Annotated in this window: 209 protein-coding genes, 7 tRNA genes, 3 rRNA genes and 9 pseudogenes (2 of these 228 running past the window's edge); 110 read left to right on the top strand and 118 right to left on the bottom strand. The window is 58.8% G+C overall.

The annotated features are described in order from the left end of the window. The 6 genes from HU725_RS14935 to gloB all read right to left on the bottom strand — a co-directional run. Positions 1-189, bottom strand: partial view of an ABC transporter permease gene (locus HU725_RS14935; protein ID WP_186478541.1) — the start only. 831 nt of this gene lie to the left of the window's left edge; 189 of the gene's 1020 nt are visible here — the first part of the coding sequence; the start codon lies at positions 187-189; the stop codon falls past the left edge of the window. Position 190: 1 nt separating this feature from the next. Beyond that, complete coding sequence (locus HU725_RS14930; protein ID WP_186478540.1) at positions 191-1264, bottom strand: microcin C ABC transporter permease YejB; 1074 nt, start codon at positions 1262-1264, stop codon at positions 191-193. Between the two features lies 1 nt (position 1265). Then, positions 1266-3092, bottom strand: a complete 1827-nt coding sequence (locus HU725_RS14925) for an extracellular solute-binding protein (protein ID WP_186478539.1) — start codon at positions 3090-3092, stop codon at positions 1266-1268. After that, positions 3089-4861, bottom strand: a complete 1773-nt coding sequence (locus HU725_RS14920; RefSeq protein WP_186478594.1) for an extracellular solute-binding protein — start codon at positions 4859-4861, stop codon at positions 3089-3091. Before HU725_RS14920 ends, HU725_RS14925 begins: the two co-directional genes overlap by 4 nt. A 211-nt stretch (positions 4862-5072) precedes the next feature. Then, positions 5073-6497 carry a lytic transglycosylase domain-containing protein gene (locus HU725_RS14915; protein WP_060479317.1) on the bottom strand — a complete coding sequence of 475 codons (1425 nt, stop codon included), beginning with the start codon at positions 6495-6497 and terminating at the stop codon, positions 5073-5075. A 100-nt stretch (positions 6498-6597) separates the two neighbouring features. After that, positions 6598-7377: a hydroxyacylglutathione hydrolase gene (gene gloB, locus HU725_RS14910; RefSeq protein WP_186478538.1), complete on the bottom strand. Its 780-nt coding sequence runs from the start codon at positions 7375-7377 to the stop codon at positions 6598-6600. An 85-nt stretch (positions 7378-7462) separates the two neighbouring features. Between gloB and HU725_RS14905 the strand changes: the two genes are divergently transcribed. From HU725_RS14905 to HU725_RS14890, 4 genes are all read left to right on the top strand, one after another. Further along, positions 7463-8236 (top strand): class I SAM-dependent methyltransferase, encoded by a 774-nt coding sequence (locus tag HU725_RS14905; RefSeq protein ID WP_060479315.1) that lies wholly within the window; start codon positions 7463-7465, stop codon positions 8234-8236. A 13-nt stretch (positions 8237-8249) separates the two neighbouring features. Continuing rightward, the gene (rnhA, locus tag HU725_RS14900; RefSeq protein ID WP_060479314.1) at positions 8250-8696 is read left to right on the top strand and encodes a ribonuclease HI; all 447 of its coding nucleotides are present in this window, start codon (positions 8250-8252) and stop codon (positions 8694-8696) included. Between the two features lie 51 nt (positions 8697-8747). Further along, positions 8748-9503, top strand: coding sequence for a DNA polymerase III subunit epsilon (gene dnaQ / locus HU725_RS14895; protein WP_225915491.1), 756 nt, complete (start codon positions 8748-8750; stop codon positions 9501-9503). Positions 9504-9658: 155 nt separating this feature from the next. Continuing rightward, the gene (locus tag HU725_RS14890; RefSeq protein WP_186478593.1) at positions 9659-11908 is read left to right on the top strand and encodes an Orn/Lys/Arg family decarboxylase; all 2250 of its coding nucleotides are present in this window, start codon (positions 9659-9661) and stop codon (positions 11906-11908) included. On the opposite strand, the gene HU725_RS14885 is transcribed toward HU725_RS14890, so the two are convergent. Beyond that, positions 11892-12110: a hypothetical protein gene (locus HU725_RS14885; protein WP_060479311.1), complete on the bottom strand. Its 219-nt coding sequence runs from the start codon at positions 12108-12110 to the stop codon at positions 11892-11894. The two genes, HU725_RS14890 and HU725_RS14885, sit on opposite strands and share 17 nt — an antisense overlap. Positions 12111-12266: 156 nt before the next feature. On the opposite strand from HU725_RS14885, the gene HU725_RS14880 reads away from it, so the two are divergent. After that, positions 12267-12827, top strand: coding sequence for an NADPH-dependent FMN reductase (locus HU725_RS14880; RefSeq protein ID WP_060479310.1), 561 nt, complete (start codon positions 12267-12269; stop codon positions 12825-12827). A 57-nt stretch (positions 12828-12884) separates the two neighbouring features. Here the strand turns inward: HU725_RS14880 and phnX are convergent, their stop codons facing one another. Both phnX and HU725_RS14870 read right to left on the bottom strand, forming a co-directional pair. Further along, positions 12885-13712, bottom strand: a complete 828-nt coding sequence (phnX, locus tag HU725_RS14875; RefSeq protein ID WP_186478536.1) for a phosphonoacetaldehyde hydrolase — start codon at positions 13710-13712, stop codon at positions 12885-12887. Positions 13713-13743: 31 nt separating this feature from the next. Then, positions 13744-14850, bottom strand: coding sequence for a 2-aminoethylphosphonate--pyruvate transaminase (locus HU725_RS14870; RefSeq protein WP_186478535.1), 1107 nt, complete (start codon positions 14848-14850; stop codon positions 13744-13746). Between the two features lie 113 nt (positions 14851-14963). On the opposite strand from HU725_RS14870, the gene HU725_RS14865 reads away from it, so the two are divergent. The 11 genes from HU725_RS14865 (at position 14964) to HU725_RS14815 (ending at position 32816) form a co-directional block, all read left to right on the top strand. Next, positions 14964-15824 carry a LysR substrate-binding domain-containing protein gene (locus HU725_RS14865; RefSeq protein WP_186478592.1) on the top strand — a complete coding sequence of 287 codons (861 nt, stop codon included), beginning with the start codon at positions 14964-14966 and terminating at the stop codon, positions 15822-15824. A 57-nt stretch (positions 15825-15881) separates the two neighbouring features. After that, positions 15882-16904 carry an AraC family transcriptional regulator gene (locus HU725_RS14860; RefSeq protein WP_186478534.1) on the top strand — a complete coding sequence of 341 codons (1023 nt, stop codon included), beginning with the start codon at positions 15882-15884 and terminating at the stop codon, positions 16902-16904. A 65-nt stretch (positions 16905-16969) separates the two neighbouring features. Continuing rightward, positions 16970-21484, top strand: coding sequence for an NEL-type E3 ubiquitin ligase domain-containing protein (locus tag HU725_RS14855; protein WP_186478533.1), 4515 nt, complete (start codon positions 16970-16972; stop codon positions 21482-21484). A 125-nt stretch (positions 21485-21609) separates the two neighbouring features. After that, on the top strand, positions 21610-26064 hold the full coding sequence (locus HU725_RS14850; RefSeq protein ID WP_186478532.1) for an NEL-type E3 ubiquitin ligase domain-containing protein: 4455 nt from the start codon (positions 21610-21612) through the stop codon (positions 26062-26064). Positions 26065-26186: 122 nt separating this feature from the next. After that, positions 26187-27833 (top strand): acyl-CoA synthetase, encoded by a 1647-nt coding sequence (locus tag HU725_RS14845; RefSeq protein ID WP_186478531.1) that lies wholly within the window; start codon positions 26187-26189, stop codon positions 27831-27833. 13 nt (positions 27834-27846) lie between these two features. Continuing rightward, the gene (locus tag HU725_RS14840) at positions 27847-28614 is read left to right on the top strand and encodes an SDR family NAD(P)-dependent oxidoreductase (protein ID WP_186478530.1); all 768 of its coding nucleotides are present in this window, start codon (positions 27847-27849) and stop codon (positions 28612-28614) included. A gap of 11 nt (positions 28615-28625) precedes the next feature. Continuing rightward, positions 28626-29819, top strand: coding sequence for an acetyl-CoA C-acyltransferase (locus HU725_RS14835; RefSeq protein WP_186478529.1), 1194 nt, complete (start codon positions 28626-28628; stop codon positions 29817-29819). A gap of 8 nt (positions 29820-29827) precedes the next feature. Continuing rightward, positions 29828-30955, top strand: a complete 1128-nt coding sequence (locus HU725_RS14830) for an acyl-CoA dehydrogenase (RefSeq protein ID WP_186478528.1) — start codon at positions 29828-29830, stop codon at positions 30953-30955. Between the two features lie 12 nt (positions 30956-30967). After that, positions 30968-31741 (top strand): enoyl-CoA hydratase, encoded by a 774-nt coding sequence (locus HU725_RS14825; RefSeq protein WP_060479299.1) that lies wholly within the window; start codon positions 30968-30970, stop codon positions 31739-31741. 289 nt (positions 31742-32030) lie between these two features. Next, positions 32031-32435 carry a TraR/DksA family transcriptional regulator gene (locus tag HU725_RS14820; protein WP_027919101.1) on the top strand — a complete coding sequence of 135 codons (405 nt, stop codon included), beginning with the start codon at positions 32031-32033 and terminating at the stop codon, positions 32433-32435. A 186-nt stretch (positions 32436-32621) separates the two neighbouring features. After that, positions 32622-32816: a hypothetical protein gene (locus HU725_RS14815; protein WP_186478527.1), complete on the top strand. Its 195-nt coding sequence runs from the start codon at positions 32622-32624 to the stop codon at positions 32814-32816. 6 nt (positions 32817-32822) lie between these two features. On the opposite strand, the gene HU725_RS14810 is transcribed toward HU725_RS14815, so the two are convergent. Beyond that, entirely contained in the window at positions 32823-33020 is a 198-nt protein-coding gene (locus tag HU725_RS14810; RefSeq protein ID WP_060479297.1) for a hypothetical protein, read from the bottom strand. A gap of 307 nt (positions 33021-33327) precedes the next feature. Between HU725_RS14810 and HU725_RS14805 the strand changes: the two genes are divergently transcribed. Together HU725_RS14805 and HU725_RS14800 are read left to right on the top strand one after the other, a co-directional pair. Continuing rightward, entirely contained in the window at positions 33328-33798 is a 471-nt protein-coding gene (locus tag HU725_RS14805; protein WP_186478526.1) for a hypothetical protein, read from the top strand. Continuing rightward, entirely contained in the window at positions 33795-34007 is a 213-nt protein-coding gene (locus tag HU725_RS14800) for a hypothetical protein (RefSeq protein ID WP_186478525.1), read from the top strand. The genes HU725_RS14805 and HU725_RS14800 overlap by 4 nt, the downstream gene beginning before the upstream one ends. An 11-nt stretch (positions 34008-34018) precedes the next feature. On the opposite strand, the gene HU725_RS14795 is transcribed toward HU725_RS14800, so the two are convergent. The 7 genes from HU725_RS14795 to HU725_RS14765 form a co-directional block, all read right to left on the bottom strand. Next, a complete protein-coding gene (locus HU725_RS14795) occupies positions 34019-34384 on the bottom strand; it encodes a Na+/H+ antiporter subunit G (protein WP_060479294.1) in 366 nt (121 codons plus the stop codon). Next, positions 34381-34659: a K+/H+ antiporter subunit F gene (locus HU725_RS14790; protein ID WP_060479293.1), complete on the bottom strand. Its 279-nt coding sequence runs from the start codon at positions 34657-34659 to the stop codon at positions 34381-34383. Before HU725_RS14790 ends, HU725_RS14795 begins: the two co-directional genes overlap by 4 nt. Beyond that, positions 34656-35144 carry a Na+/H+ antiporter subunit E gene (locus HU725_RS14785; protein WP_186478524.1) on the bottom strand — a complete coding sequence of 163 codons (489 nt, stop codon included), beginning with the start codon at positions 35142-35144 and terminating at the stop codon, positions 34656-34658. The genes HU725_RS14790 and HU725_RS14785 overlap by 4 nt, the downstream gene beginning before the upstream one ends. Then, positions 35141-36820 (bottom strand): monovalent cation/H+ antiporter subunit D, encoded by a 1680-nt coding sequence (locus HU725_RS14780; RefSeq protein ID WP_186478523.1) that lies wholly within the window; start codon positions 36818-36820, stop codon positions 35141-35143. The genes HU725_RS14785 and HU725_RS14780 overlap by 4 nt, the downstream gene beginning before the upstream one ends. After that, positions 36817-37161, bottom strand: a complete 345-nt coding sequence (locus HU725_RS14775) for a Na+/H+ antiporter subunit C (protein ID WP_003250128.1) — start codon at positions 37159-37161, stop codon at positions 36817-36819. Before HU725_RS14775 ends, HU725_RS14780 begins: the two co-directional genes overlap by 4 nt. Further along, the gene (locus HU725_RS14770) at positions 37161-40076 is read right to left on the bottom strand and encodes a monovalent cation/H+ antiporter subunit A (protein WP_186478522.1); all 2916 of its coding nucleotides are present in this window, start codon (positions 40074-40076) and stop codon (positions 37161-37163) included. The genes HU725_RS14775 and HU725_RS14770 overlap by 1 nt, the downstream gene beginning before the upstream one ends. A 149-nt stretch (positions 40077-40225) precedes the next feature. Next, positions 40226-41176, bottom strand: coding sequence for a DMT family transporter (locus HU725_RS14765; RefSeq protein ID WP_186478521.1), 951 nt, complete (start codon positions 41174-41176; stop codon positions 40226-40228). Between the two features lie 82 nt (positions 41177-41258). Between HU725_RS14765 and HU725_RS14760 the strand changes: the two genes are divergently transcribed. Next, positions 41259-41822, top strand: coding sequence for a helix-turn-helix domain-containing protein (locus HU725_RS14760; protein WP_186478520.1), 564 nt, complete (start codon positions 41259-41261; stop codon positions 41820-41822). Between the two features lie 85 nt (positions 41823-41907). On the opposite strand, the gene soxR is transcribed toward HU725_RS14760, so the two are convergent. Then, entirely contained in the window at positions 41908-42360 is a 453-nt protein-coding gene (gene soxR / locus HU725_RS14755) for a redox-sensitive transcriptional activator SoxR (RefSeq protein WP_186478519.1), read from the bottom strand. A gap of 85 nt (positions 42361-42445) precedes the next feature. Here soxR and HU725_RS14750 point away from each other — a divergent pair, with 85 nt between their 5' ends. Beyond that, positions 42446-42826, top strand: a complete 381-nt coding sequence (locus HU725_RS14750; RefSeq protein WP_186478518.1) for an antibiotic biosynthesis monooxygenase — start codon at positions 42446-42448, stop codon at positions 42824-42826. Here the strand turns inward: HU725_RS14750 and HU725_RS14745 are convergent. After that, on the bottom strand, positions 42805-43575 hold the full coding sequence (locus HU725_RS14745; protein ID WP_060479320.1) for an alpha/beta hydrolase family protein: 771 nt from the start codon (positions 43573-43575) through the stop codon (positions 42805-42807). The two genes, HU725_RS14750 and HU725_RS14745, sit on opposite strands and share 22 nt — an antisense overlap. Continuing rightward, positions 43559-44671, bottom strand: coding sequence for a DUF3182 family protein (locus tag HU725_RS14740; protein WP_186478517.1), 1113 nt, complete (start codon positions 44669-44671; stop codon positions 43559-43561). Before HU725_RS14740 ends, HU725_RS14745 begins: the two co-directional genes overlap by 17 nt. 224 nt (positions 44672-44895) lie before the next feature. Between HU725_RS14740 and HU725_RS14735 the strand changes: the two genes are divergently transcribed. Continuing rightward, positions 44896-46713, top strand: a complete 1818-nt coding sequence (locus tag HU725_RS14735; RefSeq protein WP_186478516.1) for an aminopeptidase P family protein — start codon at positions 44896-44898, stop codon at positions 46711-46713. Between the two features lie 43 nt (positions 46714-46756). Here the strand turns inward: HU725_RS14735 and HU725_RS14730 are convergent, their stop codons facing one another. Together HU725_RS14730 and rhtA are read right to left on the bottom strand one after the other, a co-directional pair. Then, on the bottom strand, positions 46757-47038 hold the full coding sequence (locus HU725_RS14730) for a hypothetical protein (protein ID WP_060480660.1): 282 nt from the start codon (positions 47036-47038) through the stop codon (positions 46757-46759). A gap of 189 nt (positions 47039-47227) precedes the next feature. After that, complete coding sequence (gene rhtA, locus HU725_RS14725; protein WP_186478515.1) at positions 47228-48115, bottom strand: threonine/homoserine exporter RhtA; 888 nt, start codon at positions 48113-48115, stop codon at positions 47228-47230. Positions 48116-48718: 603 nt separating this feature from the next. Here rhtA and HU725_RS14720 point away from each other — a divergent pair. The 5 genes from HU725_RS14720 (at position 48719) to rrf (ending at position 53888) form a co-directional block, all read left to right on the top strand. Continuing rightward, a 16S ribosomal RNA gene (locus tag HU725_RS14720) occupies positions 48719-50255 on the top strand. 85 nt (positions 50256-50340) lie between these two features. Then, positions 50341-50417, top strand: a tRNA-Ile gene (locus tag HU725_RS14715). 24 nt (positions 50418-50441) lie between these two features. After that, positions 50442-50517, top strand: a tRNA-Ala gene (locus tag HU725_RS14710). A gap of 235 nt (positions 50518-50752) precedes the next feature. Continuing rightward, positions 50753-53644 (top strand): 23S ribosomal RNA (locus HU725_RS14705). 128 nt (positions 53645-53772) lie between these two features. Then, positions 53773-53888, top strand: a 5S ribosomal RNA gene (gene rrf, locus HU725_RS14700). The 16S, 23S and 5S rRNA genes sit together here with 2 tRNA genes alongside, the layout of an rRNA operon. A gap of 62 nt (positions 53889-53950) precedes the next feature. On the opposite strand, the gene HU725_RS14695 is transcribed toward rrf, so the two are convergent. Beyond that, on the bottom strand, positions 53951-54814 hold the full coding sequence (locus tag HU725_RS14695) for a universal stress protein (RefSeq protein WP_186478979.1): 864 nt from the start codon (positions 54812-54814) through the stop codon (positions 53951-53953). A gap of 150 nt (positions 54815-54964) precedes the next feature. On the opposite strand from HU725_RS14695, the gene HU725_RS14690 reads away from it, so the two are divergent. After that, the gene (locus HU725_RS14690) at positions 54965-55582 is read left to right on the top strand and encodes a MiaE family protein (protein ID WP_186478978.1); all 618 of its coding nucleotides are present in this window, start codon (positions 54965-54967) and stop codon (positions 55580-55582) included. Positions 55583-55585: 3 nt separating this feature from the next. Here the strand turns inward: HU725_RS14690 and HU725_RS14685 are convergent, their stop codons facing one another. Next, entirely contained in the window at positions 55586-55906 is a 321-nt protein-coding gene (locus tag HU725_RS14685; RefSeq protein WP_186478982.1) for an ElaB/YgaM/YqjD family protein, read from the bottom strand. Between the two features lie 129 nt (positions 55907-56035). On the opposite strand from HU725_RS14685, the gene HU725_RS14680 reads away from it, so the two are divergent. Next, positions 56036-56299 carry a hypothetical protein gene (locus HU725_RS14680; protein WP_060480444.1) on the top strand — a complete coding sequence of 88 codons (264 nt, stop codon included), beginning with the start codon at positions 56036-56038 and terminating at the stop codon, positions 56297-56299. Positions 56300-56307: 8 nt separating this feature from the next. On the opposite strand, the gene HU725_RS14675 is transcribed toward HU725_RS14680, so the two are convergent. After that, positions 56308-56796: an LEA/WHy family protein gene (locus HU725_RS14675; RefSeq protein ID WP_186478977.1), complete on the bottom strand. Its 489-nt coding sequence runs from the start codon at positions 56794-56796 to the stop codon at positions 56308-56310. A 135-nt stretch (positions 56797-56931) separates the two neighbouring features. Between HU725_RS14675 and HU725_RS14670 the strand changes: the two are divergent. The 7 genes and pseudogenes from HU725_RS14670 to zapE form a co-directional block, all read left to right on the top strand. Beyond that, positions 56932-57435 (top strand): annotated as a pseudogene (locus HU725_RS14670) (RNA polymerase sigma factor); the annotation flags it as partial. 7 nt (positions 57436-57442) lie between these two features. Beyond that, the gene (locus tag HU725_RS14665; protein WP_347709422.1) at positions 57443-58318 is read left to right on the top strand and encodes a FecR family protein; all 876 of its coding nucleotides are present in this window, start codon (positions 57443-57445) and stop codon (positions 58316-58318) included. A 129-nt stretch (positions 58319-58447) separates the two neighbouring features. After that, a complete protein-coding gene (locus tag HU725_RS14660) occupies positions 58448-60871 on the top strand; it encodes a TonB-dependent receptor (RefSeq protein ID WP_186478981.1) in 2424 nt (807 codons plus the stop codon). Between the two features lie 5 nt (positions 60872-60876). Continuing rightward, positions 60877-61050: pseudogene (locus HU725_RS14655) on the top strand (arginase family protein); the annotation flags it as partial. 135 nt (positions 61051-61185) lie between these two features. Beyond that, positions 61186-61494 carry a thioredoxin domain-containing protein gene (locus HU725_RS14650; protein ID WP_186478974.1) on the top strand — a complete coding sequence of 103 codons (309 nt, stop codon included), beginning with the start codon at positions 61186-61188 and terminating at the stop codon, positions 61492-61494. A 26-nt stretch (positions 61495-61520) separates the two neighbouring features. Beyond that, positions 61521-62681, top strand: a complete 1161-nt coding sequence (locus HU725_RS14645; protein ID WP_186478973.1) for a PQQ-dependent sugar dehydrogenase — start codon at positions 61521-61523, stop codon at positions 62679-62681. 124 nt (positions 62682-62805) lie between these two features. Continuing rightward, entirely contained in the window at positions 62806-63915 is a 1110-nt protein-coding gene (gene zapE / locus HU725_RS14640) for a cell division protein ZapE (protein WP_186478980.1), read from the top strand. Between the two features lie 55 nt (positions 63916-63970). On the opposite strand, the gene HU725_RS14635 is transcribed toward zapE, so the two are convergent. From HU725_RS14635 to trhP, 4 genes are all read right to left on the bottom strand, one after another. Further along, a complete protein-coding gene (locus HU725_RS14635; RefSeq protein ID WP_186478972.1) occupies positions 63971-64969 on the bottom strand; it encodes an alpha/beta fold hydrolase in 999 nt (332 codons plus the stop codon). Positions 64970-65044: 75 nt separating this feature from the next. Beyond that, positions 65045-65482: a YqaA family protein gene (locus tag HU725_RS14630; RefSeq protein WP_060480452.1), complete on the bottom strand. Its 438-nt coding sequence runs from the start codon at positions 65480-65482 to the stop codon at positions 65045-65047. Then, on the bottom strand, positions 65482-65910 hold the full coding sequence (locus tag HU725_RS14625; RefSeq protein ID WP_186478971.1) for a DUF411 domain-containing protein: 429 nt from the start codon (positions 65908-65910) through the stop codon (positions 65482-65484). The genes HU725_RS14630 and HU725_RS14625 overlap by 1 nt, the downstream gene beginning before the upstream one ends. Before the next feature lie 106 nt (positions 65911-66016). Continuing rightward, on the bottom strand, positions 66017-67351 hold the full coding sequence (gene trhP / locus HU725_RS14620; RefSeq protein ID WP_186478970.1) for a prephenate-dependent tRNA uridine(34) hydroxylase TrhP: 1335 nt from the start codon (positions 67349-67351) through the stop codon (positions 66017-66019). Between the two features lie 129 nt (positions 67352-67480). On the opposite strand from trhP, the gene HU725_RS14615 reads away from it, so the two are divergent. Then, positions 67481-68545 carry an AI-2E family transporter gene (locus tag HU725_RS14615; RefSeq protein ID WP_186478969.1) on the top strand — a complete coding sequence of 355 codons (1065 nt, stop codon included), beginning with the start codon at positions 67481-67483 and terminating at the stop codon, positions 68543-68545. 7 nt (positions 68546-68552) lie between these two features. On the opposite strand, the gene HU725_RS14610 is transcribed toward HU725_RS14615, so the two are convergent. Continuing rightward, the gene (locus HU725_RS14610; protein ID WP_186478968.1) at positions 68553-70616 is read right to left on the bottom strand and encodes a TonB-dependent receptor family protein; all 2064 of its coding nucleotides are present in this window, start codon (positions 70614-70616) and stop codon (positions 68553-68555) included. 230 nt (positions 70617-70846) lie between these two features. Between HU725_RS14610 and HU725_RS14605 the strand changes: the two genes are divergently transcribed. From HU725_RS14605 to HU725_RS14595, 3 genes are read left to right on the top strand one after another with little or no spacing between them, the layout of a single operon-like run. Continuing rightward, entirely contained in the window at positions 70847-71095 is a 249-nt protein-coding gene (locus HU725_RS14605) for a response regulator transcription factor (protein ID WP_060480254.1), read from the top strand. Positions 71096-71104: 9 nt separating this feature from the next. Further along, a complete protein-coding gene (locus HU725_RS14600; RefSeq protein WP_186478967.1) occupies positions 71105-71476 on the top strand; it encodes a head completion/stabilization protein in 372 nt (123 codons plus the stop codon). A gap of 10 nt (positions 71477-71486) precedes the next feature. Continuing rightward, on the top strand, positions 71487-71831 hold the full coding sequence (locus HU725_RS14595; protein ID WP_371326792.1) for a hypothetical protein: 345 nt from the start codon (positions 71487-71489) through the stop codon (positions 71829-71831). Here the strand turns inward: HU725_RS14595 and HU725_RS14590 are convergent. Beyond that, complete coding sequence (locus HU725_RS14590) at positions 71828-72220, bottom strand: helix-turn-helix domain-containing protein (RefSeq protein WP_186478966.1); 393 nt, start codon at positions 72218-72220, stop codon at positions 71828-71830. The two genes, HU725_RS14595 and HU725_RS14590, sit on opposite strands and share 4 nt — an antisense overlap. Positions 72221-72421: 201 nt before the next feature. Between HU725_RS14590 and HU725_RS14585 the strand changes: the two genes are divergently transcribed. Further along, positions 72422-72691, top strand: coding sequence for an Ogr/Delta-like zinc finger protein (locus HU725_RS14585; protein WP_186478965.1), 270 nt, complete (start codon positions 72422-72424; stop codon positions 72689-72691). A 78-nt stretch (positions 72692-72769) separates the two neighbouring features. Here HU725_RS14585 and nuoN read toward each other — a convergent pair whose 3' ends face one another. The 15 genes from nuoN to HU725_RS14510 all read right to left on the bottom strand — a co-directional run bounded on the left by nuoN (position 72770) and on the right by HU725_RS14510 (position 91171). Continuing rightward, positions 72770-74239, bottom strand: coding sequence for an NADH-quinone oxidoreductase subunit NuoN (gene nuoN / locus HU725_RS14580; RefSeq protein WP_060480258.1), 1470 nt, complete (start codon positions 74237-74239; stop codon positions 72770-72772). Positions 74240-74246: 7 nt separating this feature from the next. Continuing rightward, positions 74247-75779 carry an NADH-quinone oxidoreductase subunit M gene (nuoM, locus tag HU725_RS14575; protein ID WP_060480259.1) on the bottom strand — a complete coding sequence of 511 codons (1533 nt, stop codon included), beginning with the start codon at positions 75777-75779 and terminating at the stop codon, positions 74247-74249. A 49-nt stretch (positions 75780-75828) separates the two neighbouring features. Next, positions 75829-77682: an NADH-quinone oxidoreductase subunit L gene (nuoL, locus tag HU725_RS14570; RefSeq protein ID WP_060480260.1), complete on the bottom strand. Its 1854-nt coding sequence runs from the start codon at positions 77680-77682 to the stop codon at positions 75829-75831. Continuing rightward, positions 77679-77987 (bottom strand): NADH-quinone oxidoreductase subunit NuoK, encoded by a 309-nt coding sequence (gene nuoK, locus HU725_RS14565; protein WP_023631349.1) that lies wholly within the window; start codon positions 77985-77987, stop codon positions 77679-77681. Before nuoK ends, nuoL begins: the two co-directional genes overlap by 4 nt. Positions 77988-77990: 3 nt before the next feature. Continuing rightward, positions 77991-78491 carry an NADH-quinone oxidoreductase subunit J gene (nuoJ, locus tag HU725_RS14560; protein WP_060480261.1) on the bottom strand — a complete coding sequence of 167 codons (501 nt, stop codon included), beginning with the start codon at positions 78489-78491 and terminating at the stop codon, positions 77991-77993. Positions 78492-78501: 10 nt separating this feature from the next. Beyond that, entirely contained in the window at positions 78502-79050 is a 549-nt protein-coding gene (nuoI, locus tag HU725_RS14555) for an NADH-quinone oxidoreductase subunit NuoI (RefSeq protein WP_016488223.1), read from the bottom strand. Positions 79051-79061: 11 nt separating this feature from the next. Further along, on the bottom strand, positions 79062-80069 hold the full coding sequence (gene nuoH / locus HU725_RS14550) for an NADH-quinone oxidoreductase subunit NuoH (RefSeq protein ID WP_054884882.1): 1008 nt from the start codon (positions 80067-80069) through the stop codon (positions 79062-79064). Next, positions 80066-82780, bottom strand: a complete 2715-nt coding sequence (gene nuoG / locus HU725_RS14545) for an NADH-quinone oxidoreductase subunit NuoG (RefSeq protein WP_186478964.1) — start codon at positions 82778-82780, stop codon at positions 80066-80068. The genes nuoH and nuoG overlap by 4 nt, the downstream gene beginning before the upstream one ends. A 132-nt stretch (positions 82781-82912) precedes the next feature. Next, a complete protein-coding gene (nuoF, locus tag HU725_RS14540; RefSeq protein WP_060480263.1) occupies positions 82913-84292 on the bottom strand; it encodes an NADH-quinone oxidoreductase subunit NuoF in 1380 nt (459 codons plus the stop codon). After that, positions 84289-84786, bottom strand: a complete 498-nt coding sequence (gene nuoE / locus HU725_RS14535) for an NADH-quinone oxidoreductase subunit NuoE (RefSeq protein ID WP_003251433.1) — start codon at positions 84784-84786, stop codon at positions 84289-84291. Before nuoE ends, nuoF begins: the two co-directional genes overlap by 4 nt. A 2-nt stretch (positions 84787-84788) precedes the next feature. Continuing rightward, positions 84789-86570, bottom strand: coding sequence for an NADH-quinone oxidoreductase subunit C/D (gene nuoC, locus HU725_RS14530; protein WP_060480264.1), 1782 nt, complete (start codon positions 86568-86570; stop codon positions 84789-84791). Positions 86571-86649: 79 nt separating this feature from the next. Then, complete coding sequence (locus HU725_RS14525) at positions 86650-87327, bottom strand: NuoB/complex I 20 kDa subunit family protein (protein WP_027920598.1); 678 nt, start codon at positions 87325-87327, stop codon at positions 86650-86652. A 10-nt stretch (positions 87328-87337) separates the two neighbouring features. Beyond that, complete coding sequence (locus HU725_RS14520) at positions 87338-87751, bottom strand: NADH-quinone oxidoreductase subunit A (RefSeq protein WP_011534614.1); 414 nt, start codon at positions 87749-87751, stop codon at positions 87338-87340. Between the two features lie 872 nt (positions 87752-88623). Further along, a complete protein-coding gene (aceA, locus tag HU725_RS14515) occupies positions 88624-89949 on the bottom strand; it encodes an isocitrate lyase (RefSeq protein WP_060478034.1) in 1326 nt (441 codons plus the stop codon). Between the two features lie 487 nt (positions 89950-90436). After that, a complete protein-coding gene (locus tag HU725_RS14510; protein ID WP_225915489.1) occupies positions 90437-91171 on the bottom strand; it encodes a secretin N-terminal domain-containing protein in 735 nt (244 codons plus the stop codon). Between the two features lie 140 nt (positions 91172-91311). Between HU725_RS14510 and HU725_RS14505 the strand changes: the two genes are divergently transcribed. After that, positions 91312-92472: an ATP-binding protein gene (locus HU725_RS14505; protein ID WP_060478032.1), complete on the top strand. Its 1161-nt coding sequence runs from the start codon at positions 91312-91314 to the stop codon at positions 92470-92472. A gap of 91 nt (positions 92473-92563) precedes the next feature. Continuing rightward, positions 92564-94003, top strand: coding sequence for a SulP family inorganic anion transporter (locus HU725_RS14500; RefSeq protein WP_186478006.1), 1440 nt, complete (start codon positions 92564-92566; stop codon positions 94001-94003). Between the two features lie 114 nt (positions 94004-94117). Here HU725_RS14500 and fusA read toward each other — a convergent pair whose 3' ends face one another. Together fusA and HU725_RS14490 are read right to left on the bottom strand one after the other, a co-directional pair. After that, positions 94118-96229 (bottom strand): elongation factor G, encoded by a 2112-nt coding sequence (gene fusA / locus HU725_RS14495; RefSeq protein WP_060478030.1) that lies wholly within the window; start codon positions 96227-96229, stop codon positions 94118-94120. 73 nt (positions 96230-96302) lie between these two features. After that, complete coding sequence (locus tag HU725_RS14490) at positions 96303-96728, bottom strand: hypothetical protein (protein ID WP_186478007.1); 426 nt, start codon at positions 96726-96728, stop codon at positions 96303-96305. A 184-nt stretch (positions 96729-96912) separates the two neighbouring features. Here HU725_RS14490 and HU725_RS14485 point away from each other — a divergent pair, with 184 nt between their 5' ends. Beyond that, complete coding sequence (locus HU725_RS14485; RefSeq protein WP_186478008.1) at positions 96913-97215, top strand: hypothetical protein; 303 nt, start codon at positions 96913-96915, stop codon at positions 97213-97215. 3 nt (positions 97216-97218) lie between these two features. Here the strand turns inward: HU725_RS14485 and HU725_RS14480 are convergent, their stop codons facing one another. Both HU725_RS14480 and gcvA read right to left on the bottom strand, forming a co-directional pair. Further along, positions 97219-98469, bottom strand: a complete 1251-nt coding sequence (locus tag HU725_RS14480) for a 2-aminoadipate transaminase (RefSeq protein ID WP_186478191.1) — start codon at positions 98467-98469, stop codon at positions 97219-97221. 102 nt (positions 98470-98571) lie between these two features. Next, positions 98572-99471 carry a transcriptional regulator GcvA gene (gene gcvA / locus HU725_RS14475; RefSeq protein ID WP_186478009.1) on the bottom strand — a complete coding sequence of 300 codons (900 nt, stop codon included), beginning with the start codon at positions 99469-99471 and terminating at the stop codon, positions 98572-98574. A gap of 262 nt (positions 99472-99733) precedes the next feature. On the opposite strand from gcvA, the gene HU725_RS14470 reads away from it, so the two are divergent. The 4 genes from HU725_RS14470 to HU725_RS14455 all read left to right on the top strand — a co-directional run bounded on the left by HU725_RS14470 (position 99734) and on the right by HU725_RS14455 (position 102913). After that, the gene (locus HU725_RS14470; RefSeq protein ID WP_060478028.1) at positions 99734-101116 is read left to right on the top strand and encodes an amino acid permease; all 1383 of its coding nucleotides are present in this window, start codon (positions 99734-99736) and stop codon (positions 101114-101116) included. Between the two features lie 56 nt (positions 101117-101172). Next, positions 101173-101673, top strand: coding sequence for a PaaI family thioesterase (locus tag HU725_RS14465; RefSeq protein WP_060478027.1), 501 nt, complete (start codon positions 101173-101175; stop codon positions 101671-101673). Between the two features lie 74 nt (positions 101674-101747). Beyond that, positions 101748-102443 carry a glutathione S-transferase N-terminal domain-containing protein gene (locus HU725_RS14460; RefSeq protein ID WP_186478010.1) on the top strand — a complete coding sequence of 232 codons (696 nt, stop codon included), beginning with the start codon at positions 101748-101750 and terminating at the stop codon, positions 102441-102443. A 38-nt stretch (positions 102444-102481) separates the two neighbouring features. Beyond that, positions 102482-102913 (top strand): GNAT family N-acetyltransferase, encoded by a 432-nt coding sequence (locus tag HU725_RS14455; protein ID WP_186478011.1) that lies wholly within the window; start codon positions 102482-102484, stop codon positions 102911-102913. 36 nt (positions 102914-102949) lie between these two features. Here the strand turns inward: HU725_RS14455 and HU725_RS14450 are convergent, their stop codons facing one another. From HU725_RS14450 to HU725_RS14400, 11 genes are all read right to left on the bottom strand, one after another. Further along, the gene (locus HU725_RS14450; protein WP_186478012.1) at positions 102950-104404 is read right to left on the bottom strand and encodes a right-handed parallel beta-helix repeat-containing protein; all 1455 of its coding nucleotides are present in this window, start codon (positions 104402-104404) and stop codon (positions 102950-102952) included. Positions 104405-104407: 3 nt separating this feature from the next. Next, entirely contained in the window at positions 104408-105535 is a 1128-nt protein-coding gene (locus HU725_RS14445; RefSeq protein WP_186478013.1) for a polysaccharide lyase, read from the bottom strand. After that, positions 105526-106929: an alginate O-acetyltransferase AlgX-related protein gene (locus tag HU725_RS14440; protein ID WP_186478014.1), complete on the bottom strand. Its 1404-nt coding sequence runs from the start codon at positions 106927-106929 to the stop codon at positions 105526-105528. Before HU725_RS14440 ends, HU725_RS14445 begins: the two co-directional genes overlap by 10 nt. A 27-nt stretch (positions 106930-106956) precedes the next feature. Then, on the bottom strand, positions 106957-107586 hold the full coding sequence (locus HU725_RS14435; protein WP_060478022.1) for an alginate O-acetyltransferase AlgF: 630 nt from the start codon (positions 107584-107586) through the stop codon (positions 106957-106959). A 19-nt stretch (positions 107587-107605) separates the two neighbouring features. Beyond that, the gene (locus HU725_RS14430) at positions 107606-108700 is read right to left on the bottom strand and encodes an alginate O-acetyltransferase (protein ID WP_186478015.1); all 1095 of its coding nucleotides are present in this window, start codon (positions 108698-108700) and stop codon (positions 107606-107608) included. Between the two features lie 9 nt (positions 108701-108709). Then, complete coding sequence (locus HU725_RS14425) at positions 108710-110137, bottom strand: MBOAT family O-acyltransferase (RefSeq protein WP_060478020.1); 1428 nt, start codon at positions 110135-110137, stop codon at positions 108710-108712. A 14-nt stretch (positions 110138-110151) separates the two neighbouring features. Then, positions 110152-111606: an alginate export family protein gene (locus tag HU725_RS14420; protein WP_186478016.1), complete on the bottom strand. Its 1455-nt coding sequence runs from the start codon at positions 111604-111606 to the stop codon at positions 110152-110154. Beyond that, a complete protein-coding gene (locus tag HU725_RS14415) occupies positions 111603-113054 on the bottom strand; it encodes a tetratricopeptide repeat protein (protein WP_186478017.1) in 1452 nt (483 codons plus the stop codon). Before HU725_RS14415 ends, HU725_RS14420 begins: the two co-directional genes overlap by 4 nt. Positions 113055-113075: 21 nt before the next feature. Then, complete coding sequence (locus HU725_RS14410) at positions 113076-114239, bottom strand: PilZ domain-containing protein (RefSeq protein WP_060478017.1); 1164 nt, start codon at positions 114237-114239, stop codon at positions 113076-113078. A 16-nt stretch (positions 114240-114255) separates the two neighbouring features. Further along, positions 114256-115785 (bottom strand): glycosyltransferase, encoded by a 1530-nt coding sequence (locus HU725_RS14405; protein WP_186478018.1) that lies wholly within the window; start codon positions 115783-115785, stop codon positions 114256-114258. A gap of 91 nt (positions 115786-115876) precedes the next feature. After that, the gene (locus tag HU725_RS14400; RefSeq protein WP_060478016.1) at positions 115877-117184 is read right to left on the bottom strand and encodes a nucleotide sugar dehydrogenase; all 1308 of its coding nucleotides are present in this window, start codon (positions 117182-117184) and stop codon (positions 115877-115879) included. Between the two features lie 511 nt (positions 117185-117695). On the opposite strand from HU725_RS14400, the gene HU725_RS14395 reads away from it, so the two are divergent. The 5 genes from HU725_RS14395 to HU725_RS14375 all read left to right on the top strand — a co-directional run bounded on the left by HU725_RS14395 (position 117696) and on the right by HU725_RS14375 (position 121349). Beyond that, positions 117696-118085 carry a helix-turn-helix domain-containing protein gene (locus tag HU725_RS14395; protein ID WP_060478015.1) on the top strand — a complete coding sequence of 130 codons (390 nt, stop codon included), beginning with the start codon at positions 117696-117698 and terminating at the stop codon, positions 118083-118085. Positions 118086-118148: 63 nt separating this feature from the next. Then, positions 118149-118787, top strand: a complete 639-nt coding sequence (gene gacA / locus HU725_RS14390; protein WP_186478019.1) for a response regulator transcription factor GacA — start codon at positions 118149-118151, stop codon at positions 118785-118787. Positions 118788-118792: 5 nt separating this feature from the next. Further along, the gene (gene uvrC, locus HU725_RS14385) at positions 118793-120616 is read left to right on the top strand and encodes an excinuclease ABC subunit UvrC (protein WP_186478020.1); all 1824 of its coding nucleotides are present in this window, start codon (positions 118793-118795) and stop codon (positions 120614-120616) included. A gap of 33 nt (positions 120617-120649) precedes the next feature. Continuing rightward, positions 120650-121210 carry a CDP-diacylglycerol--glycerol-3-phosphate 3-phosphatidyltransferase gene (pgsA, locus tag HU725_RS14380; RefSeq protein WP_060478012.1) on the top strand — a complete coding sequence of 187 codons (561 nt, stop codon included), beginning with the start codon at positions 120650-120652 and terminating at the stop codon, positions 121208-121210. A gap of 63 nt (positions 121211-121273) precedes the next feature. Further along, positions 121274-121349 (top strand) — tRNA-Gly (locus HU725_RS14375). A gap of 377 nt (positions 121350-121726) precedes the next feature. Here HU725_RS14375 and HU725_RS14370 read toward each other — a convergent pair. The 6 genes and pseudogenes from HU725_RS14370 to tssB all read right to left on the bottom strand — a co-directional run. Further along, positions 121727-122026 (bottom strand): annotated as a pseudogene (locus HU725_RS14370) (transposase domain-containing protein); the annotation flags it as partial. An 18-nt stretch (positions 122027-122044) separates the two neighbouring features. Further along, complete coding sequence (locus HU725_RS14365; protein ID WP_186478021.1) at positions 122045-122956, bottom strand: EamA family transporter; 912 nt, start codon at positions 122954-122956, stop codon at positions 122045-122047. Next, entirely contained in the window at positions 122956-123684 is a 729-nt protein-coding gene (locus tag HU725_RS14360) for a hypothetical protein (RefSeq protein ID WP_186478022.1), read from the bottom strand. The genes HU725_RS14365 and HU725_RS14360 overlap by 1 nt, the downstream gene beginning before the upstream one ends. 17 nt (positions 123685-123701) lie before the next feature. Further along, entirely contained in the window at positions 123702-125084 is a 1383-nt protein-coding gene (locus HU725_RS14355; RefSeq protein WP_186478023.1) for a saccharopine dehydrogenase C-terminal domain-containing protein, read from the bottom strand. A 159-nt stretch (positions 125085-125243) separates the two neighbouring features. Continuing rightward, positions 125244-125552: pseudogene (locus HU725_RS14350) on the bottom strand (type VI secretion system contractile sheath domain-containing protein); the annotation flags it as partial. A gap of 35 nt (positions 125553-125587) precedes the next feature. Next, positions 125588-126068, bottom strand: a pseudogene (gene tssB, locus HU725_RS14345) (type VI secretion system contractile sheath small subunit). Positions 126069-126629: 561 nt separating this feature from the next. On the opposite strand from tssB, the pseudogene HU725_RS14340 reads away from it, so the two are divergent. The 3 genes and pseudogenes from HU725_RS14340 to HU725_RS14330 form a co-directional block, all read left to right on the top strand. Next, positions 126630-127823 (top strand): annotated as a pseudogene (locus HU725_RS14340) (type VI secretion IcmF C-terminal domain-containing protein); the annotation flags it as partial. A 242-nt stretch (positions 127824-128065) separates the two neighbouring features. Beyond that, positions 128066-129157, top strand: coding sequence for a hypothetical protein (locus tag HU725_RS14335; RefSeq protein WP_225915488.1), 1092 nt, complete (start codon positions 128066-128068; stop codon positions 129155-129157). Positions 129158-129415: 258 nt separating this feature from the next. After that, a complete protein-coding gene (locus tag HU725_RS14330; RefSeq protein ID WP_186478024.1) occupies positions 129416-130141 on the top strand; it encodes a ribonuclease T2 family protein in 726 nt (241 codons plus the stop codon). A gap of 57 nt (positions 130142-130198) precedes the next feature. Here the strand turns inward: HU725_RS14330 and HU725_RS14325 are convergent, their stop codons facing one another. From HU725_RS14325 to HU725_RS14315, 3 genes are all read right to left on the bottom strand, one after another. Next, on the bottom strand, positions 130199-131638 hold the full coding sequence (locus tag HU725_RS14325; RefSeq protein ID WP_186478025.1) for a DUF6765 family protein: 1440 nt from the start codon (positions 131636-131638) through the stop codon (positions 130199-130201). A gap of 296 nt (positions 131639-131934) precedes the next feature. After that, positions 131935-133059, bottom strand: a complete 1125-nt coding sequence (locus HU725_RS14320; protein ID WP_186478026.1) for an HD domain-containing phosphohydrolase — start codon at positions 133057-133059, stop codon at positions 131935-131937. Then, positions 133049-135907 (bottom strand): sensor histidine kinase, encoded by a 2859-nt coding sequence (locus HU725_RS14315; RefSeq protein WP_186478027.1) that lies wholly within the window; start codon positions 135905-135907, stop codon positions 133049-133051. The genes HU725_RS14320 and HU725_RS14315 overlap by 11 nt, the downstream gene beginning before the upstream one ends. Before the next feature lie 479 nt (positions 135908-136386). Between HU725_RS14315 and HU725_RS23195 the strand changes: the two are divergent. The 4 genes and pseudogenes from HU725_RS23195 to HU725_RS14300 form a co-directional block, all read left to right on the top strand. Next, positions 136387-136704: pseudogene (locus HU725_RS23195) on the top strand (PAS domain-containing protein); the annotation flags it as partial. 135 nt (positions 136705-136839) lie between these two features. Beyond that, positions 136840-137952, top strand: a complete 1113-nt coding sequence (locus tag HU725_RS14310; RefSeq protein ID WP_418939669.1) for a methyl-accepting chemotaxis protein — start codon at positions 136840-136842, stop codon at positions 137950-137952. Positions 137953-137979: 27 nt separating this feature from the next. Beyond that, complete coding sequence (locus tag HU725_RS14305) at positions 137980-138951, top strand: chemotaxis protein CheV (RefSeq protein ID WP_186478029.1); 972 nt, start codon at positions 137980-137982, stop codon at positions 138949-138951. Next, a complete protein-coding gene (locus HU725_RS14300) occupies positions 138936-139265 on the top strand; it encodes a hypothetical protein (RefSeq protein WP_186478030.1) in 330 nt (109 codons plus the stop codon). Before HU725_RS14305 ends, HU725_RS14300 begins: the two co-directional genes overlap by 16 nt. Positions 139266-139339: 74 nt before the next feature. Here the strand turns inward: HU725_RS14300 and HU725_RS14295 are convergent, their stop codons facing one another. The 8 genes from HU725_RS14295 to HU725_RS14260 form a co-directional block, all read right to left on the bottom strand. Continuing rightward, positions 139340-141391 (bottom strand): TonB-dependent receptor, encoded by a 2052-nt coding sequence (locus tag HU725_RS14295; RefSeq protein WP_186478031.1) that lies wholly within the window; start codon positions 141389-141391, stop codon positions 139340-139342. 75 nt (positions 141392-141466) lie between these two features. Further along, positions 141467-141874: a DUF2946 family protein gene (locus HU725_RS14290; protein ID WP_186478032.1), complete on the bottom strand. Its 408-nt coding sequence runs from the start codon at positions 141872-141874 to the stop codon at positions 141467-141469. 105 nt (positions 141875-141979) lie between these two features. Next, entirely contained in the window at positions 141980-142471 is a 492-nt protein-coding gene (locus tag HU725_RS14285; protein ID WP_186478033.1) for a DUF1543 domain-containing protein, read from the bottom strand. A 100-nt stretch (positions 142472-142571) separates the two neighbouring features. Continuing rightward, positions 142572-144725 carry a TonB-dependent receptor gene (locus HU725_RS14280; protein ID WP_186478034.1) on the bottom strand — a complete coding sequence of 718 codons (2154 nt, stop codon included), beginning with the start codon at positions 144723-144725 and terminating at the stop codon, positions 142572-142574. A 70-nt stretch (positions 144726-144795) separates the two neighbouring features. Continuing rightward, complete coding sequence (locus HU725_RS14275; RefSeq protein WP_186478035.1) at positions 144796-145185, bottom strand: DUF2946 family protein; 390 nt, start codon at positions 145183-145185, stop codon at positions 144796-144798. 129 nt (positions 145186-145314) lie between these two features. Next, positions 145315-146574 carry an MFS transporter gene (locus HU725_RS14270; RefSeq protein WP_186478036.1) on the bottom strand — a complete coding sequence of 420 codons (1260 nt, stop codon included), beginning with the start codon at positions 146572-146574 and terminating at the stop codon, positions 145315-145317. A gap of 29 nt (positions 146575-146603) precedes the next feature. Then, complete coding sequence (locus tag HU725_RS14265) at positions 146604-148103, bottom strand: sensor domain-containing diguanylate cyclase (protein ID WP_186478037.1); 1500 nt, start codon at positions 148101-148103, stop codon at positions 146604-146606. Positions 148104-148178: 75 nt separating this feature from the next. Then, a complete protein-coding gene (locus HU725_RS14260) occupies positions 148179-149525 on the bottom strand; it encodes a chloride channel protein (RefSeq protein ID WP_186478038.1) in 1347 nt (448 codons plus the stop codon). Positions 149526-149665: 140 nt separating this feature from the next. Here HU725_RS14260 and HU725_RS14255 point away from each other — a divergent pair, with 140 nt between their 5' ends. The 9 genes from HU725_RS14255 to HU725_RS14215 all read left to right on the top strand — a co-directional run bounded on the left by HU725_RS14255 (position 149666) and on the right by HU725_RS14215 (position 158536). Beyond that, entirely contained in the window at positions 149666-150343 is a 678-nt protein-coding gene (locus tag HU725_RS14255) for a thermostable hemolysin (RefSeq protein WP_186478039.1), read from the top strand. Next, a complete protein-coding gene (locus HU725_RS14250) occupies positions 150333-151796 on the top strand; it encodes an AMP-binding protein (RefSeq protein ID WP_186478040.1) in 1464 nt (487 codons plus the stop codon). The genes HU725_RS14255 and HU725_RS14250 overlap by 11 nt, the downstream gene beginning before the upstream one ends. An 8-nt stretch (positions 151797-151804) precedes the next feature. Then, positions 151805-152485, top strand: a complete 681-nt coding sequence (locus HU725_RS14245; protein ID WP_060477977.1) for an iron-containing redox enzyme family protein — start codon at positions 151805-151807, stop codon at positions 152483-152485. Further along, positions 152472-153278 (top strand): SDR family oxidoreductase, encoded by an 807-nt coding sequence (locus HU725_RS14240; RefSeq protein ID WP_186478041.1) that lies wholly within the window; start codon positions 152472-152474, stop codon positions 153276-153278. Before HU725_RS14245 ends, HU725_RS14240 begins: the two co-directional genes overlap by 14 nt. Next, positions 153275-153916, top strand: a complete 642-nt coding sequence (locus HU725_RS14235) for a tetratricopeptide repeat protein (RefSeq protein WP_186478042.1) — start codon at positions 153275-153277, stop codon at positions 153914-153916. Before HU725_RS14240 ends, HU725_RS14235 begins: the two co-directional genes overlap by 4 nt. A gap of 2 nt (positions 153917-153918) precedes the next feature. Continuing rightward, entirely contained in the window at positions 153919-154581 is a 663-nt protein-coding gene (locus HU725_RS14230; RefSeq protein WP_186478043.1) for a response regulator, read from the top strand. Then, a complete protein-coding gene (locus tag HU725_RS14225; protein ID WP_060477973.1) occupies positions 154578-155942 on the top strand; it encodes a sensor histidine kinase in 1365 nt (454 codons plus the stop codon). Before HU725_RS14230 ends, HU725_RS14225 begins: the two co-directional genes overlap by 4 nt. Before the next feature lie 123 nt (positions 155943-156065). Beyond that, positions 156066-157436 (top strand): oligosaccharide flippase family protein, encoded by a 1371-nt coding sequence (locus HU725_RS14220; RefSeq protein ID WP_186478044.1) that lies wholly within the window; start codon positions 156066-156068, stop codon positions 157434-157436. Positions 157437-157615: 179 nt separating this feature from the next. After that, positions 157616-158536, top strand: a complete 921-nt coding sequence (locus tag HU725_RS14215; protein ID WP_186478193.1) for an AraC family transcriptional regulator — start codon at positions 157616-157618, stop codon at positions 158534-158536. Between the two features lie 31 nt (positions 158537-158567). Here the strand turns inward: HU725_RS14215 and HU725_RS14210 are convergent, their stop codons facing one another. Then, positions 158568-160481, bottom strand: coding sequence for a tyrosine-protein phosphatase (locus HU725_RS14210; protein ID WP_186478194.1), 1914 nt, complete (start codon positions 160479-160481; stop codon positions 158568-158570). Between the two features lie 498 nt (positions 160482-160979). On the opposite strand from HU725_RS14210, the gene HU725_RS14205 reads away from it, so the two are divergent. Beyond that, positions 160980-161174, top strand: a complete 195-nt coding sequence (locus HU725_RS14205) for a hypothetical protein (protein WP_186478045.1) — start codon at positions 160980-160982, stop codon at positions 161172-161174. 116 nt (positions 161175-161290) lie between these two features. On the opposite strand, the gene HU725_RS14200 is transcribed toward HU725_RS14205, so the two are convergent. Next, positions 161291-162211: a LysR family transcriptional regulator gene (locus tag HU725_RS14200; RefSeq protein WP_186478046.1), complete on the bottom strand. Its 921-nt coding sequence runs from the start codon at positions 162209-162211 to the stop codon at positions 161291-161293. Between the two features lie 99 nt (positions 162212-162310). Here HU725_RS14200 and HU725_RS14195 point away from each other — a divergent pair, with 99 nt between their 5' ends. Further along, a complete protein-coding gene (locus HU725_RS14195; RefSeq protein ID WP_060478035.1) occupies positions 162311-163069 on the top strand; it encodes a sulfite exporter TauE/SafE family protein in 759 nt (252 codons plus the stop codon). A 1-nt stretch (position 163070) separates the two neighbouring features. Here HU725_RS14195 and HU725_RS14190 read toward each other — a convergent pair whose 3' ends face one another. From HU725_RS14190 to HU725_RS14170, 5 genes are all read right to left on the bottom strand, one after another. Continuing rightward, the gene (locus HU725_RS14190; protein ID WP_186478047.1) at positions 163071-164495 is read right to left on the bottom strand and encodes a GGDEF domain-containing protein; all 1425 of its coding nucleotides are present in this window, start codon (positions 164493-164495) and stop codon (positions 163071-163073) included. Between the two features lie 137 nt (positions 164496-164632). Then, positions 164633-166462, bottom strand: coding sequence for an SLC13 family permease (locus tag HU725_RS14185; protein WP_186478048.1), 1830 nt, complete (start codon positions 166460-166462; stop codon positions 164633-164635). A 145-nt stretch (positions 166463-166607) separates the two neighbouring features. Next, on the bottom strand, positions 166608-167000 hold the full coding sequence (locus tag HU725_RS14180) for a glycine zipper domain-containing protein (RefSeq protein ID WP_186478049.1): 393 nt from the start codon (positions 166998-167000) through the stop codon (positions 166608-166610). A 68-nt stretch (positions 167001-167068) separates the two neighbouring features. Beyond that, a complete protein-coding gene (locus HU725_RS14175; protein ID WP_155500305.1) occupies positions 167069-167221 on the bottom strand; it encodes a hypothetical protein in 153 nt (50 codons plus the stop codon). Between the two features lie 175 nt (positions 167222-167396). Next, complete coding sequence (locus HU725_RS14170) at positions 167397-167690, bottom strand: RcnB family protein (RefSeq protein ID WP_060479926.1); 294 nt, start codon at positions 167688-167690, stop codon at positions 167397-167399. Positions 167691-167793: 103 nt separating this feature from the next. Here HU725_RS14170 and HU725_RS14165 point away from each other — a divergent pair, with 103 nt between their 5' ends. After that, a complete protein-coding gene (locus HU725_RS14165; protein ID WP_186478050.1) occupies positions 167794-168144 on the top strand; it encodes a hypothetical protein in 351 nt (116 codons plus the stop codon). 51 nt (positions 168145-168195) lie between these two features. Here the strand turns inward: HU725_RS14165 and HU725_RS14160 are convergent, their stop codons facing one another. The 4 genes from HU725_RS14160 to HU725_RS14145 form a co-directional block, all read right to left on the bottom strand. Beyond that, complete coding sequence (locus tag HU725_RS14160; RefSeq protein WP_186478051.1) at positions 168196-168963, bottom strand: SDR family oxidoreductase; 768 nt, start codon at positions 168961-168963, stop codon at positions 168196-168198. Between the two features lie 23 nt (positions 168964-168986). Beyond that, positions 168987-170054: a phosphotransferase family protein gene (locus HU725_RS14155; protein ID WP_060479924.1), complete on the bottom strand. Its 1068-nt coding sequence runs from the start codon at positions 170052-170054 to the stop codon at positions 168987-168989. A gap of 185 nt (positions 170055-170239) precedes the next feature. Then, entirely contained in the window at positions 170240-170557 is a 318-nt protein-coding gene (locus HU725_RS14150; RefSeq protein WP_060479923.1) for an SCP2 sterol-binding domain-containing protein, read from the bottom strand. Positions 170558-170612: 55 nt separating this feature from the next. Continuing rightward, a complete protein-coding gene (locus HU725_RS14145; protein WP_186478052.1) occupies positions 170613-171323 on the bottom strand; it encodes a histidine phosphatase family protein in 711 nt (236 codons plus the stop codon). Positions 171324-171519: 196 nt separating this feature from the next. On the opposite strand from HU725_RS14145, the gene sohB reads away from it, so the two are divergent. From sohB to HU725_RS14130, 3 genes are all read left to right on the top strand, one after another. Continuing rightward, entirely contained in the window at positions 171520-172539 is a 1020-nt protein-coding gene (gene sohB / locus HU725_RS14140; RefSeq protein ID WP_060479921.1) for a protease SohB, read from the top strand. Positions 172540-172692: 153 nt separating this feature from the next. Continuing rightward, positions 172693-172766, top strand: a tRNA-Cys gene (locus HU725_RS14135). A 221-nt stretch (positions 172767-172987) separates the two neighbouring features. Next, a complete protein-coding gene (locus HU725_RS14130; protein WP_155500304.1) occupies positions 172988-173257 on the top strand; it encodes a hypothetical protein in 270 nt (89 codons plus the stop codon). 226 nt (positions 173258-173483) lie between these two features. Here the strand turns inward: HU725_RS14130 and HU725_RS14125 are convergent, their stop codons facing one another. Further along, positions 173484-173804, bottom strand: coding sequence for a hypothetical protein (locus HU725_RS14125; RefSeq protein ID WP_186478053.1), 321 nt, complete (start codon positions 173802-173804; stop codon positions 173484-173486). A gap of 121 nt (positions 173805-173925) precedes the next feature. Further along, positions 173926-174600, bottom strand: coding sequence for a polysaccharide lyase family 7 protein (locus HU725_RS14120; protein WP_186478054.1), 675 nt, complete (start codon positions 174598-174600; stop codon positions 173926-173928). Positions 174601-175062: 462 nt separating this feature from the next. Between HU725_RS14120 and HU725_RS14115 the strand changes: the two genes are divergently transcribed. Beyond that, positions 175063-175251, top strand: a complete 189-nt coding sequence (locus HU725_RS14115) for a hypothetical protein (RefSeq protein WP_186478055.1) — start codon at positions 175063-175065, stop codon at positions 175249-175251. Between the two features lies 1 nt (position 175252). Here HU725_RS14115 and HU725_RS14110 read toward each other — a convergent pair whose 3' ends face one another. The 3 genes from HU725_RS14110 to HU725_RS14100 form a co-directional block, all read right to left on the bottom strand. After that, positions 175253-175666: a DoxX family protein gene (locus tag HU725_RS14110; protein WP_060479917.1), complete on the bottom strand. Its 414-nt coding sequence runs from the start codon at positions 175664-175666 to the stop codon at positions 175253-175255. Between the two features lie 138 nt (positions 175667-175804). After that, a tRNA-Leu gene (locus HU725_RS14105) sits at positions 175805-175889 on the bottom strand. A 77-nt stretch (positions 175890-175966) separates the two neighbouring features. Continuing rightward, a complete protein-coding gene (locus HU725_RS14100; protein WP_186478056.1) occupies positions 175967-177031 on the bottom strand; it encodes an SDR family oxidoreductase in 1065 nt (354 codons plus the stop codon). 71 nt (positions 177032-177102) lie between these two features. Here HU725_RS14100 and HU725_RS14095 point away from each other — a divergent pair, with 71 nt between their 5' ends. The 4 genes from HU725_RS14095 to HU725_RS14080 all read left to right on the top strand — a co-directional run bounded on the left by HU725_RS14095 (position 177103) and on the right by HU725_RS14080 (position 180775). Then, positions 177103-177474: a MerR family transcriptional regulator gene (locus HU725_RS14095; RefSeq protein WP_060479915.1), complete on the top strand. Its 372-nt coding sequence runs from the start codon at positions 177103-177105 to the stop codon at positions 177472-177474. A gap of 324 nt (positions 177475-177798) precedes the next feature. Further along, positions 177799-178959, top strand: coding sequence for a two-component system sensor histidine kinase NtrB (locus HU725_RS14090; protein ID WP_060479914.1), 1161 nt, complete (start codon positions 177799-177801; stop codon positions 178957-178959). A 5-nt stretch (positions 178960-178964) separates the two neighbouring features. Beyond that, complete coding sequence (locus tag HU725_RS14085; protein WP_186478057.1) at positions 178965-180425, top strand: ATPase domain-containing protein; 1461 nt, start codon at positions 178965-178967, stop codon at positions 180423-180425. Then, positions 180422-180775, top strand: a complete 354-nt coding sequence (locus HU725_RS14080; RefSeq protein WP_060479912.1) for a response regulator — start codon at positions 180422-180424, stop codon at positions 180773-180775. Before HU725_RS14085 ends, HU725_RS14080 begins: the two co-directional genes overlap by 4 nt. Before the next feature lie 68 nt (positions 180776-180843). Here HU725_RS14080 and csrA read toward each other — a convergent pair whose 3' ends face one another. The 8 genes from csrA to HU725_RS14040 form a co-directional block, all read right to left on the bottom strand. Then, a complete protein-coding gene (gene csrA, locus HU725_RS14075) occupies positions 180844-181041 on the bottom strand; it encodes a carbon storage regulator CsrA (RefSeq protein WP_060479911.1) in 198 nt (65 codons plus the stop codon). A 254-nt stretch (positions 181042-181295) separates the two neighbouring features. After that, complete coding sequence (locus HU725_RS14070) at positions 181296-182318, bottom strand: DNA topoisomerase IB (RefSeq protein WP_186478195.1); 1023 nt, start codon at positions 182316-182318, stop codon at positions 181296-181298. A 57-nt stretch (positions 182319-182375) separates the two neighbouring features. Further along, positions 182376-183467 carry a molybdenum ABC transporter ATP-binding protein gene (gene modC, locus HU725_RS14065; RefSeq protein ID WP_186478058.1) on the bottom strand — a complete coding sequence of 364 codons (1092 nt, stop codon included), beginning with the start codon at positions 183465-183467 and terminating at the stop codon, positions 182376-182378. Between the two features lies 1 nt (position 183468). After that, the gene (gene modB / locus HU725_RS14060; RefSeq protein WP_060479908.1) at positions 183469-184149 is read right to left on the bottom strand and encodes a molybdate ABC transporter permease subunit; all 681 of its coding nucleotides are present in this window, start codon (positions 184147-184149) and stop codon (positions 183469-183471) included. Further along, positions 184149-184907, bottom strand: a complete 759-nt coding sequence (modA, locus tag HU725_RS14055; protein ID WP_060479907.1) for a molybdate ABC transporter substrate-binding protein — start codon at positions 184905-184907, stop codon at positions 184149-184151. The genes modB and modA overlap by 1 nt, the downstream gene beginning before the upstream one ends. 96 nt (positions 184908-185003) lie before the next feature. Beyond that, positions 185004-186080, bottom strand: a complete 1077-nt coding sequence (locus HU725_RS14050; RefSeq protein ID WP_186478059.1) for an NAD(P)H-dependent flavin oxidoreductase — start codon at positions 186078-186080, stop codon at positions 185004-185006. Positions 186081-186104: 24 nt separating this feature from the next. Further along, complete coding sequence (locus HU725_RS14045; protein WP_186478060.1) at positions 186105-186275, bottom strand: hypothetical protein; 171 nt, start codon at positions 186273-186275, stop codon at positions 186105-186107. 8 nt (positions 186276-186283) lie between these two features. Then, complete coding sequence (locus HU725_RS14040) at positions 186284-186586, bottom strand: DUF1883 domain-containing protein (protein ID WP_060479928.1); 303 nt, start codon at positions 186584-186586, stop codon at positions 186284-186286. Positions 186587-186745: 159 nt separating this feature from the next. On the opposite strand from HU725_RS14040, the gene HU725_RS14035 reads away from it, so the two are divergent. The 8 genes from HU725_RS14035 to HU725_RS14000 all read left to right on the top strand — a co-directional run bounded on the left by HU725_RS14035 (position 186746) and on the right by HU725_RS14000 (position 194022). Further along, the gene (locus HU725_RS14035) at positions 186746-187105 is read left to right on the top strand and encodes a hypothetical protein (RefSeq protein ID WP_060479905.1); all 360 of its coding nucleotides are present in this window, start codon (positions 186746-186748) and stop codon (positions 187103-187105) included. 145 nt (positions 187106-187250) lie between these two features. Beyond that, positions 187251-187901, top strand: a complete 651-nt coding sequence (locus tag HU725_RS14030) for a c-type cytochrome (RefSeq protein ID WP_186478061.1) — start codon at positions 187251-187253, stop codon at positions 187899-187901. Then, complete coding sequence (locus HU725_RS14025; protein WP_060479903.1) at positions 187898-188818, top strand: c-type cytochrome; 921 nt, start codon at positions 187898-187900, stop codon at positions 188816-188818. Before HU725_RS14030 ends, HU725_RS14025 begins: the two co-directional genes overlap by 4 nt. Before the next feature lie 196 nt (positions 188819-189014). Further along, positions 189015-189854: a UTP--glucose-1-phosphate uridylyltransferase GalU gene (galU, locus tag HU725_RS14020; RefSeq protein ID WP_060479902.1), complete on the top strand. Its 840-nt coding sequence runs from the start codon at positions 189015-189017 to the stop codon at positions 189852-189854. Between the two features lie 98 nt (positions 189855-189952). Next, complete coding sequence (gorA, locus tag HU725_RS14015; RefSeq protein ID WP_186478062.1) at positions 189953-191308, top strand: glutathione-disulfide reductase; 1356 nt, start codon at positions 189953-189955, stop codon at positions 191306-191308. 207 nt (positions 191309-191515) lie between these two features. Next, complete coding sequence (gene ahpC, locus HU725_RS14010) at positions 191516-192079, top strand: alkyl hydroperoxide reductase subunit C (RefSeq protein ID WP_060479900.1); 564 nt, start codon at positions 191516-191518, stop codon at positions 192077-192079. A gap of 125 nt (positions 192080-192204) precedes the next feature. Continuing rightward, the gene (ahpF, locus tag HU725_RS14005; protein WP_186478063.1) at positions 192205-193767 is read left to right on the top strand and encodes an alkyl hydroperoxide reductase subunit F; all 1563 of its coding nucleotides are present in this window, start codon (positions 192205-192207) and stop codon (positions 193765-193767) included. 66 nt (positions 193768-193833) lie between these two features. Next, a complete protein-coding gene (locus HU725_RS14000; RefSeq protein ID WP_186478064.1) occupies positions 193834-194022 on the top strand; it encodes a hypothetical protein in 189 nt (62 codons plus the stop codon). Between the two features lie 5 nt (positions 194023-194027). Here HU725_RS14000 and HU725_RS13995 read toward each other — a convergent pair whose 3' ends face one another. The 3 genes from HU725_RS13995 to nhaR all read right to left on the bottom strand — a co-directional run bounded on the left by HU725_RS13995 (position 194028) and on the right by nhaR (position 196944). Beyond that, positions 194028-194675: a YceH family protein gene (locus tag HU725_RS13995; RefSeq protein ID WP_060479899.1), complete on the bottom strand. Its 648-nt coding sequence runs from the start codon at positions 194673-194675 to the stop codon at positions 194028-194030. 89 nt (positions 194676-194764) lie between these two features. Then, entirely contained in the window at positions 194765-195976 is a 1212-nt protein-coding gene (gene sstT, locus HU725_RS13990) for a serine/threonine transporter SstT (protein ID WP_186478065.1), read from the bottom strand. 74 nt (positions 195977-196050) lie between these two features. Further along, positions 196051-196944, bottom strand: a complete 894-nt coding sequence (gene nhaR, locus HU725_RS13985) for a transcriptional activator NhaR (protein WP_186478066.1) — start codon at positions 196942-196944, stop codon at positions 196051-196053. A gap of 129 nt (positions 196945-197073) precedes the next feature. Here nhaR and HU725_RS13980 point away from each other — a divergent pair, with 129 nt between their 5' ends. Together HU725_RS13980 and HU725_RS13975 are read left to right on the top strand one after the other, a co-directional pair. Beyond that, positions 197074-197313, top strand: coding sequence for a hypothetical protein (locus HU725_RS13980; RefSeq protein ID WP_060479896.1), 240 nt, complete (start codon positions 197074-197076; stop codon positions 197311-197313). A gap of 27 nt (positions 197314-197340) precedes the next feature. Next, positions 197341-198087 (top strand): TerC family protein, encoded by a 747-nt coding sequence (locus HU725_RS13975; RefSeq protein WP_186478067.1) that lies wholly within the window; start codon positions 197341-197343, stop codon positions 198085-198087. Positions 198088-198143: 56 nt separating this feature from the next. Here HU725_RS13975 and HU725_RS13970 read toward each other — a convergent pair whose 3' ends face one another. Continuing rightward, positions 198144-198323: a hypothetical protein gene (locus HU725_RS13970; protein WP_060480487.1), complete on the bottom strand. Its 180-nt coding sequence runs from the start codon at positions 198321-198323 to the stop codon at positions 198144-198146. A gap of 156 nt (positions 198324-198479) precedes the next feature. Between HU725_RS13970 and HU725_RS13965 the strand changes: the two genes are divergently transcribed. Further along, on the top strand, positions 198480-199223 hold the full coding sequence (locus tag HU725_RS13965) for a peptidase C39 family protein (RefSeq protein ID WP_186478068.1): 744 nt from the start codon (positions 198480-198482) through the stop codon (positions 199221-199223). Between the two features lie 57 nt (positions 199224-199280). Here HU725_RS13965 and HU725_RS13960 read toward each other — a convergent pair whose 3' ends face one another. Further along, a complete protein-coding gene (locus HU725_RS13960; protein ID WP_060480485.1) occupies positions 199281-200564 on the bottom strand; it encodes an NAD(P)/FAD-dependent oxidoreductase in 1284 nt (427 codons plus the stop codon). Positions 200565-200765: 201 nt separating this feature from the next. On the opposite strand from HU725_RS13960, the gene HU725_RS13955 reads away from it, so the two are divergent. From HU725_RS13955 to HU725_RS13940, 4 genes are all read left to right on the top strand, one after another. Then, positions 200766-200842, top strand: a tRNA-Val gene (locus HU725_RS13955). A 179-nt stretch (positions 200843-201021) separates the two neighbouring features. Beyond that, positions 201022-201098, top strand: a tRNA-Val gene (locus HU725_RS13950). A gap of 158 nt (positions 201099-201256) precedes the next feature. Next, on the top strand, positions 201257-201829 hold the full coding sequence (locus HU725_RS13945; RefSeq protein WP_186478069.1) for an SPOR domain-containing protein: 573 nt from the start codon (positions 201257-201259) through the stop codon (positions 201827-201829). A gap of 62 nt (positions 201830-201891) precedes the next feature. Further along, positions 201892-202317: a GTP pyrophosphokinase gene (locus HU725_RS13940; RefSeq protein WP_186478070.1), complete on the top strand. Its 426-nt coding sequence runs from the start codon at positions 201892-201894 to the stop codon at positions 202315-202317. 3 nt (positions 202318-202320) lie between these two features. Here the strand turns inward: HU725_RS13940 and HU725_RS13935 are convergent, their stop codons facing one another. The 3 genes and pseudogenes from HU725_RS13935 to HU725_RS13925 form a co-directional block, all read right to left on the bottom strand. Continuing rightward, positions 202321-202563, bottom strand: a complete 243-nt coding sequence (locus HU725_RS13935; RefSeq protein WP_060480482.1) for a DUF1654 domain-containing protein — start codon at positions 202561-202563, stop codon at positions 202321-202323. A 142-nt stretch (positions 202564-202705) separates the two neighbouring features. Then, positions 202706-203506: pseudogene (locus HU725_RS13930) on the bottom strand (asparaginase domain-containing protein); the annotation flags it as partial. A gap of 710 nt (positions 203507-204216) precedes the next feature. Continuing rightward, on the bottom strand, positions 204217-204507 hold the full coding sequence (locus tag HU725_RS13925) for a helix-turn-helix domain-containing protein (RefSeq protein ID WP_189658061.1): 291 nt from the start codon (positions 204505-204507) through the stop codon (positions 204217-204219). Between the two features lie 188 nt (positions 204508-204695). Between HU725_RS13925 and HU725_RS13920 the strand changes: the two genes are divergently transcribed. The 4 genes and pseudogenes from HU725_RS13920 to HU725_RS13905 form a co-directional block, all read left to right on the top strand. Continuing rightward, positions 204696-205100, top strand: a complete 405-nt coding sequence (locus tag HU725_RS13920) for a hypothetical protein (RefSeq protein WP_186478071.1) — start codon at positions 204696-204698, stop codon at positions 205098-205100. After that, positions 205100-205687 carry an antitoxin Xre/MbcA/ParS toxin-binding domain-containing protein gene (locus tag HU725_RS13915; RefSeq protein ID WP_186478072.1) on the top strand — a complete coding sequence of 196 codons (588 nt, stop codon included), beginning with the start codon at positions 205100-205102 and terminating at the stop codon, positions 205685-205687. Before HU725_RS13920 ends, HU725_RS13915 begins: the two co-directional genes overlap by 1 nt. Further along, positions 205684-206187 (top strand): hypothetical protein, encoded by a 504-nt coding sequence (locus HU725_RS13910; protein ID WP_186478073.1) that lies wholly within the window; start codon positions 205684-205686, stop codon positions 206185-206187. Before HU725_RS13915 ends, HU725_RS13910 begins: the two co-directional genes overlap by 4 nt. Positions 206188-206344: 157 nt before the next feature. Continuing rightward, a pseudogene (locus HU725_RS13905) lies at positions 206345-206600 on the top strand (transposase); the annotation flags it as partial. A gap of 235 nt (positions 206601-206835) precedes the next feature. On the opposite strand, the gene HU725_RS13900 reads toward HU725_RS13905, so the two are convergent. The 3 genes from HU725_RS13900 to HU725_RS13890 form a co-directional block, all read right to left on the bottom strand. Then, positions 206836-207630 carry a hypothetical protein gene (locus HU725_RS13900; protein ID WP_186478075.1) on the bottom strand — a complete coding sequence of 265 codons (795 nt, stop codon included), beginning with the start codon at positions 207628-207630 and terminating at the stop codon, positions 206836-206838. Between the two features lie 89 nt (positions 207631-207719). Next, a complete protein-coding gene (locus tag HU725_RS13895; protein ID WP_186478076.1) occupies positions 207720-208580 on the bottom strand; it encodes a hypothetical protein in 861 nt (286 codons plus the stop codon). Positions 208581-209312: 732 nt separating this feature from the next. Further along, positions 209313-209813, bottom strand: a complete 501-nt coding sequence (locus HU725_RS13890) for a hypothetical protein (RefSeq protein WP_186478077.1) — start codon at positions 209811-209813, stop codon at positions 209313-209315. 386 nt (positions 209814-210199) lie between these two features. Here HU725_RS13890 and HU725_RS13885 point away from each other — a divergent pair. The 3 genes from HU725_RS13885 to HU725_RS13875 all read left to right on the top strand — a co-directional run bounded on the left by HU725_RS13885 (position 210200) and on the right by HU725_RS13875 (position 214955). Further along, a protein-coding gene (locus tag HU725_RS13885; protein ID WP_186478078.1) for an IS5 family transposase occupies positions 210200-211056 on the top strand; the annotation gives its coding sequence in 2 pieces (ribosomal slippage) (positions 210200-210538 and positions 210541-211056; 855 coding nt in all). Positions 211057-211371: 315 nt separating this feature from the next. After that, complete coding sequence (locus tag HU725_RS13880; RefSeq protein WP_186478079.1) at positions 211372-213195, top strand: ATP-dependent nuclease; 1824 nt, start codon at positions 211372-211374, stop codon at positions 213193-213195. Further along, the gene (locus HU725_RS13875) at positions 213192-214955 is read left to right on the top strand and encodes a UvrD-helicase domain-containing protein (RefSeq protein WP_186478080.1); all 1764 of its coding nucleotides are present in this window, start codon (positions 213192-213194) and stop codon (positions 214953-214955) included. Before HU725_RS13880 ends, HU725_RS13875 begins: the two co-directional genes overlap by 4 nt. A gap of 524 nt (positions 214956-215479) precedes the next feature. Here HU725_RS13875 and HU725_RS13870 read toward each other — a convergent pair. Further along, entirely contained in the window at positions 215480-215725 is a 246-nt protein-coding gene (locus HU725_RS13870) for a helix-turn-helix domain-containing protein (RefSeq protein WP_186478081.1), read from the bottom strand. Positions 215726-215919: 194 nt separating this feature from the next. Here HU725_RS13870 and HU725_RS13865 point away from each other — a divergent pair, with 194 nt between their 5' ends. From HU725_RS13865 to HU725_RS13835, 7 genes are all read left to right on the top strand, one after another. Beyond that, a complete protein-coding gene (locus HU725_RS13865; RefSeq protein WP_186478082.1) occupies positions 215920-216819 on the top strand; it encodes a hypothetical protein in 900 nt (299 codons plus the stop codon). A gap of 31 nt (positions 216820-216850) precedes the next feature. Continuing rightward, positions 216851-217324 (top strand): hypothetical protein, encoded by a 474-nt coding sequence (locus tag HU725_RS13860; RefSeq protein WP_186478083.1) that lies wholly within the window; start codon positions 216851-216853, stop codon positions 217322-217324. Then, positions 217324-217914 carry a hypothetical protein gene (locus HU725_RS13855; protein ID WP_186478084.1) on the top strand — a complete coding sequence of 197 codons (591 nt, stop codon included), beginning with the start codon at positions 217324-217326 and terminating at the stop codon, positions 217912-217914. Before HU725_RS13860 ends, HU725_RS13855 begins: the two co-directional genes overlap by 1 nt. A gap of 327 nt (positions 217915-218241) precedes the next feature. Continuing rightward, the gene (locus HU725_RS13850; protein ID WP_186478085.1) at positions 218242-218448 is read left to right on the top strand and encodes a hypothetical protein; all 207 of its coding nucleotides are present in this window, start codon (positions 218242-218244) and stop codon (positions 218446-218448) included. 169 nt (positions 218449-218617) lie between these two features. Then, complete coding sequence (locus HU725_RS13845) at positions 218618-220726, top strand: hypothetical protein (RefSeq protein ID WP_202884453.1); 2109 nt, start codon at positions 218618-218620, stop codon at positions 220724-220726. A 99-nt stretch (positions 220727-220825) separates the two neighbouring features. Next, positions 220826-221527 (top strand): hypothetical protein, encoded by a 702-nt coding sequence (locus tag HU725_RS13840; RefSeq protein WP_186478086.1) that lies wholly within the window; start codon positions 220826-220828, stop codon positions 221525-221527. 126 nt (positions 221528-221653) lie between these two features. Next, positions 221654-222019, top strand: a complete 366-nt coding sequence (locus HU725_RS13835) for a histone-like nucleoid-structuring protein, MvaT/MvaU family (RefSeq protein ID WP_186478087.1) — start codon at positions 221654-221656, stop codon at positions 222017-222019. A 55-nt stretch (positions 222020-222074) separates the two neighbouring features. Here the strand turns inward: HU725_RS13835 and HU725_RS23045 are convergent, their stop codons facing one another. The 3 genes from HU725_RS23045 to HU725_RS13820 form a co-directional block, all read right to left on the bottom strand. Then, positions 222075-222878, bottom strand: a complete 804-nt coding sequence (locus HU725_RS23045) for an SDR family NAD(P)-dependent oxidoreductase (protein WP_186478088.1) — start codon at positions 222876-222878, stop codon at positions 222075-222077. Positions 222879-222928: 50 nt separating this feature from the next. Next, complete coding sequence (locus tag HU725_RS13825; RefSeq protein ID WP_225915544.1) at positions 222929-223687, bottom strand: SDR family NAD(P)-dependent oxidoreductase; 759 nt, start codon at positions 223685-223687, stop codon at positions 222929-222931. Between the two features lie 133 nt (positions 223688-223820). Then, positions 223821-224624, bottom strand: coding sequence for a MoaF C-terminal domain-containing protein (locus tag HU725_RS13820; protein WP_186478090.1), 804 nt, complete (start codon positions 224622-224624; stop codon positions 223821-223823). Positions 224625-224988: 364 nt separating this feature from the next. Between HU725_RS13820 and HU725_RS13815 the strand changes: the two genes are divergently transcribed. Further along, entirely contained in the window at positions 224989-225525 is a 537-nt protein-coding gene (locus HU725_RS13815) for a TetR/AcrR family transcriptional regulator (protein WP_264081729.1), read from the top strand. Between the two features lie 57 nt (positions 225526-225582). On the opposite strand, the gene HU725_RS13810 is transcribed toward HU725_RS13815, so the two are convergent. Next, entirely contained in the window at positions 225583-227013 is a 1431-nt protein-coding gene (locus HU725_RS13810) for an APC family permease (protein WP_186478092.1), read from the bottom strand. 308 nt (positions 227014-227321) lie between these two features. Here HU725_RS13810 and HU725_RS13805 point away from each other — a divergent pair, with 308 nt between their 5' ends. Then, positions 227322-228098, top strand: the 5' portion of a protein-coding gene (locus HU725_RS13805) for a multidrug effflux MFS transporter (RefSeq protein ID WP_186478093.1). 444 nt of this gene lie beyond the right edge of the window; only the first 777 of its 1221 coding nucleotides appear in the window; it begins with the start codon at positions 227322-227324; its stop codon lies beyond the right edge, outside the window.

The raw sequence follows: 228098 nt of genomic DNA, 5'->3' as shown, positions 1-228098 counted from the left end.
CGGGTAGCGCTTGAACGCAGGGAAATACCAAGAGCCTTCATAACGCACCGCGATGGGTTTGTCGTTGGCGATCAGCTCGGCGCCGAGGCTCAGGCCGAACAGGATCAGGAACAGCCACAGCGACCACCAGCCTCGGCGGTTGGCCTTGAAGCGCTCGAAGCGCCGGCGGTTGAGGGGGGACAGTGCCATGTCAGTGCTCCCGGCTGGCGAAGTCGATGCGTGGATCGACCAGGGTGTAGGTCAGGTCGCCGATCAATTTCACCACCAGCCCTAGCAGGGTGAAGATGAACAAGGTGCCGAAGACCACCGGGTAGTCGCGGTTGATCGCCGCTTCGAAACTCATCAGGCCAAGGCCATCGAGGCTGAATATCACCTCGATCAGCAATGACCCTGTGAAAAAGATGCCGATGAATGCCGACGGGAAGCCGGCGATAACCAGCAACATGGCGTTGCGGAACACATGCCCATACAGCACCCGCGGCCGGCTCAGGCCTTTGGCTTTGGCGGTGACCACGTATTGTTTGTTGATTTCGTCGAGGAAGCTGTTCTTGGTCAGCAGGGTCATGGTGGCGAAGTTGCCGATGACCAAAGCGGTGATCGGCAGTACCAGATGCCAGAAATAATCGAGCACTTTGCCCGTGGTGGACAGTTCATCGAAGTTGTTGGACGTCAGCCCCCGCAGCGGGAACCAGTCGAAGTAGCTGCCCCCGGCGAACAGCACGATCAGCAGGATCGCGAACAGGAATGCAGGGATCGCATAGCCGACGATGATGGCCGAGCTGGTCCAGACATCGAAGTGGCTGCCGTGACGCACTGCCTTGGCGATCCCCAGGGGGATCGATACCAGGTACATGATCAGTGTGCTCCACAGCCCCAGTGAAATCGACACAGGCATCTTCTCGGCGATCAGGTCGATGACCTTGGCATCGCGGAAGAAGCTGTTGCCAAAATCCAGCGTGGCGTAGTTCTTGACCATGATCCACAAGCGCTCGGGCGCCGACTTGTCGAAGCCGTACATGTGCTCGATTTCGGCGATCAGGGCTGGGTCCAGGCCTTGGGCGCCGCGGTAGTTGGAGCCGGCCACGGAGACTTCGGCGCCACCACCTGCGATGCGGCTGGTGGCACCGTCGAAACCTTCGAGCTTGGCGATCATCTGTTCAACCGGGCCGCCAGGGGCGGCCTGCACGATGATGAAGTTGATGATCAGAATGCCGAAGAGGGTAGGGATGATCAGCAGCAGGCGGCGCAGGATATATGCCAGCATGTCAGTTGGCCTCATCCGTTGGCGCTTCGGTGACCGCCGGGGCCACGTTTGGCTTGATCCACCAGGTGTCGATGCCGACGTCGTACTTGGGTGAAACCTTGGGGTGGCCAATGTGGTTCCAATAGGCCACACGGTTGGTTTTGATGTGCCAGTTGGGTATCACGTAGTAGCCCCATTGCAGCACGCGATCCAGGGCGCGGCAGTGCTCGATCAGGCTCTGGCGGGAGTCGGCGTTGATCAGCCCTTCTACCAGCTGGTCGATTGCCGGGTCGCGCAGGCCGATGAAGTTGCGGCTGCCGGGGTTGTCGGCGGCGGCGCTGCTCCAGTATTCGCGCTGCTCGTTGCCCGGGGAATTGGATTGCGAGAAACCGCCGACGATCATGTCGAAGTCGCGCGAGCGCAAGCGGTTGATGTACTGCGAAACGTCTACGCGACGTATTTCGAAGCCAATGCCCAGGTCGGCAAGGTTTCGCTTGAACGGCAACAGCACGCGCTCGAACTGAGTCTGCGCCAGCAGGAACTCGATACTCACTGGCTTGCCATTCTGGTCGACCATCTTGTCATCGACAATCTTCCAACCGGCCTCCTGGAGCAGCTTATAGGCCTGGCGTTGGTTCTCGCGGATCATGCCGCTACCGTCGGTCACCGGGTTGGCAAAGGCTTGGCTGAACACCTGGTCCGGGACCTTGCCGCGCAGCGGTTCGAGGATTTTCAGCTCGGCGGGTGAGGGCAGACCCGTTGCGGCCATTTCCGAGTTTTCGAAATAGCTGCCGGTGCGTATGTACGCGCCGTTGAACAACTGCTTGTTGGTCCACTGGAAGTCGAACAGCAAGCTCAGCGCCTTGCGCACTCGCACATCCTGAAACACAGGCTTGCGCAGGTTGAAGATGAAACCTTGCATACCCACCGGGTTGCCGTTGGGTATTTCTTCCTTGATCAGGCGCCCCTCGCGCACGGCGGGCACATCATAGGCTGTGGCCCAGTTCTTGGCGCTGACTTCAAGCTCATAATCGAACGCGCCGGCTTTTAATGCCTCCAAAGCCACGTTGTTGTCACGGTAGACATCGAAGGTCATGGCGTCGAAGTTGTAGAAGCCTCGGTTGAGCGGCAGGTCCTTGGCCCAGTAGTCTTTGACCCGCTCATAGCGTATCGAACGCCCAGCCTTGACCTGGGCGACCTTGTAGGGGCCGCTGCCAAGCGGCGGCTCGAGATTGCCGCGGGTGAACTCGCGGTTCTCGTACCAGTGCTTGGGCAGCACTGGTAACTGGCCCAGGATCAACGGCAGTTCGCGGTTGTTGTTGTGCTTGAATTTGAACAGCACTTTCAGTGGGTCTTCGGCGACTACATCGGCGACATCGCCGTAGTACTGGCGGTACAGCGGTGCGCCGTCTTTGATCAGGGTGTTGAACGTGAACACCACGTCCTCAGCGCGCATCGGGTGGCCGTCGTGGAACCGCGCTTCGGGCCTTAGATAGAAGCGCACCCAGCTATTGTCAGGGGCTTTTTCGATCTTGCCGGCGACCAAACCGTACTCGGTGAACGGCTCGTCCAGGCTCTGGCGCATCAAGGTGTCATATATGATGCCAACGTTATCGGCGGGCACCCCTTTATTGATGAACGGGTTGAGGCTGTCGAACCCGCCAAAGCTGGCCTGGCGAAACGTGCCGCCCTTGGGCGCATCAGGGTTCACGTAATCGAAGTGCTTGAAATCTGCCGGGTATTTCGGCGGTTCATCGTACAAGGTCAGCGCATGTTGCGGCGCGGCCAGCGCGGGCAGGCTCAGGCAGGCGAACAGCAGGCTGCAGGCCAGGCGATGCGTCGGCTTCATTGGGCGTTCTCCGAAGGCTTGATCCACCAGGTATTCAACCCAAGGGTGTAGGGCGGCGTGGTGACGAAGGCGAACCGGTTGCGGTAGGCCAGGCGGTGATTGTCGAGGTACCAGTTGGGAATCATGTAGTACTGCCACGAGAGCACCCGGTCCAGGGCGCGGGCGGCGGCAACCTGATCGTCACGGCTGCGCGCTGCCAGCAAGGTGTCGAGCAGGTGGTCGACCACAGGGTCCTTGACCCCGGCGTAATTCTTGCTGCCCTTGATCGCGGCCTGGCTGGAATGGAAGTACAACCATTGCTCAAGGCCTGGGCTCAGGGTCTGGTTCAAGGTCATCAGAATCATGTCGAAATCGAACTGGTCCAGGCGTTGTTTGTACTGGGCACGGTCCACGGTACGCAAGCGAGCATCGATACCGATACTGGCGAGGTTTTCGACATAAGGTTGCAGGATGCGTTCGAGGCTTGGGTTTACCAGCAGCAGTTCCATCCTGAAGGGTTGACCCTTGGCATCGACCAGGCGTTGGCCATCGAGCTTCCAGCCGGCCTGGTTGAGTAGGCCAAGGGCTTGGCGCAGGGTCTGGCGACCAATACCCCGCCCGTCGGTATGGCTGACCTGATAGGGCTGGGTGAACAGTTTCTTGGGCAGTTGTTCACGCAGCGGCGCCAGCAGCAGCCATTCCTTGCCTGTGGGCAGGCCGCTGGCGGCGAACTCGCTGTTGGGGTAGTAGCTGGTCGCGCGGCGGTAGGCGCTGCTGAACAGTGCGCGGTTGGTCCATTCGAAATCGAGCATCAAGCCCAGCGCCTGGCGCACCTTGGGGTCGCTGAAGGTCGCCCGGCGGCTGTTCATGAACAGCCCCTGGGTCTGGGTTGGGATGCGGTGAGGGATCTGTGCTTTGATCACCTCGCCACGGCGCACCGCAGGGAAGTTGTATCCGTTGGCCCAATTCTTGGCCTGGTGCTCGATATAAATGTCGAATTCACCAGCCTTGAACGCTTCGAAGGCCACAGTGGAATCCCTGTAGAACTCGTACTCGACTCGGTTGAAGTTGTACTTACCCCGATTGACCGGCAAGTTCTTGCCCCAGTAGTTCTTGACCCGCTCAAATACCAGACGCCTGCCAGGTTCTACTTGAGTGATGCGATAGGGGCCACTGCCCAGCGGCGGTTCGAACGTAGTGGCCTCGAAGTCGCGCTTTTGCCAGTAGTGCTTGGGCAGCACTGGCATTTCGCCCAGGCGCAGGATCAGCAGCGGGTTACCAGCACGCTTGAACACAAAGCGGATACGCAGTGGGCCGAGGATATCAACGCGTTGTACTTCCTGCAGATTGGTGCGGTAGAGCGGGTGCCCTTGCTTGAGCAGGGTACGGTAGGAAAACGCCACGTCGGCGGCGGTGATCGGCGCGCCATCATGCCAGCGCGCTTCCGGGCGCAGGTTGAAGACCACCCAACTGCGGTCTTCGCTGTATTCCACCGAGCGGGCGATCAGGCCGTAACTGGACGTCGCTTCGTCACCGGAAGGGTCGTACTGACCGGTACCGACCATCAACGTTTCGTTCAGCTCGTTGACGCCGTACTGCAAGAAGTTTGGCGTGGTGACCGGGCTGGTGCCTTTGAAGGTATAAGGGTTTAGCGTGTCGAACGTTCCGAACGCCATGGCCCGCAAGGTGCCGCCCTTGGGCGCTTGCGGGTTGACCCAGTCGAAGTGGGTGAATGTGGCTGGGTACTTGAGCGTGCCGAACTGCGCGTATCCGTGGCTTTCGCTCACCATCGCGAAGGTAGGGAAGCTCAAGGCCAGGCTGAGTGACAGCAGGAGGGGACGTATCAAGTCGGCATCCGATCCAGAGGCGTTGGGCTTGGGTCGCAGTACAGTAACAGCTTGGCGGGTATGGAAAAAGAGAGAGTCAGCAGACGATCGAGTACTCGCTCTGCTGCAAGCGACCTTGCGTCGCAAAAGGGCTGCAAAGCAGCCCCGGTATCGATCAGTGCGAGAGGTAGACGGTCAACGTCTGGCCGGGCTTGAGTGCATGCCCGCTGCGAGGATTCCAGCGCTTGAGGTGCTGCATTTCGACATTGAAACGTTTGGCAACAAGATACAGAGAGTCACCCTTGCGCACCTTGTATTGGGTGGAGCGTTGCCCAGAGGCCGCCACCCGGTTGCCCGCCGCGCTCGGTGCGCTGCCACCGCGCAGGGCCAATACCTGGCCTGCCTTCACGCGATTGCCAGACAGCTTGTTCCAGCGTTGGATGTCTTTGACGGCAACCCGGTTGGCCCTGGCGATAGTGCTCAGGCTGTCGCCACGCTTGACCCTGTAGCTGCGGGCTGCCGGCCCTCGGGCTTCTGCCACGGCAGCGGCGAACACGGCCTTGTTAGGCTGCAGGCTGATCAGCTGTTCAGGCTTGAGGTTCGACAGGCTGTCGCTGAGCAGCTGCGCTTTGGCAGTCGGCACCAGCAGCTGCTTGGGGCCATCGACCGTCATGCGTTTCTTGAAGGCTGGGTTGAGCTGGATCAGCTCGTCTTCGTCGATGTTGGCGAAGGCGGCGACCCGTGACAGATCGAGGCGATCATTGATGGCTACCGCTTCGAAATAGGGCTCATTGGCGATCGGGTTGAGGTTCACTCCATAAGCCTCAGGGGTGGAAACGACCTGCGACAGGGCCAACAGCTTGGGCACGTAGTCACGGGTTTCCTGGGGCAGCGGCAGGTTCCAGTAGTCGGTTGGCAGCCCCAGCTTCTCGTTGCGCTCGATGGCCCGGCTGACGGTACCTTCGCCAGCATTGTAAGCAGCCAAGGCCAGCAGCCAGTCGCCGTTGAACATGTCATGCAGGCGGGTCAGGTAGTCCAGTGCAGCGTTGGTCGAGGCGGTGATGTCGCGGCGCCCGTCATAGAAGTTGGTCTGGCGCAGGTTGAAGTGACGACCTGTGGCCGGCATGAACTGCCACATGCCGGCAGCACTGGCGCGCGAGTAGGCCATTGGGTTGTAGGCGCTTTCGATGGCAGGGAGCAGGGCCAGCTCCAGGGGCATGTCGCGCTCTTCAAGACGCTCGACGATGTAATGCAGATAAAGGCTGCCGCGCTCGCCTGCGCTTTCGATGAAGGTCGGGTTACTGGCGAACCACAGGCGCTGCTGCTCGATGCGTGGGTTGACGTCGATGCTGTCCTGCAGCGCGAAGCCCTGGCGCATACGCTCCCACACGTCCTGTGGTGGTTGCGCCGGTTTGACCGCCAGCGGTGAGGGCTTGTGCTTGATTCGGGCCTGGTAGCTGTGCGCGCGAACGCTGTCGGATTCATCGAGCTGACGGGTGCTCTGGCAACCCACCAGGGTGGCGGCCAGGGCCAGCGCACTGATTTGGGCCAGGCGCGTCAGGGCGACTGAATGAGCGGTTCTGCGGCTTCGAGAAGACATCGGCTGACAGGGTTATCCGGGCAAAAAATTTCGGCGATTCTAGAAACCGCACCCGCCCGGGTCAACCGTTGACATCCCTGTACGATATATCTTGAGGTTATCAGAAGGTGTCCTTCCAAGACCTCAAAGCAGCAAAAACAGTGACCTGCGAGTCGTTCGAATGTCCCTTCCATTCGTCTGCTTTTTGTTTAACTAATGTTTCAGCGGTACGTAAAAAGGGGTTTGTCAGCCGCTCGAGTGCAATAGTTGATGGCAGTGTGATGCGATTTTCAGCGCGCAATCGGGTAACTTCCTCGAACCGCTGTAGAACGTGCGGATTAGAGGGCTCCACGGCTTTGGCAAAACGTAAATTGCTCAAGGTGTATTCATGGGCACAATAGACCTCGGTTTGCTCAGGCAGCGCCGCCAGGCGCGCAAGGGCTGGTTGCATCTGCTGCGCGGTGCCTTCGAACATGCGCCCACAGCCGGCAGCGAACAAGGTGTCGCCACTGAACAGCAAAGGGGTTGCCGGTTGATCGCTGAAATACGCGATATGCCCAAGGGTATGGCCGGGCACCGCCAATACTTCGAAAGCGATGCCCAATACGCTGACCTGATCGCCGTCGTCCAGCGCCATGTCGCGGGCAGGGATCGATTCATGGGCTGGGCCACAGACACGGGCACCGGTTAGCTGCTTTAGGCGCTCGACGCCGCCGACATGGTCGTTGTGGTGATGGGTGATCATGATGGTATCGAGCACCCAGCCAGGGTTGGCCGCCAACCAGGCGTGTACTGGGCCGGCGTCACCGGGGTCGACCACCGCGCAGCGGCGTTTGGCAGTATCCTGTAACAACCAGATGTAGTTGTCGGAGAAAGCGGGAAGAGCGTCGATCTGTATCATGATGCGGATCCGTATCGCCAAGCGTGGCACATGAAGGCATCTTAGCCGCGATGACGCACAGCGAGAACCTTCGAGGGAGAGCGCAATGACCGATCAAGCCTTTGCTCAGGCCGACCCGCAGTGGGTCGAACTGATCAGCCAGGCCCGTGAGTGGTTCAACGGCCCACTTGGCCTAATGATGCTCAAAGAAGAAGAAAAGCTGCTCGAAGAAGAGCTGGGGCGCTTCTTCGGTGGCTATCTGGTGCACTATGGCCCTAGTGCCGATGCGCCGCCCAGCGCCCCGCAGGTGCAGCGCAACGTGCGCCTTGGTGCACCGCTGCCGGGCGTGGAAATCGTCTGCGAAGAACAGGCCTGGCCGTTGAGCGAGCACGCCGCCGATGTGGTGGTGCTGCAGCATGGCTTGGACTTCAGCCTGTCGCCCCACGGGCTGCTGCGTGAAGCGGCCAGTGCGGTGCGCCCTGGTGGTCACTTGCTGATCGTCGGCATCAACCCCTGGAGCGGCTGGGGCGTGCGTCACCTGTTCAGTAAGGGCGCCTTGCGTAAAGCGCGCTGCATCTCCCCGTCACGGGTGGGCGACTGGCTCAACCTGCTGGGCTTTGCGCTGGAGAAACGCCGCTTCGGGTGCTATCGTCCGCCGCTCACTTCGCCGGCTTGGCAACAACGCCTGGCCGGTTGGGAGCGGATGGCCGGAGGGTGGCAGTGTGCGGGGGGCGGGGTCTACCTGCTGGTGGCCCGCAAGATGGTGGTGGGCCTGCGGCCTCTGCGCCAAGCGCGGCGTGAACCGATGGGCAAGCTGCTGCCGCTGCCTTTGGCCAAGGTCAACCGTACCGCCGCCGATCCGGATACCGATAAGCACTGAACATGAGTGGTACATGAGCGATAGCGTCGAGATGTATACCGATGGCGCCTGCAAGGGCAACCCCGGCCCCGGGGGCTGGGGCGTCCTGCTGGTCTTCAAGGGCGTCGAGAAGGAATTGTGGGGAGGCGAGCGCGAAACCACCAACAATCGCATGGAGCTGATGGCCGCTATTCAGGGGCTGATGGCACTCAAGCGCGAGTGCGACGTTGTGCTCACCACCGACTCGCAGTACGTGATGAAAGGTATCAACGAATGGATGGCCAACTGGAAGAAACGCGGTTGGAAAACCGCGGCCAAAGAACCGGTGAAAAACGCCGACCTGTGGCAGTTGCTCGATGAACAGGTCAACCGCCACAAGGTGACCTGGAAGTGGGTGCGCGGGCACATCGGCCACCCTGGCAACGAGCGGGCCGACCAATTGGCCAATCGCGGCGTCGAGCAAGTGCGCGCCCAGCGTTGAGCTGCGTTACAATCGCCGCCTCAGTAAACGATGCAAGTTGGAGCGCCCCGCGTGGAGCAGCAAGACAAACGCCTGGTCATTCTCGATACCGAAACCACCGGTATGCCGGTCAGCGAAGGTCACCGGATTATCGAGATCGGTTGTGTCGAAGTCATTGGCCGGCGCCTGACCGGGCGGCATTTTCACGTCTATCTGCAGCCTGACCGCGAAAGCGACGAAGGCGCGATCAACGTCCACGGTATCACTGATGCGTTTCTGGTCGGCAAACCGCGCTTTGCCGATGTAGCCGAAGAATTCTTCGAGTTCATCCAGGGTGCCACCCTGGTCATCCATAACGCTGCATTCGACGTTGGCTTCATCAACAACGAGTTCGCTTTGCTGGGGCAGAGCGACCGAGCTGACATCGCCAACCACTGCACCATCCTCGATACCCTGCTGTTGGCCCGTGCGCGCCATCCGGGGCAGCGCAACAGCCTCGATGCGCTGTGTAAACGCTACGACATCGACAACTCAGGCCGCGAGTTGCACGGCGCGCTGCTCGACTCCGAGTTGCTGGCCGACGTTTACCTGGCGATGACCGGTGGCCAGACCAGCCTGTCGCTGGCCGGTCATGGGGCTGATGCTAACGATGATGAGCAGGCCAGCGGTGGCAGCGAGATTCGCCGCATCGTCGGACGTGCGCCGGGGCGGGTGATCCTGGCCAATGCCGAGGAGTTGGAGGCCCATGCCGAACGGCTGGCGGCAGTTGCCAAGTCGGCTGGCGGGCCCTCGATGTGGCAAACCCTGACTGAGCCGCCTGCCAGCTGATCGGTTTTTTCAACTGGCCTCACCGCGGCCAGGCGCTGTGCCACAGATTTGCTTCTAGGTGCCAATAGCGGGTTTACCCGCGAAGAGGCCAGCGCAGTCAAGACAGGGCCGACTACCCTTAACAGGACTACATGTCCTTTGGAGGTAGCAGCCCGATGTACAAGGACCTCAAGTTCCCGATCCTCATCGTTCACCGCGCCATCAACGCCGACACTGTTGCAGGCGAGCGCGTTCGCGGCATCGCCGAGGAACTGTGCCAGGACGGCTTTACCATCATCAAGGCGGCCGATCATGCAGAGGCCCGTTTGGTCGCTACCACCCACCATGGCCTGGCCTGCATGCTGATTGCGGCTGAAGGTGTGGCAGACCATAGCCATCTGCTGCAAAACATGGCTGAGCTCATCCGCCTGGCCCGTTTGCGTGCCCCTAACTTGCCGATCTTTGCCCTGGGCGAGCAGGTGACCCTGGAAAATGCGCCGGCCGAGGCAATGAGCGAGCTTAACCAACTGCGCGGTATTCTTTATCTGTTCGAAGACACCGTGCCTTTTCTGGCTCGCCAGGTCGCGCGCGCCGCGCACAATTACCTCGATGGCCTGCTGCCGCCGTTCTTCAGAGCCTTGGTGCAACATACCGCGCAGTCCAATTACTCCTGGCACACACCCGGTCATGGTGGGGGTGTGGCCTATCGTAAAAGCCCGGTTGGCCAGGCCTTCCACCAGTTTTTCGGTGAAAACACCCTGCGTTCTGATCTATCGGTCTCGGTGCCCGAACTGGGGTCGTTGCTCGACCACACCGGCCCGCTGGCCGAAGCAGAGGCCCGTGCGGCGCGTAACTTCGGGGCTGATCACACCTATTTCGTTATCAACGGCACCTCCACTGCCAACAAAATCGTCTGGCATGCCATGGTCGGGCGCGATGACCTGGTGCTGGTTGACCGCAACTGCCACAAGTCGGTGGTCCACGCCATCATCATGACCGGTGCCATCCCGATCTACCTGTGCCCGGAGCGTAATGAGCTGGGCATCATCGGCCCGATCCCGCTCAGCGAGTTCAGCGCTGAATCGATCCGTGCCAAGGTCTGCGCCCACCCCTTGGCCGCCGGGCGCGAGCCTCGCATCAAACTGGCGGTGGTAACCAACTCCACCTACGACGGCTTGTGTTACAACGCCGAGCTGATCAAACAGGCCTTGGGGGCGAGTGTGCAGGTGCTGCACTTCGACGAAGCCTGGTTCGCCTATGCGGCCTTCCATGAATTCTTCAAGGGACGCTTCGCCATGGGAACGACGCGCAGCGAGACCAGCCCGCTGGTGTTCAGTACCCATTCGACCCACAAACTGCTGGCCGCCTTCAGTCAGGCCTCGATGATCCATGTGCAGGATGGCGCTCAGCGCCAGCTGGACCGCGACCGCTTCAACGAGGCGTTCATGATGCACATCTCCACTTCTGCGCAGTACGGGATTCTCGCCTCCCTGGACGTGGCCTCGGCCATGATGGAGGGCCCGGCTGGGCGCTCGCTATTGCAAGAAATGTTCGACGAAGCCTTGAGTTTCCGCCGCGCCCTGGCCAACTTGCGCGAGCACATCGCCGCTGCTGACTGGTGGTTTAGCATCTGGCAGCCATCAGCGGCGCAGGGCATCGAGCAGCTGGCTGTACAAGATTGGCTGCTGCAGCCCAGCGCCCAGTGGCATGGGTTTGGCGAGGTGGCCGATGACTACGTACTGCTCGACCCGCTGAAAGTGACCTTGGTCATGCCCGGCCTCAGCACCGATGGGGCTTTGGGTGAACACGGCATACCAGCGGCGGTGGTCAGCAAATTTCTCTGGGAGCGTGGGCTGGTTGTGGAGAAGACCGGGCTATACAGCTTCCTGGTGCTGTTCACCATGGGCATCACCAAGGGCAAGTGGAGCACGCTGCTGACGGAGCTTCTGGAATTCAAGCGCCACTACGACGCCAATACAGCCCTCAGTGTCTGCCTGCCCAGTCTGGTCACGGCAGATGCCGGGCGTTATCGCAGCTCAGGGTTGCGCGAGTTGTGCGATCAGTTGCACGAATGCTATCGCGCCAACGCCACCGCGAAACAACTCAAGCGGCTCTTCACCTGCCTGCCACAGGTGGCTATGAGCCCGGCATGCGCTTACGACCAGATGGTACGAGGGGAAGTGGAGGCGGTGCCCATCGAGGCGCTGCTGGGAAGGGTCGCTGCCGTCATGCTGGTACCTTACCCGCCAGGCATCCCATTGATCATGCCGGGCGAACGGTTCACCGAAGCAACCCGCTCGATCCTCGACTACTTGGCGTTCGCCCGTGCCTTCAACGCTGGTTTTCCAGGCTTTGTCGCCGACGTGCACGGCCTGCAATGCGAAGGCGGCCGGTACACGGTCGATTGCATCAAGGAATGCGAATGATCTCAACGCCGCTCTGGGCAAGTTCGAAGCGATTCTCACCCAGGTGGTTGACGCGATCGCCAATAGCCAGGCGATAGGTGGTGATCGGGGCGCCAATCACGCTGCCGTCGGCCTGGAGGGTGGACTCCTGGAACTCGTGGACCGGATAGACACGGCCTTCGGCATCACGGGCGTGGAATTGGCCGACCATTACTGCTGCCATTTGTGGGGAAACCTCTGAATTGCGTACGAAATGTCTTCCTGATAGACCATTGAGAGTGGCAGGAAGTTTTCGCAGGTTGGAAAAAAACTCGGGCGATCGAAAACGGTCATCTATAACTATTCACGTTCCTTTTCCCAGCACAGGATGGATCATGCAATGAGCCAGGTATATTCGGTAGCGGTTGTGGTTGGCAGCTTGAGAAAGGACTCCTATAACCGCAAGGTGGCCCACGCACTTTCGGAGCTGGCGCCGTCCAGCCTCGCCTTGAAGATCGTCGAAATCGCAGACTTGCCGCTGTACAACGAGGATGTCGAGGCCCAGGGCGCGCCAGAGCCGTGGAAGCGTTTTCGCGACGAAATTCGCCGTAGCGATGCGGTGTTGTTCGTCACCCCGGAGTACAACCGCTCCATGCCCGGCTGCCTGAAAAATGCCATCGACGTAGGCTCGCGGCCTTATGGTCAGAGTGCTTGGGGCGGTAAGCCAACGGCGGTGGCTAGCGTGTCGCCCGGCGCCATCGGCGGTTTCGGTGCCAACCATGCGGTGCGCCAGACACTGGTGTTTCTCGACATGCCGTGCATGCAAATGCCCGAAGCGTACATTGGCGGTGCCGCAACCTTGTTCGACGACGCAGGCAAGCTCAATGACAAGACCCGGCCGTTCCTCCAAGGCTTCATCGACAAGTTCGCTACCTGGGTGAAGCTGAACAGATCTGTCTGAACCGTCATCGTTATGGCGCATTGCCGTGGCTACGTGCGAATGCGCCATATCGGCAGTTCAGCAGGACTGGGGCATTACGCCTTCGGCCAGTCGTCGATTGATGTCGGCGATCACCTCGGGTAGTTCATTGATGGTGTCGATCAGGTAGTGCGGCCGGGACCCCGCAAACAGCTCGTGAATGCGCTTGCGCTCGCTGTCGAGCTCTAGCGCGTTCAGCGCCCGGTAGCCTTCCCAGCTCAGCCCAAGGGCATTGCCCGAGCACACCAGCGCTACGGTCCACATCCCAGCGCGCCGACCCTCGAGGATACCTGGTACGGTATCGTCGACTTTTACGCACGCCGCCACATCCTCTACGCCTAGCGCTATTACGTTGGCCAGTGCCTGGGCCGGCCATGGCCGGCCATTGGGCGTTTCGTCGGTGGCCACCACGTGGTCGGCGACGTAGCCGTTTTGCGCTGCAAGCTCCACCACCTTGTCCATGACAACCTTCGGATAGCCCGAGCACGAGCCGATCTTCAAGCCGCTCTGGCGCAGTCGGGTCAGGGTGTGCAGCGCCCCAGGTATCAACGCCGAATGCATGGCGATCTTTTCTATCTGCAGCGGCATGAAGCGATTGTAGATGGCAGTCACGTCATCGTCGGTCGGGGTGCGGCCGAACACCTGGCGGTAGCGCTCGGCGATGTCAGGCAGGTCACACAGGGTACGAATGTGGTCCCATTTGCCCATGCCCATAGGGCCCCTCGCTTGCTCGACGGACACCTGCACGTCGAACTCGGCGAAGGCTTCGACGAAGATCTGGGTGGGGGCGAACGAGCCGAAGTCGACCACGGTGCCGGCCCAGTCGAGGATGGCGGCTTGCAGCTGGGTAGGGTGGCTGTAGTTCATCAGCGCTAATTCCTGAATTGAGGGGCGAGGGTCAGATGTCCTGCACTTGCAGTTCCCGCAGTGCATCGGCCACGGCATTTACCGCCGCCTGCATGCCATCGGCACCGACCACACCGATGCAACCGACGCGGAAGGTTTCGACCTGGGTCAACTTGCCCGGGTAAAGGATGAAACCTTTGGCTTTGACTCGCTCGTAGAAGTCTTTGAACTGGTAGCAGGGATCGCGGGGAGCATGGAAGGTGACAATGATCGGTGCCTGGATGTTGGCGGGCAGGAAGGTGCGCAGGCCAATGGCGGCCATGCCTTGGAGCAGGGTCTTGCAGTTCTCGGCGTAGCGCTGGTGGCGTGCTGGTAGGCCACCTTCTTCGTGGTACTGCTGCAACGCCTCATAGAGGGCGGCGACCACATGGGTGGGCGGGGTAAAGCGCCACTGGCCGGTCTTGGCCATGTAAGCGTGCTGGTCATGCAGGTCCATGGCGAGCGAGTGAGCATTGCCTTGGGCGCCAGCCAAAGCGTTTTTCTCGGCAAATACGAAACCCATGCCAGGCACGCCTTCCAGGCACTTTCCGGAGGCCGCGATGAGTGCTTCGAATGGAATTTCGCGGGCGTCGATCGGTAGCGCGCCGAACGAGCTCATGGCGTCGATGATCAGGCGCTTGCCGTGGCGCTGGACCACCTGGGCTATGTCGGCCAGCGGGTTGAGAATGCCTGTACTGGTCTCGCAGTGGATCAAGGCCACGTGGCTTACCGCCGGGTCGCCAGCCAGCAGGCGCTGGACATCGGCAGCTGTGGTCGGCTGATCCTCGCTGGTTTCGAAAACACTGTAGCTGCGGCCCAGCACCTGGCAGATCTTGGCCAGTCGCTGGCCATAGGCGCCGTTGATCAGCACCAGCACTTTACCGTCGCGCGGTACCAGCGTGCCGATAGCAGCCTCCACCGCGAAGGTGCCACTGCCTTGCAGAGGCACGCAGTGATGGCTGGCGCTGGCGCCGACAATTGCGAGCAGTTGCTCGCAGACATTGGCCGTCAGTTGGTTGAAGTCGCGATCCCAAGATCCCCAATCCACCAGCATGGCCTGGCGGGTGCGCATCGATGTGGTAAGGGGGCCTGGAGTCAGAAGAACTGGGGCATTGCGCATTGCGTTATTCCTCGCGGGCGCTGGGCAGTAACGATGGGTGGCTAGGTTGCAATCCAGGCTTGTATCAATCAAATTGCTTGTTGTTATCCCAGCTATAAGTCAGGCCGATGAGTATGAACCTGTTCCAGTTGCGTGCCTTCGATGCGGTTGCCCGTGAGGGCAGCTTTACCCGCGCGGCAGAGCGGCTGTTCATCAGTCAGCCGGCGGTCACCGGTCATGTCAAAGCCCTGGAGGAGCACTACCAGGTCACCCTGTTGCGACGCACTGCACGTCGGGTGGAGTTGACCGAAGAGGGCATCCGCCTGGCCGCCATCACTCGCGCCATGTTCGGCTTGGCAGAGCAAGCCCAGGCCATGCTTGAGGCCAACCGACAATTACTGACCGGACGCTTGGAAGTGGCTGCCGATGGCCCACATCGGGTCATGCCCATGCTGGCGCAGTTGCGCGAACGCTACCCTGGCATCACGGTGAATCTGCGCCTTGGCAACGCTCAGCAGACACTGGCGGCATTGCTGTCCGAGCATGCCGACGTGGCGGTGCTGACCGAGATAGCGCCTCGCAAGGGGCTTTATTTGCAGCCGCTCTGCCAATCGCGCGTGTGTGTGTTGGTGCCCGCCGGGCATCCCTGGGCCAGCGCTAAAGGCGACGTGCCGCTGGCCGCGCTGCATCAGCAGATCATGGTGCTGCGCGAACCCGGCTCAACCACGCGCCGTACCTTTGATAAGGCGTGCCTGCAGGCGGGCGTGCAGCCAAGGGTGTTGCTGGAACTGGACAGCCGGGAAGCGGTTACCGAAGCGGTGGCAGCCGAGCTGGGTGTTGGGGTGGTTTCTTCCACCGAGGTGGCCAACGATCCAAGGGTGGTAGCGCGGCCATTGGCCGGTGAGGGGCTGGTCAGCCAGCACTGGCTCGGGTGCCTGCAACGGCGCAGCGAATTGCGCTTGATCCAAGCGTTTCTGGGCTTGGCAGCGCAGTGATGGCTGTTTTGCCTGAGGCGGCCTAAGATGGCCGGCAACCCGCCGACAGGAACGTCGATGAGCGACAAAGACACCATTTCCATGCAGTTGGTGCGTGAAGCCTTGCTGCAGACCTGCCCCGCCGCAGAGCCTGACGCCAGCCTGCTGGCCGGGGCCGGCATTGCCTTCGAACACCTTCACCAGCCCCAGGCACGGGTCAGTGCCGAGTCCTATGCCCGCCTATGGCGCTTGCTGGCGCGCCGCTGCAACGATGAGTTCTTCGCCATGGACCCGCGAGGCCTGCGCAGCGGCAGCCTAGCGTTCATGTGCCGCGCCAGTATGGGGCAACCAACCCTCGGGGCTGGCATTGAGACCGCACTGACGTTTCTTTCGCTGATGCTGCAGGACATGCAGCCTGGCTTGGTACGCCAGCAGGGCCTGGCCGAAATCGTGATCAATGAGCCACGTGAAGAACCCCGTCGGGCCTTCACCTATTTCACTTTCTGGATGATCGTGCATGGCGTGGCGTGCTGGCTTGCGGGGCGGCGTATTCCGATTCTGGCTATCGATCTGCGCTGCGCCGAGCCGCCATTTTGCGATGATTACCGAGTCATGTTCTCCGAAAACCTTCAGTTCATGCGCCCGCGCACGCGCATGATTATTCCTTCAGAGTGCCTGCAATTGCCACTGCGGCGCACTGAGCAAGAGCTGCAGCGCTTTCTGGCCGAAATTCCCGGCAACATTCTGGTCAAGTACCGTGACCCGTCTAGCCTCGGGCGGCGTATCCGTACCGACCTGTTGCAATTGGCACCCGGGCAATGGCCCGATGCCGACCAACTTGCACGGCAGCTGTGCCTGTCAGTCTCGACCTTGCGCCGCCGTTTGGCCGAAGAGGGCCAGACCTACCAAGGCTTGAAAGACAGCGTGCGCCGTGAGTTGGCGATCGCCTGGTTGAGCGGGGACGATGTGGCAATGGGCGAAATCGCCGAGCGTCTGGGCTTTGCCGACAGCAGTTCGTTCTACAAAGCGTTTCGCAAGTGGTTTGGCTGCAACCCTGGGCACTATCGGGCCTTGATTCAGGCTCGACAGACCAGTCATTGATTCCCCCTGCCCGGCGCTTGGCGTGGCGCGCATCTTTGCACGTTTCCCACCCAAGGGTTACCTGCATGCCAATCGCCACCCACCCCGCGAAACTGGCCCATGCGGCCGATCAGTTTCTTGCTGAACGCATGAGCGCCTGGCTTGGTTCGTTGTCAGCACAGCAAGTCATCGATATACGGCAGGCTTACCAGTTGCACATGGCAAGCCAACGAAAGATTGCCGCTGTATTAGCAAGGTTGCAGCCATTGGACGCGTTCGCAAAGCGCATGCTCGAGACCCAACTGGGCAGGTCAATGGGGTTGCACATCGACCTGGCGCGCGCGGTCTGGCGGGAAGAGCGTCGTCAATTCACCCTCAAACCCGATCAATTGCCGGTAGACCACAGTTACTTCGTGCGCATGCCGGCCCTGCAAAAACTGATGCAGAACTTTCAGGCAGGCGAGTCGTTTTACAGCGAGACCGCCTTGGTGTACCCGGCTGATCAGGCCGCCGGGGCTGCGGAGCAGGTTTTGAGCAAAGACAGCGACGGTGTCGTTGAGCTGTGCCGTTCTGTGGATGTGGGCCACCAGTATCAGCAGCATCTGGCGCAGCTGCTGACTGAAAACTTCGCGCGGGAAGTGGCCACCGATATACGCCTGGCCCTGGCTTTGCGAACCGAAATCGCCGCCAGCCGCAGGCTGATACCGTCTGAAGAGCTAAGGGTATTGCGCGACTTGGCACAGGGTCGCTCACCCCGTCATGCAGTGAGCACTGACGTACGTTGCGGCCCGCTGCAGATGCTTAACAGTGTGCTCGATGGTGTGCTGGCAGTGGAGCTCAGCGGCAGCTGGCTGCCCAGCGTCAGTGTGCCGATCGAGGTCAAGGCGGTGAACGGAATATTGCTGGTTATGCCAGACGACCCGGACAATCCGGTTCGGCATTTCGCCACCTGGGGGGCGGTGAACACGCTGCTGTTGGTGTGGATGGAGTCGCCAGTAAAAAGACACAAGCTCCTGCAGCGCGTGGCGCTGCAGGATCGCGCGGCGTTTATGCACACACTGAACTTGCGTCTGCTCGATGATGAGCCAGACCTTGCGCCTTCGTTGCAAAGGGTGGACGGAGCGTTGTTCGAAACCCTTGCGGCGGCACATTTGGAGCGTATACGCGAGGATGCAAGGTTTCTGGCAGTGCCCAATGCCGATGTCGATGCGCGTCAGTCCCGCGATCGTCTCGCGCTCATGCAGTCGGTTGGGCTTGCTCTGGTGAACCTGGCGGGGCTCTTTGTGCCGGGAGTGGGTCAGCTGTTGTTGGCAGATATGGTCATTAGCACCCTGCGTGAAGTTTGCGAAGGCGTTGCCGATTGGTCGCAAGGCCACCAGCACGAAGCGCTGGGGCATATGCTCGCAGTGGCTGAGTCAGTTGCAGTCAATGCAGCCACAGCGGCGGGCGCCAGGCTTGTAGCGGGAGCCTTCACCCGCAGTGCCTGGGTCGACGGGCTGGAGCCTGTGATCAATGACGAAGGTGAGCAGCGGCTCTGGTTCAATACTCTGGCGCCGTATGTCGATCCCAACCCGCCCTCGCCACTGACGACGCTCGACAATGGCTTGCTCAGTGACGGGACTGACCACTGGTGGCTCCAGCAGGGGGTGTACTACCGAGTGCGGGCTAACAGTGACCAAGGCCCTTGGCGTTTACTGGATGCACGCGATCCACAGGCCTTTGGCCCGGCCTTGGAATTCAACGGAGAGCGAGCCTGGCGCCTGACCTACGAACGGCCTCTGGAATGGCAGGGCCAGGCTTTGTTGCTGGGGCGACTATGGCCGCCAGCGCAAGCCTTTACGGATGAGCGAGCTGCCCAGGTGATGGCGGTGGCAGGGGTGGATGAAGCCTTGCTGCGTGGCCTGTTGGTGGAAAATCGACCACTGCCGGTAGCCTTGCGCGATACCTTGGAACGCTTCGCGGTGGATGCCAGAGTCGAGCACTTCCTTGGCGCAGTAGCCAGCGGCGCTGCCGATACCGATGCCGAACTGTGGCAATGGTGCGTCGACCACCTGGGGATTCAGACGCTTGACCTGCGAGCGCAAAGCGACACCATCGTGCAGCAGGCTGATGAACTGCGCGAGCGCCTGTTCGAGCACTTCGCCAACGTTTATTGGGCTGATGACCCACAGCGCGCGTTGCTGCAGCGAGACTTTCCTGGCCTGCCCGATGCCTATGCCGTGAGCCTGCTCAGGCACCTGAGCAACGAGCAGCGTGTGGCAATGCGCACGGGTTTGCGCATACCGCTGGCAGTAGCCAAGCAGGCACGCCAGTTGCTGCAAGTGGCCCAACTGACCCGCATGCGCGAGGGCTTATACCTTAGGTGCAGCTATCGGGCGGATCAGGTCAGGCTAGTATTTGCCTTGTTGAGCCAGGCCGGGCGGTGGCCTGCAACACAGCCTTTGGCTTTACACGAACGTTCGGCCACGGGCAGGTTGCTCGCCAGTCTGCACCAGCCAGCGTTGGCTAAACCCTACCCGATACTGGTCAGGGCCGCCGGCAAATTCCGCCTCTTTGGCCCGACACAGGCTCCATTGCACGGCGCGACCGGTGAGCCAGGCGAGCTGCTGGAGCTGCTCCTGAGCTGCCTGAGCGGTGCAGACAAAGCGCGCCTCGGCTGGGCCGGTGCCGACGGTGCGGCGAAACTGCGCAAGGCACTGCAGGGCTGGCTACCACGGCAACGCGAGGACATGCTGCGGTTACTGGGCATGCCTGACGCGGGCGCACCGAGCAACCCAGTCCGGCGCCTGCCCGATGGTCGCGTCGGTTACCTGTTGAGCGGGCGGATGACTGGGGGTGGTGCTGCCCAGAACCTGCTGCAGTCTCGCATACGTGCGCTTTACCCCGGCTTCAACGAGGCCGAAGTGCAGATCTACCTGGAACTGCTGCTGGAGCGTCCGGGCTCTGCCTATAGCAACTTGCTGCTGCAAGAGCGCCAATACCGCATGTTGGAACAGGCCCTTGCACAATGGGTGAGCCGCGCGCGCGGTGATACCGCCAGTGCCCTGAGGCGGCAGGCCGCGCTGCAGCTTCAGCGCAGTTGGCAGTTGATAGGCGAGCGTATCATCGACCAATGGGATGTGCCCCAAGGGCTTACCCTGAGCCTGCACGACATCCCCTTGCGCAGCCTACCGCATCTGCCGGCCAACACAGATTTCGGCCATGTCGCGCACCTGACATTGATGGGCCTGAGCCTGGATGAACTTCCTGATGGGTTTCTGCGTTGCTTCACTCAACTGCGCTGGCTGAACCTTGGCAACAATGTTTTGACCAGTATCCCCAATGATCTCGCTCACCTTGGCCAGTTGCGCAACCTGCGCTTGGCTGGCAACCAGATCAGCGTCACCGTTGCCGGAGCCAGAGCGCTGGCAAGTCTCACCCGGTTGCGCACCCTGGACCTGAGCTACAACCCTTTGGGAGCCACCAGTGTGCAACTTCAGACAATGCTGCGGCTGGAGGAGTTGAACCTGCGGGGCACCCAGTTGCTGGCGCTGCCCGAAGATCTTCAACAGTGTGCCCAGCTGATCGTTGCCGATCTGCGCGACAACCACATCACGGGCGTCTCCGACGCTGTGCTTGCTGCGCCTGAACGTTGGCGCCGTACCCTTTTGCTGGAGGGTAATCCACTGCCAGAGGCTATCAGTCAACGTGTCGGCCCGCCGATGCGGGCAATCGAGGCGGGCGCGGGCACGCCACCGCCGACTGCCAGCACGCGGGGGCTGTGGTTGGAGGATTCGGATGAGCAGTATCAGGCCAGATCAGCGTTGTGGGACGCCCTGAACGTCGAGCCTGGCAGCCAGGATTTTTTCCAGCTGCTGGATGCGTTGACCGGAACCCAAGACTTTGAACGAGTGCCTGCAGACCTGCGCCGTAGGGTCTGGGTAGTGCTAGAGCAAGCCGCCGGCGACACCAGCCTGCGTGATGATCTGTTCAGCCTGGCTGCACACCCGCGTACCTGCATGGACAGTGTGGCGTCGTGCTTCAGCAGACTCGAAGTACAGGTCTATGTGGCGCAGGCGTTGCGCGAAAGCCCGCCACAGGCCGGCCGGCTAGCTCGCTTGGAACTGGCTAGACGCTTGTTCAGGCTTGATCAGGTAGAAACCCTGGCTCGCGAAGACATGCAAGTACGCCGAACTCAAGGCCAGGATGTCGATGAAGTTGAAATGAGCCTGGCCTACCGCATCGGTTTGGCGCGGGTACTGGACTTGCCAGGCCAGCCGCGCACCATGCATTTTCCAGCCCTTTCCGGGGTTAATCAGCATCATTTGGACACCGCGGCAATGGCTGTCCGGCACGCCGAGACCACCGACGCTTTGGCGCGGTACGTCAGCCAGCGAGATTTCTGGTTGGACAGCTTGCGCAGCAGCCATGGCCAGCTGTTCAGCGAGGTCGAAGCACCATTTTGGTCGCAACTCGAAGCCCTGGACAATTCACCTTCGAGCAGCGGCGACTATCTGCTTGCCGCCAACCGCCTGGCGGACGAGCGGCAGGCTGCGGTGAAGGAACTGGCGCTGCGCCTGACTCGAGAGGCTTTGGCCGAGCTGCCAGACCCTGCCAGCTAACCCGCCTCTTGCACCATTGGCCTAAGCAAATGGCAGCCCATAGCGGTACCAGGCGCAGTTCCCCCTGCCTGTGGTGCTGCCAGCAACCGACCATAAACGCTTCCCAGTACCCAGCAGGCACTCCCATGACGGATCACCTAATACCCGCGTCCGAATCGACCCTTAGCACTGCTACAGACGCTTTCATAAGTGCTCGGCTGCCTGATTGGCTGGCTCGGGCTTCGGCGTCCCAGATTGCCGCACTGCGTAGCCGCTTCACCGAGTACAAGGCAAGCCAGGCACGTGTGCAAGCCTGTACCGAGCAGCTGCTGCCTTTGCAGGCATTCGCCGAGCAGCATCTGGCCGGCGTGCTGCAAAAGCCTTTGCCCGCCGGGGTCACCTTTGCGGATCTGGAGTGGCGTGTGGTGACGCCACGCTTCGATATGGGGGCCAATCTGGCATTGCCGACCTACGGGTATGGCGAAGTAAGACGGAATGGTTTGCTGCAGCTGATGAGTAACTTCCCGGCCAATGCTAGCTTTTACGACGGAACCGGCCTAGTTGCGCCCGGCAGTGACCTGGTGCTGAGCGGTTCCGCAGCCCAGCTGGTCAGGGCGTGCCGCGCGCTTGACGTAGGTGCCAGGTACCAAGCGGAGCTTGATACGGTGTTCACACAGGAGGCCCTCGAGCTCTTGGCTCAAGACAAGCGAGCAGCCCTTAAGCTTGCTTGCAAAGTGGCTGCTCTGAAGGGGGATATCAGCGGCGCCGAGGAACTTGCACTGAGCGAGATAGGCCAGAGCGACGCCGAGAAGTTCGAGGGCGGCTTGCGGGCTTACCCTGGGATGCTGCACGTACTTGGGCGGCCAACCGCCGAGGGGTTGTTGATTGTATTGCGCGACCAAACGGGCTTGGTCAGGGGCGTTGTGCTGTACCTGCCTGGCGACCCAGACAAGGCGCTTCGGCGCTTCGATACTCTGGATGCGTTGAATAAGGCGATGGCGACCCAGCTGGGCAGCCAGGCCTATAGGCAGTATTTCAGCCAGCTGATCGGCGTGGACCAGCGGCCAGGTTTCATCATGACCCTTGGCTTGCGCCTGCAGGATGCCCACCCGGACTTGCAGCTCAAGGGGCTAGCTGCACAGGGCGAATTGTTCGCGGCGATGGCGACCGTGCAGGTTGCGCACGTGAAAAATGATGCCCGCCTACTGCTTGTACCCAGCGCCGATGCTCAGGCCGCCGCTTCACGTGCAAGGCACGAAGCTTGGCAATCGGCCGGTTTGGACTTGCTCAACCTGGCCGGCTTCTTCATCCCGGTGGTGGGTGCATTGCTGTTGGGACAGTTGGTGGTGCAAACCTGTTCGGAAGTTTTCGAAGGGATAAGTGATTGGTCCAGGGGCCACCAGCATGAAGCCCTGGAGCACTTACTGAGCGTTGCCGAAACTGTGGTGGCTGGCGCTGTGACCGTGGCCGGCGTCAGCTACCTGCGCAGCGCATTCATCGCGGGGTTGGAGCCTGTGAGCCTAGCGCACGGGCGCAGCCGCCTATGGCACTTCGACGCTGCCAATTACCAAAGCGTGCCAGGCAACATCGATCTGCTCGAAGATGGACGCTATGGCTATGGAGGGCGCCGCTGGATGCGCATGGACGGGCGCTACTACGAGATGCATCGACCACAACCTGACGGGCCGTACCGCTTACGCCATGCCTCCACGAGCGGTGGCTACGGGCCGATGGTGCTGCACAACGGCGAGCGCAGTTGGCGGCTGCTGCGTGATCAACCGCTGACATGGCAGGGGCCTGAGCGCATGCTCGATGTGTTATGGCCGCAGCATCCCCCCATCGAGGCGCGCCAGGCCACGCAAGTGATGCAGGTTGCCGATGTCGACGAAGATGCACTGCGCGGTATTCTGGTTGAGAACCGGCCAACGCCTGTGCATCTGAGGCAGACCCTGCGAGCCTTCCAGGCCCATGCGCGGGTTGGCACATTCTTCGAGCATGTACGCGCCCAGACTCTGACGGCTTCGGACATTGAGTTGTTGACATGGTGCGAGGGCCAGAATCGTGGTGGCAGAGGGTTGGACCACGTGCTGGCCGACGAGGCCTGGCTGCGCCCGCAACTGTTCAGCTACCTTACCGGGCAACCGTTCGCCGAAGACCCGATGACAGCACTGGTGCACCGGGATTTTCCCGGTTTGCCCTCAGCCTATGTCAGCGAAGTGGTTAGCCAGGCAAGTGATCTTGAACGCGAAATGGCCCGTGTCGAAAGGCGATTGCCGTTGCAGTGTGCAAAGAATGCGCGGGCACTGTTGCGCCTGGCCCGTCTGACCCGAGGCTTGACCGGCCTGTATTTGAGCACCGCCTACAGCGATGTGACAGGTGAGCTGGTGCTGACCTTGCTCGATAGCTTTGACCTTCAGGGGCTTGACATCGATTTGCGTGAGGGGGCACTGGATGGGCGCTCGATCAAACACCTGGGCAGTGGTGGGCAAACCGAGCAGGAACGCAGGCTGGTGTGGCATGAGGGCACCTTCACGGTCTACGACGGCCGTGGTGAGGCACTGCGCGCCACGCTTGGCGACCCAGGTTGCGTTTTCGAGGCTGTCGCTGCGGCACTCACGCCTGAGCAACGAAGCGCAATGCAAATCGCAGGCAGCGCTTCGGCGAGCCAGTTGCGTGAGCGCCTGCTGGCTCGGCTGCCCGCTACCCATTGGGGCATCACGCGTATGCTGGGGTGGCCCGAGCAGGGTAGCTGGGCGAACCCAGTGCGCCGCCTGGAGCATGGGCGCATTGGCTACCCGCTGAGCGGCCGCCCTGGAGGTCTGGGCACTCGACAGCAAGCGACTGTTCGAGATCAGTTGCGTGCTCTGTACCCAAGCTTGACTGAGCAAGGGCTCGACGACGAGCAGGCGCGCCTGGCACAAGGGCCGCAGCCTGTGTTCGAGCGGCTGGTGCAATTGCAGGATGATCACGAGCAGTTGATTGAGCACTTGAACCGTTGGGTGGGCGCGGAACTGCAGGAAAGCCAACAAGCTGCGCGCAGGTTGACCGCGGACAGCATCCTGCGGGCGTGGCGGCTTCAGGCTGAAGCCAACCCCTCTGACCAAGGGCAGCGTTTGCTTCTTGCTGGAGCGCACCTGAGAACGTTGCCAGCTTTGCCACCACAAATTGAATTTCATCGCATCACGGCACTGTGCCTGCGCGACTCGCCGATTAACGAGATCCCGGTCGATTTCCTGCGACCATTCAGTGCTGTGACCGACTTGAACCTGAGCAGCAACCGTTTGCTGCGCCTGCCGCTGGGGGTGGGTTATCTGCCGAGCATTCGCGTGTTGCGCCTGGCGCACAATCAAATTCGCCTGGATGCCGCTACCGTCGAGGTGCTTCATAGCTTGCCCGAACTTGTTCATCTGGATCTGAGCTACAACCCTCTGGAAGCGTTGAACTTACGCTTCAACCAGCTTTCCCGTCTCGCCACCCTGAACTTGCGCCATTGCCGATTGGGCGCCTGGCCGCAACGCCTGGAGCTATGTGGGATGCTTGAGTGCGCGGACTTGCGCGACAACCTGCTGCGCGACGTACCGCAAGAGATCCAGCTGATGCCCTATGGGTTTCGCCGTGCGTTGTTGGTCGAGCGCAACCCTTTGCCTGTCGCACAGCTTCGAAACCTGTATGCGTTGGACGTCATTGAGGTACATGGGCACCCATCAGAATCGTTTCCCGCCGTGGACCTGCCAAGCGCCAGAGCGCTGTGGGCGGAGCACCCGACCGCGCAGATTCAAACAACACGAGAGGCATTGTGGCAACGCTTGCAGGAACAACCCGGCAGCGACGCATTGTTCCGGCTGCTAGCGCGGTTGCAGTTCACGGCTGACTATCTACACGCCGGTGCTGGGCGTGAAGCACTGATGGAGGGTGTTTGGACGCTGTTGGGGGCGCTGGACGGCGATCCTGTGCTTTGCCGCCAAGTATTTAGCCAGGCCGATGTGCCACTGTCGTGTTCGGACGCGGTCGCCAGCCAGTTCAGTGCGCTGCAGATATGGGTCAGGCAAGCGCTGGCGCAAACCGCAAATGGGCACCCTAGTGCGCAGCTGGTGGAGTTTGGCAGGCAACTGTTCCGCTTGGATCAGCTGCAATCGGCAGCCTACCGTGAGGCCCGGCAACGGTCGGCCGCAGGGCAAGTCGTCGATCAGTTGGCAGTCGACTTGGCCCTCAGGGTCGGGCTGCGTGAGCGCTTGAACTTGCCGGATCAACCCCGTGCTATGCGCTATCCCGACTCAGCCCAGCTGACACAGGCCCAGATCGATGGCGTATTGCAGCGAGTGAATCGCGCGCAGACCTTGGAAGCCCTGACCGATAGCCTGAGCCGTCGTGATTTCTGGCGTCATTACCTGCGCCAACGGCACGCCCGGATGTTTGAAGCCATCGAGGCGGACTACACCCAGCGTATCCTCAGGGTGCAAATTCAACAGCCAGCTTTGCCTGCGGCTGCTCGTCATGACCAGGTCGAGAACCTACAACTGCTCAAAGATGCCGAGACGCAGCGCCTATTCAGCGGCTTGACGCAGTCTTATCTGCGTGCGGCAGAGCGTGAGAGTGCCTAGCAGAATGCGGCCAAACCGGTCATCCACTTTGACAGGTTTGACCATTGCCGCGGCGATTGGGCGGCGCGAACATCGTTGGACCGATGGTTTCACTCCAACAACAATAATCCAGGAGTCCAACGATGCGCGATTATGCTGAGGCCATTCGAGGGTTCGACCTTGGCCAGTCAGCCAGTAGTGCCTTGCATGGCAACTTCGATTCGCTCAATGCCTGTGTCGAGTGTTGCGACCGCCATGCCGGCCAAGGCGCGCTGGCGTTGATTCACGAGGATCGTGATGGCAACACCACGCGCTACACTTTCGATCAGCTCAAAACACAGGCCGCCCGTTTTGCCACTGTGCTCAAGGCCCAAGGGGTAGGCCCAGGTGACCGGGTAGCAGGCTTGATGCCACGCACTGCTGAGCTGCTGGTCACCATTCTCGCCACCTGGCGCCTTGGCGCCGTATACCAGCCTTTGTTCACTGCATTCGGCCCTAAGGCCATCGAGCATCGCCTGCAGCAGTCCGGCGCCCGGGTCGTGGTCACTGATCAGGCCAACCGTGCCAAGCTCGATGATGTGGACCAATGCCCGACAATCATTACCGTCAAAGCCCGTAGCGCCGAGTTGGACTTCCATCAGTGCCTTGAGGCTGCATCTGAGCAGTGCGAGCCAGTAATGCGTTCAGGCGACGACCCCTTCCTGTTGATGTTCACCTCAGGTACCACAGGGCCGGCCAAGCCTCTGGCGGTGCCGCTACGAGCGATCGTCGCGTTTCAGGGCTACATGCGCGATGCGGTTGAACTGTTGCCAGATGACAATTTCTGGAACCTGGCCGATCCGGGCTGGGCCTATGGCTTGTACTACGCGGTAACCGGGCCCTTGTCGCTGGGGCACGCCACTACCTTCTACGATGGCCCGTTCAGCGTCGAGAGCTGTGCGCGCGTCATCGACAAACTGAACATCACCAATCTGGCCGGCTCGCCCACGGCGTACCGCCTGCTTATCGCCGCTGGCAGTGCATTCTCGGCACCTATCAAGGGCCGCTTGCGGGTGGTCAGCAGCGCTGGCGAGCCGCTCAATCCAGAAGTCATCCGCTGGTTCCGCGACGAACTGGGCGTGACCATTCACGACCATTACGGCCAAACCGAACTGGGGATGGTGCTTTGTAATCATCACGGCCTACAGCACCCGGTGCACTTGGGGTCGGCCGGCTTCGCCATTCCTGGCCATCGCATTGTGGTACTCGACGAGCAGGGCTGCGAGCTACCGGCCGGTCAGCCCGGCATCCTGGCGGTTGATCGCGAACAGTCACCGCTGTGCTGGTTTGGCGGGTATCACGGCCTGCCGACCAAGGCATTCAAAGGCAAGTACTACCTGAGCGGTGACACCGTAGAGCTGAACCCGGACGGCAGTATCAGCTTCGTTGGCCGCAGTGATGATGTGATCACCACCTCCGGTTACCGGGTTGGCCCATTCGACGTTGAAAGCGCGTTGATCGAGCACCCGGCGGTGATCGAGGCGGCCGTGATCGGCAAGCCCGACCCGGAACGTACCGAGTTGATCAAGGCCTTCGTGATATTGGCCAGCGGCTATGAGCCCAGCCTCGGGCTTGAGGAAACCCTGCGCCAGCATGTGCGCCAGCGCCTGTACGCCCACGCGTACCCGCGAGAAATCGAATTCGTCAGTGAGCTGCCCAAAACCCCGAGCGGCAAGCTGCAACGCTTCATCCTGCGTAACCAGGAAGTCGCCAAAAACATTGCGCAACAGGCCACCCCTGCCAGCGCCTGAAAGGAAACCTATCATGCACATTGCCAATAAACACTTCATTGTCAGCGGCGCGGCCTCCGGGTTGGGTGCTGCGACTGCGCGGATGCTCATCGATGCAGGCGCCAAGGTCATGCTGGTCGATCTCAATGCCCAGGCTGTCGAGGCCAAGGCGCGCGAGCTGGGTGACAATGCCCGCTTCGCTGTTGCAGACATCAGTGATGAACACGCGGCCCAGGCAGCGATCGACGCTGCGCTAGGTGCCTTTGGCACCTTGCATGGGCTGGTCAACTGCGCCGGTATCGTCGGCGCCGAAAAGGTGCTGGGCAAGCAGGGGCCCCATGGTCTTGCCAGCTTCGTCAACGTCATCAATGTCAACGTGGTTGGCAGCTTCAACCTGCTGCGCCTGGCTGCGGCGGCAATGGCCGACGCGCCTGCAGATGAAGGGGGCGAGCGCGGCGTGATCATCAACACCGCCTCTATTGCCGCCTATGACGGCCAGATTGGCCAAGCCGCCTATGCAGCCTCCAAGGGGGCCATTGCCAGCCTGACATTGCCAGTTGCTCGCGAACTTGCGCGCTTCGGCATCCGGGTGATGACTATCGCACCGGGCATTTTCGAAACGCCAATGATGGCGGGCATGAGCGAGGAGGTGCGTGCGTCGCTGGCCGCTGGCGTACCGTTCCCGCCGCGCCTTGGCCGCCCGCAGGAATACGCGGCACTGGCCCGCCACATCATTGAGAACAGCATGCTCAACGGCGAGGTCATCCGCCTCGACGGCGCATTGCGCATGGCTGCCAGGTAAGGAGAGCGAACATGTCCATCACCCATGATCCAATCGTAATCGTCAGCGCCGTGCGCACGCCCATGGGCGGCTTGCAAGGCGATCTCAAGAGCCTGACTGCTGCCCAGTTGGGCAGTGCAGCCATTCGCGGCGCAGTAGCGCGCGCGGGCATCGAAGCTGCCAGTGTCGAACAGGTGCTGTTTGGCTGTGTGCTGCCTGCCGGGCAGGGCCAGGCACCGGCACGCCAAGCGGCGCTGGGCGCCGGGCTGGGCAAGCACACTACCTGCACTACCCTGAACAAGATGTGTGGCTCGGGTATGCAGGCGGCCATCATGGCCCACGACCTGTTGCTGGCCGGTAGTGCCGATGTGGTGGTGGCCGGCGGCATGGAGAGCATGAGCAATGCACCTTACCTGCTGGACAAGGCGCGTGGCGGTTACCGTATGGGGCACGGCAGAATCATCGACCACATGTTCATGGACGGTCTGGAAGACGCCTACGACAAAGGCCGCCTCATGGGGACCTTTGCCGAAGACTGTGCCCAAGCCAACGGATTTAGCCGCCAAGACCAGGACCAGTTCGCCATCGCCTCGCTGACCCGCGCTCAGGAGGCGATCAGTAGCGGACGTTTTGCCGCCGAAATCGTGCCGGTGGAGGTCACCGAAGGCAAGCAGATACGCGTCATCAGGGACGACGAGCAACCACCCAAGGCGCGCCTGGACAAGATTCCTCAGCTCAAGCCGGCCTTTCGCGATGGAGGCAGCGTGACCGCAGCCAATTCCAGTTCGATCTCTGACGGAGCCGCCGCATTGGTGTTGATGCGTCGATCCGAAGCGGACAAGCGAGGCATCAAACCGCTTGCGGTAATTCACGGTCATGCAGCCTTCGCTGACACCCCAGCGTTGTTCCCTACAGCACCGATCAAGGCCATCGACAACCTAATGAAGCGCACAGGCTGGAATCTCACTGAAGTTGACCTGTTCGAAATCAACGAAGCGTTTGCGGTGGTCACCCTGGCGGCCATGAAGCAGCTCGACCTGCCTCACGACAAGGTCAATATCCACGGCGGCGCCTGCGCCCTGGGTCACCCAATCGGCGCTTCGGGCGCGCGTATTCTGGTGACACTGCTGTCGGCCCTGCGCCAGAACAATCTGCGTCGCGGTGTGGCTGCCATATGCATCGGCGGTGGCGAAGCCACGGCCATGGCCGTCGAATGCGTGTACTGAGGTGAGCCATGCTGGTAACTGACGAGCAACAACAGATCGCCGACGCGGTAAGGGCTTTCGCCCAGGAACGCTTGAAACCATTTGCCGAGCAATGGGACAAAGAGCACCGCTTCCCGAAAGAGGCTGTCGCAGAGATGGCCGAGCTGGGCTTGTTCGGGATGCTGGTGCCTGAGCAGTGGGGCGGCAGCGACACCGGTTATGTAGCCTATGCCATGGCGTTGGAGGAGATCGCTGCGGGTGACGGCGCCTGCTCTACCATCATGAGCGTACACAACTCGGTGGGTTGCGTGCCTATCCTGCGGTTCGGCAGCGAGCAGCAGAAAGCACAGTTTCTCACGCCGCTGGCCAGCGGCGCGATGCTTGGGGCCTTTGCCCTGACAGAGCCGCAGGCGGGTTCCGATGCCAGTAGCCTTAAGACCCGAGCACGCCTTGAAGGTGATCATTATGTGCTCAGTGGCAGCAAGCAATTCATCACCTCGGGGCAGCACGCAGGTGTGGTGATCGTGTTCGCCGTGACCGACCCCGCTGCTGGCAAGCGCGGCATCAGCGCCTTCCTCGTGCCCACCGATTCGCCGGGCTACCAGGTGGCGCGTGTCGAAGACAAGCTCGGCCAGCATGCCTCCGACACCTGCCAGATCGTCTTCGACAATGTTCGCATACCGGTGGCCAACCGCCTGGGCGAGGAGGGTGAGGGCTACAAGATTGCTTTGGCAAATCTGGAAGGCGGGCGTATCGGTATCGCCTCGCAGGCAGTGGGCATGGCCCGGGCGGCGTTCGAAGTCGCGCGCGACTATGCCAATGAGCGGCACAGCTTCGGCAAGCGGTTGATCGATCATCAGGCAGTGGCCTTCCGCCTGGCCGACATGGCAACCCAGGTTGCCGTGGCGCGGCAGATGGTGTTGCATGCCGCAGCGCTTCGAGATGCCGGGCACCCAGCATTGGTGCAAGCCTCAATGGCCAAGCTTTTTGCCTCTGAAATGGCCGAAAAGGTCTGTTCGGATGCCTTGCAGACCCTTGGCGGATATGGCTACCTGAGTGACTTTCCGCTGGAACGGATCTACCGCGACGTTCGGGTCTGCCAGATCTACGAAGGCACCAGCGATATTCAGCGCATGGTCATTGCGCGCAATCTGTGAAGGAGAGACTGCATGGCATTTGAAACCATCCTGTTGGACATACACGGCAAGGTCGGCCTGATTACCCTCAACCGTCCGCAGGCGCTAAACGCACTGAACGCGCAGATTGTCGGCGAGATCAACCAGGCGCTGGACCAGCTGGAGCGGGATCCGAACATTGGCTGTGTGGTGTTGACCGGCTCTGCCAAGGCCTTTGCCGCCGGTGCTGACATCAAGGAGATGGCTGAACTGCACTACCCGCAGATATACGTCGACGACCTGTTCACGGATGCCGATCGCATCGCCAGCCGGCGCAAACCGATCATCGCCGCTGTGTCCGGCTTCGCCTTGGGCGGTGGCTGCGAACTGGCCATGATGTGCGACTTCATCATCGCTGCCGACAATGCCAAGTTCGGCCAACCGGAAATCAACCTGGGTGTGTTGCCGGGCATGGGCGGCACTCAGCGCTTGACCCGGGCAGTTGGCAAGGCCAAGGCCATGGAGCTTTGCTTGACTGGTCGCCTGATGGGGGCTGAGGAAGCCGAGCGTGCTGGGCTGGTAGCGCGCATCGTGCCGCAGGCAGAGTTGCTGGAAGAAGCGCTGAAAGTGGCCGCGACCATTGCCAGCAAGTCGATCCCCATCAGCATGATGGTCAAGGAAAGCGTCAACCGCGCCTTCGAGGTCACCCTCAGCGAGGGCGTGCGTTTCGAGCGACGTGTGTTCCATGCAGCCTTCGCCACCGCTGACCAGAAAGAAGGCATGGCGGCCTTCATCGCCAAACGCGAGGCGCAGTTCGAAGATCGCTGATCTCGACACCTCGCTATCGAAGAGCAATGCCTGTGTATTGAGCGCCACGTTATCCTTCGGGAACGCGTGGCGCGTTGCTTTATGTAACCGTTTCGAGTGCCAGCTGGCGGATTCCAGTACTTTTCGGGCAATTTCCCCCGTGTTTGCTGTTGCTCATGGCGGCTTGGCGCCTTAGACTGCCGCCCCCTGTAAAAGAGTGCCAGTTGGCGCTTGAAGAATTCCGTTGCCGGTGCCGAGGCACCGGCGGCACCTGAATCGCCCAAATGCACATTTTTTCATAGAGAAATCGATGACCAAGGAACAGTTGCTGGCCATGTCGGCCGATGACTACATGAACGCTGACCAGCTGGCTTTCTTCGCTGGCCTGCTGCAGGCGATGAAAGTCGAAACCCATGAACGCATCGAGTTGAGCCGTGCCACCATCGAAGGCCTGGATACCCCTTCGGATCCTGCTGACGTAGCTTCGGTCGAGGAAGAGCGTAGCTGGCTGGTCAATGCCATCGACCGCGACCAGCGCTTGCTGCCGCAGCTTGAAATGGCCCTGGACCGTATCTCGGACGAGAGCTTTGGCTGGTGCGATGACAGCGGTGAGCCGATTGGCCTGAAGCGTCTGCTGATCAGCCCGACCACCAAATACTGCATCGAAGCCCAGGAGCGCCACGAGCAGCTCGATCGTCATCAGCGTCAGGTCTGATCCGGCACAGTGTGCCAAGCCCCATGGAGAAATCCCTGGGGCTTTTTGCGTTTGTGCTGGGCCAAACCTCGCAAGATTTATTGCCTCAGGCGTAACACTGCTATACCGGGATGCGCTGTTTCGTCAACGGACCAGGGCGTATCATGACCTGATTGTTAGGGTGCTATCTAAGTGCCGGAGGGCGTGATGAACAGCCAAGTCAATGTTGCGGTGATGATCGGTTCAGGTGTGCCTACGGGCATGCAGATCCAGGGCAAGCGGGTGTGTTGGGTCGTTTTGGTAAATGGCGAGCGCCGTGGTACAGCGTTCGCCACCCGTGGCGAGGCTCTGGAGTGTCAGGCTGCGTGGCTTGAGCTTCTGCAACGAGGGCATGCAGCCTGAGCGCTGTCAGGCTTCGAGGCTGCGGGCCAGCGCGCAGGCATCGCGATGCAGACGGCGGAAGCCTTTGACGCGGCCTGTGGCGCTTTCGGTAACGTGAAAGAACTCGATACCTGCGGGTATGACGACGAAGCGTGGCCTGTAGCACACGCAGGTTCGGTAAGAAATGTTCTTTACCTCTCGACGGATTTCGGTGTTTTCGTGCATATTCATTCCCCGGTAATGCGCTGATGGATACCTGAGCCCGTTCTGCCTAGGGGGCTGCAGTTATCTATCGCATCTTTTCTGGCGGGTTTGTTGTCAGACATTACGCTTCCCTGATAGGGAATAGGCCTAAAGCCTGCGATAAGGCCATATCTGGCAAGCCAGAGTAAAGTTTCCTGCGAGCTGCATCGCCAGCAAGCACAGACGTTTCGAGCTCCACTTAATTATTCTTTTCGCCTATCGAATTGAAATCGCCGTGCCTCACTGACGCTGAGTGAGGACGGATGTCACAGGTTTGAGGATTACTTCATTGGCAGTCAGTACACTGGATACCCACGCATTGTTTGCCCTGGGCGATTTGCGTGGCAAGTTGGCCAAGCTGTTTCAAGGCCGTTTCATTTATGTCACCGAACAAAACCCTGAAGGCCTTTACATGGCTGAGATCGACACCGAAAGCGCTTTGGTGGTCGATGACAAGCAGCGCCTGGAGCTGAAAGTAGGCGATCACTTCCGCGCCGCGGTTCTGCCTAGCCGGGAAGGCGGCAAGCTGGAAATGCGCTTTCGCGAAATCAAGCTGAACGTTTATGGCGTCGGCGACTACGCATTCGTAACGGTGCCGGAAGGCGAAGGTATCGTGTTCCGCGAAGGCCACGGTGTGATGCTGGTCTTTGCGGCACAGCAACAGGTTCAAGAAGGTTTGGGCAAATTACTCAAGGCGGTAACCGGCAAGGTCGCTAAATGGCGCAAGGGCGAGCTGACCACGTTCAAGGCCAGCGAGTGAGCAACCTTAACGAGGAGCCTGGTACACGTGCTGAGTTTCATCGGCAGCACCAGGCACAGGCACTGGCTGAGGCCCAGCGCTTGCTGGGGCAGCGTGGCGCCATGGGGAGTGGCTGGTTGAGCTGGGTGGCGGCCCAGTTGTATCAGCTGGGCCCGCCTCCTTATGTCGCCATGGTCCGGCGCGAGTTACAGCGCCTCAACGAAGCTTGAGCCCAGCCGTCTCAGTGGCCGCGGTCTCGACCACTGCTCACTTCTGCGGGCACGGATTCTTTGGACCTGCGCTTGCGGAACAGCGCTGCACGAGCAAGCAACAGCGTTGTTACCGGCACGGTAATCGACAGCAGGATCGGTATCAGCCAGGCATGCAGCACTGGGCTGCTTTTGAGCCATGAAAAGTAGATGATCGATGCCAATGCCACGCACCAGGCGCCGATGGTTGATGCAAGCGCCGGTGGATGCATGCGTTGAAAGTAGTCTTTCAGGCGCAGCAGGCCAATGGCACCGATCAGCGCGAATACGCTACCAATCAGTAACAGTGCGGCAGTAGCCAGCTCAAGCCAGAAGGGCAGTTGAAGGGCTTCGGTCATTCGATCACCTCACCACGTAGCAGGAATTTCGCCAGGGCGAACGAACCCACAAAGCCGAACAGAGCAATCAGCAATGCACCTTCGAAGTAGGTGTCACTGGCGTAGCGTATCCCTAGTACCAGCATGGTCAGCATGCCCAGAATGTACAGATAGTCCAGGGCCAGCACCCGGTCCTGCGCTGAAGGCCCGCGAAACAGCCGTATCAGCGTCAAACCCATCGCCAGGGCGAAGATGAACAGGCTGGCGAGAACCGCGTTGGCGAGCAGGCCTGTCATTGGAAGATCTCCATTAAAGGGCGTTCGTAGGTGAGTTTGAAATGCTCGATGAAGGCCGCTTCATCGTGCAGCTCGAACACATGCAGCAGCAGCACGCTGCGATCCAGGGCCAGCTCCGACCATACGGTACCCGGCACGACGGTTGTGATCATTGCCAATGCCGCGAGGCCGTGGGCGTCGCGCAGGTCCAGCGGAATATGCACGAAGGCCGAACGCGGTGGACGCTGCCGAGCACGCAGTACGGTGCTAGCGACTTGCAGGTTGGACCGAACCACATCCATGCCTACACGACAAATCAGCTTTATCGTCACCCAAGGTTTTCGCACGTGGGCGTGTTGCGGACGCAGCGGTGCCATCAGCATTGGTGCCAGGACGCCCAGTGCGGCCCCAAGCAACAGGTTGCCGGGGCTGACTGAGAGATTCAACAGCAGCCACAGCAAGAACAAGGCCGCCGACAGCAGCGGAGCGGGGAACAGTCGGCTCATGGCTGCACCTGTACATTAGGTGTTGTGGGGCCGGGTAGAGGCCGGGCGGCCATCACGGCTTCGATATAGGCATCCGGCGCCTGGAGGCTGGCGGCTGTGTCCTGGGTGTAGCGCAACAACGGTCCGGCCCTGACGCTGAGGATCATACACAAGCCGAGGAGGATCACGATCGGCAGGCACTCAAACCCGCGCAGCGCGGGCGAAGGGCGTTCTTCGGGTTTCCAGAAGCGCTGGATGCCTACTCGGCCGAAGGCGATAAGCGAGGCCATGCCCCCGAGAATCAGCAGCGCCACTAGTACCCAGCCTGCAGGTTGGAGCGCAGATTCGGCTGGCATTCCCAAGCCTTGCGGATTGAACAGCGCGTTGATCAGGTTGAGTTTGCTGACGAACCCGGACAGCGGCGGCATGCCGATAATCAGCAGGGCGCAGGCGATGAAGCTAAGGCCTAGAAATGCCATGGTCCAAGGGATGATCTGGCCGATCACCGCTTTCTGCTCGTCGTCAAGGTTGATGCCCTTGGGCGGATGCAGCGACTCAAGCGGCGGAGGCATCGCATCTTCTTCCTCCTCCAGCGGCATCTCGTTGGCCGAGCGCGAGCGCTCGATCAGCTCGGCGAGCAAGAACAGTGCGCACAGCGCGAGGGTCGAGTTGACCAGGTAGAACAGGGCTGCGCCAGTGAGTGCTGGCTGGGCGAAACCCAGCGCCCCCAGCAGTGTGCCAGCAGAAACCAGGATGCTCAGCGCAGCCATGCGCTCCAGGCGCTGTGCGGCCAGTATCGACACCGTCGCCACGGCCAAGGTGACCAGCCCCCCATAGACCAGCCATTGCCCACCGAAATGCGCCGAGGCCCCGGCCTGCCCGGAGAATAGCAGCGTCCACAGTCGCAGAACCGCATACAGACCGACCTTGGTCATGATGGCGAACAGTGCGGCGACTGGCGCACTGGCTGAGGCGTAGGCAGGGACCAGCCAGAAATTCAGCGGCCAGATCCCGGCCTTGGCTAGAAACGCCATCGCCAGGATTGCCGCACCTGCGTGCAGCAAACCACGATCCGCTTCAGGCACTAACGGAATCTTCAACGCCAGGTCAGCCATATTCAGGGTGCCGGTGACGCCATACAGCATCGCTGCGCCAATCAGAAACAGGGAGGAGGCGAACAGGTTGATGGCGATATAGTGCAGCCCGGCGCGCACCCGCGCTCTGCCCGAACCATGGAGCAGCAGGCCGTAGGATGCGGCTAGCAGCACTTCGAAAAACACGAACAGGTTGAACAGGTCGGCAGTGAGAAATGCGCCATACAGGCCCATCAGCTGGATCTGGAACAACGCATGAAAGCTGGCCCCCGCGCCGTCCCACCGAGCTCTGGCGAACAATAGCGCGCTGACGCCGATAACCCCGGTGAGGGTCAGCATCAGGGCCGAGAGGTGGTCCACCACCAGTACGATGCCAAAGGGCGCGGGCCAGTTGCCCGGTAGATAGACGCCGATCGACTCCGCCTGGCCTTGTGCACGCACCCACATCAACAGCGTTACAGCGACTCCCAGCCCTGCGAAGGTGGAGAGCAGGTTCAAGCGAGCCTTGAGCGGGCGGTGCTTTTCACCCAGCAACAGCATCACTGCTGCCGTCAGCAGGGGTAGCAGGATGGGCGCAACCATCAGTTGGCTAATGCCACTCATTCGTCACGCTCCCGGCCGTCCACATGGTCAGTGCCGGTCAGACCCCGCGAGGCCAGCAGTACTACCAGGAAAAGTGCGGTCATGGCAAAGCTGATAACGATGGCGGTGAGCACCAGCGCTTGCGGCAGCGGGTCGGTGTAATGCAGCAGGTCCTGAGTCACGCCATCTTTGATGATCGGCTCCTTGCCGATGAACAGGCTGCCCATGCTGAAAATGAACAGGTTGACGCCATACGACAACAGGCATAGCCCCATGATCACCTGATAGGTGCGTGGGCGCAGGATCAACCATACCCCCGATGCTGCCAATACGCCGATGGCGACTGCAATGACTTCTTCCATCAGGCGGCTCCTGCTTGGCTGGACTTCGGCGGGTTCGCCGGGCGGTAAGCCCGTACTGATTGGTGCGCCAGAGCGGTGAGAATCAGTAGGGTCGAGCCCACTACCACGGTGTACACACCAATGTCGAAAAGCAGCGCACTGGCCACGTGCATGTCGCCGAGCAGCGGCACGTGTAGGTGAGCAGTATGGGTAGTGAGGAACGGGTACCCCAGCAACATGGCGCCGACCCCGGTCAAGGTGGCGCAGAGCAGCCCGGTGCCCATCCAGCGCAAGGGCCGCAGGCTCATCTGTGCTTCGACCCACTGGGTGCCTGCCACCATGTATTGGAGAATGAACGCTACCGACATCACCAGGCCAGCGACAAAGCCGCCACCTGGCTGGTTGTGGCCACGCATGAACAGGTACATCGACACCAGCAGGGCGATGGGCAGCAGCAGGCGCACCAATACGGCTGGCACCATCATGAAGCCCAGAGCGGTGTCGGTCGCATGCCGTGGGTTGATCAAGTCGGTTACCAGGTCTGGAGCCAACTGCCGCTGCTGAGCTGGCAACTGCATGCTCTCTTTCGGCGGGCGGAAACGGCGCAGCAGCGCGAATACGGTCAGCGCGACGGCCACCAGCACAGTGATCTCGCCGAGGGTGTCGAAACCTCGGAAGTCCACCAGCATGACATTGACCACGTTGGTACCACCGCCTTGGGGCAGGGCGCGGCTGAGATAGAACGAAGAAATGTCGTTGGGCGTCGGCCGGGTAAGCATGGCATAAGACAGAAGGGCCATACCGCCCCCGACCAGCACAGCCAGCAGCAGGTCGCGCAGGCGCCGGGCACGGGCTCGATCACGGCTGCCAGGCAGTGGCGAGACGCCTTCGATACGCCGTGGCAGCCAGCGCAAGCCCAGCAAAATCAGTACCGTGGTTACCACTTCGACGACCAGTTGAGTCAGAGCCAGATCAGGGGCTGAAAACCATACGAATGTGATGCAGGTCATAAGGCCGCAGACACCGACCATGATCAAGGCGGCCAAACGGTGGTACTTGGCCTGCCAGGCGGCACCGATGGCACAGGCAATGGCGATCAACCAGAGCGCGACAAATACCCCGGAGCCTGGAATCTTTGGCCGATCTCCCCAGCTCAGGCCGCTGTAGAGCATGGGGGTGAGGCCGGCGATGAAGGCGGCCAATACCAGCATGAACAGCTGTGATTGCAGGCGGCGGCTAGTGGTCACACGCTCGACTCGCCTAGCTATTAGCATCAGCTGGACCTGGCCTTGCTCGAACAGGCGCTTGCCATTGAAGCGTTCGATCAGCGGCGGGTAGGGGAAGCGGCCCCGACGCAGCTGTTTGCGCAGCAGCAGATAGAGAACGATACCGCCGCTCATGGCGAGCAAGCTCATCATCAGCGGTGCGTTCCAGCCGTGCCAGATAGCCAGGCTGTAGTCTGGCAAGGTACCGCCCACCACTGGCAGTGCAGCGGCAGCCAGCAGTGGGCCCACCGATTGAGACGGAAAGATGCCAACCACCAGGCAGGCCAGCACCAGCAGCTCCACGGGCGCACGCATCCAGCGCGGAGGTTCATGGGGCGTGTGCGGCAGATCGGTAGCGGGCGGCCCGAAGAATACGTCAACGGTGAAACGCAAGGCGTAGGCCACACTGAAGGTGCCGGCGAGGGTGGCGATAACTGGCAGTGCGGCTTCGACCCAAGCAGTGGAGCTGATGAATACGGTTTCGGCGAAGAACATCTCTTTGGACAGGAAGCCATTCATCAACGGCACCCCTGCCATCGCCGCGCTGGCTACCATGGCCAGGGTCGCGGTGTAGGGAACCAGGCGTATCAAGCCACTCAGTCGCCGTATGTCACGAGTGCCGCTTTCATGGTCGATGATCCCGGCGGCCATGAACAGCGAGGCCTTGAAGGTGGCGTGGTTAAGGATGTGAAACACTGCGGCGACCGCAGCAAGCGGGCTGTTGAGTCCCAGCAGCAGGGTGATCAGGCCCAGGTGGCTGATTGTCGAGTAAGCCAGCAGGCCCTTGAGGTCGTTTTGGAACATTGCCGCGAACGCGCCCAGCAGCAAAGTTATGGCACCTGCGCCGCCGACGATCCAGAACCACTCATCACTGCCCGACAACACGGGCCAGAGGCGAGCCAGCAGGAATACACCGGCCTTGACCATCGTTGCCGAGTGCAGGTAGGCGGAAACCGGAGTGGGAGCCGCCATGGCGTGGGGCAGCCAGAACTGGAAGGGGAATTGCGCACTCTTGCTCAATGCGCCGATCAGGATCAGTGGCAGCAATACCGGATAAAGTGAGTGTTGGCGAATGGCTTCGCCGGCAGCCAAAACCTTGTCCAGGTCGTAGCTGCCCACCACATGGCCGAGCAGAAGCGCCCCGACCAGCAGGCACAGACCACCTGCGCCAGTAACCATCAAGGCCATGTAGGCGCCGCGGCGCGCGTCTGCGCGGTGGTGCCAGTAGCCGATCAGCAGGAAGGAAAAGAGGCTGGTCAGCTCCCAGAAAAATACCAGCTGGATCAGGTTGCCGGAGATTACCAGGCCGAGCATGGCCCCCATGAATGCCAGGAAGAAAGCGAAAAATCGGGGTACTGGGTCCTGCGGTGACATGTAGTAGCGTGCGTACAGCGATACCAGAGTGCCGATGCCCAGTACCAGCAACGAGAACAACCAGGCGAAACCGTCCATGCGCAGCACAAAATTCAGGCCAAGGCTCGGTAACCACAGGAGTTCTTCGCGAATTACGCCGCCGTGAGCGATCTGCGGATACAGCAGTGCTACCTGGACGGTGCCGACCAGGGCAACGAGCCCGGCTAAGACGGACTCGGCATTACGCGCGTTGTGCGGCAGGACAGCTGCCAGACAACTGCCCAGGAACGGCAGAAGCAGTAGCACTATCAATGACATAGCGTTCTATTCTTGAAAGGTTTGCAAGGATCATACGTGCCGGGCCGTTTATCACCAACACGCAAGCTGTCGCAGAATCCTACAAAAGCGCTGTGACAAGCTGTTTTTTTATGACAGTTTTTTACAGAGCATAGTTTGCAAGTGGCGTTTCACAGGCCGATCTCTTGCTCGTGTGTCCCTGGCGTCTGCAAGGTTTCGCTCACTTGACGGTTGCGGCGAAGCTTTAGCTCGCTGACCACTACGGCAATGACGATCAACAGACCACCCAGCAATGCAATACCTGGCAGGCGCTCGCCGGCGATGCGCCCAACGATGCCTGCCCACACGGGTTCTCCCGCATAGATCAACGTGGCGCGCGTGGGTGACACCGACTTTTGCGCCCAATTCATCGCCACTTGGATCACCGCGCTCATGGCCCCTAGGCCTAACGCGCTAAGCAATAGCAACCAGGAGAAGTCAGGCAGACGTTCCTGGGTGGGGACAACCATCAGGAACGCTAGCAGCGAAGCGGTGGCCAATTGCACCACGGTGACGCGGCGCACATCCACTTGGCCTGCGAAGCGGCTGATCAGGATGATCTCGGCGGCGATGGCCACTGCGCTTACCAGAGTGACCACTTCACCTTCACTGAAATGTAAGGCGCCTCCCTCGGGGCCGGCCAGCAACATCAAGCCAATGAAGGCCAGGCCGATGCCGATGCTAGGCATGAGCCCTGGTCGGCGCCCCAACACCAGCCATTGTAAAAGTGGTACGAAAGGTACGTAGAGCGCAGTAATGAACGCTGACTGGCTGCTGCTGATGGTCTGCAGGCCCATGGTCTGCAAGCCGTAGCCCAGCATGATCGACACCCCGATCAACATGCCGGCCTTCAGTTCAGTGAAGGTCAGGCCTGCCAGTGCCCGCCCCGAAGCCAGCCCGACGAACAGCGCCGCTGCCGCGAAGCGCAGGCCCACGAAGAACATCGGGCCGCTTACAGTCATGACGTTATGGACCAGCAGGAAGGTGCCGCCCCATAGCATGGTGATGAATACCAGCACCATTTCCGCTTTGCTCAGGCGCAAAGACAAGGTGGGCTGCGGGCTGCTGGTTGGCTGGTTCATGATCTTGCGTACTCGGAGAAGGCGGCGCACAATCGCCGCAAATGAGCAGTATACTGCGCAACGGGTAAAGGTGAGCAATATAGTGCACAAAGATTCTTCGCGTCAGGCGTCGGTGCTACAGCATGTCAGCCTCAATGTGCGGCGCCTGCGCAATACAGCTGGCATGAGCCAGAGTGTTTTGGCAGAACGTTCCGGCGTCAGCCGGCGCATGCTGGTGGCGATCGAGGCGGGGGAGAAGAATGTCAGCCTGACGACCCTGGATGCTATTGCACAAGCGCTTGGGGTGGTTTTCAGCACGCTGATTCAAGCGCCCGATCAGCGTGATCCCAGCCGTATCGACGAGCTAGCCTGGGCCGGTGAGCATCCGCAGAGCAAAGCCGTGTTGCTGGCAAGCAGCAGTGCTCGGCGGGAAGTGGAAATCTGGGAGTGGACCCTCGCGCCAGGTGAGCGCTACGCCAGTGAGGCGGATGCCGAGGGTTGGAGTGAACAAATCTATGTGGCCGCAGGCCAACTGACGCTCGTCATCGAAGGCACGGAGCACTGTCTGGAAGTTGGCCAGTTTCATGTCTTCCCCAGCAATTGCCGCTACGCCTACCGTAATGATGGGCACGAACCGGTGCGCTTCGTACGCAACGTGGTGATCTGAGCGGCGCGCCGCAGCGCCCTGCTGACCGGCACCGGGGCACCGAGCAGCTCGTTTTGTCCACGGTAAATAGCCGTTCACGCATCGCTCATGGCAGATGCGGCCCTGGTCCTGCATCAGCCAGGTGGTCCTGGTGATTACGCAGCGGGCACTCTTTTAGCGACATGCAACCACAGCCGATGCAGCCATCGAGTTGGTCGCGCAGCTTGATCATCTGCTCAATACGTTGGCTCAAGTCATCACGCCAGCGCGCCGAAAGGCGCTGCCAGTCTTCGGCGTTGGGCGTGTGATCGCTTGGCAGCTCGGCCAAGGCAGCTGCGATCTGGGCCAATGGTATGCCCAAACGTTGGGCCATCTTGATCACCGCTACCCGCCGCAGCACTGCTCTGGGGTAACGGCGCTGGTTGCCAGCGTTACGCGTGCTATGGATTAGCCCCTTGGTTTCATAGAAATGCAGCGCAGTTACTGCCACGCCGCTGCGGGCAGCCAGTTGGCCGACGCTAAGCATCTTGTCTTCGCTTACAGAGGAGGTAGTAGGCATGAGAAATACTGCTTGACCTAGAGTTAACTCAAGGTTTTACCCTGCTGGCCATTCCCTAGCAACGCTCGTAGGAAGGAGATCTGCCATGACCACCGCGCCACATTCTCTTTGGTTTACCCAGATGATCGAATATGAGGTGCCTTCCACACGCCAGGCAGCGCTGGCTGAAGCACTGATCGCGCGCAGTGAAACGCTGGCTGAGCGCTGCCTGGGGTTGCAGAGCGTCTCTATTGAGGCCAGCGATGATGGCAGCCGGGTTCTGCAATGCTTGCAATGGCAGTCACGGCTAGCGTGGGAGCAAGCTGCCCAGTGGTTCGCTCAAGAGCCTTTTCTGGAATTGCTCAGTCACTATCAGGCGCGGGGCGTCAATTTTGCTGCCTATCAGGCGCTACGCGGGCTGGTGCGAGGCAGCGATGGGGGCTTTCACTGCCCGCTCGCTTCGGATCACGCGTACCAAGGGGCGTAGTGTGGATAGCGGTCAAGACGCGCGCCTATAACCATTTCACTGATCCAGGAGGCAAGGATCGAACTGTACGCTTTCTGGCTCTGCTCGCTGGATAGGGCGTGATCGGCACCGTCGACGGTACGATGGGTCAGCGAATGGGCATTGATGAATGCAGAGCGGTAGCTCATCAAAGTGGTGTGCGGCACGTAGTCATCATGCTCTGACTCCACCAGCAGCACGTCGCCGGCAAATTCGGCGCAGGCGGCCAAGGCCTGATTGTCTGCCGGGCCGAGGACACGTTGGCGGTAGACGTTTAGTCGCTGACGGTCCAGGGCTTGTTTAGGCATGTTCCACTCATCGTCCCAATACATCGCCGGCACCCGCAACGCCAGCCATTTCACCGGCCGTTGCAAGCTGAGGAGGGTTGCCAAATAACCGCCGTAGCTGCTGCCGATGATAGCGATCGCACCGCTGTCCACAGCCGGGTGGCTGACCAGCCGATCGTACGCGACCAACAGGTCTTTCAGATTCTGTTCGCGAGTCACAGTCAGGCGCTGGCCTTCAGTCTTTTCATGGCCACGCAGGTCGAAAGTCATACAAACGCAACCCAGGCCGGTGATGTGCCGGGCCCGAGCCAGATCACGCTGTTGGCTACCGCCCCAGCCATGGACGAAAAGTATGCCGGGCATCTTGGGGCCAGGGCTGACTATGGTGCCGACGATGCTGTCATCATCGACCTGCAATTCCACGGTTTCACTCTGAATGCCGATGCTGGCGGATTCGCGCGTATTTGCTGAGTTGTCCGAGTTCACTGTCGTTTCCCTGATAGAAAAGCGTGGCGTCAGGAGGTAAATCGGGTGCGCCGTACACCTCGTGCGTGGATGCGCATACCTGCAGAAGAGCCGGATCATCAGCAAATGCTTGCAAAGCCAGCAGTTCGGCGCTGCTTGCCCCGCCCATTCGCCAAGATTGCTCAAGCACCCCACTGCGCACCTGGCCTTGGGCTGTAGTGCCCCGGGCAACATCATAATTGCGCCGTGATGCGATGAAGCCTGGGAAGTGCTGCTCGGCAGCATGCTCATAAACCATGGCCTGATTGATCGCCAAGCGCAGGCAATCCTCCATGGGCCGCTGCAATAAAGCGAGATAGTCGCCGCGCACCACGATGAGCTCGGAACCTCCGTATACTTCGGCACCTTGATGGTCACGGGTAAGCTGCTGGGTGCCGTAGTAGCTGCAGGTCAGGCCGGCGACGCGAACCTGGCCGACGCTGAAGGTCTGTACGTTGCTCAGATTTTCTTCCAGTACTAGCCCCCATACTCCCAGCTCTCTTTCATCGATGTTGGCCAGCAGCGGCTCCAGTTCGTCCGCTTGGGTCAAGACTTGCTGGCCACGACCGGCACAGGCGCGCACTGGCTTGATCCTCAGTGGGCCTTCAAGCAGCAGCAACTGGGCCGCGCGACGGGCATCGACTTTACTGAACACCGTATAGCCGCGCAGCAGTGCGGTACTTGCCTGGGGAGCGAACTCGTTGGTCCAGCCATGCGGAAATCGGGCATCAGGCGGGAGCGGGTGGGATATGGCTTTGGTGGCTATGTAAGGTTGGCTAACCAAGCCGCCGAAGAAGTCCTGCTCGCCGGAAATACCCAAGGCGGCATAGCGTTCAGTGTCGACCAGGGTTTCGGTGGGAAGGTAATAGTAGTGAGAGTCTCCCCTAATCGGCGCTTCAGGCAGCACCGCATGGCAGCCCAGAAGCTGCGCCAAGCGAGCGGCCAGCTTCAGGTGTACGGCGTGTTCGTGCTCTGGGGTTCGCTCGCGGGTGTCGAGCAGAACCACGGCAGATTTCCGATGGAGGGCACTGGGCATAGCTAGGTGCCTGTGTGCAATGGATGTACAGGCTGTGAAGCTTCAGTCAGTGGGAAGTTCAGCCCGAATGGACTGACGGTATCGCGTCAGCTGTAGGAATTGTCCTATTCGCAAAGCGTTCAGCGTGATTGCTCTTAGTCAGAGCGGTCGACGATTGCGACACGGTGTCAGCTGTTTCATTATTCTCCCTGTGGAATTACCCCCGAATTTTGGCAGGAGTGCGCATGAACGTTCAGAACACGATTGAGCAAAGTGTGCCAGAGCGCCTGATGCGCGTGCGCCAAGTCATGGCGCGGGAGGGCGTTGATGCACTACTGGTACCTTCAGCTGATCCGCACTTGTCCGAATACCTACCGGGGTATTGGCAAGGTCGTCGGTGGCTCTCGGGGTTCGATGGCTCAGTAGGCACATTGGTGGTGACTGCTGACTTTGCTGGCTTGTGGGCCGACAGCCGCTATTGGGAACAAGCGGAAAATGAGCTGACCGGCAGCGGTATAGCCTTGATGAAATTGCTGCCGGGTAAACCTGGCGCCTTGGAGTGGCTAGCAGAGAACATTCGCGCCAATGGCGCCGTAGCGGTGGACGGTGCGGTAATGGCGCTGTCTCAAGCGCGCCTGCTCGAGCAGAGCCTTGAGTCACGTCAGGCTCGGCTGATCACTGATCGGGACTTGCTTGGTGAAGTATGGGAGGCGCGTCCGACGCTACCTGATAACCCCGTCTATCAGCACCTGCCACCTCACGCCACGGTCAGCCGTGCTGGCAAGCTTGGCCAGCTGCGCGCCAAGTTGCAGGAGAGGGGTGCTGACTGGCATTTCATTGCGACTCTCGACGACATAGCCTGGTTGTTCAACCTGCGCGGCAGCGATGTTTCCTACAACCCGGTTTTCCTCGCTTTCGCCTTGATCGGCATGGATCAGGCTTTCCTGTTCGTGGGGGCCGGCAAGGTCGATGAGCACCTGCGCCATGTCCTTGAAGCTGACGGTATCGAAGTGCGCGACTATTCGGCAGTGCACGATGCCCTGTCCGGGCTGGCGCCCAGCAGCCGGTTGCTCATAGACCCGGCTCGGGTGACTAGCGCTTTGCTCAAAGCGCTCGATGAACGGGTGCAACTGGTAGAGGGGTTGAACCCGACCACGCTGAGCAAATCCTGCAAGAGCGAAGACGAGCTGGTGCATGTACGCCAGGTAATGGAGCAGGACGGCGCTGCGCTGTGTGAGTTCTTCGCTTGGTTAGAGAACCATATGGGCCAAGAAACCATCACTGAGTTGACGGTCGATGAACAGTTGAGTGCTGCCCGCGCTCGTCGGCCAGGGTTCGTCTCGTTGAGCTTTGCCACTATTGCGGCGTTCAACGGCAATGGCGCAATGCCGCATTACCGCGCAACCGAAAAATCCCATGCGATCATCGAAGGCGATGGCCTATTGCTGATCGACTCCGGCGGGCAATATCTGGGCGGCACCACAGACATCACGCGTATGGTCCCAATAGGGACGCCGAGCCTGGAGCAGAAGCAGGATTGCACTCGCGTGCTCAAGGGCATGATCGCTTTGTCCCGCGCCCGATTTCCGCGAGGCATTCTTTCCCCGCTGCTCGATGCCATCGCCAGGGCACCGATATGGGCAGATCAGGTCGATTACGGCCATGGCACCGGGCATGGCGTCGGCTATTTCATGAACGTGCATGAAGGGCCGCAGGTGATTGCCTATCAGGCCGCAACCGCGCCGCACACGGCAATGCAGGAAGGCATGATCAGTTCCATCGAGCCGGGTACCTACCGGCCGGGGGCGTGGGGAGTGCGTATCGAGAATCTGGTCGCCACTCGAGCACTGGGCAGAAGTGCATTCGGTGATTTCCTGTACTTCGAAACCTTGACGCTGTGCCCCATCGATACCCGCTGTCTGCTTCCCGACATGCTAACCAAAGAAGAGTTGGATTGGCTTGACCAGTATCACGCCCTGGTGTCAGAGCGACTTGCTCCCTTGCTGCAGGGCGCTGCACTGGACTGGCTGAGAATGCGTACTGCACCCGTCCAAGTGGCGTGATGGTGCTATGCACAAAAAAGGGCAGCTTGTGTGCTGCCCTCTCTTACTTACAGATGACGATCATGCTGCGGCTGGTGTAGCCAGCCGGATTGATGCCGAAGAGGTAATCCCCTGCCTCTTCGTCAGCGTCGCCTGAGCGTGCAACCACCTTGTAGCCGCGCGAGCTGCAGGAGGCAGCTGCCTTGCTGTAGCACTTGTCCCATGACGAAGACAGGCCGGAGCAATTGATATGCACGCCCTTTTTTCCTTTCCTGACCTCAGTCTTGGCGGTCGCGGCACATCCAGCGATGGCCAGGACAGCCAGGATGATCATGATACGTTTCATTCCTGTCCTTAAATGCAGGGCCCATCAGCACTGTGACCCTGGCGTTATCGCTTTGGTTCTTCCTGAATTTTCCTCGACTTCCGTGTTCGCTCAAGTAGATAGCGTAAAGATGATGATCGGGTTACAGCTTAATGAGGGAGGCTGATGAGGACAATGTTTAATCGCAGCTAAATGAAGCTGATTCTCAAATCAGTCTGCGACAATGGCTGGCTTGGCTTCCCGCCGCATCGACAGCGTAGCGCCAGCCGAGGCCGCAATGATGGCGAGGATCGCCAGCCACTGAGTTGTGCTCAATACTTCGCCCAGGAACAACAGGCCTGAAAGAGCACCAATCGCCGGCTCTATGCTCATCAGGGTGCCGAAGGTGCGAGCTGGCATGCGAGTCAGGGCAACCATTTCCAGGCTATAGGGAAGTGCAGTCGAGAGAATGGCGACGCCCAAGGCCAGAGGAATGATTGCAGGACTCAGCAGTGCACTGCCAGCATGAACGATGCCTATGGGGGCAACGAACAGGGCTGCAACCACCACCCCCAAGGCGGCGCTCTGGATGCCGTGCTCCGCGCCTGCGCGTTGGCCAAACAAAATGTAGAGTGCCCAGCAGACACCTGCACCCAGCGCATATGCAGCGCCCAATACATCCAGCGGCTGTCCGCCATGCCCTACTGGCAGCAATAGCAACAGGCCGGCCACAGCCAGAGCTATCCAGAGAAAATCCAGCGCACGGCGAGAGGCGAACAGTGCCACAGCCAGTGGGCCTGTGAATTCCAGGGCAACGGCAATACCCAGCGGGGTAGTTTGCAGCGACATATAGAAGAGGAAGTTCATACCGCCCAAAGACATCCCGTAGATAATGACGTTGCGCAGTGTCTTGCCGGTCATGCGCGCGCGCCATGGTCGCAGTATTAAAAGCATGATGATGCTGGCGAAAATCAACCGCAGAGTGGTGGTGCCTTGGGCACCGACTAGCGGGAACATGCTCTTGGCCAGGGATGCTCCGGACTGGATCGAGGCCATGGCAATAAGCAGCAGGCCAATGGGGAAAAGGGTGCTGGCCATGCTGCGGGCGGCGGTGTTCATTTCAGGGCGACAATCCTTTGAGCTGCACAGGGTGTGCAATATAGTGCGCAAATCCTGCGGGAGGGCGCAAGGTGTCTTGCCTGACGTTTTTAGCTGCGGGGCATGATTTCATACGATTATGACTTGACGTGGGTTCGAATCCCTTTATACTGCGCCCCACTTCCAGCGACATCGGAACGAAAAACTCCTTGAGATTCAACGAGTTAATCAGTTTGGGCGAAACTGGAAGCGCTTCGATCGACTGATCGATGGCGGTGGAGATGAAGGTTGACAGCGGTTTTAAACGCTGTATGATTCGCCTCCCGCTACGAGAGATCGCAGCGAGTCAAGTGTTTGAAGCTAAACGAGTTTCTCGCAAAAAACTTCAAAATAAACGCTTGACAGCAAATGAGGAAAGCGTAGAATGCGCGCCTCGGTTGAGACGAAACGCTCTTAACCAAACGCTCTTTAACAAATCGAATCAAGCAATTCGTGTGGGTGCTTGTGAGTACGGACTGATAGTCACAAAGATTATCAGCATCACAAGTGGCCATGCGAGAAATCACATAGTCATTTGAGATTGCTGAGCCAAGTTTAGGGTTTCTTAAAAACCCAAGCAGTATTGAACTGAAGAGTTTGATCATGGCTCAGATTGAACGCTGGCGGCAGGCCTAACACATGCAAGTCGAGCGGATGACGGGAGCTTGCTCCTTGATTCAGCGGCGGACGGGTGAGTAATGCCTAGGAATCTGCCTGGTAGTGGGGGACAACGTTTCGAAAGGAACGCTAATACCGCATACGTCCTACGGGAGAAAGCAGGGGACCTTCGGGCCTTGCGCTATCAGATGAGCCTAGGTCGGATTAGCTAGTTGGTGAGGTAATGGCTCACCAAGGCGACGATCCGTAACTGGTCTGAGAGGATGATCAGTCACACTGGAACTGAGACACGGTCCAGACTCCTACGGGAGGCAGCAGTGGGGAATATTGGACAATGGGCGAAAGCCTGATCCAGCCATGCCGCGTGTGTGAAGAAGGTCTTCGGATTGTAAAGCACTTTAAGTTGGGAGGAAGGGCAGTAAGCTAATACCTTGCTGTTTTGACGTTACCGACAGAATAAGCACCGGCTAACTCTGTGCCAGCAGCCGCGGTAATACAGAGGGTGCAAGCGTTAATCGGAATTACTGGGCGTAAAGCGCGCGTAGGTGGTTTGTTAAGTTGGATGTGAAAGCCCCGGGCTCAACCTGGGAACTGCATCCAAAACTGGCAAGCTAGAGTACGGTAGAGGGTGGTGGAATTTCCTGTGTAGCGGTGAAATGCGTAGATATAGGAAGGAACACCAGTGGCGAAGGCGACCACCTGGACTGATACTGACACTGAGGTGCGAAAGCGTGGGGAGCAAACAGGATTAGATACCCTGGTAGTCCACGCCGTAAACGATGTCAACTAGCCGTTGGAATCCTTGAGATTTTAGTGGCGCAGCTAACGCATTAAGTTGACCGCCTGGGGAGTACGGCCGCAAGGTTAAAACTCAAATGAATTGACGGGGGCCCGCACAAGCGGTGGAGCATGTGGTTTAATTCGAAGCAACGCGAAGAACCTTACCAGGCCTTGACATGCAGAGAACTTTCCAGAGATGGATTGGTGCCTTCGGGAACTCTGACACAGGTGCTGCATGGCTGTCGTCAGCTCGTGTCGTGAGATGTTGGGTTAAGTCCCGTAACGAGCGCAACCCTTGTCCTTAGTTACCAGCACGTTATGGTGGGCACTCTAAGGAGACTGCCGGTGACAAACCGGAGGAAGGTGGGGATGACGTCAAGTCATCATGGCCCTTACGGCCTGGGCTACACACGTGCTACAATGGTCGGTACAGAGGGTTGCCAAGCCGCGAGGTGGAGCTAATCTCACAAAACCGATCGTAGTCCGGATCGCAGTCTGCAACTCGACTGCGTGAAGTCGGAATCGCTAGTAATCGCGAATCAGAATGTCGCGGTGAATACGTTCCCGGGCCTTGTACACACCGCCCGTCACACCATGGGAGTGGGTTGCACCAGAAGTAGCTAGTCTAACCTTCGGGAGGACGGTTACCACGGTGTGATTCATGACTGGGGTGAAGTCGTAACAAGGTAGCCGTAGGGGAACCTGCGGCTGGATCACCTCCTTAATCGACGACATCAGCCTGCTGATGAGCTCCCACACGAATTGCTTGATTCATTGTAAAAGACGATGCTGTAACGCAACCTTGTTATAGGTCTGTAGCTCAGTTGGTTAGAGCGCACCCCTGATAAGGGTGAGGTCGGCAGTTCAAATCTGCCCAGACCTACCATTACATGGTTCAGCCGTAGGATACGGGGCCATAGCTCAGCTGGGAGAGCGCCTGCCTTGCACGCAGGAGGTCAGCGGTTCGATCCCGCTTGGCTCCACCACTTCTGCTCTACTTGATCAGAATTCAGAAATGAACATTCAGTTCGAATGTTGATTTCTGGCTTTTGTCAGATCGTTCTTTAAAAATTCGGATATGTGATAGATATAGACTGATAGCCAGTTTCACTGCTGGGTATCAGGCTAAGGTAAAATTTGTGAGTTCTGCGCGTAAGCGCAACATGCGAATTTTCGGCGAATGTCGTCTTCACAGTATAACCAGATTGCTTGGGGTTATATGGTCAAGTGAAGAAGCGCATACGGTGGATGCCTTGGCAGTCAGAGGCGATGAAAGACGTGGTAGCCTGCGATAAGCTTTGGGGAGTCGGCAAACAGACTGTGATCCAGAGATCTCTGAATGGGGGAACCCACTCAGCATAAGCTGAGTATCTTGTACTGAATACATAGGTGCAAGAGGCGAACCAGGGGAACTGAAACATCTAAGTACCCTGAGGAAAAGAAATCAACCGAGATTCCCTTAGTAGTGGCGAGCGAACGGGGACCAGCCCTTAAGTTGGTTTGAGATTAGTGGAACGCTCTGGAAAGTGCGGCCATAGTGGGTGATAGCCCCGTACACGAAAGTCTCTTATCAATGAAATCGAGTAGGACGGAGCACGAGAAACTTTGTCTGAACATGGGGGGACCATCCTCCAAGGCTAAATACTACTGACTGACCGATAGTGAACCAGTACCGTGAGGGAAAGGCGAAAAGAACCCCGGAGAGGGGAGTGAAATAGAACCTGAAACCGTATGCGTACAAGCAGTGGGAGCCTACTTTGTTAGGTGACTGCGTACCTTTTGTATAATGGGTCAGCGACTTATATTCAGTGGCGAGCTTAACCGAATAGGGGAGGCGTAGCGAAAGCGAGTCTTAATAGGGCGTTTAGTCGCTGGGTATAGACCCGAAACCGGGCGATCTATCCATGGGCAGGTTGAAGGTTAGGTAACACTGACTGGAGGACCGAACCGACTACCGTTGAAAAGTTAGCGGATGACCTGTGGATCGGAGTGAAAGGCTAATCAAGCTCGGAGATAGCTGGTTCTCCTCGAAAGCTATTTAGGTAGCGCCTCATGTATCACTGTAGGGGGTAGAGCACTGTTTCGGCTAGGGGGTCATCCCGACTTACCAAACCGATGCAAACTCCGAATACCTACAAGTGCCGAGCATGGGAGACACACGGCGGGTGCTAACGTCCGTCGTGAAAAGGGAAACAACCCAGACCGTCAGCTAAGGTCCCAAAGTCATGGTTAAGTGGGAAACGATGTGGGAAGGCTTAGACAGCTAGGAGGTTGGCTTAGAAGCAGCCATCCTTTAAAGAAAGCGTAATAGCTCACTAGTCGAGTCGGCCTGCGCGGAAGATGTAACGGGGCTCAAACCATGCACCGAAGCTACGGGTATCACCTTTGGTGATGCGGTAGAGGAGCGTTCTGTAAGCCTGTGAAGGTGAGTTGAGAAGCTTGCTGGAGGTATCAGAAGTGCGAATGCTGACATGAGTAACGACAATGCGAGTGAAAAACTCGCACGCCGAAAGACCAAGGTTTCCTGCGCAACGTTAATCGACGCAGGGTTAGTCGGTCCCTAAGGCGAGGCTGAAAAGCGTAGTCGATGGAAAACAGGTTAATATTCCTGTACTTCCAGTTATTGCGATGGAGGGACGGAGAAGGCTAGGCCAGCTTGGCGTTGGTTGTCCAAGTTTAAGGTGGTAGGCTGAGATCTTAGGCAAATCCGGGATCTTAAGGCCGAGAGCTGATGACGAGTGCTCTTTAGAGCGCGAAGTGGTTGATGCCATGCTTCCAAGAAAAGCTCCTAAGCTTCAGATAACTGGGAACCGTACCCCAAACCGACACAGGTGGTTAGGTAGAGAATACCAAGGCGCTTGAGAGAACTCGGGTGAAGGAACTAGGCAAAATGGCACCGTAACTTCGGGAGAAGGTGCGCCGGCGAGGGTGAAGGACTTGCTCCGTAAGCCCATGCCGGTCGAAGATACCAGGCCGCTGCGACTGTTTATTAAAAACACAGCACTCTGCAAACACGAAAGTGGACGTATAGGGTGTGACGCCTGCCCGGTGCCGGAAGGTTAATTGATGGGGTTAGCGCAAGCGAAGCTCTTGATCGAAGCCCCGGTAAACGGCGGCCGTAACTATAACGGTCCTAAGGTAGCGAAATTCCTTGTCGGGTAAGTTCCGACCTGCACGAATGGCGTAACGATGGCGGCGCTGTCTCCACCCGAGACTCAGTGAAATTGAAATCGCTGTGAAGATGCAGTGTATCCGCGGCTAGACGGAAAGACCCCGTGAACCTTTACTATAGCTTTGCACTGGACTTTGAATTTGCTTGTGTAGGATAGGTGGGAGGCTTTGAAGTGGGGACGCCAGTTCTCATGGAGCCATCCTTGAAATACCACCCTGGCAACTTTGAGGTTCTAACTCAGGTCCGTTATCCGGATCGAGGACAGTGTATGGTGGGTAGTTTGACTGGGGCGGTCTCCTCCCAAAGAGTAACGGAGGAGTACGAAGGTGCGCTCAGACCGGTCGGAAATCGGTCGTAGAGTATAAAGGCAAAAGCGCGCTTGACTGCGAGACAAACACGTCGAGCAGGTACGAAAGTAGGTCTTAGTGATCCGGTGGTTCTGTATGGAAGGGCCATCGCTCAACGGATAAAAGGTACTCCGGGGATAACAGGCTGATACCGCCCAAGAGTTCATATCGACGGCGGTGTTTGGCACCTCGATGTCGGCTCATCACATCCTGGGGCTGAAGCCGGTCCCAAGGGTATGGCTGTTCGCCATTTAAAGTGGTACGCGAGCTGGGTTTAGAACGTCGTGAGACAGTTCGGTCCCTATCTGCCGTGGACGTTTGAGATTTGAGAGGGGCTGCTCCTAGTACGAGAGGACCGGAGTGGACGAACCTCTGGTGTTCCGGTTGTCACGCCAGTGGCATTGCCGGGTAGCTATGTTCGGAAGAGATAACCGCTGAAAGCATCTAAGCGGGAAACTTGCCTCAAGATGAGATCTCACTGGGATCTTGAATCCCCTAAAGGGCCGTCGAAGACTACGACGTTGATAGGTTGGGTGTGTAAGCGCTGTGAGGCGTTGAGCTAACCAATACTAATTGCCCGTGAGGCTTGACCATATAACACCCAAGCAATCTGCAGCGCAGATTGTGGTGGTGAAGACGAAAGACCCGAAAATTCGTAACATCACAAATCGCATATCCGAATTCGCTGGGCTGTCCAACAGGACATTCTGGCTACAGAATTTCTTGACGACCATAGAGCATTGGAACCACCTGATCCCATCCCGAACTCAGTAGTGAAACGATGCATCGCCGATGGTAGTGTGGGGTTTCCCCATGTGAGAGTAGGTCATCGTCAAGATTCATTTCGCAAAACCCCTATCTGCGTATGCAGATAGGGGTTTTGTCTTTCTCAGGTATGTCTTATCCTTGAGCAAGTTCCGCCAGATGGGCTGTTACTTCTTCGCTTTTTAGCACCAGAACATCACCCTCCAGCGAGTCGAGCACCACTTCTGCGGTATTGCCTATCAGTGCCCCGGAAACTCCGCCGCGCGCGACGGTACCGATCACCGTGACAACTGCATTCAACTTCTTCTCGAAGTATGGAATCAATACATCGGCGGGGCCTTCCGCGACGTGTAGGTGATCTTCGCTGATATCAAATTGCGCTTGGAACGCTCTGCAGGCTTCTCGGTAGCGCTTTTCAATCGTATCGGTAAGTTGATACACGGGATCGGCTGCTGAAAGCATAGGGGAGGGGTGGGCACTGACCACATGCAGGGCCCCCTTGGCCAAGCCCGCAATTCCATAGCCATGATCGACAATGCTGGCATGCAATCGACGGTGATCCTCATCCTGGTTGCCGACATCCACCGCCGCCAAGATCACACCGCCCGTCCAAGGCCGCTCGCTCTTGACCATCAATACAGCGCAAGGGCACTGGCGTAGGAGCTTCCAGTCGCTAGGCGTCAATAGTGCTTTTTTGAGTGGATTATCCGGTCGATGCTCCTTGATGACCAACTCGCAACCTTCGGCTTGCTGCACCGCGATGATCGACTCATGCAGGGTTTCGTGCCAGGTCTGCTCATGGGTGACATCATCGTAACCATCTTCGCGCAGCTGGTTACCGAGCAGGCTGAGGAGGGCGCTGTGGTCGTGCTTCTTGTCACACATCACCAAGTGCAGACGGGCTCCGGTCACACCAGCGATCAGTTTGGCTCGCGTCAGTGCAAGGCTGTGGGCATGTTCGGGGTCAAGGACGACCAGAATGCTGCGAACCGCTTGCATGGTGAGAACTCCTTTCTGGGGATGGGCATGCCTGACTATAGTCGGCGCCTCTCGTATCGCCGTTTGATGTACATCAAGCATAGTCACTGGTGCTGCATGCCACCGTCGGTATAATCGCCGGTCTTGCCTGTCCAGTGTGGTTGTTCGCATATGTCCCTGATCCCCGAAATCGAAGCTTTTCTTGGCTGCCCAACCCCAGATGCCTGGATAGAGGCAGCACTTGCCGACCAGCAAACCTTGCTGATCGATCATAAGAACTGCGAATTCAAGGCTGCCAGCACCGCGTTGAGCCTGATTGCCAAGTACAACACCCACTTGGACCTGATCAACATGATGTCGCGGCTGGCACGGGAAGAGCTGGTGCATCACGAACAGGTGCTGCGCTTGATGAAGCGTCGAGGAGTGCCGCTGCGACCGGTATCGGCAGGCCGTTACGCTTCGGGTCTGCGTCGATTGGTGCGTGCCCATGAGCCGGCCAAGCTGGTTGATACTCTGGTAGTCGGGGCATTCATCGAAGCGCGTAGTTGCGAGCGTTTTGCAGCCTTGGTGCCTCACTTGGATGAAGAACTCGGCAGTTTCTACCACGGCCTGCTAAAGAGCGAGGCACGTCACTACCAAGGCTATCTGAAGCTGGCCCACCAGTATGGTGACGAGACGGATATTGACCGCCGCATCACCCTAGTTCGTGAGGCCGAGGCCGAACTCATCACGTCACCGGACCAGGAACTACGTTTTCACAGCGGAATTCCCATGGTACAGGCTGCCTGAGATTCAGTGGCGACGCCCTAAAATCAAACCTATTACCAAACCGAAGCCGGCTGACACTGCAACGGTCTGCCATGGATGGCCACCAATATAATTTTCGGTGGCCTCAACTGCCGGCTGCGCCTTGGCGCGTACCTGGCCGGCAGCCTGGCCTGCCTGACGCAGTTTCAGGCTGATCTGAGCCCGTAGGGTTTCAGCTTCTTCACCCACCAGTGTGGCGCTTTGGCTGAGCAGCTTTTCCGATTCCTCGATCAATGCCTGCAGCTCACTGAATACTTGATCCTTGATCTGATCATTGTCGGCCAAAGTGGTTTTTTTTCGAGCCATGAACACGTCCTCGTCGATGCAGTGGTTTGTACAATGGATGCCGGCGCGCCAGGAAAGTTGCGATGGCTTTGTCGTTGATACACCCTCCCGGTGTAAGATAGCGCCCGTGTTCAACAGGCAGGTGCATCCATGAGTTTCAATCTGGCCAACATGAGCTTCGAGGAACGGGCGCAGATCGAGGCGCAAAAGGCCCGGCTGTTCGAGATGTGGAAGAACAACCTAGGTAAGGCCAAGGGCGAGGCCGCCCGGTTGATCGCCGAAAAATCTCGCCGTAAGGGCAAGTGGGCAGAGTGGGTGCGTACCGAGCTCGACAGCATGTCACCACCCGAGTACGCCGATATGGTGCGCAGCGAGGTCAACAAAATGATGGCCGCAGCCAGCGCAAATCGTTGATACGGCCCTTACCAGTAAAAGCTGCCATCTTTGGGCAGGTCTAGTTTGCCCTCGTCGGTGAAGCGGACGGTGCCCAGCGGGCCTGCGGCCAACTTGCCGCGAAGCTTGTAAGGTAGTCCCTGCAACGAATCAAGCTTGCCCAACCCGTAGGCCTGACGCAGGAAGGCGAATGCTGTGACGCTCACAGGTACCACGATTACGCCTTCGTCGTAGCGGCCGATATGCCCTTGCTGGTCACTGACGCCTGCTGCCAGCGGCTGGCCGTTGACCTCCAGGTTCAGGGCTACGCCGCTGTAGTCGATGGCCGCCTCGTTTGGGTTTTGCACCCTTAGCTTAATGGCCATGCGCATTTCCAGCTCTTGCCCTGGTAAAGGTTCGACGCCGATCACGCTGATGTTGAGCGGGTCATGGGCCTGGAACAGTGCGCAGGCACTGAGGCCGCTTGCCAGAAACAGAGCCAGGAGCATGCGGACATAACGGGGCAAACGGGCAGCCATTGTAAGTACCTTGCCGACGAAGTTGAGGCCGCAGTGTGTCAAATGCACGTCAGCGTTGAAAGTACCCGGTGTTATGAAAGATACTGTTTCTCATTAACGCCCGATAATTCATCTTACTGGCAGCACCTCTACCTCATGCTGACATCACCCGCCTCCGGTTTGCTGGCAAGTTTCCAAGAGCATTACGACGACCTTTTGCGTTTTCTTACCCGGCGTATGAGTGATCGGCAGCGTGCAGCTGACGTGGCTCAGGAAACTTATCTAAAGCTGCTGAAGATCGACGAACAATCGGTGGCCGTACTACATGCGCGTAGTTTCATCTTTCGCGTGGCTGCAAACCTGGCCATCGATGCATTGCGCCGCGAACAACGCATTGCCGCCAGCCACAATGGAAGCGATGTCACAGGCGAGGTTGCGTGTACACGGCCTGCCCCGGAGGCGGCTTTGCTCGCGCGTGAGCGCTTGCAGATCCTGGATGAGGCGCTAATGCAACTGCCTGCCAATGCGCGTCAGGCGCTATTGCTGAACCGGGTCGATGGCCTGACCCACGCACAGATTGCACAACGACTGGGTGTTTCCGAAAGCATGGTGGCAAAATACATCGGCCAAGCGCTGCGCCATTGTCGCGACTGGCTCAAGCACAACCATGACTGACAGGTTGACCATGCCTTCTCCTCAGCCCATCTGCAACTTGTCCGACGATGCCCTCGACTGGCAGGTGCTGCTGCACTCAGGCCATGCCAGCCCGGCCGACCGGGAACGTTACCAGCGTTGGTGCCAATTGAGCCCGGCTCATGCCGAAGCCGGACGCGAAGCCGAGGGGCTGTGGGAAGAAATCGGCCACGCGCCAATTTCCCAAGGGCAGGCGACGGTCCCTGAGCCCCGCAGCAAGCGCCGCTGGGCAATGAGCATCGCTGCCTCGCTGGTATTGCTGATCGTAGGTTACAGCGGCTGGCAACAGATGCCTGTTTGGTTGGCGGACTACCGCACGGCCATTGGCGAACAACAACGCGTGACCTTGGCCGACGGGTCGCAGGTTACGCTCAACAGCGCAAGTGCCTTGAGCGTGGCTTTTAGTGCACGTGAGCGCCGGGTGAGGCTGCAAGCGGGTGAGGCGTTGTTCGAAACTGCTGATGATCCACGGCCTTTCGTGGTCGAAACCGCAGGGCAGTCGGTGCAAAGCCGCGCTGCAACCTTCAGTGTGCGTCGTAACGGCCAGGTGGTACTGGCCCAGGGCAGTGCCAGTATCGGCGGGCTTCCCCTGGCCGTCGCCGCCGACGCCGAGGCGCAGACAGCCTGGCAGCGCGGCAAGCTGATATTCAATGGCAAACCGCTGCGCCAGGTGCTCGCGGAGCTTGAGCGCTACCAGCACGGCCGAATCGTGCTGTCCGATAGCACATTGGGGGCCCTGCAAATCAGTGGTGTCTTCGACCTGAACGACCCTCAAGCGCTGCTGCACACCCTTGAGCAGCGCTACGGTATCAAGGTCACTCATCTGCCATGGCTGGCCGTGGTGCATTGATTCTGTAAAAAATAATCAGAATTTTTTTCATTTGGTGCTGCAAGTTTGGCTGTGCCAGATCGTCGTAGTGGGACTGATCAGTAACCCATTCTTAATTACGACTTGTCTGGAAGCTCATTCGTGTCTTTTATGCCCAAGCCTTACCACCGTCGCGGAAGTCGTCTTCACCTGGCCTTGATGTCCTGCAGTGCGCTGGCCGTGCTTTCTGGCCCCATCCAGGGGTGGGCGGCCTCCGATGGGGTCGCACATACCCAGGCCCGTGTAGTTCAACTGGACCTGCCGGCGCAGCCACTGGATCAGGCCCTGACTACCTTTGCCGACCAGGCGGGTTTGCAACTGTTGTACACCACGGGTGAGGTAGCTGGGCTTAGCAGCCCGGCGCTGCAAGGCAGTTACAGCGTCGAGCAGGCGTTGCAATTGCTGCTCGCAGGCAGCGGCATGGCTTGGCAGTTCACCGATGCGCGTACGGTCACCTTGCGCACGGCCGTGCCTGTTGCGCAGGCGGTCAACCTCAAACCCATCGAAGTCAGCGTCGCTTCGCGCACCAGCACCGCCATCAGTGAAATAGCCGGTACAGTGTGGGTCGTAGACCAACAGCAACTGCGTGAACAGATCGACAGCGGCGTCAGCCTCAAGGAGGCCATCGGCAAGCTCGTGCCGGGCCTGGACCTGGCCCCCGAGGGGCGCACCAGCTATGGCCAGAACATGCGTGGGCGCAATGTCCTGGTGATGATCGACGGTGTCAGTCAGAACAGCTCGCGCGGGCTTTCACGCCAGTTCGACAGCATTTCACCGTTCAACGTCGAGCGCGTCGAGGTGCTCTCCGGGGCCAGTGCCATCTATGGCGGCGGCGCCACTGGCGGCATCATCAACATCGTCACCAAGAAGGGCGAACCAGGCCCGGCCCGCTTCGAAACCCAGTTGGGTGCGAGCTCCGGCTTCAACAACAGTGACGACTTGGCCACGCGTTTCGCCCAGTCGATCAGTGGCGGCAACGACCGAGTCAGCGCACGCCTGGGTGTTTCCGGCGAGCAGAACGAGGCGTTCTACGATGGCGCGGGCGAGCAGATTTTCATCGATAACACCCAGACCGACCTGCAATACAACCGTACGCTCGATGTGCTGGGCTCGCTTGGCTTGAAACTCACAGACCAACAGAGCCTCGATCTGCTGGCGCAGTATTACGATTCAGGCAATCACGGCAGCACTGGCATCTATTTTCCCAATCTGAACTACAACGCGCCATCGGACCTGGAAGATGCCGAGCTGCGCAGCGGCTATTCCTCGGATCTGCAGCCGCGCATCCGACGTCTGCTGCTCAATGCCAACTATCACCATACCGATGTGCTTGGCCAGGATTTCTACCTGCAGGCCTCCTACCGCAAGGAAAACGACAACTTCTATCCATTTCCCTATTACAACCGGGCTACGCCGACCGGTTCGCGCGGGGTTTACTTTGCAGGCTCACAGCAGAATTTCGAAGTCAGCAGCCTCAAAGGGCTATTCGCCAAGCAGTGGGATACGCTCAAGCTGACCTATGGCCTGGACCTTGATCGTGAGCGCTTCAGTGCCGACCAGACCACATTCGACGCCTGGACCTCATCCCAAAGCGGGGGCCTGGACCTGGACAAGCAGAGCAAAGCAGCGCGGTATCCCAGTTATCGTGTCGATGGTGTTTCGGTCTATGCCCAGCTCGACTGGCACGCCACCGACAACCTGACCTTGTCAGGCGGCGCCCGGCGCCAGCAGATGGACGTCGATGTCAGCGATTTCAAAGGCGTGCCGGGTGGCAGCAACGATTATGAGGTCAACCTGTACAATGCCGGCGCCATCTACGACTTCAAGAACGGCCATCAGCTGTGGGCCAATTACGGCGAAGGTTTCGACCTGCCGGACCCGGCGAAGTACTACGGTAAACCGGGCCTGAGCGTGGCGGACAACCCGCTGGCCGGCATCAAAAGCCGCCAGGTCGAGCTGGGTTGGCGTTATGCGGACCTGGACTGGGACGCGCAGGCGGCGCTGTATTACATTTGGTCTGACAAGATCATCAATGTCGACTCGCAGACTCTAACCATCGACGTCGAAGACCAGAAGAGCCGCGACTTCGGCTTTGAAGGCGCGTTGACCCGGCACTTCCAGACCGGCTGGGAAGCTGGCGGCACGCTGCACCTGACCCGGTCTGAAGAGCAGGGCGCCGATGGCGACTGGATCAAGCGCGATGCCCGCTATGCTTCACTGTCCAAGGCCACCGCCTTCGTCGGTTACAAGGCGGATGGCCGCAGCGCCCGGCTGCAGGCCAATCACGCTTTCAGTCTCAAAGACGATGCCGACCATGAGATCGACGGCTATACCACCTTCGATTTGCTTGCCAGCCAGGACAGCGGTTTTGGCACCTTCAGTGCGGGTATCCAGAACTTACTGGACAAGCGTTACAGCACGGTGTGGGGCCAACGGGCGACATTGTTCTATTCGCCGACCTATGGCCCGGCTTATCTGTATGACTACCAGGGCCGAGGGCGAACCTACACCCTGACCTGGAGCATGGCGTACTGATTGCTCAGGCCTCTGAAATCCTTGGTGGCCTGCGTGGCATCAACCTCGTGGGGATGGGCCTGGTGGAAGTCGCGCCAGCCTATGACCATGCCGATATCACGGCCTTGGCTGGCGCTACTTTGGCCATGGAGATGCTGTGCCTATACGCGGCTCGGCACAAGGTCGATATTGCACGGTGATGCATTGACGTAAAGGTCTGGCCCATCGGGCTTATCTGAAACATGAGGAATCGCATTCATACTTTTGTCCCGAACCCAGCGCGCCTTAGGCTATCAAACTGCTTAAGGCGAGCATTTTCGTACAAGAGGTGAAGCATGAACCTTACATCCCCGGTGATTGCCATCACCTTGCTATGGTGCCTGCAGGCGCAGGCTACGCCCTTGCAGCCCTCCGCGAGCAACAGTAATCCCTACAACAGCCCGATCCAGCGCGCTAACCCCAACAGCCGTCAGGGTAGCGTTCCGGCCGCCCCACCTGTTCGCGGCCCCTCCACAGTACCGACGTACCGCACACCAAGTCTGGACAATCGTGGCATCGGCAACGGCGATAACCTGCGCCGCCAGCAGCAGGTGCCAAACCTGGAACCCTCCCGACCGCCGCGCGAAAACCCACGTGCGCCTTGAGCCCATCTGCCAGAAAGGAATTCCGAATGATCCGAGCCACCTGGTTGACCACCCTGACAGTCGCCGCATTGCTGCCTTTGATTGCTCACGCGGCTCCAGAGCAACAGCTCCCCAGTGAAGAAGGCCAGCTCACCGTCAGCACTCTGGCTGACGGCCTGCGCTACCCCTGGGCATTGGCGTTTCTGCCAGGTGGCAAGGACATGCTGGTCACCGAGCGTTCCGGCAACCTTCGGGTAATCAGCGCCGAAGGCAAGGTCGGGCCGCCCATCAACGGAGTGCCCAAGGTCTGGAGCGAAGGCCAGGGCGGATTGCTCGATGTCGTGTTGTCGCCAGAGTTCGCAAAGGACCGCACGGTCTACCTGTCCTATGCCGAGCAGGGCAGTGATGGCAAGGCAGGCACGGCAGTGGGACGTGGCCAGTTGTCCGAAGATCGCGCCCGGCTGGAAAACTTCAATGTGATCTTTCGCCAACAGCCCAAACTCTCTGTAGGCAACCATTTCGGTTCGCGGCTCGTGTTCGATCGCGACGGCTTCTTGTTCGTGGCTTTGGGCGAGAACAACCAGCGCCCCACCGCTCAAGATTTGGACAAACTTCAGGGCAAGGTCGTACGGATTCTGCCCGACGGTGAGATACCCAAGGATAATCCTTTCGTCGGCAAGCAAGGCGTGCGCCCGGAAATCTGGTCGTTCGGCCACCGTAACCAACAGGGTGCCGCGCTCAACCCCTGGACTGGCAAGCTCTGGACCCACGAACATGGCCCGCGCGGTGGCGACGAGATCAACATCCCGCAGCCCGGCAAGAATTACGGCTGGCCGATTGCCACTCACGGTATCAACTATTCTCTGTTGCCCATCCCCGAGGCCAAGGGCAAGCATGTGGACGGTATGGTCGACCCGCACCATGTCTGGGAAAAATCGCCAGGTATCAGCGGCATGGCCTTCTACGACAGCCCTACCTTCAAGGCCTGGGATCACAACTTGTTCATAGGGGCTCTGGCATCTCAGTCGCTGATCCGCTTGCAGCTCGATGGCGACAAGGTTGTCCATGAAGAACGCTTGTTGGGTGAACTGAACGCACGGATCCGCGACGTGCGGGTTGGGCCGGATGGCTACCTGTATGTGCTGACCGATGCCAAGGATGGTGCGCTGCTGAAAGTGGGGTTGAGTGACGGTTCAGAGGCCCTGTAAAGCGCTGGCGGCCGCTGCCATACAGTGACTTACCTCAAATACATGTTCAGTGTTCGTGGGGTCAGGTTTACCCGCAAAAGGGCCAGCCCATACAATGCAGCTCTCAATGGCCAAGCCTGCAGTCATGCAACCAGACCCACTGAATCTCTATCGCACTGCGATTACAGAACAAGGCTTTGCCGAGGACCCCGCGCAAGCCAAGGCTGTCGAGGCCCTGCAAGCTTGTTTCGAGGTGCTGCTAAAGGGTAACACGCCCCAGGGCCTGTACCTTTGGGGGCCAGTCGGGCGCGGCAAGACCTGGCTCATGGACCTGTTCCACCGCTGCCTGAGCGTGCCGTCCCGGCGCCAGCACTTTCACCACTTCATGGGCTGGGTTCACCAACGGCTGTTCCAGCTCAACGGTACCGCTGACCCTTTGCAGGCGCTGGCACGGGAGCTGGCCGGGCAGATCCGTGTCTTGTGCTTCGATGAGCTGTTCGTCAACGATATCGGCGATGCGATCATCCTCGGCCGCCTGTTCCAAGTGTTGTTCGATCACGCAGTGGTGATTGTCGCCACTTCCAATCAACCGCCTCACCAGCTGTATCGTGACGGCTTCAATCGCGAGCGCTTCCTACCTGCCATCGGCGCTATCGAGCGTCACATGCAGGTGCTCTCGGTGGCAGGCGACCACGACCATCGCCTGCATCCCGGCACACCGCTTCAGCGTTACTGGGTGGCCGAAGCAGGCAGCAAAGACCGTGCGCTGGAGAAGGTCTTCCAGCAGCTCAGCGGCGGCGACACCGGTAGCGATGCGCCGCTGCAGATCGGATCGCGGCAGATTGATGTGATCCGCAGCAGTGATCAGGCCGTATGGTGCCGCTTTAGCGAACTGTGCGAACGTCCATTGGCCGCGATGGATTTCATGGCGCTATGCGACCGCTTTTCAGCGATTCTGGTTGAAGGTATTCCGGCTCTCGGAGCTCGGCAGCGCGCCGGGCGCATCGCCCGTGGCACCGAAGATGGTGCTACGCGGGTCGCGGCCGGGGACCGTGAGTTGCCGATGCTGTCACCCAAGGACGATGCTGTGCGCCGTTTCATAGCATTGGTCGATGAGTGCTATGACCGCCGCGTGGCGCTTTATCTGCAAGCGCAGGTTCCGTTGGATGAGCTCTACACCCAGGGTTATTTGGCGTTCCCGTATCAAAGAACCCTGAGCCGGCTGAAGGAGATGCAACTTCAGCGCTTTGCCTGACCAAGCTCAGCCATGGGGGCGCTGCTGCCCGTGGGTACAGCACCCCGATACTCGGTCAACGCTCAAGCCATTGCACAAGCGTACGGTTGAAGCGCCGTGGCTCCTCGATCTGCGGCGCATGCCCCATGCCCTCGAAGGTTACCAGCTCGCCTTGCGGGATGAGTTTGGCGACCTGCGGCCCCAAGTCCTGATACTTGCCCAGCTTGGCTTTGACCTCAGGCGGGGCGATATCGCTGCCGATTGCCGTGGTGTCCTTGTCACCGAGCAGCAGCAGCGTGGGCATCTTCAAGTCTTTGAACTCGTAATACACCGGTTGGGTGAAGATCATGTCGTAGATCAGCGCCGAGTTCCACGCCACCGCCTCATGCCCCGGCCCCTGATTCAGCCCTACCAGCATCTGTACCCAGCGCTCGTATTCAGGCTTCCAGCGGCCCACGTAGTAGGTTTTGCGTTCATATTCGCGCACCCCTTCGGCATTGAGCTTCAGTTCGCGGGCATACCACTGGTCAACCGTGCGATAAGGCACACCCAGCGCTTTCCAGTCCTCCAGGCCAATGGGATTGACCAGTGCCAGGCGCTCGACCTGCTGCGGATACATCAGCGCGTAGCGGGTGGCGAGCATGCCGCCTGTGGAGTGGCCGAGTACCACAGCCTGCTTGACGCCCAACTGTTCGAGCAGCGCATGGGTGTTCGCCGCCAGTTGCTGAAAGCTGTACTGGTAATTGGCCGGTTTGGTCGAGGTGCAGAACCCGATCTGGTCGGGGGCAATCACCCGGTAGCCAGCCTGGCTCAACGCTTCGATGGTGGTCTCCCAGGTGGCGGCGCAGAAGTTCTTGCCGTGCATCAGTACCACGCTGCGACCATTGGCTTGGCCGCGGGCCGGGACGTCCATATAACCCATCTGCAGCTGCTGGCCTTGGGACTGGAAGTCAAAGTGCTTGAGCGGGTGGGGGTAGCTGAAACCTTCGAGCTGTTTGCCGTAGGTGGGTGTTTCGGCGGCGATGGCCGAAACGCTGACGAGGCAGGCCAGGGCCAGAGCGGTTGCGCGCAGCATGGGGGCACTCCGTGTAGGACCATGTAGGAATTGGCGACTGTAGCAGTCAGTGGACTAGCACAAAGGGCAAAGGTGTTACCAAGCATGAAACCAGCCCAGCGTAATCATCGCCACGACGATGTAGCGCCCGCCCTTGGCCAGGGTCACCAGCAGCAGAAAACGCCAGAATGGCTCGCGCATGATACCGGCGATCAGGGTCAGGGGGTCGCCGATCACCGGCATCCAGCTCAACAGCAATGACCACTGGCCCCAGCGCTGATAACGCTGCTGTGCCCGTTCAAGCTGGCTGGCATTGAATGGGAACCAGCGCCGATGGCGCAGATGCTCGATGGCTCGGCCAAGCAGCCAGTTCACCACCGAGCCCAGCACATTGCCCAAGGTGGCGACTGCCAACAACGTCATCCAGGCCTCGGGCTGGCGCAGCAGCAGCGCGACCAGCACCGCTTCCGATTGCAGTGGCAGCAGGGTGGCAGCCCCAAAAGCGCTAAGCAATAGCGCCCACAGGCTCAGCATCAGTAGTTGGCGACCACGGTGTCCTGGCCAGCCTGGGTCACACCAATGACCTGGTAGGCATCCTTGCGGCCAGCCATTTCCATGCCCGGCGAACCCATCGGCATACCGGGCACGGCCAAGCCTTTGAGGTCCTTACGCGCAGCGAGCAGGCGCACCTGCTCGGCAGGCACATGGCCCTCAACGAACTTGCCGCCGATCACCCCGGTGTGGCACGAGGCCAGGTGAGGCGCCACACCCAAGCGCTGTTTGACAGCGCTCATGTTCGGCTCGACGTGGTCGTTCACAGTGAAGCCGTTCTGGCGTAAGTGACTGATCCAGGCTTTGCAGCAGCCACAGTTGGGGTCGCGGTACACATCAATGGTTTCAGCGGCTTGGGCCAAGCTGGTGATGGCCAGCAGGCCGAGTGTGATCAGGTGTTTACGCAGCATGTCGGGACAACTCCTGTAGGCGTGGCTGGCCTGTGGCTTGGACAGTGGGTCAGCAGGATAACCCAAGGCATCCTGCGCTGCAGCGCTGCTGGCAGGCCGGTGGTTGTCAGGCCGGTCTTTCATCGTTGCGCAGGTCGCGCATCAGCAGGCCGAAGTCGAGCGATACCTGTTCGGGGATCGGCAGGTAGACCACGTGACCATCTCCGGGCGCTACTTCAAGGTCACGTTGCTGGCGATCACAAAGGCGGTGCAGGTCGAAGTGGTAGTTGCCACGCGGGGTCATCAACTCAAGGTGATCACCCAATGCGAAGCGGTTCTTGACCTTGACCTCGGCCAGGCCCTCCACGCGCAATCCTGTTAGCTCACCCACGAATTGCTGTCGGTCAGACAGCGAGTTGCCACGCTGGTAGTTCTGGTATTCATCGTGCACATGGCGGCGTAGGAAGCCTTCGGTATAACCGCGCTGCGCCAGTGATTCGAGGTTGTCCATCAGCGTCATGTCAAATGGCCGACCCGCTACGGCATCGTCGATGGCCTTGCGGTAGGACTGTACCGCCCGGGCACAGTAGAAGTGGCTCTTGGTGCGGCCTTCGATCTTCAACGAGTGCACGCCCATGGCCGCCAGGCGTCCGACGTGCTGGATGGCGCGCAGGTCCTTGGCATTCATGATGTAGGTCCCATGCTCATCCTCGAAGGCCGGCATGTCGCCGTCCGGGCGTTCGCTTTCGCGTAGGAGGAACACTTGATCCGTCGGCGTGCCCAATCCCAAGGTTGGCTCGACCTCGCGGACGATGTCGCCGGTAGTGTTCTGTGTGGCGGGGGTGGCCTGATACTTCCAGCGGCAGGCATTGGTGCAGGTGCCTTGGTTGGCATCGCGTCGGTTCAGGTATCCGGACAACAGGCAGCGTCCGGAATAGGCCATGCACAGTGCGCCGTGAACGAATACCTCCAGCTCCATGTCCGGCACCTGCTGGCGAATTTCTTCGATTTCCTGCAGCGACAGCTCACGGGACAAGATCACACGGCTCAGGCCCAATCGCTGCCAGAACTGCACGCTGGCCCAGTTCACCGTATTGGCCTGCACCGAAAGGTGCACCGGCATCGTGGGAAAGTGCTCGCGCACCAGCATGATCAGGCCAGGATCGGACATGATCAAAGCATCAGGGGCCATGTCGATCACCGGCTTCAGATCCTTTAGAAAGGTCTTGAGCTTGGCGTTGTGCGGGGCGATGTTGACCACCACGTAGAAACGTTTGCCCAAGGCATGCGCCTCGTCGATGCCTTGGGCCAGGGTCGCGTGGTCGAACGCGTTGTTGCGCACCCGCAGGCTATAGCGGGGTTGGCCTGCGTAGACGGCGTCGGCGCCGTAGGCAAAGGCATAGCGCAGGGTCTTCAGGCTGCCAGCAGGGGCTAGCAGTTCAGGCTTGGCGGGTAGGTTCATCGGGCGCACCGGGCAAAGCCGCGGATGCTACGGGTTGTTTGGCAGCGGAGTATTGATTTGAATCATGACCAAGCTGGCACTTTTGCAAAGGTGAGATGCACTAAGGACCATGACACCTGAGGATCAACCATGAACCACGACGCTCTACAGAACAAAGCCTTGGCAGTACTCCTGGCGCTGGTCACCATCGCCTTCGCCTGGATTCTGCTGCCTTATTACGGCGCCATCTTCTGGGCGGTGATTCTCGGCATCCTGTTCGCACCGCTGCAGCGTCACTTGGTCATGCGTTTCGGCCGGCGCCGCAACCTGGCGGCGCTCACCACGTTGCTGGTGTGCCTGCTGGTGGCGGTGTTGCCGGTGATCGTCACCAGTGCGCTGCTGGTGCAGGAAGGCGCCAGCTTGTATCAGCGTATCGAAAGCGGGCAGTTGGATATCGCTGGGTACGTCGAGCATGGCAAGAACATGCTTCCGGCCTTTGCCCAGCACGGGCTGGACAACTTGGGCATGGGCAACCTTGAGGGGTTGCGTGACAAGATTACCAAATGGGCCACTCAAGGTAGCCAGGTGCTGGCCAGCCAGGCGTTCAGTTTCGGCCAGGGCACGTTCGAGTTTCTGGTGAGCTTCGGCATCATGACGTATTTGCTGTACTTCTTCCTGCGTGAGGGCGCCGATATAGCGCGGCGCGTACGCATGGCGGTGCCGCTGCCGGAGCAGCAGAAACGTCGGCTGCAGCTCAAGTTTCAACGCGTGGTACGAGCTACCGTCAAGGGTAACGTGGTGGTTGCTATCACCCAGGGGGCACTGGGTGGCTTCATCTTCTGGGTGCTGGATATTCCCAGTGCGCTGATCTGGGGCGTGCTGATGGCGTTCCTGTCGCTGTTGCCGGCAGTGGGCGCAGGAATCGTCTGGGCCCCGGTAGCCGCCTACTTCCTGTTGACAGGGGCGATTCTGCCGGGGGTGATCCTCGCCGCGTTCGGCGTACTGGTCATTGGCTTGGTTGATAACCTACTGCGACCGATCCTGGTGGGTAAGGACACACGCATGCCCGACTACCTGATTCTTGTGTCTACGCTGGGCGGGCTGACAGTGTTCGGACTCAATGGCTTCGTGATCGGGCCGTTGATCGCCGCGCTGTTTCTTTCCAGTTGGACAATTTTCGCCGAAAGCAGGCCGCAGGTGCAGTTACCGTCGTGATGGCCTGCTACCGAAAACTATAGGAAACGCCCGCATACACCGCCAAGCCCTCACCCGGTGTAGAGCGGGCAACGTCCTGGCCTGCATCGTTGTAGCCTGGTGTTACCGTAGCGGCGTAACGCTTGTTGGTCAGGTTGCGCAGGTCCAGCCAGGTTTGCCAGTCCTGTTTGGGGGAGTCCCAGCCCAGGCGCGCACCAAGCAGGGCGTAGGCATCGGCGTGGTAGCTATTGGCGTAATCGACCTGCACCTTTGAGGCCAGCTGCGTATTGACCCCGGCATACAAGCCGCTTGGCCAGTCGTAGCGCAGTTCGGCCTGGTAGTAATGCATGGGAATGCCGGGCAAGCGGTTGTCGCCGAAGGTTTCATCGTCGCGGTAATGGAAGTCACTGAAGGTATAGGCCTGGCGCAGGTTTAGCTTGCCGCTTGCCGGTTGCTGCCAGAGAACGCTGTTCAGGCCGGCCTCGATACCCTGGTGCACGGTGGGGCTGGCGTTGAACTCCTTGAACGGCAGACCCTGCACCACCTCCACGTTCAGCAGCTCATGGCGTACTTGCGAGTAGTACCAGGCCAAGTCCCACTGTCCTAGCGCCGAATCACCGCGGGCGCCGAGCTCCAGAGTGGTGGCTGTCTGATTGTGCATCTTCATCGGCTGGTTGGTGACCGGCGCACTCCAGACAAGCGACCAAGGGTGCGGTGGCTCTACCGATCGGCTAAGGTTGCCGTACAGTTGCAAGTCCGGGCGAATGTCGTAGCGCAGGCCGATGCGTGGCGCGTAGTCCCAATCATGCTGGCTGACCCTGCCGCCACTGGCGGGGTAGGTGACATCGCTTTCCCGGCGGGTGTAGATCATGGCCAGCCCGGTGGTCAGCCAAAGGTCGGGCACCAGTTCCAGGTCATTACTGACATGCAGTACGGTGTCCGAACCTTGGTAGCTGAAGTCTCTAGTGCGAGCGCCGACCACATCATTGACCCGCGAGAACTGAGAAGCGCCGCTATTGGGCAGATGCTTGGTAGTACGCCAGCCGATGTTGGTCTTGCTCTGTAAGCCCAATAGGGTGTCGCGCCGAAAATAGTTCAGCGTGCCACTGACATCGCTGTAGGCCACCTTCAAGCGCATGGCGCCTTCGCGCAGGTCCATCGGGTAATCGTGATAGACCAGCCCGGTTTCCACGCGCGAATCATCCTCAAAGTAGAACGTGGTCTTGTTGCCGACCCAGGTACTGCCCGGTTGCGGCCGGCTGTCATTGCGCGACAGGTAACCGGGGTTGGCCGCGCGAGGGTCGTGCTTGATCTGCGCCTTGGTCAGGCGCCCAGCCAGTTCGTTCTGGGTTTCGCGGTAGCGTAGGTAAAAGCGCGTTTCCAGGTTCGGGTTGAAGCGGTAGCCGACGTTGGCGGCAACACCTTTCGAGCTGCCGCTGCTGTGCGCTTGGTAGCCGTCGTACTGCGAATCGGTCAGGGCCACGTAGTAGTCAAGGTTGCCCAATACTTGCCCGGAACTGATCTGGCGGTGCTGATAGCCGCGGCTGCCTAGCTCGTAGCGCACTTGCAGCGGCGCTGCATCAAAGCCTGTATGGGTCACATAATTGATGGCGCCGCCCAGCGCCAAAGCCCCCTGATCGAAGCCGTTGGCCCCGCGCAGTACCTCGGCTCGGCTTAGCCACAGGGGTTCGAAGAGTTCATAGGGCGTGCCGCCCGGGCCGGTGAGCGGCAGGCCGTCGAACATGGTGTATACACCCGAGCCATGTGCGCCCGGCGCGCGGTTGATGCCCGAGCCACGGATCGATAGCTTGATACCGTCGTTACCGGCCGATTGGGCGAATACGCCAGGCTGATAGGCCAGCACATCCTGATTGCTGACAACCCGGCCTTGTCCCACCTTGCCCATGTCTATCAGATTGCTGGCGCCAGGTACTTGCTCTAAGCGTTCGCGTGCGTCGTCCAGTGTGCTTTGCTCTTGGGCGTTGACCAGCATCTGACCCAGTTCGATCGCAGGCGCAGCCGTGGCTTGCTGGCTGACGGTGAAAATTGCCAGCACACCAAGGTAAGACGAGTAGGGTAAAACGGGACGCATCGTACAACTCCAGGCGATAGACGAATGGACAACGGCGTTGTGACGCACGAAAGGCAGGTTAGAGCACGGCGATAAGAAACTTTCCTGTGTAGTTCGGGTAGGCGGTATTTGTAGGAACGTTCTTTACAAGTGGCACCGCTGGTGTGCAAAGGGCAGGCATTCGTAAGGTGGCTCCATAGGCGGCAGCACTGTCCGCTGCCGCATCTGGCGAACGACTAGGGAGCTCAGCGATGCAAACCAACCTGCGACCGACACCTGAAGGCCACACCGGTGCGCCGATCTACCTGACCCCGCGTGAACAGCAAGTGTTGCTGTGGTGCGCCTATGGCAAGAGTTCATGGGAGATTGGCCAGATCCTGCAGTGCAAAGAGTCGACAGTGAATTTTCACGTATCCAACCTATTGCGCAAGTTCGAGGTTCCCACGCGCGTAGCGGCGGTCATCAAAGCCATTCGCTACGGCATGCTGCAAGAGCAGTGAGGATATGACATGCGTGCAGAACAACTTGAAGCTCCGTCAACCACCGAGTCCTCATTCAGCCCTCCAAGGTACCCTGATTGTCACGATCCATTTTGGCCCCGCATCGAACTCTGCGTTTTGCGTGAACGCCTGCAACTGGACGGGAAGGTCAGTGAAGCCCGCCTTGCAGTTGCCGTGCGTTGCGCGGCAATCGATGCGGCTAACGAATTCGCCAATTGGCGCAGCGCATTGCGTGGTCATGGGTTCCGGCGTTTGGAGGATGTATGCGGGCATGCCAGTGGAAGGGCACTGTCGATCTGCTATCGATCCTTTGTCGAGGCTGCGGTTAGACGCAATCTACTGGGTGGGCCGCAAGGCCGCGGGGGGGTTAGCCATGGATGAACCCTATTTGATGGATGCAGCCATCGCCGCTATCTACCAATTAATCGACACCGAAGGCCTAGCTTTGTTTGGCGCGTTGTTGGGTACCCTGCTGGTGAACGCAGTCAGAGACCGCTTCATCACCGTGTCGCGCAAGCGCCTGTCGGGCGGTAAGCAGCTGCTATTAGTGTTTCTGACGTTAGGCGTGGGCTACTTGTTCGAACCTCTGCTGCTCTCGCTGGCGCCTATGTTATCTCGGGGCATGGCAGCCTTTGCCGCTGCGGTAGTGGTCATACCGATCACTTTGAAGGTATTGGTGTGGCTGGACTCGGTGGACCTGCGCGAACTCGTACAGCGCTGGCGCCGCCGTGATTAACCCAAGCCTGCACCGGGCAAGTACTTGGCCAGTTGCTGCACCTGCTGTTCCAGTTGACGTAAGCGTTGCTTGTCCTCGATGTGCAGAAGCACTGCCTGGCGGTCTGCGTGGGAAAGCTCACGCAGGCGCGTGAGCACGTCGCTTTCCCAGCTTTCCTGGGTTTGCTCAGGCCCCTTACCGTCGCGCTCGCCGAGCAATAGCCAATCCAGCGAACAACCCTGTTTTCGGGCTAAATCTACGCATAGTGAGTATGGAATGCTTTCGCGGACCTTCCAGCTGCTCAACGTTTGCGGGCTGACCTCCAGGCTTCTGGCCAGTTGAACGTCGGTGCTTGAACCCGTAATAAGCTTGAGGCGTGACAGCACCGCTGCAAACAAGTGGCTATTCATAGCAAATATCCATGACTGGTTTAATGACATTCCTTGGGCTTAGAATACTCTTAATGAATATATGCCCTTCTATTTGAGGAGATATCTTGGCATGAGCTGCAATTTGATGAAAAAGCTTTCTATGAAAGTAGCCAATACTCGACCTAAGTATCGAGTTTTCTTACAGCATGTTTATGCATTCCGCCTATGCAGGTACACGGCGTGAGTACTTATAAGCTGGTCTGCCCACATTGCAACAGCCGTATGCGCATTCGTACCAGTGAAGGTCGGCATATCTTTCTGCGCATTGCCTACTTGCAATGTATCAACGAGGCGTGTGGCTGGTCGGTGCGTGCGGAGTTCGAAATGACCCACGAACTTTCACCCAGTGGCATGCCCAACCCCGAAGTGCATCTGCCATCAGCGAGCAGGGAACTGCGCAGGTCTGCGCTTGCGCCGCGCGCTCAAGAGTCGCACTCGGCCAGGGATTGAAGGGCACCGGCTCGGCAGTTGCCAGGTGCAGATAACAAAACACCCCGCATGTGCGGGGTGTTTGTGTTGCAGCTGCGATCAGCCGAGCAGTTGCAGGCCAGCGTGCTGAACCATGTCCAACAGTGGCTGCGGGTACACACCCAGAACGAAGGCGAGAATGGCAATCGCGAGCAGCATTACACCGCCAGTGCGCTGTTCCCACTTCAGTGGGGCATCGTGGCGACGCAGGTTCGGTTCAACCAGGTACAGGGTGACCATCACACGCAGGTAGTAGTAGACGCCTATGGCGCTACCGATCACCAGCGCACCGACCAGCCACCACAACTGCGACTCGACGCCAGTGGCGATGATGTAGAACTTGCCAATGAAGCCTGCCGTCAGCGGAATGCCTGCCAGCGACAGCATCATCACGGTCAGTACCGCAGTCAGGTACGGACGGCGCCAGAACAGGCCGCGGTATTCGTACAGCGCGTCGGCGTCACGGCCACCGTAGGGCGACGACATCAGGGTGATCACGCCAAAGGCGCCCAGGCTGGTGATCACGTAGGTGACCAGGTAAACGCCCATGGCCTCCATGGCCAGGCCTTTGCTTGCGACCAGCGCGATGACCAGGTAGCCGAAGTGAGCGATGGACGAGTAACCGAGCAGACGCTTGAGGTTGCTCTGGGTCAACGCCAGCAGGTTGCCGACCAGGATCGAAGCAACTGCAATTACCGCAAGCACGGTGCTCAGCACGCCGCTGCTGGCAGCCGGCGACAGCATGAACAGGCGCACCACAACGGCGAACACGGCAACCTTGCTGGCTGTGGCCAGAAACGCGGCGACTGGCGCCGGGGCGCCCTCGTAGACGTCCGGAGTCCACAGGTGGAAGGGCACAAGGGACAGCTTGAAGGCAAGGCCAACCAACATCATGCCCAGGCCCAGTTGAGCCATCAGGCTAGGCATGCTGGTAGCGGCGAGGGCCTTGCCCAGTTGGTCGAACGTCAGGCTGCCAGCATCGGCGTACAGCAAGGCCATGCCGAACAGCAGGAAGGCCGAGCCTGCGGCCGACAGCACCATGTACTTGATGCCGGCTTCCAAAGAGCGCTTGTTGAAGAACGCATAGGCCACCAGGCCGTAGACCGGTACCGACAGCAGCTCAAGGCCGATGAACAGGCCAGCCAGGTGGTTGGCGCTCACCAGCACCAGGCCACCGAGGGCGGACATCAGCAGCAGCAGGTACAGTTCTTCACGGTTACCCGGGAAGCCTTTGGAGCCTTCCCCCAGATAAGCGTGGGCCAAGGTCACGCAGGCCAAGGTTGCGACCAGGATGATCGCCATGTACAGGCAGGCGAACTTGTCGATGGTGACCAGCGAGGTGACCGCCAGTGGCGCGACCTTCAGCGCTGGCAGGATCGACAGCAGGGCCAGGTTCAGGCCCACGGTGGACAGCAGGAAGGTCTGCGAGTGGTTGCGCTTGCAGGCGATCGCCAACATCACCACCACCGTGGTGATGGTGGTGATCAGCATCGGCGCCAATGCGATGAAGTGTTGAGTGGTGAATTCCATAGCGCTCTTACCGGGCCGAAGCGAGTTGAGTGAAAGCGGAACCGAGCCACTGCTGCACACCACTCATGGTGGCTGCAGAGGTATCGAGGAACGGCTGTGGATACACGCCCAGCAGGATCAGCAGCCCGGCAAGGCCCAGGACCATGATCAGTTCGCGGCTATCCATGCCGGCCAGCACGGTGTCGGCCTTGGCCGGGCCGAAGTAGGCGCGGTGGATCATGATCAGTGAGTACACCGAACCGAATACCAGGCCAGTCGTGGCGATCACGGTGATCCACGGTACATGCACGAAGCTGCCGATCAAGATCAGGAACTCGCCGACGAAGTTGCCGGTGCCTGGCAGGCCCAGCGATGCCGCCGCGAAGAACAGGCTGATCGCTGGCAGGTAGGCGATGCGGTGCCACAGGCCACCCATCTGACGCATGTCACGGGTATGCAGACGCTCGTACAGCTGCCCCGACAGAATGAACAGCGCGGCTGCGGACAGGCCGTGGGCCAGCATCTGGATCACCGCGCCTTGCAGCGCTTGCTGGCTGCCCGAGTAGATACCAATCAGCACAAAGCCCATGTGCGAGACACTGGAGAAGGCGATCAGGCGCTTGATGTCGGTCTGGGCGAAGGCCAGGAAGGCACCGTAGAAGATCCCGATCAGGCCCAGGGTCATGGCGATAGGCGCGAACTCTGCCGAGGCATTGGGGAACAGCGGCAGAGCGAAGCGCAGCAGGCCGTAGGCCGCAGTCTTGAGCAAGATACCGGCAAGGTCCACGGAGCCTGCGGTCGGCGCCTGGGCGTGAGCGTCGGGCAGCCAGGAATGGAACGGCACCACCGGCAGCTTCACCGCGAAGGCGATGAAGAAGCCCAGCATCAGCAGGTACTCGGTACCGGCCGGCAGCTCAGCCTTGAGCAGGTCACTGTAGTTGAAGGTGATCACGCCGGTGTTGGTGTAGTTGACCAGCACCAGGCCAAGGATCGCCACCAGCATGATCAGGCCGCTGGCCTGGGTGAAGATGAAGAACTTGGTCGCCGCGTAGATCCTTGTCTTCTTGCCATCTGCCGAGCTATGGCCCCAGAGCGCGATGAGGAAGTACATCGGCACCAGCATCATTTCCCAGAAGAAGAAGAACAGGAACAGGTCCAAGGCCAGGAACACACCGACCACACCGCCGAGGATCCACATCAGGTTGAGGTGGAAGAAGCCGACGTGGCGTTGGATCTCTTTCCAGGAGCACAGCACCGACAGCACACCGAGCAAGCCGGTGAGCAGGATCATCAACAGCGACAGGCCATCGAGGGCCAGATGGATGCTGATGCCGAAGCGCTGGATCCACTGGACTTTGTATTCCAGGGCCCAGGCCGGTTCTGCGCCAGGAGCGGGGGCGAGGGTGTAGTCGCCGTGCGCCCACAGCCACAGGCCGATGCCGAGCAGCAGGGACATGGTCAGCAGCGCGATCCAGCGCGGCAGGGTGGCGCCGAAGCGCTCACCCAGCCAGCACAGGAAGCCGCCGATGAAGGGGATCAGGATCAGCCAAGGCAAAATCATGACGGGTTCGTTTCCTTTCGCAGAGTCGCAAGGTTCGCAAAGTTCATGGTCATACCGCTGCCACTACCACAGCGCCGAGTACCAGCACTGCGCCAACGGCGATCGAGGCGGTGTACCAGCGCAGCTGGCCAGTCTCGGTCTTGCTCATGGCGACGTGGCCGCCGCGAGCCATGCGAGGGATAAGGCCGATGCCGCGGTCAACCGGGTCCTTGCGCAGGAGGTGGCTGATCAACAGGTAAGGCTTGACGAACAGCTTGTCGTAGATCCAGTCGAAGCCCCAGGCGGCGAACCACCAGGCCGACAACACGCGCCCGATGCCGCTGTTGGCGATTGCACTGACCAAGCGGCGCTTGCCGAGGAACAGCAAGCCCGACAGCAGGATGCCTGCGATGGCGATGGCACCGGAGGTGATCTCCAGCGCATGCTTGGCTTCGCCGCCGGCATGGCCGGCGCTTTGCGGCAGCACACCTGCCAGCGGTGGCGTGATCCAGGCACCGACGAACGTCGACAGCACGATCAGCACACCCAGTGGCAGCCAATGGCTGATGCCGTGGCCAGCGTGGGCCTCGGTCTTCGCTTCGCCGTGGAAGGCGATGAAGATCAGGCGGAAGGTGTACAGCGAGGTCATGAATGCGCCGACCAGGCCGGCATACAGCAGGCCGGTGTTGCCACTGGCGAAGGCCTCCCAGAGGATCTCGTCCTTGGAGTAGAAGCCCACGGTCACGATCGGCAGTGCAGCCAAGGCGGCGCCGCCGACCACGAAGCTTGCGTATGCCAGCGGCAGCTTCTTCCACAGCCCGCCCATCTTGAAGATGTTCTGTTCGTGGTGGCAGGCAACGATCACCGCGCCGGAGGCAAGGAACAGCAGGGCCTTGAAGAACGCGTGAGTCATCAGGTGGAAGATCGCCGCGTCCCAGGCACCTACGCCCAGCGCAAGGAACATGTAGCCGATCTGGCTCATGGTGGAGTAGGCGAGGATACGCTTGATGTCGGTCTGCACCAGCGCGGCGAAGCCGGCCAGTACCAAGGTCACGCCACCGACCACGCCCACCAGGTGCAGAATGTCCGGTGCCAGCAGGAACAGGCCGTTGGTGCGGGCGATCAGGTACACGCCTGCGGTAACCATGGTTGCAGCGTGGATCAGCGCCGAAACCGGAGTCGGGCCCGCCATCGCGTCGGCCAGCCAGGTCTGCAGTGGCAGCTGGGCAGACTTACCGACCGCACCGCCCAGCAGCATCAGGGTCGCCAGCACCATCCAGGTATCGCCTGCCTGGAACTTCTGCGGCGCCAACACCAGCAGCTCCTGCACGTTCAGGGTTCCCAGCTGGGCGAACAGGATGAACAGGCCGATGGCCATGAACACGTCGCCGATGCGGGTGACGATGAACGCCTTGAGCGCGGCATTGCCGTTGTTGCGGTTGCTGTAGTAGAAACCGATCAACAGGTACGAGCACAGGCCCACACCTTCCCAGCCGAAGTAGATGAACAGCAGGTTATCGCCCAGGATCAGGAACAGCATGCTGGCGATGAACAGGTTGGTGTACGAGAAGAAGCGCGAGTAACCGGCTTCGCCGCGCATGTACCAGGAGGCGAACAGGTGGATCAGGAAGCCGACCCCGGTAACCACGCCGAGCATGGTCACCGACAGGCCGTCCAGGTAGAGGGTGAAGTTCGGCGCGAAGCCGTCCACCGACATCCACTGCCACAGCAACTGGCTGTAAGCGCCGCCTTCAGGTGGGGCGACATTGAACTGCCAGATGACATAGGCAGCGGTGGCTGCCGAGAGGCCTACCGAGCCGACGCCGATCAGCGCCGACAGGTTCTCCGAGAACCGCCCGCGCGAGAACGACAGCAGCACAAAGCCGATGAGGGGGAAGACGAAAGTCAGGAAGAGTAGGTTCATCCGCGCATCTCACTGGCAGCATCGATGTCGAGAGTGTGGAAGCGGCGATACAGCTGCAGCAGGATCGCCAGGCCAATACTGGCTTCGGCGGCTGCCAGGCTGATCACCAGAATGAACATCACCTGGCCGTCGGGCTGGACCCAACGAGCACCGGCGACGATGAACGCCAGAGCAGCCGCGTTCATCATGACTTCCAGGCTCATCAGCACGAAGAGGATGTTGCGGCGGACCATCAGGCCAACCAGGCCTAAACAGAACAGGATGCCGGCGACTGCCAGACCATGTTCGAGAGGGATAGCACCCATGATTTACTCCTTCGCCTCGTTGCGGCCCAGGTGGAAGGCGGTGACCGCTGCTGCCAGCAGCAGCATCGATGCCAGTTCGACCACCAGCAGGTAGGGGCCGAACAGGCTGATACCCACTTCTTTGGGGCCGACGGTGGTACCGCTGATGGCCGCACCGGTCGGGGCGACGAACAGCACGTACAGCAGCTCTAGCAGCAGCAGGGCGGCCAGAAGCACCGGCCCTGCCCAGATGCCGGGCTTGAGCCAGCCCCTCTCCTGGGCCACCGAAGCCGGCCCCAGGTTGAGCATCATCACCACAAACACGAACAGCACCATGATGGCACCGGCATAGGCGATCACTTCCAGGGCGCCGGCAAACGGCGCGCCCAGGGCGAAGAAGATCATCGCAACGGAGATCAGCGAGATGATCAGGTAAAGCAAGGCGTGTACGGGGTTGGTGCCCGTCACCACCCGAAGGGTGGAGACCACGGCGATCCCGGATGCGAAGTAGAAAGCGAATTCCATCTTTCTGTCCTTATGGGAGCAAGCTCTTCACGTTGATCGGCTCGGCTTCGTTCTGTGCAGCGCCCTTGGGCTTGCCAGCGATCGCCATACCCGCAACACGGTAGAAGTTGTAGTCAGGGTTCTTGCCGGGGCCGGAGATCAGCAGATCTTCTTTCTCGTACACCAGGTCCTGACGCTTGAACTCGGCCATTTCGAAATCCGGAGTCAGCTGGATCGCGGTGGTCGGGCACGCCTCTTCACACAGGCCGCAGAAGATGCAGCGCGAGAAGTTGATGCGGAAGAACTCCGGGTACCAGCGCCCGTCCTCGGTTTCGGCCTTCTGCAGCGAGATGCAGCCGACCGGGCAGGCCACCGCGCAGAGGTTGCACGCTACGCAGCGCTCCTCGCCATCGGGGTCGCGGGTGAGAACGATGCGGCCGCGGTAGCGCGGCGGCAGGTACACGGGTTCTTCGGGGTACTGCAGGGTGTCGCGCTTGCGGAACCCGTGGGAGAACACCATGGCCAGGCTGCGCAGCTGAGTGCCGGTGCCCTTAACGATGTCGCCGATATACTTGAACATGGGTCAAATCCTCACTGGGCCGCGACGGCTGGCGTGTTGTAGAGCACGATCGCAGCGGTCACCAGCAAATTGATCAGGGTCAGCGGCAGGCAGAACTTCCAGCTGAAGTCCATCACCTGGTCATAGCGTGGGCGCGGGATAGACGCGCGCAGCAGGATGAACAGCATGATGAAGAACGCGGTCTTCAGGGCGAACCACAGGAACGACAGTTGCGGCAGGATGCCGAACGGGCCGTGCCAGCCGCCGAAGAACAGGGTCACCAGCAGCGCCGAGATGAGGATGATGCCGATGTACTCACCGACGAAGAACATGCCCCATTTCATGCCGGCATACTCGATGTGGTAGCCGTCGGCCAGTTCCTGCTCCGCTTCCGGCTGGTCGAATGGGTGACGGTGAGTCACGGCCACGCCAGCGATGAAGAATGTGCAGAAGCCAAAGAACTGCGGAATGATGAACCACAGGTTCTGCGCCTGATACTCGACGATGTCGCGCATGTTGAACGAGCCGACCTGCACCACCACGCCCATCAGCGCCAGGCCCAGGAACACTTCGTACGACACGGTCTGTGCCGAGGCGCGCAAGCTGCCCAGCAGGGCATACTTGTTGTTCGACGACCAGCCAGCGAACAGCACCGCATAAACCGAAAGGCCGGCCATGGCGAAGAAGAACAGCAGGCCGATGTTCAGGTCCGCCACGCCCCACAGCGGTGTGATCGGGATCACGCAGAAGGCGATCAACAGCGCACTCATGGCCACGACCGGCGCCAGGGTGAAGATCATGCGATCGACGAAAGGCGGGTTCCAGTCTTCCTTGAAGAACATCTTCAGCATGTCGGCCGCGATCTGGAACATGCCGAACGGGCCCACCCGGTTCGGACCATAACGGTCCTGCCACCAGCCCAGCAGGCGACGCTCGACGAAGCTGAGCAGTGCGCCGCAGACCACCACCGCGAGCAGGACCACGATGGCCCGGACCACGGTAAGGATCACATCGATCACTTCGGGGGTGAACCAGCTCATTGTGCTGCCTCCTGCAGACCTTCGACGGATGCACCGAAGATGGCAGGCGGAATGCCGGCCAGGCCTTTGGGCAACGCAACCAGGCCAGCGCCCAGTTCTTCATTGATGCGCAGCGGCAGGCGCAGGGCCACACCGCCGACGTTCAAGCTCAGCAGCGCGCCGTCGTTGACGCCCAGGCGGTCGGCTTCGGACTTGGCCAGGCCGACGTAGGCGGCCGGGATGCGCTCCTGCACCGGAGCGGCGCGCGAGGAGCTTTCTTCGCTGCCGAACAGGTGGAAGAACGGTACCGCAGTCCAGGTACCGCGGGCCGGGTTGAACGCGCCCGGAATGTTGTTGAACCAGCTCAGGCGATCGCCTTGGGATTCGATCAGACGAACGCCTGGGTCACCGGCACGCAGGTGGCCACCGACCTCGTCCTGGAACTTGTTCCAGGCTTGCGGCGAGTTCCAACCCGGCGACCAGGCGAACGGCACCTGCTGGCGCGGTTCAGCCGAGCCCGAGTAACCTTCCATGGAGAAGGCGAACGCGGTGTCCTTGTCCTGGGGGGTACGTGGCTCGTGCACGCTGATGTTGGCGCGCATGGCGGTACGGCCGGAGTAACGCAGCGGCTCGCGGGCCAGCTTCAAGCCCTTGATGCGGAACGCCGCGCTCGGCGCTGCGTTGATGATGCCGGCCAGTTGCGGTACGGCTTGGGCGCAGGCGCTGGTGACATGGTCCAGCTGGGTCCAGTCGACCGGCTTGTTCAGCAAGGTGGCACGCAGGGCGTGCATCCAACGCCAGCCTTCGTGAACCAGGATGCTGCTGTCCAGGTACTGCGGGTCGAACACCTGGAAGAAGCGCTGAGCGCGGCCTTCCTGGCTCACTAGGGTACCGTCGCCTTCGGCGAACGAGGCCGCCGGCAGTACCAGATGGGCGCGATCGACAGTGGCGGTCTTGGAGTGGTCGGCCACGATCACCACCTTGGCGGCGGCCAGGGCTGCATCAACCTTGGCAGCCGCTACGCGGGCGTACAGGTCGTTTTCCAGCACGACAATGGCGTCGGCCTTGCCGCTGATGACTGCGTCCAGCGCAGCGTCGAGCGAGTCGCCACCCATCATGGCCATGCCCAGGCTGTTGGCCTCAGGCACGACCAGGCTCAGCGAGCCGTTCTTCTCGCGCAGCTTCAGCGCCTTGGCGATGTTGGCGGCGGCTTCGATCAGCGCAGGGTCGGCCAGCGAGGTACCGGCAATCACCAGCGGGCGTTTGGCCGCGACCAGGGCGTCGGCGATGCGCTGGGCCAGGGCCTTGGCTTCGTCGTCCAGGCCGGCGACGGCAGGGGCGCTCGGGTCGATGGCGTTGGCCACGGCGAAACCGATGCGGGCCAGGTCAGCAGGGGCTGCGTGTACGCATTCTTCGGCAACGTCGTCCAGCTTGGTTTCGGCCAGCGAGGCGATGAACAGCGGGTACAGTGCGTGCTGGCCGATGTTTTTCACGGCGGCGTCCAGCCAAGGCTGCACCTTCATCGCTTCGGCCATGGCCTCGGCTTTGCCCTTGGTGGCCTGGCGCACGGACAGCGCCACACGAGCAGCAGTCTGGGTCAGGTCTTCACCGAGCACGAACACCGCGTCGTGGTCTTCGATGTCGCGCAGGGTCGGCACTGGCAGCGGGCTGTTGTTCAGCACGTTCAGGGCCAGGCGCACGCGGGCCAGTTCGCCTTCTTCCATGCCGGAGTAGAAATAGTCGGCGCCGACCAGCTCACGCAGGCCGTAGTTGCTTTCGAGGCTGGCGCGTGGCGAGCCGATACCAACGATGGTACGGCCGCGCAGCAGATCGGCGGCCTTGTCCAGAGCGGCGTCCAGGCCCAGCTTGGTGCCGTCGGCCAGATGTGGCTGGCGCGGGCGGTCCTTGCGGTTGACGTAGCCGTAGCCGAAGCGGCCGCGGTCGCACAGGAAGTACTGGTTGACCGAACCGTTGAAGCGGTTTTCGACCCGGCGCAGTTCGCCGTAGCGCTCACCCGGGCTGATGTTGCAGCCGCTGGAGCAGCCGTGGCAGATGCTCGGGGCGAACTGCATGTCCCATTTACGGTTGTAGCGCTCGGAGTGTGTCTTGTCGGTGAACACGCCGGTCGGGCAGACCTCGGTCAGGTTACCGGAAAACTCACTTTCCAATACACCGTCTTCGACGCGGCCGAAGTACACGTTGTCGTGGGCGCCGTACACGCCCAGGTCGGTACCCCCGGCGTAGTCCTTGTAATAACGCACGCAGCGGTAGCAGGCGATGCAGCGGTTCATCTCATGGGCGATGAACGGGCCGAGGTCCTGGTTCTGGTGGGTACGCTTGGTGAAACGGTAGCGGCGCTCGTTGTGGCCGGTCATTACCGTCATGTCCTGCAGGTGGCAGTGACCGCCTTCCTCGCACACCGGGCAGTCGTGCGGGTGGTTGGTCATCAGCCATTCGACGACGCTTGCGCGAAACGCCTTGGACTCATCATCGTCGATGGAGATCCAGGTGCCGTCGGAGGCTGGGGTCATGCAGGACATGACGATGCGACCACGGGTGTCGTTCTCGTCGGTGTACTGCTTGACCGCACACTGCCGGCAGGCGCCGACGCTACCAAGCGCCGGGTGCCAGCAGAAATAAGGAATGTCGAGGCCGAGCGACAGACAAGCCTGTAACAGGTTGTCCGCACCGTTGACTTCGAGCGCTTTGCCGTCTACGTGGATAGTGGCCATTGTTCAAAGTTCTTCGTTGGCCCGCGTGAGCGGGCGTGGCTAATGGAAATCGGTGAGCTTGCGGCACGCCACGATCTCTCGGGCCTGCCGGCTAGCTGGCGAGTGGCACGGGCCACTGGCCTAATCATCTTGTTATGCGCCGACCACGATCGGCCCGGGCTGGATTGGCTTTGCCAGGTTCGCGCGCAAAGCATCACCAGCACCCGCTGGAGCGACACCTGCCTCGAACTCCGAGCGGAAGTATTTGATGGCACTGCCCAGTGGCTCGACGGCACCTGGTGCGTGAGCACAGAAGGTACGGCCTGGGCCGAGGAAGTTGACCAGCCCCAGCAGCGTCTCGATGTCTTCGGCGCGACCTTGGCCGTTTTCCAGCGCGCGCAGCATTTTCACGCTCCACGGCAAGCCGTCACGGCATGGGGTGCACCAGCCGCACGATTCGCGGGCGAAGAACTCTTCCATGTTACGCAGCAGCGAAACCATGTTGATGCTGTCGTCGACCGCCATGGCAAGGCCGGTACCCATGCGGGTGCCTACCTTGGCGATGCCACCGGCGTACATCTGTGCGTCGAGGTGCTCTGGCAGCAGGAACCCAGTACCGGCGCCGCCTGGCTGCCAGCACTTGAGCTTGAAGCCATCGCGCATGCCGCCGGCATAGTCTTCGAACAGCTCACGGGCCGTCACGCCGAACGGCAGTTCCCACAGGCCGGGGTTCTTCACCTTGCCGGAGAAACCCATCAGCTTGGTGCCGTGGTCTTCGCTGCCTTCGCGGGCCAGCGACTTGTACCAGTCGTTGCCGTTGGCAACGATGGCTGGCACGTTGCACAGGGTTTCGACGTTGTTCACGCAAGTCGGCTTGCCCCACACACCCACGGCGGCAGGGAAGGGCGGCTTGGAGCGCGGGTTGGCGCGGCGGCCTTCCAGCGAGTTGATCAGTGCGGTTTCTTCACCGCAGATGTAGCGCCCGGCACCGGTGTGCACGAACAGCTCGAAGTCAAAGCCGCTGCCCAGGATGTTCTTGCCCAGCAAGCCTGCGGCTTTGGCTTCATCGATGGCACGGTTGAGGTTCTTCGCCGCAGTGGTGTACTCGCCACGCAGGAAGATATAGCCACGGTAGGCCTTCAGGGCGCGGGCGCTGATCAGCATGCCCTCGACCAGCAGATGGGGCTGTTGCTCCATCAGCATGCGGTCCTTCCAGGTGTTGGGTTCCATTTCGTCCGCGTTGCACAGCAGGTAGCGGATGTTCATGGATTCGTCTTTGGGCATCAGGCCCCACTTCACGCCAGTGGGGAAACCTGCACCGCCCCGGCCCTTGAGGCCAGAGTCCTTGACGCTTTGCACGATGTCGTCGGCGGACATGTCTGCCAGCGCCTTGCGCGCAGCGGCATAGCCGTTCTTCGACTCGTACTCGGCCAGCCAGACCGGCTCACCGTCATCTCGCAGGCGCCAGGTCAGCGGGTGGGTTTCGGCCGAACGCGCGATGCGGTTGGCCGGGCCGAAGGAAGTAATGGTCATACGTAACCCTCCAGCAGTTTGGAAACGCCAGCCGGCTGCACGTCACCGAAGGTGTCGTCATCGATCATCAGCGCCGGGGCCTTGTCGCAGTTGCCCAGGCAGCACACCGGCAGCAGGGTAAAACGCCCGTCCGCGGTGGTCTGGCCGAGGCCGATACCTAGTTCGCTTTGGATTTGGCTGACCACGGATTCGTGGCCACCGATGTAGCAGACCATGCTGTCGCACACACGGATGATGTGGCGGCCAACAGGCTGACGGAAGATCTGGCTGTAGAATGTGGCCACACCTTCGACGTCGCTTGCCGGGATGCCAAGCACTTCGCCGATGGCATGGATGGCGCCATCGGGCACCCAGCCACGTTCCTTCTGGACGATCTTCAAGGCTTCGATGGACGCCGCGCGCGGGTCCTCGTAGTGATGCATTTCGTGCTCGATGGCCGAGCGCTCGGTTTCGCTCAGGGCGAAACGGTCTGTCTGGATAAGCGTGCTGTTCATGCTTAGCGGTCCACGTCAGCCATAACGAAGTCGATACTGCCCAGGTACGCAATGAGGTCGGCGACCATGCTGCCTTTGATCACCGAAGGGATCTGCTGCAGGTGCGGGTAGCTCGGGGTACGGATCCGGGTGCGGTAGCTCATGGTGCCGCCATCGCTCGTCAGGTAGTAACTGTTGATGCCCTTGGTCGCTTCGATCATCTGGAACGACTCGTTGGCCGGCATGACCGGGCCCCACGAGACTTGCAGGAAGTGCGTGATCAAGGTTTCGATGTGCTGCAGGGTGCGCTCTTTGGGCGGCGGCGTAGTCAGCGGGTGATCCGCCTTGTACGGGCCTTCCGGCATGTTGCGCAGGCACTGGTCGATGATGCGGATACTCTGGCGCATCTCCTCGACGCGGACCATGCAGCGATCGTAGGCATCGCCGTTGTGGGCCAGGGGCACTTCGAACTCGAAGTTCTCGTAGCCGGAGTAGGGGCGCGCTTTGCGCAGGTCGAAGTCGCATCCGGTGGCACGCAGGCCGGCACCGGTGGTACCCCAGGACAGGGCCTCTTTGGTGTTGTAGGCAGCAACGCCGATGGTACGACCCTTGAGGATGCTGTTCTGCAGGGCAGCCTTGGTGTACTCGTCAAGGCGCTTGGGCAGCCATTCGACGAAGTCCTTGACCAGTTTGTCCCAGCCGCGCGGCAGGTCGTGAGCAACGCCACCGATGCGGTACCAGGCCGGGTGCAGGCGGAACCCGGTGATTGCTTCGATCACCGTGTAGGCGCGCTGGCGGTCGGTGAAGGTAAAGAATACCGGGGTCATGGCGCCGACGTCCTGGATGTAGGTACCCAGGAACAGCAGATGGCTGGTGATGCGGAAGAACTCGGCCAGCATGATGCGGATCACGTCGACCTTTTGTGGCACCTGAATGCCGGCCAGCTTCTCGACCGCGAGCACGTATGGCAGGTTGTTCATCACCCCGCCGAGGTAGTCGATGCGGTCGGTGTAGGGGATGAAGCTGTGCCAGGACTGGCGTTCGGCCATTTTTTCGGCGCCACGGTGGTGGTAGCCGATGTCGGGCACGCAATCGACGATTTCTTCGCCGTCCAGCTGCAGCACTATACGGAAGGCGCCGTGGGCAGAGGGGTGGTTGGGGCCGAGGTTGAGGAACATGTAGTCCTCGTTCGCGCCCTGACGCTTCATGCCCCAGGCTTCTGGGTTGAAACGCGCCGATTCTTCTTCGAGCTGCTGCTTGGCCAGGGTCAGGCTGTAGGGGTCGAACTCGGTGGCACGGGCCGGGTAGTCCTTGCGCAGCGGGTGACCTTCCCAGGTTGGCGGCATCATGATGCGGCTCAAGTGCGGGTGGCCGGCAAAGTCGATGCCGAACATGTCCCACACCTCACGCTCGTACCAGTTGGCATTCGGCCAGATGCTGGTCACCGACGGCAGGTTCAGGTCGCCCTCGCTGAGCGAAACCTTGATCATCACATCGCTGTTACGCTCGATCGACAGCAAGTGGTAGAACACGCTGAAGTCGGCAGCTGGCAAGCCGCGGCGCTGGGTGCGCAGGCGCTCGTCGACGCCGTGCAGGTCGTACAGCATGCTGTACGGTTTGGCCACGCCCCGCAGGAAGCTGAGCACTTCCTTGAGCTGAGCGCGCTTGACCCACAGTACGGGCATGCCGGTGCGGGTCTCTTGGGCGACGAATGCGTCGGCGCCAAAACGGTTGTGCAGTTCGACGACCACATCCTGGTCGTCTGCCTTGTAGGGCGGAATGAAAATAGCGTTGTCCGCTGTCATGGTCTCGGTCGCTTTGGGTCAGCGTTAAGAATGAAGCCAGGCCGCCGGCTCTTTAGGGAGCGGGCGGCAGGTCGCTGGATCAGACTTCGTCGGGGCTGCGCAGGTTGGTAACCGCAATGCGCTGTTCACGACGCAAGTCTTTCTGGGCTGGCATTTCGGCACGGTAGATGCCTTGATCACCAACCACCCAGGAAAGCGGGCGTCGCTCTTGGCCGATCGACTCCTGCAACAGCATCAAGCCTTGCAGGAAAGCCTCAGGGCGCGGCGGGCAGCCAGGTACGTAGACGTCCACGGGGAGGAACTTGTCGACCCCCTGAACGACCGAGTAGATGTCGTACATGCCACCGGAGTTGGCGCACGAGCCCATGGAGATGACCCATTTAGGCTCGAGCATCTGTTCGTACAGGCGCTGGATGATCGGCGCCATTTTCACGAAGCAGGTCCCGGCGATGACCATGAAGTCGGCCTGACGCGGCGATGCCCGGATGACCTCGGCGCCGAAGCGAGCGATGTCGTGGGGCGCCGTGAAGGCCGTGGTCATTTCCACGTAGCAGCAGGACAGGCCGAAGTTGTACGGCCAGAGGGAGTTCTTGCGACCCCAGTTAACCGCGCCACGCATCACATCTTCAAGTTTGCCCATGAAGATGTTCTTGTGGACCTGGTCTTCGAGCAGCTGGTCGGTGACGGTTTCCCGATCACCTACCGGGTACTGCTCATTGGGCGCATCCGGATCGATTCTGGTGAGATTGTATTGCATTGCCAAAGCCTCATTGTTTCAGCTTCGCTTGCCGCTTGCGGCGACCTTCGGGAGCCCAGTCAAGGGCCCCGACGCGCCATAGGTAGACAAGACCTGCCAACAGAATTGCTATGAAAACGAGTGCTTCGACGAATCCGGTCCAGCCGCTTTCGCGGACGGACACAGACCATGCATACAGGAAGAGGGCTTCGATATCGAAGATCACGAACAGCATCGCGACCAGATAGAATTTGGCGGACAGGCGCAGGCGGGCGCTGCCGACGGGCAGCATGCCGGATTCGAAGGGTTCGTTCTTGGCGCGGCCCCAAGCCTTGCTACCAAGCAGGCTGGAGAGGCCGAGCATGAAGGCACACAGGCCGACGACACCCAAAAGGAAGATGGCAAAGCCCCAGTTGTGGGCGATGAGTCCTGCCGAATCGGACATGCGAGAAATCCTTATACAGAGACCCAGCTCTGCAGTCTGAAATAAGTAGAGCGGCGACGAGGTGTCGCAGGTGCAGTGACCAAATGTCGCAGCTGAATCAATCGGGCTGATTTTATGGGTAAAGCCCCAGCAAGTAAAATTTCCGTTGCAAATTTATTCCTAGGTTTTAGAGCAAAACCCGCGCCTAACTGGCTGAAAGCCTTGAAATTCGGGCATTGCATGGGGTTTTGTTAATTATGTTTCTTGCGACTGGTAACGAATTACAAGTCTCGTAATGATAATTAATATCATTTGCCCTGCTGCTTATTAGTTCGATTCTACGCCCCTTGCAAAGTTGATATGCCTACTTGCCCTTTTTGCAGGCGCGAAAAAGTAGGTGTTCTAGCACCCTCCAGCGCCACGCGCACCGCTCTGGATCAATAATTGTTGCGTCAGGTCACTGATGCATCGTTTTGCGCGGGTGCCAGCACAGCATAGCTGCTGGCTGGAGATGTGGGGTGAGGGCTGCTAGGGGATGGCGGAATTGATTTAGCGCCTGTGAGATCGAGCGCCGCCCGCGCGGCGCATCGCGAGCTGCGCTCGCTCCTACGTTTGTTTCGGGCCAATTGATCCTGTGGGATTTGCGCGCGGACGCCTTGGTGCATGGCGCGAGATAGCGTCGTATGAACCAGGCGGTCGCGCGCGCCTGTCACAGGCGTTACTGGCCCGAAACAAGCGTAGGAGCGAGCGCAGCTCGCGATGCGCCGCGCGGGCGGCGCTCGATCTCACAAGCGCTGCAACCCTCGCGCCATGCACAAGCGCCACCACGCTGCATAAAAAAAAGGCCCAGGGCTATCGCAAGCCCCGGGCCTTTGCTCATCAGCAACCCCCTATCAGTGGAACTGCTCTTCCTCGGTCGAACCGGTCAGTGCAGTCACCGACGAAGCGCCACCCTGGATCACGGTGGTCATGTCGTCGAAGTAGCCGGTGCCCACCTCTTGTTGGTGCGCCACGAAGGTGTAGCCTTTGTTGGCGTCGGCAAACTCCTGTTCCTGCAGTTTCACATAGGCGGTCATGTCGTTGCGGGCATAGTCATGCGCCAGGTTGAACATGCCATGCCACATGTTGTGAATACCGGCCAGCGTGATGAACTGGTGCTTGTAACCCATGGCCGACAGCTCGCGCTGGAATTTGGCGATGGTGGCGTCGTCCAGGTTCTTCTTCCAGTTGAACGAAGGCGAGCAGTTGTACGACAGGATCTGGTCCGGGTACTCCTTCTTGATCGCTTCGGCGAAGCGACGGGCCTCATCCAGATCCGGCTTGGCGGTTTCGCACCAGATCAGGTCGGCGTAAGGGGCGTAGGCAAGGCCGCGGGCGATCGCTTGGTCGAGGCCAGCGCGCACCTTGTAGAAGCCTTCACGGGTACGCTCGCCAATCACGAACGGCTGGTCGTACGGATCGCAATCGCTGGTCAGCAGGTCAGCGGCATTGGCGTCGGTACGGGCCAGGATAATGGTTGGTACCCCCGACACGTCGGCAGCCAGGCGCGCGGCTACCAGCTTCTGCACCGCTTCCTGGGTCGGCACCAATACCTTGCCACCCATGTGGCCGCATTTTTTCACCGAGGCCAGTTGGTCTTCGAAGTGCACGCCGGCAGCGCCTGCTTCGATCATGTTCTTCATCAGCTCGTATGCGTTCAGCACGCCGCCGAACCCGGCCTCGGCGTCTGCGACGATCGGAGCGAAGTAATCGATGTAGCCGTCGTCGCCAGGGTTCTTGCCGGCTTTCCATTGAATCTGGTCAGCACGGCGGAAAGCGTTGTTGATGCGCTTGACCACGGTGGGGACCGAGTCCACCGGGTACAGCGACTGGTCCGGGTACATGGACTCGGCCGAGTTGTTATCTGCAGCCACCTGCCAGCCGGACAAGTAAATGGCCTGGATGCCGGCTTTGACCTGTTGCACTGCCTGGCCGCCGGTAAGGGCGCCCATGCAGTTGACGAAATCTTTTTCGGGGCGGAAGGACGGGTGAGCACCTTCGGTGACCAGCTTCCACAGTTTTTCAGCGCCTTGGCGAGCAAAAGTGTGCTCGGGCTGGATGGAGCCACGCAGGCGAACGACATCGGCGGCGGAGTAGGTACGGGTCACGCCTTTCCAGCGCGGGTTCTCGGCCCAGTCTTTCTCGAGGGCTGCAATTTGCTGTTCGCGTGTCAGTGCCATGGAAATAAACCTCGTCGCATCGATCTTGGGTTAATTGTGCTGATGCTCGGGGCGAAGCAGGGGCCAGGCGGGTGTCTGTCAGGGCGTGCGGCGGCGAACGCGAAGGCTCGAAGGGGAAGGAGGTGCAGGCCAGGCGCCAGTGTGCTCCGGCAGGTCGGCTCGTGGATGCCTTGCTGCGGTGCGACGCGATTGCCAGAACTGCGGTGATGCGCTTCCGTCCCTCGGGACAACTTCTTCGTTGCAGTCGCAATCCCGTCGAACCGCCTTGTGGGCCGTATAGACACGAGACGCCTCCAGGGGTGAGAGGAGTGCGCCTCGAAGGCCCTTGTCAGGGCCCCTGATTAGCGGGAGCGAGGCCATCATGCCCTTGGGAAAAACACCCTGTCAAACGTTTTGTAGTGCTTTTTTTCTATTACTACATCTTTGGTCTAATGCGACTTGGCAGTCAGTTTCGAGGCCTTTGGTCGAGGCCTTGAATTTGCAGGGATCAGTCCAGAAGCTCGACTTTGACCCGCAATGTCATGTTTTCACCCCGTTGGGTGCTGTATGTACGGCTCGAAGGGTCGCGTTCGGCTTGGCTCTGCTGGTTGTAACCGGCCAGGGTGATCCATTCGCCAAGCCTTCCGCTGACTGTCGTGTCGGTGCTTTGTACCTTCACTACATCAGCACGTTCCTGGATCAATCGATCATTATTGCTGCTGATTTGCAGGCGAACCCTGTCCCCGATCAGGCTCGGCGTAACATAAAAACCTTGGGTTACATTGCGGTACTCAGTGTTGCTTTGGACGCGACCGTAGCCGTCGGTGCTGGTGCTGGTGATCGGGATGCTCTGGCCGATCTGGATCAGTGCCGGTTGGCCTTCGCTGGCCTGGATCTGTTGCAGGCCGCCCTCGCGGTTGCTGGTGCCGTAATGGATCACCTGGCCTTCGCCGCGGGTGTCCTGGTAATTGCTGTCGCTGTTGTCGACGCTGATCACCAGGCGCTTGGGTACAGTGTCCAGTTGCTGTAGCAAGGCGCGTAAGTCGTCGATGCGCTCGGCGCTGGCATTGACGATCAGCTTGTTCTCGAAAGCGCTGACGGTACCGTCGCGGCCGATCAAGGCCTGGGCGGCCGGCAGCAGTTCGGCGCTGCTGCGATGCTGCAGCGGCACAACTTCGGTGGCGGCCAGCGCAGGTACGCTGACTGCCAGCAGCAGCGATGCGAATAGAGGGCGTAGCGGCATGTTCATGTTCTCCGCGATTGGAATCCACATGATGGCAAATTTGCCAGCCGTTTGCCGGGCTCGGGTCACGCACGGTGCTTTATCTGATTTTATCTTGTAGGCTATAAATTATAGTCAGCAGGATAATTCAGGATAATCCCATGTCGCCCTCCCGCCCGCTTTTGCGTCGTGAACCGCTTGCCAAGGCGCTGGCGCAGGACTTGGCCGGTGAGTCCCTGGTGGACTACAGCTCCGGTATGTTTCTGGCTGCACCCAGGCGTACCGGCAAAAGTACCTTCCTCAATAATGATTTCATCCCGCAGTGCAGGCTGCGGGGTTGGCTACCGGTGTATGTCGACCTGTGGTCAGATCGGGACGCAGCTCCGGCTGATCTGATCAGCGGGGCGATTGGCGCGGCGTTGAGTAGTTTCGAGGGCGCCCTGGCGAAGGCGGCGAAAAAAGCCGGCATCGACAAGATCAACCTGCTGCGCACCCTCAGCTGGGACTTCACCAAGCCCCAGTTACCCGCAGGCACTACCCTGGCCCAGGCGCTGGCAGTACTGCATCAGATCTCAGGGCAAATGATAGTGTTGATCATCGACGAAGCTCAGCACGCTCTTAACAGTGAGGATGGCCTTAACGCCATGTTCGCCCTCAAGGCCGCCCGTGACCATCTCAACCGGGGCGACTGCCCGGACGGTCTGCGCCTGGTGTTCACAGGGTCCAGCCGCGACAAGCTCGCCAACCTGGTGCTCAAGAGCAAGCAGCCCTTCTATGGGGCCAGCATTACCCCGTTTCCATTGCTAGGCCGGGAGTACGTCGGCTTCATTACCGAGTTGTGGAACCAGCGCCTGGCCGACAGCAACCAGTTCAAGGTACAGGACATGGAGTATGCGTTCGAACTGGTTGGGCGGCGGCCGGAAATGCTCAATAAACTGCTGGCTGAGGTCAGTGTCGGGCTGGGCGAAGCGGCCAACCTTGGAGAGTTGCTACGCACCGGTGCACTCAATCACCAAGCTGGAGTCTGGAGCGATTACGAAAGTGCCTGGAACGAGCTTTCGCCCTTGCAACAGGCAGTGCTTCAGGTGATGGCCGAGCGAGCGCAGAGCCGACAGCCGTTCTCGCCATTCACCGAGCACACCTTGCTGCAGATAACGCGCAAGCTTGAGCAGGGCGGCGTGGAGGTCACAGCCAGTACGCCGAACGTGCAAAAGGCTCTGGACGCCCTGCGCGACAAGGAACTGGTGTGGAAAGCCAATCGCGGCGAATATGCCTTGGAAGATGCTTCGATGGCCCAATGGCTGACCCGCAGCCTTTGCTGAAACACCTTGCGCTGGCCGCTGTCAGACGAATTCCGTAACATCGCGCCCCCGATTCATCGCCCGTCCGCCTGGACCGCACCACAGGATACCCATGAAGCCCGCCCGACTACGTGCCGACCTGCTCGCCGGCCTGACCACCTCGTTCGCCCTTGTTCCCGAGTGCATTGCCTTTGCCTTGGTAGCCCATCTCAACCCTTTGATGGGGCTGTATGGTGCCTTCATCATTTGCACGCTGACTGCGTTGTTCGGCGGTCGCCCAGGAATGATATCCGGGGCTGCAGGCTCCATGGCGGTGGTCATCGTCGCGCTGGTGGTGCAACACGGTGTGCAGTATCTGTTGGCCACGGTCTTGCTCGGCGGTGGGGTGATGATTCTGTTCGGCTTGCTGCGCCTGGGCAAGTTGGTAAGGCTGGTGCCTTATCCGGTGATGCTTGGCTTCGTCAATGGCCTGGCGATCGTCATTGCCATGGCTCAGCTGGAACACTTCAAGGAGGGTGAGCATTGGCTCAAGGGCACATCGCTGTATCTGATGATCGGCCTGGTGGCGCTGACCATGCTGGTGGTCTACGTGCTGCCGAAGCTGACCCGATCGGTGCCCCCAGCACTGGTGGCGATTCTTGGAGTTGGCGCACTGGTGTACCTGCTCGATCTGCCCACGCGCACCCTTGGCGACATGGCGCACATTGCCGGCGGCTTGCCGCAACTGGCGCTGCCGGATGTGCCTTGGAGCTTGGAAACCCTGAAGATCATTGCGCCTTATGCGGTGCTGATGGCGATGGTGGGCCTACTCGAGACGCTACTTACATTGAACCTAACCGACGAGATCACCGAAAGCCGCGGTTACCCGGATCGCGAGTGCGTGGCGTTGGGTGCAGCCAACATGGTCTCCGGACTGTGCGGCGGTATGGGTGGCTGCGCCATGATTGGCCAGACCGTGATCAATCTCAGCTCCAATGGCCGTGGCCGGCTCTCGGGCGTGGCGGCCGGGGTGATGATCCTGCTGTTCGTGCTGTTCCTGTCGCCGCTGATCGAGCGTATTCCGCTGGCGGCGCTGGTCGGGGTGATGTTCGTGGTGGCCCAGCAGACCTTTGCCTGGGCGTCGTTGCGAGTGCTGCACAAGGTACCGCTGAGCGACGTGCTAGCGATCATCGCGGTAACGGTAGTGACTGTGTTCACCGACCTGGCCATGGCGGTGCTGTTCGGCATCGTCATCGCCGCCGTGAATTTTGCCTGGCAGCATGCTCGCGAGCTCTACGCCGACAGCCATCAGGACGGCGAGGGCAAGCATTATCAGGTACATGGCACGCTGTTCTTTGCCTCGGTCACGCCCTTTCTCAACCAGTTCGATCCAGCCAATGACCCGGCCAAGGTCACCCTAGACTGCCAGCATTTGAGTTTTGTCGATTATTCGGCCATCGCTGCATTGCAGACCCTGCGTGAGCGCTATGAAAAGGCGGGTAAGCACCTGCGCGTGGTGCACCTGTCGGAGCGCTGCAAGAAGTTGCTCAGACGCGCGGGCGAGCAGCACTGAAGGAAGGTGCTGGTACTTTCGCGACTAAAGCCCACGCAGGTTGGTGGGCACCTCAAAGCATGCATTCGCCCCTGTGTGCGGCCATAGCCGAGTGGGCCAGCGCAGAACAAAGGCTTATTCTGCGCGATTCTTCTTCACGATCGCGTCGGCGATACTTGCCGGCGCCTCGGCGTACCGGGTGAACTCCATGGAAAAACTCGCCCTACCTTGGGTCATCGAGCGCATCGAGGTGGCGTAGCCGAACATCTCGCCCAGCGGTACTTCAGCACGAATCACTTTGCCGGCCGGCGTCTCGTCGCCGTCCTGGATCATCCCGCGGCGCCGGCTCAGGTCGCCCAGAATATCGCCTTGGTACTCCTCCGGCGTTACCACTTCAACTTTCATCACCGGCTCCAGCAGCACTGCGCCGCCTTTTTGCGACAACTGCTTGGTGGCCATGGAGGCGGCGATCTTGTAGGCCATTTCATTGGAGTCAACGTCGTGGTACGAGCCATCGAACACTGCTGCTTTGAGGTTGATCAGCGGGTAGCCGGCCAGCACGCCATTCTTCATCTGTTCCTCGATGCCTTTCTGGATTGCCGGGATGTACTCGCGCGGTACCACGCCGCCGACGATTTCGTTGATGAACTCCAGGCCTTCGGCGCCTTCATCGCCCGGAGCGAACCGAATCCAGCAATGGCCATACTGGCCGCGCCCGCCAGACTGGCGCACGAAGCGGCCTTCGATCTCGCAGGTGTTGCGGATCTTTTCGCGGTAGGCCACCTGCGGCTTGCCGATATTGGCATCGACGTTGAATTCACGCCTCATGCGGTCGACGATGATGTCCAGGTGCAACTCGCCCATGCCAGAGATGATCGTCTGGCCGGTTTCTTCGTCTGTGCGCACGCGGAAGGAGGGGTCTTCCTGAGCCAGCTTGCCCAGCGCTATGCCCATTTTTTCCTGGTCGCCCTTGGTTTTGGGCTCCACTGCCACCGAGATCACTGGGTCGGGGAAGTCCATGCGTTCGAGGATGATGGGCTTGTCGATGTCGCATAGCGTGTCGCCGGTAGTGACATCCTTCATGCCGATCAGCGCGGCGATGTCGCCGGCGCATACGTCCTTGATCTCGGCGCGCTGGTTGGCATGCATCTGCACCATCCGGCCGATGCGTTCCTTCTTGCCTTTGACCGAGTTGAGCACAGCATTCCCCGAACTGAGCACGCCTGAATACACACGGGCGAAGGTCAGGGTGCCAACGAACGGGTCGGTGGCAATCTTGAAGGCCAGGGCAGAGAAGGGCTCCTTGTCGTCGGCGTGGCGCTCCAGGTGCTTGTCTTCATCGTCCGGGTCGGTGCCCTTGATCGCTGGGATTTCCGACGGAGCAGGGAGGTAGTCGATAACCGCATCGAGCATTAGCGGTACGCCCTTGTTCTTGAACGAAGAGCCGAGAATGGTCGGAACGATTTCATTGGCGATGGTGCGCTGGCGCAAGGCGGCCTTGATTTCATCGATGCTCAGCTCTTCACCCTCCAAAAACTTGAGGGTCAGCTCATCATTGGCCTCGGCGGCGGCCTCGACCATGTGTGCGCGCCATTCATCGGCCAGCGCCTGCAATTGAGCGGGAATCTCTTCTTCGCGGTAGCTGGTGCCCTGGTCGTTGTCGTTCCAGTAAATGGCCTTCATCTTCACCAGGTCGATCTGGCCGATGAAGTTTTCTTCGCTGCCGATGGCCAGCTGAATCGGCACCGGGTGGTGGCCCAGGCGCTGATCGATCTGCTTGACCACCCGTAGAAAATCGGCACCCTGGCGATCCATCTTGTTGATGTAGGCCAGGCGTGGCACGTGGTATTTGTTGGCCTGGCGCCAAACCGTCTCTGACTGCGGCTCGACCCCATCCGCGCCACTGAACACCACGACCGCGCCGTCGAGCACGCGCAGTGAACGCTCGACTTCAATAGTGAAATCGACGTGGCCGGGTGTGTCGATGATGTTGAAGCGGTACCTATCGGGAAACTGCTTGGTCGAGCCTTGCCAGAATGCTGTAGTTGCCGCCGAGGTGATGGTGATACCGCGCTCCTGCTCTTGGGCCATCCAGTCCATGGTCGCGGCGCCGTCGTGCACCTCGCCCATCTTATGGTTGACCCCGGTATAGAACAGAATGCGCTCGGTAGTGGTGGTCTTGCCCGCATCAACGTGGGCGACGATACCGATATTGCGGTACAGCTCGATGGGGGTTGTGCGGGCCATGGTGGACTACCTGCGGCGGTACGGATTCTCCCACGGTAGCAGAGCAGGCGAATCTTGCTTGACCGTCGGGCCGTCAGTCCGCCTGCGCTTGCAGCACCCACTGGCCGTCGATTTCGCGGGCCAGCCCGCTGGCGGGCAACAGGACCAGCAGGCGTTCGTGCAAGGCAGGTTCGGTGAAGGTCTTGAGGGTGCTGAAGTCCAGCGCGCCAACCAAGCTCAGATCGGCTTTGGTGTAGGACAGCCAGGCCTTTTTCAGAACTTGCGCCACGTCGCTGCCAGCAGTGCTGGCAAAGCGGCGGTGCCATTGGCGGCCTTCGAAGGTGAAGGTGTGCGCGTGGCTGTAGCCGCTTTGGTCGCAGCCTTCGGCACAGCGGTGACAACTGCACGGGCCTTCGCCGAAGGCGTTGCGCAGATAACTGTTGAAGTCCACGACGGGCTTGAGGGTCAGGCGTTTGTCGACCTCGAACAGGTCGGCGATCATGGGTTGTTCGGCGCTCACGCAGGTGTCCTCGTGTGGTATGGCGTACATCGGCGGGCACCCTAACAGATCAGCCCCTTCAGATCACCTGTTGCAGGCTGGCCTGTTGGTGCAGGCCACCTGTGAGGAGGCTGGTAGAGACAACTGGAATCACCTGCCGTACTCTACGCGCCTTCACGCTTAGACATTTTTCGAGGTAACCCGCTTGAGCACCAAGTACCCTTACACTGCCACCGTGACCGTCAGCGCCGAAGACCGCGGGGGCGATACCGAGGCCTCGGAAAACCCCGGCATGCGTGTTGGCCTGGAAGCGGTGACCGAAACCCTGAAAAAGGTGCATTTCGTCGGTACGCTGGCAGCCTCGGAGAAATCGGCAACGCACATCTGCGTAACGCTGGAAAACGGCCTTACCTACTATGGCCCGATCGTCAACGGCCATGCCGAACTCGAAGGCGGCTGGATCGCCTTCGAATCCGACATGCTCACCCCGGAAGAACTGGGCCTGTAAGCTTCACTCGAGCTCGGCCAGGCACTGCTCGAAGATATCCAGCCCCTGCTCGAGTACCTCAGCTTCGATGGTCAGCGGCGCCAATAGGCGAATGATGTGCCGTGCCTTGCCGCTAGGCATCAGCAACAAGCCTTTGGCCCGTGCGGCCTCCACCAGCTTGGTCAGCTGAGCCGGTGCAGGGCTGCCGTCTGCATTGACCAACTCGATGCCGCGCATGGCGCCTGTACCGGTCAGGCGGCCGAGGTATGGGCTCAGGCCAGCGGCCCTCCAGCGGGCATGCCTGGCCACAATCGCCTGCTCTTGGCGTTCACCCCAGGTAGCGATGTTCTCGTCGGTCATCTGCGCCAAGCTGGCCAGTGCCGCCGCACAGGCGATCGGGTTGCCCGAATAGGTTCCTCCCAGGCCACCCTTGGGCAGGGCGGCCATCAAGTCCTGGCGCCCGACCACTGCGCCCAGCGGCATGCCACCGGCAATGCTCTTGGCCAGCAGCAGCAAGTCCGGCTCGATGCCCAGGCGCGGGAAGGCAAAGCGCTGGCCAGTGCGGCCAAAACCGGACTGAATTTCGTCGATGATGATCAGGATCCCATGCGCGTCGCAGAACCGCCGCAGCGCCTGGGCGAATGACGGGTCCAGGGCGAGGAAGCCCCCTTCGCCCTGCACGGGCTCGAAGACGAAAGCCGCTACATCTTCCACCGCCAGCTCCACGCTGAACAGGCGCTCCATGGCCTTGAGCGCCTGCTCGCAGCTGACGCCGGTATCTGCGCTGGGATAGGGCAGGTGATAGACGGGCCCCGGCAGCTCACCGACCCGCTGCTTGTATGGCGCGACCTTACCGTTGAGGTTCAGGGTGGCGAGGGTACGGCCATGAAAGCCACCGTCGAAGGCGATGATGGCGCGTTTGCCGGTGGCTGCGCGTGCCACCTTCAGAGCGTTTTCGGCGGCTTCGGCACCGCTGTTGGTGAGCATGCCTGCCAGCGGGTAGCTGACCGGCACGAACTGGCTCAGGCGCTCCATCAATTCCAGATAGGGGCCATGAGGCGCGGCGTTGAACGCGTAATGGGTCAGGCGGCTGGCCTGGGTCTGGATCGCTTCGACCACAGCCGGATTGCAATGGCCCAGGTTCAGCACGCCGATACCGCCGACAAAGTCGATGTAACGCTTGCCATCGGTATCCCAGACTTCGGCATTGCGGCCATGGGAAAGTGTAATCGGGTGAACGATGGCGATGGATTGACTGATACTTTCCAGCTTCATGGGCACGCGGACCTTGTTCATGTTTCCTATTATCCAAGCGCGCCGCGGTATTATTCTGCAAACGAATTATTCGATTGCGATCATTCCCTGAATTCGCGATCTTTACTGGTCGTGCTCGGCCACCCGCTCGCGGATCCACTGCACGAACGCTTTGACCTTGGGCACTTCGGCGGCATGTTCGGCATGGGCGATGAAATGCCGACCGTTGCTTGGCACCGGGTGGTCCCAGGCGATCACCAGCTTGCCTTCGCTCAGTTCCTCGGCCACCAGGTAGCGTGGGATCAGAGCGACCCCGCAGCCGGCGATGGCCGCGCGGATGCACAGGTAGAACGTGTCGAAGCGTGGGCCGTGGTAGCTGTTCTGGCTATGTAGACCCAACCCCTGGAACCATTCGTGCCAAGCTTCAGGGCGCGATGCGCATTGCAGCAGGCGGTGTTCGATGAGCGCCTCTGCGCTGTCGAACCGGTGCCGGGCCAGCAGCTCTGGCGCGCACACAGGAACCACGTCCTCGCTGAACAACGCGATGCATGTGGCGCCGGGCCAGGTGCCCTGACCGAAAAAGAACGCGATGTCAGCTTTGGCCTGCACCAGGTCGAATGGCTCCAGTTCGTTGCGAATGTCCAAGTGAATGCGAGGATGGCGCTCGCCGAAACCCTTGAGTCTAGGTATCAGCCAGCGTGCGCCGAAGGTCGGCTGGGTCGCGATGCGCAGCACCTCGGTCTCGTCGCCGTAGCTGAGGATGTAACGGCTGGAGATGTCGATCTGGGTGAGGATCTTGTTCACTTCAGTGAGGTACAGCGCCCCAGCCGGAGTCAGGTGCAGGCGCCTGCGAATCCGTTGGAAAAGCGAATGCGACAGCATCTCTTCAAGCTGCGCGACCTGCTTGCTGACGGCGCTCTGGGTCAGGTGCAGCTCTTGGGCTGCACGGGTGAAGCTCAGGTGCCGGGCGGCAGCTTCGAAGCACTGCAGGGCAGTGGTCGAGGGCATCAGGCGTTTGGACATAGCAAAGGCGTACCCAGCAAAAAAGGAAAGAGTTCATTCCGCAATGGAATCATGTGTTTCGAAAAGGTCGTTTGTTGACCTCGCCTTATAGATTAATACTGACCTTGAACAACGATTACAACCGGTACCGCAAAGAGGAGGGCTATGCGCAACCGGCGATATAAAACAAAAACAACGAACACCCTATTACCTGAATTCTGCTTCAACTTTCAGCCGCCACGGCCGAGTGCCGTATAGCGGCCGACCCATTCGAGGGTTCACCATGGTTTCGCCAAATAAGAACAAACAGCGGTCCTTGCAGCACGGCCTGACTTCGCGTCAGGTGTCGATGATTTCAATCGCTGGCATCATTGGTGCCGGCCTGTTCATTGGCTCATCGAACGCCATCGCTACCGCCGGCCCAGCCATCCTCATTTCCTATGCCATGACCGGCTTACTGGTGCTGCTGGTCATGCGCATGCTGGGGGAGATGGCCATTGCCAACCCCAATAGCGGGTCGTTCTCCACTTACGCCAGCGAGGCGATCGGCCCTTGGGCCGGCTTCACTATTGGCTGGCTTTACTGGTGGTTCTGGGTATTGATCATTCCGGTCGAGGCCATCGCTGGCGCAGACATCCTGCATGCCTATTTCCCCGACGTGCCGTCTTGGTTGTTCGCCTTTGTGATCATGGTGGTGCTGTCGGCCACCAACCTGATCAGCGTCAAGAACTTCGGTGCGTTCGAGTACTGGTTCGCATTGGTCAAAGTGGTCGCGATCATCGCCTTCATCGTGGTCTGCAGCCTGGCGGTGTTCGGCTTCTGGCCGCTGGCCGAGGTATCTGGCATTGGCCATCTTTGGCAAAACGGTGGGTTCATGCCCAACGGTTTCGGCACAGTGCTCGGTGGGGTGCTGATCACCATCTTCTCGTTCTTCGGCGCTGAGATCGTCACCATTGCGGCCGACGAAACTGCCAACCCCAAGGACAAGATCCGCCGTGCCACCAACCTTGTGGTCTACCGCATCGCGATCTTCTACCTGGCGTCGATCTTTCTGGTGGTGTCGCTGGTGGCTTGGAACGATCCGAGCCTCAAGGCAGTGGGCTCGTTCCAGCGAGTGCTTGAGGTGCTGAACGTGCCAGGCGCCAAGCTGCTGGTCGATCTGGTGGTGCTGGTGGCTGTGACCAGTTGCATGAACTCTGGCCTGTACACCGCTTCGCGCATGCTCTATTCACTGGGCGCCCGCGGCCAGGCTCTGAGCATGACCAAGCGTATTTCTGGTGCCGGTGTGCCGACCGTTGCGGTGATCGTCTCCACCCTGGCAGGCTTCGTCGGTTGCTTCGTGAACTATGTACTGCCAGGCAAGGTGTTCGGGTTCCTGCTGTCCACCACCGGTGCCATCGCATTGTTGGTGTACCTGGTGATCGCCGTGTCGCAATTGCGCATGCGGGCACGTGCCGAGCGGGAGGGGCGTGCACTGGAGTTGAAGATGTGGTTGTTCCCTTGGCTGACCTGGCTGGTCATCGGCACTATCGTCATGGTCCTGGGCTACATGCTGCTCAGCGACGCCTATCGCTACGAGACGTTGATGACCGCTGGCGTGACCGCATTCATCCTGCTGGTGTCGCTGACCCAGAAGGGTGGAAAGGCGCTCGCCCAACCGGCTTGAGCTTCTGCTTTAATGGGGGCGTTTCGCGCCCCCATTTCAACAAGCACAGGCAGCGTATGAACGATCCGATTCCCTCCCTTCAAGCACTGGCCGCACCCGAAGGTACCTGTTACGGCTGCGGCTGCTCCCACCCAAGTGGGCTGCACCTGCAAAGCTACTGGGATGCCGACGGCATTCACCTGCTGTGCCGGCATTCACCCGACAGCACCTTCATCGGCTGGCCTGGCCTGGTCTATGGTGGCCTGCTGGCCATGTTGGTCGACTGCCATTCGAACTGGACGGCGATGGCGCATCACTACCGCGCCGAAGGCCGGGAAGCGGGGAGCCTGCCGCGCATCGATTGCGTTACCGCAAGCCTTGGGCTGAACTACCTCAAACCTACCCCCATGGGCGTGGAGCTGCTGCTCAGGGCCCGGGTCGAAGGTGAAGTCGGGCGCAAGACGCGGGTGATCTGTGAAGTCTGGGCCGGCGATGTGCTGACGGTGAGTGCCGACTCGGTATTCGCGCGGGTGGATACCGAAAAGCTCAAACTCAAGGCCCATGGCAAGGCCAGTTGATCAATGGCCGGTGATGGTCAGCCGCGCGGGATGTCACTACAGTGGTACGTCCACCCCCAAGGCTAAAATTGACCATGACCGACTTGAGTGCTTTCCCCATCACCCGTAAATGGCCCGCCAAGCATCCCGAGTGGCTGCAGCTGTACTCGCTGCCCACTCCCAATGGCGTGAAGGTCTCGATCATGCTCGAGGAGATTGGCCTGCCCTACGAGCCGCACAAGGTCAGCTTCGATAGCGATGACCAGTTGAGCCCCGAGTTCATCTCGCTGAGCGCCAATAACAAGATTCCGGCCATCCTCGACCCCAATGGGCCAGGCGGCCAGGCGCTGGGGCTGTTCGAGTCGGGGGCAATCCTGCAGTACCTGGCGGAGAAAAGCGGCCAGCTGCTGAGCAACGACCCGGCCCAACGTTATCAAACCCTGCAGTGGCTGATGTTCCAGATGGGCGGCATCGGGCCGATGTTCGGCCAGGTGGGCTTCTTCCATTTCTTCGCTGGCAAGGAATACGAGGACAAGCGCCCCCGTGACCGTTATGTCAATGAATCGAAGCGTCTCTTGGGTGTGCTCGATCGGCACCTGAAGGGGCGTGATTGGATGGTCGATGAATACAGCATTGCCGATATCGCCATTTTCCCATGGGTGCGCAACCTGGTAGAGCGCTACAACGCCCGCGAACTGGTGAGTTTCGATCAGTTTGCGCAGGTGCAGCGGGTATTGGCGAAATTCCTCGAGCGCCCGGCGGTACAGCGTGGCCTCAATATCCCAGCCTGACCAGCGAGGCTGAACCTCGAACGCCGCAGGTGTGCAGCATGCCCGTTGAATTGATTGGCGCAAGCGATGCCCATCGCGACTTCGCCCGTGACCTTACTCGGCGGGCGATGTTGCCCTATTACCACGAGTTCGGCCTATTGTGGGTCGAGGAGGCCTTCGATCAAGCGTGGGCTTGGCGCGAGCAATGGCTGGTGATGCAGGATGATCAGGTGCTGGGTTTTTGTAGCCTTAGCCAGGATCGGCAGGCACTGTTCATTCGTGAACTGCACCTGAGTGAGCAACACCGGGGGCGAGGGGTAGGCAGTCAGGTGTTGCAGACACTGGCGGGATGGGCCGCGCAGCGCCGTTTGCCGCTGCTGCGATTGATGGTGTTCAAGAGCAACCCGGCGCGGCAGTTGTACCTGCGCCAGGGTTTCATCGACATGGGTAACGATGAGTGTTTTGTGAGGATGCAACGGACCATTGGTTGACCGCTGCCGGCCCGGCAAATCACTGCAACCGATACCTCATGGCTGCCTTACCCGCACCGTTGCGCCCTGGCGAACAGTCGCCTCTAGCAGCTGCCCTTGCAGCGGCAACAAGTCACCAATCAACAGGTTCTGCAACAACGGTTTGCCGTCGAAGCTGTTGCCGCCCAACACCACGTCCCGAACCCCCTCGACCCTGACCAGCGCCTTGCCGACCCGGCCAAGGCGGTTGCCACTGAGCAGCAACGGCCCGGCCAGCGGCGTCGTATTGCGCAGGCTGACGGCGTATTCGGCGGTATTGCCGATACGGTTGTCCAGCAGGGCCACGGCGCCGACCTCGCTGGCGTCCACTGCGCTGCCTTGGCTGCTGGCCAGCAGGTTGTCGTCGATTACCAGTGGCGCCGCCGCAGTTGGTGTCAGGCTGCGCAACTGAATGCCGTTGCCGCGGCTGTCGCCGATGCGGTTGCCAGCCAGCAGCACTGCGCCCTGTTGTTCGGTGATTTCGATCCCAGCCTTGGTCGCGCCAAGGATAAGGTTGTCTTCGACCAAGGCCCGCGTCTTGCCACGCAGTCGTACGCCGCTGTTGTTGTCGATGCCACGTAGTTGGTTGCCTTGCAACTTGACCTGGCTGTTCTGCACATCCACGGCGTATTGTTGCGAGCGCTCGAACTGGCTGGTGCTGATGGTCGCCTGGCTATGCTGCAACTCCACCGCCGTGGACATTTCGCTGAACTGGCTATCGCGGATGATCACCGTGGCCAGGCGAGTACTGGCTGCCTGCTGAGAACTTAAGGCGGTGGTCAAGCCCCGCGAGAGGTTGGCGTTGTAGCCCAGGCGCTTGAGGGTCGAACCCAGCACCTGGGTATGGCTGCCAGCCCAGGCCACAACGAAGGGCCGCCACGCGCGGTCGGTGCTAGCCGGTTTGTCGCCGGCCATGCTCTGCAGGCTGGACTGGTTCAGGCTAAGCCAGCCCTGGTTGATCAGTGCCGTACCGGAGAAGCTCGCCAGGTACAGACTGGTGCCTTCAAGGACCAGGCCGGCGTCGCTGCCGATCATCAGCGGGTAGCTCAACAGGTAGCCGTCTTTGTAGCGCTTGAGCACTCGCGGGTTGTTGAGTGCGTCATGCAACTGCGCCAGCGTGATACTGCCACCACGCAGCATCACCACTTGTGGGTGGTGTGCCTGATAACCGGCGATGGCGCGGAACAGGCCGTTGTTGACCAATGGCTCGAAGGGCCAGCTGCCGGCCTGGGAAGAAAACATCGGTTGCAGGCTGACACTGGCACGCCCGGCCGGGCGCTGCCGTTCGGTTTGCTCAAAGGCGACTGCCTGGCGCACCTGCTGGCGCAATTGATCGGCCTTGAGCTGGCGTTGCTCAGCCGGCAGGGTATCGACGATCTGGTTGGCCGGTAGCGCCTGGCTGGCGGCCTGGGCAGCGCCTGCCAGCCACAGCGCAGCCAGGCAGGTGATGGAAAAGCGGGCGAGGGCAGCCATGGGTCAGCTCCTTGATCCGGGCAGAGGGGAATAGAAGGCTTTGATCGGGCCGCCGAGCTGGCTGTAGTTGTCCACCTCGCCGTCTTGGCTGTCGTACAGCTGACGCGCCAGCGCATGGCCAGGATTGCGCTGCAGAAACGGGATCAGCCACGCCATCTTGTATGGCGCCACATCGCTTTGCGACTGGCCTTTGAGTTCCGGTAGGTCGGCGGGGTCGAGCACCGTGCGCGCGGCGAAATTGGCCAGCAGGTCGAGTGTCTGCTGGTCTTGGCTGCTCCACGGCAGGCCGTTGGCGCGCGCCGACTCGCTCAGCAGCACCAGCGGCACCAGGGCGTACTGGCTGTAGTTGGCTGCCAGCTTGCTGCGCGCCACCTCCAGCGGCAGGTAGGCGTAGTTGCCCTGGTTGGAGCGCACGGCCTGAGCCAGGCCGCGGCGCAAATTACCATCGGCCCAGCGGATGAAGTCGTCGCGGCCAACCAGCATGCCGGTGGCTGCCACCGCCCAGGCTGCCCAATAGTCGTGGTTGTTGAAGTACACGCCGCTGGCGCTGCGGCGGGGGTCGTATTCACGGATCACCAACTCGCCAAGGTCGGTGAACCAGGTACGCTGTGCATCGCTCAGTTGCAGCTTGCCGTTGCTGGCTGCCTGGGTAAGCAGCACGGTGCCAGCCATGGCCGCAAGCGCCCATTTGCGCGCCGCCATGCCGGTGCCGGTGGCATCAGGGTTGAGCAGGGCGCCAGCGTCGGCCCAGCGCTGCAGCCACTGGTCCTGACAGGCCAGCGCCATGTTGGCGTCCTGCGGCTTCTTGGCGCCCTGGAAGCGCTTGCTGGCGTAGATCAGGCCGCCGACGAACTGCTTGACCTGCTTGCCGATACGTTCACTGTCGGCGTCGGGGCTGCTGCGCAGTGTCGACTTGCTTGCATCGCGCTGGTCGTACTTGCTCTGCAGGCGCAGGCTGCCGGTAAAAGGTGCTGGCGGTTCCTTGGTGCAGACCAGGGTACGGTAATCGGCAATCATGGCCGATTGCGGCGTGGGGTGTGCCGGCCAGATGGACTGCGCCGCATGGGCGTGGGGGAACACGAGGCTCATGGCCAGTAACCCGATGCCCGGTAATAGTTTGCTCATAGGCATAGACGGGTCTCCACGGCGGTCGCTGCGGTACCGGCCTTGGTCGGCTCCATGAATACCGATAACAGGTTGGCGCCGGCGAATTCCGGTGCTTTGCTCAGTTCCAGATAATATTGGCCGCCAGTCACCGCCGCCTCACGGCGGAACCACACCTTGTCCCGCGCGCCGTTGTCGTAATAGACGATGATGTAGAAATCCTTGACGTTCTTGTCGCTCAGACGAATGTCCAGAAAGCCTTTGGAAAGCGACTGGCGGCCACTGCCCGCATTGCTCAGCAGCTCGATGCGCTCACCCACCTTCAAGGCCGGACGCTTAAGTTTGCTTTCCAGAACCTGCTGGCTTGCCGCGCAGCCGCCTTGAATGGCCGGCACCAGTTGCCGGTACATCAACGGCGAGTCCAACCGGTAGTTGGCCGGCAGCTCCCAGACGATCAGCTTGGGCGGTGCCTTGGGCTTGTAGTCGCTGGACAACAGGTATTCGAGCAGCGAGCCGTCTTCGCCAACCCCAGGCAGGGCATAGTTCAGTACGTCGACGTTCAGGTATTGCTTGAGGTAGCCGTCGAAGTTGAACTGCTTGCTTTCGTCCTCGCGGGCGGCGGCGTTACTGTCACCCACCAGGATCACCTCAGGGTCCGGCGCGTCATCGAACAGCGCATCGCCGCCACTGGCCACCGGAACCGTCTGGTAGCCACGCACGTACTGAAAACCATAGTTGTTGCCGCACAGTGAACTCATCGCCAGGTTCAGCGTGCCGTCCTTTGGCACCATCACGCCCGGCTCGGTACGGTATTGCTTTTTGGTCAGCCCGGCATAGAACGGTTGGCGACGGATTTCTTCGGCCATCAGCTTCGCCGTGGCCTCAGCCCCAGCTGGTGTCCAGTGGTGGTCACGGCGGAAGAAGTACTCGCCTTTGGGCGGCTGCTGTACCAGTTGCATCATCGGCGCTACCACCGCGCCGCTCTGGCGCAGTTGGCCAAGGTAGGTGGCGAGATTACCGCTGGCGCGGGCGTAGTCGAAACCGTGCAGCTGGTTGGCGAACAGCTTGTCGCGGTGCATCAGCCCGCGGGTCGGCTGGATCGCCATGGCCACATGAATGCCCTGGCGTTCGAACGCATGCATCAGGCGCGCGAACTCCGGGCGCATCGGTGCTGGAATACCGAATTCATTGGTCAGGTCTACGGCCGAACGGAACAGCCAGCGATCCTTGCCAGGCACGATCTCGCGCATCAACTTCATGCGCCCTTCGGCATAGCGTTGCGGGTCGCTCAAAGCCGGGCACACCATGCACTGCAGGTTCTCGCAACCAGGCTTGCCCGCCTGGGCGGGTTGCGCGGCCTGGCTGGGCAGGCTGAGCAGCGCGATGGCAACGCTCAGGGCAACAGGTACAAGGGTCTTCATGTGCCATTCATCCTTGCTGAGCAATCGTCACTCGGTCGGGTCGATGCTGTTGGCCAGGGTCATGCTGCGGTTGCCCGGCAGCAGTACGTAGCTGTACGAGCGCCCCTTCTTCAGGAACTGCTCGTCGAAACTGGCAACTTTGGTGTCCTGCTGGTAGGCAGCGAAGTCGATCTTGATCTCATTGACCATGCGCGTGCCGGTCTCACCATTGCCCAGGGTCTGCACCACGTCGTGCTTGCCATCGGAGGTCTTCAGCGCTGCCGGGTTCTGGGTCAGGTTATAGAAGGCGATCTGCGCCTTTTTCGGCTCATTGACGTACTTGTCGCTGATCAGCTTGAGCTGCTTGCCGTCGTACACCACGGTGCTCGCGGCATTGGCCTTGAGCTGGGGTTCGATGGATTTACCGGCGATGGTGATCTTGTGCGGGCCTGCGGGTGTGAACCGATAGCCGCTGAGCTGCCCGGCGGCGACCCGCTGCGGGTTGACCTTGCCACTGAGGCTGACGTCGATGTTGCTGTCGGACAGGTTCAGCACCCGCACGAAGGCCGAGTCGGCAGGGGCCACGGCGTCGTATAGGTCAGCGTTGCCCTCGGCAGCCAAAACGGTATGGCCGGCGGTGGCCAGGGCGATGGCGGTGAACAGGTGGGTAAGCTTCATTCGGACTCTCCTTGATTCGTCAGAAATGCTGGGGCGCAGCGCTACGGCTAAGTGAGCCTGGGCGGTGGGCGAGCAGGGTGCGTAGCGGGAATTCCCACACCACGGTGTCGATCTGGGTACTTGCCAGTTGATCGCTGGCGAGGAACTGGTTCATCGCCTCGAACGGGCCCCGCGCTTCCACGGCAATGCTCAACAGGTCGCGGTTGAGCGCTTCCTTGAGAAAGCCGACGAAGTTCCAGTCGTCGATCTTGCTGTAGCTGGTGCCGACCAGCATCAGGCTCTGGTCTTGTTCGGCGAACAGGTCGTCGGCACCTTGCTCGGCCTTGAGGGTTTCGTAGAGGGCGATGGAGTTGGGGCCGAACTGGGGGGCCAGGCGGGCGTGGTCGAACTGGATGTAATTCATCAAGTCACCCTTGACGCTTTTGTCGCCGGCCTTGTGCGAAACGTAGACTTGGTCGCCGAGCAATTGCGGGCGCTGACGTGCCAATTCATAGGCCGACAGCCGTGCGCCTTCAGGGCTCCAGTGAGTGTCGGACTTGAGAAACAGCTGTGGGCCTTCAAGGTTGGCGAGGAAGGCCGCACGCAACGGCACCACATCCATCTGGCGGCCTTGCAACTCGCTGACAAAGCGGTCGTAGAGGCTGATTACCCGTGGGTCGAAAGCATGCTGGGCGTGGGCTGCGTAGACGTCGAGCTTCATCGGCAATGGCAGAATAACCAGGTGCTTGCCATGCTCTGCCAGTTGCAGGCGCACCTTGGCGATCTGCTCAAGTTGTGCCGCCAGATTGGCGTCTAGATCGTTGGGTACGCGGTATTCCTGATTGGTGTAGAGCCAGCCATCTTTGCCAAGTACCACGCCCTTGGTGCCTTCTCCAAACAGATGGAACTGGGCGTCGGCCCACAACTCAACCGACGGGTCGCGCAGGAAGAAGCGCTTGTCGTAGGCTTGCTCGAACTTGCGCAGCAGTTTGCCGTCGACGAACAGGTTCCAGGTGTCGGTCGAGGTGCGCGCAAAGCTGAACACCGGCGGCAGCGAATAGAGGAACATGGCCGCCAGCACCACAATGAACACAATGCCGTTGGCCTTGCTGGCCGAATTCATCACCGGATACATGGCGTTCTCCTAGAACTGAAAATACAGAAAGGGTGAGAACGAGTTGGCTGCCAGGCTGCTCAGGGCCAGCAGGAAGCCCCCCCACAGCAGCACGCTGTGCAACGCGCCGACATGGCGCATGAAGTAGCCTTCCTTGTTGCCGGCGTAGAAGCGCAAATTATTGATGCCGGCCAGCAGCAGCCAGGCCAGCGCCACCAGAGCGAAGGCCATGGCCATCTTCGAGGCACCCAGCACATACAGCTCCAGCGAGCCGAAGCCGTTGAAGCCGAACAACGCCTTGTAGATATCGATGCTGTGGCGCAGGTCCATGGTGAAGAACAGCGGCATGCTCAACAGGATCAGCAGGCCGGTGCGCAGGTGTCGGCCGAGCTTGTAAGGCGCGCCAACCTTGGTCGCCAGGTTGAACTTGCGCTCCAGCACCATGCCAACGCCAAAGAACAGGCCCCAGCAGATGAAGGCGAAGCTCGCGCCGTGCCACAGGCCCGACAGCAGCATGGTCCAGATCAGCGCCGGCATTGCACCGGCCACCCGTTTACGCACCAGCGGCATGTACACGTAGTCGCGCAAAAAATGCGCCAGGGTCATGTGCCAGCGTGCCCAGAACTCGGTGATGCTCTGCGCCACGTAGGGCTGGTTGAAGTTCTCCGGGAAGCGAAAGCCCATCATCAGTGCCAGGCCCAAGGCCATGTGGCTGTAGCCGGCGAAGTCGAAATACAGCTGCAGCGTCGAGATCACCAGGCCGAACCAGGCGTCGCTGAACTGCAGCGTACCTTCGCTGACGAACAGCACGTTGATCGGTGCCAGGCGGTCGGCGATCAACACCTTCATGATGAAGCCGAGCATGAAACGGCAAACCCCCAGCGAAAACAGCTCCAGCGAGTGGGTGCGCTCGCGCAGCTGTGGCGCCAGCTGGCTGTAGCGCAGAATTGGCCCGGCCACCAGGTGCGGGAACAGCGCGACGAAGGCGGCGAAGTCGATGAAGTTGCGTGTGGGTGTAGCGTCCTTGCGGTAGATGTCGACGATGTAGCTAAGGGCATGGAACACGTAAAAGGAAATGCCCAGTGGCAGGAAGATGTTCTCCAGCGTCCAGGTATTGATGCCCAGCGGTGCGAGCAGCATGGCCAGTACTTCGGCGCCGAAATTGGCGTATTTGAAATAGCCCAGGGTCGACAGGTTGCCGGCCACACCGATCCACAGAAGGCGCAGAGCCATGGGTTTGTCGCCGGCATCCAGGCGTGCCTTGATACGCAGGCCGAACCAGTAGTTCCAGTAGGTGATACCGACGAACAACAGCAGGAAGTCTGGCCGCCACCAGGCATAGAAGATGTAGCTGGCGGCGACGATCACCGTTGACCGCCACTGCGCTTTGGCCAGGAAGTACACGGCCAGGAACAGCGGCAGGTAGAGGAACAGGAACACATTGGAGGCGAAGATCATGGCACGGCCCTTCCTTAGTAACTGATCACCACACCGACGCTCAACTGGTAGTCATCGCCGGTTTCCAATGCACTGCCGGCATTGAGGTAACTGGCGCTGACCAGCGCGTTGACGTCCAGGTGTTTGCCATCGATAGCCACCGGAAACATCTTCCAGTAGTAGTTGAGGTCGATCATTTGCCCGACGTTGCGCCCGTTGCCCTGGGTACCTTGGCTGATGGCGCGGTTACGCTGCGTGCGCTGGTCGCCGTTCATGCGGATCGGTAGGGTGCCGTCGGGGTCGCGCAGTTGCAGTTGGGTAACCCGCAGGTCCAGCGCGCTGCGTGGGGTGGGGCGGGTTTCCACGGCGAAGCCGTAGTAGCTCAGGTTGCGCAGGTCCAGGGCGACGAACGAACTGGTCAGGCGGGTGCTGTAGGAGCCAGTACGGGTGATGCGGTCGGACTGGATCGCGTTCAGGCGAAAGCCATCGTTTTCATCGCTGGGTTTGTCGGTCAGGCCGCCGCGCAGGGCCAGGCGTGGCGTCCAGGCCAGGCTGTCGAAGCGCTTGCCGACTTCGCCGAGCACTGCCCAGCCTTTGCTGCTGTGGCCGGTGGTGGTGACGCCGTTGCCATTGGTGTTGTCCATTTTGCCGTCCAGCGCCGCCAGTTCCAGGTGGTAGTCACTGAGCACTGGGTAAGGCAAGTTGTCGCCCTTGAAGAACAACCCGTAGCGCATGCCCTTGAAGTCGTAGCGGTCGTCGGCGTCGTGCCCGCTGTGGTCGTTCTCGTGCATCAAGCGCACGCCAACCTGGTTGTTCTGGCTCCAGCGATAGGCGTATTGGCCCATCAGGTAGGTCGTGCGCTCCTCACTGTCGGGCAACTGGTTGACGTCGGTGTTGTAGTTGTAGAACTTCTGGCCAACGGCGAAGAACGCTTCGGAGAAGGTGTCCTGGAAGTTCAAACGCAGCGACTCCAGGCTGTCATCCCACCAGATGCCATAGTCATCGAAGAAACGCTGGCGGCCAAATGAGGCTGAAAAGCGCGGGTCGTCACCGATCAGGTTGCGCTTGACGTACAGCTCGCGCATTTCGGCATACCAGCCTTCGGGCTGCTCGCGTTTGCTGCTGTTGGTCGCCTCAAGGGTCAGGTTGCTCGACTGGCTGGAGTCGTAGTTCAGCCACAGGCGGCCGTAGACCATCCATTTCGCCCAGCGCTTTTCCGGTGAGTACCAAGCGAACGACGGTTCGTAGCGCAGGCTATAGAACATTTCCCGGTCGCTGCCGACTTGGGAGTCTTGCGGGCCATAGCCGGTTTGCACGGTGAGCTTGTTGAACACTTCGGAGGTGATCACAGGTTCGCTGCCATCGGCGGCTACGACGCGTACCGGCTCGTTGCTGTCCGCTTCAGGGCCGGTGATTTCTTCGGCGGCAAAGCACGCCGGCACGCTCGCCAGGACGAGCAAGGCGCCAAACAGGGGGTGGTGCGCTTTCACAGGGTGGCCTCCTTGAATAGCCCGTTGCGAGCGGCCATGGCGCGCTCGATGTCATCCTTGGGCAGGGTTTTTTCCAGGCGCCTGACCAGGCTTTTGGCGCTGCGCTCGCCCAGGTCCAGCGCTACGCGGGCATAGGTGTAGGCTTTGACTGGGTCGTGACACAGCGCGCGGCCGTAGGCGTGCAGGGTGGCCATGCGGTACCAGGCAGCGGTGTTGCCTTTGTTGGCTTCGGCCTGGAACAGCGCCAGGGCCTTTTCCTGGTCAGGTTGGTCCTCGACCCCCTTGCTGTAGTACTCACCCAGCAGCAAGCCGGCACCGGGGTAACCACTGGCACGCAGTTCTTCGATCAATGCGCGGGCCTTGTCCGGGTCCATGGTCAGCCAGTTGTTGACCATGTAGAACTGAGCTTGCAAGGCCTTGGCCCGCGTCGGATCGCGCGGGCGCACCTGATCGATCAGCGCCTGGGTTTCCTCGGCGTTGTGCTCGGTCGGGTTGGAGATCATGTAGTTGGCCTTCGATACCATCGCTGGTACGTATCCGCGGGCCACCGCTACGTCTCGCCAGCGTTGAACGCGGGCGGTAGCCAGGTCCAAGGCGTCTTGCTGAGCCTTTTCGCGAGCCAGTTGCTCGGGTGTCGGCGGCAGCTTTTCGGCACCGGCTGTGCTGTTCTGGCTCTCATAGCGGTCGGCATCCTGTTCGGCACGCTGCACGCTGGCAATGCTGTCGAGCAAGGCGGCGATGCGGTGGATGTTCTCCACCGGCAACTGCTCGCGTTCCGGCTCCAGTTGGTCGGCGAATGCTGGGAACAAGCGGTCCTGCTGCTCGCCGAGAAAGGCGTAGTAGCGGTCGATGGCGCGGGCATCCACCTTGACCGCCTGGCGGTACCAGCGTTCGGCTTCGCTGCGCCGGCCTTGGCGTTCGGCCAACACGGCATGGTAGAGCTCCGGGCGGCAGTTGAGCAGGCAGGCCTGTTCGTACAGCGCCAACAGTTGTGCGGCCTGAGCAGGTTCGACGAGCTCGGGATAGGTCAGAAACACTTCCAGCGTGGTGCTGGTGTTACGCGGGTCGAGGTTGGCCGGGTAGCGCGTCAGTGCCTGGGTCATCCATGTGCGCTGCGCTTCGCGCAGGTGTGGAGTGCGGTCGATCAGGCGAGCCAGCGAAGCCAGCGCCGGGACCATGCCACGGCCATCGGCGAAAGCCTTCTGATACAACGCCACCACTTCTGCGGGACTGGAGTCTGGCCGTGCGGCCAGTACATCGCCAAGCAGCAAGGTGCTGGCCAGATCGCCACGCTCAGCCAGTTGACGCAGATCGCCAGTGACCTCTGCCGATGGGTCCTTGTATAGCGTGTAGCGGATCTGCTCCAGGCTCTGCCCGGCGCTGGCCGTGCTGGCGCAGGCCAGGGCCAGGCTGGCCAGCAGCAGGCGGGGGGGCATGTTCACGGTCATGGCGTCATCGTCCTTGGCGGTTTAGCGCGCAGCGCCAAACGGCAGGCCCAGGAACAGGTCGACCGCCACCGCTTTCTGGTAGGCATCGGCCGGCAGCGGGCTGTCAGGCTCGATTGTCAGTGCCAGATTGCGGTTGGCCTCATCGACACGCGCGTCGACCACCTTGCCGCTGTAGTGCTGGTCAAGGCCGAACACCTGCATGTCCACCGACTTAACCCGCTCGATATCGGCGAGCTTGTCGAACGGCAGATTGGCGCGCACAAACATGCCTTGCGCCTTGGGCAGCAAGTGCATCAGTGGCGCCTCCTTGTAGCCGTAACCATCCACCCGCGGGCTTGGGTAGTAGACCTGGCAATCGCAGGGGCTGTTGATCACCGTCTCGATGGTGGCACGGCCGAGCAGGGTTTGCAGGTCACCCGGCGACAGGTCGGCCACAGCCTTCATGTCGGCAGGGCTGGTGAAGCTGGTGGCCAGCTGTGTAGAAATGCTGGCCAGCGGCTGCCCGGCGTGCACCTCGGTGGCACCGGCAGGCAGCAGGTATTTCACATAGCCATTGTCGGGCATGCTGATGACCTGGGCGTTGGTCGCCACTTGCGCCTGCAGCGCTGGGATGCGGAAGAACAGCAGGTAGCCTTTGTAACCAACGAAGGCCAGTGCGGCGATGCCAGCGGCGGTGTACAACAGCGTGCCCGTCAACGCCTTCAGGCGAGCTCCTGGGGTGCGGGCGCTGGCGTACTTGTGCTTGCGTTCCTTGATGTAGTTCTCGCGCTGCATGACCGTGAACAGGCCATTGATATCAGCGATTTCTCCAGACATGTAGGCGCTGATCAGGTAGCGCAGAATGTCGCGCTTCTGCGCATCAAGGTCGACGAACTGCGCGCCCACCTCGCTGCCACGCTGCGAGACGATACGGATCTTGCTGTCGATGTTCAGGTCGATCTGGTTCAGGCGCAGGCGTATGGAGGCGTCATACAACGCGCCGATCTTCAGGGGGGCGTCGTGGCTCAGGCCCAGGCCGCCCAGGGAAATATCCTGCAGGGCTACCTCGAACGGCGCCTGGCCGGCACTGCACAGGCGCACGCGGGCGTTCATGCGCGTGCGCACATACTGGCGCTCGTCGACCGCTTCGTGGACGATGTTGGCCGCTGTTTTGCCCGGGGCCGCGGGGATGTTCGTGGTACTCATATGCAGGCGCCTTTCCTTAACGTTGCGAGAGTTCTAGAAGAACGGTGATGACCCCGAAGAAGATGGCGACCGACGAGCACAGCATCGCCTTCGAGGACCAGCGGTTGAGGCTGGCATCGAAGTCGACGCTGCCAGTGGCCAGAGTGGTCTTTTGCCGCGTCCAGCTTTGCTGGTCCATGTGGAACATCGCGTAGACCTTCATCAGCGAACCGACGATCTGGTTGTAATAAAGGACGAAGGGGTACATCGGGCTCACCGGGTGCCCGGCGAACACGAACAGCACGGTCACCAGGCTGCGCGAGATCAGCACCCAGAACAGGTACACCAACAGGTACTGGATGCCGAACGCCACACCGGCCACCACCGAGGCGGTCAGCCCCATCAGGCAGGTCCACATCGACACCCGCTGGTCGAGCAGCACGTACAGGGTGAACAGCCCAAGGCGCGCGCGGCCGAGCAGGGCCGTGGCGCGAAAGTTCTGGCGCAGCGAGTTGCCGTACCAACGGAACATCAATTGCCGCGTAGCGATGAAGAAGCTGTCGCTGGGTGGATGCTCGACGGTCAGGGTGTGGCTGTCGGGCACGTAGAAAGTGTTCCAGCCGGCGCGCATCAGGCTCAGCCAGCTCGACTTATCGTCACCGGTGAGGAACTGGAAGCGACCGAGCCGCCAGTGCTCTAGAAAGTCGGCCTCGACATCGCGGATGAACTCGGGGTCAGTCATCACTTCAGCGCGGAAGAACGACAGCCGCCCGGTCAACGTCAGCACCCGGTGTGATAGCGCCATCGAGCACATGTTGATGTGGCGTTGCACGAACCGCATCGAGTGCCATTGGCGCATCCATCGGCTGCCCTCGACTTCGCAGAACTCGTTGGTGGTCAAGCCGCCAACGTCCGGCAGCACGGCGAACAGCTTGACTGCCCGCTCGACACAGCCGGGCAGCATCATGGTGTCGCCGTCGACCACGCCTACCACGGCATCACTGAGCGGCATCTGCCGCGACAACGCCCTGAAGGCATGGGCCAGGCCGTCACGCTTGCCGGTGCCGCGGGCGCGGACGATCACCAACTTGATGTCGTCGCGGTTCTTGACCTCATTGCGCATGATGTCCTTGATGAAGTTTTCGTCGCCTTTCTCGACGATCGAAGCGATCACCGTGCAGGGCACTTTCAGCCGTTGCACCTCCTGGAACACCGACTGGTAGACCTTGAAAGTGGTCATGGTGGGAATGCGAAAGCTGGTTACCACCATGAACATGTGCGAGGGCAGCGCCGCATCGCCCAGGCGCTCCACCCGGCGGCGCAGCCTTGGAAATTGCCAATGCAGGAAATACATGCCGCGCACGTAGTGAACGACGGCGTTTCCATAGCGCCACATCCCCAGCGTGCCGATGATGAAGATGAACAGGTGGTGGTTTGGGTCCAGATACTGCGGGGCGACCATCTCCGACGCCAGCGCAATCAGCCCGGCCAGGCACGCCCAGCCGAAGAAGCTGGCGCCTGCGCGCAGGTAGCCGGGTGCTACGAAGGGTGGGTGCTGTCGATCCATGTCGCCTTGACTCCTGTTTTGCCGGTGGCCGCGCGCCACACCGCCCAGGGGTGACCCTGTGGCGGGTGGAGCAGGGTGGGTGCTGGGGTGGTTACCAGCAGATGCCCTGGGTTTGGCTGTCGCTCAGGCCAGGCATGAAGCCCACCAGATCGATCACCTGTTTGCCGTGGCCGGCTTGCAGCACGCTGGCAAAGCGTGGGTCGTTGTTACCCAGCACGATCACCTCGGCTTCCTCGATCACCTGCTGCAAGTTGCCGTGCAGCAGCGACGAAACGTGGGGGATCTTCGCTTCGATGTACTCCTTGTTTGCGCCATGCACCCGGGCGTACTCGACGTTCTCGTCGAAAATGTGCAATTGGTAGCCCTTGCCGATCAGGCGCTCGGCCAGTTCCACCAATGGGCTTTCCCGCAGGTCATCGGTGCCGGCCTTGAACGCCAGGCCCAACAGGGCGATCTTGCGTTTGTCCTGGCGTTCGATGAGGTCGAAGGCGTTCTGCACCTGCGAAGCGTTACTGGCCATCAGCGAATCGAGCAGCGGCGCCTTCACGTCCAGGCTGGCGGCGCGGTAGGTCAGGGCACGCACATCCTTGGGCAGGCACGAGCCACCAAAGGCGAACCCTGGGCGCAGGTAATAGCGCGACAGGTTGAGCTTGTGGTCCTGGCAGACCACATCCATCACCTCGCGGCCGTCGACGCCGGCAGCCTTGGCAATGTTGCCGATCTCGTTGGCAAAAGTGACTTTGGCGGCGTGCCAAACGTTGCAGGTGTACTTGATCATCTCGGCCACTTCGATGGTCTTGCGGATCACCGGTGCATCGAGCTCCTTGTACAGCGACTCGAGCAGATCGCCCGATTGGCTGTCCAGTTCCCCGATTACCGTCATGGCCGGGAAGTCATAATCTTTGATCGCGGTACTTTCGCGCAGGAATTCCGGGTTGACCGCTACGCCGAAATCGACGCCAGCTCGCTTGCCCGAAAACTCCTCCAGAATGGGCACCACCACATTCTTGACGGTGCCTGGCAGTACGGTGCTGCGCACTACCACGGTGTGGCGGCTAGCTTTGTCGCGCAGCGCCGTGCCGATTTCCCGACACACCGCTTCCATGTACACCAGGTCCAGATCACCGTTCTTCTTGCTCGGGGTGCCGACGCACAGCAGCGACATATCTGTGGCAAGAATGGCCCCTTGCACATCGGTTGTTCCGCGCAGCCGGCCATTGTTCACGCCCTCTTGCAGCAGTTGTTCCAGGCCGGGTTCGACAATGGGCGACTTGCCCTGGTTGATCAGTTCGATTTTTGCCGGGGAGATATCGACCCCCAGCACATGATGGCCGCGGGCCGATAGGCACCCCGCGCAGACCGCGCCAACATAGCCAAGTCCAAAGATACTGATGTGCATAGATCCCTCTCTCTGGGGCGCGGCAAGGCCGGCCGAGATACATCGTTTATGAATTTTATAAGTGGCAGACGCGCAGAATTAAGCCGCGCTCGGAAGTGGCGTTGCAGGCTGTTTCTTAGTGGTCTGATTACAGACTAAATGGATTTTAATTTTTGTTGCAAGCGTTGTTGCTCGGTAATTTAAAAATAACTTTAACTTTCTTCGTTAAAGTTAAAAAACACTTTAAAATCAATAACTTAAAGTTGCTGTTAGTTGGGCGCCAAAAAAATGAATGCCTGTCGTGTGGCGATAAAGTGACGCCAATCACATGGCGTTGGCCCGGTTCTGCCGCTGGCGCGACACCCCTCAATGGACTGCATCCATGAATAAAGACCTTCAAAATCAAGGCTTCTGCTAGGGTCGTGCTGGCTTGCGACACTGCGCGGCGATGGGCATAGTGCCTGTCATCTCTACAACTGCTGGCACGCGCGTGATCAGCAGCCATGAAGGCCAAGGAAGAAGGAGATCTGGCATGAAAGGATTCGGCCCACGCCTGCGCGAAGAGCGTGAACGTTTAGGCATGACCCAGCGGGTATTTGGTGACATCGGGGGCGTCGAACCCAACGCGCAAGGCAAGTACGAGAGCGGCGAGCGCACGCCTCGGGCGGACTACTTAGCGGCCTTGGCAAACCGAGGAGTGGATGCACTGTATGTGCTCAGTGGTCAGCGCACCCCTGCGCCGCTGGAAAGCCTGACGGCGGATGAAACCGGTCTATTGGGCGCATTTCGCCGTTTACCTGCGGCTGACAAGGCAGCGTTGCGGCATGTGCTGGGGCGTTTGGCGGGTGAGGGCAGTCGTGTGGAATCGGCGCCGCAGATGCAGCCTGGGTGTCGGACATTTCTGACGGAAGTTTTACGCTAGGTCCGCCATGAAAAATTTTGTTAAGGTGACGGGATCCAATCGCCCTGTTGACGAGGTGTCTGCTTGATTAGGGTCCTAGTGGTCGACGATCACGATCTGGTTCGAACCGGTATTACTCGCATGTTGGCCGATATCGATGGCCTGCAGGTGGTAGGTGAGGCGGATTCGGGCGAATCGGCGCTCAAGCTCGCCCGGGAACTGAAACCTGATGTCGTGCTGATGGACGTGAAGATGCCTGGCATCGGTGGCCTTGAAGCCACCCGCAAGTTGCTGCGCAGTCACCCTGACATCAAGGTGGTGGCTGTCACTGTCTGTGAAGAAGACCCGTTCCCCACCCGGCTGATGCAGGCGGGTGCCGCCGGTTACCTGACCAAAGGGGCTGGGCTTGACGAAATGGTTCAGGCCATCCGCATGGCCTTCGCCGGCCAGCGCTACATCAGCCCCCAGATCGCCCAGCAACTGGCGCTTAAGTCGTTCCAGCCTCAAGGCTCGCCCTTCGATGCGCTGTCGGAACGAGAGATCCAGATTGCCTTGATGATCGTCGGCTGCCAAAAGGTGCAGATCATCTCCGACAAGTTGTGCCTCTCGCCCAAGACCGTCAATACTTATCGTTATCGGATCTTCGAAAAACTCTCGGTTACCAGCGACGTCGAGCTGACGCTGCTGGCCGTTCGCCACGGTATGGTCGACGCAAGCCTCTAACCCTCATGTCTCAAATTTTTGATGCCAGCGCGTTCCTGGCCACCTGCAGTGGCCGCCCAGGCGTATACCGGATGTTCGACGCCGAGGCGCGGTTGCTCTACGTGGGCAAGGCCAAAAACCTCAAGAAGCGCCTGGCCAGTTATTTTCGCAAGACTGGCCTTGCGCCGAAGACTGCTGCGCTGGTGGGCCGCATCGCCCAGGTGGAAACCACCATCACCGCCAATGAAACAGAGGCATTGCTGCTTGAGCAGAACCTGATCAAGCAGTGGCGGCCGCCGTATAACATTCTGTTACGCGACGATAAGTCGTACCCATACGTTTTTCTCTCGGACGGCGAGTTTCCGCGGTTGGGTATTCATCGTGGCGCCAAGAAAGCCAAGGGGCGTTATTTTGGACCGTACCCCAGTGCCGGAGCCATTCGCGAAAGCCTGAGCTTGCTGCAGAAAGCCTTCTCTGTCCGCCAGTGTGAAGACAGCTATTTCGCCAACCGCACTCGCCCGTGCCTGCAGTACCAGATCAAGCGCTGCAAAGGCCCGTGCACCCGCTTGGTCACGCCCGAAGAATATGCCGAGGACGTACGTCACTCGGTGATGTTCCTCGAGGGGCGCAGCCAGCAGTTGGGCAATGAGCTCAACGAAACCATGGAGAAGGCCGCCATGGCTCTGGATTTCGAGAAGGCTGCCGAACTACGCGACCAGATCGCCCTGCTGCGACGGGTGCAGGATCAGCAGTACATCGAAGGCGGCTCTGGCGACGTCGATGTGGTGGCCGCCTTCGTCAACCCGGGCGGCGCATGCGTACATTTGATCAGTGTTCGCGGCGGCCGGGTGCTGGGCAGCAAGAACTTCTTTCCGCAAGTGGGTATCGAGGAGGAAGTGGCCGACGTCATGGCTGCGTTCCTGTCGCAGTATTACCTGGGCAATGCCGAACGTGAAATGCCAGGTGAACTGATCGTCAACGTGCTGCACGAAGACTTTCAGGCCATCACTGACGCCGTGCAGAGCCTGCGGGGTCGGGAGCTTGCGATCAGTCATCGCGTCCGGGGTACCCGCGCCCGCTGGCAACAATTGGCGGTAACCAATGCCGAGCAGGCCCTCAATGCCCGGTTGGCCAACCGTCAGCACATGGCTGCGCGTTTCGAAGCGCTGGCCGAGGTCCTCGGCCTGGATGAAGTACCGCAGCGTCTGGAGTGCTATGACATCAGCCACTCCAGCGGCGAAGCCACGGTCGCCAGCTGCGTGGTGTTCGGCCCGGAAGGCCCGATCAAGTCCGATTACCGGCGCTTCAATATCGAAGGGGTGACAGCAGGCGACGATTATGCCGCCATGCATCAGGCCCTTACCCGCCGTTACGGGCGCATCAAGGACGGGGAGGGCAAGTTGCCCGATGTGCTGCTGGTCGATGGCGGCAAGGGCCAGTTGAACATGGCCCGCGAAGTGATGCAGGAGCTGGCCTTCAACGATCTCACCCTGCTGGGTGTGGCCAAGGGCGTAACGCGCAAGGCCGGCTTCGAAACGCTGTATCTGAACGATGTGGCCCATGAGTTCACCCTCAAGGGCGATAACCCAGCACTGCACCTGATCCAGCAGATCCGCGATGAAGCGCACCGTTTTGCCATCACTGGGCACCGTGCCCGGCGTGGCAAGGCCCGACGCACTTCGAGCCTGGAGGACGTTGCCGGGGTGGGGCCTAAGCGCCGCCGCGACCTGCTGAAACACTTCGGCGGCTTGCAGGAACTCAACCGCGCCAGTGTCGACGAGATCGCCAAGGCGCCTGGCATCAGTAAAAAGCTTGCCGAGTCGATTTATGCCAGCCTGCATAGCGAGTAGAATGCCGGGCTCAACCCGCAGCCAGTCGTACCGATGAATATTCCAAACCTGCTCACCGTTCTGCGCGTCCTGCTGATCCCAATCTTCATCCTGCTGTTCTACATGCCTTATCACTGGAGCTACATGGCCGCCAGTACGGTGTTCGCCATCGCCGCTGCCACTGACTGGCTGGACGGTTACCTGGCGCGCCGGCTGCAGCAGAGCACCCCATTCGGTGCCTTCCTCGACCCAGTGGCCGATAAATTGATGGTGGCGGTGGCTTTGGTGCTGCTGGTGCAGGTGCACGCCAACTTCTGGCTAACATTGCCCGCAGCAGTGATCATCGGCCGCGAAATTGTGGTGTCAGCATTGCGCGAGTGGATGGCGGAGCTGGGGGCGAGGGCGCATGTGGCGGTTTCCAGCCTTGGCAAGTGGAAGACGGCGGCGCAGATGCTGGCGCTGGTGATTCTGTTAGGCAACCCGCCCGTTGTGAATTTCTGGGTGGTATTGGGCTATGGCCTGCTGCTGGTGGCGGCCGCGCTCACCCTGTGGTCGATGGTGCACTACCTGGTGGCAGCCTGGCCGCACCTGCGCGAAGGCTCTGAAAAAAAATAAAACTTTTTTGAATCAAGGGGTTGACGCTATTTCAGATATTGCTAGAATGGCACCCATCACGACGCGGGAATAGCTCAGTTGGTAGAGCACGACCTTGCCAAGGTCGGGGTCGCGAGTTCGAGTCTCGTTTCCCGCTCCAAATTAAGATTTATAGCGTTCTACAGAATTCTGTAAATCATCGAAAAAAGACGCTTAGGCGTCTTTTTTTCGTTTAAGTCCAATTCATTCGGACTCGTGGGCATTCGGGCCCTTCAAGCAATGAGTCCATGAATTGATAGAATCGATAGCCCATGTTCGTTGCTGGAGGGAAGCGTAGAGCGTTACCGGCATCTAGCCTTTGAATCGAACTAAGGAGCTCCCACATGGCCCTCTCGGATGGGAAGGGTTGCCATGCTGAGGCTATCGGTAAGATTTTCACCCTTGGCGCTAGCCTTTGCCCGTCAACCCGCGTGACAGCGTCTGGCGGTAGTCCGAAAGCGATCGATGAGCCCCACCTAACACATGTGAGGCCGTGATTTATCGTGGCATATCTGGCGAGCAGTTCCACGGCAGCAACGCTTCGTAGTCTGTTACCGACGAGGCATCCGGCAACCGCTCGAGTATGTGGCGTAGCCATGTATAGGGCTCCTGGCCGTTGACCTTGGCAGTCTCGACCAAGCTATAGATTTGCGCACTGGCCGTGGCGCCGTTGGGCGTGTCACTGAATAGCCAGGCCTTGCGTCCGATCACAAATGGCTTGATCGCACGCTCCGCCAGGTTGTTGTCGATCGGTAAATCACCGGCCTCGACATAATGCTCCAACCGACTCCAGTTGTGTTTCTTTTCGAGCCCAGCTTACATGGCTTGATGCGATATCACGGCCACACCGACAACGATAATCACGATTGATAAAAACTTTCTCACGACACCACCTGGAGCAATATCTTCGGCGATAAACTTCGGGAATAGTTTCGTTGCCAGAAACCCTAACGCTAAAACGAATAGCGGGTGAATACTGACGACAACCGAAACCAAGGCAGCACCGCCTCCCGCTGCAAGTGCAGCCGTGAAAAAAACATAGCCGCCAACATCAAAAATGTTTGTCACTCCAAAAATCCCAAACTGCTTTAAATTCAAGGTCTTTAGATCGTTAGTAATGAGTCTCCGCCATTTCGGCACCAACAAAAGCAACATGCCGCCTAGAGAATAACCAGCAAAGTTAAAAATCAGCACCGACTCCAAGCTTTTCAATTGCAGTATCTCGTCTGAAATAACAGTTGAGACAGCCCCAAAAAAAGCAGAAACCAACAAAACAACTACATGTCTGGGGTGGCCGAGCCCTCTTATTGTCTGCCTTGACATGCACAATATTAGAATGCCAACAACGATCATAGCAAAGCCAGCCACCTGCCAAGATGTTGGGATGGCATGAAAAATCAAAATGGATGCTGCCAATACGAAGATGGGTTCAGATTGGTGAATTGGGATCACTACAGATACATCCATGTCTTCTAGTGAATAACTATATGCAAAGTATTGCAAAAATATTGCAAGTCCTGAGCAGATATTAATCACTGCTATGTGCAAATCTAAATCAGTAGGCTGAAAATAGGCATAAATGGCTCCTGCAAAGAAAATATTTCCAATGCTCAGTAGGAAAATAAAGGAGATGCAGTTTGAGGTGATATGGTTAATGGCAAATTTATCAACAATATTTGAGAGGCTCCAAAACAGCGGAGCCAGAAGTGCGAAGTATAACCAGGTCATTATTCTCTCCCGAGAACCTCAAGAATGGTATTTTTGCTGTCAATCAACAGCTCGTTCGAAAAGTCATCAGTATCATGATCAAAGATAAATGTATTATTGTAGCCAAACCCATCAGATGTCTCGAGACTCACTATTTTATCTAGAATGACTGGAAGCTCGTTGAACCGTGATGAGTGGTTTTTCTTCAATAGTTTTATCGCGTTCCCGTAGTGCGCTGCTTCATCTTTGGCTGCATTGCGGATCCATTCGGACAAGCAGTCGGGTCCAAGGCTATCAAAAAGTTTGAAGTCTTGTTTGTAAGCCCTGGTGCTAGTTATTTCATCAAATGCAATCGATACCAATATGGTGAACTCATCAGCCATGAACGATGAGATAGAGTCGAACTCCGGCTGCCTGGATTTAATTGCCCTGTCAATATCATCTTCGAGAAATCCATACAAAACGCTATTGATCTTCCTGAGGCCTCTGTAGTGATTTTGTTCATCTAAGTGCCAGAGGCATACGAACTCTAGAAAATCATCGCTCAACTTTAAGTCACTTCTATTTATTAGGTATATCAGAAAATGTTTAGAATCGAATTCTGAACTCATGTCATGCCAGAAGTGTTCTTGCCGAGACTTAATGACTTCCTGAGAGCCCGTGATGCTCTCTGAGGTCAGATCTTTAAGCAAGTCAACTGAAGACCAGTCATAACTTTTCAAACCAATGGAGGACTTCGAATAGCTCACGATTACGCTCCTTGCAATTATTCCATGAAGTTTTTAAACTGCCACTTGTCAGACCGGGAGATGGCAAACAATCCTTTGTCTTCTCCTATTGGGCTCCAATCTGTATATTCGCCTAGCATCTCGCCCAGATAGGGCCTAGCACTATCAAGAATAAAATTGAAGTCCATCTCTTCTGCCTCAACGATGCCGCAGTGAGGGTTATTAATTGCCCATTTCATGCCCGATACCACACCGGCCACGACTTGCAATGAGGTAGCAGAACTTTCAGCATTATGCTTCTGCGCTACCGCGTTCTCTAGATAAGATCCAAACCAATAAGCATTTTTTTCATGCCCCATTATAAGTACGCCAAGATAATCGCCTCCAAAGGCGATATCCCGACCATGCAAGATTCTTTTATCTGGCTGCGAGTTCCAAGAGCATCCACTAAGCTCGTGAATTGAAAGAACTGCGTCATTGCAAGGGTGGTAAGCATAATTGACAGTGGGCCGATAAGTAGCCTGTCCATTATCAAAGCAGGTTAGATAGTCAGATAGAGAAATCGACTCATTGTGAGTAATCAAAAAACCTAAGCAGGGGCCAAAGGCGGGTGTCCAGGTTCTCAATCTGACCGAGGCACCCGGGCGATTCAAGTAAATTGCACTATTGCAGCCAGTAGTATGGCGCTGCCCCTCTGGCGGAAAACTAAGCTCATGAGTCCCCCAGCCTAACTCAGCAGGCTGGCAACCCTCACCAATAAAGCCATCAATTGACCAAGTATTAACAAACTCACCAGGTCGCTTGGGCAGCTTTGCAATCTGAGTATCATGCTCCGCGATGTGAATTGTTTTCACGCCGAGATCCGCACACAGCTTCGCCCACTGCTGACGGGTCTGTGGGATAGGCTGACTGACACCAAATATGTCACTGCGAAGATTCAGAAGCGCCTGCTTTACGAAATGAGAAACTAGACCCGGATTGGCACCATGCGCCACCACGGCTGTAGGGCCATTTTGACATTGAGACTTTAATGCAAGCATCGTTTCTCTCAATGCGTAATTTGTACGTTCTGCAGGCTCTGCATCTGCATTCACATAATGTCCAGCCCATGGTTCAATGCACGTATCAATGTACCTTGCTCCCTTTTTCTGGCAAAGCGATACAAGGGCGACACTGGAGACATCAACTGAAAGGTTGACTACAAATGACTCGGCGTCCAAGTCACATAACAACTCCTCAAGATTGTCCCTGGTAATACTTTCTGCCACCCACGTCACAGGACTGACGAATTCGGCACTTGGTTTCTTGGCGCCACATGGGTCTATCACCTTAAGGCTTTTAATATCTCTACCAAACTCAGTGAGCAGATTCGGCATAAGCGCAGACGCGATAGTTCCGTAGCCAATCAATACAATATTCATAGGTTTCTTCCTTAACACGTTTTGTGAGCGGACAGGGAGGTTTACCTCGTCTCAAATTTAAAATTGGTCGCTAGGTGCAATATGCGCAGCGCTTAGCGCGGCGAAGCGTGGGCAGTGCTTAACTGCAAATGCGCCTGCGATTTATGTCGACCAGAAGTTCAAGCTGCGCCAAGCGGACTCAAGTTTCTGGAACTCGGGGTGATGCAGGATGGCATCCATCTGTTTGCTGAGTACCCGGTTGATCTCGGCAATCATGTGATCGACACTGTGTTTATTGATCAATTGATCTGGATCATGACTTTCAAGGATTTCGGCAATAACGGCAGCTGCGCCCTGGCGCGCGACTTGATAACCCTCTTGGCTGGGCACCAACTTGGTTTCTGCCATGATCTGCTCGAGCAGCGTGGCGTTGCTCAGTGTTGCTGTTGTGACTTCAGCCGTTACGGTCGAGTTGTTTTGTTTTGACATGGTGTCGCTCCGTTGTCTCAGTCTTCTTCTGGCGCCTAAAGCACCAGGCCCAGTCCTTCTGCCAGCTGCTGGCACGCTTGCTCGTTGTTCAGCAGGTGCCGCAACTGCTTGCGGAACGTAGGCACGTTGCCCAATGGGCCTTTGAGGGCGACGAGCGCTTCGCGAAGCTCCAGCAGTTTTTTCAGCTCCGGAACCTGGCGGCCTATGCTGTCTGGCCCGAAATCATTGATGGACTTGAACTGCAGGCTGACTGCGAGCCCCGCCTCGGGCTGTGCTCAGTTCCGAGGGCACAGACATGGCCAGGTTGACATAGGCATCGTTCAACACGTTGTTGAACGTGTGTTTATCGATGCGCATTACAGGGCGGTCTTCATGCGCGCGGTTGTCCAGGCCGAAATCGCCCAGCACCAGCATTTTGCGCGATAGCTCTATTTCGACTCGTTCGTCGCCGGGGGCGGGTCCGTGCTTGATGTTGATGCGCTCTTTGGGGGCAACGGAGCCGGATGATCTGCTCATGGCTATATATCCTTGCTGGCGTGAGGCCTATATGTAGGAAGCGTCCTACAAGTTGGCGTTTAATATTAAACGTTAGTTAAGCAAGCGACCGGGGCTTGAATGTCATTTTGCTAAAAAACCATGCGCTTAAAGTTTTGCTGAAGTCGAGTTTGAATGTGTAACAAAATAAGTTCTTGTAAGTAGTCGTGTTGGTGTACTAGGCTCTTTCGCTGTTGGGGAGTTGCCGGCTGGGTGCTGGCGTCTGCGTGCTAGCGAAGAAGATAGTCGTAAAGGGATGGCCGCAGTGTATCCAAATGGATTTTGGCTTTTATTAACACTGTGCTCGAGGCCTGTAGTGGCATTCGAGCCAACGGACCGTCCGCGAATTTTTTCTAACACTGAGCGTTTGGCATGTTTCGACCTGGCAGCCTGCACTCCGGCGCACACAGGGAGTGATCAGCGCAAGAGCACGACGCGCATATATTGCGTCACTTTGTGGCGCAATAACTGGCGCGTGCGCCAGGTGACTTGAGGTTTCGTCTGAGCCTTGCGGAGGACTAGGTGATGATTTGGGTACCTGCTGACACTTTGGCCTCACCTGCGGCCCCTTTGCATCGGTTATTGGACACGGTTAGGGAAAACACCACACTTTCTTCTGCAGGCGCTGATTCGCCCGCAGAGGCTCAAGCGCTGCAACCGAGAAGCAGCAACCCCGAGCAACGGCAGGCATGGGCTATTCAGCGGTCTTTTGCCGGGCTGAGCGCCATGCTGCGGGTAACGGGCGAGAAGCCCAGCTACTACGATGAAACCCTCGGTGCCATTGCGGCGGTCCATGATTACGCCAAAGCGGTCAACGACAGCCCCGACAGAGGCAAAGCAGCACTCGAGGCTGTGCATCAGCGCTTTTCGATGAAAGGGCAAGATCCAATCGGCACCTTGCAGCGGGTTTCCACCGGCTTGCCAGAGCCAATCAACCACCAGGTCAGAAAACTGGCGGATCAAACGGCACAAGTGCTGAATGTCGAAGCTTTGCGCGAGCTGGAGCGACGCTGGGATGTCGAGGTGTACAGTTTCTTCCAGCAGCGCTTGGCTGAGCGCTACCCCTTCGTGGTACGGGCGCCGGATGTCTCGTTGGACGACTTCGAAGCCTTCTTCGGGCCTAAGGGGCGGCTGCAGCAATTCCATGACCAGTACTTGAAGGTTTTCTTGAAGGATAACCTCGAAGCCCTGCAGGCCGGCCAGCAGGGGCAATCGCTGATCCGCAGGGATGTGCTCGAACAACTGGAGCGCGCAGATCGAATCCGCGAGACCTTCTTCGATCAGCGCGGCAACCTGAGCGTGCAGTTCAGCATCGAACCGTTGGGGTTGAGTGCCAACCAGCGCACGAGCTTATTGGACCTGGACGGTCAACTGATTTCCTACACCCATGGCCCGAGCCAGATCACCGGCATCGTCTGGCCAAACACTTTGGGGCAGCAGGTACGCAGTAACCTGACCTTGCTCAGGCAGAACGGCAGCAGCAGTAGCCTGGAATACCGAGGCCCCTGGTCGATGTTTCGCTTGCTCAGCCGCGGATCGCTCAATGGGCGGACGGCGACCAGCGTGGATCTGAGTTTCAGGACTGGCGATGGCGTGATGCGGTACAGGCTCAGCGCCCAGAAGGCCTACAACCCAATCACGCAAGAGCCTTTCAAAGGTTTTCGGTTGCCCCGAGGGTTGTTGCAGAAGTCGGCCCAGCTTGGGGGTGACCACGCAAGCCGGTCTGTCGCGAGGTAGTTAAGGCAAACGCAAGAGCAGGCCAGTGAATCGAGCACTCGCTCCCGTATCAGTAGCAGCCCCGCCCAACGCACTGCGATGGCTAACTAAAACGGGTGCGCGCTCGCTAATTAAATAATGGGGCTTAGCGGCTTGAATGGTGCATTCGAGTCGCTTCCTATCAAAAATGTCAGTTTCGTGCATTTCTGATCTTATGTAAGTTGCTACTTGTTGCGAAATAGCCCATCCATGGAGTGGAACCTGTGCCTAAATCTACCAATTCGCTCGCATTCGCGGGAATGATGTTGTACCTCCCAAGCCTTTATGCTGCCGCAATCGCGACGCCAGCGGCGACTGTGCAAAGCTATCTAGCTCCGTGCTTCGAAGTGGGTAAAGGCGTCAATTGTGAAGTCTCGGCTGTGGCGCTCACCGGGGAGAGCCTCGTACTTGCCAATGACAAGCAAATGCCTAAGGCAGGCGACCCAGCAATATTCACGTTGAAGCTCGACAAGCAAAAGATTGTCGGTACTCCCTCATACTTGGAAAGCAGCATGCTGCGAAGCGCAGACAAGTTTGAGGGGCTGACCACCACGCTCGACGGGAAGTACGTCATTGCCATCACGGCCTTCAATAAGGAAGGAACAGCGCAGAATCCTTCGGCAGACGCCTTGAATACGCTGCTTTACTGGCCAGTTGGCAATCCAGAGAAAGCAGCGATCATCGTTCCATCGACCCGTGGCCAGATTACCAGCTCGCGTGGGTTACGAGAACGGATCGGTAAAGCGGTAGGCTCGCCTTATTTTCAGGTCGAAGCGCTCTCAACCGCCCCTGGTGATCGTCTGCTAGTGGGCATTCGTAAGTTCGGAGTCAATAGCAATTCCGCAGATTATGCGTTCTTGCTGCTGTCGATTCCTTGCTCAATCAGTGAGCAAGGGGTCGAGCTTGGCGACGAGGTTGAGACCCTGTGGAACCTAACACCTGACCAGTTGGCCCAGAGGCTGGGAATGGAGGCCGGTGCGTACCCAGAGTTGGGTATTTCTGGTATTGAGTTCGATCGCTACAACCAAGATCGCTTTTACGCAGTCACAAGTTTCGAGCGCGATGACAAGATTGGCGGATTTCTCTGGGTCTTGCCGCTTACCGAAGGCAAACCCGGTAGGCCACAGCCTGTAAGACTAAATGATGGTTCTGCGCTGGCCTTCATCAACAAGCCAGAGGGGGTCGAAGTGCTGGATGGTCGCAGTGTATTGATTGTTCATGACGATGATCGAATGAAAATCAAGGAGCCTGAGAGTAACGTGCAGCGCCAGGACCATGAGTTTGTATACAGTGTGGTGACATTCGGGAACAAATAGTTCAGCGCGCACTGGCCGTCGTACACGGGGCATCTTTGTTCCGTAAGACGAAGCCGTTGGCGTGGCACCCCGATTCAAATGGGAATCTTCTATGCACGGGTGTGCGCATCTGCTGGAAACGATGGTCAGTTTGGGTGCTCATCGAAACCTTGACAGCGTGAGCCCCCATCATTTTTTACCAGTAGACGCTGCGTATTCAGAGCTGATTGACTGGGCTTACGCCGCTGACCGGGCGCCCTACTATCAAAGGACTGAATAATGCGCTCCCATATGACCTTTTTACTTCTACTCACATCGTTCTGGGGTACCCACGCGGCTGCGTTGGATGCTAACGAAGAGGCCGGTGCTGACGCCCCGCCTGCCCAATTTCTAGTCTACTCGGTAACCTGGCAGCCCACGTTCTGCATCATGCGCCCCATGACTGGAGGTTGTGATCAGGTGCCTCAAGCATTTTTGACCCACGGTATATGGCCGTACAGCGCGAGTGTAGGCGATCGTACCAACCGCCACCCGCAGTTTTGCAGCACCTCTCCAAGCTGTAAGGGTGAGGCTTGCGCAATGAGTGAGAGCGATATGAAGCACGTTCTCGCCAATGAGGCCTTGAGAAAGCTGGTTACCCGCGATCCTGAAGGGATGTTCGCCCACGAGTGGAGGAAACACGGTACCTGTTCGGGCAAAACCGTTCAGCGCTACTTTCAAGATTTCGTCGACCTTAGAAAGTCGGTCGTCATCGAGAATCCGGCGAAATTCGACAGCATGATCGGGCGCGCTACGCCGTTCGCGAAAATACGTAAAGTCTTCCCAGCCAACACGGCATTTCGATGCTACCGAGATCACAAGGGCGAACAATACCTGCACGAGGTTTTTTACCTGGTCGACGAGGGCGGCCATCCCTACGAGCAGGAGAAGAATCTGCAAATTGGTGTCCAGTGTGCTGAGCAGGACACTTGGATTCCTCGGGGGGCGCTCCGATCCGGGGGTTGACGCGCTAATAGAGAATCCGATACCTCATCGGGTATCGGATTCCTGGGGTCAATTGGCTTATTCGAACAGATTCACGATGCTGTCAGACAGCGTGCTGTGCTGCTTCGACCACGCCCCGGTAAATTGATAGATACCATTAGCCTTGAGATAGTGCTTGATAAAGTGGAAGTGGTAATCTGCCGCAATCTGGAACAGGTAAAGATCACTTTTGGCGTTTACGTAGGTCGTGCCATTCTTGTCGAGCACGCCTGCCAACACCGCTTTGGCATCCGGCTCTGGAAGGGTGTCTATCTGCGCCAGGGGTTGTTCGGTCAGCACCCGCTGCCATGCCAATTGCGAAACTAACCGACCTGGTACGAATTTGCCGAGTTCGCAAGGTGTTTCAATTGCTTGTTTGGCATTTCGAAGATTGGCTTTGAATGCTTCATCCATTTCAAGCCGGCGCCCAGTCTTGGCTTGGTGGAACAAACTGGTCAGCTCGACCCAGGCGGCTTCATATTCCCTGGGGTTGTCTCGCTCGATCGTTTTTCTAGGGTCTGACCAGCACGGCTTGTAGCGGAACTTGACCGAGCTGAAGTCTGGGAAGTGCCCTAGCCAGCCGTGGCCCAGGTAGCTGGTTGCATTGGGAGTGGCTTCGAAATTCGAATTAGGCACGTGCTGAGTCAAATAACCAATGGCGCTGTTATGCATGGTCAGCACCGTCTGCTTCCAATCTTTGGACGAACCATCGGTGTAATAGATACTTTGCCGCCCAAGCCCTTGTTTTAGCGGGTTCCAGGAGTCTGGGTCGTAGTCTGCATCCCAGTAGGTATTCATCACGTTGTCCAGGCCGCAATGGTCTTGATGCGCCCAGGTATCGGCAATCACGTGCGCCCGCACACCCAGCAGAATCAACTTGAACCTGTGCAGAACGTCCGAACGATCGGTGCCTAGCATCTCTGGGCCACCTGCGGCCAGGCTGATGATCCTTGCCAAGCGGTCGTCGTCGGTTGCGCACAGCACGGCGTCCTCAACCAGCTTTCTGGACAGTGCACTTTGCGGCCGATTGAGCATTTGCCCGAACTCTAGGTCTTTCACTGTGCCCGGGTTGTATTTTCTTAATATGTACTCGCCGCCTCGGGTATCACGCTTGATGTGGCGAGGCAAATAATCGGCAACGGTTGCGCCATGGACGTCCTCTCGGCTGGGCGTGCCTGCCGGGTCGTCGTAGTTGCCAGGGATGAAGTGATAAGCGCACCACACGCTGTCTTCAGGATGTTTGAAGGTACCCCAATATCCGTGTTGGAAGGTGTAGCGAGGCTTGTCCATCTTGGCAATGATTGTGTAGTGAGCGGACTTCTTTGTCTCACTCACCAATGACCAGTCAGCGTTGTACTCGCCCTCATGAAAGAAGTCGATAAAGTTGGACGCCTTTGCAATCAACGTTGCATCGGCGTTGTCAAACCCTGCACACATTGCTGAGTGGAAAGTGCCGTAATAATGAAAATCCTGATCCATGCTGCCTCCCGTGGGCGGTTATATGATGGAAGTCGCCCGGGGGGAATGTATAGCCGCGACGCAGGCGTGATGTCAAACTGATATCGCTTATTAGTTAATGCCTATCTCTATGATTAAGATTCAATATATTGAAGTGTGTATGTGTGATGCTCGGTTAATAGCGATTCGCTTCGAATATTTCATGGCTTAAAAGGCGAGGGCCCCAGTCATACCCTCTTGAACGGAAAGAGCACGATCAAGATTTTCATGGGGCGAATTTGAACCCGCCTCAATGAGGCACTACACGTAGCAAGGCGTTAGTGACGGCCCGCAGGCTGCGAATGGGATGATTGAAGCAATTGCTCACGCCTGGATGGGTCGTGGTCGGTGATCCTCGACTTTTCGAAGCACTGCTCGATCTGCTCGAAACAACCCTCAATGACTTCCACCAGCCTCGGATCGAAATGCTGGCCAGCCTGCTCCCGGATAAACGTCTGCGCCCGTTGAGCGCTCCAGCTGGGTTTGTAAGGGCGGGGCATCCGCAACGCATCATAGACGTCGCACAGCGCCACGATTCGCGCGGCGAGGGGTATCGCCTCGCCGCTCAGACCCCGTGGGTAGCCCGAACCATCCCATTTCTCATGGTGGCAGTAAGCGATCTGCGCCGCCATTTCAGTCAGCTCGTCCATCGCGCCATTGTGCAGAATGCTATAACCGATGCCGGGATGCTCCATGATGACTTGTCGTTCCTGTTCGGTCAGCGGCCCTTGCTTGAGCAGAACGTGGTCAGGAATGCCGATCTTGCCAAGGTCATGCATTGGCGCTGCCATTCTCAGACGCTCGCACCAACTGGCGGGCTGGCCAATCGCTGCTGCGATCAGTGCTGCCGAATCGCCAATTCGTTGGATATGATCACCGGTTTCATTGTCCCGATAACTCGCAGCCCGGCCCAATGCGCGGATCGCAGCGCGGTAGCTTTCCTGCAATTGCAAGGTGCGCTGCAACACCTGTACTTCCAGATCGAGATTGGCCTTCTGTAAGCGGCTGGTGGCCTGCGCCAGGCGCAGACAATTGCGCACCCTCAATACCAGCTCGGGCAGGTCCAACGGTTTGGGCAGATAGTCATTCGCGCCCAATTCCAGGCCTTTACGCCTGCTCTGAGCGTCGGTCAGCGCAGTAAGTATGATGACCGGCTGGCGAGAGCGATCCCGCTCGCTCAGGTGTTCCAGTATCTGAAAACCGTTAGGCTCTGGCATATCCAGATCGAGCAATAGCAAGTCCCATGAGTTGGTCTTCAGCCACTGCAGCCCCGCAGCCGAATCAGAAAAACACGTGACATTTGCCAAGCCGAAGGCTTTCAGGCTTGAGCTGAGCAAGCGCAAGTTAGCAGCGACATCGTCGACGACCACGATGCGCACATCGTCTGGAATATCAGTGAACATGGGTGGACTCCTGTTCCAATAACGCCGTGAGCAATTCAGCGAGTTCTTCACGGCTCACAGGTTTTGCGAGCACTCCCTGAAATTCGATACCCAGCATTGCCAGCTTGCGTGGCTCGCTACCTATCAAGACCACAGACATCTGCGCGGCACCGGCTGCGCGCCGTATTCGGCCGAGCAGCTCCAGTGGCTGCTGCTCGGGATCGCAGTCAAGCAACAGCACATTCGGTGCTCCGTGCTCGCGCGCTCGTATCAGGCACGCCTCCAGCGTGCCGTGCACGAAGCTGGTACGTTTGCTTACCAGCATCGGTAATTGGAGGACGATGTCCACATCGCTGCCAGCATAAAAAACCGTTGGTGAGGCCTTGTCTTGCTTGTATTCCAACTGCTCGGCATCAGGTAGCTCGATCCAGAAGCGGCTGCCTTCACCTGGCACGCTGTGAACGCCCATCGAACCGTTCATCAGCCCGGCCAACTCTCGGCATAGCGCAAGGCCGATTCCTGTGCCCTGGATCGCGGTGTTTTCCTTGCCCAAGCGTTGGAACGGCTCGAACAGCTCGGCCTGTAGCTCAGGCTCGATGCCCATACCGCCATCTTCTACATACAGGCGCAGGGCCCCGGCCAGCGACTCGGCACCTGCGCACAGCATACCCTCGGGGCGGTTGTACTTAATCGCGTTGGAGAGAAGGTTCAAGAGCACTTGGCGCAGACGCCTGGGCTCGGCCTGTACCCAAAAGTTTTCCGGTACAGGCCGCAGCTCAAGCCTGAGCCCGACCGCCTGGGCTTGAGCCGCCATCATCTCAGCGCACTCCTCCAACAATGGGGCGACTTGAACTGGTCGCAGGCTTAGGTGCTGGGTTTCTGCTTGCAGGCTCGACCAGTCCAGCAGATCGTCCACCAGATTGCCGAGGTGGCTGCTCGCTGCCAGGATCTCCTGGGTCTGGTCCCGGACAACTGCATCCTGCACGTGCATCTGCATCAGCTGGCCAAAGCCATGGATGGCATTCAGGGGCGTTCGCAGTTCATGGCTGATGCTGGAAATGAATCGCGACTTCGCCCGGTTCGCCGCTTGCGCTTGGTGGGTTCGCTCCTTAAGGTCGGCCTCGGCCAGCTTGAGCCTGTCGATATCGACCAACGTGCCTAGCGCAGCGCGCTGGGTACCCACCGAGACATCGAGCATGCGACCTTGGCACAACACCCACAAAGAATTGCCGTCGGCCTGACACACCTTCAACTCCAACTCGATACGCTGGGTATTGCCACTGCGAAGGCTATCGAGCACCCCCTGGAATTGCCTCGCGCTTTGGGCATCAAGCCGTTCCAGGAATGCTTCACGGGATATCTGGTTATTGGGCCACCCCAGGCGCTTGCACAAACCACCGTGCAGGCTCATGCAATCGTCTTCCAGGTGATATTCCCACATGCCCGAAGTGGGGTAATCCATGATCAATGTCAGGCGATGCTGTGCCATGCGTCGATGCAGATCGCTGGTTGCCAACTGCCCGCCCATGGTCAGCACGTCGCCAGCCATCGCGTCGAGTTCTTGAATCTGCGATTCGGCACGCAATGGTTGCCATTGCCCTTTGCCGATTTCGCTCAGCATGCCTCTGATGTCGTCGATGGTTTTGCGTAAACGCTCACTGAGCCTGCGCGAACGCCGCCACAGCACACTGAAATAAGCGAGGTAGAACAGCACCAGACCGGCGATCATCAGGTAGCCGATATTACGATAGTGGGCCGCCAGTGCGTTCGTGGTACTCATGACCGCTTCCTTGTCGACAACTGCCAGCAGATGCCACCCCGTACTGCCAATCGCGCTCCAGGCGATCAAATGCTCTCTGCCTTTGAGCGCCATTTGCAGGTTGCCTGATGGGCTGTCGTTCAATTGGCTGGCCAACCGTGCGGTGTCGCTGCGTAACCTTAAATTGAAGTTCTGTGGTTTGAACTGCTCGGTGCTGAGCTTGTTTTGGCTTGGCACCTTGAGTAACTCCTGCAGGTCGAAATCGTGTTCGGCTTTTTCAGGCATCGCCATGATGGTTCCATCACGTCCCACCAGCAGCATGTAGCCATCCCAAGGCACATTGAGCTTTTCCAGCTGGCCTAAGACGCCGCCGATGGTTACATCGATGCCAATCACCCCTTCGAGGAAGTCGGCTGTGTAGACGGGCGCGATCGCCGACATCATCCAGCCGTGGCCAGCGGGGTCTAGGTAGACGTCGGTCCAACGCGTTTCTCGTTGTGGGTTGTGCGCCGAGTCAGCCAGATAATAAAAATTGAAGTCAGGTATGCGCATGTCGGGCGGATATTGCTCGTCGGTGCGAAACCAGGGGTAAATGCGGTTGTAGCTGTCCCAACTGTTGAAATAGAGGCTGGCGATGGTCGCATCATGGCGTTGGATTTCCACGAACACGGTATCCAGCGTGGCCAGCCGGGCGACTTTGTTCAGGTCGTGGTGCTCCAGTGGGGTAGCGGCCGAGTAGAAAGAAGCTGCGCCGCCCACGTCGGTAGCACTGAACCGTGCGCCTTGCGGTGATACTGCCAGGGTTTCTGTGGTTGCCGGGGCTGGGCCCTGCAACGCACGTTGGGTCAGACGTGCCAGCAAGCTTGCAGTGGCGCTGATGTGCTCAAGTTGATTCTCGATGATCTGTGCATTCTGCTCGGCGCTGGCGGCCAGGCTTTCGCTGGCACTACGGTCCAGATAGCCCAGTTGTGCGTCGCGGATGGCCTGGTTGCTCAGCAGATAGCAGCCAACCAGGACCGTTTCGACGAGCACCAGCGGTATCAATGCGCTGCGCATGAATGCGCGCCACATCCACTGTCGCAACATGACACGGCCATGGCTCTTGCTCATTTCGCCTCCTTGCATGCCGACTGGCAGCAATGATAGTGGCATACAGACACTATTCGTTTTATCGCTCACCAGCTCAAATTTCAAACTCCCTTCGTCGACTCATTCTAGGAAACAAAGGAGCGTTGCAAACGTGTCTTTTCAGGGCGGAGCGAAATAATAAAAATTTCCAAATCGCAGGGGATATCCCCAGTTTATAAATCGCGGATGCAAACCTGTCGCTTTTACACGTAGATAGCAGGCTAAGTACTGACGTGGCTCAAAGATGCATGCAAAAACGACAGATGTAACAAGATAATTCTCAGTGGCGGATTGACATCAAATGGCCACCTATTAGGCTCCACTTCATCTCATACCTGAGACAGGTGCCATCACCCAGAACCCCATCCCGACCGCCTCGCCCGAACCGCAGGACGCATGTGAGCGCTAACGACTAGCCATACACATAACATTGCCTACAGCGTTCAAAGAGGGTTTGCATCATGCGAACTAATCTTCCGGTCACTCAAAAAGAACTCGAGTTTTCAGCAGGTCAGCGGCTGATTTCCGCAACCGATCTGCACGGTAAGCTCACCTACTGCAATGACGAATTCGTGGCGGTAAGTGGCTATACCCGTGAGCAACTGCTTGGCAGCCCCCACAACATCGTCCGGCACCCCGATATGCCCAGTGCGGTGTTTGCGCACATGTGGTCCTACCTCAAAGAGGGCAAGAGCTGGATGGGGGTGGTGAAAAATCGCTGTAGTAACGGCGACCACTACTGGGTCAACGCTTATGTCACACCGATCTTTTCCCAGGGCGTGCTGACCGGCTACGAGTCGGTGCGGGTCAAACCTGATCGAGACCAGATCCAGCGCGCGATCGACCTGTACGCCAGGCTCAAGAATAACAAGCAGACCAGGGCTGTTCGCGAGCGCCTGGGGTTCTGGGTACGCATGCTGCTGCCGCCCACGTTGATGGCGGCAGTCAGTGCCGGAGTGTTCGAGCTGGCCGGCACCTTGCCAGGGGCTCTGACCGCCGCCGCTGGCATGTTCGCGCTGCAAGGGCTTGCCGAAGTGTTGGCACGCAAGACACTCAACAGCATCCGCAGTGTTTCGGCAGGCAGTTTCGATAGTGAGCTGATCGCTCGAACCTACACCGATGAGCGGGGCATGGCTGGGCAACTGCAGATGATTCTGATCAGTGAACAAGCCAAAATTCGCACGGCGCTGAGCCGCTTGGGCGACTTCGCCAACCAGACAGCGGCGCTTGCGACCCAGAGCCAGTCACTGTCCCGCCAGTCCGAACAGGCCCTGACCAAACAGCGGGACGAGGCTGACATGGCCGCCACCGCCATGAATCAGATGGCAATGTCGATTGCAGAAGTGGCCGTGCATATCAATCACACCGCCAAAGCAGCCGATGAGGTCAACCTCCTCACCCAGACCGGTTCGCAGGAAGCGCAAAAGACCCGGCACGTCATCGAGAAACTGGCAGAGACGGTCGAAGCTGTGAGCCATTCAGTCGAGGGGCTGGCCAACGAAACTCAGACCATACAGCAGGCGGCGAACATGATCCGTTCGATTGCCGAACAGACCAACCTGCTGGCACTCAATGCGGCCATTGAAGCTGCACGCGCCGGGGAACAAGGCAGAGGTTTTGCCGTGGTCGCCGATGAGGTACGGGCCTTGGCTTCTAAGACTCAGGAGTCCACGCAGACCATTCAGCGCATCATTCAGACCCTTCAGGACGTGGCCAATCAGGCAGTGGCCGTGGCGCGCCAAGGGAGCGGCGAAGCAGTCAGCGGTGTGGCCCAGGTGATCAGCACGCAACAAGCGTTGGACGGTATCAACACCGCAGTCAGCCGTATCCATGAGATGAGCCAACAGATGGCTACCGCTTCAGAGCAGCAGGCCCATGTTGCCGAAGAAATTTCCCGGCAGATCACCAGCATCGCCCAAGTCTCGGAGCAGAACGCCGATATCGCCGAAAACTCGTGCGCTTTGGGCGGCGACCTGGAGAACACCGCTCATGCCCTCAACGCGTTGGTCACACGGTTCAATGGCTGAATCCAATCGGCAAGATGAGGTGAAAAAATGGCTGGTTTACTGGAAACCGTCGACAGCCGCACCCAGCTGGCTGGCAAGAACCGTCTGGAGTTATTGCTGTTTCGCTTCGCGGACAAGCAGCGCTACGGCATCAACGTTTTCAAGGTGCGAGAAATCCTAAAGTGCCCACCGCTGTCGCACTTGCCCGGTTCGCACCCCGTGGTCCGCGGCGTGGCCAACGTACGTGGCAAATCGATCTCGATTCTTGACCTCGCCCGGGCTACTGGCCTACAGGCGTTGGAAAACCTTGAGCAGGCCTACGTCATCATCACTGAGTACAACGGCCGTACTCAGGGCTTTCTGGTCAGTGCGGTCGAGCATATCGTCAACCTGAACTGGGAGCGCATTCATCCGCCACCCAGTGCTAGTGGGCGGCACAACTATCTCACCGCCGTCACCAACGTCAACGGAGCATTGGTCGAGATCATCGATGTGGAAAAAGTGCTGAACGAGGTGTCGCCGGTTGCGGAGCAACTGAGCGAGGCAACCCTTGATGCCGCACTTCGGCAGCAGGCCAGCTGCTTCAAAGTACTGATCGTCGATGATTCTTGCGTGGCGCGGCGGCAAGTTAGCCGGTGCCTGCAGGCTATAGGCGTTCAGGTGTTGGCCTGCAATGACGGCGGCCAAGCGTTGGGAATGCTGAACACCATGCTGGCCGAAGGCAAGCAGCCCCCCAAGGAGCTGCTGATGATGATCTGCGATATCGAAATGCCGGAGATGGACGGCTACACGCTCACCGCGCAGGTTCGCGCCAACTCGCAGCTGGCGAGCCTGCACATTGTGCTGCACACCTCTCTTTCCGGGGCGTTCAATGAAGCCATGGTTAAAAAGGTTGGCGCGGATCAGTTCGTCGCCAAGTTCCGTCCTGACGAACTGGCAGGCCTGGTAACGGCGCGCATCCGTCAGTTCGCTCTGGATACATCCCTCGGCGAGGCAAGTCAGCCATGTTCGAATATCTAAAAGATGTACGTGCTCCAGGCTGTCCAGAGGTGGCTTGCCGTTTGGCTGCCATGGTTGCGCACCCTTATGGGTTGAACAAGCTGGAACGCTTGATGGGCGATATCCTGATTCACGCCGACCATCGTGAGGGCCGTATGTGCCGAGTCGCTCGCCAATTACACATTGCCCAATGGGAGTTGGAGGTCATCTGTGCGTCGCGCAGCGTCGATCAGTTCAACCTTGCTTTGCTGGCAGCCCATGGCCAGCTGGCGAGTATGCTCGAGATGGACTGGGCCGAATATTGCCGCCTGGTATGTAGCGAGCAAGCGGTGTAGGGATTTGGCCTGGCCGTGCGCAAGTCAGGGCGCAGCGCACGGCCAGGTTCACTCATCGCTGAGCCAGGACGCATTCAGAAGTCGAACGTCACCCCGGCATACAAAGCCCGGCCATCTCCAGGTGAATGCAGCGAGGCATCGGCACCATCAGGGTCGTACCAGACGTACTCGTAGTAGCGGTTGGTCAGGTTCTTCAGTTGCAGGTCCACGCTCATCGTTTCGCTGAGCTTGTAGGTCGCGCCCAGGTTCATCAGTACGTAGCCGCCGTACGTGCCCTGGGTATTCTCACGCTCCAGGTAGTAGTTGGTCTGGCCGTTCGCCCAGGCGCTCAGTTGCAGGGCAGGGGTGGCTTGGTAGCTGATGCCGGTGTTCCACAGGTGGTGCGGTACGTGGTCGATTTCCTTGCCTTTGCTGTCGGGCAATGCGCTGCTGGGTTCAAGGATCTTCGAGTATTGCCAGGAGTACGACATCCACACTTCGGTACGCTCGTCCGGGTGCACGTTGACTTGCAGATCGTAACCCCAACGACGCGTTTCACCGACGTTGTCCGACTCGCCACTCGGGTCATTCAAGCGACGGCTCACTTCGCCAGAGGCGTCTTGACGCCAGTAGGCCACGCGGCCATCGATCCAGCTGGCTGGGGTGAACTTGACGCCGGTTTCCCAACCTTCGTTGATCGATGGGTCCAGGTCCTCGTTGCGTGGCGGCACCTTGTAGGCTGCGGCGCCGGTCCCGACTTGGAAGGTCCGGCCCCAGTTGGCGTAAACGCTGGCGAACTTCCATGGCGAATAGACAATGCTGAGCTTGGGCTGCTTGATCAGCCCGTAGTCGTTGATGTCGTAGTCCTGCCCGGTGATCTTGTTGGTGAAGTCACCACTGATCTTGTCCACCCGGTACGCGGGCACGATCTTCAGTGACTCGAACGGCTCGATCTCTGCCTGCACGTAGGCCCCGACGGTGTTGAAGTCGAAGTCCTGGTCGCGGGTCTGGGCCTGACGCACCCGTTCCACGGTGCGATAGCGTTCGCTGCGGTTCTGCTGCTTCTGCACATCGCTGCCCCCTTCCAGGGCGAAGGCGTGCAGCCAGTCCACCTGCGGCCGCCAGGTCAGCGAGGTGATGGCGCCGTACTGGTCTTCGTAGGTGTCGCGCTCCTGTTGTGAGCTGGTGCGCCAGTACTGTGTCCAACGGCGGTCGTCGAAGGTGTTGAGGTAGGTCTTGGCCGACCAGGACAGGGTGTCGGCCAGGTCTGTGTCGAAGTGCACGCTGACCTGGTTCATCCGCCGCGTGCCTTTGTCCGTGGCGTTGTAGGCGTTGCTCATGCGCGGGTGATGGCGGGCATCGTCTTCGGTCAGGTAGCCGGCCTCCTGGGCTTCGGACTCGTAGTGGCGGGCGATCAGGCCAAGGCGGTAGCTGCCATCGTCAGGGGTGTAGAACCACTTGCCGCCAAAGCTGTAGCGCTGGGTGTCGGCATGGTCGCGATAGCCGTCGACCTGCTGGCGACCGAAGAAATAGTTCTGCGTCCAGTTGCTGGTCTCGATGCCCTTGGCCAGTTGCACTTCGCGGGTGTTGAAGCTGCCGTAGCGCACGCGCGCCTTGTTGTAGTTGCCGCCGGTGCGGGTGTTGATGTTGACGTTGCCGGCGATGTTGTTCAGGCCGTAGCGTGGGTCGCTGGTGCCGCGCACCACTTCGATGCTGTCGATGTCCATGGGGAACACCGAGTCGATGAAGGGCATGTTGCCGTCGTTGGTGTTGCTGGGGATGCCATCGATCAACAGCTTCACTGCGTTCACTTCGCCTTCGCCATTGAAGCCGCGAAACGATAATTTGCCCGAGGTGGTGCCTTGGTTGAATTCGGTGAGCATCACCCCTGGCGCGCGGTTGAACAACTCCCAGCTGTAGGTCACGGGCATTTTTTCGAGGATATCGCCGCCCAGGATGTCCACCGAGCTGAGCACGCTGCTGGTGGCCAGCGGGCCGCTTTGATTGCCGGTCACGGTAACCGCGCCGAGGGTGAGGGTGGAGTTTTCAGCGGGCAGTGTTTCGGCAACGGCCAACGACAATGGGCTGAGGCTGTACAAAGCGAGCACGGGCAGAACGGCACGTGCGGTGCAACGCAACGCAGACATGAGTGGTTTCCTGGAAACTGTCGGGCAGGGCTGCACACCGCAGTCACGGGGCAGCTGTGGGCAAACAACGACGGCTCAGGCCAGGGGGGAGGCGCGGGGGTTCAGCTTTGGCCACTGTTCGCGTGGCAGTGGCAGCCTGTGGCTGTCACCGAGCAGCAGTGCGTCGGGCCAGAAGCGGGGAAACAGGTGGCGATAATAGTCGCTGGCCAGCAAGGCATGCCCGGCGTGCCCGCAACAGCAGTCACCCGCCGGGTGTTTCGTTTCCGGTTGATCATCGAGTTGCGGCAGCTCGGCCTTGAGCTGCGCCAGCAATGACTTGGGCAGGCTCTGCGCACCATGCAGGCTGCAGAAGCTGCCGAGGATAAGTGACTGGCTATCGATGCGGGGTGTTTGCAAGGCACGGTCGAGCGGCATCGCCAGCAGGTTGAACAGCACGGCGAAGCAGGCAAACAGACACAAATGTGCGCGAGCACGTAGAGTCATGACGCCCCCGGATGGATGAGGCGAGCATTAAGCCGCATCCTGGTGTCGCTGTAAAAGGTCAGCGGTGCGCCACTTTGTCGCGTGAAGGCGCAGCAACTGAACCCATCACAGCACGATGTAGTCGCTGAACTGGCGGATGCCTGCATGTTCGCCCTCGACCAAGTGCACATAACGCCCGCTCACCAGGTCCACCGGCAAACAGTCGTCGATATCGATTACCGCGTCTGTATGGGGTTTGAACCAGCCCTGTGCCATGCGCTGTTTGCCCAGGCGCTTGGCCTGGGCCTTGTCGACGGCTGCTACCAGCGCGTAACGATGCGCCTCGCCGAATACCTGCCGCTCATAGCCACCCAAGTTCAGGAAAAACAGGCGCATGGAGCCAGGCCCCGGTGCTGCCTGGCTCAGCTCGACCCGGTAGCCATCGACACCGTCGACTTCCAGCCAGGAGTCAATGTGCAGGCCCTCAGGGCTGCCGAACCACGTATGGCGCAGGTGCGGGTGCAGTTGCGCCAGGCTATCGGCCTGGGCAAAAACCACGTCATGTACCTCTATGTGTGCACGAGGGTGGCGACCGCCAAGCATCACGATATAAAGCATGATCAATCCTATCGGGCAGCGAACAACGCGCTAGTGTGAACACTGCAGCATTGTTCGCCAAGTTCGACCTTGTTTGGCACCCCTCAGAGGCTGCGCCGCCTTAGTAGCGCCACTGCACAGCAACTTCCAGACTGCGTGGTTCACCCAGGTAGTACTGGGTATTGGTCTGGTGGATGAAACGGGCGTAGACCTCGTCGGTGAGGTTGCGCAGGCGGGCGCTGAGCTGCACGTGCTGGTCCAGGTCGTGGGTCATGGACAGCCCGTAGACGGTATATGACGGTACCCACGCGGTATTGGCGGTGTTGGCGTACACCGACGATACGTAGCGGGCGTCGGCGCCGAGCTGCCAACCGGGTGCCAGGTCGTAGGTCAACCATAGGTTGGCCACCCGGTCAGGGATGTTCACCGGCGTCTTGCCTTTGCGCGAATACACCACACCACTGATGGTCTCGTTGAATTCATCGTATTCGGCGTTCACCCAACTGAAGTTGCCTGCCGCCAGCAACTTGGGCGTTACCTTGAACGAGGCCGCCAGTTCGATACCGGTGGAGGTCTGCTGGCCAGCTTGCTCGGTGGTGTTGGGCACGGTCGAGGAGGGCACCGAGATGTTCTTGCGCACGATCCGGTAAGCCGCTGCGGTAGCGCTGCCGCGTCCGTCGAGGAAGTCGAACTTGCTGCCCACTTCGACCTGCCGCCCGGTGCTGAGGTCGAAGTCACCGACCTGGCTGATCGACGCACTGGTCAGGGTGCCTCCCGGCGGCTCGGCCGAGGTGCTGTACTGGGTATACAGGCTGACGTTGGCGGTCAGGTCGTAGACCAGGCCCAAGCGCCCGGTTATGGCGTCCCAGCGCCGGTCCAGTTTGGCTCGCGCCACATGGTCGACCACGTCGAAATCGATGTGGTCGTAGCGCAGCGCAGTGACCAACGACAGTTGGTCGGTCAGGCGAGTGCGGTTCTCGACGAAGGCCGAAGTGGTGTTGGTAGTGCTGCTGCGGCCTTTGCTCATGGGGGCGCCCATGCCAGGTATGTCGAGGAAGTGGCCGGGCGCGAAGCCATTGGGGTCAACGGTATCGAACGCACCCTTGGACAGCGGGTAATTGGTCTGCTGGTTGGTGCTGTAGTCCATGCCCAACGCCCAGTCGCTGGCCATGCCCAGCAGCTGGCTCTGATGGGTCAGCTCGACCTTGTCGCCGTTGACTTCCTGGTCGTGGCGCTGGCGGTAGCCACCGGAGCGGGCGATGGCGCTGTTGTCGGCGTTGTAGCGATACACCTCGAGGTTGCGGTAATCGCGCTGGCCGTTGTAGTGGTAGAAGGTATTGCGCAACTGCGTGTTGTCGTCGAAGCGATAGTCGGTGATCGAGCGCAGCCAGCGGGTGCGCTGCTCGTAGCGACCATCCTTGACGTTGTAATTGTTGAAGCGGTTGTGTTTGTCGATATGCAGTGTGCCCGCCAATGGTTGCCGCACCGGCGTGCCCCAGTATGGGCTGTCTTCTTTCTCTTCCAGGTATTCGATGGCCAGAGTGTGGGAAAGCTGGTCATTGATGTCGCTCAGCAACGAGAAGGCCAGGTTACCGGCTCCGTTCGCCTGCCGGTCGATATAGCCATTGCTGCTGGTGCGGCTATAGTCGAGCCGAGCATAGTGGCGTGGCCCGTCGCCGGTATTGAGCGCCTGATTGACCCCGACCGATGTTTCCATCGTGTCGTAGCGGCCGTAGCTGATGCGTCCTTCGAAGCTGTCTTGATCGCGGCTGGCCAGCTTGGTGATGACGTTGAGGCTACCACCTACTGCGCCACTGCCGTTGAGGAATGACGAAGGCCCGCCGAGCAGTTCGACCCGGTCGTAGATCCAGGCGCCCACCGGGCGTGCGGCGGCGCCGTATTGCAGGTTGATGCCATTGAACAGCTGGCTGATCTGCGCGCCATTGAAGCCTCGGTACGCTACGTAGCCACCCCAGCCGGGCGGTGCCGAGGCGTTTACGCCGGGTAGGGCGTTGGCCGCGTCCTGAAAGTTACGCGCGCCGATGCGCTCCATGGTGTCACGGTCGGCGACACTGACCGAGGCCGGGTTCTCGCGGGCGCTGAGGTTCAGGTTCGAGCCGCTGCCGATGGGGCGGTCAAGGTCCAGGCGGGTTGCTTGATTGGGCGGCTCGGCGCTGGCGGTAACGTCGCTGGCGGGCAGGGTGAGGGTGTTGTCCTGCGCCCAGGCACAGGTTGCGCTGCCAACAAGCAGCGCCAAAGTGGTCATGCGGAACATGCAAGGCTTCCTGGCTGAAAAGGTGAGCGCACGCCGTTAGCCGATCAGACGGCATCGAGGCGTGGCGATGTCAGAGCACAAGAAGCGAGGCAGGCGAGGCGCGTGGGTTGACCCTTGGCCAGCGTTGTTTGGGCAGACGTGGCGTGGGTTGCCTAGGTAGGAAGGTACGTGGTTCGCTGCCGAGCAAGGCCAGTAGGCCGAAGAACACGGCCAGCAGCGTAGCGCTGAACAGGCTGGCGATTACGCAGTCGGCGCCGGTCGGCAGCACAGGGTCGGCGACGTCCTGGTTGGCACTGCCTGTGCCGCTGCTGTGCGCCGCGCACCACGCGGCGTCGTTCAGGCCGGCCAGGCGCAACCCGGCCATTTGGCCATGCCCCATGGCACACAGCAACGAGCCGAACAGGATGCTGAAATACAGCAGCCAGGCGACTTTCGAATGTGTGTGGCGGGCCAGCGTCATGGGCGAAGCTCAGGCATTGGTCAGGGCAATCGGCCACGGATTCTACAGGTTTTGCAGTCTCTGAAAAGTGTGCGCGTGCAAGGACTCACTCGCCAGGGGTGTAGCGCTGCAGTTTTGCGCGCTGGCCCTTCAGCTTTCGGCGTACTCCAGCGTCCGGTCCATCTGAGGGGCGGTTTCTGGCAGTGCTAGCCACACCAACAGCCAAGCGGCCGTGGCGATAGCGGCCAAGGTCAGGAATGCGGCATCGTAACCTGCCGCCTGAACCACCAGCCCGGCTATGCCAGGGCTCAAAGCCGCGCCCAGGCCAAAGGCGGTAGTCAGCGCGCCCAGGCTTACATTGAAGCGGCCAGTGCCTGCCGTCAGATCCTTCACTACGATGGGGAACAGCGCGCCGAAAATGCCGGCACCCACGCCATCGAGCAATTGCACACCCACCAACCAGAAGGGGTTGTCTGACAGCACATACAGCGCCCCGCGCAGTGCAAGCACGAAAAAGCCAGCCACCAGGAAGGGTTTGCGACCCCACTGCTCGGCCTTGTTGCCGACCAGCATTGCCATCGGCACCATCACCAGTTGCGCGGCAACGATACAGGCCGAGGTCAGGGGCGTAGCCAGACGCAGGTCGATCTGCGAAAGCTTCTGACTGACCAGAGGCAACATGGCGGCATTGGCCAAGTGGAACAGTGCGCAGCACACGGCGAACAGCAGCAAGGTGCGGTTGTGCAGCAGCACCTTGAGGCCAGCGGGCTGATCGTGGCCATGGGCCGCGTCGCTCAAGCCCCGTGCCTGCTGATGATCGATGGCGTCAGCGGGCACCCTGGCGACGGCGATGATACTCATGACCGTCATCACTGCCATGAGGTAGAACACCACGACCGGCCCGAACAGATACGCAAGCCCGCCAGCAAGCAGTGCCGAACAGGCATTGCCAGCGTGGTTGAAGGTTTCGTTGCGCCCGAAACGACGGGTGAACGCCTTGGGCCCAGTGATGCCCAGCGTGATGGCCGCAATCGCGGGGGCGAATACCGAACCGGCCAGGGCGCTGACGGTCTGGGTCAACGCCACCAAGGTGAACGATGCCATGAACGGTAGCAGCAGGCAGCTACCGGTCACCAGCAAGGCAGCGATGACGATCACCGCGCGCTTGGCCCGGGTGCGGTCGATCAGTGCGCCAGCTGGCGTTTGCGCCACCAGCGCTGTCACCCCGGCCAGAGTCATCACCAAGCCGATGCTCGCCGGCTGCCACTGGTGTACGGCGAGCAGATAGATGGCCAAGTACGGCCCTAGCCCATCGCGTACATCGGCCAGGAAAAAGTTCAGCCAGTCGAGTGCGCGGCTGTGCACGGCACTTTGCTTAATAGCGTCCAAGTCTGCGCCTCGATCGGGCATACGCACCGTGTTTGACTAACGTGCCGGGCTCAACCGACGTGCAGCCGGTTGCGACCTTCCTGCTTGGCGACATAGAGCGCGCGATCAGCCCTTTCCAACAGCGATGACACCAGGTCTGGCTGGCTTGGGCTGATGCAGGCTATACCGATACTCACGGTCACCTGTGAGAAAGGACTGTCCGGGTGAGCGATAGGTTCCAGCGCCAGGCGTTCAAGCATGCCTTTGGCAATCATGGTTGCGCCCGCGCAGTCTGTATCGGGCAGTATGGCGGCCAGTTCTTCGCCGCCATACCGTGCAAGCAAGTCATTGGGCCGGCGCAAGCAGCCGGCCAGTGTCGTGGCCACACGCTTGAGGCACGCATCACCTGCAGGGTGGCCGAGGCTATCGTTGTAGCGCTTGAAGTGATCGATATCGATCATCAGCAAGGCCAGGCTTGCATGGCTGCGTTGTACCCTGCTGGTTTCCTTGGCCAGGGTTTCGTCGAAAAAGCGCCGGTTGGCCACCCCAGTCAGCGCATCGTGTTTGGCCAGGCGCTCCAGCTGTTGATTGGAGTCGAGCAGGCGTTGCTGGGTGATGAGCAATTCGCCTTCGGCCTCACTGCGCCGGCGCATTGCCCGGATCAGCAGCCAACCGATGCCCCCCGTCAGCCCTAGCAACCCGCATACCACCAGTACTGACAGCTCAGTTTCCAACCGCCACCCGGCCAGTGACTCGTCCTTGCCCAGTGCCACGGTGGTCACCAGCGGCTGGCTATCGCTTTTGCGAAACGCATACAAGCGGGCAACGCCGTCCAGGCTGGACTTGTATGACGCCGTGCCGACGGAACGGTCCACCAGGTATTTGGCGTACAGGGGCGAGCGTGAAAAGTTGCGGCCCATGTCCTGCTCGCGGAAGGGGTAGCGCACCAGTAGCGCACCATCGGTATGGGTCAGCCCGATGGCACCGTCCTGGCCCACGTTGATCTGGCCGAACAGGCGCAGGAAGTTCTCAACGCCCAGTGTCACCGCCACGACCCCGGCGAACTGCCCTTGGGCATCGTCGAAGCGCCGGCTGATGGTGATCACCCACTCATGGTTGGCGCGGCTGCGGATCGGCATGCCGATGAATGGCTCGCGCGAGGGGTCGTCGCGGTGGTGGATGAAATAGGCTCGGTCGCTGCTGTTGGCGCCTGCCGGAATGGGGCGATTGGAGGCCATCAGCCAACTGCCGTCACGACCGTAAACGGTAATGCCGCTCAGCTGGGGCATCAGTGGCTGCTGGCTGGCCACCAGTTGTCGAAGCCGCTCGATCTGTTGGGGGCCGCTACCTTCGGTTTCCAGGCGCTCGACCAGGCCCAGCAGGATCACCGAGCTTTGCCGCACGATACCGTCTGCATAGGTGGAAAGGGCCTGGGTCAAATTCAGAGCATGGACGTTGGCTTCCTCCAAAGCTCGCTCTCGCGAAGCGACGACCTTCCATAAGGTCAATGAAGCGAGGGAACAACCAATCACTGACAACAGCAGAACGACTAGGTGAATATCTCGCTTCACGGTGATTCCTGATGTAAGTCCATTTCAGGGGTGGCGCATTGCTATATTTGAGCGCCCAATCCGCCCGTTGTGCAACTAGCTACGGTTTATCGCTTCAGCCCCCGTGGAGGGTTCGGGTGCCTGCAACCTGTCGATGACGCTGTGTGCCAGTGCGTGATACAACGAAACCGGTGATATCCAGCCTGAAATACCGGTTGCCAACAGCGTGGTCGCCAACATCGGGATTGCCAGGTCCGGGCTGTGGGTGAGTTCGAGCACGATCACCGAAGCGGTCAGCGGTGAACGGGTCACACCGGCCAGATAGGCGCCCATCCCCAATAGCGCACACGCCTGCGGGTCGACGTCAGGGAGCAAGCTCAGCAGCGGTGCGAAGGCCGCCCCGATACTCAGTGACGGTGAAAACAGGCCGCCGGGGATGCCGGCAAGGTAAGACGCGACATTGGCCAGGAATTTCCAGAGCAGAAACGTAGGGTCCGTAATAGGTTGCGCTTCGAGCAGTTTGCGGGTTTCTTCATACCCTGTACCGAATACATGGTTGCCCGAGATCACGCCGAGTACAGCCAGCACCAGCCCGCAAACGGCAGCGAAGCGCACTGGATAGCGCCCGCGCAGTGCACACATACGGCCTAGGATGCCCTTGTTGGATGGCAGCACCAGCTTGGCGTACAACCCACCCAGAACGCCTCCCAATACCGCGCACGCAGGGACCACGATCCACCCCCAACCGATGGGCAAGCGCCCGCCGATCTGGCCGAAATAGGCATATTGGCCCAACACCCCTAGGGTCACGATGCCACCGATCAGTACTGCCGTGAGCACCAGCCCGCTGAAGCGTTGTTCGAAGGTCCGGCTGAGTTCTTCGATGGCAAACACCACCCCGGCCAATGGCGTGTTGAACGCGGCCGCGATGCCCGCAGCGCCACCCGCCAGGATCAGGCCAGCCAGGGTGCGCCGCCCATGCAGCCCAAGGCGGCGGCCAAAGGCATAGAGCACGGCAGCGCCGATATGCACGGTCGGGCCCTCTCTGCCTACCGAGCCGCCGACTGTCAGCGCGCCAAGGGTCAGTAACATGCGCGCGCCAGCCACAGGCAGTGACAGCAAGCGCGCTCGCAACCGACCGGAGGGCAACTCCAGCGCCGCAATGACCTGCGGGATACCGCTGCCTTTGGCATTCTCGAACCAGCGGTGGGTCAGCCATGCGAGCAAGGCAAACCCCGCAGGGGTGACCACCAGTGGGGACCAGGGAGCCCATTCCAGCAGTTGTTTGAACGATGCGAATGCAGCGTCGGCCAGCCAGGCGAACGCCAGGGCCGTCAGCCCAACCAGCAATGCACCGATCCAGAACGCCAGGCGTTGACGCCAGGCTCGCCAGGTCGTTTGGGCCCAGGATGAGGGTAGCGGGGAGGGCGTGAGTTGAGGCATCGGACGCACAGATTGGTTTGAAGGCTGAAGTATGGTCGATTTCACCGTTCGATCCCACCTGCAGCTGTTTTCGCCGACTTCAGATTCCCTTCAGATTCGCCCCAGATAATCCGCCCATCGCACCCAGTTGGGGGATTTTCATGAGCCAGATTCAATGGAGCAGCCTGCTCCCGTTAGCGATCGGTACCCATGCCGATCACCATGCTCGTTTATCGCTTCATTCTGTTGGAGACCCTGGCCGCCCAGGCCTGGAGCACTTCATCCACCACTGCTTTGCCACAGCGCACCACGCGGACGTGCAGCATTACCTGCCCGAACTGCTGGCCTTGCACGATAGCCACGGGCAACTGGTAGCCGCCGCTGGCGTGCGCCTGGCCGCGCAGGGCCCGTTGTTTCTCGAGCGGTATCTGGACCAGCCGCTGGAGGTGCAGGTGTCCCGCATAGCCGGCACCGAGCTGCCCCGCACTGGCATGGTCGAGGTCGGCAACCTGGCATCGCTCAGCGCCGGCAGCGCACGCATCATGATCATTGCCGTGACCTGGTTGCTGGCTGCGCGCGGCTTGCAATGGGTGGCCTTCACCGGCGCCGCCACGCTGATAAACAGTTTCCAGCGGCTGGGGCTGGTGCCGACGGTATTGGCCCCGGCCGACCCCGAGCGCCTGCAGGGGCAGGTCGATCAATGGGGTACCTATTACGACCAACACCCCCAGGTGTTCGCCGGCAATATCGGCTACGGCTACGATGCCTTGAGCCGAGCCGGCGTGTTCCAACGCCTGGGCTTTCCCGCCCGTGCCGAGGAGGCAGGCCATGCCGCATGAGTTGCAGCAATTTCGGCAACGGTTGGGCGAATATGCAGCCGATCATGTCGAGGCGGTGGCGGTGCAAGGCCAAACGCACCGCTATACCTATCAGCAGTTGCTCGGCGAAGTCGGGCTGCGCACCCATGCCATGCATGGGCAACCGGCAGGTGCCTTGGTGTTGGCACTGGACAACGGCCCAGATCAGTTGTTCTGGGACTTGGCCGCGCTGTTCGCTGAACGCCCTTGCGTGATCGTGCCGTCGTTCTTCAGCGCCGCCCAGTTCGACCACTGCATCAACCAAAGCGGTGCATCGGTTGTGTTGTGTACGCCGCGGTGGGCGGCGCAATTGGCGGGCAAGGGCTTTGTACAGCAAGGCGAGTTTTGGGTCCGGGAGGCGTCGAGCCGGGTTGCTTTACCGGTCGGCACCGCCAAGGTGACCTACACCTCTGGCAGTACCGGTAGCCCGAAAGGGGTGTGCCTGAGCGCTGGCAGCCTATTGCGGGTAGCACGGGAGCTGGAGGCTGCCAGCCGTCCCACCTCCCCACAACGGTACCTGGCGGTACTGCCTCTGGGGGTGTTGTTGGAAAACCTCGGTGTGTACGCCGCGCTCATGGCTGGGGCCTGTGTGCAGCTTTACCCGCAGGAGCAGCTGGGCGTGGGCGGTGCCAGCCAAGTGGATTTCAAGCGCCTTCTGGGCGCCATTGCCCTCAGTGGCGCACAGAGCTTGATCCTGGTACCGCAGCTGCTGCTGGGGCTGGTCACGGCCATCGAACGCGGGCTGATGCAGGTAGGCCAGTTGCGCTTCGTTGCGGTGGGAGGGGCGCGGGTCTCGCCCAGTTTGCTGGCGCGGGCGCAGGCGGTGGGGTTGCCGGTGTTCGAGGGCTATGGGTTGTCAGAATGCGCTTCTGTCGTGGCGTTGAACCGTCCGGGGGCGATGCGCCCTGGCAGCGTCGGCAAACCACTGCCCCATGTTCAAGTGCGCATTGCCGAGGATGGTGAGGTGCTGGTTGCCGGCTCGACCTTGCTGGGTTACCTGGAAGACGCCCCTGTCACTCAGGCATGGTGGGCCACCGGCGATCTCGGGCACCTAGACGCAGACGGCTATCTATACCTCGATGGGCGCAAGAAGCACCAGTTCATCACCAGCTTCGGGCGCAACGTCAACCCAGAATGGGTCGAGTCCGAGTTGACCCAGGGCGGTGTGATCGCTCAGGCGTTCGTGCATGGCGAAGCCCTGCCGCGCAACGTGGCACTGCTGTGGCCGCTGGACCCTAACCTCAGTGATCTTGCCATTGACCAAGCCGTGCAGCGTTGCAACGCGCAACTGCCTGATTACGCCCAGGTGCATGCCTGGTACCGCTTGCCGGCCCCCCTGAGCCAGCAAGACGAAACCTTGACCGCCAACGGACGCCCGCGACGCCAGGCGATCTTCAAGCGTTACCAAACCCTGTTATCCGACCTTCTCAAGTGAGGTACGCCATGTCCTTTTTCGACACGCTGCAAACTCAAACGGCCCAAGAGCGTCAGGCATTGTTCGCCGTGCCGGTCATCCGTGATGCCCTGGCTGGCAAGGTCAGCCTGGACAGTTACATCGCCTTCCTGACCCAGGCCTACTACCACGTTCGTCACACCGTGCCGCTGATGATGGCCTGTGGTGCGCGCTTGCCGTCGCGGCTGGAATGGCTGCGCGGCGCGGTGTGCGAGTACATAGAGGAAGAGTACGGCCATGAGCAGTGGATTCTCAATGACATCAAAGCCTGTGGCGGTGACTGGGAGGCGGTGCGTGATGGCCGTCCGGCGATGCCGATCGAACTGATGGTCGCCTACTTGTACGACTTGATCGCCCGGGGCAACCCGGTCGGGCTGTTCGGCATGGTCAATGTGCTCGAAGGCACCAGCATCGCCCTGGCCACCCAGGCCGCAGGTACTATCCAGAGCACCTTGGCGCTGCCTAACCAGGCGTTCAGTTACCTCAGCTCGCACGGTGCGCTCGACCAGGATCACATGGTGACTTACAAGCAACTGATGGATCGCCTCGAAGACCGCGCAGACCAACAGGCGGTTATCCATGCCGCCAAAATCGTCTATCGCTTGTACACCGATATGTTCCAGGGTTTGCCGCGAGCCGGGCAGCAAGAGGTGCGCCATGCGATTGCCTGAGTCCGTAGTGGTCCTTACCGGCGCCAGTGGTGGCATCGGGTTGGAATTGGCCGAGCAGTTGTGTGCTGCGGGCGCTCAGGTGCTGGCGGTCAGTCGGCACATTGGTGAGCTTGCAGGCCTGATGAAGCGCTACCCCGGTCGCCTGCGTTGGCAAGAAGCCGACCTGCGTTGTGCCGCCGGCCGCGGTGAGGTGGTAGCCCGCGCCCGCGAGATGGGTAATGTCAACGTATTGATCAACGCGGCCGGGGTGAACCGCTTCGCGCTGCTAGACCAGTTGGACGAGCACGCGCTCGATGAGTTGCTGGACATCAACCTGAAGGCGCCGTTGCAGCTCACGCGCGCGTGCCTACCGCTTTTGCGTGCCCAGCCCAAAGCACTGGTGGTCAATGTTGGCTCGACCTATGGCTCGATCGGCTATCCCGGTTATGCCACCTACTGTGCCAGCAAGTTTGCCTTGCGCGGGTTCTCAGAGGCGCTGCGCCGCGAGCTGGCCGACACCACGGTCGATGTTCTGTATGCCGCCCCTCGGGCAACCCGTACCTCGATGAACAGCAGTGCTGCGACAGCGCTGAACCAAGCGCTGAAGGTCGGCATGGATGATCCGGCGGATGTTGCGCGGGCGGTGCTCGAAGCGGTGCAGTCTGAACGTAGCGAGCTGTACCTGGGGTGGCCGGAAAAGCTGTTCGTGCGCATCAACGGCATGTTGCCAGGGGTGGTCGACCGCGCCCTGCGCAAACAACTGCCGGTCATTCGTCGTTATATTGGTAGCCACTCGAAGGAGTCGATCAAATGAAGCGTCTGTTCGTGGCCAGCTTGCTGGCATTCGCCCCCTTTACCTGGGCATTGGACCAGGCGGGTAGTCAGCACCTGAGCGATTTGCAGCAGCGTTGGGCGCAAATTCAGTATCAACTGCCCAAAGAAAAGCGTGCCGATGCATTCGAGAAACTGGCTGGCGATGCTGCCGTGTTCGTACGTCAGTACCCGGGCACGCCAGAACCGCTGATCTGGGAGGGGATCATCAATAGCAGTTGGGCAGGTGCAACGGGTGGCCTTGGGGCACTGGGCAAGGTCAAGGCCGCCAAGGCCAGCCTGGAGCAGGCCATGAAACTGGACCCCAATGCCTTGCAGGGCTCGGCTTACACCAGCCTGGGCACGCTGTATGACCAAGTGCCTGGCTGGCCTATCGGTTTCGGCGATGCCGACAAGGCAGATGCCTTGTTGCGCAAAGCCCTGCAAATAAACCCCAATGGCATCGACAGTAATTACTTCTGGGCGGATCATCTGTACCGGCAGAAACACTACCCTGAGGCTACCGCTGCCCTGCAAAAAGCCTTGCAGGCCCCACCTCGGCCAGGGCGTGAGCTGGCAGACCAGGGTCGCCGCGCCGATATCGATGCTTTACTCAAGGCTATCAAGGACAAACAGGACTGACTATGCGGCTGCTGCTGGTTGAGGATGACATCGCACTGGGTGAAGGAATCTGCGACGGGTTACGCCAGGAGGGTTACACCCTCGACTGGCTGCGCGACGGTGTCAGCGGTTTGCATGCACTGCAGCATGAGGCCTTTGACCTGGTGATTCTCGACCTTGGGTTGCCCCGCATGGATGGTATCGAGCTACTGCGGCGGGTGCGCGCTGGCGGCAATTCGCTGCCAGTGCTCATCCTCACCGCCCGGGATGCCCTGGACGATCGTATCAATGGCCTGGATGCTGGCGCTGACGACTACCTGGTCAAGCCGTTCGACGTCAACGAGTTGAAGGCACGTTTGCGTGCCTTGCTGCGGCGTAGCGCCGGGCGTGCCAAGGTTCTGATCGAACATGCCGGGGTCAGCCTCGACCCTGCCACGCAGCAGGTGCACTACAACGGCGCTGAAGTGGTGCTCACGCCGAAGGAGTATGTATTGTTGCACGAGCTGCTGGCGCAACCGGGCAAGGTGTTCACCCGCGAGCGCCTGACACAGTTGCTGTATGGCTGGGACGAAGAGCCTGAAAGCAATACCCTGGAGGTCAATATCTACCACTTGCGCAAGAAGCTGTTCAACGGGCTGATCCGCACCGTGCGCGGTATCGGCTACCTGGTCGAGGCCAAGGCATGAGTTCGTTGCGCCAGCGCACACTGTGGCGCGTGATGTTGCTACTGCTGCTGGGTACCGGCCTGCTGGCGCTGTACAACTACCACGACAGCCGCCGGGAAATTAACGAGGTGTACGACGCCCACCTCGCCCAGAATGCACGCTTGCTCCAGGGTGTGATGAGCATGCCGGTGCAGGACAGCTCGCGCCAAGCGCTATACGAGGCGTTCAACGCAGCGTTGAGCAAGGCTGGGCGAGGGCAGGTGGGGCACCCTTACGAAAGCAAGCTGGCCTTTCAGGTGTGGCAAGACGGTGTCGGTCGCTTGGTCCATACCGCCAGTGCACCGACCCTTGACCCACCGCCGTCGGCCCCTGGTTTCTACGATTTCATCAGCGCCGGCGAACGCTGGCGTGGCTTCGTCCTACCGGTACCGGAAAAGCACTGGGTCATCTGGGTGGGCGAGCGCAATGACGTACGCTACGACCTGATCGATCGTATCGTTCGGCACACGCTGTTCCCGTTCCTGCTCGGCAGCCTGGCGTTGGCGCTTTTGGTTTGGGTGGCGATCGGCTGGGGGCTACGGCCGCTGCAGAACATGGCCACGGTGATTCGCAACCGTCATGCCGAATCCCTCGAACCGTTGCAGTTGGTACCGTTGCCCTCAGAGCTCGAGCCCATGCAGGCCGCGATCAATCGCTTGCTGGCCCAGATCGATGACTTGCTGCGCCGTGAGCACCGCTTCATCGCCGACGCTGCCCACGAAATGCGCACCCCGTTGGCCGTACTGCGTCTGCATGCCCAGAATGCACTGGCGGCCGGTAATGAGGCCGAGCGGCACAAAGCGCTGGGTTTTCTGATCGGGGGCGTCGACCGGCTGACTCGGGTAGTCAACCAATTGCTAACCCTGGCGCGTGTCGAGCCGCGCCCTGGTTTACGGGCAAGCGCTCGGGTAGACCTGGCCGAAGTGGTCACCGATACCTTGGCTGACCTGACCCCGTGGATACTTGACCGCGGCCTTGAGCCCTCGCTGGACATCGATGAAGGTGAGCATCACTTGGCAATCGATGCCGGCGCCTTGGGTATTGCGCTGCAGAACCTGGTGTCCAATGCGGTTGAACATTCACCACCGGCAGGGCGCATCATCGTGTCATTGCGCCGGCGCGACAGCGCCTTCGAACTGATGGTCGAGGACGAAGGGCCGGGTATCGATCAAGCCAGCCTTTCTCGAGTGTTCGAACGCTTCTACAGTCGCAACAGCCCCAATGGTGCAGGGCTTGGGCTGTCGATCGTCGCGACCATCGTTGACCGCCTTGGCGGTCAGGTGCGCCTGGATAACCGCCCAAGCGGCGGGCTGGCTGCCAGTGTGCTGCTGCCGTTGGATTGAGCGCTGCGGCGATGATGCTCGGGGGGCGCAGGTGCCGCTTGAGTGTCGGTGACTGGGTGAGGCCATCAGCAACATGGCGAATTGAGACTATAGTGACTTCTTAAAACCAGGTCAGTGGGTGCCATGTCTACGATCGATCTGTCGTCCTCGCAAAGCCTTCGCAAACGCGTGTTGTTGGCCGGGGCGTTGAATATCGGCTCCATTGTCGCCTCTCAGGTGATTCGCCTGGGCGGCAACCTGATCATCACCCGCATGTTGCTGCCAGAAATGTTCGGCATCATGGCCATTGCCACTACGGTTTCGGTGGTCTTGTTGCTGCTGTCGGACGTAGGCCTGAAGCAAAACATCATTCAGAGCCCGCGCGGTGACGACCCGCTGTTCCTCAATACCATCTGGTCGCTGCAGATCATTCGCGGCCTGGGTTTGTTTGTGGTGATGCAACTGGTGGCGGTAGCGTGCTGGGTTTCTCAGCTCTACCAAATGTGGCCGGAGCACTCGACCTACGCCGACCCGCAGTTGCCTGGGGTGTTGGCCGTTACTGGCTTTTTCGCAATCATCTTCGCCTTCCAGTCGACCAAGATCGATGTGGCCATCCGCGCCTTCCAGCAGAAGAAAGTGGTCCTGGTCGACCTTGTATCGCAAATTGCCGGCCTGCTGGTGATGCTGATCATCGGCTATCTGACGCGCTCCATCTGGGCGCTGGTGGCTGCCGGCCTGGTTTCCACCTTGGTGACCACGGTACTGAGCCATTGGATTTTTCCGGGGCACAAAGACCGCCCGCAATGGGACCCTGCAGCACTGCGTGAGATCGTCAATTACGGCCGTTGGGTATTTCTATCGTCCGCTGTCGGCGTACTGGCCATGCAAGGTGACCGGATCTGGTTCGGTGGCAGCATGACGGTGGCGCAGCTAGGGGTCTACTCGATTGCCGTAAGCATTCTCGGAGCCTTTCAGCTCAGCCTGCAGCGGCTGGCCGGTGCAGTGGTGTTGCCGGCCTTCAGCGAAGCGGCTCGCAGTGGCGACATGGACCGCCTGCGTCGCCTGTATTTTCGCTTCCGGCTGATGTTCGATGTACTGACGCTGTTCACCTGCGGCTTCTTGTTCACTGCCAGCCCACTGATCATCCATTGGCTGTATGACGATCGGTATCACGATGCAGGGCATATGATGGCTGTACTGTCATTGTCGCTATTCACCCTGCGCTACGGCCTCACCCACCAGATATGGCTGGCATTGGGGCTGACCAAATACTTGGCAATGGACAATATCATTCGGCTGGTAGCGTTGTTCACCCTGATGCCGTTGTTGTTGGCCATCGGTGGGGTGAATTACGCGCTCTGGGGGGTGGCGCTGCATACCTTCTTCACGCTGTTTCTGATCTTCAAGGTCAGCCACCAATTGGGCATGTTGAGCATCAAGCGTGAATTGGCGGTGCTGCCTGTCATGCTGGTGGGGGCCTTGTTCGGCCAGTTGATCAGCCAGCTGCTCGCCTGAGCGGGCGGCTTGCAGGCGCGGTGAGCGGGTAGGCGCCAAGGGCCTGTTTAATCGCCGCGGGCCGTCACGCGGTGTTCATACGCGGTTGCTAAGGTGTCGCTCCTTTCAACTGGCATAAGGTAGGCGGCCCTGTGAATTTCGGCGCGACTGGCAAGCCGTTTCTGCTGCGCTCCAGTGACATGTCCAGCGATGAGTTCGCCGCGCTATTCATGCGGCTCTACGGGAACCTCTACGCCGATATGCAACCGCTGGGCGAAGGCATCTGCATCGCTGGCGTCTACGGGCGGTTCGATGGCTTGAGTGTGCGGCGCATGCAGTACAAAGGTGACTTCACCATCAGGTTGCCGGCGCCTCAGGACGAAATAACCTTCGTGCTACCCACAGCGGGCAAGATCATCTTCGATCACCGGAGCCAATCGATTGGCACGGGTCAGGTGGGCCTGGCAGTGGACAAGCTGGACATTCGCTCAATACGCATCGGCGAAGGCCACGCTCACTGCGGTTTGTCGATTTGTCGCAGCGCAGTGACTCAGCGCCTGTCGACGCTGCTTGATCGGCCTCTGCCCACCCCGATTCGTTTCGCAGATCAGGTCGAACTGAACAAGCCGGCGTTTAAAGGCGTCAGTGCATTGCTGTCGTTCGCCACCGGAACGCAGTTCGACCCTTTGATCAACACTGGTGTGCTGCTACCGGCGCGCTTGAAAGAAATGTTGGTCGATGCGTTGCTCGAAACCTGGCCGCACAACTACAGCCAGGCGATGAGCAGGCCTGTGCCGGCGATCGCGCCTCGGCATGTGAAACGGGCAATGGCTTACCTGCGCGAGCACCCCGCTCAACAGCTTAGCGGCAGTGAATTGGCGACACTGGCCAATGTCAGCCTGCGAGCTCTGCAGGATGGCTTTCGGCGTTTTGCCGGCGTTTCTATCATAGCGTTTCAGCGTCAGGTGCGGCTGGAGCAGGCGCGTGAAGTGCTGGCACGTGGCGAGGGTGGGTCGGTGGCGCAGGTTGCTCTGCAACATGGCTTCAGCAATGCCGGACGGTTTGCCCGATACTTCCAGCAGGCATTCGGTGTCACGCCGGCAATGGTTCGGCGCCGCTAGGCTGGGGCTACACCGTGGCCCCGTTCAAGCGTCAGAAGGCGTAACTGGCTTTTAGGTTGCCACTGACACCTCGGCTGTTCCCGCCGCCTATGGCGGCAATATCTGCCCCGATGCTCATCGCGCCTTGTTTCGCTACCAGCTCGAGCGCGCCAGTGAATTGATCGCGGTTGGCAAAGGCCGCCCGCTGTGCGACCGCCAGGCCCTGCAAACGGCTTTCGCTTTCGAGCTTGTGGCCGCCCAAGGCATGCGCGTAACCCAACTCCACCCCTGGCAGTAACTGCCAGCCTCCCAGGGCCATTGGTGCAAAGGACGCTTTGAGGCGGGTGACGGCGGTGCTGCTGGTTTGCTTCACGTCGTTCACCTGCATGGCAAGGTCGCTGCCTCGCTCGGCAAATCCGTTGAGCTGCAAGCGGCTGCCCTGTAGGCCAAGGCTTGGTTCCAGAACAAGGCCGCCAAACGGCAGGCGATACCCCAGTGCCAGGCTGGCGCCCGTTAGCGTGCCGTGGGTGTTGCCCTTGGCCGTCCCCAGGCCCCCACCAATCTCGCGTTTACTCGTGTAATCGAGCCAGCCAGCGCTGGCATCGGCATCGATGAACAGACCATGATCCAAGCCATTGGGTGCAAAGCGCGCACCCAGGCTAACAAATGTCAGATCGCTGTCAGCCTCGCCGCCGGCAGAACCGATGGTCCCCTGGCTGTAGCCAAAACCGGCATGGCCCCCAAACTGCTCGGAAAAGCGCTGAGTCATGCCAATCATCGTGCCTCGGCTGTGTTCGTTGCTGCTGGCAGCTTGGGCGGAACGCTCGGTGCCCAGGTAGCCAACCAGCGCAGTACTCCAAAGGCGCGACTGGCCAATCTTGAGGTCGCTGGCGTCGGTAAAGGGCGCGGCGGCTCGCTCAATCATAGAGCCCTGGCGCAGCAGGTAGCTGGCGGCATCGGCATGCACTTGACCCCCTACCGACGATTCGACGCCGCCCAGTGTTCCCGCATCGATCGCGGACTGCAGGTAATAGTTGTAGGCGCTGTAGGTGCCTGACAACGAGCTGTCCTGCAACTGATGTAGCAATTGCGCGCCGGCGGCAGCGTTGCCCCTCAGGCCGGCTTCGCCTGGCAGCATGCTGTAGCGCACCATCTTGCCTCGCAGCACATAGATGGTTGCTTGCGAAAGCCCCAGGCCCTGTTTCAAGTAGTTGTCCATGCTGGCGTAGGTATTTGCGACCTCATCGAGGCCCGCTTGCAGGTAGCTTGCCTCGACCCCCAACAGCGGTGCGTAAATCTGGGCCATGCCTGACGGCATACTGGCCAGTGTCGCTTTCACACGTTCAGCGGTGTAGTCGTTTGTTGCCAGGTAGTTGCTCATGATGGTTGCGTCGTCGACACCGGCGATGCTCAGCAGCACGGCGGCGGCCCACCCAGTGCGGTCCTTGCCAGCGGTGCAGTGAAACAGCGTGGCACCCTCGGCGCTGGCCAGCTCGTTGAACAGCACGCTGAATTGCCGGCGCATACCGGCGTCGTTGACGAAGGCGCGGTTGGTCTGCTGCATCATGGCCAGCGCCTGGGCAGCGCTGGTGAACGACATGTCGACGATATTCGAGCCGGAACTGGTGTTGCCGATGATATCGATGTTGGTGTAGCTCGCGCCGGCAGGCAGGGTGTCGGGTGTGCTGGCGATTTCACTGGGTGTGCGCAGATCGAAGACATGCTCGATGCTCAAGCCGTCGAGCGTGGCGAGGTCGTCAGCTGTTGGGGTCAGGGCGTTGGAGCGATAAAACACCGCGCCGCGCAGGGTGCCGTCGTGGCTTGTGGCGTAGGCGCTGGTGCCGCCGGCTATGTCTCGAAAATTGTCCATGCCGACCAGGCGTGGCGTATCCAGCGGGCTGGCGGCATGGGCGGCGGAAACGGCCAGGGTCAGCAGTGAAAACGGGCAGAACAGGCGTTGCAACACGATAGTAGCCTCAGTGGGATGGTTGAGCGGGCTACTGTGGGTGGGCGAGATGAAGCTCAATGTGACAAGTTGCTGTGCAGCCTCGATGGCTGCGCGTTCTGGCCTATAGGCTCGCGATCTGTCTGCCAGGATCAGGCCTAGGAACATCTGATCTGCTTTTTTTCAAGTAACCTGCATCTGTAACCGTATCAGCCTGGAGCAGACAATAGTTTCATCTGCTCCACCACACTGAAGAGGTTCAAATGGGCAAGCTTGCGCTATTTCTAAGTGGCTTTCTGTTGCTGACCCTGCTGGTTGGTTTGCTCGGTACCATCCCGCCCGGCTAAGCCGCTCAGCCCCGCCGGCCCATCTAACCTGCATTGATGGGCCAAGCACCTCCCAAGCTGACTAATGGTAGGTGGATACCGTTCTCTCCTGCAAAAGCCTCGTGTAGTCTGCGCTGCGTCAGAATGGGTCGCGGTCGCGACCTGGTATTTTGCCTCGGGAGTCAGAACATCGATGGAATGCAAAAAAACCACTTCGCCAATGCTGGAGTGGCGCAGCCGTTATCTGAGCGAAGGTTTCCTCGATGAAGATCAGTACGATCAGGCACTGCGGTGTGCCGAGGCTCTGGAGCGCACTGGGATGATCAGCGCGCAGGAATGGATCGAGATGGTTAAGGCGGCGAATGCTGCCCTGTTAAACGTGCGATAAGTCCTTCATTGCGCGAGGAAATCTGTCCACAAAAAACGTGGGTAGGTCTGTGGATAACATTCTGAAAGCCAGATTTCCTCAGGCCTCTGTTAAATTGAGCAGAATTTGAACAGCGCTTAATCCTTTCGATCGGGGGCACCTTCCCCAGCTTTGCGTAAGGCATGCAGCAGTTCGCGCACTCGGGCGGGCAACTCGCCCGAAGGATAAACGGCGTGCATCTGCGGGTCCTGTCCGGTGCTTGAGGTTAGCCGGTAATCCGGGCATACCCGCACCAGGCGGCCAGCTTTGACCTGGTTTTCTGCCACCCAGTCTGCCAGGCGTGCAATGCCGGCGCCGGCCAATGCGCTGTGGTAGACCGCGTCACCGGACCCCAAACGCAGACGCGGGTGAGGGCGCAGGCTGATGATCTGGTCATCGCGGCAAAAGTGCCAGGCTTTGAGGATGCGTGGTGCGGTATGCAAGATCAAAGCGTGCGCCTGCAACTGTTCCGGTTGCTCGGGCATGCCAGCACGCGCGACATAGGTGGGGCTGGCATACAGATGGCGGCGGTATCGCCATAACGGGTAGCCAACCAGTTCGCTCGATTGGGGGAAGGCGCCACGGATCACGAAGTCTAACTTGCCCTGTAACGGGTCCATTGCCGCATCGCTGTAGTGCACATCGAGGGTCACCCGCGGATGCCGCTGGCTGAACCGGGCCAGTACGCCAGGCAACACGTGCTCACCCAGCAGTTGGGGCGCGGCGAAGCGCACCCAGCCCTCGGCGCTGCCGCTCAGGGCGGCCAATTCCTCTGCGGCATCGCGTTGCACATCCAGCAAGCGCTCTGCGTGGGGCAGTAACCGCTCCCCGGCTTCGGTGAGGGTAACGGCGCTAGCGTTGCGGTTGAGCAGCTTACACCCGCTGTTATCCTCCAGGGTTTGCACAGCGCGAGTCACCGCGCTGGGTGAGCGGCCTAAGGCACGTGCGGCTGCAACGAAACTACGCTTGTGCGCGACACTGACGAACGCCTGGATTTCGCGCAGCATGTCCAATGCCATTGAGGGCTCCTGATTGCAGTTTTCGCAACATGGCATTTCAACACAGGGACGCCGTTTTGGTTAGCCTTGCAGCCTGCTTTCACTGCCAGGAACCGTATCATCATGGATATCGCCGTACTTTCCTTGTTCGCGTTCGCGGCCGGACTGATCGATGCTGCCGTCGGGGGTGGCGGGTTGATACAGATTCCGGCGCTGTTCAACGTACTGCCCTCAGCGCAACCTGCAGCTTTGCTGGGTAGCAACAAGCTGGCTTCGGTGTGCGGTACGGCCTTCGCCGCACGCTCATTCATCCGCAAGGTGACCTTGGACTGGGGCCTGATCGTGCCAGCGGCGCTGAGTGCCTTCGTTATGTCGTTCGCCGGGGCGGCTACGGTTTCGCTGGTGCCCCCCAGCTTGATGCGCCCTGCGGTGCTGGTACTGATCGTGCTGATGGCGATATACACGTTTTGCAAGAAGGACTTCGGCACTCTGCACAAGCCCGCGAAGATCGGCCGGCGTGAGCAGTGCCTGGCTGTAGTGATTGGCGGGGCGATTGGTTTTTACGACGGCCTGTTCGGGCCTGGCACGGGTAGTTTCCTGATCTTCCTGTTCATCCGTTTCTTCGCGCTTGATTTCCTGCACGCCTCGGCCTCGGCGAAGGTCGTCAACATCGCTACCAATCTGGCCGCTCTGGTATTTTTCGTGCCTTCGGGCAATGTTCTGTATGCCATTGCCCTGCCGATGGCAGTGTGCAACATCCTCGGCGCATTGACCGGTACCTGGTTGGCTGTGCGCAAAGGGGCAGGGTTCGTGCGGGTGTTGTTCCTGGTATTGCTGTGCGTGTTGATCGCCAAGCTGTCCTGGGACCTGCTGAACTGACTCAGATCACCTGGCGCTGCACCTGTTCCTGCTCGACACGGTTGCGGCCCTGCGCCTTGGCACGATAGAGCGCCTGGTCGGCACGGGCCAGCAACTCGTCCAGGGTGGGCGCCGGTTGCTCTGGGGTGCAGCCTGCAAGGCCGATGCTGACGGTGACCTGCAAGCGGGCATTGCCTTGGGCCAGCTGCAGGTCCTGCACCGCCCGGCGTAAGCGTTCGGCGGTGAATATGGCCTGCTGCGGCGCCAGCCCAGGCAGCACCACCACGAATTCTTCGCCCCCCAGGCGGGCCAGCAGTGCATCAGCGTTCAGCTGATCCTGCAGCGTGCGCGCGACCAGGCGTAGCGCTTGGTCACCCACGGCGTGGCCGTGACTGTCGTTGATCGACTTGAAGTGATCGATGTCGAGCATCATCAAGGTCAACGGCAGCCATTGGGAATGCTGCTGGCGGCTGTCGAGCAAGGTATTGGCGCGGTGGCTGAACGCGCTGCGGCTGAGCAGGCCGGTGAGGTGATCGATTGTCGCCTGATGTGCCAGGCGCGCCAGCAAGCTGCGGTTGGCCTGGCTGACGCAGGCCACCACCAGCGGCCCTAGGACCAGCATGGCAATGCCCAGGCGAGCCGACATCAAGGTGGTTACCCCTGGCTCGCTTTGCGGCACGCTGAAGTGCATGAGGCTCTGCGCCACGGCCACGATCAGTGTGCTGCCTGCGGTGAGTGTCAGCAACGACACCATGAAGGGCGAGTAGGTCCAGGCACACCAGAGCAATGCGGCAATCGGAAAAGCGATGGCGCCTGGCCCGCCGAACGCGATACTCAATCCCAGCGAGGCCAGCAGCAATAACAGTGGAGCAAGGCGGATTGGTTTGGCGCCGCTGCGTAACAAGGCTCGGGCCGAGGGCGCGGTGAGCAGGATCGGCAGCACCAGAACGCCAGTCGAGAACTGTTCGCTGAACCAGGCAAGCCAAGTGGCTCGTAGTGATTGCTCAAACCATGGCGTAGCCATCACACAGGCAAGGCTGGCGGCCATCACCGCGCCAGCCGCACAGGCGCCGAACACACTGAGCACCCCATGGGGCGTGCGCATTCGCCGATGTGCGCGTGGCGGGCGCGATAGCAACCACCAGACGGTTACTATCACTGCAAGGTTGCACAGGTTGAACCACAGCGCTGGCCCCCAGGCACTGCCGCACACAAGGTCCGCCGCGACCATCGCTACCCATACCAAAGCTAAGCCCACAGGGCTGGCCAGGCGTGGGTAGCGCAAAAGCACGCCAGCCAGTACTGCATTGACCGGCCAGAACAGCGACAACGATTCGATCGGTCGAGCCAGAATGCCTGCCAGGCTTAGGGCGAGGGAGAGCCCGAACAGGGCCAGGGGCGACAGAAAGCGCAAGTGTGCTGGAACAACCATAGGCTCGACCGACAAGCGGAAACGAAATCCAGGACAGCGACATTAAGCACCTGGGGTATTGGCGTGTCAGTGTGTTGGCTTGGGGCGCTTGATGTCAATGTGCCAAAAGGCGTAGGTGGGTGCCTGCTGCCCATCGACGTTCGCCAGACCACCTAAAGGCCGAAAAACCAGGGCACCATGATCACCGTCACCAGCATCACCAACAGCGTGAAGGGTACGCCGATTTTCACGAAGTCGCCAAAGCGATACTGGCCAGGCCCAAGCACCAAGGTGTTGACCGGCGATGACACGGGGGTCATGAACGCTGCCGATGCCGCCAGGGCCACGGTCATCGCGAACGGATAAGGTGACATGCCCAGTTGCGTGGCCGTGCTGATCGCAACCGGCGCCATCAGCACGGCGGTGGCGGTATTGGAAATGAACAGGCCGATGACCGCCGTCACCAAGAAAAGGCAGGCCAAAATCGCCAGCGGCCCGGCCCCGCCTAGCAGGTGGACTAGCGCACTGACCGCCAAGTCGATGCCGCCCGTTTTTTGAAGCGCCTGTGCAAATGGCAGCATGCCAACGATCAGCACCAGGCTCTGCCAATGAATGGCGCGGTAGGCACTGGTCATGTCGATGCATCGCCCGGCGCCCATCAGCAAACAGCCGATCAACGCGGCAATGACATTGGGTACGACGCCGCTGACCATGAGCCCGACCATCACAGCCAGGCTCAGCAGGGCGTAAGGTGCTCGGGCGCGGGCTGGTGCCACCTGGTCGATTTCGGCGGGCAGGCTCAACACCAGAAAGTCCTTGGGCTGGCCTTGTAACTGGCGCACGGCCTTCCATGGTCCGACCACCAGCAGCGTGTCGCCCATGCGCAACTTCTCTTCCACCAACTGCGCTTCGATCGCCGCTTGTTCGCGGCGCAGGCCCACCACGTTGAGGCCGTAGCGGCTGCGAAAGGTTAGCCCCAGGATTGTCTTGCCGATCAATTGCGAGCCTGGGGGCAGCGACACTTCGGCCATGCCCAGCTCTTGGGATTGATCTATGAAGTAAGCCGCTTTGAAATGCAGTGGCTCCAACTGCATGGTCTGGCACAGGCTGCGCAGATTGTCGTGGTTGGCGAACAGGTCCAGTAGCAGCACATCGCCCTGTTGCAACACCGTGGCCGAGTCGGCGGCGATCACCCGGGTGGTGAACTTGTGTTGGCGTTCGATGCCGATCACATTGGCGCCGTGGCGTGTTCGCAACTCCAGTTCCCCGAGCGTGTGGCCGATCAGGGGTGAGTGTGGGCGGATACGCAGGCGTCGTTCGCGGCCATTGAGTTTGTAGTCGAGTACCAGGTCGAGCAACGTACGGCGGCTCTCCACCCGACCGTCCTTGCGCACTTCGCCATTAAGCCAGTGGCGGGTCAGTAGCATGTAGGCAATTCCCAGCAGCAACACTACCAGCCCGAACGGCGTGAAACTGAAGAAGCTGAACCCCGCTGCGCCATGGCGTATCAACTCGCTATGCACCACAACGTTCGGCGGTGTGGCGACGAGGCTGAGCATCCCGCTGATCAGCCCGGCAAAGCTCAGCGGCATCATCAATCGACCAGGGGAAATCTTCAGGCGCGCGGCGATACTCAGAACCACCGGGATGAAGATCGCCACCACACCGGTCGAGCTCATCACCGAGCCCAGCCCAGCCACCGAGATCATCAACAGGACCAAGAGGCGGGCCTCGCTGTTACCGGCCCGCTCGCTCATCCACTCGCCAATGCGGTAGGCGATGCCAGTGCGCACCAACCCTTCGCCTATCACGAAAAGCGCGGCAATGAGTACCACATTGGGGTCGCTGAAGCCTGCCAGGGCCTGCTCGATGGTGAGGATGCCCGTCAAGGGGAGGGCGAGGATCACCAACAGGGCAACGACGTCCATGCGAGGGCGGTTGATGATGAAGAGCGTTACGACAATGGCCAGCAGGCCGAGGACCCAGAGCAGTTCCTGGTTCATAGGGCAGGGTGTTCCTTCACTCAAGTGGCACGCAAGGCAGTCAGTGTGGCAGCTTGTTGTGAAGAGGTGTTGATGTACTGCAGGGTGGGCGTCATTGGGCGTGATGAAAAGGGCCGCAACTAGCGGCCCTGATTCCTGGTGTCATTCAGTGACGACGGTGATGGCGGTGCTTTTTTCTGCCGCTCTCGTCACCCAAGTGGTTGCCCAGGGCTCCCCCGGCTGCACCCCCAAGGCCCGCACCGACGGTAGAGCCGGTAGAGCCGCCGACAGCCCCGCCCAGCAGCGAGCCGCCTGCCGAACCGAGCCCGCCCCCTATTGCTGCTTGGGTACGATTGCTTTTCTTGGCAGCCACAGCACTCCCTGCAGCGCCGCCAACACCGGCGCCTATGGCTGCGCCGGTGCGCCCGCCAAGTTGCTGGCCGACAACGTTGCCCAGAACGCCGCCCAGGCCTCCGCCAATGGCGCTGGTACCGTCACCGGCGAAAGCGCTTTGGCACAACAGCAGGCCCAAGGCAATGGAAGGCAGAGTCAGACGCATGATTGGAACCTCAAGGGAATGGCAGGTGGAGATGCAGCAAATGTTGGGCACCACGGCAGGCAAAACGATCAAACATCAGTAACGGCCGCCGCGCCATTGGCGATCGTCATCGTCGCGGTCATGCCGATGATGGTGGCGATGGCCGCGGTCGTCATCGCGCCAGCCGCCGTCATCACGATGGTGGTGGTGATAGCAACCTGACAAAAGCAGAAAGGCAGCAATCAGCGAACAGCTTGCGAAGCGGGTCATCGGTTTATAGGTCCTTGATCTGTATAGGTTTACGGGACACCTACTGAGACTGGGATCGATCCAATTGGTTTCCAGGGCGTGCAAAAAAATGCCGTGCGAGCGATGAGAGGCATGCTTGCACGGCGTTGAGGCTGAGTTTGGGCAACCTTAGGAAGCGGGGTGGATCGCCAGCACCACGCCATTGGTGATCTGGATCAGCACGTAATGGTCACCCATGCGTACCCAGTGGCTTTCTTTCTCTGGAGCGGGCAGGCCTTTGGCTTTCCAGTTGGTGATGGCGTTTTCATCGCGCTTGTACTGGTCTGGCGCTTTATCTCCGACCTTCAGTTCGCGGTTGTGGGTTTCAGGCGCCTTGACGCTCTCTTCTGCCGAAGGGGCAGCAAAGCTCACTACGGGCAAGCTGGCAATCAACAGGGCGGGTAGAAGATGTTTGAATTGCATGGAGCTCTCCTTTGTTCGGTTACTATCTGCGACAGCGGCCTGCTTGGGACAATTCCTTTGCAGTGCTAGAGTCGCTTTCTTTTTTTTGCCCCGAGGATGGAACATGCGAGCAATTCTGCCGATGGCTGCGGCGCTGGTATTGGTCGGTTGCGCGAGCGCGACCATGGAGGCGGCGCGCGCCGGCAAACCTGTGGCTCGGCTCGATTCGCAGAAGGCGCCGGAGCTGGTGGCTCAGTGCATTCAGTTCAGTTGGCAGAAGGAGGAGGTATTCGGCGATGACGCTGGAGGCTACCTGCAGCCGCGCAAGCAGGGCGGTTTGACTGTTTATACCCGCGAAGCTGAGTCGTTCGTCGATGTATATCCGCAGGCTGGCGGCACGCGGGTGGATTACTTCGCGCAAAAAAATGACAGCATGGCCTTGCAGCGTCGAGCGGCGGCGGCGACCTGCTTGTGACGTTTGTGCTGTGGGCCACGTCGCGGGTCGCCGTGACGTGGCCATTGCCCATCAGGACAGGAAACCCCCGTCGACATTCAGCGCAGTGCCGGTGGTATAGCTGGAGGCGTCGCTGGCCAAATACAGCACCGCCCCGGCCATTTCCTTGGGGTCCGCAACGCGCTTGAGTGGAATCTGCTGCAGTGAGGTGTTGAGGATGGCATCGTTCTTCACCAGCGCGGAGGCGAACTTGGTGTCGGTCAGCCCTGGCAGCAGGGCGTTGCAGCGAATGCCAAATTGCGCGCACTCCTTGGCAAACACTTTGGTCATGTTGATCACTGCTGCCTTGGTCACCGAGTAGATGCCCTGGAACAAGCCGGGCGTAACGCCGTTGATCGAGGCCACGTTGATGATGCTGCCACCACCGTGCTTGCGCATCAGCTTGCCGGCTTCTACCGACATGAAGAAATAGCCACGAATATTCACATCGACGGTTTTTTGAAACGCATTAGGGTCCGTGTCGAGCACGTTGCAGAACTGCGGGTTGGTCGCAGCATTGTTGACGAGAATATCCAGTCGCCCGAACTGTTCGCCAATGCCGGCAAACACTTGCTGTATCTGATCCATTTCACCGATGTGGCAAGCGATGGGGGTTGCCTTCCCGCCTGCGGCGATAATGGCGTCGGCCACCTGCTGGCAGCCCTCCAGCTTGCGACTGGAAACGATCACGTGGGCACCCTGCTGAGCCAGCAAATGGGCAATGGCTTCGCCGATACCACGGCTGGCACCGGAGACGAAGGCGATCTTGCCGTCGAGGTCGAACAGTGAAGTCTTGGGCATGCTGGTTTCCTTGTTGTCTGGCATCAAAGTGGGGATGTGCCGATGACTTGCAGGCTCATCTGCTCCAGCAGCCGGTTCATGTGAATGAACTGGGCGAAGCGTTTGTCCTGGGTCTGGCCGTGGTGGTAGCGGTAATAGATTTGCTGAACGATACCGGCCAGGCGGAACAGGCCATAGCAGTAGTAATAATCGAAATTGTCCAGGCGGATACCGGCGCGCTCAGCGTAGTAATCGACGAACTGGCGCCGAGTGAGCATGCCGGGCGCGTTGCTGGGTTGGCGGCGCATCAGTTGCACAGGCGCAGGGTCCCCGGCTTCGATCCAGTAGGCCAAGCTGTTGCCCAGATCCATCAGGGGGTCGCCTAGGGTAGCCATTTCCCAGTCGAGCACGCCGATGATGCGCATGGGGTTATTGGCGTCGAGGATCACGTTGTCGAAGCGGTAGTCGTTGTGCACGATGCCTGGACGTGGGTGGTCGGCAGGCATTTTATCCTGGAGCCAGTTGATCACCTTTTCCCAGCGAGGCGCATCCGCAGTCATGGCTTTTTCGTAGCGGCTGGTCCAGCCTTCGATCTGGCGTTGTACATAGCCTTGCGGCTTGCCCAGGTCTTGCAGACCACAGGCGCGATAGTCCACCTGGTGCAACTCGACCAAGCGATCGATGAAGCTTTTGCACAAAGCTTCGGTTCGTTTGGCGTCCAACCCGAGCTCCGGGGGAATGTCTGAACGCAGAATTACGCCTTCCACCCGCTCCATGACGTAGAACTCACTGCCGATCAACGAATTGTCGGTGCAGTGGGCATAGGCCTTGGGGCAGTAAGGGAAGCCGCTGTTGAGTTGGTTGAGGATGCGAAACTCGCGGCCCATATCGTGGGCCGATTTGGCTTTTTGGCCGAAAGGGGGGCGGCGCAGTACGAATTCACGGCTTGGGTAACTGACCAAATAGGTGAGGTTGGACGCACCACCAGGAAACTGACTGATGCGTGGTGTACCCTCAAGGCCCGGAATGTGGCTTTTCAAATAAGGGTCTATGACCGCTGCGTCGACTTCTTCGCCGGGACGTACCTGGGTGGACTGATCGGTGAGGGTCATGCGTTTTCCTTATTTTCTGGCGCAAGGACTATTGGTTAATCTAATGGCCTGGCAGCATTGGAACAAGCGTGCCATGTACCCTATAGGCCAGCGTGTTGCTGGGCGATCACCGCACCGAATGCTGGGCATAAAAAAACCGAAGCCGCTCAGGCTTCGGTTTTCATAGGGAGCAGTAAAGCACCCGTTCAGGCAGGGAACAGCTCGCTGAGTTTCATCGACAGCATCATGTCGCCTTCAACGCGCAGCTTGCCACCCATGAACGCCTGCATGCCGTCCGTTTCACCGCTTACGATCCCCTTGAGAGTCTCGCTGTCCATTACCAGCGTGCAATTGGCGTCTGGGTTCTCGCCTTCCTGCAGGTCGCACGTGCCATCCTTGATGATCAGCGCGTAGTGCTTGTTTTCGTCAGTGATGTTGAAGCCGTACACCAAGTCCAGGCCGGCAGCAGCGGACGGGTTGAACTTCTCTTGCATCTTTTTCACGGCATCAGCTACGGAGGTCATGGTGCATTCCTTATAGAGTGATATTCGCATCCCCGCAGGGACAAACAAGCCGGGCTCAACGGTAGGTGATGAGCTCCGGCGCCCTCAACAGCAGCACATGTGCTTGGCTGTTGAAGGAAGCCAGTGCCACGTCACGGCCGCGGAACTTCAGCTGGCTCAGTGACGTGTTGATGATCTGCCAGTTCAGCGCAAAGGCCTGGCTGGGAGTGATCCGGGTTATCAGGTGTAGCAGAGCGGCGATGGTGCCACCGGAGGTGAAGACGGCAATGTTGTCGCCGCTGCCTGCGGTGCTTAGCACCCGCTGCAAGCCGCCTTCGACCCGGCCGATGAAGGCCTGCCAGGTCTCCAGCTCGCCATCGCTGTGATCACCAGCGTGCCAACGCTGGACCATGAGCGCGAATAGGCGCTGGAACTCGCTGCGGTGCTGCGCAGCATTACGCAGTACTTCACCGGCGTGTGGCTCTTCAATTAGCAGGCCTGGCAGCAGGGCACGAATCACGCCGTCGGCGTCGAACTCATTGAAGGCCGGGTCGGTCTCAATGTTTGGGACTGGGCCGCCGAAGGTGCTCAGCGCCTGCACCGCATGCCGCGCGGTGTCCTGCTGGCGCCGCAGGCTACCGGCAATGCAACGATCCAGACGCAACCCGACTTGGCCGAGGTGTTCACCCAGTGCCTGGCTCTGGCGCACGCCCACAGGCGAGAGGACGTCGTAGTCATCTGCACCGAAGGAAGCCTGGCCGTGTCGGATCAGGTAAAGATTGCCCACTGGTGTATCCGGCGTTGAAGGTTGCTGCGAGGTTAGGATGCGCTAGAGAGGCTGTCAACGAAAAAACATACAAGCGTTTGAAAAGGTTGTTTGAACTGTGTTGCTGACGTTTACCATCAGCTGGCGATGGCAGGGGCTCAACGGTATGCTTGCAAGAGTTTCGCGCCAATCTGGCGCAGGTTCATAAGGAGTCAATGTGGAGTTTCTTGCTGAATACGCAAGCTTCCTCGCCAAAACCGCCACGCTGGTGATCGCTATCCTGGTGGTGCTCTCTGCTGTCGCTGGTTTGCGCGGCAAGGGGCGGCGCAAGGCGGGTGGGCAGCTACAGGTCACCCGCCTAAACGAATTCTACAAAGAGCTGCGCGAGCGCCTGGAAAGCGGCTTGCTAGACAAAGCGCAGCTTAAGGCGCTGCGCAAACAGCAGGCCAAGGCGGAAAAAAAGCAGCACAAAGGCAAAGGCCAAGAGAAGGGCCGAGTGTTCGTGCTCGACTTCGATGGCGACATCAAGGCTTCGGCCACCGAAAGCCTGCGTAACGAGATCACCGCACTGCTTACTCTGGCCACTCCGCATGATGAAGTGGTGCTGCGCCTCGAAAGTGGGGGCGGCCTGGTTCACAGTTACGGCTTGGCAGCCTCGCAGCTGGCGCGCATCCGTCAAGCCGGCATTCCGCTCACGGTGTGCATCGACAAAGTCGCGGCCAGCGGTGGATACATGATGGCTTGCATTGGCGAGAAGATCGTCAGTGCCCCCTTCGCCGTGTTGGGTTCGATCGGCGTGGTGGCGCAGTTGCCCAATGTCAACCGCCTGCTGAAGAAGCACGACATCGATTTCGAAGTGCTGACAGCTGGCGAGTACAAGCGCACCCTCACTGTGTTTGGCGAGAACACCGAGAAGGGCCGGGAGAAGTTCCAGGAAGACCTCGACGTCACTCACCAGCTGTTCAAGGATTTCGTAGCCCGCTATCGTCCGCAGCTGCATATCGACGAAGTGGCGACGGGGGAGGTCTGGCTGGGTGTTGCTGCACTCAATCGCAAGCTGGTCGATGAGTTGCAGACCAGTGACGAGTACCTCAGTGACCGCGCTCGCACGGCCAATCTGTTCCACCTGCATTACGCCGAGCGCAAGAGCTTGCAAGAGCGAATAGGCATGGCTGCCAGCGGCAGCATCGAGAACGCTTTGGTGGGGCTGTGGAGCAAACTCAGCCGCTTGCGCTAACACCTTGAACCCGCTGAAATTTTTTTCTGTTCAGGGGGTTGCAAGGTTGCAGGAATGTAGACATAATGGCGCCCATCGAAACGCAGCAAGCTCTGAAAAGACGCGGTGTTTCAAGGAGATAGCAAAGCGCAAGCAGCTAGCTCCGAACTTTGAGGCCGAGTAGCAAAGTGGTTATGCTCCGGATTGCAAATCCGTCTACGCCGGTTCGATTCCGACCTCGGCCTCCACCATTCGAAAGCCCCGCAGATTAACGTCTGCGGGGTTTTTCTTTTGTGCTCAAAAAACCATGTCTAAGGCGCATCTGCATCAAATGATGATTGAGCATTTTGTTTGTTGCGATGAATGTTGGTGTCGCTCATCGGTTTTTAACGCAATTCTGGAACCTTCATCCCGCTGCTTAGGGTCGGTTTGATAGGACTGACTATCAATAGCTTGGGGATCACTTCTCATGAGTCATGATAAACATGAGCGCCAATATCAGGCGTACCAAGCTCTCAAAGCATTGAGTGATCTGGCGGCAGATACCATGAAGCAGATCGCTTACGAGCAGATGGAGCATATCGATTGGGACGAAACTTGCCGTCGTCACCGCGAGGCTTTTGCTCACTGGATCGAATATGCCGAGATGCAACGCAGGCGCGCCATCGACCCACCTGACGCCGGACCTGCAAGCCGAAGTTCACCTAAAAAACCGCCCAGTCGATACGGCATGCGTTAGGGTCTCGTGAAAAGTCTTGAGAGCTGGACATGTAGTATCAAGACAGCGCGAGGAGGAGTGCGCTCAACGCTCACTTACGATTTTCAACGCTTTTAAAACGAACCCTTCTTGCAACTTCAATGTGATTCATAAAGTTTGCCCCCGGCTGGTCGCTACCTGCGGGGGCCACTTGATTGATTTTCCCTGCCCAAAGCAACCTGCCCTCAGGCAGGTTGGCATTGAAGTTTCAGGACCGGTACTGGATCGTGTATGAGTCATCTGGCTGGGGTTCAATGATGACGGGCACACCAAAGATCTTACCGTTGCATTCACTAACGACACATCGATGAACGGAGCCCTGCTTGAGTTGAGTCCACAATCCTTCATCATGTATGACGATGCACAGGACGCGCTTCTCTGGATCCTCGCTGACTTGAGGCTCCAGGTAGTCTAGATCGCACCCAAACCCCTGCTGTGTTAGCACTGGGTCGAAACCGATCACCACCCCATGCCTTTTCAGATCTTCCCGAATACGCTCGATCACCTCATCCGCTTCTTGTTTCAACATGATCGTCACCCCACGGTGCTTGTACCACTTAAACTTTAGCTGACCTTTGTGGTTTGGGTTAGTTATCGGATCAATGACCAAATGCCTGCGCTAGCCGCGATGGTAGAGGGCGGCTCGGTATTCAACCATGGCTCAGCGACAAAGCGCTGATGATACAAACTGATCCATCCTCGGCGGGAGTCGTCTCGGAATAGTCGATTTGGTTGTAGATCCCGCCATGAAATTCCAATAGGTGATTGGCCCACGTGTGATCGAGCTGTAAGCCGCTCGACGATCTGGAGGTGCCGTTGCATCTGGCAGTCACCTTGACCTCGCCTGTAGCGGCGGCGTGGATGATAACGTCGAACACCGCCCCCAGTGGCACGCCCTGTAGGAGGGTGCTGTTGACAGGGTTGGTTTGGTCGTAAGTCTGTCTGAAGCCAAATGTGATGTTGCCTTTGTTCCAGAACACCTTCAGTGGAGGGCTGTCATCTCCACGCACGTGCATCTGGCTGACCACCACCTTTTTCGCCGAATTGACCTTGGTCAGCGACATGGTCTGTCGACTCCAATGCTCAGGCGCGCTACCGATTGTCCAATTCTGTGTCTCGGACCATTCGCAACGGGTTCTGTGGGTACTCTTGCTGGACGCGCCTTTGGTTGGAGCCCACAGCTGGATCGACCCGTCATCGAGCATTTTCACTACACGTGGAAAACGTTCGATAGCTTCTGCACCGTTAATTTCCAAGGCATAGGGGTTGGTGGGGGAGGCTGCCAGCGGGGTAGCGATCGTTAGATTGCTGATATTTACGGTCATGATCCCTCCTGCCGATAAATGATTGGCTTGGCAGACTCCTGCCAGGCCTCAAGCATCGATTCGCTTCCCGTCGGATTGTTTGAGCGTCAGCGGGAAGATTGGCGGCACTGTATTTATGTACAGTATATCGAGATCATGCTCTTTAAATACCCCGCACCAATACAGCATGTGCGCGGGTTCACAGTTCCAAAAAAGAAAACCCGCCAAACAGAGGCGGGCCTAAAGAACGTACGGAGCACAATCAGATTGCCTCAGCACTTGTCATTGAATCGTGAATTTAACGTGTACTGGGCGTGCGGCGTTTCTCATCCGGAAAAAAAGCCCGCAGCAAGGCGGGCGATAAACGTTCTGAAGGGAGCGATTGAATACTGAGGGAGGCCGGTTAACTCAGCATTAACCGCGATGGATTGACCTTCAGCGGCTATGGGCCTATACAAGCATGCCACACGACCAGGAGCCATCATGCGCGACGAAAACGACTTGCACGAGCCTGAGCACGATCACCTGCTTGATCGAGAATTCCTTGATGAAGAGTTCGAGTTAGAAGCGGATGCTCAAGGCGCCGAGGACGAGATCGAGGGCGACTTGCTGGATGACCTCGACGACGATGAGTACGACCACCCAGCATGGCGTGATGATTTGGACGACTGAATCAGCGCCCGTCGATCGAGAAGCGTCCTGGGCCGCTGGCTGCCAAGGCCAGCAGGCCGCCACAGATGCTGAGGTTTTTCAGAAATTGCGTCATGTTGGCGGCGCGCTCTGGGTCGACCATGTTCCAGAAGGGATGGCCAATCAGCGCGGTGCCCAGCACGAACAACACGAACAGCAACGCCAACGGACGGGTATAGAAACCCAGTATCAGCAAAATTCCCACGATGAACTCCATCACCACCGCGACCGCTGCCGCCACCATGGGAGCGGGTGCGCCCAGCGAGGTCATGTAGGCTACAGTGCCGTCGAAGCCCGTGAGCTTGGCCCAGCCTGAAACTACGAAAAGCACCATCAATAGCACGCGAGCAAGCAGTAGAAATAAGTCGCGTTGGCCGGCCAACAGTGAATAGCGCATGGTTGCGTACCGAAAAATAGAGACAAGTTCCACTTTAGCAGCTGCGCTAAAACCTGCCGGACAGCAAAAAGGCGCCGCGAGGGCGCCTTTTCGACGAATTCAGGGATCAGCGGCCGGGCTCTTGCCTGCTGTCTAGGATGGTGCCTCGACCCGGACTCGAACCGGGACGCCGTTAGGCGGCGCATTTTAAGTGCGATGTGTCTACCAATTTCACCATCGAGGCACGACGGATGCCGTGGATTAGACCTGAAAAACTTGCATAAATCAACGATTTAGATAGCTGCAATCGTTGCGGCGGCCTTAATCGCTCAGATGACTTTTGACGTAGCGCACCGTCCGTTCAAGCGCTTGGCTCATATCTGGATGGCTCAGTTGATACTTGCTCTCCAATTGCCTGCTGATCGTCATGTCGAAGCGCTGAGTCTGAATGAAGTTCAGCGACTCTGCGCTGAGAGTCAGGCGGGCTGCCACCCCTGGCAACGCTAAAAGCCACTTGAGCAGTGTTATCGGTACATGATGTTGTGGCGCTTTGACTCCCAGGATCTGTGCTATCCGTTCGAGCATCCCCTGCAAGTTGGGGGTGTGTTCATAAAGCGCCAACACCTCCCGATTGACCATGGTGTGGTCAACGGCTACGGCAATCATCATGTCAACCAGATAATCCACGCTCACCAACGGCAGCCAGTGCCTACGCGAGCCTGGGATAGCCTTGAATCTTCCCTGGGCAAGGTTGCGAACCAGGTCGGCAAGTGGTTGCCCACGGGTGATGTGGCCGCTGCAGCTGTGTCCGCAGACCGTAGCGGGGTGAACGATCGTGTAATCGGCACACCGTTGCTTCATAAAACTGGTAACTGTGAAGTGCGACTCGATCTTGCTTGCCTCGTAGCCGCCCACCCGGTCGTACACCGCCGGCCAGTCGGTATTTTCGGGACGTTCAGTATCGACCCCGATAGCGGCAAGGTGCTCAAAATTTTGTAGCATGAAACCGCCCACCATTATCAAGCGACTGCGCATGTCAGCCGCAAGCCTGGCAACGTTGAGGGCGCCTTGCACATTGATCGCGCGAGCGCGCTCCAGGGTTAGGCCCCAGGAAAATTGGGCAGCCAGGTTGAAAACGATTGAAGCTGAGGAAACCCTCAACCTGTCTGCTGAATGTAGCCCCAGCCCCTCCTGGCTGATATCACCGTGCACGGCACCGATAAGCGCAGGGTCACCGCCCAGCCGATGAACCTGGTCCCTGAGCTGTTCAATAGCCTCCGGGCGGCGCATCAACACCCAGGCTTTGTGCCCCCTGGCGGTCAGACCTGCCAGTAGATGCTGCCCAACGAACCCGGTACCGCCCGCAACGAAGCATTCAACGCCCATGCCTGACTCCTTGTTTGTATGATTGGCGCAGGCTAAGGTGTAGAGCGTGCTCTACAGTCAAGGCATTTGATATGAACATAGGTGAACTGGAGCGACGCAGTGGCGTTGGGCGTCATGCTTTGCGCTATTACGAGCAACTCGGGTTGATCGTGGCTCATCGACAGGCCAACAACTACCGAAGGTACAGTGATCAGGCGGTAAGTGACCTGGCATTCATTCAGAGTGCGCAGGCTGGCGGCTTTTCGCTGGCAGAAATCGGTGCAATTCTCGCGGCAAAGCGGGGCAAAACAATCGACTGCGCGCAAGGAGCTGCATTGGTGAGCCGCAAGATGGCCGAGATCGAGGCGAAGATCGCCGCACTGAATGCCACCTATGCCATCTTGGAAGCGGAGCGCATCAATCTCCAAGCCAGTGCCATCGCCAATGGCTTGTTGATCAGTTGAGTGTCATTAGGCTTGCTGCATGCCTTACCCACGACTGCCGGATCTGAGTGATGCACAAAGGTATAACGCCTTGTTATATCAGTTCAGACCCTGCCACCTATGCTTAATGAAAGCAGACTCCGTTTAGCTCCTGAGCATCCAGCCATGACGCAGTTTTGGCTGCATTGAGATTTGGGCTGACTTGTTGCCTCTGAGTCTATGCAGTCAACGAGCGCAGTGCTGGTTGAATCTGACCGTTGATGAGCCGATACAACCAGCGCTGTCTTCCCCAGGTGTGCTTAGTTAAGCTAACCAGATCCTTAGCGCTGCGCCCGTGGAGGCTGCATGCTTTCAGCTGAATGTGTCGATCACCCTGCCATGCCAGCTAGCCGCTATGAGCAGCTTGTGCAGTCTGTAGTCGACTATGCCATCTACATGCTAGACCCCGATGGCCGTGTGGTGTCGTGGAACGCAGGTGCCCAGCGGATCAAGGGCTACGATGCCGATGAGGTCATAGGTCAGCACTTCTCACTGTTCTTCACGCCGCAGGACTGCGCCGATGAGCGCCCGCAACGCTTGCTCAAACAGGCGCTTGAACAGGGCAGAACACAGGACGAAGGCTGGCGTGTACGCAAGGACGGCACGCAGTTCTGGGCGTTGGCGGCCATGGATGTGATCCGTGACGAGCAGGGGCAAATCGTCGGCCTTGCCAAAGTCACTCGAGATATCACTGACCGACGCGAAGCAGCCCTGCAACTCGATGCCGTGCGCGCCCAGTTGTTCGAGGTGCAAAAGCTCGAGGCGTTGGGCCAGCTCACCGGCGGGCTGGCACACGACTTCAACAACCTGCTGACCATCATCATCAGTTCGGCGCGCATGGCCAAGGCCAGCCCGGACCCCGTCCGCGTCCAGCGCATGATCGAGCATATTCTACAAGCCGGGCAGCGTGGCACTGAATTGACGCAGCAATTGCTGAGCTTCGCTCGCCATCGACAACTGGAGGTCACGCTGCTCGCCCCCCTTGAGGTTCTGGCATCCACTCGTGGTCTGGTCGAGCACGCGTTACCACGCGAAATCGTGTTGCACGAGCGTTTGGACTGCGACCTGCCGTTGATTGAGGTCGATGCCGGCCAGCTGCAGATGGTGCTGCTGAATCTGTTGTTCAACGCGCGCGACGCGGTAGGCGAGCGGGGCGTGATCGAATTGGCTGTCCACCGCGTCGACCTGGCAGGTGAGGTGGATGGGTTGCAGGGCAGGTTCGTGTGCTTTGAGGTGCGTGACAGCGGCGAAGGTATCGAACCTGAGGTGTTGCCACGTATCTTCGAGCCTTTCTTCACCACCAAACCTTTTGGCAAAGGTACGGGGCTCGGCCTCAGCCAGGTTTACGGCTTTGCCAAACAGAGCAATGGCGCGATCAGCGTCCACACTCAATCTGGCCAGGGTACGTGCATGCGCCTGTATCTGCCGGCCTATCAGCCCGGTCCCCGGGCGCAAGAAGACAGGTAGCCAACATGGTGCAGGCACTCAAACGGCTGGTCACGGGGATTCAGGGGCTCGATGCGCTGCTCAAAGGTGGGTTGGTCGCGGGCGCTTCCTACATCGTTCAAGGCCCGCCTGGGGCGGGCAAAACCATCATGGCCAACCAGTTGGCCTGCGCTCATGTGCGCGATGGTGGCAAGGTCCTGGTAGCCACCCTGCTCAGCGAGTCCCACGAGCGGTTGTTCCAGTACCTGGCTACCTTGTCATTTTTCGACCCGGCCTTGGTCGGCGATCAGATCCAGTTCGTCAGTGCCTTTGACACCTTGGAACAGGAGGGGTTGGATGAGGTGGTCAAACTGCTGCGCCAGGAAATCGGCAAACAGCAGGCGAGCCTGTTGATCGTCGATGGAGTGCTCAATGCCCGGGTGCGAGCCGAAACCACGTTGGACACTAAAAAGTTTGTCTCCGAGCTTCAAGGGCATGCAGCGTTCGCCGGTTGTACGGTGCTGCTGCTGACCAGCGCTCGCCTCGATGACAATAGCCCCGAGCACACCATGGTCGACGGCGTGATCGAGTTGGGTGAGCAGTTGGTCGGCAGCCGCTCGGTACGTCATGTGCAATTGCGCAAGACCCGGGGCAGCGGGGCTTTGTCCGGTCGCCACGAGTGCCTGATCGACGAGTGTGGGGTGCACGTCTACCCGCGTCTCGAAGCGCTCTACAGTCAGCCCAGTCAACTTGGGTCGGCCACCCTGAGCCGCATATCCACGGGTGTCGAGACTCTAGATGAGATGTTGGGCGGTGGCCTGACGCTGGGTTCGGTCAGCCTGTTGATGGGCCCCTCCGGAATTGGCAAGACCTCGATGGGGCTTGCGTTTCTGGCCGCCGGCAGCGCGGCACAACCGGCCTTGCATTTTGGCTTTTACGAGACGCCTGCCAGGTTGCGGTTGAAGGCGGCCTCGATAGGCTACGACTTCGCAGAGCTCGAGCGCCAGGGGGCTTTGCATTTGTGCTGGCAACCAACCACCGAGGGCCTGCTGGATCAGGTAGGTGCGCGCCTGCTGGAGATGGTGGAGCGTACAGGTAGCAAGCGCGTGTTGATCGACAGCCTGGGTGCTTTCAGCCGGCTGGCCACTGAACCGGCGCGGCTCAATGCATTCTTCCGGGCCTTGGTCGGCGAGTTAAGGGCGCGGGACGTCAGCGTGATGCTCACATGGGAGATGCGCGATATCTTCGGCTCGGAAATCACAGCCCCTGCGCCGGACCTATCAAGCATCGTCGACAATCTAATGTTGATGCGCTTCGTCGAAATGGATTCGCAATTGCGACGTATGCTGTCGATCCTGAAAGTACGCGACAGTCATCACGACCCTGCGCTGCATGCGATGCACTTCGGGCCCCAGGGTATCAGCCTGCACAAGGCGTTCGAGGGCGCCTGCGGTGTGCTCTCGGGCACCCCTGTTGCACAAGGAGGGGCTGATCAAGCCGGGCGATGAACACCATACTGATTGTCGATGACGAATACCTGATCGCCGATATTCTTGGGTTTGCCCTGGAGGACGAGGGCTTTCTGGTGGAAAAGGCCAGCAACGGTCGCAAAGCGCTGGAGGCTCTCAAAGCAAAGCGAGTTGAGCTGGTGATCACCGACTACATGATGCCTGTGCTCAATGGTGAGGAGCTGGTGAGGGCGATTCGTGATGAGCTGGCCTTGCCCCACCTGCCGGTAATCTTGATGAGTGGCGCTCAGGCCAGTCAAGGGCGCCCAGAACTGTTTGCTGCAGTTTTCGACAAGCCCTTCGACATGGACAAGATGATCGCCAAAGTACATGAACTGCTAGGCGACTGATAACAGGCTACGTGAGCGTCCACCCTGCGATCAAGCGCGTCCGTGCGGCTTGAACCGAGGCTTTGTGGTCACTGCTGGTCGTCGTGCTTCTCTGGAGCCGGGCTACCGGCCTGGATACGTTTGAAGATTTCTTCACGGTGCACCTGAACATCTTTCGGTGCGTCGATGCCAATCCTCACCTGCATCCCTTTAACGCCCAGAATGGTGACTTTGATGTCATCATTAATGACGATGCTCTCGCCAACCTTACGGGTGAGTATCAGCATGTAGTTCTCCTTGGTGATATAGAAATCCGGCGAACCATTGGGTTGCGACGGTGGGAGCTCGTCCCTCTTCCTTCTCATTAAAGACGCTTTCGGCGCTTAGTAATTCCCCGAAAGACAAATTCTGTTGCGTGTCTTCAGTCACAGATGCCCAGATATCGGCGGTCAAGCGCGTCGGCGAAGGTGCTCGCTGGCAAGAATAGGGGGGATCGACATTTATTGGAAATTTCTCTGCCTGATCGGGCAGATAGTTCGTCTCAATCATCCGTTTTGGTTTCCAGAGCCTGAAGAAACAGCAACAGTGCCACCTCTTCTGCATCGAGCCCTTTGCGTACACGCCGGCTCGGCAAGTCTGCCAGGCGTCCTAAAGCGTAATGCTCAAGCACGGCGGGGTGAATATAGCAGCGCCTGCACACTGCCGGTGTGTTGCCCAGCCTTGCCGCCACTTGCTTGACGATGGTGGCGATCTGGCGTTTGGCTTCGCTGTCCGGCTCCCAGGCCAGAGGCCGCAACAGGCTAAGTGCCAGGCTGCTGCCCGCCCAGGTTCGATAGTCCTTGGCGGTGAAGTCGGCACCGGTCAGCTCCTGCAAAAACTGATTGACCTCGCTTGAACCAATACTGTGCCGTTGCCCATCGTCATCCAGGTACTGAAACAGCGCTTGCCCTGGCAGCTCCATGCAGCGCTTGAGCAGATTGGCCAGGCGCCTGTCTTGCATCGTGACGTTGTGCTCGACCCCTCGCTTGCCACGAAACTGGAAACGGATCGTACTGCCTTGCACCTGGACATGGCGATTGCGCAGGGTTGTCAGGCCGTAGGATTTGTTGTCGCGCAGGTAGCGTTGGTTGCCGATGCGGATCAACGTGTGGTCCAGCAAGCTCACGACCAGTGCCATGACTTTCTCACGATCCAGGCCAGGGCGCGCTAAGTGAATTTCCAACTGCGCGCGCAGTTTGGGCAGGGCTTGAGCAAAGGCCAGCATCCGACCGTATTTGTGCTGATCTCGCAGTTCCCGCCATTGGGGGTGGTAGCGATACTGTTTGCGGCCGCGTGCATCGCGGCCGGTCGCTTGCAGGTGGCCTTGCGGGTCGCTGCAGATCCAGACGTCGGTGTAGGCCGGTGGGATCACTAGCGCGGCGATGCGTGCAAGGGTCTGTTTGTCCTTCACCCGTTGCCCGTCAGCATCGAGGTAGATGAAGCGATCACGCCAGCGGCGCCGAGTGAGGCCCGGCTGGCTGTCTTCGACGTAGTGCAGGCTTGGAGGCAGAGGGCAGTCGAGCATTGGCATCAGGCCTCGGTAGGGTTCCTGATCAATGGACAACGGCGGCATCAATGATGCTCACCCCAGTAATGCCACCGACTTGATCTGCGCGTAGAGCATCTGACCGGGGTGCAGTCCAAGCTGGTCGGCAGAGAAGCGGGTGATCCGCGCCAGCAAAGCGTTGCCGCCAGCATCCAGGCTAACCAGCATATGGGCCGGGTTGCTCGACGGGCGTGTCATGCAGACCTGCACCGGCAGGCGGTTGAGAATGCTTGAAGTATCGTCGGCGCGCAGCGCCAGACTTACATCCCGCGCTTGGACTTTCACCCGTACTGTGCTGCCGATGCTGTGCGCCGGGTGGGCGATTCGCAACACGGGTCCATCACGTGCGGACAGGCGCAGGTCCAGCAGCCCGTAGTGCGCGTCGTGGCCGACGACCGTCCCTGTTAACACGACCCCGGCGTCCTCGTCCTGGGCCAGGGGCAGGTCAAGGCGAGCCAACGTTTCGCTGATCGGCCCGCTGGCGATCGCCTGGCCTTGTTCCAGTAGGACCAGGTGGTCGGCCAGCCGAGCCACCTCGTCCTGGGCATGACTGACATACACCAAAGGGACATCAAGTTCGTCGTGCAGCCGTTCCAGATACGGCAAGATCTCTCTTTTGCGAGGCCCGTCCAGTGCGGCCAACGGTTCATCCATCAACAACAGTTGCGGGCTGCAGAGCAGTGCGCGGGCGATGCCCACCCGTTGTGCCTCACCGCCAGACAACGTAGCCGGTTTGCGGTCGAGCAAGTGGCCGATGCCCAACAATTGGCAGGCTTGATCAAGGCTGACCTTGCGCGCCGCTTGAGCTATGCGCCGCCAGCCGAATTGCAGATTGCTGCGCACTGACAAGTGGGGGAACAGGCTGGGCTCCTGGAACACGTAGCCCACCGGCCGTAGATGCGGCGCCAGAAAATGGCCGTGGGCGCTATCTTCCCAGATGACACCATTGACCTCGATATAGGCGCTGGCAGCCCGCTCCAGCCCGGCCAGGCAGCGTAGGCACGAGGTTTTGCCTGAGCCGGAGTGGCCGAACAAAGCACTGATGCCTCGGCCAGGGAGGTTGAGGTCGATATCCAGGGTGAAGTCGTCGCGCGCCAGCTTCAGTCGCGCCACTATCGATCCGCTCATTTTAAGCCCAGCCTGTTTTGGCGCGGCGCCCGGCATACAGCAAGAGCAGCACCAGGAATGAGAAAATCAGCATGGCGCCGGCCAGCCAGTGGGCTTGTGAATAGGCCATGCCCTCGACATGGTCGAAGATCTGCACTGAAACCACCCGCGTCTTGTCTGGGATGTTGCCGCCGATCATCAACACCACCCCGAATTCCCCCACCGTGTGGGCGAAACCGAGAATGCTGGCGGTGACAAAACCCGGGCGTGCCAATGGCAGCACAACGTGTACGAACGTGTCCCAAGGGCTGGCTCGCAGGGTGGCGGCCACTTCCAAGGGGCGCTGACCAATGGCGCTGAAAGCGTTCTGCAGCGGCTGCACTACGAAGGGCATGGAGTAAACGGTCGAGCCGATCACAAGGCCGGTAAAGCTGAACACCACGGTACCCAGCCCCAATGCCTGGGTAGCCTGGCCCAGCCAGCCATGGGGACCCAAGGCGATCAGCAGATAAAAGCCGATCACTGTTGGAGGTAACACCAAAGGCAACGCCACCACTGCGCCCACTGGCCCGCGCAGCCATGAACGCGTGCGGGCCAGCCACCAAGCGATGGGCGTGCCGACGATCAGTAGGATCAATGTGGTCAAGCTGGCTAGCTTGATCGTCAGCCAGATCGCACCAAAATCACTGGCATCCAGGGGCATCAGATTTCATAGCCGTACGACTTGATCAGCGCAGCGGCCTTTGGGCCTCTGAGGTAGTCCACCAGGGCTTTTGCCGCGGGGTTTTCCTTGCCTTTGTTGAGGATCACTGCATCCTGACGGATCGGCTCATGCATGCTGGCCGGTACTATCCAGGCCGAGCCACTTTGTACCTTGCCGTCTTTGTAGATTTGCGACAAGGCGACAAAGCCCAGCTCGGCGTTACCAGTGGACACGAACTGGAACGCCTGGGTGATGTTCTGGCCTTCGACGATTTTGCCTTTGGTGGCCTCGGTCAGTTTCAGTTTGTCCAGCACTTGAGTCGCTGCCAGCCCATAGGGCGCAGTTTTCGGGTTGGCGATCGACAAATGCTGGAATGCGTTCTTTTTCAGCACATCACCTGCTGCATCGACGTAGCCGGGCTTGGCCGACCATAGCGCCAGGGTGCCGATGGCGTAGGTGAACCGCGAGCCAGGAACGATCTCTTTCTCAGCTTCCAGCTTCATCGGCGTGCTGTCGTCAGCTGCGAGAAACACTTCAAACGGCGCACCGTTCTTGATCTGCGCGTAGAACTGCCCGGTGGCGCCGTAGGCTGCGACCAGTTTGTGGCCGGTGTCCTTTTCGAAGTCCTTGGCGATGGCCTGAATAGGCGCGGTGAAGTTAGCAGCGACCGCGACCTGCACCTCTTCAGCACACGCGCTATTGAGGTGGATCAGGCTGGCCAGGGTGGTGGCGGCCAAGGGCAGAAGGCGAATGCGCATGTAGAGAGTTCCTTAGAGGGTTATCGTTATGATGTTTAATATATAGCGATAAACCAAGAATCGGAAAGGGCCTGGCAGGGCGGCCAGATCAAAACTTTATAGCGCTATCTGCTCCAGGGCTTTAGCGGCGATTTCTCGGGTCAGTTGTTCAGCCGGCAAGTGCCGGCCAAGGCGCAGCGCCTGGCCTGCCCAAAGATTGCTGAAATCGCTGTTGCCTTGGGCCTCGGTTATTGCCCGCAACGGCAACAAGGCACCGCCTGCGAGCGGGAAGCGCGGAGCCAATTCACTCATCGGCCCCAGCTCCCGCATGATGCGGTTATTGATGCCCCGTGCCGGGCGCCCGGTGAACAGGTTGGTCAACGCCGTTTCACTGGCCGACGCAGTATCCAGCGCCTGGCGGTGGGCAGGGGAGACATTGGCTTGCGGGCAGAACAGGTAAGCGGTGCCGATCTGCACTGCGCTGGCACCTAGTGCCAATGCAGCTACCAGTCCACGATGGTCACCGATGCCTCCGGCCGCGATCACCGGCAGGCGAACCGCATCGGCCACCTGAGGCACCAGGGCAAAGGTGCCTATCTGGCTGTTGATGTCCTCGCTGAAGAACATGCCGCGATGCCCGCCCGCTTCGTTACCCATGGCAATGATCGCATCGCAGCCATTGGCTTCGAGCCATCGCGCTTCCTCGACCGTGGTGGCGCTTGATAACACCTTGGCCCCGCTAGCCTTCACCCGTTGCACAAAGGAAGCTTCGGGCAGGCCGAAATGAAAGCTCACCACCTCAGGGCGCATCTGCTCGACCAGCACGCAGCTCTGTTCATCGAATGGCGCCCGGTTGGAAGCTGGCGTCGGGGCCGAGAAGTCGGCGCCGACTTCGGCATAGTACCTTTCAAGTGCCTGCTTCCAGCGAGCCTGTTGGGCGCTGTCGGGTACTGGAGGCTGGTGACAGAAGAAGTTCAGGTTCAGCGCAAGGCCAGGGCACGCCGAGCGGAAGGTTTCGATTTCCTCACGCACTTGCTCGCCAGTCAGCATGGCGCAGGGCAGGGCGCCAAGGCCTCCTGCCTTAGCCACTGCAATGGCCAGGGCCGAACCGCTGGCTCCGGCCATTGGCGCTTGGAGAATGGGCAGTTGGATGTTCAGCAAATCGAGGATACGCCGGTCGGGCCAGTTGCTCATGCGCTTCTCCTTGTGGCTGCTGCCTTACAACGCTTTGCTCACCTGGATGTCGCTGATCTTCTCGGCGTCATCGCCGTGGATCTTGCGCAAGGCTTGCATGGCCTGCTCGTGGGAAGCGTCTGCCATCACCGCAAAGTCCCAACGGCGTTGGCCGTCGAGTTTGTACTTGATGACGTATTTGATGTTTTGGGTCATGGCGTGCCTTATCCGAGTTTCGATGACGAGCGGCGGATGATCTTGATCTTGTGAGTCAGGTTCGGTTTGCGCGTGACCGAGATCGGCCGGCTTGTCACGGTATCGATGGTGATATTCCAGAAACCTGTGCTGGGTACAGTGATCTTGGCGGGAAAGCGCTCGAAATGACCACCGTGGTAGGTGTGCCGGCCGCCGTTCTTGAAGCTGCGGAAATTGGCGTCGTTCATCAGGCGAATGTTGCAGCGCTGGGAGCACTCGATGACGACGATATCGTCCTCGTTGAGATGCTCGCGCTGGTGTACGAATTTCATTGGGTGCTCCGCAAAAATGGGTTCTGCAAAGGCAAACGATAACACGATGTCGGTTGCCACGGCGGCGCCTGGTGGTGTCTGGCAGATAAAACGGCCAAAGCGGGGAGCAAAACTGCCTGGCTGTTGTCGTACGCACTCTTGTTAGTCGAGGTGCGGCAAATGAAGTGGATGGTGGCAGCAGTACTGCTGACCTTGGGAGGTTGTGCCAGCGTTTCTGAACTCGAGCAGTCTCACGAAACCCTGGATGTCATGTCGGGCAAGGCACCCCAGGAGTATGCCGACTGTGTGAAAGAGCATTTGGCAAACAGCCGTGATCCCCTGGTCGAGGAACCCAAGGGTGACGGCGTGCGCCTGATTGTCCCGCAGAAGTTCACTCCAGGCAGTGGCCCTGCGGCCTTACTGGACATCAGCAAGCGCGCCAATGGCAGCAGCATCAAGCTGCATGAGCGTCTGAGCAACTTCCCGCTGCGCTCTGGCGATGTGCGCAAGGCAGCTACCGAATGCATCTCAGGTAGTTGATCTAGCGCAACGGGTGCGCGGTTAGCAGGCATATTGCCAGCCCTTTGTCGGCTTGGGCGTTGTTGCGGATAACCTGGCAGGGCTAGTATCCATTTTCTTATGTTTTTTAAGCCTAAGCTTATAACAAAAGAAATGGAGATTCGTGATGACACCGTTAAGGCACGTCCTGATCGGCAGCCTGCTGATCCTGGCCTGGCCGGCGGCGCATGCCGCCGATGGCCAGAAAGTCTTTACCCAAGGCGGGGCCAATCCCCTCGCCATGGCCTGCCTGGGTTGCCATGGCCCCGACGGTAACGGGGTAGCCGCAGCAGGTTTTCCCCGCCTGGCGGGCCTACCGGCCGCTTACCTGAGCAAACAACTGCGAGACTGGCGCAGCGGCAGCCGCCAACAGCCGGTCATGGCGCCATTGGCCAAGGCCATGAGCGAAGATGAGATCGAAGCGGTCAGCCGCTACCTGGCGGGCCTTCCAGGTCTGCCCGCGCCGGATGGGCGCCGCCAACAGATAGCCAGTAATCCTACCGAGCGCTTGGCCCTCTACGGTGACTGGAGCCGTCAGATCCCAGGCTGCGTTCAGTGCCACGGCCCGGGTGGCAGCGGAGTTGGTGAGCATTTTCCGCCCCTGGCAGGTCAGCCCGCCGCTTACCTCATGGCTCAGCTCAACGCGTGGCGCGATGGCAGCCGCAGCAACGACCCCAATCAGTTGATGGTAGGCGTGGCCAAGGCCATGACTGACGCCGAAGTGAAGGCGGTTGCCGAGTACTTCGCTCAACCCGCCAGCCAGGAGGCCAAGCCATGAGAATGCTCTTGCCAACATTGCTATTGCTGGCCACGGGTACGGCATCAGCCACTCAGGCGCCCATCGCCATGGACGACCAGTCGCAACTGAACGTTCCAGGTAGCCAGGCGACACCTCAATTCGCCCCACCTAGCGAAAACGATATTCCGGACAATGCCTTCGGCAAGATGGTACGCGAAGGGCACGCGCTGTTCGTCGACACCCGCAGACTGATGCCTGAGGCTGTTGGTAACGGCATGAACTGCAGCAATTGCCATCTGGACCAGGGCCGGCTGGCGCATTCGGCACCGTTGTGGGGTGCCTACCCGATGTATCCGGCTTACCGAAAGAAAAATGACAAGGTCAATACCTTCGCCGAACGTATTCAGGGCTGCTTCCAGTTCAGTATGAATGGCAAACCTCCTGCTGCCGATAGCCCGCAGATGACAGCCCTGTCTGTGTATGCCTACTGGCTATCGACCAAGGCGCCGACGGGAGTGGAGATCGCCGGGCGCGGCTACCCTGAGGTGCCGCAACCTAAAGGTGGCTACGACTTTGCGCGCGGCCAGCAGGTGTACCGCGAACAATGCGCCATCTGTCATGGTGACAACGGTGAAGGGCAGAAGGTGGCCGGCGAATACGTGATGCCACCGCTCTGGGGCAAGGACTCGTACAACTGGGGCGCCGGCATGCACCGGATCAATACCGCTGCATCGTTCATTAAACACAACATGCCGCTTGGCAAGGCGGGTAGCCTGAGCGATCAGCAGGCCTGGGACGTGGCTGCCTGGGTCAACCGCCACGAGCGGCCACAGGACCCGCGTCTGGTGGAAGGCTCGGTCGAGAAGACAAGGTTGAAATTCCACGCCAATGACGGTATCAACCTGTATGGCCAGAAGGTCGAGGGGGTGCTGATCGGGCAGGGTAGCGGCAACTGAAGTGCTGCGTCGCCGGCCCCATCAGCCACACCTGAAAGGGCCGGTTGACGAGATGTTCACGATTATTCTGGAACTATCTACACTCAGTTGTCTCGTATATTGGCAGCAGTCGTCACAGGCAGGGCATTGTAAGCTGCATGCCGCCTGATTAGACTGCGCCGAATTCCACAGGCCTCGCCTTTGTTTAAGGATGTTTATGATCAAGAAATGCTTGTTCCCGGCAGCCGGCTACGGCACGCGCTTCCTGCCTGCTACCAAAGCCATGCCCAAGGAAATGCTGCCGGTGGTCAACAAGCCACTGATCCAGTATGGCGTTGAAGAAGCATTGGATGCCGGTCTGAACGAAGTCTCCATTGTCACCGGGCGCGGCAAGCGTGCCCTGGAAGACCATTTCGACATCAGCTATGAGCTGGAAAACCAGATCAAGGGCACCGACAAGGAAAAATACCTGGTCGGTATCCGTCGCCTGCTTGACGAGTGTTCGTTCTCCTACACGCGTCAGACCGAAATGAAAGGCCTGGGCCACGCCATCCTGACCGGCCGCCCGCTGATTGGCGACGAACCGTTCGCGGTAGTGCTGGCTGACGACCTGTGTGTCAACCTCGAAGGTGAAGGCGTGCTGGCCCAGATGGTTGCGCTGTACAAGAAGTACCGCTGCTCCATCGTCGCCATTCAGGAAGTCGACCCGCAGGAAACTAACAAGTACGGCGTCATCGCGGGTGAGGAAATCAAAGACGGTATCTTCCGTGTTGACTCCATGGTCGAGAAGCCGAAGCCTGAAGATGCCCCGTCGAACCTGGCGATCATTGGTCGCTACATCCTGACCCCGGACATCTTCGAAAAGATCGAGCAAACCGAACCTGGTAAGGGTGGCGAGATCCAGATCACCGACGCGCTGATGAAGCAAGCTGCCGAAGGCAATGTGATCGCTTATAAATTCAAAGGCCGCCGCTTCGACTGCGGTGGCGCCGAAGGCTACATCGAGGCGACCAACTTCTGCTTCGAACACTTCTACAAGGCTGGCAAGGCGTACTGATTCGCCCTTGCTGGGACCAGAGCCATCCTTCGGGATGGCTTTTTTGTTTGCGGCGGCCTTAGGCGCTATGCTGAGCGCCAGCCAAGGAGACTGAATACATGGCCTACGATTTTGATCTGTTCGTGATTGGCGCCGGTTCCGGCGGTGTGCGTGCGGCGCGTTTCGCTGCTGGTTTTGGCGCAAAGGTGGCAGTGGCCGAGAGCCGCTATCTGGGTGGCACCTGCGTTAACGTAGGTTGTGTGCCCAAGAAACTGCTGGTGTACGGCGCCCACGTCGCTGATGAGCTGGAGCAGGCAGCTGGCTACGGCTGGACCCTGGAGGAGGGGCACTTCGACTGGGGCACACTGATCGCCAACAAGAACCGCGAGATCGAGCGCCTCAACGGTATCTACCGCAACCTGCTGGTCAACAGCGGTGTCACCCTGCTTCAGGGCCATGCACGCATCACCGGCGCCCATGAAGTGGAGGTCGACGGCCAGCGCTACAGCACCGAGCACATCCTGATTGCCACTGGCGGCTGGCCTCAAGTGCCTGACATACCGGGCAAGGAACTGGCCATCACCTCCAACGAGGCGTTCTACCTCAAGCAATTGCCGCGACGCGTGCTGGTGGTCGGCGGCGGCTATATTGCCGTCGAGTTCGCCGGTATTTTCCAGGGCCTGGGTGCTGACACTACGCTGCTGTACCGCGGTGACCTGTTCTTGCGCGGATTCGATGGCTCGGTACGTACCCACCTCAAAGAAGAGTTGGAAAAGCGCGGTTTGAACCTACAGTTCAATGCTGACATCCAGCGCATCGACAAGCTTGAAGACGGCACGCTCAAAGCCACCCTCAAGGACGGCCGTGAGCTGCATGCCGATTGCGTGTTCTACGCCACCGGCAGGCGCCCCATGCTCGACAACCTGGGCTTGGAAAACACCGGTGTCGAACTGGACGAGCGTGGCTTCATTCGCGTTGACGAACAGTACCAGACCACTGCGCCGTCAATCCTTGCCATTGGCGATGTGATTGGCCGTGTGCAGCTGACGCCGGTAGCCTTGGCCGAAGGTATGGCCGTGGCGAGGCGGCTATTCAAACCTGAGCAATACCGGCCAGTGGATTACCAGAACATACCGACTGCCGTGTTCAGCCAGCCGCCGATCGGCACCGTTGGCCTGAGCGAAGAGCAGGCACTGGAAGCCGGGCACAAGGTACAGATCTTCGAAAGCCGCTTCCGCGCCATGAAGTTGACCTTGACCGACATTCAGGAAAAAACCTTGATGAAGCTCGTGGTCGACGCCGATACCGATAAGGTGTTGGGCTGCCACATGGTCGGGCCGGATGCCGGCGAGATCATCCAGGGCCTGGGCATTGCCCTGAAGGCTGGCGCGACCAAAATGCAGTTCGACGAAACCATTGGCGTACATCCGACGGCTGCGGAAGAGTTCGTCACCATGCGCACGGCAAGCCGCTGATGCTATAAGCCCCATCGGCGGATTGCCGTCGATGGGGCTAGGGTGCAGGTGCGCAATCCTTTGCTCAGCCGATTCCCTTCTATTAATAGTTAGCCGTTATAGCCAAAACCAATCACAAGCATGAGCTTTGCCAATGAGCCTTTATGGGAGTCAGCCGGTAGGATTCTATCCATCAACTGATTCCAACCCCATGAAGGAGTGTCTCTCATGCCAATCATCAACAGCCAAGTCAAACCGTTCAACGCCACTGCCTACCACAAAGGCGAGTTCGTTCAGGTCAGCGAAGCCGATCTGAAAGGCAAGTGGTCTGTGGTGTTCTTCTACCCAGCCGACTTCACCTTCGTTTGCCCCACCGAGCTGGGTGACCTTGCCGACAACTATGCCGAATTCCAGAAGCTGGGCGTGGAAATCTACGGCGTGTCGACTGACACCCACTTCACCCACAAAGCCTGGCACGACACCTCGGACACCATCGGCAAGATTCAGTATCCACTGATCGGTGACCCGACCCACGTGATTTCGCGCAACTTCGACGTGCTGATCGAAGAAGCCGGCTTGGCCGATCGCGGTACTTTCGTGATCAACCCTGAAGGCCAGATCAAAATCGTCGAACTCAACGATGGCGGTGTTGGCCGCGACGCAACTGAACTGCTGCGCAAAGTCAAAGCTGCCCAGTACGTTGCCGCTCACCCAGGTGAAGTATGCCCGGCCAAGTGGAAAGAAGGTGAAGCGACCCTCGCCCCATCCCTGGACCTGGTCGGCAAGATCTAAACCGATGAGCCTGCCGCGGGCGGTGATCAGCCGCCAAAGCTGAAGTACTCACCGCCCCGTAAAAGCGCCCGGGCGAACTCGCCTGGGCGTTTTTGTATCCGAGTTTTGAAAAAGGAATCGCCCGTATGTTGGACGCCACGCTTAAATCGCAACTGAAAACCTACCTGGAGCGGGTCACCCAGCCGATCGAGATCGTTGCCTCCCTCGACGACGGCGCGAAATCCCGCGAACTGCATGACCTGCTGGTGGAAATCGCCAGCCTGTCGAACCTAATCACTCTCAGCGCGGATGGAAGCGATGCGCGTCGCCCTTCGTTCTCGTTGAACCGTCCAGGGGGCGATATCAGCCTGCGCTTTGCCGGCATCCCCATGGGCCATGAGTTCACCTCGCTGGTGCTGGCGCTGCTGCAAGTAGGCGGCCACCCCTCCAAGGCCAGCGCCGAAATCATCGAGCAGATTCAGGCGCTCGAAGGTGAGTTCAACTTTGAAACCTACTTCTCGCTGTCGTGCCAGAATTGCCCGGATGTGGTCCAGGCCCTGAACCTGATGGCGGTGCTCAACCCCAATGTACGCCATGTGGCCATCGATGGTGCGCTGTTCCAGGATGAAGTCGAAGCACGCAAAGTCATGGCGGTGCCAAGCGTCTACCTCAACGGTGAAGTCTTCGGCCAGGGCCGCATGGGCCTTGAAGAGATTCTTGGGAAGATCGACACCCAGGCAGGCAGCCGTCAGGCCGAGAAGATCAACGCCAAGGATGCATTTGACGTGCTGGTGGTCGGTGGCGGGCCTGCCGGGGCTGCTGCGGCTATCTACGCCGCCCGTAAAGGCATCCGCACAGGTGTCGCTGCCGAGCGTTTCGGCGGGCAGGTACTGGACACAATGGCGATCGAGAACTTCATTTCGGTGCAGGAAACCGAAGGGCCCAAGCTTGCCATGGCGCTGGAAGAGCACGTCAAGCAGTATGACGTTGACATCATGAACCTGCAGCGCGGTGAGGCGCTGATACCGGGTGCTGCAGGCGGTCTGCATGAAGTGCGCCTGGCAAGCGGCGCTTCCCTCAAAGCCAAGACTGTGATTCTTGCAACTGGCGCTCGCTGGCGCGAAATGAATGTGCCCGGTGAGCAGCAATACCGTGCCCGTGGCGTGGCTTACTGCCCGCACTGCGACGGCCCGTTGTTCAAAGGCAAACGTGTGGCTGTGATTGGCGGCGGCAACTCCGGCGTGGAAGCGGCCATCGACCTGGCCGGTATCGTCGCCCATGTGACGCTGATCGAATTCGACGGCCAGTTGCGTGCCGACGCGGTATTGCAACGTAAGCTGCACAGCTTGGCGAATGTCGAGGTGATCACTAGCGCGTTGACCACCGAGGTGGTGGGTGACGGCGAAAAGGTCAGCGGCTTGCGTTACAAGGATCGCACCACCGATCAGGTGCATGATTTGGCACTCGAAGGCATCTTCGTGCAAATTGGGCTGCTGCCGAACACCGATTGGCTCAAAGGTACCGTCGAGCTGTCGCCACGTGGCGAGATCATCGTCGACGCCAGGGGCCAGACCAGTGTCCCAGGGGTGTTCGCTGCAGGGGACGTCACCACTGTGCCGTACAAGCAGATCGTCATCGCGGTGGGTGAGGGCGCCAAAGCCTCGCTTGCGGCGTTCGACCACCTGATTCGCACTTCTGCACCCGCTTGAGCCATTGAAAGCAAAGCAAACCTGAAGGTGTCTATGCTTGATCAGGACACCTTCAGGAGCTTTATCATGACTCTGATCAGCCGCGAACCCTGGTGGCTAGTCCCGCCCAAGCCTGGGCAGGTAGAACAGGATCTGCACTGGGGTTACCTCGAGATTTACGCCGACGGGCGTACCGTATTCGTCGATCAACGCCCTAGCGAACAGGAGTTGGCCGAGCGCAAAAGCTGCCGTAACTTTCCAGACCCGGAACAGTAGCAGGCTCAACCCTCCAATTCGGCCAGTCGTGCCTCCAGCGCAGCAATGCGCGCTTCAAGCGCTTCGATACGTTCCTCCGATACACCGGCGCCGCTGCTGCGACCGCTGCCTTCCACTTGTCGTGCGGCCAGAATTGCCTCGATCTCTGCGGGGTCACCCAAGGCATGGGTGTAGCGGTCCTCCCGTTGCCCCGCCTGGCGTGGCAGGTGCAGCGCCAGGTTTCGTGAAATCAGGCGTTCAAGCTGATGCTGGATCTGCTCGGTGTCATCGAAGTCATGCAGACGGCTGCTTCGTGTAAGCAGTTCGTTGAGCGTTTGTGGCCCTCGCAGGAACATCAGCCCCATCAGCACCAGTTGAGCTGGCACCAGCTCCAGCGCCTTGTCCACCCGATGCTCCCAGCGGTCAGCACGGCTGCCCATCTGCAGGCGGGCCATGCCCTGGCCTTCCAGGGCGCGCAGCGCCTGGCCGACCTGGCCCTGGGACAGGTTCATCACCGGTTCCCGGCTGGTCTTCTGGTTGCAGGCCAGGACCAGGGCGTTGAGGGTCAGTGGGTAGCTTTCCGGGCTGGTAGCCTGCTTTTCGATCAGCGCACCGAGAATGCGGACCTCAATGTTACTCAAGCGGCCTTCGCCTGCGGGTTGATGTTCTGACATGGCCCTGTCTCATTGCTGGGGGAAGGCCACTAGCGTAGGTAATGCTGCGGTGCAAGGCAATCAGGGGCCGCTTGAAAGGGCCCCCATGCTCAAGCGCTGCGGCGCTCGTTGGCCAAGCAGGCCGCTGCAGTGAACAATACATCGGTGGAGGAATTGAGCGCCGTTTCGGCCGAATCCTGTAGCACGCCGATGATGAAACCTACGGCCACCACCTGCATGGCGATTTCACTGGGAATGCCGAACAGGCTGCATGCCAGCGGAATCAACAGCAGCGACCCCCCCGCAACGCCTGAAGCACCGCAGGCGCAGATCGCGGCCACCACGCTCAGCAGCACGGCCGTCGGCAAGTCAACCGCAATGCCAAGCGTGTGTACTGCCGCCAAGGTCAGCACGGTGATGGTTATCGCCGCGCCCGCCATATTGATGGTCGCCCCCAGCGGTATGGACACCGAATAGGTATCTTCGTGCAGGCCCAGGCGCTCCGACAGCGCCAGGTTGACGGGTATGTTGGCCGCCGAACTGCGGGTGAAGAATGCAGTGATGCCGCTTTCGCGCAAGCACATCAACGTCAGTGGGTAAGGATTACGGCGGATCTTCCAGAACACGATAAGCGGGTTCATCACCAATGCCACGAAGAGCATGCAGCCGATCAGTACCGCTAGCAGGTGCAGATAGCCAAGCAGGGCGCTCAAGCCTGACTCGGCCAGCGTCGAGCTGACCAGGCCGAAGATGCCAAGGGGAGCGAAGCGAATGACCACGCGTACGATCAGCGTGACGCCGTTGGACAGGTCCTCAACCACGGTTCGGGTATTCTGGCCAGCATGGCGCAGAGCGACTCCAAGGCCGATGGCCCAGGTCAGCACGCCTATGAAATTGGCGTTGAGCAGCGCGTTGATCGGGTTGTCCACCGCACTGAGCAGCAGGTTTTGCAGCACCTCGCCGATGCCCCCCGGTGCACTGAGGTCCGCCCCTGCGGCATTGAGCGCCAATGGCGAAGGGAACAGCATGCTGGCGACCACTGCCACGGCCGCGGCAGCGAAGGTGCCCAGCAGGTAGAGCCAGAGGATGGGGCGGATATGGGTTTCCTGGCCGTGACGGTGGTTGGCGATCGACGCCATCACCAAGATGAACACCAGTACAGGCGCAACGGCCTTCAGCGCGCTGACGAAAAGTTTGCCAAGAAAACCCACGTCAAGGGCTATAGAAGGCGCTAGCAAGGCCAGTGCGATACCGGCCACCAGGCCGATAATGATCTGGGTGACCAGGCTGGTGCGGTCGAGGAAGTGGAAAACAGGCGTCATGTGTAGCAGCGTCTCTAGTCTTGTAAGGGCGCGACTCTAGCATAATCAACCCGGTGCTTTTCGACGGCCCGCCGCTACCAGTGGAATAACTCCCGTCGTGCGCCCTCGGTGATCGCCACGATACCTGGGTGCTTGACCTTGCGTTCCACCGAAATGGCATAAAACGATTCTTGCACTGCCTCGGTCTGGCCAATCAGCTCCACACCATATTGGCGGCACACTTCATCGGCTATCACGCTGGGTGCAACGAACACCCCGCTACCAGACTGCCCAAAGGCCTGCATCAACGCGCTGTCGTCGAATTCACCGATGATCCTAGGTTGGACATGCTGATCCCCGAGCCAGCGCAGCAGGCGGCTGCGTACCACGGTTTCAGGGCCAGGAATCAGCAGCGGGGCATCGTGCAGGCAGGCAGGGAAGGGGCCTGCATGTTGCCTGGCCAAAGCGGGCGTGGCGAAGAAGCTCAGGCCGCATTCGCCCAGCTTCTGACTGTAGCCTTTGATATCCAGGTGGCTGGGCATTGGACTGTCGGAGATCACCAGGTCCAGGCGCTGGATCGCAAGGTCCGCCAGTAGCCGTTCCAGTTTGTCTTCCCGGCAATTGATGCGCAGGACCTCCTCCAAGGCCATGGTCGGTGCCAGCAAGCGGTAGACGATGGATTTGGGCACCACATCCGCCACCCCCACCCTGAACAGAATCTGTTCTTGTGGGCCGGCCCTGAGAATGGCCTCCAGCTCGCCGCCAAGCTGGAACATCTGCTCGGCGTAGACCAGCGCCTGACGACCGGTCTCAGTCAGCTCCAACTGCCGGCCTACGCGCTGGAAAAGATCGAGCCCGTAGGTCTGTTCGAGCAGGGTGATCTGCCCGCTGATGGTTTGTGGCGTCAGGTTCAATTGAGTACTGGCCCGGGCGATGCTGCCGGTCTTGGCCACCACCCAGAAGTAATGCAGCTGGCGATAATTGAGCATGGGGCAAATCTGGATTCGGAAAAAACGAAGTATACACCCCGAAAATACGAATTTTCCTGAGGTTTAAGCGTCTTTAGAATGCCTCTCATCAGGCGCTTGGCGCCGTCGGTATTACGAAGTGAGGACACCATGCTGCATTTCAAATCCATTGGCACTCCCTTGGTACTGGCTCTGGCGCTGGTGGCCCTTGCCGGCTGCGACCAGGCTGAGAAGTCGGCCCAGCAATTGCTTGACCAGGCGGCGCAGTCGGCTAAACAAGCGATAGACGACACCCACAAAGCCGCCCAGCAAACCTTGAGCGATGCCATTGGCAGTGAGGGCCAGAAGCCCGAAAGCGGCAAGCCAAACACCTCTTCCCAAGAAATTTGACCCCAACCGCCGCTGCAGGATTAGAAAATGGAATATCTGCTGGAACTCGCTGCAAGCCCTACCGCCTGGATCGCTTTGGCTACCTTGGTGGCCATGGAAGTCGTCCTGGGCATCGACAACCTGATCTTCATCTCGATCCTCACCAATAAGCTGCCAGTGGAGTACCGCTCCAAAGCACGACGTATCGGTATCAGCATGGCTTTGATCATGCGCTTGGCACTGCTCAGCACAGTAGCCTGGATCGTGCAGTTGACCGACCCTGTGTTCGAAGTATTCGGCAATGCCTTCTCCTGGAAGGACATGATTCTGATCGCTGGCGGCCTGTTCCTGCTGTGGAAAGCCACGAAAGAAATTCACGAGAACGTCGACCCACACGGCGCCAAGGAAGAAGCCAAGGTTTCGTCGACAGTGACCTTGGGCTTCGCTGCGGCTATCTTCCAGATCTTGCTGCTGGACATTGTGTTCTCGGTCGACAGCATCATCACCGCCGTTGGCATGACAGAGCATCTGCCGATCATGATCATTGCCGTGATCACCGCTGTGATCGTGATGATGGTGGCTGCCGATCCGCTGGCCAACTTCATCAATGACAACCCTACCGTGGTCATGCTGGCGCTGGGCTTTTTGATCATGATTGGCATGACGCTGATCGCCGAAGGGTTTGGCGCTCATGTTCCAAAAGGGTACGTGTATGCGGCGATGGCATTCTCGACGGCGATCGAGGTGCTAAATATCCTGGCTCGCCGAGCACGCCTGAAGCGCGGCGCAGCTTAACGTTGATGAAAAAAACGGGGCGCTCGGCGCCCCGTTTGCATACACCTTAAGAAACCTCAGTGCACCCCGGCATGCTGCTGTGCCCTTTGAGTCGGCCGTGCCTTGGCCGGGGCTTGTGGTGGCAGCGGATGATGCTGGGAATGACGCCTTACGATACGTAGAACACCCCATAGCATGGCGGCCGCGACACTCAGCCACATACCCACCAGCATGAGAATAGCCATGGTCAGGCTCATGTGTGCCTCCTTCTCTTGGGCCAACTTGTGGTTTGCCCTCCAGACACTGCTTTAGTCTAGCTGCCTGCCCGTGACGTTCCATTGATCAAAGGTCGATTGCTTAAATCGATTGATTCCAATCGCTCGTCAGACTATTCCCGAGCTGTGTGTAGCCTTATGATCAGTGGCAAAAGCTGGGCGCTGCCCGCCCGGCATCGGAACAAGCGAGTATCCATGGAGCAATATCCCTGCAAGCGTCGATGGGCTGGCCCAGGCCAGCTATTGGCTGCCTGCCTGGTGGTGGCAACTCTGAGCGGCTGCGCCAGTGCCCCCCATGCAAACCTCAAGGGCATGCCACAACGGGTCGAAATCAGCAGCGTGCCGTTCTACCGCGGCAATGCCAACCACAGCGGGGCTATGGCCCTGGCCGCGCTGCTGTCCCAACAGCGCGCGCCGATTACACCAGGCTTGCTGGACAAGCCACTTGATCTTCCAACAGGCGTCGAGGCACTCGGCACCAGCATTCCAAAGGTGGCACGCGAGTACGGCATGGTCGTGTATCCCCTGGATAAACAGCTGGATGCATTGCTGACCCAAGTGGCTGCTGGCAATCCGGTACTGGTGCGTTATCGAGAGGGCTCGGCGTGGTGGGGCGAGCCGCGTTACGCGATCCTGATCGGCTATGACAGTTTCAAGCGGCGCGTGCTGCTGCGTTCTGGTATGCACCGGCGCCAGACGGTGGCTTTCGATGACTTTGCTTCGGCGTGGGCAGAGGAGGGAAGTTGGGCGGTGCTGGTTCAACCGCCTCGCCAGCTGCCAGCGCAAGTCGACCCTCAGCGCTGGCTTCAAGCTGCCGACGAACTGGCGCGAGCCGGCCAGGAGATTGCGGCAAAACAGGCTGTACGCAGCTTGAACAGGTAGTGCCGGGGGCGAAGGCCTGATCGCCGTACAAGCGCAATCAGGCCAAGCCCGTCTACATCAGAAACCCAGACGATCGCGCAGGCTATAGTACCAGGCGCCAATGGCGCTGAACGGTACCCGAAGCATCTGGCCGCCGGGGAATGGATAGTGCGGTAGTTCGGCGAACGCGTCGAAACGCTCGGCCTGACCACGCAGCGCTTCGGCCAGCACTTTGCCCGCCAGGTGGGTGTAGGTCACGCCGTGGCCCGAGCACCCTTGGGAGTAGTAGATGTTGTCGCCGATGCGCCCAACCTGGGGCAGGCGCGACAAGGTCAGCAGGAAGTTGCCGGTCCACGCGTAGTCGATCTTGACGTTTTTCAACTGCGGGAATGCCTTGAGCATCTTCGGGCGAATGATCGCTTCGATGTTGGCTGGATCGCGCGCACCGTACACCACACCACCGCCGAAAATCAGGCGTTTGTCGCTGGTCAGGCGGTAATAATCGAGCAGGTAGTTGCAGTCTTCCACGCAGTAGTCTTGGGGTAGCAAGGTGCGGGCGAGTTCTTCACCCAGTGGCTCGGTGGTGATCACCTGAGTGCCGCACGGCATCGACTTCGCGGCAAGCTCTGGTACCAAGTTGCCCAGGTAGGCGTTGCCAGCGACGATGATGAATTTGGCGCGGACCTTGCCCTGAGGGGTGTGTACCACCGGGTTGGCGCCACGCTCGATGCGCACGGCCGGGGTTTGCTCATAAATGATGCCGCCCAGCGACTCGACCGCGGCCGCTTCGCCCAACGCCAGGTTCAGCGGGTGGATGTGGCCGCCGCTCATGTCCAGCATGCCGCCGACATAGTTGTCGCATGCCACGACCTCACGGATACGCTTTTGGTCCATCAGCTCCAACTGATTGTGGCCGAAGCGTTCCCACAGGCGCTTTTGCGACTCCAAGTGACCCATCTGCTTGCTGGTCAATGCCGCAAATACGCCACCATCTTTGAGGTCGCATTGAATGTTGTACTTGGCCACGCGCTCACGGATGATGCGCCCGCCCTCGAACGCCATGTGGCCCAGCAGTTGTGCCTGCTTGGGGCCAACGGTGCGCTCGATGACGTCGATGTCGCGGCTATAGCTGTTGACGATCTGACCACCGTTGCGGCCCGATGCGCCGAAGCCGACCTTGGCGGCTTCGACAATGCTCACCTTGAAGCCATTTTCCAGCAGGAACAATGCACTGGACAGGCCGGTGTAGCCGGCACCGATGATGCAGATATCGGTTTCCACCTCACCCTGCAGCGCCGGACGTGGCGGCACCGGGTTAGCCGAGGCGGCGTAGTAGGACTGGGGGTAGGGGGTGTTAGCCATGCTGCAGAAACCTCGTGTTTTATATTTTTAACGAATGTACCGATGCTATCAATAATAATAAACACCCGCTAGTCGTCCGTTGAAAATCCTTTACTGGCCTGATGCAGGCTGTTTTCTATAAACAGTTTTAGATTCAGTGAGTTAGCACAAAAAAAAGTGTTGACACGCTTTTGGGATTGCGTAGAATGCGCACCACACGACAGGCACATAGCTCAGTTGGTTAGAGCACCACCTTGACATGGTGGGGGTCGTTGGTTCGAGTCCAATTGTGCCTACCAAACAAAGCCCCGGTATTCGGGCATCGAAAAGGGCGATCCGTATGGGTCGCCCTTTTTGCATTATGATGCATTTAAAATCCCGCGATCAGACCCTTAGAAAAAATCTCAAAGTTTTTGATTTTTTTGAAAAAAACGCTTTACAGGGGTAAGCGGTATCACTAATATGCGCACCACACGACAGGCACATAGCTCAGTTGGTTAGAGCACCACCTTGACATGGTGGGGGTCGTTGGTTCGAGTCCAATTGTGCCTACCAAACAAAGTCCCGCTTCGGGGCATCAAGAAGGGCGATCCGCAAGGGTCGCCCTTTTTGCATTCTCAGTTTCAGCATGAAGCAGCATGTAACCTTTGGTCGCGGGCGCTGCTCTGAGCGCCCATGGTAGAATCCGCGCCTTCGAATCTGGAGGTACACGCGTGCGCAAACTGGCAGTGGTAGTGGCAGTGCTGGCCCTGGCGGGCTGTGAGAACGAGGTCGAAGGTGTTCATCAGCAGGTCGCCGAGCACCTGCACAACCCAAAGACGGCCAAGTTTGGCAACGTGCGGATCGACACCAAGGGCACCATCTGTGGTCAGGTTCGCGGCAAGGACGATGCTGGCCAATACGAGCCTTACCGCAGCTATGTCGCCATCAAAGGTGCCGATGGGCAGTACGAAATCATCGTTGATGACGGCGGCGACAATCTGCGTATCCGCGAATACTGCGGCGGTGCCGACCTGCAACGTCGTGCCGAGGCCCTTGCGGGCCAGCCGGCTCCTGAGGGGTGGGATGTCGAGGTGATCCAAGGAGCCAACATGGGCGCCCTGAGCGACATGACCGCTCGCCTGATCGAAAAGGGCATCCCGTCCTCGGTCGAGTACCGCGACGGCAAGCCCGTGGTGCTGATGGGGCCATTCCCGAGCAAGGCCGAGGCCGACGCACGCAAGGCAGAGGTAATGGCCAAGCTGGGTACCGATTCGATCGTCATCCAGCACGGTGCTCAGCGTTAACTGTAATCTCTAGCCGTCCCCGGCTATGCTTGATTTGGGACAAGCCAAACGGGGAGGGCCTCATGTCTACGCTTGAGCGGGCCATTGCCGTTGCTGCTAGGGCTCATGAAGGGCAGTGTGACAAGGGTGGAGCGGCTTATATCCTCCATCCGCTGCGGGTGATGATGCGGGTCAATACACCCGAGCAGCGTATCGTTGCTGTGCTGCATGATGTGATAGAAGACACGCCGCTCACCCTCGCCGATCTAGCGCGGGAGGGCTTCCCACTGAAAATTCTTGCCGCGTTGCTGGCCTTGAGCCGCAACCAGGGGGAAAGCTACCAGGATTTTGTGGTGCGCTTGGGAAGTGACCCTTTGGCACGTACCGTCAAATTGGCCGATCTTGCCGACAACAGCGACCTCTCTCGTATTGCCACGCCAGGCCCCGCCGACCTGGCGCGGCTGGCCCGTTACCGTGAGGCCAGTGCTTACTTGCAGACGCTGGCCTAGACCTCAATCTTCCTTGGGCACCGTCCAGAAGATCTGCACGCCACCATCATCGCGGTGGGCGAGGGTAACGTTATCGTTCTCGGCGATTTCTTCGAGCAAGGTTTCCCAATCATCGGGCGACTCGTGTTCGTGGCGGAAGATCAGCGCGGCGCGGCTGCGCTGGGCGAGGGGGTTATTGATGATCTTCTGAATGCGCAGGCCCAGTTGCTGGTAACTGCTGGCGGTTGCGGAGTCGGTGTTGGCCACGGGGGCGATTCCTTGTTTTTGCTGTATGTGCGTACAGTATTTGAAGGCAAGGTATTTCGCAACGGACTCTATACAGGATTTTCGTGGCTCAGTTAAAGCAAAGGCCGGTGTGGGCGCCACGCCGGCCTTAACTTGAGTTAAATCAATACTCCCAGAAGATGCGTTGCAGCTCTTTGCTGTCCTGTGTCTTGGTCATGGCCACCATCGCCAGAATCCGCGCCTTCTGCGGGTTCAGGTCATGCGCCACCACCCAGTCATATTTGTCGTCAGGCTGTTCGGCATTGCGCAAGACGAAGCCGCCCTGGTTGACGTGGGAAGAGCGGATGATCTGCACGCCGTTCTTGTGCAGCTCTTGCAGCGCGGGTACTACACGCGACGATACTGAGCCATTACCGGTGCCGGCATGAATGATCGCTTTGGCACCGCTCTGCGCCAGCGCCTTATATGCTGTGTCGCTCACGTTGCCATAGCTGTAGGCAATATCCACCTGCGGCAGGCTGCTGATCTGCTTGATGTCAAACTCCGAATCGGCGGTGTGGCGTTTGGCTGGCAGGCGGAACCAGTAAGACTTGCCTTCCACTACCATACCCATCGGCCCCCAAGCGCTCTTGAATGCTTCGGTCTTGATATTAACCGCCTTGCTTACGTCGCGGCCGGACTGGATTTCGTCGTTCAGGGTCACCAGCACACCCTTGCCCCGTGACTGTTTATCGCTGGCCACCGCTACGGCGTTGTACAAGTTGAGCATGCCGTCGGCAGACATTGCCGTGCCTGGGCGCATGGAGCCGACGACTACAATCGGCTTGTCGGTCTTTTCAACCAAGTTCAGGAAGTAAGCCGTTTCTTCCAAGGTGTCGGTGCCGTGGGTGATGACGATGCCGTCGACGTCTTTGCTGTCGGCAAGCTCGGCAACGCGCTTGCCGAGCTTTAGCAGATCGTCATTTACAGGTTTGTCACGTGCAACGGACCCACCAGCGTCAGTCACCACGGACAGACATTATAAAATTTTTTAATAATCGGCATGGCAGAAGTAACTTGTTAGGTAAAGATGGTTAGGGGCAGCGTTTTTATTTTATGACACGGTGACGTGTTTAAAGTACGCCTGCTTTGCGAATAAGTGTAATGGCTAGGACGGGCTTTGGGTTTAAATATTCCTAGATCTAGATCTAGATCTTGTTTCAAGTTTTTGTTGGTTAGGTATAATATAAAGATAACTATTTCATAGGGGGTTAATTATGGCTGTTTTTAAATTTGAGGCTGAGTGCGTAGAACAGGCATGTGAGTTTTTAACAGTCGTTTCTTACAGCTTTAGAATTTGTAATCTTCAGTTCTCACAAGGTCGAGTTTTTACTGACTTGGAAGGGGAGGTCGAGGTCGATAGCACGCTGTCTGAGCTAATTGGCTTCGCACGCCAGGTCGACGATGGTCATGCGATTGTGGAGTCCTTAAGGCTAAAGAACGTAAGTCCTTGAACAGCTTCTACTGTATGAATTTTGATGAATGAAGAAGCTGAAGTCGATAATGGCTTTTCGATGCGAGTCGCAATCGATAAATTCGTCCTGATTTAAATTGTAAGGTGTTTGCGAGTTTTTGAAGCTGTTGGTTGGGTTGAAGTGTTTATGGTCGGGATGGAAATTTTGATGCTAGTCATAGTCAAAGGGCTGAAGTTTTCTTAAGGCCTTTTAACTCTGCAATAGCTGCCTTCATTAATGCTTCAGTATCTTTGCCTGTATGTTTCGCCTCAACAATTGCCATCAATGTTATTGGGCTGACACGCAGCACATCACACAGATCACGGACCATGTCGACGGTCGGTGTCTGCTTCGCCTTCTCGATATTGCGGACATAGCGCTCGGTGGCGGAGGGTAGAAATGCCTCTTGTGTGAGGCCTCTCATAAGGCGCAGAGAGCGAAATACGCTCCCAAAAGCTTCATTGAAGTCCATACGCAATCGCCCAAAAGCGAGTATTCAACACGTTGCGCTGGCAAAGGAACAGGAACTATAATTCCGGTTGACAGGTTTTTTTGCATTTTCACGCTTATTTTTCCCTTCCGAACGCTATTTCGGGTGGTGGCGTGATGGTGGCGCCACGCGAAGGTGCCTCGTTTCGGTAAACAATAGGACCAAATAATATGTTCGAAACCAATGACCAAGGCCGCGTGCAAGATCTGTATTTCGCCCCAGAGGAAGGCGCGCACCGATGGGCCTACGTTTCCCTGACCTCGAACCATGAATGGTTCTACGTCACGTATGAGCTTTCTGATGAGGAGGTGGTCAATCATCAGCAGTTGATGATCCCACTCGCTCCCTACGTATTGAGCTTGGCGACCAGAGATGTTCCAGAGGCTTTCATTAAGAGCATTCAGTTGGTATCGCCACCATGGCTGAATGGCAGCGACACCTGGCTCATGCAGGACCTGAAGGCGATCCGTTGCTGTGGGATGAAGTTTGTATATGAGCTTTACAGTGGTGAAGTTTATCCGGAAGAATTTGCTGATGCCCCGGCAAAAACCATGTGGCCCAAAGGTGATAACTGATGTACAGACCATTGGAGCTAGGGCTAGTATCGAGGCATTCGAGCCTTTTCGGCGATCAATGCAGCGCGCAGGACGGTTTTACCTTCGAATGTGAGAATGGTTGGTTTGATCTAATTGCAGCCAACCTTAAGCTCGTTGAGCGTTACGCCGAGCTAGAGCGATTGAAGGTCGGAATTACCCAAGTCAAAGAAAAATTTGGGCTATTGCGTGTGTATCACCGTGGTGGTGACGATGTGATCGATCGTTTTCTCGATATTGCTGAGTTAGTTTCCGCAGGTGTCTGCGAGATCTGTGGGGCTCAGGGAGACGTAGCTGAGCACCAAGGATGGCTTCGTGCTCGATGCCATTTGCACCGAGATGTGGATGAATCTGTCTCAGTTCTCACTAGTAAGGCCGGCTTCATAGAAGCCTACGTGAAATGTGTGGCGCTCTTGCTTTGGTTTTTCAAAGATAACTCTGTCAGGTGGGTAAACCAAGAGTGTCTTGGACTCGGTGGCCGGCGCCCGTCTGAGCTTTTGGCCTCTAGCGAAGGGTGTGAGCAGGTCTACACGTTGATTCGACGGTTGGAAACCGGGGTGGCGGTGTGAAGCCCAAGGCCGTCTATCACTTCCACACTACTATGGCCAATCGTCTTGGCCTTGAAAGCTACCTCCGTCAAAGGTTGGACTGGGAATTTCAGCAAGGCTCAGTGGATTTCGACCGCGTGCGCAGCGTCGTGTCATCACCAAGACTGGAGTCCCACTCTGTACGTTGCTTCAGTCATCCCCGACTCGCGGTGGCGGGGGATTCTTACCTCAGCCTCCACACGATGCTTGCAGATGGCTGTCGGAAGACTTATGCATTATCAATGGCCGATTGGCTTGAGATACAAGATGCTGTGGAGACGGTGGAATGGTGTGAGCCATTTGAAACGGCGGTAATGAATATTCAGATCTGGCCGTTCGCCCCCACCGAGCTGGACCCTTTCGCCATGGCGGTTGCTGTATCGCTGAGTTTTACTCCAGCAGAGCTAATGGCGGAATCAAGGATATCGTTAGCTCTGGATGAACTCCTGAATGACTGGGGCTATAGCGTGGACGAATTGTGAGACGGACCCAGTGAGTAGCTTATCAATGGAGTGAGGGCGTATTCTGATTGATGATGGAGTAGTTGGTCATCTCATCATTGCATGCGGATATAGTAGTTATTGGCATAGGGCAAGGTGTTTTGAGCCGACAAGCTCAATGTGCTCTATCGTCGAATAGGTTAGGGCCAGGGGCAAGACGTGCCTTTCCCTGAGCAAGTTCTCGTGGCTGGCCGGTGAGATCAATGCATGCGGTCATTCGCCCGCTTGAAGGTGACTGGCCTTACCTGTGGATCGATGCCATCTACGTCAAAGTTTCAGAGGCTGGGCGCACCATCCCTGTCACCGTAAAAATTGCCGTGATCGTAAACACTGACGGTGGCCACGAAGTCCTGAGCCTATGGTTAGGGCCGTCAGGTGCAGAGCCGTTCTGTACATATATTCGCAACTCAGGGGTTTGACCAAATGTATTCCGGATTATGTCGATAACACTGAAGGATTCATAGAGGCCCACCGTCTGGTTCTGACGAATATTGTGGGCTCATGAAAATCTATGATAGCTGTTGGAGCAGCCGTCCAGGCTGCCAACTATTGATATGTCTCCGATCTACTCATGATTCGTGAAGATTTTATGTCGTTCGTATTTTGCTGTTAAGGCTTTTGTGTGAGTTACTATGAGTCCAATTTAATTAATCTGCTTTTCAGTGACTCAAGTCCATTCGCAACGTCTTTATTTCCCTCTTTTTTGAATTCAGTAATCGCTTGCTCGACTGCTGAATTGAGTGCTTGGGGGTCATAGGAGAAATCAGACTCTGACCTTAAGTCAAAGTTAGTCTGCCCGGCAATGCATGCCAGTTCAGCGATTTTGGTGCTGTCGTGCCGGATTATTACCGAATCTAAAAAGCGTAAAGCGTGATTTATCCAGTCAAGCGAGTCTATAACTACGCTACCTAAGAATTCAAAAAACTCTTTCCTATCAGGTGGGTACAGGAGATCGATTTCGTGGTTAAAGAGCTTTTGTTGTCCATCTGGCGTCAAGAAAGAATTTATTGAGGCTTCAAGCAATGCTCGGTAACTCAGAAATACTAATGTCTCACGGTTGGCATCCGCATAAAATATCTCAGGAGCCCATTGCGCTGCGCGCTCAGTCACTACAGGATCCAAGTGTCCGCCAAATCTGTTTCTTACGTGGTTAACAAAATCCACGCGCCTATGTAATAACTTGGTTTTTGCAAGAAGATCGGTGCTTTCTTTGAAGCCCGATAACTTGCTCGACCTGCTCAATAGGTCGTTCAGGTTTTTGAGTGCAACAAATATGTCGCTTGTGCATCGTAACCACCATGTAGCAGAGTCGGTGGAGTTAATTTCACGCTTTAATTGTTCGTCATAATGTCGCAGGTCGTAAGCAATGACAGATAACGAAAGCCAGATTGACTTTTCTAAAATTTGATATTTTTCCTTGCTCATGCTGTTGGGCCCAGAATTATATAGTCGTATTTGTTGGATTTGGTTGGCGGGTCGTGCCATCTTTCAATTTTAACACTGTTGAAGTTCTTTCATGTTTCAAGGATGGTGTTCACCTGTTTGCAAATCATGCACTCACTGAAGCCGCTTCGATTAAATTGAATCGTGTCGATGAATTCATCCGTCCACTTGGAATCAAAATATTCATTTTGTTCAAAAATTTTCTGACATGCCTGGCACGGCTTGGAGCGAGCTTTTTTGTCGTAGTTAAAGAATTTTATTGAGTCGGCAGGGGTTAGTTCTTTTATGATTTTTGAGATTTCACGATGTAGGGCTAGTGTAATGTAAATGTGATTTGGAGGGCCGTCATCAAGCCTGATGCCATACTCAGGAGATCGATCTAGGTATTTGTACCGTGTCGTTAACCATAGGTGATCGCCCGTCAAGAATTTGTGGCAAAGAAGAATTGATCGTGCAAGGTCGTTTGGTGTGACTGAAATTGCTCTGTCAACAGTGTGCATTATCCTGTTTCGCAGGGATCTCATTTCTTGAAACCAGTGTTGAAATTCCTCGGTTAGTCTTGTGCTTGCGAAAGTGTTGTGCACTTTAATCAGATCTTGGGCATCCAGCATTCTGAAGCTACTGAAGCTCACATCGGAGTTGTTGCTTGCTTTCGGAAGATTTCGTGGGTCCATAGATATTAGCAGGTATGGTGAAATGCTAAGTATCTTTCCTTTTAAATAAAATTCCACCGCGTTCTGGACCATCGCTAAAGCTGTGGTTAGCTCTGGCTTCGCAAATTGCCAATATTTGGTTAGTGTTTCTTTGCTAGTTCCCAGGTCGTCTAGTACTTCGTGCTCGCTGATTAGTTTTATAAGGCTATTCCATGCACTATTTATTAGGTTTTCGGCCGCAATGGTAAACTCTATTTCATCTGGTATGTCTACAAGCATTTTTCACCTTGGGTTAAGATTGTGCTGTGATTATGCTGGTAGAACCTTGGGATTTCAATTCGTCAGATGATGAGGAGCTATGGCTGCATTACCATTCATGTGTCGCGTAGTGCCAGAGCCTTTGTATGTAAAGATCTGAGTTGCTCCTTGACGAAGAACGCGTGGTTTGGCCTCAATTGGACTGTCTCGCTTGGCCAGCCGGATGTGACCTAGCCTTGGACCTAGGTGACTCTTGCAAGGGTTCTTATCAAAAGGTTAGGATCTCTGCATTCCAAGGTGTAAGCCCGCGAAGCCACAAAATGGGGGAGCAGGGCAGATCTTCAGCCTCGGCAGACGATCTCTGCGAGACATGAATCAGCCGGGAACTCAATGCACATTTTTTATTGGGTACCGGCCAATGTTCAAGTATCTCGCGCTCTGCCTCAGCATTTTGGCGACATCTCGTCAGCTTCGGCTGTTATTAATGCCACTGACCTTTTCGGCCCCCATCATCTCAGTCGCTTTATTGATATGGTTGCTGCAAACACCCTAGAAGGGTCAAGGCAGCTTTAGGTCGTAGGTATGTATTTCGGTGCAGCCGTACGCGTTTGTTCTCCATGCGCCGAATGCACCGGAATACGGTCTTTTTCTGGGATTTTGTAGACGATTGTAGATCGCTAGACGATATCCCTCCCGTCCTGACTAGTCACTGGCTGTTCCTAGAGGCCGATTTTAGCCTCGCATGCTCATGGCTTAGCTGATTTCAACAGAGCTGGGTTTAGGGTTTTCTTTATGATGAAGATTCGGTGACTTGTAACCGGTTCGCATATTGTCTAGCCCTCTTACTGTGACATAAATAGCACCCCCGACTGCGAGAAGTCCACCGAGGCCAGTGGTTTCCAAATGTAAAAGCAGAGCGTATGTGAGGGCTACAGAAAAAGAGACTTCTACAAGGCCGTAATAGAATTTTTGCTTTTCTCTGAAGATAAAAAGAAAAATTCCGGCGAGTAATGCAATAAGGGTTGACAGCTTAGGATGTTCAGAAATAAGTGCAAGCTGTTGGGTGAAGTCCTTGCCGAATGTTGATATTAGTGCTTCTTGGAACATCCAGAAGGCGATGATTACCAGTATTCCAGATTTTATAAATTGGTAACGACGCAATTCAGTTTCTAATCCGACCGGATCAGTCTTTGATCGCTCTATGATCCGCTCCCATGCCCTTGCTCTTGCTTCTCGGTGCCTTTTTCTGCTCATGATGCTAAACCGTCTCTAGCGTCTGATGGGTGAACTCGATGCGAGCAAGGATCTCACATTAACCAGGTGTACACCAGGCTGCGTAAAAGAACCAATACCTAACAAATTACCAATTTTGGTATTTGCGGGTGTCGCGAATTTTTGGTGAATTAGGCGAACCCTGTTTCTTTTGACTCCAGGCGATGTCATTGCAATTCAGATGACTCATCTGTCCAGATTTCTATCAGGTCGTCCTGTCCAATAATGCGGTGTCGAACCCTCTTCAATGAAGGGGGGGCTAGTCTCGTTTCCTAGGCTCTGTACGAAATCCCGAGAAACCCAATAGGCGCCCTTCGGAAGCTGAAATTCTGTAGGGTTCCCGGCCATCTACGGAAAGGAATTCTGTGATGGCAAAGCGTTACGAACTCTCGGACGAGGCCTGGTATGTGGTCTCTGATCTCTTCATCGAAACTCATGGCCGAGGGCGGCCACGCCTGAGCGACCGCCTGATGCTCGATGGCGTGCTCTGGGTACTCTGCTCGGGCGCTGCGTGGCGAGACATGCCGGAGCGCTTCGGCCCATGGTCAACGGTGTATCAACGGTTTCGCGGCTGGCGAAACCAGGGGACGTTCGATCAGATGCTCAAGCGCTTACACCTGAGATTGAATGAGCAAGGCTTGATCGATCTTCAGACCTGGATGATCGACTCAACCGCAGTACGTGCAACCCGAGCCTCATCCGGCGCTCGGAAAAAAGGGGGCCTAACGAACCCGCCGATCACGCTCTAGGCCGCAGTCGCGGTGGCCTGACAACCAAAATCCACATGCTCTGCGACGCCAACGGGACACCGTTGCGCTTCCTTCTCTCTGGCGGTCAAGCCAGTGACATCAGCTACGCCCAACCACTGCTGGACGACGTCAGCATTCCATCGAGCCAACGTGGTCGCCCGCGTAAGCGCTGCAAATGGTTGCTCGCCGATAAGGGCTACGACGCCGAAGCGCTGCGCCGTTACTGCGACCAGTACCGAATGCAACCCGTCATCCCGATGCGCTCAATGAAGCGCAAACCCAAGCCTGGCCTACCCAGACTGTTTGATCGGCCCAAATACCGACAGCGCAACATCATCGAGCGCATGTTTGGCTGGCTGAAAGAGAATCGCCGCATCGTGACACGCTTCGACAAGCTCGCGAAAAGCTATGCCGCCATGGTCTCACTGGCTTGTTCCATGCGGTGTTTGCGACATCTCTTTTCGTACAGAGCCTAGGTCTACGGAATCGTAATGAGATTTTGCGCCATCATTGGCACAGGCCCGCTCCTGTCGCCTAGTGAGCGAGTCATGCGGTACCCTCGAAGGAGAGAACCTTGAGGTGCGGCGCGCGGTGTCAAAACGCGTCCCCATAGCTGCCTTAGTCGCTTGCTGAGGACCAGCGCCATTGGTTCGCCTGCCAACGTATAACCCTGACGCCGTCATGGCTGTCAGTAGTCATCATTGATTGCAAATTTTCTTTGGGGCCGCCTAGGCAACCGTGTTTGGGTGAGCCAAGCTGAGGTTTCCGATCCGGCATAGGGAATTGCGAGAATGCGCGTCATCAATCTCAAGATTGAAAATTTCCGTGGTGTGAAATCAGCTGATCTTTGGTTTGAAGGACACACGTTGTTGGTAGGGGGAAACAACGTCGGCAAAAGCACGATCTGCGAGGCGCTGGACCTCGTTCTCAGTCCAGATCGGCTCTCTCGCTTCCCTCCTGTCCAAGAGTTCGACTTTTACAACGCAGAGTACCTTGAGGCCGATGGCACAACCCCGATAAAGATCAGGGTTGAAGTCATGCTGGTGGCCCTGAGCGGAGAGGTTGAGCGCACATGTGCTGCTCATACCGAACTCTGGCACGTTCAAGAGCGCCGGCTGTTGGAGCCAGGCGAGGCGGACATGGCAACTCCACCCAACGTCGTCAGGTGCCTGAGAATCGAGACGCAGGCCATCTACAACCCGGAGGAGGATGAGTTCGAGGCCAATACGTTCTTTTCGTACAGCCCAAGCTTGGACGATGGTGAGCTTCAGCCGGTGAGGAAGACGGTTAAACGGTTATTCGGTTTTCTCTATCTTCGAACCCTTCGCACAGGCTCACGTGCGCTAAGTCTTGAGCGCGGCTCGTTGCTCGATCTCATCCTGCGACTTCAAGGTGTCCGAACAGGTCTTTGGGAGAAGTCGATCAAGCGGCTGCGTGAACTGAAACCTCCGATCGATTCGGATGCCGCTGATCTGCGGCCAGTCTTGGACTCCATTGAGGAGAGGCTCGCTCAGTACATTTCGGTAGGTGGGGCAGGGCAGGCTACTCAGCTGTTCGTGTCGCAGCTTACACGTGAGCATTTACGCAAGACGATGTCCTTCTTCCTTTCCATCACGGCAGATCAGAAGCCAGTTCCTTTCCAGCATGTTGGGACCGGTACGCTGAATACTCTCGTGTTGGCGCTGCTGTCCTTCATTGCTGAAGTCAAAAAAGACAATGTCATTTTTGCCATGGAAGAGCCGGAGATAGCTCTCCCGCCGCACACTCAGCGTCGCATCGCGAAGTACCTCCTGGAGGAAACGACGCAGTGCTTCGTGACTTCACATTCGCCCTACGTGATCGAGAGGTTTGACCCTTCACAGATCATCATCTTGCGGCGCAATGGTGAAGCCACCGTTGAGTCTACGACAGTCTCGGCGGGCGCGACCCTGAAAGGGAAAATGTACAAGCGTCACGCAAGGAGAGGCTTGGCTGAGGCAATGCTTGGTCCGGGAGTGATCGTTGCTGAGGGTATTACTGAACACAGTGCTCTATCTGCTGTAGCTGAAAAAATGGAGCAAGCTGATCCTGATCTATTTGCCCTAGACCTCGCTGGCATAACTATCTTCCCGGTGGAGGGAGACGGCTCGCTCCCTAATTTTGGGGCTTTTTTCAAAGCCCTTGGGCTTAGGACTTACGCATTCTATGACTACAAACCACGCAAACCGGAGGACAACCAAAAGTTCGTGGATGCTTTCGATTTGCCTTACGAAATACCTCAGCCGAATATCGAAAAACTGTTGATCGATCAGACACCAGTGAATCATCAGTGGACTTTCCTCTGCGCTATTCGAGAGACTGGGGATCAAGGCAACCTAGGCATTCCTGGTGAGCGTCCCAACGACGATGGCGTCAGGGCCAACATGTTGAAGGCCCTTAAAAGCAACAAAGGGAACGGCTATGCAGCTCGACTGCTCGATCTGTGCTCGATTGATGAGCTGCCTCCAGGAATAACGCAATTCCTTGAGCATGTGTACAACGACTTCCCTAAGCCCGGTGCGGTAGGGATTCCCGGTGACAATCCATCAGGGGAAGAGGATGAAGAGGACGAAGAGGATTTGGTAGGCGCCCTATGATCATCTGTGAGCGGCGCCAGACGATTCTGGACGAGGACGGCCACCTTTTGATCGTTGGCGGACCTGGCAGCGGCAAGACGACCATTGCCTTACAGAAGGCTATGAAAATCATCGAGAAAGGGTTGCAGCCAGGTCAGTCGATACTGTTTCTCAGCTTCTCAAGAGCTGCTGTCGCTCGGGTTGCACAGGCGTCTAAACTTCTGGTCGATGAAGCGGCGCAATCACAGCTGAGCCTCCAAACCTTTCACTCTTATTGCTGGTCTCTGCTCAAAAGCCATGGATATCTGCTTGGGTCACCTAAAGGTAAGCTAAAAATCCTATTGCCTCAGGATGAAAAAGCCTTATCGGGTGGACTGAATGCTCCAAAAAAAGGCGAGCCAGAAAACGTAAAGTGGATAGCCTGGCAAGAAGAGCGGCAGCGGCTCTTTTCGGAGGAGGGCAGGATCTGCTTTGACTGGTTTGCTCCCAAGTGCAGTGATCTACTTGAGCGATGTCAATTGCTTCGAGAGCTGGTAGCAAACACTCATCCAGTGATCATCGTAGATGAAGCGCAGGACACCGGTGATGCAGCTTGGAGCTGTATTGAGAGGCTTGCAGGCCACTGCCAGATCATCTGCCTTGGTGATCTGGATCAGCAAATCTTCGACCACTTGGAAGGTGTTGGTCCAGAGCGAATCGACCACATCAAAGCAGTCCTTGAACCTGTATTTGTGGACTTGGGCTCAGACAATAATCGTAGCCCTGGGACTGAGATCGCACTATTCGGTAATGATATCCTGACGAAGACGCCTAGGAGGGCACCTTACGCCGGTGTTGGGCGACAGATGTACGATCCCCGGCATGATGCGGCTAAGTGGATTCGAGTAGCGCTTGCACGTTTCTATCGGGGGGCTAAAGCTGAAGGCCTACGTATAGAAAATTTGGCAATACTGGCGACCACCAGCAGTGGAGTTGCGAAGATCTCGGCAGCGCTCAATGGCGGAGCAAGCCCTATACCTCATAAGGTTTTATTCGATGAGGCCGCGGTTCTATTATCCGCTCGGTTAGCCGCATTTCTACTAGAGCCCAAGCGGCCTGACCGCCGTGCGACTGATGTGGCCACCTGCCTGCAACTACTCGCTTCAATAAGGCGAGCAAGTGGAAGTGCGACGGCTATCAAGGAGGCTGCCAAATATTTGAAATGGGCTGCCGCTATTGCTGCGGGTAGCCCAGCAAAAACCATACTCGGCAAGAGCGCTGAAGTCCTGATAGCTGGAGCATCTGAGCTGGATCTTACCGGGGATCCGGCTAGAGATTGGATTCTTGTGAAGACCCTGCTTTACCGAACAGGTGTGAATGAGTTAAAGCAGGTTGCGGGCGCGCTTGACTATTTGATTGCTTTCAATCGTGGCAAGCGAATCAGTGCTGCTCTATCCGAAATGTGGATGAGTACTGGCGCTTACACTACGGCACGCCTAGGTCTGGACATGGCTTTAGTTCAAGACCAATTGCTCGCAGGAGGAGATGACGCGCAGGGCATTCACGTCATGACAATCCACAAATCGAAGGGCAAGCAATTCGATGCAGTGATCTTGGTCCGAGAAAGTATCAGGCAGGGTGCAAACGAGTTTCGCTCGTCGCTAGTTTGGCGGGGTGATGTCGTCCCCTATGATCGAAGTCGGAAGATTCTGCGCGTGGGTATAACGCGTGCCAGGTGCTATGTTTTGATGCTTGAGCCCATTTTCCCAAAATGCCCGATCATGTCTGATCATCGATTATGATAGCGACTGCAAAGTGGCAACCTGGGTCTCTCAAGTGCTAGCCGCAGACTTAGTTTCTGGTACGGTTGTGCTGAATTACCAGTGTCCTGTCTCGGAAATATGTTCTCTTTTGGCGAGTGGTTTGGGCGTTCGGCCAACACGCCGCGACGAGTCATAGCAGGGCTATGGCGAGGAGTGGCAACGCCAGCCGGGCGTCCAGAATTGGAGGAGAGTTACTCGCCGATCATTCGGTCCGCTCTCTGACCTGGGCCACTGAAGATTATGGCAACTTCAGTCCAGGCTCATTCGAGAGTAAGCACCTCTTTCCCATCACAAAGACCCTCATCGACTAGCCGTTAAGGCTAACGAGCCCAGCGGTGGGTTGGGAGTTGATACTGAGTTGCCTTAGGGCATCAGGCGTTTAGGCTCTGTATAACAAGAGTTTTCGCAATCAACGCCTGGTAAAGACCTGTGATACCCCTTAGCGCCATTGCTTTTCGCGAACCTGTCTGGTTCCGGACACTTCAGTGCGGTGGTGCAGGTGCTTATAGGCCAGCGTCATCCAGAAGCTCTGATGGCCTCCAGCCCACCGCAACCGCGATCTTGAGGATGTTCAAGAACGTCACGTTCCGTTCTCCTCGCTCGATCTTGCCCATATGACCCCTATCGATTTGCGCCGCGTCAGCAAGGGCTTCCTGGGAGAGCCCAAGGGCTTTTCGACGCGCACGGATAGACGCACCCAGCCTCTCTAGGTCGCCGTCTTTGTCCGATGCTGCCGAAATTCTTGCCATCGCCAAAATCTGCAACGTATGATGCTTTCATGGCCACGGCATTTACGACCCAAAACTCCATTTCGTGGCTGTTTTCCATCGAAACCCTGCTCGGCTCCCGATCGCAGGCCCTGGAAGGTGGTGCTGCTTCTGCGGTGACGCCGGGTCGGAGGAGGGGCAGTCCCCTGGTTCTCGCCTGTTAAAAGGATGTTTTTATGATTTACCCAAAGCCTCAAACCCTAAGCTCGCTTGCTCTGCTAATGACTTGTGTGAGCCTAGCGGCGTTGACCGGCTGTAATGATGATCAAGCCAGTGGCGGGGAATCGAAGGTGCCCGCCGCCCAAGCTGAAAATCATGAGCCGACCTACGATGAACTGAATACCACGTTAATTGCCAAATTCCCGAGTCCGGGTCGTGCTCAGGAAGCCTCTTCGTTAGACATCCTTCAACCTGAGACCGCATTCAGGTTGTATAACAATCTTCGTACGTGGCAGGAAGATGGGCGGGACATAGCAAAACTTCTTGAAACCTCACTAGGTGAGGGTGGTGACGGTGTTCATATCTTTAAGTTGGGAAGAGAGTACAGCGAGACATCTGACGAATTTAAGAGGCATGACCTTGAGGGTAAGATTCTTGCAGAAACCCAGCAGGAAGCTGCCAAAGTAGATGGTAATCGGTCGGTCAAGTTTTTGAGTGAGCCGGGGAAGCAGGTTTCACTGGCTCTAGGTAAATATATTTTCGATGAAATGACTTTTAAAATCGACAGTTGCCTATTTTCTGACAAGTTAAAGTACTCTAAGGAAGAAGCGCGCAATTCCCAACATATACGAGGGGCTGATCAGGAGCGCTGTTATTTCAGGACGTCCAATACCGAGCTTAGGGTTGGCTTCGTCGGTGGCTCAAAAGTGAAATTCAAGGTGGAAAGTCCTGATCTGGCTAGGAAAATTGAAGCCGATCGGAACGTACTGAGGATCGCGGTTTACGGGTACGTCGAGTCTGTGCAGCGTGACAAGGTTGGCGGAAACCTGGCCAAGGAAAGGTTGGTCCTCATTGCTCCTCAGCGAGTCGTGCTTCTTGATGCTAACGGCCAAGTTCTCACAGAGACAACTATCTGACTAGGCGGCAGGGCTTTCGGGCGATATATCTATGGAAAAAATCAAGAAAGGGCTTGTCAGAATAGTTGGCAAGGTCAGCAGCATCCAAAGCAGTGTTCATACAACAGGAAGCTTGAGAACAGGTGCATTGACAGGTAATGTCACCGGGTCGATTTCCAGCAGTGACCAATTCACATTTCGGCTAAATAATACTCCTACAGCGTTTAAGCACGAGAACGGCGTGAGTCTCCAAGAAGGAGATGAGGTGGTCGTGGTGGGGCGTGTTAAAAATGGGCAGTTGGAGGGGTACGCACTGAAGAATATTTCAACAGGGGCGTCGTATGATCACGTCAATTCATTCGCTTACTGGTGTTTGTTGGCGTTCCTTCCTGTCTCGATTGGTCTTATTGCTATAGCTATTGGGCTGATATTAACGCCCATAGTAATTCTTCTCATCAACACACTCCATAAAATGAAGTACGCAGCGTCTATGGTTGAGTCGTACCAGAGCCAAGGGACGAGCTAATGGTGAGTATGAAGGTGCTGGGTGTTGCGATGACATTAGCGATTGGGCCCGCAACAGCATTCGCGGATTTTTGCGATATTATTTCCAGCGGGGCATCTCAGGCATGCCGCTCTAAAGCCCAGTCAGGCGGTTCAGTCATCATTGGGAGTTGGTTGCGCTTGAAGCCGGAGCTAGCGATTCAGCCTAGTACCGGGACCAAAAGCTACTTCGTATCTGGTACGACCCCAGCGCTTGAAACGCTGGGAACAACGTCCAGCCGTCGGCCGATGCTGACGGTGGATTGCTTTGCCAAAAAGCGCACCATGCGTATGGGGGCACTGCCTTACATGCTAGGTCTCGCAAACGGGAGTAACAAAGCATTCACCTTGGCACTCAACGTTGACGCCAAGCCACAATTTACCGAGATCTGGTCGCTTGACTGGCAGCATGCTGAGCTGAGGGCGCCGGAGGGCAGTCAATTAGCGAACGAGCTTCAGAGGTCTGCGAAGCTGACGGTCAAAACTGAAGGCGTACTTGGACGAAAATCGCCTGTCGGCTACGTTTTCGATACCCGAGGCTTCGACCAGATGAATGCGGGGCTCTGCCGATAGCACAGTACAAGTCAGCGCAGCCAGGGCAGCGCTAAGGGGATGCTGTCTGCTCATGTTTCGATCCCGGCGGACTGGTGATCTAAAAGCTTGGGGCATTATGTCTGCGAAGCGTACCATCAACGGATTGGCTGAAGCTGGCGAGCCGCTCATACAGCAAGCACTCGATTCGCTCAGGCTTGCTCGTTAAGAGGAGGCTGCGGGCTTTTCAGAGGATGAGGTGCAACGCCTTTACCTGGTGGCGGATTCGCTCCACCAGGCGGTCGTGGATTTTCAGCTTTTGAAAGACGGTACGCTTTAGGCGCTCATTCACTGAGGGATTGTGACGGCATGGAGAAAAAAGCACCGCCTCTTTACCCTGACCACCCGATGTACACCGACGCTGTGGATGCGATGAGGCGGTATCACAACGCGGTTGCCTCTGGCTCCTCCTCGGAAGAGATCGAGCGGTTGCGTCAGATTGCCGAGTCGCAGTTTCAAGCTCTAAACGACTACCAGCTCGATGCACTGGCTTCTCTTCCGAGGAGGGCGCACTGACCAGGGGCAGGTTGAGCCTCGGTAAGCACCAACGCATCACCATCTCGATATCAAGAAGTCTCAAGCGTAGCTATCTGCTGAAGGCGTCCATTCGCGCTGCTTGCGGTCTCTGAGTAGAATCCTTTCCTCCGACCAATCTGCACCAGCCGCGAGTGAAAGGGAGAACGCTTTGAGCGTGAAGATTTGCTTAGACAATCAACTGTCAGTTGCCTGCATCCCGCTGGCAGATTGGGCTCCGCCGCTGGTAGAACAACTGGAACGCTACTTTGAGGTTCGCGATTGCGTACTTCAACTGGACTACGCCCACTTGTCTACTGAGATACCGAGCGATATGTCCAACTGGCTATGGAGTTCGTTATCAGATCGTGAGAGCTTTGCGATCAAATTCGAGCACGCAGCACAGAAGGGGCCTATAGCACTGACCCTCACAATCCTCGGGCACGGGGCCATTGGGATCAGAGGTTCATCTTCTATAATGGACATGCATGCTTATGATGGTGCCGGAGAGGCCTTCAGAGATGATGTGCTTCAGGGCTCCCCCCGAGCGTTGCGTGAAACCGTCCTGGCGGAGATCTCACCCTCTGCGACATGGGTGAGTTGGCTACTTGATGGCATTTCATCCTACCGGTCTCGCTTTCTGGATGATCGGGAAATTATGGCGGCGCTGGTGGCCAATACCTCTAAGGATGATTGCGCTAAAGGTCTCCAACTAGTCATTCCCGGTCACGGTGAGAACAGATGGGCCTTCGAGCAGTTGGTTGAGAAGCATTGGCAATATGTGTGCGACCACCTACAACAATATGTCGGCAATTCAAGCAGCGAGGTCGCTAATCTCGTTTTCTCGCTGTTTGCGAACTCATCAAAGGTCCAGGAGTCTCGGTGGGCGTGCGAGCGGGTGCTTGATCGAGCGGACTCGACGAACTTTTCTCGGCTGATTCAGCACTGCCGTAAGCTCGTAGCGGATGATGTGCGAAAGTTGCTCCTGCATTGGCAGGCCCGTCCGAAGACAGTGAAAAAAGACGATTTCAAGAATAACGTTGCCAAAGCCTGTTCAACGCTAGCTTCATTGTTGGGAGAAAACATACCCTCGGATATTGTGCTTGCTGCGCTCTGGTGCGAGATTGGGGTCCCCGCCCGATCCGGTCAGCAACGCGTGGCCGCAAGCATTAGAGAATTAACATCCGCGGTATGGGGCAGAGAAACGTTTTGGAGCCAACTGGGTCCAGCCGCCCGCGAGGCCTGGCGGCAGGATATTCTCGACCAGGTGAAGGGTGATCCAGAGCTGGCCCAGGGGCTTCTCAAATTCGCCTGCCTTTGGCTTGAGCAGGCGGCGTTCGCCGAGGTTGAGCCAGTACTTCTGCAATTGTTGGATGACGAGGAGCATCTGGCTTTTTCGAATCGCCTCGCTAGCGCTGGGCCTAGGCATGTGCAGCTGAGGGCCATGGGGCTGGTGCGGTCAAGTCGGGGAGCACTAAATCTGGAGGCGCCGGTAAGCCAGAGTGAGAGTTCCACTGCGATGCCCAGCGTCGGCGCACGAACATGGCTGGGTGACCCGTCTGTGGAGCGTGTAATCCATAGCGCGCTCAGCCAGGTCGAGGAGGAGTTTTGCCGCGAGTATCCTGCGGTTTGGGGGGAGGATGAGGAGGCCCATACGGCACGCCTACTGGCTCTGACGCGTGAGGCAGTGAGCAACGCGAGCGACCAGTTGCACCAGCTCTCAATGACGACGCGGGGTAAGTATCCAAGCCTGTCTGTGAGTTTGCGTCAGCCCAGCAAGCGAGAGGAAGGGGCACGCACGGCCGCGGGGGCTCCTCTAGGGGCCGATGTGCTGTTCCTGACACGGATCGTGGACGAGGGCAAAACGGTGATCCAGCGCGCCACTCTTGTACAGGTGAAAAAGCGTAGCGGCACTGGCTCGGGAAAGGGCTTCAGTTCGACGATAGGCATCAACCTCGGGCAATGCGAGGATATGCTAACGCAGTCAGAGCACTCTTATTATCTGTTTGCGACGCCGGCCTCACCGCGCCCCACACTCTGGGTTGCTCCCGCCCGGCTCGTTAGGAACCTGACCCAGCTACATACAAGCAAAGCCTCTGTAGTGGCGATTCAGGTACGGGATGCAAGTTGCTCTTACGCGGACTTTTTCCTGTACGACCTAGTCGGTCTGTGGGCTGGCGACGAACATGAGCGTATCGTCGCGATCGCCAATGGCGATCCCCGACACGGGCGAACGCCTCGCCACATCGTCGAAATTGAGGTGCGACGCCAATCGGATTGAAGGGCCCACAATTGACCATGCTGCTGCAAAAGGTAGGTATCGGCCACAAGCAGCTCCCTGTATGGCATAGTGCCTCCTCCATATCGAGAGGGGGCTTCGATGAAGTTCAAAGAACACCGTGAAGCGTATTCCTATCCTTTTGTTGCGCTAACCGGCACCATCGGCCAGCACAGTTGTATAGAGTTCAATACCTCGTCAAAGCTGGACGCATATCACCACCAATTGTTGCGTTCCCCGCAGGACGAGCAATCCGTGCTCGGCTATCTCAGTGTGCTGTACTGGGGGCATTACGCAACCTCCAACGGCATCGCAAACCACAATCGTGCTTTATCCAAAGTTCAGACAGCCATCAACGGTTCGAGCTTTATCCGCAAGGGTGTGAACATCAGACGACGTGGCCTGGTTGACCTACCACCCCATCAAGCCGTTCGATTGATACGCGAAGCAATCACACTCGTTGACTCCGCTCGATATGGAGAGGCGATACGTGTGCTGTGCACCTTGCCACAGATAAAATTCGCGTTCGCATCGAAAATCCTTGCATTCATATCACCCAGCACATGCGGAGTTATTGATTCTGTGATCGCCAAGAAAAATCCAGAATTCGGTCTTAAGTTGAGCGGAAAATATGTAAGCGCTGTGCTTAATAATTTTCAGAATTATGAAAAATATTGTGCCTTGTTGTTAGAAAGGGCAGAAGCTCTGAATGAATTTGGACCAACGGCACACTGGGTAGACCGGGATGGGCAGAGCCATCCTTGGCGAGTCCTGGACGTTGAACGCGCGTTTTATGCTCGGTGAGGCACTCTTCATATGAGCGGGTGTAACCCGCGGCCCCACCAGTGCGTCAAACTTGTTTGTAACCCGTTGAGCTGTAAAATTCCTGCGTGCTGGGTGCAGCATCCCACATACATAAGGAATGTCACCATGTCGAGATTGGCCGAATACCGGAAGCTTGAGCAAATGCTGGCTGCCCAGCTGGCTGAGCTTGAATCCATGAAGAATGATGAGTCGCTGAAGCGCGAGATCGATTTCGAGAAGAAGCTTCGAGACCTGCTGGAGAAATATGGGTTCAGCCTCCGCGATGTGATTAATATCTTGGACCCACAAGCTGTACGCCGCACCCCAGCAGCCGCGCCAGCAAAGGTCACTCGTAAGGCTCGGAATGTGAAGGTTTACCGTAATCCGCACAACGGCGAGCTGATTGAGACCAAAGGTGGAAACCACAAACTTCAGAAGCAATGGAAGCAGGAGTACGGCGCTCAAGAAGTCGAGTCTTGGGTCGGTAAATGACCCTGTCGGCCATGCTGAAATTTGAAAGGGCGCTTTCCAGGCGCCCTCACGTTCTCTAGAAACTGCTGAAGTTGATGCGAGGGTCGAGCGCAATCGAACCTGGATCCCCGGCTATCATCCCGCCATCAACGGGTATGACGGCTGCATTAACGTATGAGGCTTTTGGGGATAGCAACCACGCAATCACGTCTGCAACCTCTGATGCTGTTGCTGGCCGTCGTGATGGAACAAAGGAGGTTGCGCGGGCATAGGCTTGTTCACGGTCCAAACCGAGCGAAGCGCCATATTCCTGAATCTCCATGTTAGCCATTTCGGTTCGCACCCACCCAGGACAGACTGTGTTGGCTCGTACGCCTTGAGGGCCGTAATCAACCGCGACTGACTGTAGCAGCATGTTGAGACCGGCTTTCGTCGCGTTGTAGCCAGGGATTTCGCCGGTAGCTCTGAGTGCCGCGACAGATCCGACGCCAACGATGGCACCGCGAGAGTTGATCAGGTGGGGCATTGCAGCACGTAGGAGCTTGAATGGGCCAGTTAGATTGGTGCGTACCATGTCATCCCAGTCGCCATCCGAAAGCGCCCCAACAGGGCCTGCTCTGACAATTCCAGCGTTTAGAACAAGGCCGTTCAGACCGCCAAATTTTCCAATGGTCGTATTAACAAGATGAGCTAGATTCTCTTCTGACGACGCGTCCGCTACCAGAGCGAAGGCCCCTGTCTCGTCGGCCACGGATTGGAGCGGGGCTAGGCGTCGACCGCAGATCACTACGTCCCATCCATCTGAACGGAGTGCTTTTGCAGTAGCCGCTCCAATGCCTGTACCTCCACCTGTGACAATTGCTACTGGGCGTTTCGTCATTTTTAATCCTCAAGGTGCTCGGTGATTGCCGGCCGCTCAGGGAAGACCGCTCAAACGAATTTGAGCGGCGGGAGAGCAGAGCGAGCTAGGTATCCGAAGTCGGCTACTACGCTGGTACCGTTGATAGGGGCGCTTACGGGTGATGCTAGAAAGACCACGTGACGAGCGAGCTGCTCGGCCTGCATAACGGGTAGGCCAGTACCCTCAAAACCATCTGGGCGGCCCAGGTCGGCTCGCGACATCGGAGTGTCTACTACGCCGGGGCAGAGACAATTGATTCGTACGGTCGGGTGGTCTATAGACAAGGCCTTTGTGAGCATCAGTACTGCCCCTTTTGATGCACAGTAGGGAACCATCCCCTCAACAGCGACCAGTGCGGAGTCAGAGGCGAGGAAAACGATGCTGCCAATCTCGCTTTTACTTAGTAAGTGGAGGCTGTGTTTGGCTGCCAGGAAATTGCCTCTCACATTAATCGCCATCACCCTATCCCAATCGTCCGCAGTGATCTCGATCGAGGTGCTTCCAACAGGGCCAGAGATTCCTGCGCATCCGATCAGCGAGTCCAGCTGGCCAAAGATACTCTCAGCGTAAACAACAGCATTTTGGATGTCGGTTTCTGATGTTATGTCAGCCTGAAAAAACGCCACGGCGTGCCCTTCTTGACTGAGCTTCCCAGCTATCTTTGCGCCAACGACGTTTCGATCGGCTATTAGTACTTTCGCGCCCTCATCGACCATAGCTCGCACGCAGGCAAGGCCTATGCCCGAAGCGCCTCCAGTAACCAGAACCACTCGACCACTTAAATGCATATCCAAGATTCAAACCTCCTGAGCTTTCTGAACCGGAGGAGGCGGCGAGAGCGCTTTGCTGCGTCACCACCTCATTGAACCTGTTGGCACCAAGGCCGCAGGGGGGGAGCGAACCGCATCACCCCCCCTTCATTTAGCCTTTGGAGTGATCGTCAGGATAAACGGTGGTGTTCATTACGCTGAGGCGGGAGTTGAATGGCAGCACAAGCAAGCTATTCAGAGTGTCATCCCAGCCATACATGCGGCCAATCGATCGCTCTTGTTTAAGGTCGATCAGCAGGACGGCTTCCACAGTCATCACTTTTTCAGTCCAGAAGAAGATGTACAGGTCTTCTGCGACTTTCCAGGCTTTACAGTGGTCTGTATCGGCCAGACCCACCTCTCCGCCGCGCAGGCAGTGCCAAGTGAATGTTCCCAGGTTCAGGTAAATATGCTCGTAGGTTTCGATGTCGCTATAGCGATAGAAGATGCGCTTGCCAACCAAGCCATCGGAGCGCTCGTGTTTTATCTCTTCACCGTTGATATTTGCAAAGGTGAAATCTGTGACCGCTCTAGTTTTGCCTGCGACTTCCACGAAGCGCGAAAGGCCCGTGGTCACGGCTCCAGTATTCTGATCGAGGATGATGGTCACGTTCTCAGCAGCCAATCCCGCGCCGCGTACGAAGTCGATAATGAAAATTCCGGGGCGAGCTTCAATCGCTTTGTACTGAGCGGTGCCGCTCTTGTGATCTGCACCCTTGCCGGCAGACCAGGTTAACGACTCCTGATCTTTGAAGACGTACTCAACGGACTCATCAGGTTCATCACCGACCTGAAGAATAGTGCCTGCGAGTGCGGAGGATGCTGGGAGTGTTTGCTTACCGAAGCCGTCCAGCATTACCGATACCGACGGCCACTGATCTTCTGGTACGAAATCTTGCGTAGATGCCAAAGCCATGATTTTTATGCCTTGTTGTTATGGATTAGAGGTGCTGCTGCCTGGGTAGATAACCGCAGTGACAGCGGACGTTGCACGCTGCTAAGTCAAAACTCTACGTTTGTTTAGTTTTACCGTCAATGGTATTTTGGCCAGAATTCGTCCTACCCGAGTAGGAAGCCTCCAACTGCCTTCGGTGGTGAGAGCGACCTACGTGCTCCGGCAGTAGGTTTTGTGCGACCATCGGCGGTCTGATCGCGGCTTGAGTTGCGCATGGTTCGCCCCAAGCACTTGCTTGGTACGGCTTGAATTAGGATCTGTAGCGAGTGTTGATATGACGGAGCAAGCTAGTCGATTGCCGTATGGGGAAGGTCGTGAGGCATTGATGGCTGCGGCGATCGATGTGGTAGCGGAAAAGGGTTTACGCGGTGTGACCTATCGCGCGATTGCGGGGCGCGCGCGAGTGAACCACACGCTGGTTACCCATCACTTCGGCTCGATTGAGGGGCTGTTAGCAGCTACCATGGAATGGGCTATTGAGCGATCGATCCGTGAATCTGGGCTGGAAAGAATTACGGACTTCGACGAAGCGTTTGCCGACTCTCTCATTGCCTCCGCCTCGCGGGAACCAGAACTGCAACTGTTTCAGTTCGAGATGCTGCTGGAGTCTCGGCGTAGCACAGAAATGCGCAGCCTGGTTGAAAAACTGTATTCGAGCTACATGAGCACGGTGGAGCAGGCGCTGAAGGATAAGGGGCTGGACACGGCTAACGAGGCCGCGATCGCGATCTTCGCGGCTCTCGATGGACTGATGCTGCAATTCCTGACCATCAGTGAGCCGGCGAAGATCCGGGCGGCGCTGATCCACATTGGGCATCTGGTCTCTGCAATTCCTCCCCTACGCAGGCACGAAGATATTTAGCCTGCCTTCCAGGCTACACGGGTCCTCGCTGGGTCCGCGTCACCTTTACCGCTTAGATCAAAAGCTATTATTTGATTTCGGGCCGTTGGGTTGCTGGCGATCTTGCAATTTCCGCACGCCATAGAGAACTACCGAGAGCAGAAGGATACCGATACCCATCAGCAATTCCTTTGTGCCCCCGTAACCTACTAGTTCAGTAGATGCCGCACCTACCAATACGATTAGTCCGGTCAACAGGCTCAGCGCCCAAGCAACTGGTATCCAACCCTGGCCAAGCTTCACTGGTCTCTCCAGATGGGCTGCATCCTTTCGCAGCCACAAGAAGCCACTGAGGGCGAAGAAAATGGACGCAACGTATCCAATGTTGGCGGTGACCAAAATGGCTAGAGGAGACGAGAGGAGAAAAATCATCCCAATGTTCAGTATCACGGCTACGGTCATGCACCGCCCTGGCACTTGATGCTTGTTCAGTATGCCCAACTGGCGAATAGTTAAACCGTCTAACGCCATCCCGTACAGCGCTCGTGAACCATCGGCAAGGGATGCATTGAGGCCCATGAATAGGCCTACCAATAGGGTGCCGACGAAGAAGCTGCTGTACTCATTGCCAAGAATCGCGTCGAAAGCTCCGATAAAGAAACCATTTGGGTTGTCGATGGCCGCCTGCTGGTCGGCCAAGCCGCCAAGGCTGAACGCCACCGCTGCGAAAGCCGCGACGGTATATAGTCCGGATGTGATGAGCGCCATGCGCATATCACGCTTGCTACGGTACTCGGGTCCGAATGCAGCACACATTTCTGTCCCGTAAGCACTCCATGCTATGAGGAAGAGCCACATCAGAGCGGTACGGCCAGTAGTCCAGTCGGTGGCAGGCAGGCGATCCCAAGCAGTCTGGAAGTGGGAAAAACTCCAAGCATCGCTGTAAAGAGGGGCGAACGCTAAGACCAAGATGGGGATCAGCAGTAGCACGCCCATATATTTCGAAACGGAAGCCGCCATCTGAACGCCGAGACGGTTGAATTGCCAGAACACCAGGATCAGGCCGGCGCCGATGAACTGTGCCAGACCGATGCTTACAGAGCCGAGCTGATAGCCCCACGTTTGATCAGCAAACCACTGCGCTTGAATCAGTGAGCCAGCACTGACGCCTACAATCGCAAGGACCGCCGACCAGCCCATCCAATAACCGAAGGATGCGATGGGACCAACCAGCGTGCAACGGCGCTTCCAACCCTCCGTTGCGATCATGGCGATGCCGCCCGGCTTGTCGGGATACATCGCAGTGACTTCAAGAAATATCCAGTTTTGGCATGCTCCAATTGCAGCGGAGCCGACCCACAAAACCAAGGCGCCGATAGGGCCTAGGGCGCCGAGCGCGAATCCAAATGAAGCAAAAATAGAACCAGAGACCGCCATGGAGAGCGCGAATGCGTCAGTCCACCGAAGCGTTTTGGAGAGATGGGAGGGGTTATTTTCGTTATTAGCCATCGACAGGCTTCCTGGGAAAGGTTGGAGGCACGTTGATTACTACACAGGCTGCGCAGCTGATACATGACTCACAGTGACCGTCGTTTGCGCTTGCGTGCCAAAAGGCAGACCAACTGCAAAGCTGGATTCTTTACAGAAGGTTAGCTGCCTCAAAAGGCTTAACGAGCAGTTCTCCCAGGCTATTACATCATTAGGTTACAAAATCCGGAGGATGCTTCGACAGATTCCTTGACTATGAAATTTGATGAAAATAGGATCGCCCAGCATCACGACCGACCGGTCGGTAGTTTTAATGCTGGAGCATTTATATGAGTGGATCTGTAATCTGCCCGGTGCCCGTTCGCATCGCAGTAGCGCTAGGTTTGATCGGAGCCTTGGGGCCATCAGCAGTCGACATGTACTTGTCGAGCCTTCCTGAAATCTCACGCGAATTTGAGACGAGTTTTGCGAGCGTGCAGTTAACGCTTACCGTCTTCTTGTTAGCCATGGGGGCGGGTCAGCTCCTTTTTGGGCCTATCGTTGATGCATATGGTCGACGCAAGCCTCTTCTTGCTGGCCTTGCCATTTTCACCGCGTGCGCCCTTGGCGCTGCTTGGGCCTCGTCGTTGGAAATTCTGATCGGGTTCAGATTTGTCCAGGGGTTGGGGAGCGCAATGACACTCGTGGTCATCATGAGCATGGTCCGTGACATCAGCACTGGGGTGGCTGCCACCAAACTGTTTGCCATGTTGATGACCATCGAGGGAGTGGCACCAATCCTTGCCCCCGCTGCGGGTGGTTTCGTGGATGCGCATTTTGGATGGCGGGCAGTGATGCTGGTGCTGGCGGCTCTCGGAATCGCTGTGTTGATCAACAGCTGGTTCGCGCTTCCTGAGACGCTGGCTCCTAACAAGCGAGCACCATTGAGCATTGGCGCGGCGTTTAAAACGTACATGGCGATTGCTAAAGATCGGAAATTTTTGATGCCAGCCCTGGCGGTGTCGTCCGTATTCTTTTTTCTGTTCGCCTACATTGGCGGTGCAACGTTGGTGTACCAGGAAAGCTACGGTTTGAGTACTCAGCAATTCGGACTGCTGTTTGGCGCT

Origin of the sequence: Pseudomonas promysalinigenes (assembly GCF_014269025.2) — a bacterium.
Lineage (GTDB): Bacteria > Pseudomonadota > Gammaproteobacteria > Pseudomonadales > Pseudomonadaceae > Aquipseudomonas > Aquipseudomonas promysalinigenes.
The sequence above is the reverse complement of the archived record's forward strand: the minus strand, read 5'-3'. Positions and strand labels throughout refer to the sequence as shown.

What these genes read in the sequence shown, in the direction of transcription:
- HU725_RS14930 (WP_186478540.1), bottom strand. Translation starts at nt 1,264, where the DNA reads ATGCTGGCATATATCCTGCGCCGCCTGCTGCTGATCATCCCTACCCTC.
- HU725_RS14925 (WP_186478539.1), bottom strand. Translation starts at nt 3,092, where the DNA reads ATGAAGCCGACGCATCGCCTGGCCTGCAGCCTGCTGTTCGCCTGCCTG.
- HU725_RS14920 (WP_186478594.1), bottom strand. Translation starts at nt 4,861, where the DNA reads ATGGTGAGCGAAAGCCACGGATACGCGCAGTTCGGCACGCTCAAGTAC.
- HU725_RS14915 (WP_060479317.1), bottom strand. Translation starts at nt 6,497, where the DNA reads ATGTCTTCTCGAAGCCGCAGAACCGCTCATTCAGTCGCCCTGACGCGC.
- gloB (WP_186478538.1), bottom strand. Translation starts at nt 7,377, where the DNA reads ATGATACAGATCGACGCTCTTCCCGCTTTCTCCGACAACTACATCTGG.
- HU725_RS14905 (WP_060479315.1), top strand. Translation starts at nt 7,463, where the DNA reads ATGACCGATCAAGCCTTTGCTCAGGCCGACCCGCAGTGGGTCGAACTG.
- rnhA (WP_060479314.1), top strand. Translation starts at nt 8,250, where the DNA reads ATGAGCGATAGCGTCGAGATGTATACCGATGGCGCCTGCAAGGGCAAC.
- HU725_RS14890 (WP_186478593.1), top strand. Translation starts at nt 9,659, where the DNA reads ATGTACAAGGACCTCAAGTTCCCGATCCTCATCGTTCACCGCGCCATC.
- HU725_RS14885 (WP_060479311.1), bottom strand. Translation starts at nt 12,110, where the DNA reads ATGGCAGCAGTAATGGTCGGCCAATTCCACGCCCGTGATGCCGAAGGC.
- HU725_RS14880 (WP_060479310.1), top strand. Translation starts at nt 12,267, where the DNA reads ATGAGCCAGGTATATTCGGTAGCGGTTGTGGTTGGCAGCTTGAGAAAG.
- phnX (WP_186478536.1), bottom strand. Translation starts at nt 13,712, where the DNA reads ATGAACTACAGCCACCCTACCCAGCTGCAAGCCGCCATCCTCGACTGG.
- HU725_RS14870 (WP_186478535.1), bottom strand. Translation starts at nt 14,850, where the DNA reads ATGCGCAATGCCCCAGTTCTTCTGACTCCAGGCCCCCTTACCACATCG.
- HU725_RS14865 (WP_186478592.1), top strand. Translation starts at nt 14,964, where the DNA reads ATGAACCTGTTCCAGTTGCGTGCCTTCGATGCGGTTGCCCGTGAGGGC.
- HU725_RS14860 (WP_186478534.1), top strand. Translation starts at nt 15,882, where the DNA reads ATGAGCGACAAAGACACCATTTCCATGCAGTTGGTGCGTGAAGCCTTG.
- HU725_RS14855 (WP_186478533.1), top strand. Translation starts at nt 16,970, where the DNA reads ATGCCAATCGCCACCCACCCCGCGAAACTGGCCCATGCGGCCGATCAG.
- HU725_RS14850 (WP_186478532.1), top strand. Translation starts at nt 21,610, where the DNA reads ATGACGGATCACCTAATACCCGCGTCCGAATCGACCCTTAGCACTGCT.
- HU725_RS14845 (WP_186478531.1), top strand. Translation starts at nt 26,187, where the DNA reads ATGCGCGATTATGCTGAGGCCATTCGAGGGTTCGACCTTGGCCAGTCA.
- HU725_RS14840 (WP_186478530.1), top strand. Translation starts at nt 27,847, where the DNA reads ATGCACATTGCCAATAAACACTTCATTGTCAGCGGCGCGGCCTCCGGG.
- HU725_RS14835 (WP_186478529.1), top strand. Translation starts at nt 28,626, where the DNA reads ATGTCCATCACCCATGATCCAATCGTAATCGTCAGCGCCGTGCGCACG.
- HU725_RS14830 (WP_186478528.1), top strand. Translation starts at nt 29,828, where the DNA reads ATGCTGGTAACTGACGAGCAACAACAGATCGCCGACGCGGTAAGGGCT.
- HU725_RS14825 (WP_060479299.1), top strand. Translation starts at nt 30,968, where the DNA reads ATGGCATTTGAAACCATCCTGTTGGACATACACGGCAAGGTCGGCCTG.
- HU725_RS14820 (WP_027919101.1), top strand. Translation starts at nt 32,031, where the DNA reads ATGACCAAGGAACAGTTGCTGGCCATGTCGGCCGATGACTACATGAAC.
- HU725_RS14815 (WP_186478527.1), top strand. Translation starts at nt 32,622, where the DNA reads ATGAACAGCCAAGTCAATGTTGCGGTGATGATCGGTTCAGGTGTGCCT.
- HU725_RS14810 (WP_060479297.1), bottom strand. Translation starts at nt 33,020, where the DNA reads ATGCACGAAAACACCGAAATCCGTCGAGAGGTAAAGAACATTTCTTAC.
- HU725_RS14795 (WP_060479294.1), bottom strand. Translation starts at nt 34,384, where the DNA reads ATGACCGAAGCCCTTCAACTGCCCTTCTGGCTTGAGCTGGCTACTGCC.
- HU725_RS14790 (WP_060479293.1), bottom strand. Translation starts at nt 34,659, where the DNA reads ATGACAGGCCTGCTCGCCAACGCGGTTCTCGCCAGCCTGTTCATCTTC.
- HU725_RS14785 (WP_186478524.1), bottom strand. Translation starts at nt 35,144, where the DNA reads ATGAGCCGACTGTTCCCCGCTCCGCTGCTGTCGGCGGCCTTGTTCTTG.
- HU725_RS14780 (WP_186478523.1), bottom strand. Translation starts at nt 36,820, where the DNA reads ATGAGTGGCATTAGCCAACTGATGGTTGCGCCCATCCTGCTACCCCTG.
- HU725_RS14775 (WP_003250128.1), bottom strand. Translation starts at nt 37,161, where the DNA reads ATGGAAGAAGTCATTGCAGTCGCCATCGGCGTATTGGCAGCATCGGGG.
- HU725_RS14770 (WP_186478522.1), bottom strand. Translation starts at nt 40,076, where the DNA reads ATGTCATTGATAGTGCTACTGCTTCTGCCGTTCCTGGGCAGTTGTCTG.
- HU725_RS14765 (WP_186478521.1), bottom strand. Translation starts at nt 41,176, where the DNA reads ATGAACCAGCCAACCAGCAGCCCGCAGCCCACCTTGTCTTTGCGCCTG.
- soxR (WP_186478519.1), bottom strand. Translation starts at nt 42,360, where the DNA reads ATGCCTACTACCTCCTCTGTAAGCGAAGACAAGATGCTTAGCGTCGGC.
- HU725_RS14750 (WP_186478518.1), top strand. Translation starts at nt 42,446, where the DNA reads ATGACCACCGCGCCACATTCTCTTTGGTTTACCCAGATGATCGAATAT.
- HU725_RS14740 (WP_186478517.1), bottom strand. Translation starts at nt 44,671, where the DNA reads ATGCCCAGTGCCCTCCATCGGAAATCTGCCGTGGTTCTGCTCGACACC.
- HU725_RS14735 (WP_186478516.1), top strand. Translation starts at nt 44,896, where the DNA reads ATGAACGTTCAGAACACGATTGAGCAAAGTGTGCCAGAGCGCCTGATG.
- HU725_RS14730 (WP_060480660.1), bottom strand. Translation starts at nt 47,038, where the DNA reads ATGAAACGTATCATGATCATCCTGGCTGTCCTGGCCATCGCTGGATGT.
- rhtA (WP_186478515.1), bottom strand. Translation starts at nt 48,115, where the DNA reads ATGAACACCGCCGCCCGCAGCATGGCCAGCACCCTTTTCCCCATTGGC.
- HU725_RS14695 (WP_186478979.1), bottom strand. Translation starts at nt 54,814, where the DNA reads ATGCAAGCGGTTCGCAGCATTCTGGTCGTCCTTGACCCCGAACATGCC.
- HU725_RS14690 (WP_186478978.1), top strand. Translation starts at nt 54,965, where the DNA reads ATGTCCCTGATCCCCGAAATCGAAGCTTTTCTTGGCTGCCCAACCCCA.
- HU725_RS14685 (WP_186478982.1), bottom strand. Translation starts at nt 55,906, where the DNA reads ATGGCTCGAAAAAAAACCACTTTGGCCGACAATGATCAGATCAAGGAT.
- HU725_RS14680 (WP_060480444.1), top strand. Translation starts at nt 56,036, where the DNA reads ATGAGTTTCAATCTGGCCAACATGAGCTTCGAGGAACGGGCGCAGATC.
- HU725_RS14675 (WP_186478977.1), bottom strand. Translation starts at nt 56,796, where the DNA reads ATGGCTGCCCGTTTGCCCCGTTATGTCCGCATGCTCCTGGCTCTGTTT.
- HU725_RS14665 (WP_347709422.1), top strand. Translation starts at nt 57,443, where the DNA reads ATGACTGACAGGTTGACCATGCCTTCTCCTCAGCCCATCTGCAACTTG.
- HU725_RS14660 (WP_186478981.1), top strand. Translation starts at nt 58,448, where the DNA reads ATGCCCAAGCCTTACCACCGTCGCGGAAGTCGTCTTCACCTGGCCTTG.
- HU725_RS14650 (WP_186478974.1), top strand. Translation starts at nt 61,186, where the DNA reads ATGAACCTTACATCCCCGGTGATTGCCATCACCTTGCTATGGTGCCTG.
- HU725_RS14645 (WP_186478973.1), top strand. Translation starts at nt 61,521, where the DNA reads ATGATCCGAGCCACCTGGTTGACCACCCTGACAGTCGCCGCATTGCTG.
- zapE (WP_186478980.1), top strand. Translation starts at nt 62,806, where the DNA reads ATGCAACCAGACCCACTGAATCTCTATCGCACTGCGATTACAGAACAA.
- HU725_RS14635 (WP_186478972.1), bottom strand. Translation starts at nt 64,969, where the DNA reads ATGCTGCGCGCAACCGCTCTGGCCCTGGCCTGCCTCGTCAGCGTTTCG.
- HU725_RS14630 (WP_060480452.1), bottom strand. Translation starts at nt 65,482, where the DNA reads ATGCTGAGCCTGTGGGCGCTATTGCTTAGCGCTTTTGGGGCTGCCACC.
- HU725_RS14625 (WP_186478971.1), bottom strand. Translation starts at nt 65,910, where the DNA reads ATGCTGCGTAAACACCTGATCACACTCGGCCTGCTGGCCATCACCAGC.
- trhP (WP_186478970.1), bottom strand. Translation starts at nt 67,351, where the DNA reads ATGAACCTACCCGCCAAGCCTGAACTGCTAGCCCCTGCTGGCAGCCTG.
- HU725_RS14615 (WP_186478969.1), top strand. Translation starts at nt 67,481, where the DNA reads ATGAACCACGACGCTCTACAGAACAAAGCCTTGGCAGTACTCCTGGCG.
- HU725_RS14610 (WP_186478968.1), bottom strand. Translation starts at nt 70,616, where the DNA reads ATGCGTCCCGTTTTACCCTACTCGTCTTACCTTGGTGTGCTGGCAATT.
- HU725_RS14605 (WP_060480254.1), top strand. Translation starts at nt 70,847, where the DNA reads ATGCAAACCAACCTGCGACCGACACCTGAAGGCCACACCGGTGCGCCG.
- HU725_RS14600 (WP_186478967.1), top strand. Translation starts at nt 71,105, where the DNA reads ATGCGTGCAGAACAACTTGAAGCTCCGTCAACCACCGAGTCCTCATTC.
- HU725_RS14595 (WP_371326792.1), top strand. Translation starts at nt 71,487, where the DNA reads ATGGATGCAGCCATCGCCGCTATCTACCAATTAATCGACACCGAAGGC.
- HU725_RS14590 (WP_186478966.1), bottom strand. Translation starts at nt 72,220, where the DNA reads ATGAATAGCCACTTGTTTGCAGCGGTGCTGTCACGCCTCAAGCTTATT.
- nuoN (WP_060480258.1), bottom strand. Translation starts at nt 74,239, where the DNA reads ATGGAATTCACCACTCAACACTTCATCGCATTGGCGCCGATGCTGATC.
- nuoM (WP_060480259.1), bottom strand. Translation starts at nt 75,779, where the DNA reads ATGATTTTGCCTTGGCTGATCCTGATCCCCTTCATCGGCGGCTTCCTG.
- nuoL (WP_060480260.1), bottom strand. Translation starts at nt 77,682, where the DNA reads ATGAACCTACTCTTCCTGACTTTCGTCTTCCCCCTCATCGGCTTTGTG.
- nuoK (WP_023631349.1), bottom strand. Translation starts at nt 77,987, where the DNA reads ATGGGTGCTATCCCTCTCGAACATGGTCTGGCAGTCGCCGGCATCCTG.
- nuoJ (WP_060480261.1), bottom strand. Translation starts at nt 78,491, where the DNA reads ATGGAATTCGCTTTCTACTTCGCATCCGGGATCGCCGTGGTCTCCACC.
- nuoI (WP_016488223.1), bottom strand. Translation starts at nt 79,050, where the DNA reads ATGTTCAAGTATATCGGCGACATCGTTAAGGGCACCGGCACTCAGCTG.
- nuoH (WP_054884882.1), bottom strand. Translation starts at nt 80,069, where the DNA reads ATGAGCTGGTTCACCCCCGAAGTGATCGATGTGATCCTTACCGTGGTC.
- nuoG (WP_186478964.1), bottom strand. Translation starts at nt 82,780, where the DNA reads ATGGCCACTATCCACGTAGACGGCAAAGCGCTCGAAGTCAACGGTGCG.
- nuoF (WP_060480263.1), bottom strand. Translation starts at nt 84,292, where the DNA reads ATGACCATTACTTCCTTCGGCCCGGCCAACCGCATCGCGCGTTCGGCC.
- nuoE (WP_003251433.1), bottom strand. Translation starts at nt 84,786, where the DNA reads ATGAACAGCACGCTTATCCAGACAGACCGTTTCGCCCTGAGCGAAACC.
- nuoC (WP_060480264.1), bottom strand. Translation starts at nt 86,570, where the DNA reads ATGACAGCGGACAACGCTATTTTCATTCCGCCCTACAAGGCAGACGAC.
- HU725_RS14525 (WP_027920598.1), bottom strand. Translation starts at nt 87,327, where the DNA reads ATGCAATACAATCTCACCAGAATCGATCCGGATGCGCCCAATGAGCAG.
- HU725_RS14520 (WP_011534614.1), bottom strand. Translation starts at nt 87,751, where the DNA reads ATGTCCGATTCGGCAGGACTCATCGCCCACAACTGGGGCTTTGCCATC.
- aceA (WP_060478034.1), bottom strand. Translation starts at nt 89,949, where the DNA reads ATGGCACTGACACGCGAACAGCAAATTGCAGCCCTCGAGAAAGACTGG.
- HU725_RS14510 (WP_225915489.1), bottom strand. Translation starts at nt 91,171, where the DNA reads ATGCCGCTACGCCCTCTATTCGCATCGCTGCTGCTGGCAGTCAGCGTA.
- HU725_RS14505 (WP_060478032.1), top strand. Translation starts at nt 91,312, where the DNA reads ATGTCGCCCTCCCGCCCGCTTTTGCGTCGTGAACCGCTTGCCAAGGCG.
- HU725_RS14500 (WP_186478006.1), top strand. Translation starts at nt 92,564, where the DNA reads ATGAAGCCCGCCCGACTACGTGCCGACCTGCTCGCCGGCCTGACCACC.
- fusA (WP_060478030.1), bottom strand. Translation starts at nt 96,229, where the DNA reads ATGGCCCGCACAACCCCCATCGAGCTGTACCGCAATATCGGTATCGTC.
- HU725_RS14480 (WP_186478191.1), bottom strand. Translation starts at nt 98,469, where the DNA reads ATGAAGCTGGAAAGTATCAGTCAATCCATCGCCATCGTTCACCCGATT.
- gcvA (WP_186478009.1), bottom strand. Translation starts at nt 99,471, where the DNA reads ATGTCCAAACGCCTGATGCCCTCGACCACTGCCCTGCAGTGCTTCGAA.
- HU725_RS14470 (WP_060478028.1), top strand. Translation starts at nt 99,734, where the DNA reads ATGGTTTCGCCAAATAAGAACAAACAGCGGTCCTTGCAGCACGGCCTG.
- HU725_RS14465 (WP_060478027.1), top strand. Translation starts at nt 101,173, where the DNA reads ATGAACGATCCGATTCCCTCCCTTCAAGCACTGGCCGCACCCGAAGGT.
- HU725_RS14460 (WP_186478010.1), top strand. Translation starts at nt 101,748, where the DNA reads ATGACCGACTTGAGTGCTTTCCCCATCACCCGTAAATGGCCCGCCAAG.
- HU725_RS14455 (WP_186478011.1), top strand. Translation starts at nt 102,482, where the DNA reads ATGCCCGTTGAATTGATTGGCGCAAGCGATGCCCATCGCGACTTCGCC.
- HU725_RS14450 (WP_186478012.1), bottom strand. Translation starts at nt 104,404, where the DNA reads ATGGCTGCCCTCGCCCGCTTTTCCATCACCTGCCTGGCTGCGCTGTGG.
- HU725_RS14445 (WP_186478013.1), bottom strand. Translation starts at nt 105,535, where the DNA reads ATGCCTATGAGCAAACTATTACCGGGCATCGGGTTACTGGCCATGAGC.
- HU725_RS14440 (WP_186478014.1), bottom strand. Translation starts at nt 106,929, where the DNA reads ATGAAGACCCTTGTACCTGTTGCCCTGAGCGTTGCCATCGCGCTGCTC.
- HU725_RS14435 (WP_060478022.1), bottom strand. Translation starts at nt 107,586, where the DNA reads ATGAAGCTTACCCACCTGTTCACCGCCATCGCCCTGGCCACCGCCGGC.
- HU725_RS14430 (WP_186478015.1), bottom strand. Translation starts at nt 108,700, where the DNA reads ATGTATCCGGTGATGAATTCGGCCAGCAAGGCCAACGGCATTGTGTTC.
- HU725_RS14425 (WP_060478020.1), bottom strand. Translation starts at nt 110,137, where the DNA reads ATGATCTTCGCCTCCAATGTGTTCCTGTTCCTCTACCTGCCGCTGTTC.
- HU725_RS14415 (WP_186478017.1), bottom strand. Translation starts at nt 113,054, where the DNA reads ATGACCGTGAACATGCCCCCCCGCCTGCTGCTGGCCAGCCTGGCCCTG.
- HU725_RS14410 (WP_060478017.1), bottom strand. Translation starts at nt 114,239, where the DNA reads ATGAGTACCACGAACATCCCCGCGGCCCCGGGCAAAACAGCGGCCAAC.
- HU725_RS14405 (WP_186478018.1), bottom strand. Translation starts at nt 115,785, where the DNA reads ATGGATCGACAGCACCCACCCTTCGTAGCACCCGGCTACCTGCGCGCA.
- HU725_RS14400 (WP_060478016.1), bottom strand. Translation starts at nt 117,184, where the DNA reads ATGCACATCAGTATCTTTGGACTTGGCTATGTTGGCGCGGTCTGCGCG.
- HU725_RS14395 (WP_060478015.1), top strand. Translation starts at nt 117,696, where the DNA reads ATGAAAGGATTCGGCCCACGCCTGCGCGAAGAGCGTGAACGTTTAGGC.
- uvrC (WP_186478020.1), top strand. Translation starts at nt 118,793, where the DNA reads ATGTCTCAAATTTTTGATGCCAGCGCGTTCCTGGCCACCTGCAGTGGC.
- pgsA (WP_060478012.1), top strand. Translation starts at nt 120,650, where the DNA reads ATGAATATTCCAAACCTGCTCACCGTTCTGCGCGTCCTGCTGATCCCA.
- HU725_RS14365 (WP_186478021.1), bottom strand. Translation starts at nt 122,956, where the DNA reads ATGACCTGGTTATACTTCGCACTTCTGGCTCCGCTGTTTTGGAGCCTC.
- HU725_RS14355 (WP_186478023.1), bottom strand. Translation starts at nt 125,084, where the DNA reads ATGAATATTGTATTGATTGGCTACGGAACTATCGCGTCTGCGCTTATG.
- HU725_RS14330 (WP_186478024.1), top strand. Translation starts at nt 129,416, where the DNA reads ATGCGCTCCCATATGACCTTTTTACTTCTACTCACATCGTTCTGGGGT.
- HU725_RS14325 (WP_186478025.1), bottom strand. Translation starts at nt 131,638, where the DNA reads ATGGATCAGGATTTTCATTATTACGGCACTTTCCACTCAGCAATGTGT.
- HU725_RS14320 (WP_186478026.1), bottom strand. Translation starts at nt 133,059, where the DNA reads ATGTTCACTGATATTCCAGACGATGTGCGCATCGTGGTCGTCGACGAT.
- HU725_RS14315 (WP_186478027.1), bottom strand. Translation starts at nt 135,907, where the DNA reads ATGAGCAAGAGCCATGGCCGTGTCATGTTGCGACAGTGGATGTGGCGC.
- HU725_RS14310 (WP_418939669.1), top strand. Translation starts at nt 136,840, where the DNA reads ATGCTGCTGCCGCCCACGTTGATGGCGGCAGTCAGTGCCGGAGTGTTC.
- HU725_RS14305 (WP_186478029.1), top strand. Translation starts at nt 137,980, where the DNA reads ATGGCTGGTTTACTGGAAACCGTCGACAGCCGCACCCAGCTGGCTGGC.
- HU725_RS14300 (WP_186478030.1), top strand. Translation starts at nt 138,936, where the DNA reads ATGTTCGAATATCTAAAAGATGTACGTGCTCCAGGCTGTCCAGAGGTG.
- HU725_RS14295 (WP_186478031.1), bottom strand. Translation starts at nt 141,391, where the DNA reads ATGTCTGCGTTGCGTTGCACCGCACGTGCCGTTCTGCCCGTGCTCGCT.
- HU725_RS14290 (WP_186478032.1), bottom strand. Translation starts at nt 141,874, where the DNA reads ATGACTCTACGTGCTCGCGCACATTTGTGTCTGTTTGCCTGCTTCGCC.
- HU725_RS14285 (WP_186478033.1), bottom strand. Translation starts at nt 142,471, where the DNA reads ATGCTTTATATCGTGATGCTTGGCGGTCGCCACCCTCGTGCACACATA.
- HU725_RS14280 (WP_186478034.1), bottom strand. Translation starts at nt 144,725, where the DNA reads ATGTTCCGCATGACCACTTTGGCGCTGCTTGTTGGCAGCGCAACCTGT.
- HU725_RS14275 (WP_186478035.1), bottom strand. Translation starts at nt 145,185, where the DNA reads ATGACGCTGGCCCGCCACACACATTCGAAAGTCGCCTGGCTGCTGTAT.
- HU725_RS14270 (WP_186478036.1), bottom strand. Translation starts at nt 146,574, where the DNA reads ATGCCCGATCGAGGCGCAGACTTGGACGCTATTAAGCAAAGTGCCGTG.
- HU725_RS14260 (WP_186478038.1), bottom strand. Translation starts at nt 149,525, where the DNA reads ATGCCTCAACTCACGCCCTCCCCGCTACCCTCATCCTGGGCCCAAACG.
- HU725_RS14255 (WP_186478039.1), top strand. Translation starts at nt 149,666, where the DNA reads ATGAGCCAGATTCAATGGAGCAGCCTGCTCCCGTTAGCGATCGGTACC.
- HU725_RS14250 (WP_186478040.1), top strand. Translation starts at nt 150,333, where the DNA reads ATGCCGCATGAGTTGCAGCAATTTCGGCAACGGTTGGGCGAATATGCA.
- HU725_RS14245 (WP_060477977.1), top strand. Translation starts at nt 151,805, where the DNA reads ATGTCCTTTTTCGACACGCTGCAAACTCAAACGGCCCAAGAGCGTCAG.
- HU725_RS14240 (WP_186478041.1), top strand. Translation starts at nt 152,472, where the DNA reads ATGCGATTGCCTGAGTCCGTAGTGGTCCTTACCGGCGCCAGTGGTGGC.
- HU725_RS14235 (WP_186478042.1), top strand. Translation starts at nt 153,275, where the DNA reads ATGAAGCGTCTGTTCGTGGCCAGCTTGCTGGCATTCGCCCCCTTTACC.
- HU725_RS14230 (WP_186478043.1), top strand. Translation starts at nt 153,919, where the DNA reads ATGCGGCTGCTGCTGGTTGAGGATGACATCGCACTGGGTGAAGGAATC.
- HU725_RS14225 (WP_060477973.1), top strand. Translation starts at nt 154,578, where the DNA reads ATGAGTTCGTTGCGCCAGCGCACACTGTGGCGCGTGATGTTGCTACTG.
- HU725_RS14220 (WP_186478044.1), top strand. Translation starts at nt 156,066, where the DNA reads ATGTCTACGATCGATCTGTCGTCCTCGCAAAGCCTTCGCAAACGCGTG.
- HU725_RS14215 (WP_186478193.1), top strand. Translation starts at nt 157,616, where the DNA reads ATGTCCAGCGATGAGTTCGCCGCGCTATTCATGCGGCTCTACGGGAAC.
- HU725_RS14205 (WP_186478045.1), top strand. Translation starts at nt 160,980, where the DNA reads ATGGAATGCAAAAAAACCACTTCGCCAATGCTGGAGTGGCGCAGCCGT.
- HU725_RS14200 (WP_186478046.1), bottom strand. Translation starts at nt 162,211, where the DNA reads ATGGCATTGGACATGCTGCGCGAAATCCAGGCGTTCGTCAGTGTCGCG.
- HU725_RS14185 (WP_186478048.1), bottom strand. Translation starts at nt 166,462, where the DNA reads ATGAACCAGGAACTGCTCTGGGTCCTCGGCCTGCTGGCCATTGTCGTA.
- HU725_RS14180 (WP_186478049.1), bottom strand. Translation starts at nt 167,000, where the DNA reads ATGCGTCTGACTCTGCCTTCCATTGCCTTGGGCCTGCTGTTGTGCCAA.
- HU725_RS14170 (WP_060479926.1), bottom strand. Translation starts at nt 167,690, where the DNA reads ATGCAATTCAAACATCTTCTACCCGCCCTGTTGATTGCCAGCTTGCCC.
- HU725_RS14165 (WP_186478050.1), top strand. Translation starts at nt 167,794, where the DNA reads ATGCGAGCAATTCTGCCGATGGCTGCGGCGCTGGTATTGGTCGGTTGC.
- HU725_RS14160 (WP_186478051.1), bottom strand. Translation starts at nt 168,963, where the DNA reads ATGCCCAAGACTTCACTGTTCGACCTCGACGGCAAGATCGCCTTCGTC.
- HU725_RS14155 (WP_060479924.1), bottom strand. Translation starts at nt 170,054, where the DNA reads ATGACCCTCACCGATCAGTCCACCCAGGTACGTCCCGGCGAAGAAGTC.
- HU725_RS14150 (WP_060479923.1), bottom strand. Translation starts at nt 170,557, where the DNA reads ATGACCTCCGTAGCTGATGCCGTGAAAAAGATGCAAGAGAAGTTCAAC.
- HU725_RS14130 (WP_155500304.1), top strand. Translation starts at nt 172,988, where the DNA reads ATGAGTCATGATAAACATGAGCGCCAATATCAGGCGTACCAAGCTCTC.
- HU725_RS14125 (WP_186478053.1), bottom strand. Translation starts at nt 173,804, where the DNA reads ATGTTGAAACAAGAAGCGGATGAGGTGATCGAGCGTATTCGGGAAGAT.
- HU725_RS14120 (WP_186478054.1), bottom strand. Translation starts at nt 174,600, where the DNA reads ATGACCGTAAATATCAGCAATCTAACGATCGCTACCCCGCTGGCAGCC.
- HU725_RS14115 (WP_186478055.1), top strand. Translation starts at nt 175,063, where the DNA reads ATGCGCGACGAAAACGACTTGCACGAGCCTGAGCACGATCACCTGCTT.
- HU725_RS14110 (WP_060479917.1), bottom strand. Translation starts at nt 175,666, where the DNA reads ATGCGCTATTCACTGTTGGCCGGCCAACGCGACTTATTTCTACTGCTT.
- HU725_RS14100 (WP_186478056.1), bottom strand. Translation starts at nt 177,031, where the DNA reads ATGGGCGTTGAATGCTTCGTTGCGGGCGGTACCGGGTTCGTTGGGCAG.
- HU725_RS14095 (WP_060479915.1), top strand. Translation starts at nt 177,103, where the DNA reads ATGAACATAGGTGAACTGGAGCGACGCAGTGGCGTTGGGCGTCATGCT.
- HU725_RS14090 (WP_060479914.1), top strand. Translation starts at nt 177,799, where the DNA reads ATGCTTTCAGCTGAATGTGTCGATCACCCTGCCATGCCAGCTAGCCGC.
- HU725_RS14085 (WP_186478057.1), top strand. Translation starts at nt 178,965, where the DNA reads ATGGTGCAGGCACTCAAACGGCTGGTCACGGGGATTCAGGGGCTCGAT.
- HU725_RS14080 (WP_060479912.1), top strand. Translation starts at nt 180,422, where the DNA reads ATGAACACCATACTGATTGTCGATGACGAATACCTGATCGCCGATATT.
- csrA (WP_060479911.1), bottom strand. Translation starts at nt 181,041, where the DNA reads ATGCTGATACTCACCCGTAAGGTTGGCGAGAGCATCGTCATTAATGAT.
- HU725_RS14070 (WP_186478195.1), bottom strand. Translation starts at nt 182,318, where the DNA reads ATGCTCGACTGCCCTCTGCCTCCAAGCCTGCACTACGTCGAAGACAGC.
- modC (WP_186478058.1), bottom strand. Translation starts at nt 183,467, where the DNA reads ATGAGCGGATCGATAGTGGCGCGACTGAAGCTGGCGCGCGACGACTTC.
- modB (WP_060479908.1), bottom strand. Translation starts at nt 184,149, where the DNA reads ATGCCCCTGGATGCCAGTGATTTTGGTGCGATCTGGCTGACGATCAAG.
- modA (WP_060479907.1), bottom strand. Translation starts at nt 184,907, where the DNA reads ATGCGCATTCGCCTTCTGCCCTTGGCCGCCACCACCCTGGCCAGCCTG.
- HU725_RS14050 (WP_186478059.1), bottom strand. Translation starts at nt 186,080, where the DNA reads ATGAGCAACTGGCCCGACCGGCGTATCCTCGATTTGCTGAACATCCAA.
- HU725_RS14045 (WP_186478060.1), bottom strand. Translation starts at nt 186,275, where the DNA reads ATGACCCAAAACATCAAATACGTCATCAAGTACAAACTCGACGGCCAA.
- HU725_RS14040 (WP_060479928.1), bottom strand. Translation starts at nt 186,586, where the DNA reads ATGAAATTCGTACACCAGCGCGAGCATCTCAACGAGGACGATATCGTC.
- HU725_RS14035 (WP_060479905.1), top strand. Translation starts at nt 186,746, where the DNA reads ATGAAGTGGATGGTGGCAGCAGTACTGCTGACCTTGGGAGGTTGTGCC.
- HU725_RS14030 (WP_186478061.1), top strand. Translation starts at nt 187,251, where the DNA reads ATGACACCGTTAAGGCACGTCCTGATCGGCAGCCTGCTGATCCTGGCC.
- HU725_RS14025 (WP_060479903.1), top strand. Translation starts at nt 187,898, where the DNA reads ATGAGAATGCTCTTGCCAACATTGCTATTGCTGGCCACGGGTACGGCA.
- galU (WP_060479902.1), top strand. Translation starts at nt 189,015, where the DNA reads ATGATCAAGAAATGCTTGTTCCCGGCAGCCGGCTACGGCACGCGCTTC.
- gorA (WP_186478062.1), top strand. Translation starts at nt 189,953, where the DNA reads ATGGCCTACGATTTTGATCTGTTCGTGATTGGCGCCGGTTCCGGCGGT.
- ahpC (WP_060479900.1), top strand. Translation starts at nt 191,516, where the DNA reads ATGCCAATCATCAACAGCCAAGTCAAACCGTTCAACGCCACTGCCTAC.
- ahpF (WP_186478063.1), top strand. Translation starts at nt 192,205, where the DNA reads ATGTTGGACGCCACGCTTAAATCGCAACTGAAAACCTACCTGGAGCGG.
- HU725_RS14000 (WP_186478064.1), top strand. Translation starts at nt 193,834, where the DNA reads ATGACTCTGATCAGCCGCGAACCCTGGTGGCTAGTCCCGCCCAAGCCT.
- HU725_RS13995 (WP_060479899.1), bottom strand. Translation starts at nt 194,675, where the DNA reads ATGTCAGAACATCAACCCGCAGGCGAAGGCCGCTTGAGTAACATTGAG.
- sstT (WP_186478065.1), bottom strand. Translation starts at nt 195,976, where the DNA reads ATGACGCCTGTTTTCCACTTCCTCGACCGCACCAGCCTGGTCACCCAG.
- nhaR (WP_186478066.1), bottom strand. Translation starts at nt 196,944, where the DNA reads ATGCTCAATTATCGCCAGCTGCATTACTTCTGGGTGGTGGCCAAGACC.
- HU725_RS13980 (WP_060479896.1), top strand. Translation starts at nt 197,074, where the DNA reads ATGCTGCATTTCAAATCCATTGGCACTCCCTTGGTACTGGCTCTGGCG.
- HU725_RS13975 (WP_186478067.1), top strand. Translation starts at nt 197,341, where the DNA reads ATGGAATATCTGCTGGAACTCGCTGCAAGCCCTACCGCCTGGATCGCT.
- HU725_RS13970 (WP_060480487.1), bottom strand. Translation starts at nt 198,323, where the DNA reads ATGAGCCTGACCATGGCTATTCTCATGCTGGTGGGTATGTGGCTGAGT.
- HU725_RS13965 (WP_186478068.1), top strand. Translation starts at nt 198,480, where the DNA reads ATGATCAGTGGCAAAAGCTGGGCGCTGCCCGCCCGGCATCGGAACAAG.
- HU725_RS13960 (WP_060480485.1), bottom strand. Translation starts at nt 200,564, where the DNA reads ATGGCTAACACCCCCTACCCCCAGTCCTACTACGCCGCCTCGGCTAAC.
- HU725_RS13940 (WP_186478070.1), top strand. Translation starts at nt 201,892, where the DNA reads ATGTCTACGCTTGAGCGGGCCATTGCCGTTGCTGCTAGGGCTCATGAA.
- HU725_RS13925 (WP_189658061.1), bottom strand. Translation starts at nt 204,507, where the DNA reads ATGGACTTCAATGAAGCTTTTGGGAGCGTATTTCGCTCTCTGCGCCTT.
- HU725_RS13920 (WP_186478071.1), top strand. Translation starts at nt 204,696, where the DNA reads ATGTTCGAAACCAATGACCAAGGCCGCGTGCAAGATCTGTATTTCGCC.
- HU725_RS13915 (WP_186478072.1), top strand. Translation starts at nt 205,100, where the DNA reads ATGTACAGACCATTGGAGCTAGGGCTAGTATCGAGGCATTCGAGCCTT.
- HU725_RS13900 (WP_186478075.1), bottom strand. Translation starts at nt 207,630, where the DNA reads ATGAGCAAGGAAAAATATCAAATTTTAGAAAAGTCAATCTGGCTTTCG.
- HU725_RS13895 (WP_186478076.1), bottom strand. Translation starts at nt 208,580, where the DNA reads ATGCTTGTAGACATACCAGATGAAATAGAGTTTACCATTGCGGCCGAA.
- HU725_RS13890 (WP_186478077.1), bottom strand. Translation starts at nt 209,813, where the DNA reads ATGAGCAGAAAAAGGCACCGAGAAGCAAGAGCAAGGGCATGGGAGCGG.
- HU725_RS13880 (WP_186478079.1), top strand. Translation starts at nt 211,372, where the DNA reads ATGCGCGTCATCAATCTCAAGATTGAAAATTTCCGTGGTGTGAAATCA.
- HU725_RS13875 (WP_186478080.1), top strand. Translation starts at nt 213,192, where the DNA reads ATGATCATCTGTGAGCGGCGCCAGACGATTCTGGACGAGGACGGCCAC.
- HU725_RS13870 (WP_186478081.1), bottom strand. Translation starts at nt 215,725, where the DNA reads ATGGCAAGAATTTCGGCAGCATCGGACAAAGACGGCGACCTAGAGAGG.
- HU725_RS13865 (WP_186478082.1), top strand. Translation starts at nt 215,920, where the DNA reads ATGATTTACCCAAAGCCTCAAACCCTAAGCTCGCTTGCTCTGCTAATG.
- HU725_RS13860 (WP_186478083.1), top strand. Translation starts at nt 216,851, where the DNA reads ATGGAAAAAATCAAGAAAGGGCTTGTCAGAATAGTTGGCAAGGTCAGC.
- HU725_RS13855 (WP_186478084.1), top strand. Translation starts at nt 217,324, where the DNA reads ATGGTGAGTATGAAGGTGCTGGGTGTTGCGATGACATTAGCGATTGGG.
- HU725_RS13850 (WP_186478085.1), top strand. Translation starts at nt 218,242, where the DNA reads ATGGAGAAAAAAGCACCGCCTCTTTACCCTGACCACCCGATGTACACC.
- HU725_RS13840 (WP_186478086.1), top strand. Translation starts at nt 220,826, where the DNA reads ATGAAGTTCAAAGAACACCGTGAAGCGTATTCCTATCCTTTTGTTGCG.
- HU725_RS13835 (WP_186478087.1), top strand. Translation starts at nt 221,654, where the DNA reads ATGTCGAGATTGGCCGAATACCGGAAGCTTGAGCAAATGCTGGCTGCC.
- HU725_RS23045 (WP_186478088.1), bottom strand. Translation starts at nt 222,878, where the DNA reads ATGACGAAACGCCCAGTAGCAATTGTCACAGGTGGAGGTACAGGCATT.
- HU725_RS13825 (WP_225915544.1), bottom strand. Translation starts at nt 223,687, where the DNA reads ATGCATTTAAGTGGTCGAGTGGTTCTGGTTACTGGAGGCGCTTCGGGC.
- HU725_RS13820 (WP_186478090.1), bottom strand. Translation starts at nt 224,624, where the DNA reads ATGGCTTTGGCATCTACGCAAGATTTCGTACCAGAAGATCAGTGGCCG.
- HU725_RS13815 (WP_264081729.1), top strand. Translation starts at nt 224,989, where the DNA reads ATGGCTGCGGCGATCGATGTGGTAGCGGAAAAGGGTTTACGCGGTGTG.
- HU725_RS13810 (WP_186478092.1), bottom strand. Translation starts at nt 227,013, where the DNA reads ATGGCTAATAACGAAAATAACCCCTCCCATCTCTCCAAAACGCTTCGG.